At 66.7% G+C, this 225,968-nt stretch carries 212 protein-coding genes (2 of these 212 only partly in view); 121 read left to right on the top strand and 91 right to left on the bottom strand.

Annotation, left to right across the window (positions count from 1 at the left end; genetic code table 11):
* Window positions 1-1,622, bottom strand: the 5' portion of a protein-coding gene (locus ACZ50Q_RS17715) for a PAS domain-containing sensor histidine kinase (protein ID WP_076521375.1). It extends 133 nt beyond the left edge of the window; 1,622 of the gene's 1,755 nt are visible here — the first part of the coding sequence; its start codon is at window positions 1,620-1,622; the stop codon falls past the left edge of the window.
* A gap of 352 nt (window positions 1,623-1,974) precedes the next feature.
* Between ACZ50Q_RS17715 and aceE the strand changes: the two genes are divergently transcribed.
* From aceE to lpdA, 3 genes are read left to right on the top strand one after another with little or no spacing between them, the layout of a single operon-like run.
* Window positions 1,975-4,683: a pyruvate dehydrogenase (acetyl-transferring), homodimeric type gene (gene aceE / locus ACZ50Q_RS17710; RefSeq protein WP_464079124.1), complete on the top strand. Its 2,709-nt coding sequence runs from the start codon at window positions 1,975-1,977 to the stop codon at window positions 4,681-4,683.
* A gap of 12 nt (window positions 4,684-4,695) precedes the next feature.
* Entirely contained in the window at window positions 4,696-6,375 is a 1,680-nt protein-coding gene (gene aceF, locus ACZ50Q_RS17705; RefSeq protein WP_464079123.1) for a dihydrolipoyllysine-residue acetyltransferase, read from the top strand.
* Between the two features lie 12 nt (window positions 6,376-6,387).
* A complete protein-coding gene (gene lpdA, locus ACZ50Q_RS17700; protein WP_464079122.1) occupies window positions 6,388-8,175 on the top strand; it encodes a dihydrolipoyl dehydrogenase in 1,788 nt (595 codons plus the stop codon).
* A 93-nt stretch (window positions 8,176-8,268) separates the two neighbouring features.
* Here lpdA and ACZ50Q_RS17695 read toward each other — a convergent pair whose 3' ends face one another.
* The gene (locus ACZ50Q_RS17695; RefSeq protein ID WP_464079121.1) at window positions 8,269-9,459 is read right to left on the bottom strand and encodes an MFS transporter; all 1,191 of its coding nucleotides are present in this window, start codon (window positions 9,457-9,459) and stop codon (window positions 8,269-8,271) included.
* Between the two features lie 110 nt (window positions 9,460-9,569).
* On the opposite strand from ACZ50Q_RS17695, the gene ACZ50Q_RS17690 reads away from it, so the two are divergent.
* Complete coding sequence (locus tag ACZ50Q_RS17690) at window positions 9,570-10,073, top strand: MarR family winged helix-turn-helix transcriptional regulator (protein ID WP_464079120.1); 504 nt, start codon at window positions 9,570-9,572, stop codon at window positions 10,071-10,073.
* 156 nt (window positions 10,074-10,229) lie between these two features.
* Here ACZ50Q_RS17690 and ACZ50Q_RS17685 read toward each other — a convergent pair whose 3' ends face one another.
* From ACZ50Q_RS17685 to ACZ50Q_RS17665, 5 genes are all read right to left on the bottom strand, one after another.
* Window positions 10,230-10,424 carry a putative motility protein gene (locus ACZ50Q_RS17685; RefSeq protein ID WP_076521369.1) on the bottom strand — a complete coding sequence of 65 codons (195 nt, stop codon included), beginning with the start codon at window positions 10,422-10,424 and terminating at the stop codon, window positions 10,230-10,232.
* A gap of 162 nt (window positions 10,425-10,586) precedes the next feature.
* The gene (locus tag ACZ50Q_RS17680) at window positions 10,587-11,459 is read right to left on the bottom strand and encodes a hypothetical protein (RefSeq protein WP_464079119.1); all 873 of its coding nucleotides are present in this window, start codon (window positions 11,457-11,459) and stop codon (window positions 10,587-10,589) included.
* 388 nt (window positions 11,460-11,847) lie between these two features.
* Window positions 11,848-13,527 (bottom strand): flagellin N-terminal helical domain-containing protein, encoded by a 1,680-nt coding sequence (locus ACZ50Q_RS17675; RefSeq protein ID WP_464079118.1) that lies wholly within the window; start codon window positions 13,525-13,527, stop codon window positions 11,848-11,850.
* A 258-nt stretch (window positions 13,528-13,785) separates the two neighbouring features.
* Window positions 13,786-15,390, bottom strand: a complete 1,605-nt coding sequence (locus tag ACZ50Q_RS17670; RefSeq protein WP_464079117.1) for a methyltransferase regulatory domain-containing protein — start codon at window positions 15,388-15,390, stop codon at window positions 13,786-13,788.
* 177 nt (window positions 15,391-15,567) lie between these two features.
* Window positions 15,568-16,323 carry an RNA polymerase sigma factor FliA gene (locus tag ACZ50Q_RS17665; protein WP_076521365.1) on the bottom strand — a complete coding sequence of 252 codons (756 nt, stop codon included), beginning with the start codon at window positions 16,321-16,323 and terminating at the stop codon, window positions 15,568-15,570.
* 426 nt (window positions 16,324-16,749) lie between these two features.
* Here ACZ50Q_RS17665 and flhD point away from each other — a divergent pair, with 426 nt between their 5' ends.
* From flhD to flhF, 16 genes are all read left to right on the top strand, one after another.
* On the top strand, window positions 16,750-17,073 hold the full coding sequence (gene flhD / locus ACZ50Q_RS17660; protein ID WP_006219025.1) for a flagellar transcriptional regulator FlhD: 324 nt from the start codon (window positions 16,750-16,752) through the stop codon (window positions 17,071-17,073).
* 32 nt (window positions 17,074-17,105) lie between these two features.
* Window positions 17,106-17,687 carry a flagellar transcriptional regulator FlhC gene (flhC, locus tag ACZ50Q_RS17655; protein ID WP_076521364.1) on the top strand — a complete coding sequence of 194 codons (582 nt, stop codon included), beginning with the start codon at window positions 17,106-17,108 and terminating at the stop codon, window positions 17,685-17,687.
* Window positions 17,688-17,803: 116 nt separating this feature from the next.
* Complete coding sequence (motA, locus tag ACZ50Q_RS17650; protein WP_076521363.1) at window positions 17,804-18,673, top strand: flagellar motor stator protein MotA; 870 nt, start codon at window positions 17,804-17,806, stop codon at window positions 18,671-18,673.
* A gap of 11 nt (window positions 18,674-18,684) precedes the next feature.
* Window positions 18,685-19,674 carry a flagellar motor protein MotB gene (gene motB / locus ACZ50Q_RS17645; protein WP_076521362.1) on the top strand — a complete coding sequence of 330 codons (990 nt, stop codon included), beginning with the start codon at window positions 18,685-18,687 and terminating at the stop codon, window positions 19,672-19,674.
* Window positions 19,675-19,676: 2 nt separating this feature from the next.
* Window positions 19,677-20,057, top strand: a complete 381-nt coding sequence (locus ACZ50Q_RS17640; RefSeq protein ID WP_076521361.1) for a response regulator — start codon at window positions 19,677-19,679, stop codon at window positions 20,055-20,057.
* A gap of 29 nt (window positions 20,058-20,086) precedes the next feature.
* Entirely contained in the window at window positions 20,087-22,225 is a 2,139-nt protein-coding gene (gene cheA, locus ACZ50Q_RS17635) for a chemotaxis protein CheA (RefSeq protein WP_464079116.1), read from the top strand.
* 16 nt (window positions 22,226-22,241) lie between these two features.
* Window positions 22,242-22,742, top strand: coding sequence for a chemotaxis protein CheW (gene cheW / locus ACZ50Q_RS17630; RefSeq protein WP_076521359.1), 501 nt, complete (start codon window positions 22,242-22,244; stop codon window positions 22,740-22,742).
* 92 nt (window positions 22,743-22,834) lie between these two features.
* Window positions 22,835-24,538, top strand: a complete 1,704-nt coding sequence (locus ACZ50Q_RS17625) for a methyl-accepting chemotaxis protein (RefSeq protein WP_464079115.1) — start codon at window positions 22,835-22,837, stop codon at window positions 24,536-24,538.
* An 8-nt stretch (window positions 24,539-24,546) separates the two neighbouring features.
* A complete protein-coding gene (locus tag ACZ50Q_RS17620) occupies window positions 24,547-25,401 on the top strand; it encodes a CheR family methyltransferase (RefSeq protein WP_076521357.1) in 855 nt (284 codons plus the stop codon).
* A 22-nt stretch (window positions 25,402-25,423) separates the two neighbouring features.
* Window positions 25,424-26,482: a protein-glutamate methylesterase/protein-glutamine glutaminase gene (locus ACZ50Q_RS17615; protein WP_464079114.1), complete on the top strand. Its 1,059-nt coding sequence runs from the start codon at window positions 25,424-25,426 to the stop codon at window positions 26,480-26,482.
* A 51-nt stretch (window positions 26,483-26,533) separates the two neighbouring features.
* Entirely contained in the window at window positions 26,534-26,923 is a 390-nt protein-coding gene (cheY, locus tag ACZ50Q_RS17610) for a chemotaxis response regulator CheY (protein WP_056316584.1), read from the top strand.
* An 8-nt stretch (window positions 26,924-26,931) separates the two neighbouring features.
* Complete coding sequence (cheZ, locus tag ACZ50Q_RS17605; protein ID WP_076521355.1) at window positions 26,932-27,564, top strand: protein phosphatase CheZ; 633 nt, start codon at window positions 26,932-26,934, stop codon at window positions 27,562-27,564.
* A 233-nt stretch (window positions 27,565-27,797) separates the two neighbouring features.
* A complete protein-coding gene (locus tag ACZ50Q_RS17600; protein ID WP_464079113.1) occupies window positions 27,798-29,345 on the top strand; it encodes a methyl-accepting chemotaxis protein in 1,548 nt (515 codons plus the stop codon).
* 162 nt (window positions 29,346-29,507) lie between these two features.
* Window positions 29,508-30,662, top strand: coding sequence for a flagellar biosynthesis protein FlhB (gene flhB, locus ACZ50Q_RS17595; protein WP_076521354.1), 1,155 nt, complete (start codon window positions 29,508-29,510; stop codon window positions 30,660-30,662).
* Between the two features lie 3 nt (window positions 30,663-30,665).
* Window positions 30,666-32,786, top strand: a complete 2,121-nt coding sequence (flhA, locus tag ACZ50Q_RS17590) for a flagellar biosynthesis protein FlhA (RefSeq protein WP_076521353.1) — start codon at window positions 30,666-30,668, stop codon at window positions 32,784-32,786.
* Between the two features lie 671 nt (window positions 32,787-33,457).
* Window positions 33,458-35,926 carry a flagellar biosynthesis protein FlhF gene (gene flhF / locus ACZ50Q_RS17585; RefSeq protein WP_464082009.1) on the top strand — a complete coding sequence of 823 codons (2,469 nt, stop codon included), beginning with the start codon at window positions 33,458-33,460 and terminating at the stop codon, window positions 35,924-35,926.
* Window positions 35,927-36,007: 81 nt separating this feature from the next.
* Here the strand turns inward: flhF and ACZ50Q_RS17580 are convergent, their stop codons facing one another.
* From ACZ50Q_RS17580 to flgA, 3 genes are all read right to left on the bottom strand, one after another.
* The gene (locus tag ACZ50Q_RS17580) at window positions 36,008-36,481 is read right to left on the bottom strand and encodes a flagella synthesis protein FlgN (RefSeq protein ID WP_076521351.1); all 474 of its coding nucleotides are present in this window, start codon (window positions 36,479-36,481) and stop codon (window positions 36,008-36,010) included.
* Between the two features lie 31 nt (window positions 36,482-36,512).
* Window positions 36,513-36,806 (bottom strand): flagellar biosynthesis anti-sigma factor FlgM, encoded by a 294-nt coding sequence (flgM, locus tag ACZ50Q_RS17575; RefSeq protein ID WP_092582852.1) that lies wholly within the window; start codon window positions 36,804-36,806, stop codon window positions 36,513-36,515.
* Window positions 36,807-36,934: 128 nt separating this feature from the next.
* Entirely contained in the window at window positions 36,935-37,651 is a 717-nt protein-coding gene (flgA, locus tag ACZ50Q_RS17570) for a flagellar basal body P-ring formation chaperone FlgA (RefSeq protein WP_464079112.1), read from the bottom strand.
* A gap of 177 nt (window positions 37,652-37,828) precedes the next feature.
* Here flgA and flgB point away from each other — a divergent pair, with 177 nt between their 5' ends.
* From flgB to ACZ50Q_RS17480, 18 genes are all read left to right on the top strand, one after another.
* The gene (gene flgB, locus ACZ50Q_RS17565) at window positions 37,829-38,236 is read left to right on the top strand and encodes a flagellar basal body rod protein FlgB (protein ID WP_076521349.1); all 408 of its coding nucleotides are present in this window, start codon (window positions 37,829-37,831) and stop codon (window positions 38,234-38,236) included.
* A 22-nt stretch (window positions 38,237-38,258) separates the two neighbouring features.
* On the top strand, window positions 38,259-38,678 hold the full coding sequence (flgC, locus tag ACZ50Q_RS17560; RefSeq protein WP_092582853.1) for a flagellar basal body rod protein FlgC: 420 nt from the start codon (window positions 38,259-38,261) through the stop codon (window positions 38,676-38,678).
* A 20-nt stretch (window positions 38,679-38,698) separates the two neighbouring features.
* Window positions 38,699-39,397, top strand: a complete 699-nt coding sequence (locus ACZ50Q_RS17555; RefSeq protein WP_092582854.1) for a flagellar hook capping FlgD N-terminal domain-containing protein — start codon at window positions 38,699-38,701, stop codon at window positions 39,395-39,397.
* 78 nt (window positions 39,398-39,475) lie between these two features.
* Window positions 39,476-40,960, top strand: a complete 1,485-nt coding sequence (locus ACZ50Q_RS17550; RefSeq protein WP_464079111.1) for a flagellar hook-basal body complex protein — start codon at window positions 39,476-39,478, stop codon at window positions 40,958-40,960.
* 47 nt (window positions 40,961-41,007) lie between these two features.
* Window positions 41,008-41,772 carry a flagellar basal body rod protein FlgF gene (locus ACZ50Q_RS17545; protein ID WP_464079110.1) on the top strand — a complete coding sequence of 255 codons (765 nt, stop codon included), beginning with the start codon at window positions 41,008-41,010 and terminating at the stop codon, window positions 41,770-41,772.
* A gap of 51 nt (window positions 41,773-41,823) precedes the next feature.
* The gene (gene flgG, locus ACZ50Q_RS17540) at window positions 41,824-42,609 is read left to right on the top strand and encodes a flagellar basal-body rod protein FlgG (RefSeq protein WP_076521344.1); all 786 of its coding nucleotides are present in this window, start codon (window positions 41,824-41,826) and stop codon (window positions 42,607-42,609) included.
* Window positions 42,609-43,298, top strand: coding sequence for a flagellar basal body L-ring protein FlgH (locus ACZ50Q_RS17535; protein WP_092582857.1), 690 nt, complete (start codon window positions 42,609-42,611; stop codon window positions 43,296-43,298). The genes flgG and ACZ50Q_RS17535 overlap by 1 nt, the downstream gene beginning before the upstream one ends.
* 3 nt (window positions 43,299-43,301) lie before the next feature.
* Window positions 43,302-44,438: a flagellar basal body P-ring protein FlgI gene (locus ACZ50Q_RS17530; RefSeq protein WP_092582858.1), complete on the top strand. Its 1,137-nt coding sequence runs from the start codon at window positions 43,302-43,304 to the stop codon at window positions 44,436-44,438.
* A gap of 5 nt (window positions 44,439-44,443) precedes the next feature.
* On the top strand, window positions 44,444-45,421 hold the full coding sequence (flgJ, locus tag ACZ50Q_RS17525; RefSeq protein WP_092582859.1) for a flagellar assembly peptidoglycan hydrolase FlgJ: 978 nt from the start codon (window positions 44,444-44,446) through the stop codon (window positions 45,419-45,421).
* Between the two features lie 73 nt (window positions 45,422-45,494).
* The gene (flgK, locus tag ACZ50Q_RS17520) at window positions 45,495-47,168 is read left to right on the top strand and encodes a flagellar hook-associated protein FlgK (RefSeq protein ID WP_092582860.1); all 1,674 of its coding nucleotides are present in this window, start codon (window positions 45,495-45,497) and stop codon (window positions 47,166-47,168) included.
* 46 nt (window positions 47,169-47,214) lie between these two features.
* The gene (gene flgL, locus ACZ50Q_RS17515; protein WP_092582861.1) at window positions 47,215-48,474 is read left to right on the top strand and encodes a flagellar hook-associated protein FlgL; all 1,260 of its coding nucleotides are present in this window, start codon (window positions 47,215-47,217) and stop codon (window positions 48,472-48,474) included.
* Window positions 48,475-48,615: 141 nt separating this feature from the next.
* The gene (locus tag ACZ50Q_RS17510) at window positions 48,616-50,472 is read left to right on the top strand and encodes a methyl-accepting chemotaxis protein (RefSeq protein ID WP_464079109.1); all 1,857 of its coding nucleotides are present in this window, start codon (window positions 48,616-48,618) and stop codon (window positions 50,470-50,472) included.
* A 101-nt stretch (window positions 50,473-50,573) separates the two neighbouring features.
* Window positions 50,574-52,433, top strand: a complete 1,860-nt coding sequence (locus ACZ50Q_RS17505; RefSeq protein ID WP_464079108.1) for a methyl-accepting chemotaxis protein — start codon at window positions 50,574-50,576, stop codon at window positions 52,431-52,433.
* Between the two features lie 30 nt (window positions 52,434-52,463).
* Complete coding sequence (locus ACZ50Q_RS17500) at window positions 52,464-52,931, top strand: hypothetical protein (protein WP_464079107.1); 468 nt, start codon at window positions 52,464-52,466, stop codon at window positions 52,929-52,931.
* 135 nt (window positions 52,932-53,066) lie between these two features.
* The gene (locus ACZ50Q_RS17495; RefSeq protein WP_076521335.1) at window positions 53,067-54,791 is read left to right on the top strand and encodes a methyl-accepting chemotaxis protein; all 1,725 of its coding nucleotides are present in this window, start codon (window positions 53,067-53,069) and stop codon (window positions 54,789-54,791) included.
* Window positions 54,792-55,132: 341 nt separating this feature from the next.
* Complete coding sequence (locus ACZ50Q_RS17490) at window positions 55,133-56,728, top strand: methyl-accepting chemotaxis protein (protein ID WP_464079106.1); 1,596 nt, start codon at window positions 55,133-55,135, stop codon at window positions 56,726-56,728.
* 344 nt (window positions 56,729-57,072) lie between these two features.
* Complete coding sequence (locus tag ACZ50Q_RS17485) at window positions 57,073-58,140, top strand: PAAR domain-containing protein (protein WP_464079105.1); 1,068 nt, start codon at window positions 57,073-57,075, stop codon at window positions 58,138-58,140.
* Window positions 58,141-58,153: 13 nt separating this feature from the next.
* Window positions 58,154-58,564, top strand: coding sequence for a hypothetical protein (locus ACZ50Q_RS17480; RefSeq protein ID WP_139208596.1), 411 nt, complete (start codon window positions 58,154-58,156; stop codon window positions 58,562-58,564).
* A 106-nt stretch (window positions 58,565-58,670) separates the two neighbouring features.
* On the opposite strand, the gene fliR is transcribed toward ACZ50Q_RS17480, so the two are convergent.
* The 13 genes from fliR to fliF all read right to left on the bottom strand — a co-directional run bounded on the left by fliR (window position 58,671) and on the right by fliF (window position 70,062).
* Window positions 58,671-59,459 carry a flagellar biosynthetic protein FliR gene (gene fliR / locus ACZ50Q_RS17475; RefSeq protein WP_092582283.1) on the bottom strand — a complete coding sequence of 263 codons (789 nt, stop codon included), beginning with the start codon at window positions 59,457-59,459 and terminating at the stop codon, window positions 58,671-58,673.
* A 34-nt stretch (window positions 59,460-59,493) separates the two neighbouring features.
* Window positions 59,494-59,763 (bottom strand): flagellar biosynthesis protein FliQ, encoded by a 270-nt coding sequence (gene fliQ / locus ACZ50Q_RS17470; RefSeq protein WP_008163193.1) that lies wholly within the window; start codon window positions 59,761-59,763, stop codon window positions 59,494-59,496.
* An 18-nt stretch (window positions 59,764-59,781) separates the two neighbouring features.
* Window positions 59,782-60,573 (bottom strand): flagellar type III secretion system pore protein FliP, encoded by a 792-nt coding sequence (fliP, locus tag ACZ50Q_RS17465; protein WP_464079104.1) that lies wholly within the window; start codon window positions 60,571-60,573, stop codon window positions 59,782-59,784.
* Window positions 60,574-60,607: 34 nt separating this feature from the next.
* On the bottom strand, window positions 60,608-60,931 hold the full coding sequence (gene fliO / locus ACZ50Q_RS17460; protein WP_076522135.1) for a flagellar biosynthetic protein FliO: 324 nt from the start codon (window positions 60,929-60,931) through the stop codon (window positions 60,608-60,610).
* 11 nt (window positions 60,932-60,942) lie between these two features.
* Window positions 60,943-61,494 carry a flagellar motor switch protein FliN gene (fliN, locus tag ACZ50Q_RS17455; RefSeq protein ID WP_464079103.1) on the bottom strand — a complete coding sequence of 184 codons (552 nt, stop codon included), beginning with the start codon at window positions 61,492-61,494 and terminating at the stop codon, window positions 60,943-60,945.
* Window positions 61,487-62,494 (bottom strand): flagellar motor switch protein FliM, encoded by a 1,008-nt coding sequence (gene fliM / locus ACZ50Q_RS17450; protein ID WP_076521331.1) that lies wholly within the window; start codon window positions 62,492-62,494, stop codon window positions 61,487-61,489. The genes fliN and fliM overlap by 8 nt, the downstream gene beginning before the upstream one ends.
* Before the next feature lie 2 nt (window positions 62,495-62,496).
* On the bottom strand, window positions 62,497-63,120 hold the full coding sequence (gene fliL, locus ACZ50Q_RS17445) for a flagellar basal body-associated protein FliL (RefSeq protein WP_464079102.1): 624 nt from the start codon (window positions 63,118-63,120) through the stop codon (window positions 62,497-62,499).
* Window positions 63,121-63,289: 169 nt separating this feature from the next.
* Window positions 63,290-64,675, bottom strand: coding sequence for a flagellar hook-length control protein FliK (locus ACZ50Q_RS17440; RefSeq protein WP_464079101.1), 1,386 nt, complete (start codon window positions 64,673-64,675; stop codon window positions 63,290-63,292).
* Window positions 64,676-64,699: 24 nt separating this feature from the next.
* Window positions 64,700-65,152 (bottom strand): flagellar export protein FliJ, encoded by a 453-nt coding sequence (gene fliJ / locus ACZ50Q_RS17435; protein ID WP_464079100.1) that lies wholly within the window; start codon window positions 65,150-65,152, stop codon window positions 64,700-64,702.
* Entirely contained in the window at window positions 65,145-66,608 is a 1,464-nt protein-coding gene (fliI, locus tag ACZ50Q_RS17430) for a flagellar protein export ATPase FliI (protein WP_076522134.1), read from the bottom strand. The genes fliJ and fliI overlap by 8 nt, the downstream gene beginning before the upstream one ends.
* A 44-nt stretch (window positions 66,609-66,652) precedes the next feature.
* The gene (gene fliH, locus ACZ50Q_RS17425; RefSeq protein WP_076521327.1) at window positions 66,653-67,396 is read right to left on the bottom strand and encodes a flagellar assembly protein FliH; all 744 of its coding nucleotides are present in this window, start codon (window positions 67,394-67,396) and stop codon (window positions 66,653-66,655) included.
* The gene (gene fliG / locus ACZ50Q_RS17420; protein WP_056316680.1) at window positions 67,389-68,399 is read right to left on the bottom strand and encodes a flagellar motor switch protein FliG; all 1,011 of its coding nucleotides are present in this window, start codon (window positions 68,397-68,399) and stop codon (window positions 67,389-67,391) included. Before fliG ends, fliH begins: the two co-directional genes overlap by 8 nt.
* Window positions 68,389-70,062 (bottom strand): flagellar basal-body MS-ring/collar protein FliF, encoded by a 1,674-nt coding sequence (gene fliF / locus ACZ50Q_RS17415; RefSeq protein ID WP_092582289.1) that lies wholly within the window; start codon window positions 70,060-70,062, stop codon window positions 68,389-68,391. The genes fliG and fliF overlap by 11 nt, the downstream gene beginning before the upstream one ends.
* 331 nt (window positions 70,063-70,393) lie before the next feature.
* Here fliF and fliE point away from each other — a divergent pair, with 331 nt between their 5' ends.
* Window positions 70,394-70,726: a flagellar hook-basal body complex protein FliE gene (gene fliE / locus ACZ50Q_RS17410; protein WP_076521324.1), complete on the top strand. Its 333-nt coding sequence runs from the start codon at window positions 70,394-70,396 to the stop codon at window positions 70,724-70,726.
* A gap of 133 nt (window positions 70,727-70,859) precedes the next feature.
* Here the strand turns inward: fliE and ACZ50Q_RS17405 are convergent, their stop codons facing one another.
* From ACZ50Q_RS17405 to ACZ50Q_RS17375, 7 genes are all read right to left on the bottom strand, one after another.
* Window positions 70,860-71,663, bottom strand: a complete 804-nt coding sequence (locus ACZ50Q_RS17405; RefSeq protein WP_369825586.1) for a flagellar brake protein — start codon at window positions 71,661-71,663, stop codon at window positions 70,860-70,862.
* Between the two features lie 11 nt (window positions 71,664-71,674).
* Window positions 71,675-72,001 (bottom strand): EscU/YscU/HrcU family type III secretion system export apparatus switch protein, encoded by a 327-nt coding sequence (locus ACZ50Q_RS17400; RefSeq protein WP_464079099.1) that lies wholly within the window; start codon window positions 71,999-72,001, stop codon window positions 71,675-71,677.
* Window positions 72,001-73,389, bottom strand: coding sequence for a flagellar hook-length control protein FliK (gene fliK, locus ACZ50Q_RS17395; RefSeq protein WP_464079098.1), 1,389 nt, complete (start codon window positions 73,387-73,389; stop codon window positions 72,001-72,003). The genes ACZ50Q_RS17400 and fliK overlap by 1 nt, the downstream gene beginning before the upstream one ends.
* Window positions 73,386-73,736 carry a flagellar protein FliT gene (locus tag ACZ50Q_RS17390; protein WP_464079097.1) on the bottom strand — a complete coding sequence of 117 codons (351 nt, stop codon included), beginning with the start codon at window positions 73,734-73,736 and terminating at the stop codon, window positions 73,386-73,388. The genes fliK and ACZ50Q_RS17390 overlap by 4 nt, the downstream gene beginning before the upstream one ends.
* A gap of 47 nt (window positions 73,737-73,783) precedes the next feature.
* The gene (gene fliS, locus ACZ50Q_RS17385) at window positions 73,784-74,212 is read right to left on the bottom strand and encodes a flagellar export chaperone FliS (protein WP_076521319.1); all 429 of its coding nucleotides are present in this window, start codon (window positions 74,210-74,212) and stop codon (window positions 73,784-73,786) included.
* Window positions 74,213-74,232: 20 nt separating this feature from the next.
* Complete coding sequence (gene fliD / locus ACZ50Q_RS17380) at window positions 74,233-75,621, bottom strand: flagellar filament capping protein FliD (RefSeq protein ID WP_464079096.1); 1,389 nt, start codon at window positions 75,619-75,621, stop codon at window positions 74,233-74,235.
* Window positions 75,622-75,766: 145 nt separating this feature from the next.
* Complete coding sequence (locus ACZ50Q_RS17375; protein ID WP_076521317.1) at window positions 75,767-76,144, bottom strand: flagellar protein FlaG; 378 nt, start codon at window positions 76,142-76,144, stop codon at window positions 75,767-75,769.
* Window positions 76,145-76,281: 137 nt separating this feature from the next.
* Here ACZ50Q_RS17375 and ACZ50Q_RS17370 point away from each other — a divergent pair, with 137 nt between their 5' ends.
* Window positions 76,282-77,019 (top strand): IclR family transcriptional regulator, encoded by a 738-nt coding sequence (locus ACZ50Q_RS17370; RefSeq protein WP_076521316.1) that lies wholly within the window; start codon window positions 76,282-76,284, stop codon window positions 77,017-77,019.
* An 80-nt stretch (window positions 77,020-77,099) separates the two neighbouring features.
* On the opposite strand, the gene ACZ50Q_RS17365 is transcribed toward ACZ50Q_RS17370, so the two are convergent.
* The 4 genes from ACZ50Q_RS17365 to ACZ50Q_RS17350 all read right to left on the bottom strand — a co-directional run bounded on the left by ACZ50Q_RS17365 (window position 77,100) and on the right by ACZ50Q_RS17350 (window position 80,947).
* A complete protein-coding gene (locus tag ACZ50Q_RS17365) occupies window positions 77,100-78,266 on the bottom strand; it encodes an acyl-CoA dehydrogenase family protein (RefSeq protein ID WP_092582293.1) in 1,167 nt (388 codons plus the stop codon).
* Window positions 78,256-79,497, bottom strand: a complete 1,242-nt coding sequence (locus tag ACZ50Q_RS17360) for a CaiB/BaiF CoA transferase family protein (RefSeq protein WP_464079095.1) — start codon at window positions 79,495-79,497, stop codon at window positions 78,256-78,258. Before ACZ50Q_RS17360 ends, ACZ50Q_RS17365 begins: the two co-directional genes overlap by 11 nt.
* Window positions 79,494-80,465: a Bug family tripartite tricarboxylate transporter substrate binding protein gene (locus ACZ50Q_RS17355; RefSeq protein ID WP_175493262.1), complete on the bottom strand. Its 972-nt coding sequence runs from the start codon at window positions 80,463-80,465 to the stop codon at window positions 79,494-79,496. The genes ACZ50Q_RS17360 and ACZ50Q_RS17355 overlap by 4 nt, the downstream gene beginning before the upstream one ends.
* A gap of 65 nt (window positions 80,466-80,530) precedes the next feature.
* The gene (locus tag ACZ50Q_RS17350) at window positions 80,531-80,947 is read right to left on the bottom strand and encodes a cupin domain-containing protein (protein ID WP_092582295.1); all 417 of its coding nucleotides are present in this window, start codon (window positions 80,945-80,947) and stop codon (window positions 80,531-80,533) included.
* A 174-nt stretch (window positions 80,948-81,121) separates the two neighbouring features.
* Between ACZ50Q_RS17350 and folC the strand changes: the two genes are divergently transcribed.
* The 4 genes from folC to purF all read left to right on the top strand — a co-directional run bounded on the left by folC (window position 81,122) and on the right by purF (window position 85,349).
* Complete coding sequence (gene folC / locus ACZ50Q_RS17345) at window positions 81,122-82,432, top strand: bifunctional tetrahydrofolate synthase/dihydrofolate synthase (protein WP_464079094.1); 1,311 nt, start codon at window positions 81,122-81,124, stop codon at window positions 82,430-82,432.
* Window positions 82,433-82,503: 71 nt separating this feature from the next.
* The gene (locus tag ACZ50Q_RS17340; protein ID WP_092582297.1) at window positions 82,504-83,310 is read left to right on the top strand and encodes an SPOR domain-containing protein; all 807 of its coding nucleotides are present in this window, start codon (window positions 82,504-82,506) and stop codon (window positions 83,308-83,310) included.
* A complete protein-coding gene (locus tag ACZ50Q_RS17335; protein ID WP_076521310.1) occupies window positions 83,310-83,798 on the top strand; it encodes a CvpA family protein in 489 nt (162 codons plus the stop codon). Before ACZ50Q_RS17340 ends, ACZ50Q_RS17335 begins: the two co-directional genes overlap by 1 nt.
* A 30-nt stretch (window positions 83,799-83,828) precedes the next feature.
* Window positions 83,829-85,349: an amidophosphoribosyltransferase gene (gene purF, locus ACZ50Q_RS17330; protein ID WP_464079093.1), complete on the top strand. Its 1,521-nt coding sequence runs from the start codon at window positions 83,829-83,831 to the stop codon at window positions 85,347-85,349.
* A gap of 81 nt (window positions 85,350-85,430) precedes the next feature.
* Here purF and ACZ50Q_RS17325 read toward each other — a convergent pair whose 3' ends face one another.
* From ACZ50Q_RS17325 to map, 5 genes are all read right to left on the bottom strand, one after another.
* Entirely contained in the window at window positions 85,431-85,952 is a 522-nt protein-coding gene (locus ACZ50Q_RS17325) for a M48 metallopeptidase family protein (RefSeq protein WP_076521308.1), read from the bottom strand.
* A gap of 28 nt (window positions 85,953-85,980) precedes the next feature.
* Window positions 85,981-86,463, bottom strand: coding sequence for a disulfide bond formation protein B (locus ACZ50Q_RS17320; protein WP_076521307.1), 483 nt, complete (start codon window positions 86,461-86,463; stop codon window positions 85,981-85,983).
* 49 nt (window positions 86,464-86,512) lie between these two features.
* On the bottom strand, window positions 86,513-87,226 hold the full coding sequence (locus ACZ50Q_RS17315; RefSeq protein WP_076521306.1) for a MarC family protein: 714 nt from the start codon (window positions 87,224-87,226) through the stop codon (window positions 86,513-86,515).
* 68 nt (window positions 87,227-87,294) lie between these two features.
* A complete protein-coding gene (locus ACZ50Q_RS17310) occupies window positions 87,295-89,901 on the bottom strand; it encodes a [protein-PII] uridylyltransferase (RefSeq protein ID WP_464079092.1) in 2,607 nt (868 codons plus the stop codon).
* Window positions 89,902-89,917: 16 nt separating this feature from the next.
* Window positions 89,918-90,739, bottom strand: coding sequence for a type I methionyl aminopeptidase (map, locus tag ACZ50Q_RS17305; RefSeq protein WP_464079091.1), 822 nt, complete (start codon window positions 90,737-90,739; stop codon window positions 89,918-89,920).
* A gap of 875 nt (window positions 90,740-91,614) precedes the next feature.
* Between map and rpsB the strand changes: the two genes are divergently transcribed.
* The 19 genes from rpsB to ACZ50Q_RS17210 all read left to right on the top strand — a co-directional run bounded on the left by rpsB (window position 91,615) and on the right by ACZ50Q_RS17210 (window position 108,940).
* Window positions 91,615-92,364, top strand: coding sequence for a 30S ribosomal protein S2 (rpsB, locus tag ACZ50Q_RS17300; RefSeq protein WP_076521303.1), 750 nt, complete (start codon window positions 91,615-91,617; stop codon window positions 92,362-92,364).
* A gap of 180 nt (window positions 92,365-92,544) precedes the next feature.
* On the top strand, window positions 92,545-93,423 hold the full coding sequence (gene tsf, locus ACZ50Q_RS17295; RefSeq protein ID WP_076521302.1) for a translation elongation factor Ts: 879 nt from the start codon (window positions 92,545-92,547) through the stop codon (window positions 93,421-93,423).
* 178 nt (window positions 93,424-93,601) lie between these two features.
* Entirely contained in the window at window positions 93,602-94,318 is a 717-nt protein-coding gene (gene pyrH, locus ACZ50Q_RS17290) for a UMP kinase (RefSeq protein WP_076521301.1), read from the top strand.
* 15 nt (window positions 94,319-94,333) lie between these two features.
* Complete coding sequence (frr, locus tag ACZ50Q_RS17285) at window positions 94,334-94,894, top strand: ribosome recycling factor (protein WP_008167711.1); 561 nt, start codon at window positions 94,334-94,336, stop codon at window positions 94,892-94,894.
* A 178-nt stretch (window positions 94,895-95,072) separates the two neighbouring features.
* Entirely contained in the window at window positions 95,073-95,837 is a 765-nt protein-coding gene (gene uppS, locus ACZ50Q_RS17280; protein ID WP_092582301.1) for a polyprenyl diphosphate synthase, read from the top strand.
* A 49-nt stretch (window positions 95,838-95,886) separates the two neighbouring features.
* Window positions 95,887-96,744 (top strand): phosphatidate cytidylyltransferase, encoded by an 858-nt coding sequence (locus ACZ50Q_RS17275; RefSeq protein ID WP_464079090.1) that lies wholly within the window; start codon window positions 95,887-95,889, stop codon window positions 96,742-96,744.
* A complete protein-coding gene (locus tag ACZ50Q_RS17270) occupies window positions 96,741-97,940 on the top strand; it encodes a 1-deoxy-D-xylulose-5-phosphate reductoisomerase (RefSeq protein ID WP_464079089.1) in 1,200 nt (399 codons plus the stop codon). The genes ACZ50Q_RS17275 and ACZ50Q_RS17270 overlap by 4 nt, the downstream gene beginning before the upstream one ends.
* A gap of 42 nt (window positions 97,941-97,982) precedes the next feature.
* Complete coding sequence (gene rseP, locus ACZ50Q_RS17265) at window positions 97,983-99,314, top strand: RIP metalloprotease RseP (protein ID WP_464079088.1); 1,332 nt, start codon at window positions 97,983-97,985, stop codon at window positions 99,312-99,314.
* Window positions 99,315-99,367: 53 nt separating this feature from the next.
* Window positions 99,368-101,701 (top strand): outer membrane protein assembly factor BamA, encoded by a 2,334-nt coding sequence (bamA, locus tag ACZ50Q_RS17260; RefSeq protein WP_464079087.1) that lies wholly within the window; start codon window positions 99,368-99,370, stop codon window positions 101,699-101,701.
* A gap of 109 nt (window positions 101,702-101,810) precedes the next feature.
* Window positions 101,811-102,371: an OmpH/Skp family outer membrane protein gene (locus ACZ50Q_RS17255; RefSeq protein WP_092582304.1), complete on the top strand. Its 561-nt coding sequence runs from the start codon at window positions 101,811-101,813 to the stop codon at window positions 102,369-102,371.
* 17 nt (window positions 102,372-102,388) lie between these two features.
* A complete protein-coding gene (lpxD, locus tag ACZ50Q_RS17250; protein ID WP_464079086.1) occupies window positions 102,389-103,486 on the top strand; it encodes a UDP-3-O-(3-hydroxymyristoyl)glucosamine N-acyltransferase in 1,098 nt (365 codons plus the stop codon).
* 67 nt (window positions 103,487-103,553) lie between these two features.
* Complete coding sequence (gene fabZ, locus ACZ50Q_RS17245) at window positions 103,554-104,009, top strand: 3-hydroxyacyl-ACP dehydratase FabZ (RefSeq protein WP_464079085.1); 456 nt, start codon at window positions 103,554-103,556, stop codon at window positions 104,007-104,009.
* Window positions 104,010-104,804 (top strand): acyl-ACP--UDP-N-acetylglucosamine O-acyltransferase, encoded by a 795-nt coding sequence (lpxA, locus tag ACZ50Q_RS17240; protein WP_076521292.1) that lies wholly within the window; start codon window positions 104,010-104,012, stop codon window positions 104,802-104,804.
* On the top strand, window positions 104,801-105,997 hold the full coding sequence (gene lpxB, locus ACZ50Q_RS17235; RefSeq protein ID WP_092582306.1) for a lipid-A-disaccharide synthase: 1,197 nt from the start codon (window positions 104,801-104,803) through the stop codon (window positions 105,995-105,997). The genes lpxA and lpxB overlap by 4 nt, the downstream gene beginning before the upstream one ends.
* Complete coding sequence (gene rnhB, locus ACZ50Q_RS17230) at window positions 105,984-106,592, top strand: ribonuclease HII (protein ID WP_464079084.1); 609 nt, start codon at window positions 105,984-105,986, stop codon at window positions 106,590-106,592. The genes lpxB and rnhB overlap by 14 nt, the downstream gene beginning before the upstream one ends.
* Window positions 106,589-107,377, top strand: coding sequence for a TrmH family RNA methyltransferase (locus ACZ50Q_RS17225; protein ID WP_464079083.1), 789 nt, complete (start codon window positions 106,589-106,591; stop codon window positions 107,375-107,377). Before rnhB ends, ACZ50Q_RS17225 begins: the two co-directional genes overlap by 4 nt.
* Before the next feature lie 125 nt (window positions 107,378-107,502).
* Window positions 107,503-107,970: a DUF2846 domain-containing protein gene (locus ACZ50Q_RS17220; protein ID WP_092582309.1), complete on the top strand. Its 468-nt coding sequence runs from the start codon at window positions 107,503-107,505 to the stop codon at window positions 107,968-107,970.
* 71 nt (window positions 107,971-108,041) lie between these two features.
* Window positions 108,042-108,470 carry a hypothetical protein gene (locus tag ACZ50Q_RS17215; protein WP_464079082.1) on the top strand — a complete coding sequence of 143 codons (429 nt, stop codon included), beginning with the start codon at window positions 108,042-108,044 and terminating at the stop codon, window positions 108,468-108,470.
* Window positions 108,467-108,940: a DUF2846 domain-containing protein gene (locus ACZ50Q_RS17210; protein ID WP_464079081.1), complete on the top strand. Its 474-nt coding sequence runs from the start codon at window positions 108,467-108,469 to the stop codon at window positions 108,938-108,940. The genes ACZ50Q_RS17215 and ACZ50Q_RS17210 overlap by 4 nt, the downstream gene beginning before the upstream one ends.
* Before the next feature lie 102 nt (window positions 108,941-109,042).
* Here ACZ50Q_RS17210 and ppsR read toward each other — a convergent pair whose 3' ends face one another.
* Window positions 109,043-109,870 carry a posphoenolpyruvate synthetase regulatory kinase/phosphorylase PpsR gene (gene ppsR, locus ACZ50Q_RS17205; protein WP_076521285.1) on the bottom strand — a complete coding sequence of 276 codons (828 nt, stop codon included), beginning with the start codon at window positions 109,868-109,870 and terminating at the stop codon, window positions 109,043-109,045.
* A gap of 215 nt (window positions 109,871-110,085) precedes the next feature.
* Between ppsR and ppsA the strand changes: the two genes are divergently transcribed.
* Entirely contained in the window at window positions 110,086-112,452 is a 2,367-nt protein-coding gene (ppsA, locus tag ACZ50Q_RS17200; RefSeq protein WP_092582311.1) for a phosphoenolpyruvate synthase, read from the top strand.
* Window positions 112,453-112,560: 108 nt separating this feature from the next.
* Here the strand turns inward: ppsA and ACZ50Q_RS17195 are convergent, their stop codons facing one another.
* Together ACZ50Q_RS17195 and ACZ50Q_RS17190 are read right to left on the bottom strand one after the other, a co-directional pair.
* Window positions 112,561-113,406: a bifunctional transcriptional activator/DNA repair enzyme AdaA gene (locus ACZ50Q_RS17195; protein WP_076521283.1), complete on the bottom strand. Its 846-nt coding sequence runs from the start codon at window positions 113,404-113,406 to the stop codon at window positions 112,561-112,563.
* Between the two features lie 147 nt (window positions 113,407-113,553).
* Window positions 113,554-114,294: a glutamine amidotransferase gene (locus ACZ50Q_RS17190; RefSeq protein WP_092582313.1), complete on the bottom strand. Its 741-nt coding sequence runs from the start codon at window positions 114,292-114,294 to the stop codon at window positions 113,554-113,556.
* A gap of 170 nt (window positions 114,295-114,464) precedes the next feature.
* Between ACZ50Q_RS17190 and ACZ50Q_RS17185 the strand changes: the two genes are divergently transcribed.
* The 3 genes from ACZ50Q_RS17185 (at window position 114,465) to ACZ50Q_RS17175 (ending at window position 117,129) form a co-directional block, all read left to right on the top strand.
* On the top strand, window positions 114,465-114,896 hold the full coding sequence (locus ACZ50Q_RS17185; protein WP_076521281.1) for an NfeD family protein: 432 nt from the start codon (window positions 114,465-114,467) through the stop codon (window positions 114,894-114,896).
* Between the two features lie 93 nt (window positions 114,897-114,989).
* Complete coding sequence (locus ACZ50Q_RS17180; RefSeq protein WP_076521280.1) at window positions 114,990-115,916, top strand: SPFH domain-containing protein; 927 nt, start codon at window positions 114,990-114,992, stop codon at window positions 115,914-115,916.
* Between the two features lie 25 nt (window positions 115,917-115,941).
* Entirely contained in the window at window positions 115,942-117,129 is a 1,188-nt protein-coding gene (locus tag ACZ50Q_RS17175) for a GGDEF domain-containing protein (RefSeq protein WP_464079080.1), read from the top strand.
* Between the two features lies 1 nt (window position 117,130).
* Here ACZ50Q_RS17175 and smpB read toward each other — a convergent pair whose 3' ends face one another.
* On the bottom strand, window positions 117,131-117,604 hold the full coding sequence (smpB, locus tag ACZ50Q_RS17170) for an SsrA-binding protein SmpB (protein WP_008167747.1): 474 nt from the start codon (window positions 117,602-117,604) through the stop codon (window positions 117,131-117,133).
* 94 nt (window positions 117,605-117,698) lie between these two features.
* Here smpB and ACZ50Q_RS17165 point away from each other — a divergent pair, with 94 nt between their 5' ends.
* The 7 genes from ACZ50Q_RS17165 to ACZ50Q_RS17135 all read left to right on the top strand — a co-directional run bounded on the left by ACZ50Q_RS17165 (window position 117,699) and on the right by ACZ50Q_RS17135 (window position 123,206).
* Window positions 117,699-118,133, top strand: a complete 435-nt coding sequence (locus tag ACZ50Q_RS17165) for a type II toxin-antitoxin system RatA family toxin (protein WP_056316825.1) — start codon at window positions 117,699-117,701, stop codon at window positions 118,131-118,133.
* The gene (locus ACZ50Q_RS17160; protein WP_464079079.1) at window positions 118,123-118,470 is read left to right on the top strand and encodes an RnfH family protein; all 348 of its coding nucleotides are present in this window, start codon (window positions 118,123-118,125) and stop codon (window positions 118,468-118,470) included. Before ACZ50Q_RS17165 ends, ACZ50Q_RS17160 begins: the two co-directional genes overlap by 11 nt.
* A gap of 224 nt (window positions 118,471-118,694) precedes the next feature.
* Window positions 118,695-119,849: an acyl-CoA dehydrogenase family protein gene (locus ACZ50Q_RS17155; protein WP_464079078.1), complete on the top strand. Its 1,155-nt coding sequence runs from the start codon at window positions 118,695-118,697 to the stop codon at window positions 119,847-119,849.
* Window positions 119,846-121,021: an enoyl-CoA hydratase/isomerase family protein gene (locus tag ACZ50Q_RS17150; protein WP_464079077.1), complete on the top strand. Its 1,176-nt coding sequence runs from the start codon at window positions 119,846-119,848 to the stop codon at window positions 121,019-121,021. Before ACZ50Q_RS17155 ends, ACZ50Q_RS17150 begins: the two co-directional genes overlap by 4 nt.
* Before the next feature lie 89 nt (window positions 121,022-121,110).
* Window positions 121,111-122,001: a 3-hydroxyisobutyrate dehydrogenase gene (gene mmsB / locus ACZ50Q_RS17145; RefSeq protein ID WP_092582317.1), complete on the top strand. Its 891-nt coding sequence runs from the start codon at window positions 121,111-121,113 to the stop codon at window positions 121,999-122,001.
* A gap of 1 nt (window position 122,002) precedes the next feature.
* On the top strand, window positions 122,003-122,440 hold the full coding sequence (locus ACZ50Q_RS17140) for a PaaI family thioesterase (protein WP_464079076.1): 438 nt from the start codon (window positions 122,003-122,005) through the stop codon (window positions 122,438-122,440).
* Window positions 122,441-122,516: 76 nt separating this feature from the next.
* A complete protein-coding gene (locus ACZ50Q_RS17135; protein WP_464079075.1) occupies window positions 122,517-123,206 on the top strand; it encodes a VIT1/CCC1 transporter family protein in 690 nt (229 codons plus the stop codon).
* A 52-nt stretch (window positions 123,207-123,258) separates the two neighbouring features.
* Here the strand turns inward: ACZ50Q_RS17135 and ygfZ are convergent, their stop codons facing one another.
* On the bottom strand, window positions 123,259-124,257 hold the full coding sequence (gene ygfZ / locus ACZ50Q_RS17130) for a CAF17-like 4Fe-4S cluster assembly/insertion protein YgfZ (RefSeq protein ID WP_464079074.1): 999 nt from the start codon (window positions 124,255-124,257) through the stop codon (window positions 123,259-123,261).
* 160 nt (window positions 124,258-124,417) lie between these two features.
* Between ygfZ and mltG the strand changes: the two genes are divergently transcribed.
* From mltG to ACZ50Q_RS17055, 15 genes are all read left to right on the top strand, one after another.
* Window positions 124,418-125,527, top strand: coding sequence for an endolytic transglycosylase MltG (gene mltG / locus ACZ50Q_RS17125; RefSeq protein WP_464082008.1), 1,110 nt, complete (start codon window positions 124,418-124,420; stop codon window positions 125,525-125,527).
* Complete coding sequence (tmk, locus tag ACZ50Q_RS17120) at window positions 125,524-126,147, top strand: dTMP kinase (RefSeq protein ID WP_464079073.1); 624 nt, start codon at window positions 125,524-125,526, stop codon at window positions 126,145-126,147. The genes mltG and tmk overlap by 4 nt, the downstream gene beginning before the upstream one ends.
* A complete protein-coding gene (holB, locus tag ACZ50Q_RS17115; protein ID WP_464079072.1) occupies window positions 126,144-127,193 on the top strand; it encodes a DNA polymerase III subunit delta' in 1,050 nt (349 codons plus the stop codon). The genes tmk and holB overlap by 4 nt, the downstream gene beginning before the upstream one ends.
* A 69-nt stretch (window positions 127,194-127,262) precedes the next feature.
* Complete coding sequence (locus ACZ50Q_RS17110; protein WP_464079071.1) at window positions 127,263-128,033, top strand: TatD family hydrolase; 771 nt, start codon at window positions 127,263-127,265, stop codon at window positions 128,031-128,033.
* 39 nt (window positions 128,034-128,072) lie between these two features.
* The gene (locus ACZ50Q_RS17105) at window positions 128,073-128,951 is read left to right on the top strand and encodes an ankyrin repeat domain-containing protein (RefSeq protein ID WP_464079070.1); all 879 of its coding nucleotides are present in this window, start codon (window positions 128,073-128,075) and stop codon (window positions 128,949-128,951) included.
* Window positions 128,952-129,106: 155 nt separating this feature from the next.
* Complete coding sequence (locus ACZ50Q_RS17100) at window positions 129,107-129,847, top strand: IclR family transcriptional regulator (RefSeq protein ID WP_092582324.1); 741 nt, start codon at window positions 129,107-129,109, stop codon at window positions 129,845-129,847.
* A gap of 118 nt (window positions 129,848-129,965) precedes the next feature.
* Window positions 129,966-130,709 (top strand): glutamine ABC transporter substrate-binding protein, encoded by a 744-nt coding sequence (locus ACZ50Q_RS17095; RefSeq protein ID WP_092582325.1) that lies wholly within the window; start codon window positions 129,966-129,968, stop codon window positions 130,707-130,709.
* Window positions 130,706-131,374: an amino acid ABC transporter permease gene (locus tag ACZ50Q_RS17090; RefSeq protein ID WP_092582326.1), complete on the top strand. Its 669-nt coding sequence runs from the start codon at window positions 130,706-130,708 to the stop codon at window positions 131,372-131,374. Before ACZ50Q_RS17095 ends, ACZ50Q_RS17090 begins: the two co-directional genes overlap by 4 nt.
* Entirely contained in the window at window positions 131,371-132,159 is a 789-nt protein-coding gene (locus tag ACZ50Q_RS17085; RefSeq protein ID WP_305781745.1) for an amino acid ABC transporter ATP-binding protein, read from the top strand. Before ACZ50Q_RS17090 ends, ACZ50Q_RS17085 begins: the two co-directional genes overlap by 4 nt.
* The gene (hutG, locus tag ACZ50Q_RS17080; RefSeq protein WP_464079069.1) at window positions 132,156-133,103 is read left to right on the top strand and encodes a formimidoylglutamase; all 948 of its coding nucleotides are present in this window, start codon (window positions 132,156-132,158) and stop codon (window positions 133,101-133,103) included. The genes ACZ50Q_RS17085 and hutG overlap by 4 nt, the downstream gene beginning before the upstream one ends.
* Before the next feature lie 341 nt (window positions 133,104-133,444).
* On the top strand, window positions 133,445-134,734 hold the full coding sequence (locus ACZ50Q_RS17075; RefSeq protein WP_076522131.1) for a Glu/Leu/Phe/Val family dehydrogenase: 1,290 nt from the start codon (window positions 133,445-133,447) through the stop codon (window positions 134,732-134,734).
* A gap of 585 nt (window positions 134,735-135,319) precedes the next feature.
* The gene (locus ACZ50Q_RS17070; protein ID WP_076515977.1) at window positions 135,320-135,838 is read left to right on the top strand and encodes an Hcp family type VI secretion system effector; all 519 of its coding nucleotides are present in this window, start codon (window positions 135,320-135,322) and stop codon (window positions 135,836-135,838) included.
* 166 nt (window positions 135,839-136,004) lie between these two features.
* Window positions 136,005-138,821 (top strand): type VI secretion system Vgr family protein, encoded by a 2,817-nt coding sequence (locus tag ACZ50Q_RS17065; protein WP_464079068.1) that lies wholly within the window; start codon window positions 136,005-136,007, stop codon window positions 138,819-138,821.
* A gap of 87 nt (window positions 138,822-138,908) precedes the next feature.
* Window positions 138,909-143,900 carry an RHS repeat-associated core domain-containing protein gene (locus tag ACZ50Q_RS17060; protein WP_464079067.1) on the top strand — a complete coding sequence of 1,664 codons (4,992 nt, stop codon included), beginning with the start codon at window positions 138,909-138,911 and terminating at the stop codon, window positions 143,898-143,900.
* Window positions 143,897-144,202, top strand: a complete 306-nt coding sequence (locus ACZ50Q_RS17055) for a hypothetical protein (RefSeq protein ID WP_464079066.1) — start codon at window positions 143,897-143,899, stop codon at window positions 144,200-144,202. The genes ACZ50Q_RS17060 and ACZ50Q_RS17055 overlap by 4 nt, the downstream gene beginning before the upstream one ends.
* 206 nt (window positions 144,203-144,408) lie before the next feature.
* Here the strand turns inward: ACZ50Q_RS17055 and ACZ50Q_RS17050 are convergent, their stop codons facing one another.
* The 6 genes from ACZ50Q_RS17050 to ACZ50Q_RS17025 all read right to left on the bottom strand — a co-directional run bounded on the left by ACZ50Q_RS17050 (window position 144,409) and on the right by ACZ50Q_RS17025 (window position 148,583).
* Window positions 144,409-145,227 (bottom strand): RsiV family protein, encoded by an 819-nt coding sequence (locus ACZ50Q_RS17050; RefSeq protein WP_076521260.1) that lies wholly within the window; start codon window positions 145,225-145,227, stop codon window positions 144,409-144,411.
* A gap of 28 nt (window positions 145,228-145,255) precedes the next feature.
* Window positions 145,256-146,032: a lipoate--protein ligase family protein gene (locus ACZ50Q_RS17045; protein WP_076521259.1), complete on the bottom strand. Its 777-nt coding sequence runs from the start codon at window positions 146,030-146,032 to the stop codon at window positions 145,256-145,258.
* Window positions 146,029-146,304: a lipoate protein ligase C-terminal domain-containing protein gene (locus ACZ50Q_RS17040; RefSeq protein WP_076522130.1), complete on the bottom strand. Its 276-nt coding sequence runs from the start codon at window positions 146,302-146,304 to the stop codon at window positions 146,029-146,031. Before ACZ50Q_RS17040 ends, ACZ50Q_RS17045 begins: the two co-directional genes overlap by 4 nt.
* 36 nt (window positions 146,305-146,340) lie before the next feature.
* Complete coding sequence (locus ACZ50Q_RS17035) at window positions 146,341-146,805, bottom strand: GNAT family N-acetyltransferase (RefSeq protein ID WP_092582331.1); 465 nt, start codon at window positions 146,803-146,805, stop codon at window positions 146,341-146,343.
* 12 nt (window positions 146,806-146,817) lie between these two features.
* Window positions 146,818-147,519 (bottom strand): glutathione binding-like protein, encoded by a 702-nt coding sequence (locus ACZ50Q_RS17030; RefSeq protein WP_464079065.1) that lies wholly within the window; start codon window positions 147,517-147,519, stop codon window positions 146,818-146,820.
* A gap of 158 nt (window positions 147,520-147,677) precedes the next feature.
* Window positions 147,678-148,583, bottom strand: a complete 906-nt coding sequence (locus ACZ50Q_RS17025; protein ID WP_092582333.1) for a DMT family transporter — start codon at window positions 148,581-148,583, stop codon at window positions 147,678-147,680.
* Between the two features lie 122 nt (window positions 148,584-148,705).
* Between ACZ50Q_RS17025 and ACZ50Q_RS17020 the strand changes: the two genes are divergently transcribed.
* Window positions 148,706-149,173: an Lrp/AsnC family transcriptional regulator gene (locus tag ACZ50Q_RS17020; protein ID WP_076522129.1), complete on the top strand. Its 468-nt coding sequence runs from the start codon at window positions 148,706-148,708 to the stop codon at window positions 149,171-149,173.
* On the opposite strand, the gene ACZ50Q_RS17015 is transcribed toward ACZ50Q_RS17020, so the two are convergent.
* Entirely contained in the window at window positions 149,170-149,661 is a 492-nt protein-coding gene (locus tag ACZ50Q_RS17015) for a glutathione peroxidase (RefSeq protein WP_464079064.1), read from the bottom strand. The two genes, ACZ50Q_RS17020 and ACZ50Q_RS17015, sit on opposite strands and share 4 nt — an antisense overlap.
* A gap of 161 nt (window positions 149,662-149,822) precedes the next feature.
* On the opposite strand from ACZ50Q_RS17015, the gene ACZ50Q_RS17010 reads away from it, so the two are divergent.
* Window positions 149,823-150,155, top strand: a complete 333-nt coding sequence (locus ACZ50Q_RS17010; RefSeq protein ID WP_076521254.1) for a tetratricopeptide repeat protein — start codon at window positions 149,823-149,825, stop codon at window positions 150,153-150,155.
* Between the two features lie 48 nt (window positions 150,156-150,203).
* Here the strand turns inward: ACZ50Q_RS17010 and ACZ50Q_RS17005 are convergent, their stop codons facing one another.
* Entirely contained in the window at window positions 150,204-151,244 is a 1,041-nt protein-coding gene (locus ACZ50Q_RS17005) for a methyl-accepting chemotaxis protein (protein WP_464079063.1), read from the bottom strand.
* Window positions 151,245-151,336: 92 nt separating this feature from the next.
* Window positions 151,337-152,755, bottom strand: coding sequence for a deoxyribodipyrimidine photo-lyase (phrB, locus tag ACZ50Q_RS17000; RefSeq protein WP_464079062.1), 1,419 nt, complete (start codon window positions 152,753-152,755; stop codon window positions 151,337-151,339).
* A 305-nt stretch (window positions 152,756-153,060) separates the two neighbouring features.
* On the opposite strand from phrB, the gene ACZ50Q_RS16995 reads away from it, so the two are divergent.
* Complete coding sequence (locus ACZ50Q_RS16995) at window positions 153,061-154,509, top strand: CoA transferase (protein ID WP_464079061.1); 1,449 nt, start codon at window positions 153,061-153,063, stop codon at window positions 154,507-154,509.
* A 39-nt stretch (window positions 154,510-154,548) separates the two neighbouring features.
* On the opposite strand, the gene ACZ50Q_RS16990 is transcribed toward ACZ50Q_RS16995, so the two are convergent.
* From ACZ50Q_RS16990 to dbpA, 5 genes are all read right to left on the bottom strand, one after another.
* Window positions 154,549-155,085, bottom strand: coding sequence for a peroxiredoxin (locus tag ACZ50Q_RS16990; protein ID WP_092582339.1), 537 nt, complete (start codon window positions 155,083-155,085; stop codon window positions 154,549-154,551).
* 80 nt (window positions 155,086-155,165) lie between these two features.
* Window positions 155,166-156,668 carry an adenylate cyclase gene (locus ACZ50Q_RS16985; RefSeq protein WP_464079060.1) on the bottom strand — a complete coding sequence of 501 codons (1,503 nt, stop codon included), beginning with the start codon at window positions 156,666-156,668 and terminating at the stop codon, window positions 155,166-155,168.
* A gap of 31 nt (window positions 156,669-156,699) precedes the next feature.
* On the bottom strand, window positions 156,700-156,858 hold the full coding sequence (locus ACZ50Q_RS16980; RefSeq protein ID WP_175493263.1) for a hypothetical protein: 159 nt from the start codon (window positions 156,856-156,858) through the stop codon (window positions 156,700-156,702).
* Between the two features lie 255 nt (window positions 156,859-157,113).
* Window positions 157,114-157,521, bottom strand: coding sequence for a DoxX family protein (locus ACZ50Q_RS16975; RefSeq protein WP_076521249.1), 408 nt, complete (start codon window positions 157,519-157,521; stop codon window positions 157,114-157,116).
* A gap of 191 nt (window positions 157,522-157,712) precedes the next feature.
* Window positions 157,713-159,101 (bottom strand): ATP-dependent RNA helicase DbpA, encoded by a 1,389-nt coding sequence (dbpA, locus tag ACZ50Q_RS16970; RefSeq protein ID WP_076521248.1) that lies wholly within the window; start codon window positions 159,099-159,101, stop codon window positions 157,713-157,715.
* Between the two features lie 191 nt (window positions 159,102-159,292).
* Here dbpA and ACZ50Q_RS16965 point away from each other — a divergent pair, with 191 nt between their 5' ends.
* Window positions 159,293-159,742 carry a hypothetical protein gene (locus tag ACZ50Q_RS16965; protein WP_464079059.1) on the top strand — a complete coding sequence of 150 codons (450 nt, stop codon included), beginning with the start codon at window positions 159,293-159,295 and terminating at the stop codon, window positions 159,740-159,742.
* Between the two features lie 57 nt (window positions 159,743-159,799).
* Here the strand turns inward: ACZ50Q_RS16965 and ACZ50Q_RS16960 are convergent, their stop codons facing one another.
* Window positions 159,800-160,558, bottom strand: coding sequence for an IclR family transcriptional regulator (locus ACZ50Q_RS16960; protein WP_464079058.1), 759 nt, complete (start codon window positions 160,556-160,558; stop codon window positions 159,800-159,802).
* Between the two features lie 161 nt (window positions 160,559-160,719).
* Between ACZ50Q_RS16960 and xsc the strand changes: the two genes are divergently transcribed.
* The 11 genes from xsc (at window position 160,720) to ACZ50Q_RS16905 (ending at window position 173,827) form a co-directional block, all read left to right on the top strand.
* A complete protein-coding gene (gene xsc, locus ACZ50Q_RS16955; RefSeq protein WP_464079057.1) occupies window positions 160,720-162,531 on the top strand; it encodes a sulfoacetaldehyde acetyltransferase in 1,812 nt (603 codons plus the stop codon).
* Window positions 162,532-162,628: 97 nt separating this feature from the next.
* Window positions 162,629-163,549 carry a bifunctional enoyl-CoA hydratase/phosphate acetyltransferase gene (locus ACZ50Q_RS16950; protein WP_464079056.1) on the top strand — a complete coding sequence of 307 codons (921 nt, stop codon included), beginning with the start codon at window positions 162,629-162,631 and terminating at the stop codon, window positions 163,547-163,549.
* A gap of 124 nt (window positions 163,550-163,673) precedes the next feature.
* A complete protein-coding gene (locus tag ACZ50Q_RS16945; protein ID WP_092582345.1) occupies window positions 163,674-165,251 on the top strand; it encodes an ABC transporter substrate-binding protein in 1,578 nt (525 codons plus the stop codon).
* Window positions 165,252-165,262: 11 nt separating this feature from the next.
* Window positions 165,263-166,231, top strand: a complete 969-nt coding sequence (locus ACZ50Q_RS16940) for an ABC transporter permease (RefSeq protein WP_464079055.1) — start codon at window positions 165,263-165,265, stop codon at window positions 166,229-166,231.
* Window positions 166,228-167,130 (top strand): ABC transporter permease, encoded by a 903-nt coding sequence (locus ACZ50Q_RS16935; protein WP_371467615.1) that lies wholly within the window; start codon window positions 166,228-166,230, stop codon window positions 167,128-167,130. Before ACZ50Q_RS16940 ends, ACZ50Q_RS16935 begins: the two co-directional genes overlap by 4 nt.
* Entirely contained in the window at window positions 167,127-168,128 is a 1,002-nt protein-coding gene (locus ACZ50Q_RS16930; protein ID WP_464079054.1) for an ABC transporter ATP-binding protein, read from the top strand. The genes ACZ50Q_RS16935 and ACZ50Q_RS16930 overlap by 4 nt, the downstream gene beginning before the upstream one ends.
* Window positions 168,125-169,147, top strand: a complete 1,023-nt coding sequence (locus ACZ50Q_RS16925) for an ABC transporter ATP-binding protein (protein WP_464079053.1) — start codon at window positions 168,125-168,127, stop codon at window positions 169,145-169,147. Before ACZ50Q_RS16930 ends, ACZ50Q_RS16925 begins: the two co-directional genes overlap by 4 nt.
* A gap of 78 nt (window positions 169,148-169,225) precedes the next feature.
* Window positions 169,226-170,881: an amidohydrolase gene (locus tag ACZ50Q_RS16920; RefSeq protein ID WP_464079052.1), complete on the top strand. Its 1,656-nt coding sequence runs from the start codon at window positions 169,226-169,228 to the stop codon at window positions 170,879-170,881.
* Between the two features lies 1 nt (window position 170,882).
* Window positions 170,883-171,866, top strand: coding sequence for a CobW family GTP-binding protein (locus ACZ50Q_RS16915; protein WP_464079051.1), 984 nt, complete (start codon window positions 170,883-170,885; stop codon window positions 171,864-171,866).
* A gap of 120 nt (window positions 171,867-171,986) precedes the next feature.
* Window positions 171,987-172,379, top strand: coding sequence for a nuclear transport factor 2 family protein (locus ACZ50Q_RS16910; RefSeq protein ID WP_464079050.1), 393 nt, complete (start codon window positions 171,987-171,989; stop codon window positions 172,377-172,379).
* A gap of 8 nt (window positions 172,380-172,387) precedes the next feature.
* The gene (locus ACZ50Q_RS16905) at window positions 172,388-173,827 is read left to right on the top strand and encodes an NAD(P)/FAD-dependent oxidoreductase (protein WP_464079049.1); all 1,440 of its coding nucleotides are present in this window, start codon (window positions 172,388-172,390) and stop codon (window positions 173,825-173,827) included.
* A gap of 21 nt (window positions 173,828-173,848) precedes the next feature.
* On the opposite strand, the gene pdxR is transcribed toward ACZ50Q_RS16905, so the two are convergent.
* The 7 genes from pdxR to ACZ50Q_RS16870 form a co-directional block, all read right to left on the bottom strand.
* Window positions 173,849-175,396 (bottom strand): MocR-like pyridoxine biosynthesis transcription factor PdxR, encoded by a 1,548-nt coding sequence (gene pdxR, locus ACZ50Q_RS16900; protein WP_464079048.1) that lies wholly within the window; start codon window positions 175,394-175,396, stop codon window positions 173,849-173,851.
* 107 nt (window positions 175,397-175,503) lie between these two features.
* On the bottom strand, window positions 175,504-176,331 hold the full coding sequence (locus tag ACZ50Q_RS16895; protein WP_464079047.1) for an ABC transporter permease subunit: 828 nt from the start codon (window positions 176,329-176,331) through the stop codon (window positions 175,504-175,506).
* Window positions 176,324-177,157, bottom strand: coding sequence for a taurine ABC transporter ATP-binding protein (locus ACZ50Q_RS16890; RefSeq protein ID WP_092582355.1), 834 nt, complete (start codon window positions 177,155-177,157; stop codon window positions 176,324-176,326). The genes ACZ50Q_RS16895 and ACZ50Q_RS16890 overlap by 8 nt, the downstream gene beginning before the upstream one ends.
* Window positions 177,158-177,225: 68 nt before the next feature.
* The gene (gene tauA, locus ACZ50Q_RS16885) at window positions 177,226-178,257 is read right to left on the bottom strand and encodes a taurine ABC transporter substrate-binding protein (RefSeq protein WP_464079046.1); all 1,032 of its coding nucleotides are present in this window, start codon (window positions 178,255-178,257) and stop codon (window positions 177,226-177,228) included.
* 267 nt (window positions 178,258-178,524) lie between these two features.
* On the bottom strand, window positions 178,525-179,070 hold the full coding sequence (gene folE, locus ACZ50Q_RS16880) for a GTP cyclohydrolase I FolE (protein WP_076521233.1): 546 nt from the start codon (window positions 179,068-179,070) through the stop codon (window positions 178,525-178,527).
* A 142-nt stretch (window positions 179,071-179,212) separates the two neighbouring features.
* Window positions 179,213-179,869, bottom strand: a complete 657-nt coding sequence (locus tag ACZ50Q_RS16875) for a response regulator (protein WP_464079045.1) — start codon at window positions 179,867-179,869, stop codon at window positions 179,213-179,215.
* Window positions 179,866-181,287 (bottom strand): cache domain-containing protein, encoded by a 1,422-nt coding sequence (locus ACZ50Q_RS16870; protein ID WP_464079044.1) that lies wholly within the window; start codon window positions 181,285-181,287, stop codon window positions 179,866-179,868. Before ACZ50Q_RS16870 ends, ACZ50Q_RS16875 begins: the two co-directional genes overlap by 4 nt.
* Before the next feature lie 313 nt (window positions 181,288-181,600).
* Here ACZ50Q_RS16870 and ACZ50Q_RS16865 point away from each other — a divergent pair, with 313 nt between their 5' ends.
* Window positions 181,601-183,688: a carbon starvation CstA family protein gene (locus ACZ50Q_RS16865; protein ID WP_092582359.1), complete on the top strand. Its 2,088-nt coding sequence runs from the start codon at window positions 181,601-181,603 to the stop codon at window positions 183,686-183,688.
* Between the two features lie 21 nt (window positions 183,689-183,709).
* Window positions 183,710-183,922, top strand: a complete 213-nt coding sequence (locus ACZ50Q_RS16860) for a YbdD/YjiX family protein (protein WP_085945451.1) — start codon at window positions 183,710-183,712, stop codon at window positions 183,920-183,922.
* A 1,164-nt stretch (window positions 183,923-185,086) separates the two neighbouring features.
* Here ACZ50Q_RS16860 and ACZ50Q_RS16855 read toward each other — a convergent pair.
* Genes ACZ50Q_RS16855 through ACZ50Q_RS16840 form a run of 4 tightly spaced genes read right to left on the bottom strand, consistent with a single transcriptional unit; the run spans window position 185,087 to window position 188,696 of the window.
* The gene (locus tag ACZ50Q_RS16855; RefSeq protein WP_464079043.1) at window positions 185,087-186,295 is read right to left on the bottom strand and encodes an MFS transporter; all 1,209 of its coding nucleotides are present in this window, start codon (window positions 186,293-186,295) and stop codon (window positions 185,087-185,089) included.
* 40 nt (window positions 186,296-186,335) lie between these two features.
* A complete protein-coding gene (locus tag ACZ50Q_RS16850) occupies window positions 186,336-186,866 on the bottom strand; it encodes a RidA family protein (protein ID WP_464079042.1) in 531 nt (176 codons plus the stop codon).
* Window positions 186,854-187,735 carry a PhzF family phenazine biosynthesis protein gene (locus tag ACZ50Q_RS16845; protein ID WP_464079041.1) on the bottom strand — a complete coding sequence of 294 codons (882 nt, stop codon included), beginning with the start codon at window positions 187,733-187,735 and terminating at the stop codon, window positions 186,854-186,856. Before ACZ50Q_RS16845 ends, ACZ50Q_RS16850 begins: the two co-directional genes overlap by 13 nt.
* Entirely contained in the window at window positions 187,728-188,696 is a 969-nt protein-coding gene (locus tag ACZ50Q_RS16840) for a Bug family tripartite tricarboxylate transporter substrate binding protein (RefSeq protein ID WP_464079040.1), read from the bottom strand. The genes ACZ50Q_RS16845 and ACZ50Q_RS16840 overlap by 8 nt, the downstream gene beginning before the upstream one ends.
* A 218-nt stretch (window positions 188,697-188,914) precedes the next feature.
* On the opposite strand from ACZ50Q_RS16840, the gene ACZ50Q_RS16835 reads away from it, so the two are divergent.
* Window positions 188,915-189,712: an AraC family transcriptional regulator gene (locus ACZ50Q_RS16835; protein ID WP_464079039.1), complete on the top strand. Its 798-nt coding sequence runs from the start codon at window positions 188,915-188,917 to the stop codon at window positions 189,710-189,712.
* Here the strand turns inward: ACZ50Q_RS16835 and ACZ50Q_RS16830 are convergent.
* The 8 genes from ACZ50Q_RS16830 to gcvA all read right to left on the bottom strand — a co-directional run bounded on the left by ACZ50Q_RS16830 (window position 189,696) and on the right by gcvA (window position 199,026).
* On the bottom strand, window positions 189,696-191,423 hold the full coding sequence (locus ACZ50Q_RS16830; RefSeq protein WP_464079038.1) for an ABC transporter ATP-binding protein: 1,728 nt from the start codon (window positions 191,421-191,423) through the stop codon (window positions 189,696-189,698). The genes ACZ50Q_RS16835 and ACZ50Q_RS16830 overlap by 17 nt on opposite strands.
* 4 nt (window positions 191,424-191,427) lie before the next feature.
* The gene (locus ACZ50Q_RS16825; protein WP_464079037.1) at window positions 191,428-192,321 is read right to left on the bottom strand and encodes an ABC transporter permease; all 894 of its coding nucleotides are present in this window, start codon (window positions 192,319-192,321) and stop codon (window positions 191,428-191,430) included.
* Between the two features lie 25 nt (window positions 192,322-192,346).
* The gene (locus ACZ50Q_RS16820; protein WP_464079036.1) at window positions 192,347-193,288 is read right to left on the bottom strand and encodes an ABC transporter permease; all 942 of its coding nucleotides are present in this window, start codon (window positions 193,286-193,288) and stop codon (window positions 192,347-192,349) included.
* Between the two features lie 63 nt (window positions 193,289-193,351).
* Complete coding sequence (locus ACZ50Q_RS16815) at window positions 193,352-194,944, bottom strand: ABC transporter substrate-binding protein (protein WP_464079035.1); 1,593 nt, start codon at window positions 194,942-194,944, stop codon at window positions 193,352-193,354.
* 68 nt (window positions 194,945-195,012) lie between these two features.
* Complete coding sequence (locus ACZ50Q_RS16810; RefSeq protein WP_464079034.1) at window positions 195,013-196,458, bottom strand: amidase; 1,446 nt, start codon at window positions 196,456-196,458, stop codon at window positions 195,013-195,015.
* A gap of 256 nt (window positions 196,459-196,714) precedes the next feature.
* On the bottom strand, window positions 196,715-197,215 hold the full coding sequence (locus ACZ50Q_RS16805) for a hypothetical protein (protein WP_092575231.1): 501 nt from the start codon (window positions 197,213-197,215) through the stop codon (window positions 196,715-196,717).
* Between the two features lie 96 nt (window positions 197,216-197,311).
* Entirely contained in the window at window positions 197,312-198,055 is a 744-nt protein-coding gene (locus ACZ50Q_RS16800) for an oxygen-binding di-iron domain-containing protein (protein WP_092575233.1), read from the bottom strand.
* A gap of 89 nt (window positions 198,056-198,144) precedes the next feature.
* Entirely contained in the window at window positions 198,145-199,026 is an 882-nt protein-coding gene (gene gcvA / locus ACZ50Q_RS16795) for a transcriptional regulator GcvA (RefSeq protein ID WP_464079033.1), read from the bottom strand.
* 127 nt (window positions 199,027-199,153) lie between these two features.
* On the opposite strand from gcvA, the gene ACZ50Q_RS16790 reads away from it, so the two are divergent.
* Together ACZ50Q_RS16790 and ACZ50Q_RS16785 are read left to right on the top strand one after the other, a co-directional pair.
* Window positions 199,154-200,137 carry a tripartite tricarboxylate transporter substrate binding protein gene (locus tag ACZ50Q_RS16790; protein ID WP_464079032.1) on the top strand — a complete coding sequence of 328 codons (984 nt, stop codon included), beginning with the start codon at window positions 199,154-199,156 and terminating at the stop codon, window positions 200,135-200,137.
* 26 nt (window positions 200,138-200,163) lie between these two features.
* Window positions 200,164-201,537, top strand: a complete 1,374-nt coding sequence (locus ACZ50Q_RS16785) for an amidase (RefSeq protein WP_464079031.1) — start codon at window positions 200,164-200,166, stop codon at window positions 201,535-201,537.
* On the opposite strand, the gene ACZ50Q_RS16780 is transcribed toward ACZ50Q_RS16785, so the two are convergent.
* On the bottom strand, window positions 201,513-202,676 hold the full coding sequence (locus ACZ50Q_RS16780; RefSeq protein ID WP_464079030.1) for an NADH:flavin oxidoreductase: 1,164 nt from the start codon (window positions 202,674-202,676) through the stop codon (window positions 201,513-201,515). The two genes, ACZ50Q_RS16785 and ACZ50Q_RS16780, sit on opposite strands and share 25 nt — an antisense overlap.
* A gap of 1 nt (window position 202,677) precedes the next feature.
* On the bottom strand, window positions 202,678-203,070 hold the full coding sequence (locus ACZ50Q_RS16775) for a RidA family protein (RefSeq protein ID WP_464079029.1): 393 nt from the start codon (window positions 203,068-203,070) through the stop codon (window positions 202,678-202,680).
* A 160-nt stretch (window positions 203,071-203,230) separates the two neighbouring features.
* Between ACZ50Q_RS16775 and ACZ50Q_RS16770 the strand changes: the two genes are divergently transcribed.
* Window positions 203,231-204,148 (top strand): LysR substrate-binding domain-containing protein, encoded by a 918-nt coding sequence (locus ACZ50Q_RS16770; protein WP_464079028.1) that lies wholly within the window; start codon window positions 203,231-203,233, stop codon window positions 204,146-204,148.
* Between the two features lie 103 nt (window positions 204,149-204,251).
* Here the strand turns inward: ACZ50Q_RS16770 and ACZ50Q_RS16765 are convergent, their stop codons facing one another.
* Complete coding sequence (locus ACZ50Q_RS16765) at window positions 204,252-205,562, bottom strand: sigma-54-dependent transcriptional regulator (RefSeq protein WP_464079027.1); 1,311 nt, start codon at window positions 205,560-205,562, stop codon at window positions 204,252-204,254.
* Complete coding sequence (locus ACZ50Q_RS16760; protein ID WP_464079026.1) at window positions 205,559-206,944, bottom strand: ATP-binding protein; 1,386 nt, start codon at window positions 206,942-206,944, stop codon at window positions 205,559-205,561. The genes ACZ50Q_RS16765 and ACZ50Q_RS16760 overlap by 4 nt, the downstream gene beginning before the upstream one ends.
* Window positions 206,945-207,288: 344 nt before the next feature.
* Between ACZ50Q_RS16760 and ACZ50Q_RS16755 the strand changes: the two genes are divergently transcribed.
* The 4 genes from ACZ50Q_RS16755 (at window position 207,289) to ACZ50Q_RS16740 (ending at window position 211,181) form a co-directional block, all read left to right on the top strand.
* A complete protein-coding gene (locus ACZ50Q_RS16755) occupies window positions 207,289-207,774 on the top strand; it encodes a tripartite tricarboxylate transporter TctB family protein (protein WP_254791891.1) in 486 nt (161 codons plus the stop codon).
* Between the two features lie 3 nt (window positions 207,775-207,777).
* Window positions 207,778-209,304, top strand: a complete 1,527-nt coding sequence (locus ACZ50Q_RS16750) for a tripartite tricarboxylate transporter permease (protein ID WP_464079025.1) — start codon at window positions 207,778-207,780, stop codon at window positions 209,302-209,304.
* A gap of 73 nt (window positions 209,305-209,377) precedes the next feature.
* Window positions 209,378-209,872, top strand: coding sequence for a hypothetical protein (locus tag ACZ50Q_RS16745; RefSeq protein ID WP_092575254.1), 495 nt, complete (start codon window positions 209,378-209,380; stop codon window positions 209,870-209,872).
* Between the two features lie 49 nt (window positions 209,873-209,921).
* Window positions 209,922-211,181 carry a putative Na+/H+ antiporter gene (locus ACZ50Q_RS16740; RefSeq protein ID WP_464079024.1) on the top strand — a complete coding sequence of 420 codons (1,260 nt, stop codon included), beginning with the start codon at window positions 209,922-209,924 and terminating at the stop codon, window positions 211,179-211,181.
* Between the two features lie 37 nt (window positions 211,182-211,218).
* On the opposite strand, the gene ACZ50Q_RS16735 is transcribed toward ACZ50Q_RS16740, so the two are convergent.
* Genes ACZ50Q_RS16735 through ACZ50Q_RS16725 form a run of 3 tightly spaced genes read right to left on the bottom strand, consistent with a single transcriptional unit; the run spans window position 211,219 to window position 215,121 of the window.
* Complete coding sequence (locus tag ACZ50Q_RS16735; RefSeq protein WP_464079023.1) at window positions 211,219-212,721, bottom strand: fumarate hydratase; 1,503 nt, start codon at window positions 212,719-212,721, stop codon at window positions 211,219-211,221.
* Window positions 212,722-212,733: 12 nt separating this feature from the next.
* Window positions 212,734-213,714, bottom strand: coding sequence for a Bug family tripartite tricarboxylate transporter substrate binding protein (locus tag ACZ50Q_RS16730; RefSeq protein ID WP_464079022.1), 981 nt, complete (start codon window positions 213,712-213,714; stop codon window positions 212,734-212,736).
* 51 nt (window positions 213,715-213,765) lie between these two features.
* Window positions 213,766-215,121 carry a class-II fumarase/aspartase family protein gene (locus ACZ50Q_RS16725; RefSeq protein ID WP_464079021.1) on the bottom strand — a complete coding sequence of 452 codons (1,356 nt, stop codon included), beginning with the start codon at window positions 215,119-215,121 and terminating at the stop codon, window positions 213,766-213,768.
* A 136-nt stretch (window positions 215,122-215,257) separates the two neighbouring features.
* Between ACZ50Q_RS16725 and ACZ50Q_RS16720 the strand changes: the two genes are divergently transcribed.
* Window positions 215,258-215,980 carry a GntR family transcriptional regulator gene (locus tag ACZ50Q_RS16720; RefSeq protein ID WP_076521208.1) on the top strand — a complete coding sequence of 241 codons (723 nt, stop codon included), beginning with the start codon at window positions 215,258-215,260 and terminating at the stop codon, window positions 215,978-215,980.
* 206 nt (window positions 215,981-216,186) lie between these two features.
* On the top strand, window positions 216,187-217,185 hold the full coding sequence (locus ACZ50Q_RS16715) for a Bug family tripartite tricarboxylate transporter substrate binding protein (protein WP_175493055.1): 999 nt from the start codon (window positions 216,187-216,189) through the stop codon (window positions 217,183-217,185).
* 83 nt (window positions 217,186-217,268) lie between these two features.
* Here ACZ50Q_RS16715 and ACZ50Q_RS16710 read toward each other — a convergent pair whose 3' ends face one another.
* A complete protein-coding gene (locus ACZ50Q_RS16710; protein ID WP_076521206.1) occupies window positions 217,269-218,201 on the bottom strand; it encodes a LysR family transcriptional regulator in 933 nt (310 codons plus the stop codon).
* Between the two features lie 113 nt (window positions 218,202-218,314).
* Between ACZ50Q_RS16710 and ACZ50Q_RS16705 the strand changes: the two genes are divergently transcribed.
* The 5 genes from ACZ50Q_RS16705 to ACZ50Q_RS16685 all read left to right on the top strand — a co-directional run bounded on the left by ACZ50Q_RS16705 (window position 218,315) and on the right by ACZ50Q_RS16685 (window position 223,412).
* Window positions 218,315-218,992 (top strand): RraA family protein, encoded by a 678-nt coding sequence (locus ACZ50Q_RS16705; protein WP_092575262.1) that lies wholly within the window; start codon window positions 218,315-218,317, stop codon window positions 218,990-218,992.
* A gap of 2 nt (window positions 218,993-218,994) precedes the next feature.
* A complete protein-coding gene (locus tag ACZ50Q_RS16700) occupies window positions 218,995-220,377 on the top strand; it encodes an amidase (protein WP_464079020.1) in 1,383 nt (460 codons plus the stop codon).
* 232 nt (window positions 220,378-220,609) lie between these two features.
* Window positions 220,610-221,494 (top strand): TRAP transporter substrate-binding protein, encoded by an 885-nt coding sequence (locus ACZ50Q_RS16695; protein WP_464079019.1) that lies wholly within the window; start codon window positions 220,610-220,612, stop codon window positions 221,492-221,494.
* A 16-nt stretch (window positions 221,495-221,510) separates the two neighbouring features.
* Entirely contained in the window at window positions 221,511-222,119 is a 609-nt protein-coding gene (locus ACZ50Q_RS16690) for a TRAP transporter small permease subunit (protein WP_464079018.1), read from the top strand.
* A gap of 3 nt (window positions 222,120-222,122) precedes the next feature.
* The gene (locus tag ACZ50Q_RS16685) at window positions 222,123-223,412 is read left to right on the top strand and encodes a TRAP transporter large permease (RefSeq protein ID WP_464079017.1); all 1,290 of its coding nucleotides are present in this window, start codon (window positions 222,123-222,125) and stop codon (window positions 223,410-223,412) included.
* A 21-nt stretch (window positions 223,413-223,433) separates the two neighbouring features.
* On the opposite strand, the gene msrA is transcribed toward ACZ50Q_RS16685, so the two are convergent.
* The 5 genes in view from msrA to ACZ50Q_RS16660 are tightly spaced (at most 60 nt apart) and all read right to left on the bottom strand, a layout consistent with a single transcriptional unit that may run on beyond the window.
* Complete coding sequence (gene msrA / locus ACZ50Q_RS16680; protein ID WP_464079016.1) at window positions 223,434-224,153, bottom strand: peptide-methionine (S)-S-oxide reductase MsrA; 720 nt, start codon at window positions 224,151-224,153, stop codon at window positions 223,434-223,436.
* Between the two features lie 35 nt (window positions 224,154-224,188).
* Window positions 224,189-224,698 (bottom strand): peptide-methionine (R)-S-oxide reductase MsrB, encoded by a 510-nt coding sequence (gene msrB / locus ACZ50Q_RS16675; protein WP_464079015.1) that lies wholly within the window; start codon window positions 224,696-224,698, stop codon window positions 224,189-224,191.
* A gap of 60 nt (window positions 224,699-224,758) precedes the next feature.
* The gene (locus ACZ50Q_RS16670; protein WP_092575278.1) at window positions 224,759-225,085 is read right to left on the bottom strand and encodes a pentapeptide MXKDX repeat protein; all 327 of its coding nucleotides are present in this window, start codon (window positions 225,083-225,085) and stop codon (window positions 224,759-224,761) included.
* Window positions 225,086-225,125: 40 nt separating this feature from the next.
* A complete protein-coding gene (locus ACZ50Q_RS16665; RefSeq protein WP_464079014.1) occupies window positions 225,126-225,917 on the bottom strand; it encodes a molybdopterin-dependent oxidoreductase in 792 nt (263 codons plus the stop codon).
* A 10-nt stretch (window positions 225,918-225,927) separates the two neighbouring features.
* Window positions 225,928-225,968 carry the end of a cytochrome b/b6 domain-containing protein gene (locus tag ACZ50Q_RS16660; protein ID WP_464079013.1) on the bottom strand. 583 nt of this gene lie beyond the right edge of the window, so 41 of the gene's 624 nt are visible here — the last part of the coding sequence; the start codon falls outside the window, past its right edge — the gene reads right to left on this strand; the stop codon is at window positions 225,928-225,930.

Here is a 225,968-nt window from a genome sequence, read left to right as displayed (position 1 = left end):
ATGGTACGGCAGATGTTCAGCCCCATGCCCAGGCCTTGGGACTTGGTGCTGAAGAAGGGTTCGAACAGGCGCTCGGGCTCGGCCAGGCCATGGCCGCGGTCCACCACGGCCACCTCGATATGCTGCTCGTGCAGAATTACGGCAACCTTAAGCTCGTCGGACTCGCTCTTTTCCATGGCTTCCAGGCCATTCTTGAGCAGGTTCAGCAGGACTTGTTCAATCAGGATGGGGTCGGCCAGGACGTCCGGGGCGTTGGACGGCACGAAGCTGTCGATGCGGATGCGGCGCTTGCGGGCGTCGATTTCGGCAAAGCCGATGGCGTTGTCGACGATGCGGCCGATCGCCACGCGCTGGCGGCGCGGCTCGCTGCGCTTCACGAATTCGCGGATGCGGCTGATGATCTTGCCGGCGCGCTCGGCCTGCGAAGCGGCTTTTTCCAGCGCCGGCAGCAGCATGTTGGGGCTGGTGTGGCCGGCCTTGACCAGGGCCACAGCGCCCATGCTGTAGTTGGCGATGGCCGTCAGCGGCTGGTTCAGTTCGTGCGCCAGCGACGAGGCCATCTCGCCCATGGTGGTGAGGCGGCTGGTGAGCTGGATCTTTTCCTGTTGCACGCGCGACGCTTCCTCGTGGCCGCGGCGTTCGGTGATGTCGCGCGCCACCTGCATGCGCACGCGGCGCCCGTCCGTCCAGGCCAGCATGCGGTGGTGCACTTCAAACCAGCGCTGCACGGACGGCGCGAAGACTTCGACCGATTCGTCGGTGAAGCGGCCGCGGCGGCCGGCCAGGAGTTCATCGTGGCCGCCCGTCTGCGCGCCGAACACGCGACGGTACGTGCGGTTGGCGAACAGCAGCTCCAGCCCGTCGTGGGTGTCGGCGGTGACGGAAATGGCGTCGTCCAGGCCTTCCAGCACGGTCATGAAGCGTTCGTGCGCGGCGGTCAGGGCCTCGCGGATGCGCTTGGGCTCGGTGATGTCGGTCATGGACGTCATCCAGCCGATCTGGTTGCCGTTGGGGTCCAGCAGCGGCGACACATACATGCGCGCAGTGAAGCGCGAGCCGTCGCGGCGCTGCGCCTCGACCTCCAGGCCGCTGCTGGGCGTCTTGCCCGACATCAGCACGTCCAGCGTGTGCTGGTGCTGCTCGTGGCGGCCCGGCACCCAATAAGGGAAGGGCGGGCTGCGGCCGATCAGGTCGGCTTCGTTCCAGCCGATCATCCGGCAGAAGGCGGGGTTCACGTAGGCGATGCGGCCCTCCATGTCGAGCACGCGCATGCCCGTGGACATGGAGTTCTCCATGGCGCGCCGGAAACCGGTTTCGGCGATGAGCGCGGCCTCGGCGGTGGACCGGAAGCGGGTATAGCGCCAGAGCATCAGCAGGCTGATGACGATGACGCAGGACAGCGCCAGCACCACCCAGATCAGGCGTTGCTGGCGCAGTTCCTGGTCTATCGTGACAAACATGACGCTGTCGTCATGGATGCGCTGCAGCCAGAAGAAGACGCCCATCACACAGATATAGAGGATCAGCACCATTGCGGGCGTGACCCAGTACACCCCGCGCCGCCGGGTACGGGCGTGGTCGTGGAAAGGCGTAGGAATGTTGGACTTGGGCGCGCTGGACATGGAATTCGGGCCGGATAGACCGCGCATTTTAGTGCGTGTTGGAAGGGAATTGCCGGGAATCAAGCCCTGCGTTCGGGCTAGGCCATAAAAAGTATGGCGTTCCGGCATTCAGCTTCGGGTCAACTTTCCGTATTATGAAATGCCGTACCGCAACATGAAATTTTCCTTGCGACCGGTTAATCTTCTTTCTTAGAATGCCGCCTGATAGGGAAACCGGCCCTGGCAGGTCCTTAGAACACCCCGACCCCATGCATCACATGGTAGCCCGGATGATCCCGGCTACCATGCAATGTCCGCGAGTAGATAAATAAGCGGGTGTGTGGTCACGACGAACCCCAACAGGAGACACACGATGTCCTCTAACGCCCAGGCTGGCGCCGTGCAGGCCGCCAACGACGAAGACACCCTTGAAACCCAGGAGTGGCTCGAAGCCCTGGCGGCAGTCCTCGACCGCGAAGGACCGCAGCGCGCCCATTACCTGCTGGAACGCCTGATCGACGAAGCCCGTCGCTCCGGCGCCCACATCCCGTTCTCGCCCAACACCGCTTACGTCAACACGATTCCGCCCGGCCTGGAGCCGGCGCATCCCGGCAACCTGGAACTGGAATCGCGCATCCGCTCGTACGTGCGCTGGAACGCCATGGCCATGGTGGTCAAGGCCAACAAGCACAACCCGCCCGATGGCGGCGACCTGGGCGGCCACATCGCGTCGTTCGCCTCGCTGGCCACCATGATCGGCTGCGGCCAGAACCACTTCTGGCACGCTGAAGACGAAGGCCACGGCGGCGACCTGGTCTACTTCCAGGGCCACACCTCGCCCGGCATGTATGGCCGCGCCTACCTCGAAGGCCGCCTGACCGAAGAACAGCTGAACCACTTCCGCCAGGAAGTCGACGGCAAGGGCCTGTCCTCGTACCCGCATCCGAAGCTGATGCCGGACTTCTGGCAGTTCCCGACCGTGTCGATGGGCCTGGGCCCGCTGATGGCCATCTACCAGGCCCGCTTCCTGAAGTACCTGCACGCCCGCGGCATCGCCGACACCAGCAACCGCAAGGTCTGGGTGTTCTGCGGCGACGGCGAAATGGACGAACCCGAGTCCCTGGGCGCCATCGCCCTGGCGGCCCGCGAAAAGCTCGACAACCTGATCTTCGTCATCAACTGCAACCTGCAGCGCCTGGACGGCCCGGTGCGCGGCAACGGCAAGATCATCCAGGAACTGGAAGGCGACTTCCGCGGTTCGGGCTGGAACGTCATCAAGCTGATCTGGGGCGGCTACTGGGATCCGCTGCTGGCCCATGACAAGGAAGGCATCCTGCGCCAGATCATGGAAGAAACCGTCGACGGCGAGTACCAGGCGTACAAGGCCAACGACGGCAAGTTCGTCCGCGAACACTTCTTCGGCAAGCATCCGAAGCTCTTGGAAGCCGTGTCGCGCATGAGCGACGAGGACATCTGGCGCCTGAACCGCGGCGGCCATGATCCCCACAAGGTGTACGCCGCCTTCAAGTCGGCCAGCGACCACACCGGCCAGCCGACCGTCATCCTGGCCAAGACCATCAAGGGCTACGGCATGGGCCACGTGGGCCAGGCCAAGAACCCGACCCACCAGCAGAAGAAGCTGGAGCTGGACTCCATCCGCGAATTCCGCGACCGCTTCGGCATCCCCATCCCGGACGACAAGCTGGCCGACCTGCCGTACTTCAAGCCGGCCGAAGACTCGCCCGAAATGAAGTACCTGCACGAGCGCCGCGCCGCGCTGGGCGGCTACCTGCCGCGCCGCCGCGCCAAGGCCGACGAGCAACTGAAGGCCCCCGCGCTGGACGCCTTCAAGGCCGTGCTGGAACCCACCGCCGAAGGCCGTGAGATCTCCACCACCCAGGCTTTCGTGCGCATCCTGAACCAGGTGCTGCGCGACAAGGAACTGGGTCCGCGCGTCGTGCCGATCCTGGCCGACGAATCGCGCACCTTCGGCATGGAAGGCCTGTTCCGCCAGATCGGCATCTACGCGCCGGAAGGCCAGAAGTACGTCCCGGTCGACAAGGACCAGGTCATGTACTACAAGGAGTCGGCCGACGGCCAGCTCCTGCAGGAAGGCATCAACGAAGCGGGCGCGATGAGCTCGTGGATTGCGGCGGCCACGTCGTACTCCTCGAACAACCGCATCATGATCCCGTTCTTCATCTACTACTCGATGTTCGGGTTCCAGCGCATCGGCGACCTGGCCTGGGCCGCCGGCGACATGCAGGCGCGCGGCTTCCTCCTGGGCGGCACCGCCGGCCGCACGACGCTGAACGGCGAAGGCCTGCAGCACGAAGACGGCCACAGCCACATCCTGGCCTCGACCATCCCGAACTGCGTGTCCTACGACCCGACGTTCGGCCACGAGCTCGCCGTGATCATCCAGCATGGCCTCAAGCGCATGGTGGAAGACCAGGAAAACGTCTATTACTACCTGACGGTGATGAACGAAAACTACCCGCAGCCCGGTCTGACCAAGGGCGACGAGGAAGGCATCATCAAGGGCATGTACAAGCTCAAGTCGCACGGCAAGGGCAAGAACCGCGTGCAGCTCATGGGCTCGGGCACCATCCTGCGCGAAGTCATGGCCGCGCAGGAACTGCTGGCTTCCGATTGGGATGTTGCATCGGACCTCTGGAGCGTCACCAGCTTCACCGAGCTGCGCCGCAACGGCCTGGACGTCGAACGCCACAACATGCTGCACCCCGACGAGAAGAAGCCGCAGGTCGCTTACGTCACGGAACAGCTGGCCAAGACGGAAGGCCCGATCATCGCATCGACCGACTACATGAAGCTCTTTGCGGACCAGATCCGTCCGTTCGTGCCCAAGGGCCGCGAATACAAGGTGCTGGGCACCGATGGTTTCGGCCGCTCGGATTTCCGCGCCAAGCTGCGCGAGCACTTCGAGGTGGACCGCCACTTCGTCGTGGTCGCTGCCCTGCGCGCGCTGGCCGACGAAGGCAAGGTGCCGGTCGCCAAGGTGGCCGAAGCCATCAAGAAGTACGGCATCAATCCGAACAAAGCCAACCCGCAATACGCCTGAGGGTAAAGAGACATGAGCAACATCGTGCAAATCAAGGTTCCCGACATCGGCGACTTCAAGGAAGTGGAAGTCATTGAAGTGCTGGTTGCCGTGGGCGACACGATCAAGGCGGAACAGAGCCTGATCACGGTCGAATCCGACAAGGCCTCGATGGAAATCCCGGCGTCGCAGGGCGGCGTCGTGAAGTCCATCGCCGTGAAGGTCGGCGACAAGGTCGCCGAAGGCGCGGTCGTGCTGGAAGTGGAAGCCGCCGACGCCGGCGCCGCCAAGGAAGAGGCTCCCAAGGCCGAGTCCAAGCCGGCTGCCAAGGAAGAGCCCAAGCAGGCCGCCGCCGCCGCACCCAAGGCGGAAGCGTCGGCCCCGTCCCCGGCCGCCTCCACGGGCCCGGTCGAGATCGAAGTGCCGGACATTGGCGACTTCAAGGAAGTGGAAGTCATCGAAGTCATGGTCGCCGTCGGCGACACCATCAAGGCCGAGCAGAGCCTGATCACCGTCGAGTCCGACAAGGCCTCGATGGAGATCCCGGCCTCGCAGGGCGGTGTGGTCAAGGAAGTGAAGGTCAAGGTCGGCGACAAGGTCGCCAAGGGTTCGGTCGTGGTGGTGGTGGAAGGCGGCGCGCAGCAAGGCGCGGCGCCCGCAGCCAAGGCCGAAGCCGCGCCGGCTGCCAAGTCGGAAGCCAAGGCCGAAGCCAAAGCTGAAGCCGCGCCCGCCGCTGCGCCTGCCGCTCGCCCGGCCCCCGCCGCCGCGCTCGAAGACGCCAACCTCAAGCCCGGCCAGTTGCCCCACGCCTCGCCGTCCGTGCGCAAGTTCGCGCGCGAACTGGGCGTGAACCTTTCCAAGGTCAAGGGCACGGGTCCCAAGGAACGCATCACCGCCGACGACGTCCGCGGGTTCGTCAAGCAGGCCCTGTCCGCAGCCCCGGCGGCCGCCGCTGCCGGCGGCTCGGCCGATGGCGCCGCGCTGGGCCTCCTGCCGTGGCCGAAGGTCGACTTCACCAAGTTCGGCCCGATCGAAGCCAAGCCGCTGTCGCGCATCAAGAAGATCTCGGGCGCCAACCTGCACCGCAACTGGGTCATGATCCCGCACGTCACCAACAACGACGAAGCGGACATCACCGACCTGGAAGCGCTGCGCGTCACGCTGAACAAGGAAAACGAGAAGTCGGGCATCAAGGTCACGATGCTGGCCTTCCTGATCAAGGCCGTGGTCGCGGCCCTGAAGAAGTTCCCCGAGTTCAACGCGTCCCTGGACGGCGACAACCTGGTGCTCAAGCAGTACTACCACATCGGCTTTGCGGCCGACACGCCCAACGGGCTGGTGGTGCCGGTGATCCGCGATGCCGACAAGAAGGGCATCCTGCAGATCGCCCAGGAAATGACCGACCTGTCCAAGAAGGCCCGCGACGGCAAGATCTCGCCCGCCGAAATGCAGGGCGGCTGCTTCTCGATCTCGTCGCTCGGCGGCATTGGCGGCACCTCGTTCACGCCCATCATCAACGCGCCTGAAGTCGCCATCCTGGGCGTGTCGCGCTCCGCGCACAAGCCCGTGTGGGACGGCAAGCAGTTCGTGCCGCGCCTGATGGTGCCGCTGTCGCTGTCCTACGACCACCGCGTCATCGACGGCGCCTCGGCTGCCCGCTTCAACGCCTATCTGGGCGCCTTGCTGGCCGACTTCCGCCGCATCGCGCTGTAAACGGGGAGCCCTATGAGCAATACCGTTCAAATCAAAGTGCCGGACATCGGCGACTTCAAGGAAGTGGAAGTCATCGAGGTGCTGGTGGCCGTGGGCGACACGATCAAGGCCGAACAAAGCCTGATCACGGTCGAATCCGACAAGGCCTCGATGGAAATCCCCGCGTCGCAGGGCGGCGTGGTGAAGTCCATCGCCGTGAAGGTCGGCGACAAGGTTGCCGAAGGCGCCGTCGTGCTGGAAGTGGAAGCGGCCGGAGCTGCCAAGGAAGAAGCCCCCAAGGCGGATGCCAAGTCCGACGCCAAGGCGGCCGCGAAGGACGCTTCCAAGTCTGAAGCGCCCGCCGCCAAGGCTGCCGCGCCTGCCGCCGCCACCTACAGCGGCTCGGCCGACGCCGAATACGACATGCTGGTCCTGGGCGCGGGCCCCGGCGGCTACTCCGCCGCCTTCCGCGCCGCCGACCTGGGCCTGTCCGTGGTCCTGGTCGAACGCTACAGCACGCTGGGCGGCGTCTGCCTGAACGTGGGCTGCATCCCGTCCAAGGCGCTGCTGCACAACGCCGCTATCATCGACGAAGCCCGCGAACTGGCCGCCCACGGCATCAGCTTTGGCGAGCCCAAGATCGACCTGGACAAGCTGCGCGGCTACAAGGACAGCGTGGTCGCCAAGCTGACCGGCGGCCTCGCGGGCATGGCCAAGGCGCGCAAGGTCACCGTGGTCACCGGCGTGGGCGAATTCGCCGACGCCAATCACCTGACCGTCAAGTCCGCCGACGGCAAGACCCAGACCCTGCGCTTCAAGCAGGCCATCATCGCCGCCGGCAGCCAGTCGGTGAAGCTGCCGTTCCTGCCCGAAGACGACCGCATCGTCGACTCCACCGGCGCCTTGCTGCTGCGTGAAGTGCCCAAGAAGATGCTCATCATCGGCGGCGGCATCATCGGCCTGGAAATGGGCACGGTGTACTCCACGCTGGGCGCGCGCCTGGACGTGGTGGAAATGCTGGACGGCCTGATGCAGGGCGCCGACCGCGACCTGGTCAAGGTGTGGCAGAAGAAGAACGCCTACCGCTTCGACAACATCATGTTGAAGACCAAGACCGTGGGCGCTGAAGCCAAGAAGGACGGCATCTACGTCAGCTTTGAAGGCGAGGGCGCGCCCAAGGAACCGCAGCGCTACGACCTGGTCCTGCAGGCCGTGGGCCGCAGCCCCAACGGCAAGAAGATCGGCGCCGACAAGGCGGGCATCGCCGTCACCGACCGCGGTTTCATCGAAGTCGACCGCCAGATGCGCACCAACGTGCCGCACATCTACGCCATCGGCGACATCGTCGGCCAACCCATGCTGGCCCACAAGGCCGTGCATGAAGGCCACGTCGCCGCCGAAGCCGCCGCCGGCCAGAAGTCCTTCTTCGACGCGCGCGTCATTCCGTCGGTGGCCTACACCGATCCGGAAGTGGCGTGGGTCGGCCTGACCGAAGACGAAGCCAAGAAGCAGGGCATCAAGATCGAGAAGGGCGTCTTCCCGTGGGCCGCCTCCGGCCGCGCCATCGCCAACGGCCGCGACGAAGGCTTCACCAAGCTCATCTTCGACGCCGAAACGCATCGCATCCTGGGCGGCAGCATCGTGGGCACCCACGCGGGCGACCTGATCAGCGAGCTGGCCCTGGCCGTGGAAATGGGCGCCGACGTCGTCGACATCGCCAAGACCATCCACCCGCACCCGACCCTGGGCGAATCGGTGGGCATGGCCGCGGAAGTCGCCGAAGGCGTCTGCACGGATTTGCCGCCGATGAAAAAGAAGTAACGTGCAACGGTGACGCGCCGCGGCTTGCCGCGACCGCCACCCGAAAAGCGCCGGCCCTTGCGAGGGCGCGGCGCTTTTTTTATTGCGACGATTTCATGCGGCGATCCGACGGTACGAGGCGGGCGAAAACCGCAGGGCAAGCGCCAACAGGACAATGGCGCCGCCAAGCATCACGACCCAGGCCTGGCTCAGGCTGGAAAACCGGTCGCGCAGCACGCCCGCCAGCAGCGGCATGAAACTCGCGATCACATAGCCCCCGCCCTGCACAAACGCCGCCAGCATCCCGGCCTGGGCCGGATCGTCCACATGGTCCATCGCCACGATCAGCGACAGCGGAAAGAGCGCGCCGATGCCCACGCCCAATAGCAGGCAGGCAAGCAGCGCCAGTTTGAGCGGGGCAAGGATCAGGCACACCAGCCCGCAGATCAGGATGACGAGGACCGCCGCAAGCGGTGTGCGGCGATCGGGAAACCTGCCGATCCAGGCCGAGACGGCAAGGCCGGCCATGACTTCCGCCAACGTCAGGCCGCCCAGCAGAAAGCCTGCGGCGGAAGGCGCCCAACCCAGACTGGTGTAGAACGGCGGCAACCACGCCAGCACCAGCGTGTAGGCGCCGGTGCCGATGCCGAAAAACAGCATCAGCTCCCACGCCCGCAAGTTGCGCCAGAAACTGTGCGGCGCCGGGCGCGAAGCGGGCAGGCGTGGCGATGCGCGGCGGGCCGACTGGCCGCGCGCCGCGTTCAGCCACAGGGGCAGCGCCACCACCGCGGGCAGGCTCCAGAATGCCAACGCGGCTGGCCAGCCCATCTGGCCGGCCAGCCCCGCGGCGCCCGCCGCCGCGATGGCCGCGCCCGCCATGATGCCGGTGGTGTAAAGCCCGAAAACCCGTCCCACCTCATGCGCGAAATGGCGCTTGATGAATGCCGGAAGCAAGGTCTGCACCAACGCGATGCCCACGCCCGCCACCGCTGCCGTCAGCAACAGCCCATAGGTGTCCACCGCCACGTACCGGGCCAGGCAGGCGAGGGCCACCAGTGCAAGTCCCAGGCCGATTCCGCCGCGTTCGCTCAACCGGCCGGTGACGTGCCGCCCGGCCAGCGCGCAAAGGCCCATCACGAACACGGGCAAGGTGGTCAGCAGGCTGGCCTGCGTGTGGGTCGCGCCCGTGGCCGCCTGGATCATGTCCAGCAGCGGCCCGATCGCCGCCAAGGCGGGACGCAGATTCAGCGCCACCGCCACAATGGCGACGACGACCAGCAGGGGGCGAAACGGCAGGCTCCGCATAAACTATCTCGACATAAAGTTATTTGATATCGAAGTATATAGATGGGGTTGCACGTCCGGCAACGGGATATCATTGCTTCCATCCCAAATAGCTTCATATAAAGGCAACCATGAAAGACCGCGCAAGGCGTGCCCGGGAAGAATGGCAGCGCGAACGGCCAGACATCGACGCCAACGTGATGGCGTTGGTGGGACGGCTGCTGGAAGCCACGCACCTGCTGGAGCGCCACTGGTTCCTGCCGCTGGCCGCGCAGTTCGAGCTGCATCAAGGCGAGTTCGACGTCATCGCCACGCTGCGGCGCTCGGGCCACCCCTATGCCATGACGCCCACCGAGCTGCATGAAGGCTTGATGCTGTCGTCAGGCGCGATGACCAGCCGGCTCGACCGGCTCGAGCGCAAGGGGCTCATCGAACGCGTGCCTTCCCCCAACGACCGGCGCAGCACCCTGGTACGGCTGACGCCGGCCGGCCTGGCGCTCATCGACAAGGTGCTGCCGCTGCACGTCGCGAACGAGCAGCAGGCGCTGTCGTACTTGACGCAGAAGGAGCAGGGGCAACTGGATGCGCTGCTGGCCAAACTGATCGTGGGGTTGGCGGCAAAACCGGCGGATTGACGGGGGGCTGGGCGCGGAGGCGGGGGTGGGTGTGGGTGCGAGTCGAGGCATCGGCAGGACGTCCGGACACCGCCCGCCCGACACAAAAAAGCCGCCCCATGCGGGCGGCTGATCTTTCATTCGGGACCACGCGGCCTGTCGCCGCGCGATGCGGGTTCAGGCGTGCGTATTGATGCGCGAACCCAGCGTGCCGTCGATCGCCAGGACCGGCAGCGATTGCATCAAGGTCGCCACCGAATCGGCCTGCGCATTGATTGCCTTCTTCGTTACGCTGGCCTGAACCTCCATCATGAGGTTCGCGTCGCGCAGGGCCAAGGCGGAATTGACGGTGTTGTTGACGGAAGCATCCATGGTCTAGGTGTCCTGGTGATGTGAGGCCGATTCATTGGCCGAAGCAAGTGGCATTATGCGGCACGCCCTTGGAATGATGCAAAACATTTCGCAATGATTGCGGGCTGCGGTGCATTGTGGCGCGGGTTCGTGGCTGGCATGTGACACGGACGGCCCGATGCATCAAGGCTGCGCCGGGCATTCCTTCACGACGCCCCAGCCGTTGTTGGCCTCGCAATACTGCTTGCGCGCCGTCCATGCGCAGTCGGGACGCTCGAAAAATCCGAGTTCCGCGCAACGCGCCAACTCGCCGTCGAGCGCGGCAACCCAGGCCATCGGGTCGGGGGCGGGGATTTCGGTGATGCGCAGGGTGGGGTGCGGGGCCGAAGGAGCGTGCGGCGATTCGGCGGTGGCCTGCCGGTCCTGCGCGGCAGAAGCCGCAGGCGCTGGCGCGGCGGAAGCGCTGTCCGCGGTGTCCGGCATGGCAGGAGCAGGCTGCATTGCCGGGGCGGAGGGCGCAGTGTCGGCCGCCGGCGACGCGGATCGGGACGGCTCGTCCTGTGTCGCGCCATCAGGCGTCGCGTCCGCACCCTTGCTGCCCACATCGGGCTCCGGGGGCATGGGCAGCGGCGGCGACGGCGCCAGCGGCACGCGCACCGGGCTGGCGGCGGTCGCGCCCGAGTTCGGGGTGCTGGGCGAATTCCATGACACCACGAGCAGCACCAGGGCGGCATAGATGGCCAGCGTATAGAGCACGGTCAACGTCGCGCACCCCACACGGCGGCGCGTCATGGGTTCGGCCTCATCGCGTCCGAGCAGACTGCGCCACCCGACCAGCGCCGCGCCCGGTGCCGAAATCAGCCACCAGCACAGCCGCTTGAACCAGCCGGGCTCCTGCCGGGGCAGCGAGGCATGCACCTGGGCGGCCAGCAGCTCGCGCAAGGCGCGGTTTTCTTCGCGCAGACGCCGGGTCTGCGAGTCCACGGGCCCCTGGTCATCGTGATCCGGAGTGCCGTCGTGCTGCGTAGCGAGTGGATCGGGAGGCGTGGCGGTCATTGGGTGAAAAATACGGATACAAACGTGCGGAGGCAATTATGGGGCAAGCGACCAGGCAGCCAATGGGCGAATAGCGACGGAAAAGGGCGGCTTGGCGAGGAATCGAACCTACCGGGAAAAACCGGACAGGGGCTATCGTTCCTGAGCCGGGACGACGCGCATGCGCGCTCTCCGGCGGGGGCAATGCGCCGCGGTGCGGGAGGATGTCCCTGCGAGCCACAACAGAAATGCGCGCAAACGAAATGCGTGCAAGAGACACGGGCGCAAAAAGAAACAAGCCGGCGGCTGCCGGCTTGTTTGTTCGACCAGGTGCGAAGCACCCGGTGCGATGAGGAGGGCAGGAGCGTCTTGCGAGCTTCCCGCCCAACCGTCGGGCGTTGCGGCGTGATTAACGCAGCAGCGACAGAACGGTTTGCGGCACTTGGTTGGCCTGGGCCAGAACCGAGGTGCCAGCCTGTTGCAGGATCTGAGCCTTGGACATGTTCGACACTTCCGTGGCGTAGTCCGCGTCTTGAATACGCGAGCGGGCCGACGACAGGTTGTTCACGACGTTGTTCAGGTTGGCGATCGTCGATTCCAGACGGTTCTGCACGGCACCCAGTTCACCGGTCAGCTTGTCCAGCTTGGTGAAGGCAGCGTCCAGGGTCTTCAGCGGATCGGTGGTCTTGTCACCGGCGCTGGTGGTTTCGGTCGTCAGCTTGCCATCCGAACCGACCAGGACCTTGGCGCCATCAGCCGAAGCGTATTGGCCGGCGGTCGCGCTGTTGTCACCGACGACGGTGACTTCACCGGTGTCAGCGTTGATCTTGTACGACGTGTCGAACGTTTGGATGTCGGTCAGTTCGCCCTTGTTGTCGACCCAGGTGTTGTTCGAGTCGGTGGTGGCGGTGGCGAACGTCACGGCGGCGGACGTGATGCCCGAGCCGAGGGTCACGGTCGAAGCAGCGGTCGAGGAGCCCAGGGCGCTCAGGACGTCAGCGGTCGTGGCGACAGCGGTGTACGACAGTTCGTCGGCAGCGCTGTGGCTGTACTTGGTGCCGCCGATGGTGACCGAGCTGTTGGCTTCGGTACCGACCGAGGTCAGGACGTCGTCCAGCGTGGCTTGCGTGAGGGCGCCGCTGGCGTCGTTGGTGGTCAGTTCGCCCGCTGCGTTCAGGAATGCAGCGTTGCCGCCGATCGTGATCTTGCCGGCTGCGTCGACGTCGAACGAGGCGCTCTTGCCCGTCGAGATTTCGTAGGTGCCCGAAATCGTGCCGCTGCTGGGCTTGATCTTGTTGGCCAGAGCCGTCACGTCAGCGCCGACGGTCGTATCGACAGTCTTCGTGTACGTGAAGTTGCCCTTGGCGGCATCGTACGTGTAGGTGGCGCCGCCGCCGACAGCGACGGTGTTGCCGTCTTCCATCTTGCTCAGCACGGTTTCAGCGGAGGCAGCGTTGAACGTCGTGGTGGCCTTGTAGGTGCCGTCGCCTTGCAGGGCGCCGCCTTGAGCGATCACGTCGGTCACGGTGGCCGAGCGGTTTTGCGTCACGCCCTTGCCGTTCACGTTGAAGCCGTCCAGACCCAGCGTCTTGACGCTGATTTCCGACAGGTTCAGGGTGATGGTTTCGCCGTCATTGGCGCCGACTTGCAGCGTCAGGGGCTTGGCGGAGTCGGACAGGACCTTCACGCCGTTGAAGTCGGTTTGTTCCGAGATGCGGTCGATGTCGGCCAGGCGCTGGTTGATTTCGCCTTGGACCGAATCCAGCTGTTCTTGCGAGTAGCTGCCGTTCGAAGCCTGCACGGTCAGTTCGCGGATACGCTGCAGGTGGGTGTTGACTTCGGAGGCGGCGCCTTCCGTCGTCTGGGCCAGCGAGATACCGTCGTTGGCGTTACGAGCAGCTTGCGTCAGGCCGCGGACGTTGGCGGTGAAGCGGTTGGCAATGGCCATACCGGCGGCGTCGTCCTTGGCGCTGTTGATGCGCAGGCCCGACGACAGGCGCTCGATGGCGGTGCCCAGGGAAGATTGCGACTTGTTCAGGTTGTTCTGAGCAACGAGCGACAAGTAGTTGGTATTGATGACTGCAGCCATGTTTAGGCTCCCAAGAGAGAAAGGCTTCTTCAAACCGGGCAGCTAGGCCGCCCAAACTGTAACGGTGAGGTATCGACTTGCTTGCTGAATCTCTTCCGTTGCCAGGATAACGACAGGGCCAAATCAATCTTTAGGGCAAATTTTCGATATCGGCGAATATTTGCATTTCTCGGGAGGCGGGCCGCCAGGGAATCCCTTGATGACGTGCCCGCGCATAGCGGGGGGCGCAGGCACGTATTGCCTATCAACAACCGTGGGCTACAGCAGGACGCCTCGCGACCTCAGGACGCCGATCGCATCGGAAAGCAGCGTCTGTGCCGTGGAATCGAGATTGCGCACCCGCTTTAGCGACTTGCCCGACGGGTGGCTGACTTCGCCGCTCGCCAGCGCATCGCGCAGCAGGGTGCGCAGGTCCGTGATCGCGGTCTGGCCGTCGATGTGCCGGACGACGAACTTGCTGACCTCGTCGGCGGGCAACTGGACGTGGTGGTGCCACAAGTTGTAGATACCCACCGGCAGTGTGTCGCTGCTGGCCAGCCGCTGCAGGCACTCCAGGCCGGGAATCCACTGGGGTTTGGCCGCGGGGGGAAGATAGCCCGTCGATTCGATGCGGTACTCCAGCGCGCTGACGTTGAGGATCAGCACCAGGTGGGTCAGCACCAGTTCCGCCAATTCGTCTTGCGATATCCCCTTTTTGGCCTTGGAGCGGGCAGCGTCCATCAGCTCGGCAAAGGGCAGGGCGCGGGGCCAGGCGAGTCGCAGCGCTTCGGCGACGGCAACAAAGGTGGGCTCGATGCTGGCGATGCCTTTGCCGCGCGCGGTGCGGTAATGCCGTTCCTTGGACGGTGCGCCGGCGGGCGCCTTGGCTGCGGTCAGATTCGCGCCGAAGTGCATTTTCTCGAACACATTGACTTCAGGCGTTTCCAGAATCTCCGGTGCGCGTTCCTGGTGGACGAGCAAGCTCTTGCGGAATTGGCGTCCCACCGCGAAGTCCAGATATTGCTCGCGCATTTCCTTGGGGGCGTCGGCCGAAAGCGCGTTATGCAGTACGGCAACATTGTTTCCATAATTGCTGGCCATGCAGGATTGCGGTTCTGCGTCCGTCAGATAAGCCAGGCCCGCTTGCTGCGCCGCCGCCGCAAACTCCAGGAAATAGCAGGGCGAATTAACCGCTTCCAGATATTCGTGGACCAGGTAATAGTCGGAATGCCTGCGCAATTGGCGGGCCGCGTGTTGCAGCGCGGAGCGCAGCGGATTGCCCTCGGCAAGCCCATTTTCCAGCATGCTCAGCATGTCTTTCGCGCGCGACAGGCGTTCCTGCGCGGTTTGGGCGCCGTGGCTGTTCAGAATCATGGCATCGCGCACCACGTCCGACGCCTTCCAGCCTGGATAGGTGTTGTAGCTGATGTACGCGATGCCGTTGGGCGAAAGGTTTTCGCGGCACACGCGCAGGATGGCGTCCCGGACGACCGGCGGCACCCAGCTGAATACCCCGTGCACGATGATGTAATCGAACTGACCGAAATCCTTGCTGATGTCGGTGATGCTCATCGCGCGCAAGTCGATATTCTTCAGCCCCATGGCCTTGATGACGGCCTGCCCGGATTCGACCTGCTGCGCCGACAGGTCGACGCCCGTGGCGTGCGCGCCCGGATGGGCGGCTGCAAAGGGCAGCAGGTTGCCGCCGGCCGCGCAACCCAGTTCCAGGATGCGCGCCGTTTCGATGGCGGGCGCCTGCAATCCGTACAGCGAGGCGACGGCGCGCAAATGGCCAGGCGCGGTCAGCGGGAAGGCATAGGATTCGTATGGCGTTTCGTCGTAGGCGTCGGAAAGCGCCTGCACGATGTCGTCTGTTTGATTCATAACGGATTCCAGGGCGGAAGGAGGGCTGTACCGGCGACATTGCGGAAACCGTCGGTACCTAGATGAATGGTGGCGATAGCCTAGCAGCGGCGTCGGGCTGCAAATGCGGGGAATAGCGCCGGAATTGCAGGGGATTCCGGCATGCAGGCCGGCCGTCAGCGCGTGTGACGGCCGTCCTTAGATGATCTGCGCGATCTGCCCCTCAACCGGCAACTCCTGCCAAGCCTGATCCTTCAACCTCGCCCGGATCCGCGCCGTTGCCTGCGACCGCAGCTGACAAACCCGCGCCTCGGTCACATTCATGATCGCCCCGATTTCCTTCAGGTTCAGCCCCTGCTCGTAACACAGCGACAGCAGCAGCTTTTCGCGGTCGGGCAGGGCATCGATCGCGTGGACCAACGCCTGGCGGAAATCCCCGGCCAGCAGCGCGTCCAGCGGGTTGCCGCCTGCCGAGCCGTGATTCAGGGTGGCGGACCAGTCGGCCTGGCTGGAAGACGAGTCGGGTTCGGTCGTGAAATCTTCGTAATGGACGATCTGCACGCCTTGCGCGTCGTGCAGGAGCGTCTGGTAATCGCTCAGCGGGATATCGAGCTGGGCGGCGATCTCGGTCTCGGTGGGCGCTCGCATTAAACGCTGTTCAAGAAGCTGGATTGCCTGTTCAATCTTGCGTGCCTTGGTGCGCACGCTGCGGGGCAGCCAATCCTGGCCGCGCAATTCATCCAGCATCGCGCCACGAATGCGGGTCGTGGCGTAGGTCTCGAATTGGGCGTCCGCGGTTTCCTGGTAGCGGCGGACGGCGTCGAGCAGGCCGATCATGCCGGCTTGTATCAGGTCGTCGAGTTCAACGCTCGCGGGAAGCCGGGCAAGCAATTGCAGGGCCAGCTTCCGAACTAGTGGCGCATATTCGACCAGGCTGTCATCTGCGTGGGGCATTGCGGGAATTCTGGCGGAGTCCATCGTGAAGCGCGGTCGTTGTTGTCAATTTGCGACATTGTCGACAAGCGCGGCTACGGTAAAGCGGACGAATCTGAAGCGTCGGCAAGATGCCATTGTCGGCACTCGAGGGCCTTTCATTTCAGGAAGTACGCAACTTTTTGAATGCTTATTTGGCAAATTGACGAAAATTTGTCACGAACTTCTATGTCAAGGTGTATCTAGAAAGGCACGTTGCGCAACATCAACAAAGATTTGTCATATAAGTCATAGAAAATGACATGACCTGTGGTAAATTTTACTTAAATTGCGAACAAATGATACATTTCGCATTAAAACAGGATGCAGCGAGCGGACAGGTAACAGACGTTGCCTGCGCTATCGGTAATCAAGCCCCTCGGGTGGGATAGGGATAGGGAGTACGGCGTGCAACAAGTAGAAAATTCTTTGCTGGCAGATATTCGCGAAGTGAATCTGTCATATCTGTTACTGGCTCAGCGGATGTTGCGTGATGATTACGCGGCATCGATGTTCCGACTGGGTTTCAGCAACGAGGTCGCTGACATCCTCATGCGCCTCTCGCCTGCACAGCTCGTGAAGCTGGCCAGCTCCAGCTCGCTGTTGTGCCGTTTCCGTTTCGACGATTACAGCCTGCTGTCCGCGCTGACCCACGACGTGTTGGGTGGTGCGCTGCAGCAAGCGCATGCAACCATCCTGCTCGCCAAACAACCCGTCGAAGAACTGGCCTGACGGCCTGAGAATCCCACTCGGACACACCTGTCATGGCCTCCAAGAGCGTTTCCCAAGAAGCGGACGACATTCTGCTCGCCAGTTCCATGATCACCCTGGGCGCGCGCCTTCAGGTGCTGGAGGCTGAAACCAGCCTCAGCCACGATCGCCTCGCCCGCCTGTATCGCGAAATCCGCGGCTGCTCGCCACCCAAGGGCATGCTGCCTTTTTCGGTTGACTGGTTCATGACCTGGCTCCCGAACATCCACTCGTCGCTCTTCTACAACGTGTATTCGTTCCTGAATACGCGCACCACCAGCAAAGGCATACGCGCCACCATCGACGCCTATCGCCTGTATCTCGAAAACGCGGGGCAGGAAGCCACGGATTCCGGTGAGCCTGTCCTCAGCTTCACCCGGGCGTGGATGCTGGTGCGATTCTTCGACAGCGGCATGCTGCAGCTATCGGCGTGCCGTCAATGCGGCGGCCATTTCATCGCCCATGCCCATGATCCCCAGTCGGATTTTGTGTGCGCCATCTGCCGGCCGCCACCCCGTGCGGGCAAGACGCGCGCGGCGGCCAAGGCGCGGGCGGGCAGCCGTCCCGCACCCGCCGCGACCGTCGCGCCGGCCTGATCGGGCGTCCAAATACATCAAAAGCCCTGGAAAACACCCCCTAACCCGCCTTTTTGGGGCAGGGGGGACAGGGGATCATTGACGCAAGTTATAGACTTCGTTGGCAGGGGCCCGTTGTGTTGATTGTTATCGGTTTTCTCGTGGTGATCGTGTCGGTCGTCGGCAGCTTCATAGCGCTGGGCGGCCACTTGGGCGCGCTTTACCAGCCCTTCGAGCTGACGCTGATCTTTGGGGCGGCCTTTGGCGCGTTCCTGGCGGGCAACAGCAAGAAGTCGCTGGGGCTGGTCAAAAAGGCGCTTCCCGATGCCCTCAAGAGCTCGCGCTACAGCAAAGACGTGTACATGGAGCTGATGGCGCTCCTGTATGTGTTGCTGAACAAGGCGCGCCGCGAGGGCCTGATGGCCATCGAATCGCACATCGAGGATCCGGGCTCCAGCCCGATCTTCAGCGAATATCCCCGCATCGCCAAAGACGAGAAGCTCATGGAGTTCATCACGGACTACCTGCGCATCATGATCAGCGGCAACATGAGCTCGTTCGAGATCGAGACGCTCATGGACGAGGAAATCGAAACCTACCGCCACGAGCGCGAAGTCCCGGCCCATGCGCTGCAGCAGATGGCCGACGGCCTGCCCGCGTTCGGTATCGTCGCGGCGGTGCTGGGCGTGATCAAGGCGCTGGCCGCCGTGGACCAGCCGCCCGCCATCCTGGGCGACCTGATCTCCAAGGCCATGGTCGGCACGTTCCTGGGCATTCTGCTGGCGTACGGCTTTGTCGGTCCGCTGGCATCCCGCGTCGAGCGCCGCACGGACGAAGCCATGAAAGTGCTGGAATGCATCAAGACCACGCTGCTTGCCAGCATGAACGGGTATCCGCCCCAACTGGCGGTGGAATTCGGCCGCAAGGTGCTGTTCTCGTCGGTGCGTCCGACCTTCGGTGAGCTGGAAGAGCACGTCCGGCAGACCAAGTCGACCGGCAAGGCCTGACGGAGCGGGCCATGAGCACGGTAAACAATCACCGTGTGGTGATCCGCCGCAAGAAGGTCAAGGGCGGCGGTCATCACGGGGGAAGCTGGAAGATCGCGTACGCCGACTTCATCACGGCAATGATGGCGTTCTTTCTGGTGATGTGGCTGATCAGCATCGTGCCGCGCGAGGAACTGAAGGGCATCGCGGAATACTTCCGCATGCCGCTGCGCGTCGCCATCACCGGCGGGCCCAGCAGTTCGGCCGAGACCAGCGCCGTTCCCGGCGGCGGGCAGGACCCGCTGCGCAGCGAGGGCGACGTGCGCCGCGGCCAGGGCAACCGGGTCGAGTCCCAGCCCATGGGCGACGCCGAGCGCCGCGAGCAGCATCGCCTCGAAAACCTCAAGCGGCGCCTCGAAAACGTCATCGAGTCCAGCCCCGTCCTGAAGTCCTTCCGGCCGCAGCTCTTGATCGACCTGACGACCGAGGGCCTGCGCATCCAGATCATCGACAACCAGAACCGCCCGATGTTCGCGACCGGCCGCGCCGAAGTGCAGCCGTACATGCGAGACATCCTGCGCGAGCTGGGTCCGGTCCTGAACGAACTGCCCAACAAGGTCAGCATCTCGGGCCATACCGACGCGTCGCAGTATGCGCGCGGCGAGCGCGCCTACAGCAATTGGGAGCTCTCGGCCGACCGGGCGAACGCCTCGCGCCAGGAATTGGTGGCGGGCGGCATGAACGAAAGCAAGGTCATGCGCATCCAGGGTCTGTCTTCCAGCATGAGCCTGGTTAAAGATGATCCGTATGCAGCCGTTAATAGACGCATCAGCCTGGTGGTGCTCAACCAAAGCACCCAGAAGCGCATCGAAAGCGAGAACGCCGCAGCCGCGGACGTGAGCGCCAAGGATGCGCGCGAGGTGGGGACGGCCGTGCAGGCGGTGCAAGCCGCCGGCCAGGCCGCAACGGCAACCAAGCAGGGCGAGGCGGAGAACACCCCGCCCGCTGAAGGGGTTCGATAGCAATGGCGGCAACGATACTCGTGGCGGACGACTCTGCAACGATGCGGATGATCGTGCAGGCGACGCTGACCGGCGCGGGCTGGAAGGTGCTGACGGCCTGCAACGGCCAGGAAGCGCTGGAGGTGGCGATGGCCAACCCGGTGGACCTGGTCGTCAGCGACTGGAACATGCCCGTCAAGGGCGGGCTGGAGTTGATCCAGGGGCTGCGCGAAGCGGACCGGTACATGGATGTGCCGGTGCTGGTGCTGACCACCGAAGACGACGTGGACAGCAAGATGGCGGCCCGGGATCTGGGTGTATGCGGCTGGCTTTCCAAGCCGGTGGATCCCGATGTGCTGGTTGAATTGGCGACCGAACTGCTCGATGAGCAGGCCGGCGCGTAAGCAGGTTCATTTAGGAAGGCGTACGGGTCATGAGTTCTGGTTTGGACCTCAGTCAGTTTTACGAGACCTTTTTCGACGAGGCGGACGAGCTGCTCGCGCAAATGGAGCAGCTCCTGCTCGAGCTCGATGTGGGTGCGCCCGACATCGAGCAGCTCAACGCCATTTTCCGCGCGGCCCATTCGATCAAGGGGGGCGCGGCGACGTTCGGCTGTTTCACGCAGCTGGCGGGCACGACCCATCTGCTTGAAAACCTTCTGGACGCGATCCGTCGCGGCGAAATGGCGCTGCGCACGGACATGATTGATATTTTCTTGGAAACGAAAGACGTGCTCAAAAGCCAACTGGATGCCTATCGGGCCTCCGAAGAGCCCGATGATGCCGTGTTTGAGCGTATCTGCGCCGTGTTGAGGCAGCTTGCGCTGGAGCATAAGGATCCCGCGGCGGCCGCTGCCCCGGCGCCCGCCGCCCCGGCCCCGGCACCCGCCCCGGTGCAGCAGGCGCCCCAGCCCCAGCCCGAACCCGTGGCGCCTGCCGCGCCCGCCGCCGCGGCCGCGGAATCGGGCGCGCAGGCCGGCGGCCTGCCGCTGCGCGTGCGCATCACCAAGGTATCGGACAAGGACGCCGCGTCCCTGCTCGAAGAAATGGGCAATCTCGGCACCGTCAAGGCGAGCGACCGTAGCAACGGCGCGCTGACCGTGTGGGTCGAGAGCACCTGCACGCCCGACGACATCGAGGCCGTGTGCTGCTTCATCGTCGACGGCGACCAGCTCAGCATTACCCGTGAGGCGGCTCCCGCCAGCGGCGACGCCGCGCCTGCGGTAGCCGAAGCCGCGCCGGCCGCGCAGCCGGCCCCCGCGCCGGTTGCCGCGCCTGTGCCGGAAGCGCCCGTGGCCGAATCGGCTGCTGCCGCCGATGCCCCGGCTGCCCGCGCGGCCGCCCGGCCGGCCGCCGCCGCACCTGCCCACGCGGACAAGGAATCGACGTCGATCCGCGTCGGCGTGGAAAAAGTCGACCAGGTGATCAACCTGGTGGGCGAACTGGTCATCACGCAGGCCATGCTGGCCCAGACCGCCTCGACGCTGGATCCGGTGCTGCACGACCGCCTGCTCAATGGCATGGAACAGCTTGAGCGCAACGCCCGCGACCTGCAGGAAGCGGTCATGTCCATTCGCATGATGCCGATGGATTACGTGTTCAGCCGCTTCCCGCGCCTGGTGCGCGACATCGCCGGCAAGATGGGCAAGCAGATCGAACTGCAGACCTACGGCCGCGCGACTGAGCTGGACAAGAGCCTGATCGAGCGCATCATCGACCCGCTGACCCACCTGGTGCGCAACAGCCTGGACCACGGCATCGAAACGCCCGAAAAGCGTATCGCCGCGGGCAAGGATCCGGTCGGGCAGCTCGTCTTGTCCGCGCAGCACAACGGCGGCAACATCGTCATCGAAGTCAGCGACGACGGTGGCGGCCTGAACCGCGAAAAGATCCTGAAAAAGGCCATGGCGCAGGGCCTGGCCGTGAACGAGAATTCGCCTGACGACGAGATCTGGCAGCTCATTTTCGCGCCGGGCTTCTCGACCGCGGAAAAGGTCACGGACATTTCCGGCCGCGGCGTCGGCATGGACGTGGTGCGCCGGAACATCCAGGACATGGGCGGCCACGTGCAGCTGTCGTGCGAACCGGGCCACGGCACCACGACGCGCATCGTGCTGCCGCTGACGCTGGCGATCCTGGACGGGATGTCGGTGCGCGTGGGCGAGGAAACCTTCATCCTGCCGCTGAATCACGTCACCGAGTCGCTGCAGCCCACGAACGACCAGATCTATTCGGTGGCGGGCAACGAGCGCGTCATGCACGTGCGCGGCGAATACCTGCCGCTGGTGGAGATGCACCGCGTGTTCTCGGTGGGCGAGGCCCAGACCGATCCCACGCAGGCGATCGCCGTCATCATGCAGGCCGAAGACCGCCGCTTTGCGCTGCTGGTCGATCATCTGATCGGGCAGCACCAGGTGGTCGTGAAGAATCTGGAATCGAATTACCGCAAGGTCCCGGGCATTTCCGCCGCCACCATTCTTGGCGATGGCAGCGTGGCCCTGATTGTCGACGTATTTGCGCTCGCGCGCGCCAACCGGGAACGCTGGTCGCAGCCCGAAGCCGTTCTGAATTGATGGAGCACTAAAAATCATGGCAGCCAAACCGCATGCGCAAGCCGCGCGCAACGAAGATGTCGGCAGCGAGTTCCTGGTCTTCACGCTGGGCGACGAAGAATACGGCATCGACATCCTGAAGGTGCAGGAAATCCGCGGCTACGACGCCGACACGGTTACCCGCATCGCAAACGTTCCCCCGTTCATCAAGGGCGTGACGAACCTGCGCGGCATCATCGTGCCGATCGTGGACCTGCGCATCAAGTTCAACCTGGGCCGCGTCGAATACAACGAGCAGACCGTCGTCATCATCCTGAACCTGGACCGCCGCGTCGTCGGCATCGTGGTGGACGGTGTGTCCGACGTGCTGATGCTCAATTCGGGCCAGATCCGTCCGGCGCCCGAATTCGGCGCCACGCTGTCGACCGAATATCTCACCGGCCTGGGCACGGTGGATGAGCGGATGCTGATCCTGGTGGATATCGAAAAGCTGATGACCAGCGACGAAATGGCGTTGGTGGAGAAGGTCGCCTCCTGATCGGAGTCCGGCCGGAATGCGGGGTAGAGGCGCCATATTGATCGCGATGTGGCGCTTTCCTTTAACGATTGCAGTCTAGGGATGGTCTTGTGATGCGCAAGTTTTTCGCGAACATGACGATACGCAGCAGCCTGTTGTGGGTGCTGGCGTTTTTCTCATTCATGTTGGTGATCGGAGCCGCGCTGGGTGTGCTGTCGCTGCGCGTCAGCAACGGGACGCTGGCTGAAATCAAGCAATCGCAGGAACTGGATGACGCCGTCAGCCGCGTCGTGTCGAGCTACAAGGACACGTTGAACGGCCTGGGCCGCGCCGCGTCGGCGAACTACGCGGACATCGTGCGCAGCGTGGGCCAGCCGGCCCTGTTGACGCAAGGGCTGTCGAGCGAGGCGGCCGGCCTGCTGGAGCGCGCGAAGGCGTCGCTCAACAAGGGGCAGGCCGAGTTCGACTTCTTCAAGACGCTGCCCCGGCCCCCCGAAGCGGCCGAGGCGCTCAAGGAAATCGAGGACTCCTACGCGGTCCTCGTGCAGCAGGGCCTCACCCCGCTGGTCGGCGCGCTGGAGAAGGCGGACATGACGGCCTACCAGACGCAGGTCCAGAAGGTGCAGGACGCGCTGGAAGGCCGTTTCGCGCGCGCCGTCGAAGGCTTCGATTTCTGGCGCGCCAGCAAGATGATGGACGCGTTCGACGTGGCGCAGGTGCGCTACCAGTTCGTCTTGATGGCCGTCGGCGCCGGCGGCATCATCGCCGCGCTGCTGGTCTTTGCTACCTATGTTTTCCTGCGCCGCCGCGTGCTGCAGCCGTTGAAGGAAGCCGGCCACCACTTCGACCGCATTGCGGGCGGCGACCTGACGGCCCGCGTGGAGGTCAGCAACACCAACGAAATCGGCCAGCTCTTTGCGGCGCTCAAGCGCATGCAGGAAAGCCTGACGCGCACGGTTGCCTCGGTGCGCCGCGGCGTGGACGAAATCAACGTCGGGTCGCACGAGATCGCGGCCGGCAACACCGACCTGTCCAGCCGCACCGAGCAGCAGGCCGCCTCGCTGGAAGAGACCGCTGCCTCGATGGAAGAGCTGGCCTCGACCGTGAAGCAGAACGCCGACAACGCGCGCCAGGCCAATCAACTGGCCGCCAGCGCATCGGACGTGGCCGAGCGCGGCGGTTCGGCGGTGTCGGAAGTGGTGCACACCATGGAAGGCATTTCGGCCAGCTCGCGCAAGATCTCGGAAATCGTGTCGGTCATCGACGGCATCGCGTTCCAGACCAACATCCTGGCGCTGAACGCCGCGGTGGAAGCGGCGCGCGCGGGCGAGCAGGGCAAGGGTTTTGCGGTGGTGGCGGGCGAAGTGCGCTCGCTGGCGCAGCGCAGCGCGCAGGCCGCCAAAGAAATCAAGGGCCTGATCGAGGATTCGGTGTCCAAGGTGGGCGCGGGTTCGCAGCAGGTCGAACGCGCCGGCGCGACGATGCAGGAAATCGTGGCCTCGGTGAAGCGCGTGACGGACATCATGGGCGAGATCTCGGCGGCGTCCGAGGAGCAGTCCAGCGGCATCGACCAGGTGAACCGCGCGGTGTCGCAGATGGACGAAGTGACGCAGCAGAACGCGGCGCTGGTGGAAGAGGCCGCGGCCGCCGCCGGCTCGCTGCAGGAACAGGCGCAGCGCCTGGCCGAAGCGGTCGCGGTGTTCAAGATCAACACGGGCGAAGTCATCGAAGTGCCGGCGCATCGCCTGTCTTCGGTGCACGCCACTTATGACGATGCCCGCCTGCAAGCGCCCGATGCGCCTGCGCTGGGACGCTGAGGATACGCGTGGCAACTTCGGCGAATACGGCCCCGTCCATTCCGGTGGACCGCCAGTTTGACTTCCGGGACGCGGACTTTTCCCGCGTCCGCAAGATGATCCACGCGCGCGCCGGCATTTCGCTGGGCACGCACAAGCGCGAGATGGTCTACAGCCGTCTGGCGCGGCGGCTGCGCGCCCTGGGCGGGCAGGACTTCGCCAGCTATCTCGACAGCCTGGAAAACGAGCCGGACGCAGCGGAGTGGGAAGACTTCATCAATGCGCTCACGACGAACCTGACGGCGTTCTTCCGCGAGTCGCACCACTTCCCGATCCTGGCGGACTTTGCCAAGAAGCGCGGCGGACCGGTGTCGGTCTGGTGCTGTGCGGCGTCCACGGGCGAAGAGCCGTATTCCATCGCGATCACGCTGACCGAAGCCCTGGGCCCGCGCGCCGCGGGCTCGACCGTGCTGGCGACGGACATCGACACCAACGTGCTGAACAAGGCGCGTAGCGGCGTCTATCCGTACGAGCGCGTCGCGAAGATGGAAGCCGACCGCCTGCGCCGGTTCTTCCTGAAGGGGCGCGGCGCGAACGAAGGGCACGTGCGGGTGCGACCCGAGATCGCCGACATGGTGCGCTACGAGACGCTGAACCTGCTGTCGCCTTCGTGGGGGATCACGGAAAAATTCGACGTGATCTTCTGCCGCAACATCATGATCTATTTCGACAAGCCGACCCAGGCCAAGATCCTGGAGCGGTTCGTGCCGCTGATGAAGCCGGGCGGCCTGCTGTTCGCCGGCCACTCGGAGAACTTTACGTACATCAGCCGCGATTTCCGCCTGCGCGGGCAGACGGTCTACGAATGCGCAAATAAGGCCTGACCGGGCCAGGGCAGCAAAGAATATGAAGAAAATCAGTGTTTTGTGTGTGGACGACTCGGCGCTCGTGCGCGGCTTGATGACCGAAATCATCAATAGCCAGCCGGATATGGAAGTGGTCGCCACGGCCCCCGATCCGCTGGTCGCGCGTGAGCTGATCAAGCGGCACAACCCGGACGTGCTGACGCTGGACGTGGAAATGCCCCGCATGGACGGGCTGGATTTCCTGGAAAAGCTGATGCGCCTGCGCCCCATGCCGGTGGTGATGGTGTCGTCGCTGACCGAGCGCGGCGGGGAAATCACCCTGCGCGCGCTGGAACTGGGCGCCATCGATTTCGTCACCAAGCCCAAGCTGGGCATCCGCGACGGCCTGCTCGAATACACCGAACTCATCGCCGACAAGATCCGCGCCGCTTCGCGCGCCAAGCTGCGCGCGCCCACGCCCCATGCGGCGCCGGCCGCGCCCGCGGCCATGCTGCGGCGTCCGCTGTCCAGCTCGGAAAAGCTGGTCATCGTGGGCTCGTCGACGGGCGGCACCGAGGCCATCCGCGAAGTGCTGCAGCCGCTGCCGCCCGACAGCCCCGCCATCCTGATTACGCAGCACATGCCGGCCGGCTTCACGCGCTCGTTCGCGCAGCGCCTGGACGCCCTGTGCGCCGTGACCGTGCGCGAGGCCGTGCATGGCGAACGGGTACTGCCCGGGCACGTGTATCTGGCGCCGGGCGGCGAAACGCACATGCGGCTGGGCCGCAGCGGCGCCAACTACGTGATCGAGCTGGAAGCCAGCGAACCCGTCAACCGCCACCGCCCGTCGGTGGACGTGCTGTTCAACTCCGCAGCCGTCGCGGCCGGCAAGAACGCCATCGGCGTGATCCTGACGGGGATGGGCAAGGACGGCGCCGCCGGCATGCTGGCCATGCACCGGGCGGGCGCGCACACGATCGCGCAGGACGAAGCGAGCTGCGTGGTCTTCGGCATGCCCCGCGAGGCCATCGCCATCGGGGCTGCTTCTGAAGTGGTGCCGTTGTCGGCGATGAGCGAACGCATTCTGACTCGCCTGGGCGACCGTGGGCACCGCGTTTGACGCGGACTGACGCCACGATCGATCTCAAGCAAATTTTTTCTGGAGTGAAAGATGGTAGACAAGGGCCTGAAGATTCTGGTGGTGGATGACTTCCCCACTATGCGGCGGATCATCCGCAACCTGCTCAAAGAGCTGGGTTTCGAAAACGTGGATGAGGCCGAGGACGGCGCCATTGGCCTGGAGAAGCTGCGCAACGGCGGCTTCCAGTTCGTGGTGTCCGACTGGAACATGCCCAACCTGGACGGGCTGGAGATGCTCAAGCAGATCCGCGCCGATGCGTCGCTGGCCTCGTTGCCGGTGCTGATGGTGACGGCGGAAGCCAAAAAGGAAAACATCGTTGCGGCGGCCCAGGCCGGCGCCAACGGTTACGTGGTCAAGCCTTTCACCGCGGCGACGCTGGAAGAAAAGCTGAACAAGATCTTCGAAAAAATTGGCGGCTGAGGTGTGTGATGAGCTCAACGGAAACAGTTGACCCGACAGAGTCGCCCGACCTGATCCATCGCATCGCCTCGCTCACCCGCATGCTGCGCGACAGCATGCGCGAGCTTGGCCTGGATCAGGCGATCAAGGACGCGGCCAATGCCATTCCCGACGCGCGTGACCGTCTGCGTTATGTGGCGCAGATGACCGAGCAGGCGGCCAACCGGGTGCTCAATGCCACCGAACAGGCCGGTCCGATCCAGGACAACATGGCGCGTTCGGCGCAGGCGCTGGATAGCCGCTGGCAGCAGTGGTACGACCAGCCGCTGGAAATGCCCGAGGCGCGCGAACTGGTGAAGGACACGCGGGCCTTCCTGGCCGACGTCCCGAATCAGACGCAGCAGACCCAGTCCAAGCTCATGGAAATCATCATGGCGCAGGACTTCCAGGACCTGACGGGCCAGGTCATCATGCGCATGATGGACGTGGTGGGTGCGATCGAGCGCGAGCTGCTGCAGGTGCTGCTGGACAACGTGCCGCAAGAGCGCCGCGACGAAGCCAACAGCCTGCTCAACGGCCCGCAGATCAACCCGCAGGGCAAGACCGACGTGGTCACCAGCCAGGACCAGGTCGACGACCTGCTGGCCAGCCTGGGCTTCTGAGCCCGGCCGCGATGTCCGGCATGGGCGCAAGACGCAGGTCTTGCCGCCCGCACGCTCCAGAGGTGCCGGACATCCGCCTCCTGACGTATTCCCTAAGGGCGCAAACGCCGCCCGGCCGATAGACTCCTGCCAACAATAATCGGGGCCTTGCAGCGCGAGACAAGGCGCGCCCACGCGCGCCAGGCCATGGATGCCCGCAGAAGGCGGTCCGGGCCAGGGAAAGGAGGTTCATTGTGGCCAGATCCGTATTCCGCCTGGGCGGCATGTGGGGCTTGTTGCGACGGCTCAACCGCGGCGACGCGATGCTGTCCGAGCGCGCCCTGTCCATCAGTCCGGCCGCATGGCCGCTGTACCGTTTCCTGGCGCAGATCCGCGTGCGGGTCATGACGGTGCGCCAATCCAGTATCGAGATCGCGCTCAATGCGGCGCGCACGCAGTTCCAGGCGGGCCGCTGTTCGCTGCTGGCGCGCGAGCAGGCGCGGGCGGCCGAGGCGCTGGCGGCCAGCGGCGCCCAGATCGCCGACCTGTCCGCCTCGACTTCCACGCACGCCCGCGAGATCGCGGCGGTCTCCGGCCAGAACCTGCATGCCGCGCAGCAGGCGCTGGCCGATCTGACCGACGTCAAGGAGCGGGTCGACCGCATGACGCGGGAGATGGCGGCCTTCACCGAGGTGGTGGGGCAGTTGGCGGCGCGCGCGCAGTCGGTCGGCGACATCAGCAAGGTGATCAAGGACATTGCGCTGCAGACCCAGTTGCTGGCCTTGAACGCGGGCGTGGAGGCGGCCAGGGCAGGGGACGCGGGGCGGGGCTTTGCCGTGGTGGCCAGCGAGGTCGGCCGGCTGGCCGAGCGCGTCAACACCGCCACCAGCGACATCGGCCGCCACACGACGCAGATGCTGGATCTGGTGTCGTCCACGCAGCGCCAGACCGGCACGCTGCGCGATGACGTGGACGCTTCAGGCGCGGTGCTGGACCGCACCTGCGGCGGCTTTGAACGCTTCGTGCGGGATTTCGACAGCATGAACCGGCAGGTCGGCGACGTGGTCCAGGCGATCGGCGAGGTCGACGCCACCAATCACGGCATGAGCCAGGAAGTGGGGCGCATCGCGGCCCTGAGCGCGGACGTGCTGGAGCGGGTGGGCAGCATGTCCGGCGAGATCGACCGCATCCGCCGGCAGACCGAAAGCGTGCAAGAGGTGCTGGCCGACATGCGCACGGGCGACACGGCGTTCGACAGCCTGTCCGATTCGCTGGAGGCCTTTGCCGACGCGGCGGGCAGCCTGTTGCAGGAAGCCCGGCGGCGCGGGCTCGACGTGTTCGACCGCCACTACCAGCGCATTCCCGGCAGCGAGCCGCCGCGCTACCACACCGCCTATGACCGGACCATCGAGGAGCCCCTCACGCGCCTGCTAGACAGCGTGCTGGAGGCCGTGCCCGGCGCCATCTACACCATCCTGGTGGACAACCGGGGCTACGCGCCCGCCCACAACAGCCGCTTCTCGCACGCGCCGACCGGCGACCCCAAGGTCGACATCGCCCGGGTCCGGAACAAGCGGATCTTCGACGACCCCGTCGGCGCGCGGCTGGCCGCCAATACCGGCGCGCAATTGTTCCAGACGTATTCGCGCGACACGGGCGAGATCGTCAACGACATCTCCCTGCCCATTTATCTGGGGCCGGAACACTGGGGCGCGGTGCGCATCGGGTTGGACTATGCCCGCTTCCAGGCCGTCCTGGACGGGCAGGGCGCCGGCGACCCGGTGGCGCAGGCGGCAGGCTGAACCGCCCCGCCCGGGAGGGGCGGCGCGGCCGGCGGCGGCGCATTGGGGAATAGCGCCGCTTTCTTCCCGCTTCTTGGCATATCGCTCAGGCCCGCCGCCTCCTAGAATCTCGGCGGGCGGCTTGCATTTCCACGTCAGCGAGCCGCAACGATCCCGTAGAGCATGTCCGAAGAAAGCGACCTCGAGAAAACCGAAGCCGCCTCTCCCAGGCGCCTGGAAAAGGCGCGCGAGGAGGGGCAGATTGCGCGTTCCCGGGAATTGGGGACGTTCATGATGCTGGCGGTCGGGGTCGGCGCCATCTGGGCGAGCGGCGGATCGCTGTACGAGGGCCTGAGCGGCGTGCTGCGCAGCGGGCTGGCGTTCGACCAGCGCGTGGCGCTGGACCCGGGCGTGATGGTCGAGCAGGCGGTCAGCGGCTTTGGCCATGCCCTGCTGACGCTGCTGCCGATCTTCGGCCTGCTCGCGGTGATCGCCGTGCTGTCCAGCGTCGTGCTGGGCGGGATCATCATTTCGACCAAGCCCCTGCAGCCCAACTTTTCCAAGCTCAGCCCGCTGGCCGGCCTGAAACGCATGTTTTCGGCGCAGACCGTCGTGGAACTGGTCAAGGCGCTGGCCAAGGCATTGCTGGTGGGCGGCGTGGCGGTCTGGGTAATCTGGCGCTATCACGACGACATGCTGGGCCTGATGCACGTGGCGCCGTCGGCCGCGCTGACCAAGGCGCTGAGCCTGGTGGCGATGTGCTGCGCCTTCATCGTCGCGTCCCTGCTGATCATCGTGATGCTGGACGTGCCCTGGCAGATTTTCAGCCACCTGAAGAAGCTGCGGATGTCCAAGGAAGACGTGCGCCAGGAGCACAAGGAAAGCGAAGGCGATCCGCACGTCAAGGCCCGCATCCGCCAGCAGCAGCGCCAGGCGGCGCGCCGGCGCATGATGTCCGAGGTGCCCAAGGCCGACGTGGTGGTGACCAACCCCACGCATTACGCGGTGGCGCTGAAGTACGACGAATCGAAGGGCGGCGCGCCGGTCGTGCTGGCCAAGGGAACGGGCATCATCGCCGCCAAGATCCGCGAGCTGGCCGCCGAGAACCGGATTCCCACATTGGAGGCGCCGCCGCTGGCGCGCGCATTGCATCAACACGTCGAGCTGGGGCAGGAAATCCCGGCCGAGCTGTATACCGCGGTGGCGGAAGTGCTGGCATGGGTTTTCCAGCTACGATCCTGGCGCTCGGGCTGGGGGCATGAACCGACAGCCCCCACCAGACTGAACGTGCCAGCCGAACTGGACCCGCAGGCAAAAACCGCAGCACAAGGAGTTTAAGGAATGAGCGCACTGCTCACCATGTTCAAGAGTAACGGCGCCGCGCATGCGCGGCTGCTGGCGGGTCCCATCCTGATCGTGATGGTGCTGGGCATGATGGTGCTGCCCCTGCCCACGTTCCTGCTGGACCTGCTGTTCACCTTCAACATTGCGTTGTCCGTGATGATCCTGCTGGTGGCCATGTTCACGCGCAAGCCGCTGGATTTTGCCGCGTTCCCGGCCGTGCTGCTGTTTGCCACCTTGCTGCGCCTGTCGCTGAACGTGGCGTCCACGCGCGTCGTGCTGCTGAACGGGCATACGGGTCCGGACGCCGCGGGCAAGGTGATCGAGGCTTTCGGGCACTTCCTGGTGGGGGGCAACTTCACCGTCGGGATCATCGTCTTCATCATCCTGACCATCATCAACTTCATCGTCATCACCAAGGGTGCGGGCCGTATCGCGGAAGTCGGCGCGCGCTTCACCCTGGACGCCATGCCCGGCAAGCAGATGGCCATCGACGCCGACCTGAACGCCGGCCTGATCGGCGAGGACGAGGCGCGCAAGCGCCGCTCGGAGGTCTCGCAGGAATCGGACTTCTTCGGCTCGATGGATGGCGCCAGCAAGTTCGTGCGCGGCGACGCCATCGCCGGCCTGCTCATCATGGCGATCAACATCATCGGCGGCCTGATCGTGGGCGTGGCCCAACATGACATGTCGATGGGCGACTCGGCGCGCGTCTACACGCTGTTGACCATCGGCGACGGCCTGGTCGCGCAGATCCCGGCGCTGGTGATCTCCACCGCCGCCGGCGTGGTCGTGTCGCGCGTGTCCACGGACCAGGACATCGGCCAGCAGATCATCAGCCAGCTTTTCTCCAACCCCAGCGTCCTGTTCCTGACCGCCGGCATCATCGGCATCATGGGCCTGATCCCCAACATGCCGCACGTCGCGTTCCTGACGCTGGCCGGCGCGCTGGGCTGGGGCGGCTGGATGCTGCGCAAGCGCGCGCTGGCCGCGGCCGTGGCGGCCGAGGAGGTGCCGCCGCAGGCGATCACCCAGGCGCAAGCCGCCGCCGCCGAGGCCAGTTGGGAAGACGTATCCATGGTGGACCAGTTGGGGCTGGAGGTCGGCTACCGCCTGATTCCCCTGGTCGACCACGCCCAGAACGGCGAATTGCTGCACCGGATCCGCAGCCTGCGCAAGAAGTTCGCGCAGGACGTGGGCTTCCTGCCGCCTGTGGTGCACATCCGCGACAACCTGGAGCTCAAGCCGAACGATTACCGCATCCTGCTGTCCGGCGTCGAGGTCGGCAACGGCGTCGCCATGCCGGGCCAGTGGCTGGCCATCGATCCGGGCGGCGTGACGATGCAGATCAAGGGTACGCCCACCACCGATCCGGCCTTCGGCCTGCCCGCGCTGTGGATCGACGGCTCGCTGCGGGATCAGGCCCAGGTGGCGGGTTACACCGTGGTGGACGCCGGCACGGTCGTGGCCACGCACTTGAACCACTTGATGCACCGCCACGGCTCGAACCTGCTGGGCCGCCAGGAAGTGCAGCAGCTGCTGGACCGCATCGGCCGCGATGCGCCCAAGCTGGTGGAGGACCTGGTGCCCAAGACGCTGTCGCTCACCGCGCTGCAGAAGGTGCTGCAGGGCCTGTTGTCGGAAGAGGTGCCCATCCGCGACATGCGCACCATCATCGACACGCTTTCCGAGCATGGTCCGCGCCTGGCGGCGCTGGCGGCCGGCTCGGGCGGCCAGCCCGACATCAACGAGCTGATCGCGCTGACCCGCCGCGCGCTGGGCCGGGCCATCACGCAGCAGTGGTTCCCCGGCGAAGGGGAACTGCGGGTCATCGGCCTGGATGTGAAGCTCGAACGCGTGCTGTCGCAGGCCATGACGACCAGCGGGGGCCTGGAGCCCGGCCTGGCCGACACGCTGCTGCGCGAGGCGCAACTGGCGGTCGAAAAGCAGGAATCGCAAGGCAATGCGCCGGTGCTGCTGGTGTCGCCGGTCTTGCGCGCGCCGCTGTCGCGCTTCCTGCGGCATCACCTGCCGCAGCTTGGCGTCTTGTCGAACACGGAAATTCCCGATGAGCGCATCGTCCGCGTGACGGCGCTGATCGGCGGGAGCAACGGGCAATGAAGATCAGCCGTTTTTACGGGGCAAACACCCGTGACGTGATGCGCCAGGTGCGCGAGGCCCTGGGACCGGACGCGTTGATCGTGTCGAACCGCAGCGTCGAGGGCGGCATCGAGGTGCTGGCCACCGTCGATGGCGCGTTCGACGAGGCGCCCGCGCAGACGCCGCCGCAGGAGTCGCCGGGTCAGGCGCGGCCGGGCCTGGCGCAGCCGGCTCACACCCAGCAGCCGCACACCCCGCAGCCGCACACCCCGCAGCCGCACACCCCGCAGCCCCAGCCGCAGCCGGGTTACGCGCAGCCGTCTTACCCCCAGCCGCCCCAGGAGCGCCAGCCCGCGAGTTCGCCGTTTGCCGCGCCGGCCGGGGCCGAGCGCCCGCCCGCCGCGCCTGCGGCAATGCCGTCCTTCCAGCCGCCCGCCGCGATGCCGGCGCCGGCATACGTGGCGCCCGCGCGGTCTATCGCCGCTTATCAATCCGCGTACGCCGCGTCAGCCCTGCCGGCGGACGAACCGTCGACGGCGCCGGCGTCGTTCGCGCCGCCCGCATCGCAGCCTGTCCCGCCCGTGTCGCAGCCGGCCCCGTCCGTGACGAACCCAGGCGCCCTGGCGGCGAATCGCGCCCCGGCCGCGCCGGCGGTCCCGGCAACGCCGATGCCGGCCGCCCCGGCAACGCCGATGCCGGGCGCCGCGGTGCGGGTCGAACTTCCCGCGCTTGCGCCCGCGTCGGCGCCTGTCGCCCGCATGGCCGCGGCCGCCGCGCCGTCCGTGCACATGGCCTCATCGGCCGCGCCGGCGGCCCCCATGACCGCTGCGCCCTCGGCCCACATGGCCACCGCGCCCGCCACCGCCTACCAGGAATCCCGCCACTACGCCGCGCCGCCCGCGCCGCCCGCGCCCGCGACGCGCGCGGCCGACGTGCCGCCCGCGCCATCACAACCGCCCGCGCCGCCCGCCATGGCGCGCACGCCGGACGCGCCGGTGCGCCCGCCGCACGGCACCCCGCCCGCCAGCCTGCCCGGCGATACGGCCGCCGGCCTGCAGGACGCGATCAGCGCCTTGCGCGGCGCGCTCGAAAGCCGCATGGATGGCCTGCTGTGGGGCGGCCGCCAGGGGCCGGGCCGCGAACCGGCCGGCGCCGCGCTGTTCCGCAGCCTGCTGGACGCGGGCTTTAGCACGAAGCTGGTCCGCACGCTGGTCGAACGCCTGCCGCAAGGCCTGGGCGCCGAGGCCGCGCTGAGCTGGGCGCGCAACGAGCTGGTGACGCACCTGCCTGTGCTGCGGTCCGAAGACGAATTCCTGGCCGGCGGCGTGTATGCGCTGGTCGGCCCGACCGGGGTGGGCAAGACCACCACGCTGGCCAAGCTGGCGGCCCGCTGCGTCGCCCGCGAAGGGCGCGAACAGGTCGCGATGCTGACGACCGACCTGTTCCGGATCGGCGCGCTGGAACAATTGCAGATCTATGGCCGCCTGATGGGCGTGCCCGCGCATTCGGTGCGTGACGCGGGCGAGCTGCGCCGCATCCTGGCCGAGCTGGGCAACCGCAAGATCGTGCTGATCGATACCACCGGCATCAGCCAGCGCGATCGCCTGGTGGCCGAGCAGGCCTCCATGCTGTGCAACGCAGGCAAGCCCGTGCGCCGCCTGCTGGTGCTGAACGCCGCCAGCCAGGGCGATACCCTGGACGAGGTGGCGCACGCCTACCGCAACGGCGTGGGCGAGGACGTGGCCGGCTGCATCATCACCAAGCTGGACGAGGCCACCCGCCTGGGCGCGGCCCTGGACACCGCGATTCGCCACCGCCTGCCCATCCATTACATGTCGGTCGGGCAGAAGGTGCCCGAGCACATGGAGCTGGCCCGCCCGGACGTGCTGATCGACCGCGCGTTCTCTATGGTGGAACGCGCCCGCGCGCTGTACACCCCCAGCGAAGCCGACCTGGCATCACTGGTGTCCTCGTCGCGCGAGCCCGACGCCGTGGATCCCGTGCGCCGCCGGCAGTTGCTGGCCTCGGCCATCCTGCCGCAGCAGGGCGGGGCGGCGTCGATCGCCGCCGCGCAGCGCCTGGACGACACCATTGCCTGGCTGGACAACGATGCGGCCTGCCTGCAGGCGCGCACCGCCTGGCGCGAGTATGTCGGCGACGGCGCGGGCGCGAGCCTGGCCGCGCTGGGCGACGAGCCGCTGGCGATGGCGCGCCGCGAGTTCTCCGCGGCCTGCAGCCGCAATCTGCTTGTGATGCACGGCAAGACGGCCATGAAGGGCGAGGCCTTGCCTGGCGGCACGCTGCTGGGCGCGGTCCTGATGAGCGACCGCGGCGCGGCGCTGGCCGCGCCGGCGCAGCAGCTCGTGCTGCCGCACGGGATGCTGACTTCCTTCGCGCCCGCGGCCCCGGCGCAGCCGGACCCGGCCGCGGCGCTGGCGGCGCGCGTGCGCTGGCTGGGCGAACGCCTGCCGTCGCTGCCGCTCGTCCATATGCTCGAGGCGGGCACGGCCGCGCTGTGGCAGTCGTTCAGCGACCAGGGCGTGTCGTGGGTGGCGCGCTGCCCGGGCGGCCTGCGCGTGTCCCAGGATGAATGCCCCACCAACCTGAACGCCGTCGGCAAGAGCGTGGGTTACCTGCCGGTGGGCCAGCCGGGCGACATGCCGGGCCTGCGCCTGGTGCGCGACGGCAAGACCGTGCCGTTGGCGCTGTGGGCGTCCGGCACCGAAGTCGTGCTGCCGGCCAAGGGGCAGGGCGCCAGCGTGCGCCTGGTCTGCGCGCGGCTGATCGACACGGTCAGCGGCGAGGTGGCGGGCCAGTTGTTCGGCGCCACGAATCTACCCGCGTCACAGGCCGACGCCGCGACGATTGCACGCTGGCTGGTCCTACAGGACGAGGCCAAGGCGGCCTTCCGCTACATGGCCAACGCCTGGCAGGCGTTGCCGGCGGTCGATGGCGCCCATACGCTGGCGCGCCAGTCGCTGATGGCGGGGCAGCTCGGCGCGGCGTGCTGGCAGCTCGCCCATTCCCCCGCCGCGGAGGTCGTGCGCGGCCCGTTGTCGGGCATCGTCGGCGTCGGATCCGAGCGCAAGCTGTCGGGCAAGATGCTGCCGGTGGCGCTGCTCAAGATGTTCGCGCTGCTGGAGATGACGGGCGGGGCGTGACCGACCCGGCGCCCGCGCGCCATCGAGCAAAAAAAAGCGGCGTGCCATGCACGCCGCTTTTTTTATCAGGACAGGAAGGCGTCAGCCCGCCACGATGGGCTTGCGCCCCGGCGCGCTGCGGGCGCCGCGGCCCTGGGCGTCATAGGTCGATGCGCTGCCGACGCCGACGTTGCGCAGGGCGTCCAGCGACTGCTGGGTATAGCGCAGGTGCACGTCGATGAGCGCGCCATTGCGCAGGTTGATTTCGCTGGCCGAGGCCGATTTGGTCAACAGGGCCTGCCACACGCCGGAAAGCTGCGGATACTGCACCGCCGCCTGTTCGGTGCCGGCATGGCCGGCGGGCAGGCCGATCTCGCTGAGCAGGTTGTCGCGCGTCTGGCTCAGGTCGACCAGTTGCTGGGCGACGCCGCGCTTGCGCTCGGTGATGAGGTTCAGCGCCTCGACGCTGCCCTGTCCGACCAGGACCTCGGTTTCTTCCTCGAGGATCGAGGAAAATTCGGTGATCAGGGCGTCTTCCTGCTTCATGCAGGATTGCAGGGCATCGACAAGGCTCATGACGGGCTGCTCAATACAGAAGGTGAAAGAATTACTTCAGCAGGTCGCGGGCGCTGGCGATCAGGCTGTCGGCGATGCGGCCGGTGTCGATCTTGAGCTGCCCGGACGCGATGGCGGCACGGATGGCCGCGACGCGCTCGACGTTGATGTCGTTCGAGCCGTCTTGCAGGGCCAGCATCTTGCGCGATGCCGAACTCAGCGCCACTTGCGAGCTGCTCGAGCCCGTGGCGCTGCCGGCGCCATAGGCCTGGCTAACCGCGGTCTCGGCGCGGGCACCGACGGCGTCGGCCGACAGGGGCCGGTTAGTGGTCGAATTGATTTTCAAGGTTTTCTCCGCAGGGCGTCCTGGGTCGGTTTGCGACGGATCCGCCTACTTATGTCTCTGTAACGACAAGGGCCGAAGGAACTTTAGGGTATACGCACACCCGTCGCAAACGCGATTTGTAACATTATCTATAGCTGTACTTCGACCAGGGTGGCGTTGCGGACGATGCCGCTGACCACTTGACCGCCTGCGGTGCGCACCTGGACGACGGCGCCGGGCGCCGCATTGTCCAGGGCCTCGCCTTCGCTGCTGACCATGAAACCGTTGCCTCGCGCGTTGATGCGCACGTTGGTGCCGCGCATTACCGACTGGGCGTTGCGCAACGATGAACTGCGGATGGGCTGGCCGGCGTTGATCCGGAACGCGGCCGTCATCCCGGCGACCGCCTGCGGGTCGGTGATGGCGCCGGGGGGCAGGGTGATCAGGTCGCCTTCGCGCGCGTCCAGGTCCGCGGGCGTCAGGGCCTGGCCCTTGGCGATCAGCCGCGAGGCCACGTAGTAGTGGCCGGACACGCTGACCGTCGCCTGCACATAGGCGGTCCAGGGCTTGGGCGCGTTGCAGCGCACGCCCACGGTCATCCGGGAGCGCAGCCGCATGCCCGACGGAAGAAATGGGGACAAAGTCTCGCAGGGCGTCAGGCGGTCGGTGCGCGGCGGGTCGATGGCAATGGCCGCTTCGCCGGGCAGGGAGGCCAGCCGTTCCTGCAGATAGGTCTGCGCCGCAATGACGACTGCTTCGGGCGCCTGGGCGGCCGACGCGTCCTGCGCCTGGGCGGCGGCGGCCGTGGCCAGCAGCAGGGCGGCAAGGCAGGCGCGCGCGTGTAGGAGTCTTGCGGAGATTTTCATGATGGATGAATTGTAGAAGTGGGCGGCGTTCGGCAATACGTGAATTGGATGAGAAATGACGGGTTATTTGGCTGATTGTGTTCAGGGTCCGGCCCCTATCATGCCGTCATCCAATGGGATAACGGTGTGCTGGACAGGCCCCGTGCGGACCCAAAGCAACGTATTGAAGGCGTCACGATGCTCGACAGGCTCAACGAAGATTTCCGGTTCTACCAGACTGCACTGGGACTGCGCGCCCAGCGCCAGGAGGTGCTGTCCTCAAACATCGCCAACGCCGATACGCCGCATTACAAGGCGCGCGACATCGACTTCAAGGCGGCGATGCAGAACGCCCTTGAAGGGTCCAAGCGCCTGCCCGATACGTCGCTCACGCTGACGTCCGCCCGCCACATTCCGGCCAAGGCCGTGTCGCAGGGTCCGACGGACCTGCTGTACCGCCTGCCGTACCAGCCCAGCATGGATGGCAACACGGTGGACATGGACATCGAGCGCGTGCAGTTCGCCGACAACACCCTGCATTACCAGAGCACGATGCAACTGATCTCCAGCCGCATCCGGGGCCTGCAGACCGCCATCCAGGATTGATCTTTAACAGGAGCGACAGGCAATGTCCTTGTTGAGCATTTTCGATATCGCCGGTTCGGCGCTGAGCGCGCAGTCGCAGCGCATGAACGTGGCGGCCAGCAACATGGCCAACGCCGACAGCGTGGTGGGGCCGGACGGCCAGCCTTATCGCGCCCGTCAGGTCGTGTTCCAGGTCAACCCCGCCGCGGGCCAGGCGCTCGGGCAGGAAATCGGCGGCGTGCGCGTGGCCGGCGTGGTCCAGGACCAGTCGCCGCTCAAGCAGGTCTACGACCCCAAGCATCCCATGGCCGACGCCCAGGGCTACGTCAGCATGCCCAACGTCGACCCCGTGGCCGAAACGGTCAACATGATTGCGGCATCGCGGTCCTACCAGGCCAACGTCGAGGTGTTGAACACCGCCAAGGCGTTGATGCAGAAAACCCTGACCATCGGTCAATCCTAATTTCCAGCCAGAGCGTATCCATGACCACCGTCGATCAATCCACGAGCACCACGGCCATGGGCCTGGCGCAAACCGGCGCCGCCAGCACCAGCACCGCGCAGGGCCTGCAGGACCAGTTCCTGAAGCTGCTGGTCACGCAGCTCCAGAACCAGGATCCGTTGAACCCGATGCAGAACGCGGAACTGACGTCGCAGCTGGCGCAGATCTCCACGGTGGAAGGCATCACCAATCTCAAGAACACCATGCTGGCCATCAGCGGGCAGATCGACGTATCCCAGTCGATGAATGCCGTGTCGATGATCGGCAAGGGCGTCCTGATCCCGGGCACCAAGGTCAAGGTCGGCGTCGATAGCGTCAATCCGGCGGACCGCGTGGTCACGCCGTACGGTCTGGACCTGCAGGGCGATGCCACCAAGGTGCAGGTTCGCATCTCGGATTCGAATGGCGCCGTCGTGCGCACCATCGAGCTGGGCGAGCAGAAGACCGGCGTGTACACGCTGGAATGGGACGGCAAGAACGACGCCGGCGTGGCGCTGGAGGCGGGCGCGTACAACGTGTCCGTGCTGGCGACCGACGCCGAGGGCACGAAGGTCAATTCGGAAGTGTTGAGCTACGGCATGGTCAAGAGCGTGGCGTACTCCACCAACGGCCTGCGTCTGGACCTGGGCCTGGACGGCCAGACCAGCATGCTGGACGTGCGCAAGGTGGTCGGCGCCTGAATCAGGCGGATATGAATCGGTGCCGGCGCACGGGCGGCGGCTTTTCCACTAAAGAATTAGCGATTAGCGAGAGTAAACATGGGCTTCGGACAAGGATTGAGCGGCTTGAACGCCGCTGCGCAGAACCTGGACGTCATCGGCAACAACATTGCCAACTCCGGCACCGTCGGCTTCAAGTCGGCGACCGCTTCGTTCGCTGACGTCTACGCCAGCTCGCGCGTGGGCCTGGGCGTCAAGGTCTCGGCGATCAACCAGCGCTTCACGGTCGGCTCCGTGACGGGCGGCGGCGGCGAATACGACATCGCCATCGACGGCGCCAAGGGCATGTTCCGCGTGACGGACCAGGCCGGCGCGGTCATGTATACGCGCAACGGCGAGTTCCTCGTCGACAAGAACAACTTCATCGTCAACGCCCAGGGCTACCGCCTGACCGGCTACCCGCCCGGCGCCGTCGGCGCGAACCCGGTGGAACTTCAACTGCCCACGGCCAACGTGGCGCCCCTGGCCACCACCAGCGCCACGACCGTGGCCAACCTGGATGCGAATGCCAAGGTCATCTACCTGACCGACACGGTGACCTCGCCTGCCGTCAACGGTTCCGTGACGATGACCGGCACGACGCCGCCGCTGCCCGCCGATACCTATGAGTTCACGCGCGACGCCGTGGGCAATATCGTGTGGGTCAACGCGCCGCCCGCCGGCGATTACGGCACGGCGCCCAATGTCATCACGGTTGACGGAACTGGCGCGGTGACGGCGGGCGACCTTACCCAGGTTGCCGGCTACGTCGACTACACCGCCGCCGTCACCGAACTCGGCCGGCCCTTCGACCCCAAGCTCTCCGACACCTACACGAACGCCTCGCCCATGACGGTGTTCGATTCGCTGGGCAATTCGCACCAGGTCATGCAGTACTTCGTCAAGCGTCCGGCCGTCGGCGGCACCAGCGTGTACGACGTGTACTACACGATGGACGGCCAGGCCATGGCGCCCACGACCGAGGCGGGCGGCGTCTGGGGCAACCCCCAGCAGTTCACGTTCAACAACGCCGGCACGCTGACCAGCGCACCGGTGGTCAACCTGACCTTCGCCCAGCCCGGCGGCACCGCCACCCCGGCCGATCCGCTGAACGTCGCGATCAACTACACCGGCACGACCCAGTACGGCAGCAACTACAAGCTGGTTGCCAAGCCCGACGGCTACACCTCCGGCGAATTCAGCGGCATCAACATCAGCACCGACGGCAGCCTGGTCGCCAGCTACACCAACGGCGAAACCCAGGTCGTCGGCACCCTCGTGCTGGCCGACTTCTCCAACCTGCAGGGCCTGCAGCCCGTGGGCAACAACGCCTGGAAGGAAACGGCGGCTTCCGGCCAGCCGATCCTGGGCCAGCCCGGCACCAACAGCATGTCGACGGTGGTCGGTCAGGCGACCGAAGCGTCCAACGTGGACATGAGCAAGGAGCTGGTCAACATGATCATCGCCCAGCGCACCTACCAGGCCAACTCGCAGACCATCAAGACCCAGGACGAAATCATGCAAGTCCTGATGAACCTGAAGTAAAGCCCGCAGGGCAAGTGACGACACCGACGACACCGACGGAATAGGCAATGGATCGAATCATCTACACCGCCATGAATGGCGCAGCGCGGATCACGGAGCACCAGGCCGCGCTCTCCAACAATATGGCCAACGTGAACACGGCGGGCTTTCGCGAGCAGATCGCGCTGTACCGCTCGGTTCCGGTGACGGACGGGGTGAGCCTGCCTACGCGTGTGTCGACGGTGGCGTCCACGCCCGGCAACAGCTTCCAGATGGGCACCATGCAGACCACGGGCCGCGACCTGGACGTGGCGCTGTCCAGCGAAAATGGCTGGATCGCCGTGCAGACGCCGCAGGGCGAGGCCTACACGCGCGCCGGCAGCCTGCAGGTCGGCATCAACGGCCTCCTGCAGACTTCGCTGGGCCAGCCCGTCATGTCGGACCAGGGCGGCCCCATCGACGTGCCCGACCAGGCTTCGCTGACGATCACGTCGGACGGCACCATCACGGCCATCGGCGCGGGCGACCCGCCGAACAACATCCTGAACCTGGGCCGGCTCAAGCTCGTCAACCCCGACAACGCCCAGCTCGTGCACGGCGATGACGGCGTCTTCCGCATGGCGCCGGTCAACGGCCAGCCCGCGCCGCCGCTGCCGGCCGACCCCGGCCTGCGCCTGCTGTCGGGCGTGCTGGAAGGCAGCAACACCAATCCCATGGCGTCGATGGTGGGCATGATCGAAAACGCCCGCCGCTTCGAGCAACAGATGCAGGTGATCCAGCAGTCGGACCGCAACGCGGAACGCGCCAACGGCATTCTGTCGGTAAGCGCCTGATTTAAATAACATTTCGCTCGCGGCCGAGCCGCGGCACCGGAGTACTTCATCATGATGCGTTCGCTGTGGATCGCCAAGACGGGCCTGGAAGGTCAGCAGACCTCCATGGACGTGATTTCCAATAACCTGGCCAACGTCTCCACCAACGGCTTCAAGCGCGGCCGCGCGGTGTTCCAGGACCTGATGTACCAGACCCTGCGCCAGCCGGGCGCCCAGGTGGGCGACGCCACCCAGCTTCCGTCGGGTCTGCAGCTGGGCACCGGCGCGCGCGTGGCCGCCACCGAGCGCATCCACACCACCGGCAACCTGAACAACACCGGCAGCGAAATGGACGTCGCCATCAACGGCCGCGGCTTCCTGCAGGTCGAACTGCCCGACGGCACGCAGGCCTACACGCGCGACGGCGCGCTGCAGCGCGACCAGAACGGCCAGCTCGTCACGGTCAGCGGCTACGTCATCCAGCCGCCGATCAACGTGCCGGACAACGCCCTGTCCATCACCATCGGCAGCGACGGCATGGTGTCCGTGACCCAGCCGGGCGCCGCCGGCGTGAACGTGCAGATCGGCCAGTTGCAGATCGCCACGTTCATCAACCCGACCGGCCTGCAGAGCGTCGGCGAAAACCTGTACCTGGAAACCGACTCGTCGGGTCCGGCCAACCTGCTGCAGCCGGGCGTGGACGGCGCGGGCTCGATCATGCAGAACTACGTCGAGACGTCCAACGTCAACGTGGCCGAAGAACTGGTCAACATGATCACCACGCAGCGCGCCTACGAAATGAACAGCAAGGCCGTCAAGACGTCGGATGAAATGCTGGCCCGCCTGACCCAACTGTGATGCTCATGTCTGTCCTGCGCCTGGTATTTGCGTCCGCGCTGGCCCTGCTGGCGGCTGGCTGCGCCATGATTCCGCCCGAGCCCATCGTGACCGGGCCGACGACGGCGGCGCCGCCGCCGCCGCCTATGCCGCTGGCGCAGCCCACGGGCTCCATCTACCAGCCCACGACTTACGGCAATTACCCCCTGTTCGAAGACCGCCGGCCGCGCAACGTCGGCGACATCGTCACCATCGTCCTGAACGAGCGCACCAATGCGTCCAAGAACGTGGCGACGAACACCAACCGCAGCGGCTCGGCCAGCCTGGGCATTGCCGCGGCGCCTTCGTTCATGGACAGCTGGGCCAACGCCAACCTGAACACCGAAGCCGAGGGCGCCAACGTGTTGCAGGGCAGGGGCGACAGCACGGCCAACAACGCCTTCACCGGCACCATCACCACCACGGTGGTCGGCGTGATGTCCAACGGCAACCTGCAGATCGCCGGCGAAAAGCAGATCGCCATCAACCGCGGCAGCGAATACGTGCGCTTTGCCGGGGTGGTGGATCCGCGCTCCATCACGGGCACGAATACTGTCTCGTCCACCCAGGTGGCCGACGCCCGCATCGAGTACCGCAGCAAGGGCGTCATGGACGAAGTCCAGACCATGGGCTGGCTGCAACGCTTCTTCCTGATCGCTTCGCCGTTCTAAATCATGAAACAACCGACTCCGATATCCGCATTGCTGTCCCTGTTGGCACGGGTGTGCGTCGCCGTCGGGCTGGCCGCGGGCGCCGGCGCGGCGCACGCCGATCGGCTCAAGGATCTGGCAAGCATCCAGGGCGTCCGGGGCAACCAGCTCATCGGCTACGGTCTGGTCGTGGGCCTGGACGGCAGCGGCGACCAGGTGCGCCAGACGCCCTTCACGCAGCAGAGCCTGACCAACATGCTGTCGCAGCTGGGCATCACCGTGCCCGCCGGCAGCAACATGCAGTTGAAGAACGTGGCGGCCGTCATGGTCACGACGACCCTGCCGGCGTTCGCGCGGCCGGGCCAGACGCTGGACGTGGTGGTGTCCTCCATGGGCAACGCCAAGAGCCTGCGCGGCGGCACGCTGCTGATGACGCCGCTCAAGGGTGCGGACAGCCAGGTCTACGCCATCGCGCAGGGCAATATCCTGGTCGGCGGCGCGGGCGCGTCGTCCGGCGGCTCCAGCGTGCAGATCAACCAGTTGAACGGCGGCCGCATCAGCGCGGGCGCCATCGTCGAACGCGGCGTGCCCACCACGTTCTCGCGCGACGGCTACATTCACGTCGAGCTGAACAGCACCGATTTTGGCACGGCGCAGAACGTGGCCACGGCCTTGAATCGCCGCTTCGGGCAGGGCACGGCCACGGCGCTGGATGGCCGGGTCATCCAGGTCCGCACGCCCATGGAGCAGGCTTCGCAGGCCCGCTTCCTGTCGCAGGTCGAGGACCTGCAGGTCACCCGCGCGCCCACCGTCGCCAAGGTCATCATCAATGCGCGCACCGGCTCGGTCGTCATGAACCGCACGGTCATGATCGAAGAGGCCGCGGTGGCGCACGGCAACCTGTCCGTCATCATCAACCGCCAGAACGAGGTCGTCCAACCGGACACGCCGTTCACGCAAGGACAGACGGTGGTGGTGCCCAACACCCAGATCGAGGTGCGCCAGGACAATGGCTCGCTGCAGCGCGTCAGCACCAGCGCCAACCTGGCTGACGTGGTCAAGGGTCTGAACGCCCTGGGCGCCACGCCGCAGGACCTGCTGGCCATCCTGCAGGCGATGAAGAGCGCGGGCGCCTTGCGCGCCGAACTGGAAATCATCTGACGGCCATGGCATACACCCACGATGCGGCCAGCGGCAGCGCCAGGCAGGATTCGGTCTTCGACATGGGCCGCCTGTCGGACCTGAAGCGGGACGTCAAGCAGGACCCCGCCGGGACCGAGCAGCAGAAGCAGGTGGCCAAGCAGTTCGAGGCCCTGTTCCTGCAGATGATGCTCAAGCGCATGCGCGAGGCCACGCCCAAGGAAGGCCTGTTCGATTCCCAGCAGACCCAGATGCTGCAGTCCATGGCGGACGAGCAGCTTGCGCTGCACCTGGCCTCGCCGGGGATCGGGCTGTCGCAGGCGATCCTGGCGCAGATGCAGCAGGGCAAGCCCGGCGAGATGTCGGACGAGGCCATCAAGAGCATCGGCCAGGGCGGCGACCTGGATTTCGGCACGGGCGGTTCGCGCGAGGTGTCGGCGCTGCTGAACGTGATGCGCAACAACCGTCCCGCCGACCGTGCGTTGGCCGCGGCGGAAGGGGCGCCCGATCATGTGGTGGACTTTGTGTCCCGGATGTCGCGCGCGGCCAATCTGGCGTCGCAGCAAAGCGGCGTGCCGGCCCGTCTCATCATGGGCCAGGCGGCGCTGGAATCCGGTTGGGGCAAGCGCGAAATCAAGCACGAGGACGGCAGCACCAGCTTCAACCTCTTCGGGATCAAGGCCGGCGCAAGCTGGAAGGGCAAGGTCGTCAACGTGCTGACCACGGAATACGAGGATGGCGTCGCCAAGAAGGTGACCCAGCCGTTCCGTGCGTACTCCTCCTACGAGGAATCGTTCGCCGATTACGCCCGCCTGATCGGCAACAGTCCGCGCTACGAGAGCGTGACGACGGCCCGCAACGAGATCGAGGCGGCCCGGCGGATCCAGGATGCCGGCTACGCGACGGACCCGCGCTACGCCCAGAAGCTGATCGGCATCATGGGGCAGCTCCGGGGCGCCGCATCCAGCGTGGAAAATTCACGGCGGATGCTGGAAGGACTCTAAATTTGGCTGAGCTCCTGCCGTAAATGGAGTATCCAGAGATAACAGCTGCGGTTACATACGGGGCATTGTCAGCATGAATTTGTACAAAACGGCATTGGGCGGGTTGAACGTGGCGCAGGCTGGCCTGGCCACGACCGGTCATAACATCAACAATGCCACCACGGTCGGCTACAACCGCCAGCGCGTGATGACCTCCACCGCGGGTGCCCAGGCGACGACCAATGGATACATCGGCCGCGGCGTCCAGGTTGATACCGTCGAACGCAGCTACGACAGCTTCCTGTACAAGCAGCTCGTCGGCGCGCAGGGCAGCGGCGCCCAGCTCCAGGCGCAGCTCGACCAGGTCTCGCAGATCAACAACCTGTTCTCGGACCGCACCGTGGGCATCGCCCCGGGCCTGACCAATTTCTTCACCAGCATGAACACGGTGGCCAGCAAGCCCGCGGATCCCGCGGCGCGCGCCGACCTGATCGGCCAGGCCAACAGCCTGACGACCCAGATCCGCTCGGCCTACCAGGAGATGCAGAACCAGCGCGAAGGCCTGAATTCCCAGATCTCCACGACGGTGGACCAGGTCAACAGCTACCTGACCCGCATCGACGACCTGAACCAGCAGATTTCGCTGGCGTCCGGCAAGGCCGGCGGCAGCCCCCCGAACGACCTGCTCGACCAGCGCGACCAGGCCGTCATGGAACTGAACCAGCTCATCGGCATCACGACCTACGAGCAGGGCGACAAGATCAGCATTTCGCTCACCAAGGGCGGCCAGTCGCTGCTCTCGGGCAACTCCATCTATCCGCTGCAGGCCGTGCCGTCGTCGTCCGACGCGGGCCGCACCGTCCTGGCTTACACGCTGCCGGCGGGCACGGGCAAGACCGTCGCGGTCGAGATGAAGGATGCCGACGTTACCGGCGGCAAGCTGGGCGGCCTGCTGCAGTTCCGCGCGTCGTCCCTGGACGTCATGCAGAACCAGCTCGGCCAGATGGCCGTCGGCCTGGCGCTGTCGTTCAACGAACAGCACAACCAGGGCCTGGACCAGAGCGGCAATCCGGGCACGGATTTCTTCAGCATCGGCTCGCCCCAGGGCGTGCCGAACACGCAGAACAAGAGCAACGCACAGATCTCCGGTGAATTCACCAACCTGGCGAACATCAACGCCAAGGACTACGAGATCTCGTTCGACGGCGCCAATTACCAGGTCGTGCGCTTGCCGGAAGGCGCGCAGGTCTACAACGGCCCGGCCACGGGCACGCCGCCCACCGCCACGCTGAACCTCGAAAACGAGATGGGCGTGACGCTGACGATCAACGCGCCGCCCCAGGCCGGCGACAAGTGGTCGCTGTCGCCCACGCGCGACGCCGCCCGCGACATCGAAGTCGTGATCACGGATCCGGACAAGGTCGCCGCGGCCGACGCGGAGGGTGGCGACGCCAACGGCAAGAACGCGCTGAAGCTGGCCCAACTGCAGAACACCAAGCTGCTGGGACACGGCACCATGAGCATCAACGACATGTTCGCGCAGGTCGTGAACACGGTCGGCGTGCAGACGCAGCAGATCAAGACCGCCGCCACCGCGCAGGTCAACCTGATCAAGCAGACCACGGCGGCGCAGCAGGCGGTGTCGGGCGTCAACCTGAACGAAGAGTACGTGAGCCTGTCGCTCTACCAGGAGCAATACCAGGCCAGCGCCCGCATCATCGATGTGGCGAGCACCATTTTTGACACGCTGTTGGGCCTGCGCGGCTGATCAGAACGTTGATTGTGAATACTAGAAAGCATTTCGGAGCTGCACCATGCGTCTGAGCACCACGATGATGTACACGAACGGCCTGAGCGGCGTGCTCGCCCAGGAATCCGACATGAATCGCCTGGTTGAGCAGGTCGGCAGCGGCCGCAAGTTCCTGAGCCCGGCGGACGATCCGCTGGCGGCGTCGCTGTCGATCGGCGTCGCGCAGACGCAGAGCATGAACTCGACGTATGGACTGAACCGCAACACGGCCAAGACCAACCTCGGGCAGGAAGCCAACGTCCTGGACTCGATCACGACCGCATTGCAGGATGTGCGCACGCGCGTCGTGCAGGCCGGCAACGGCACCTTCGCCGACAGCGACCGCCAGGCGTTGTCGACGGCGCTCAAGAGCGCCCGCGACGCGCTGCTGGGCCTGGCCAACAGCACGGACGGCAACGGCCAGTACCTGTTCTCGGGTTACGAGGGCAGCGTCGTGCCGTACGCCCAGGATGCCACCGGCAAGATCGTCTACAGCGGCGCCACCGGCGAACGCACGGTGCAGGTCGACCAGTCGCGCCAGCTTTCCACCAGCGACCTGGGCAGCGACATCTTCAATCGCGCCAACCCGGGTTCGCAGGCGTATGTCGCCACCGCATCGCCGGCCAACGCCGGCACCGCCGAGTTCGGCACCGTGTCGGTCACCCCGAACAGCGCCAACATCGGCAAGAATTTCAGCCTGCAGTTCGAATCCGATCCCGCGACGGGCAACATGGGTTACCGCGTCATCACGACGGAACCGAATGCGACCCCGCCCGTCCCGCCGGTGATCAGCCCCGCGCCGCCGGCCGGTCCGACGGCGTACACGCCGGGCACCAGCATCGACTTCGGCGGCGTCGCCGTGGTGGTCAAGGGCACGCCGCAGAATGGCGACGTGATCGACGTCGAAAACATCCAGTCGGCCGACCTGGACATGTTCGCCACGCTGGACAGCCTGATCAAGGTGCTCGACTCGCCCATCGCGGGCGACGAGAAGGCGCTGGCTCGCCTGAACAATGAACTGGCCACGGCCAACAAGAAGCTGGCCTCGAACTACGACAACGTCCTGACGGTCGGCGCCTCGGTGGGCGCGCGCCTGAACGAGCTGGAGGCGCTGGACGCCACCGGCACGCAAAAGGGCCTGTCGTACTCGAAGTCGCTGTCGGACCTGGAAGACCTGGACTACTACGCCGGCGCCAGCCAGCTCGCGCTGCGGCAGGTGGCCTTGCAGGCGGCCTCGGCCGCGTTCATGACGATCCAGGGGTCCAGCCTGTTCAGCCGCAAGTGATGCGATAAGTTTCGGCGCCGCGCCGGTTCATGGCGCTGCGCGTGGCGCACCTTTCGGACGCTGCCGGCCAGGGGCCGGGGCGTCCGTGGTGCGTGTAGGGTAGGTAGTGTCGTTTTTCGTTGCTCAACGCTCGGATATTTCATGCTTGGTAATTTGAAAGTTCGCACCTGTATCATCCTGGTGCTGTTGCTCTTCTCGGGCGCCATGTTCATCTCGAACGGCGTGGCGTGGATGGGATTGAATTCCAGCAATGACAAGCTGGGACAGATCAACGCCGCCTATTCCGACCAGGCGACGCAGCTCCAGCGCGCCTACAGCATCTTCCTGCGCGGCCGTCTGCTGCTTGCAACGTCGTTGATGGACATGCAGCAGGGCAAGACCGAGCAGTCCACCTCGCAGGCCCAGCGCGCCGATGCGCTGATGGCCGAAGGCGTGAAGACGCTGAATGAATTCCGCAAGGCCCCGCGCATGGCCGGCTCGGAAGACCTGGTGCAGAAGCTCGAGGCGGCCTACAAGCAGTTCGACGACGTCTACCAGCGCCAGTCCTCCGCCCTGAAGAATCTTGCCATCCAGCAATACCTGGACCTGAACGACGCAGGCAGCGCCGCGAACACCGCGTTCCGCGAAGCCGTCAACAACGTGCTGCAGTTCGTCGACACGCGCACCAACGAATTGGCCGCGCAGGCGCAGGACGATCACGACATCTCGCGCATCGTCACCATCGTGATGCTGGCCATCGCGCTGGTGCTGGCCGTCGGCTGCTGGATCTTCATCAACCGCACCGTGCTGCGTCCGCTGCACGAAGCTGGCGACCATTTCGAGAAGATCTCGGCGGGCGATTTCACCGGCCGCATCGAAGTGCGCAGCACCAACGAAATCGGCCACCTGTTCGGCGCCATCAAGCGCATGCAGGAAAGCCTGACCCGCACCGTGTCGACGGTGCGCCGCGGCGTGGACGAGATCAACCTGGGCGCGCGTGAAATCTCGGCCGGCAACACGGACCTGTCCAGCCGCACCGAGCAGCAGGCCGCCTCGCTGGAAGAGACCGCTGCCTCGATGGAAGAGCTGGCCTCGACCGTGAAGCAGAACGCGGACAACGCGCGCCAGGCCAATCAACTGGCCGCCAGCGCGTCGGACGTGGCCGAGCGCGGCGGTTCGGCGGTATCGGAAGTGGTCAGCACCATGCAGGCCATCTCGGCCAGCTCGCGCAAGATCTCGGAAATCGTGTCGGTGATCGACGGCATCGCGTTCCAGACCAACATCCTGGCGCTGAACGCCGCGGTGGAAGCGGCGCGTGCGGGCGAGCAGGGCAAGGGTTTCGCGGTGGTGGCGGGCGAAGTGCGATCGCTGGCGCAGCGCAGCGCGCAAGCGGCCAAGGAAATCAAGGGCCTGATCGAGGATTCCGTGTCCAAGGTGGGCGCGGGTTCGCAGCAGGTCGAACGCGCGGGCTCCACCATGCAGGAAATCGTGGCGTCGGTGAAGCGCGTGACGGACATCATGGGCGAGATCTCGGCGGCGTCCGAGGAACAGTCCAGCGGCATCGACCAGGTGAACCGCGCGGTATCGCAGATGGACGAAGTGACGCAGCAGAACGCGGCGCTGGTGGAAGAGGCCGCGGCCGCCGCCGGTTCGCTGCAGGAACAGGCGCAGCGCCTGGCCGAAGCCGTGTCGGTGTTCAAGATCAACGCAGGCGAAGTGATCGACGTGCCGGCGCGCCAGTTGGCGCAGCAGCACCGTCCGGCCGCCCGCGTGGCGGCACCGCAGGCGGCGCCGGAGCATGCGCCCGCCCAGCCGGCGGAGCAGCCCGAACCGGCGCCCAAGGCCGCGCCCCGTCTGACGCAGGTTGCCCGGCCCAAGCCGGCGGGCGCGACCGCCGCGCGCCCCGTGCGCCGGCCGGCCCCGCGCGCCACCGATGCGGCGGACGTTGCCGCGGCGGCCCCCAAGGCTCCCGCCGCGCGCCGTGCGCCGCCCTCGGATGACGATTGGGAGTCTTTCTGACGGATCGTTCCGCCAGTGCAGTGAACAGGAAGTAGAGAACATCCCCTTTACGGCCCGGCGGCGCGGGGAGCGCCGCCAGGACGACTACCGGAACTACGGAAATGTTTAGCAATCTGAAGGTGCGCACAGGCTTGATGCTTGCCCAATTGGCAGTTGCTCTGGCCGCGCTCGTTGCCATCGTCCTCGGTTGGAACAGCATGCAGTCCAACACCCGGGCGATCAACGCTTTGGATTCTCTGAGCGTCCAGCAGAGCAATCTGATCAAGGATTCCTATACGCAGATGCTGCGCGCGACCATTCGTGCCGACATCGCCGCCGCGCAGCGCGCCGCGGGCGACGCGAACGGCGCCGCCGAGAACTCGCGCATCGTCCAGCAGCTCATCGCCGACGCCAAGACGAAGATGGAGGCGTTCAAGGCCACGCCGAAGCAGAGCGACCTGGGCAAGCGTTCGGAAGGCGAACTGCTGGCTGCGTTCAATGGCTTCGCCGATTCCCTGCAAAGCATGATGGCCGCGCTCGACAAGGGCGACTCGGCGACCTACCTGACGTTGAAGAACACCAAGACGGGCGCCGCGAGCGGGCTCTTTTCCAAGCAGCTTGGCGAGTTCGCGGACAACATCAACAAGTACAGCCAGGAATTGGTGGCCTCGGCGCGCACCCAGGCCTCGGTGATGGCCTATGTCTATATCGCACTGGCTGTGCTGATCCTGGCGGTCTCGCTGGGCGCGTTCCTCTTCATGAACCGCGTCGTGCTGCGTCCGCTGCGCGCCGTGGGCGAGAGCTTCGACAAGATCGCCGCCGGCGACCTGACCGTGCGTGTGGACGTCAATTCCACCAACGAAATCGGCGCGCTGATGGCCGCCGTCAAGCGCATGCAGGAAAGCCTGGCGCGCACCGTGAGCGCGGTGCGCCGGGGCGTGGACGAGATCAACGTCGGTTCGCGCGAAATCTCGGCCGGCAACACCGACCTGTCCAGCCGCACCGAAGAGCAGGCCGCTTCGCTGGAAGAAACGGCCGCCTCGATGGAGCAACTGGCCTCGACCGTGAAGCAGAACGCGGACAACGCGCGCCAGGCCAATCAACTGGCCGCCAGCGCGTCGGACGTGGCCGAGCGCGGCGGTTCGGCGGTGTCGGAAGTGGTCACCACCATGGAAGGCATTTCGGCCAGCTCGCGCAAGATCTCGGAAATCGTGTCGGTCATTGACGGCATCGCGTTCCAGACCAACATCTTGGCGCTGAACGCCGCGGTGGAAGCGGCGCGCGCGGGCGAGCAGGGCAAGGGCTTTGCGGTGGTGGCGGGCGAAGTGCGCTCGCTGGCGCAGCGCAGCGCGCAAGCGGCCAAGGAAATCAAGGGCCTGATCGAGGATTCGGTGTCCAAGGTGGGCGCGGGTTCGCAGCAGGTCGAACGCGCGGGCTCCACCATGCAGGAAATCGTGGCGTCGGTGAAGCGCGTGACGGACATCATGGGCGAGATCTCGGCGGCGTCCGAGGAGCAGTCCAGCGGCATCGACCAGGTGAACCGCGCGGTGTCGCAGATGGACGAAGTGACGCAGCAGAACGCGGCGCTGGTGGAAGAGGCCGCGGCCGCCGCCGGCTCGCTGCAGGAACAGGCGCAGCGCCTGGCCGAAGCGGTGGCGGTGTTCAAGATCAATGCGGGCGAAGTGATCGAAGTGCCGGCGCGCCAGTTGGCGCAACAGCACCGTCCCGCCGCCCGCGTGGCCGCGCCGGCGCCCGAGGCCGAGCCGCAGCCCGCTGCGCCCGCCGCGAAGCCGGCCGCCGTGCGCCTGACGCACTCGGCCCGCGCCAAGCCGGAACCCGCCGCAGGCGCCACGGCTGCGCGTCCGCCGCGCCGGCCCGCGACGCGTCCGGGGCCCGCGGCCAAGCCCGATCCGAAGCCTGCTTCCGCACCGGCCTCCAGCCGACGCCAGGCGCCTTCGGACGATGATTGGGAATCTTTCTGACGCCGGCATCGCCGGCATATAGGCAGGGGTATGCGAGGTTATCTACATCTTCTGGCGGCGGCCGCGTTTGCGGCCTTTCTCGCTGGCTGCGCGGCGACGGGTCACAACTTCGATCCGAGCAAGCTGTCGACCCTGACGCCGGGGCAGACGACGCTGGAAGACGCGGCGCGCGCGCTGACCGCGCCGCCTGCCCAACAATTCAAACAGAGCGACGGCACCTTGCTGGCGCTCTGGTCCTTCAAGATAAGTTTTGTCAACGATGGCCTCTACAGCCGCAAGGATGCGCTGCTGCAGTTCGGCCCTGATGGCCGCCTGATGCGGCTCGTCGACAGCACCAATATTCTGCTGGAACCTTGGGAACGCCAGAAATTGCTGGGACCGGCCCCCGCGCCTGAGACGACTCAGGACTGGGCTCGGCCGGCGACAGAGCCCGAGGTGCAAACGATCTACATTCCGGGTCCGGGCGAACCGGCCGGTCTGGCGCCTCAGGGCAAATAGCCCTGCAGTTCGGCAGAAGACATCGGGCCTCAGGCCCGATGGTCGTCGCCCTGAGTGCATACCCTGTGTAACAGGGCATGTCCACAGGGTGGTTTTTCATTTGGTCAGAGCAGTTCCTGAGGGATGGGGAAATAAATGGAAGCGAGTCTCGAATCCGGTGCAAAGCCCGGCAAGGCCGGCAAGAAAAAAGCCGCGCGCGCACCCAAGGTCAAGCGCAAACTGAGGCTGCGCGACGCCCGCGTCGGCACGATGCTGCTGTGGGTGATGGCGTTCTTCGCACTGCTGATCGCGGCGGTGGGCGGCCTGGCGGCCTACTTCCTGCAAAGCAACTATCAATCGATCCGCGAGGTCAATTCGCTGACCGAGCGCGCCAAGCAGGTCGAGATCATCAACAGCGACATGCTGCGCGCCCGCGTGAGCCTGATGGTGGCGGCGCGCCACCTGCAGGAGTCCGGCTGGGGCAGCGGCGAGAATTCGGCGCGCGACGCGGCCGCGGCGCTCAAGGGCGCGACGGATCTGCTGACCGGCGTGCGCAGCCGCTTCTCCGATTTCCAGAAGAACATGCTCGAGGACGACACTGGCCGCCAGTTGTCGATGAACCTCGTGCGCCGCTACCGCTCGTACATCGATGACGGGGTGGACACGATGGTGGAAGCCCTGCGCAGCGAAGACTATTCGACGTTCTACATGGTGAACAACGAATACGGCACGCCGCGCAGCGCCGCCTTCATCGAGGCGATCGCCCAGTTCGACAAGTACATCAACGACCAGCAGCGCGCCACGATCGACCAGGCCGAAGCGAACTTCAACCTGGCCATGGTGGCGGTCGGCATTGCCGTCGGGCTGGCGCTGCTGCTGATGATTCTTGCCCGCATCCTGTTTGGCCGCCTGGTGGTGCGCCCCTTGGTCGAAGCCGGCCAGCATTTCGACAAGATCGCCGCGGGCGACCTGACCGGCCGCGTGGAAGTGCGGTCGCATAACGAAATCGGCCAGCTTTTCGCGGCGCTCAAGCGCATGCAGGAAAGCCTGACCCGCACCGTGTCGACGGTGCGCCGCGGCGTGGACGAAATCACGGTGGGCTCGCGCGAAATTTCGGCCGGCAACACCGACCTGTCCAGCCGCACCGAAGAGCAGGCCGCTTCGCTGGAAGAGACCGCTGCCTCCATGGAGGAGCTGGCCTCGACCGTGAAGCAGAACGCGGACAACGCGCGCCAGGCCAATCAACTGGCCGCCAGCGCGTCGGACGTGGCCGAGCGCGGCGGTTCGGCGGTGTCGGAAGTGGTGCACACCATGGAAGGCATTTCGGCCAGCTCGCGCAAGATCTCGGAAATCGTGTCGGTCATCGACGGCATCGCGTTCCAGACCAACATCCTGGCGCTGAACGCGGCGGTGGAAGCGGCCCGTGCGGGCGAGCAGGGCAAGGGCTTTGCGGTGGTGGCGGGCGAAGTGCGCTCGCTGGCGCAGCGCAGCGCGCAAGCGGCCAAGGAAATCAAGGGCCTGATCGAGGATTCGGTGTCCAAGGTGGGCGCGGGTTCGCAGCAGGTGGAACGCGCCGGCGCGACGATGCAGGAAATCGTGGCCTCGGTGAAGCGCGTGACGGACATCATGGGCGAGATCTCGGCGGCGTCCGAGGAACAGTCCAGCGGCATCGACCAGGTGAACCGCGCGGTGTCGCAGATGGACGAGGTGACGCAGCAGAACGCGGCGCTGGTGGAAGAGGCCGCGGCCGCCGCCGGCTCGCTGCAGGAACAGGCGCAGCGCCTGGCCGAAGCGGTGGCGGTGTTCAAGATCAATGCGGGCGAAGTGATCGAAGTGCCGGCGCATCAGCTTGGCGGGTACTCCGCGCCGTCGCTGAACTGATCTCCGCGTCATCCCGGGCCGCGCCCGATCCCGCGTTTGCGGGGTCGGCGCGGCTTTTTTCGTCTGGCGCCCGGGTCCGGGGTGTTTTATATGCCCATAAGTTATAAAAACTACGGCTTAAAAAAGTTAAAAAGTAATAAGCACGTTAAGTTTTCATTCAGATGACCGTAAACGTATGAGTGCCTGACCGTTCAGGCCAAGAACACAGTGTTCGATGGCAGCCCGGAATTCGGGAGCCAGACGAAGCGTGCAGCAGCGGATCGATGCGGGGCGTCGTGTCCGGACCCGGTTGAACGCCGTCAGAAGCTACTGTCGTATATGTTGTAACCGGAGACAAAGTCGTGCGCGTCAACTTACCCGTCACCAATGCAGAAACCAAGCTGCGCGAGGATCAGTACCTGATCTCGCGCACGGACACCAAGGGACGCATCGTCTACGCCAACCCCGCGTTCGTCGAAGTCAGCGGCTTCACGCGGGAGGAACTCATCGGCAAGCCCCACAACGTCGTGCGCCATCCCGACATGCCGCCGGAAGCCTACGCGGACCTGTGGGAGACGCTCGAGGCCGGCGAGTCCTGGCTGGGCGTGGTCAAGAATCGCCGCAAGGACGGGGGCTACTACTGGGTGCTGGCCAACGCCACGCCCATCGTCGAGAACGGCGAGGTGGTGGCCTATTCCTCGGTCCGGGTGCGCCCTTCCGACGAACAGATCGAAATGGCCGAGGCGCTCTATGCCCGCATGCGCGAGGGCACGGCCACGGGCGTGCGCATCCTGCGCGGCCGGCCGGTGCGCGCCGGTTGGCGCCGCGGCCTGGATGTGCTGGCCTTTCCGTTCCGCAACAGCGTGCGCAGCCGGATGCTGCGCCATGCCACGCTGTCGTCCGCCATCGTGGCGGCCGCTGGCGGGTATGGAATGCACGCCAACTGGGCCAGCCTGAGCCCGTGGGGCGCGGCGCTGGGTTGCGGCGCCATCGGGCTGGGCATCGTGGCCATCTTCGCGATGGGCTGGAGCCTGTCGCGTTCGCTATTGGAGCCGATGCTCGATGCCGCCAACATGGCGCGCCAGGTGGCCGCCGGCAACCTCACGACGCAGATCGTGCCGGAGTCGGACGATGAAGTGGGCAGCCTGAAGTTCTCGCTGGAAGTCATGCGCAAGAGCCTGATCGGCATTGCGCAGGACGTCTATCGCGGCATCGAGGGCACGACGCATGCCGCCGTGCACATCGCGCGCGGCAACCAGGAACTGGCCGGACGCACGGAAGGGCAGGCCGCCTCGCTGCAGCAGACCGCCGCCAGCATGCAGCAGCTGACGTCCACGGTGCGCCAGAACGCCGACAACGCGCGGCAGGCCAACGAGCTGGCGGCCAGCAGCATGGACGTGGCGCGGCGCGGCGGCGTGGCCGTCGGGCAGGTGGTGAACACCATGCATGGCATTTCGGACAGCTCGCGCAAGATCGCCGACATCGTCACCATCATCGAAGGCATTGCCTTCCAGACCAACATCCTGGCGCTCAATGCCGCGGTCGAGGCCGCGCGCGCGGGCGAGTCCGGCAAGGGCTTCGCGGTGGTCGCCGGCGAAGTCCGCAGCCTGGCGCAAAAGAGCGCCCAGGCCGCCAAGGAGGTCAAGGCGCTGATCGAGGATTCGGTCGACCGGGTCACGGAAGGCTCCGCGCAGGCCGAGCAGGCCGGCGCCACGATGCAGGAGATCGTGGCGGCGGTGCACCGCGTCACCGACATCATCGGCGAGATCTCGCGCGCCTCGCAGGAGCAGTCCACCGGTATCGAGCAGGTGGACACCGCCGTCTCGCAGATGGATGTGATGACCGTGCAGAACACGGCGCTGGTGCAGGAATTGGGCGGCGCGGTGACGCAACTGGGCAACCAGTCGGGTGCGCTGCGCGAGACCATCCGGGTGTTCCGGGTGGTCGGCCAGCACTAGCCGACTGTCCCATGGATAGGCCGGCATGGCGAAACGTGCCGGTTGGGTTCAGGGGCCGGCAAGCTAGCCAGGCGCAAACGATGACGGCCGCGAAAAGCGGCCGTTGTTTCGTGTGCGCCCAGCGTGCGCGTATGCCTTCCCGCAAGTTGGCGGACGGGGACGGCTTTTATGTGCCAGTGACCTGTGGGGGACATGCTGGCGCAGGGTCTACCTGCGCGGCGCTGGCGCCTCGGAACGACAGCCTGGTAATACCAATCGTACTTTTATGATTCTTGCGGCGACCGATACAAAACGCCAGTCCCCAAAATTAAACTCGGCGATTACATCAATCTTTGGAAAGGCATATGACGGCCAGATCCATCATTCGAATCGGCGACACGACTTCTCACGGAGGGACGGTCGTGCAGGGGTTTCCTAGCTACATCGTCTTCGGGCGACCTGCCGCCGGGATGGGGCACATGGTGAGCTGTCCGCGATGTAAGGGCGCCTTTCCCATTGTTGAGGGCGTCTTAGCCCTCGGCATCGATAACAGCTACGTCGCCATCGAGGGGATGAAGACATCTTGTGGCGCAACGCTGATCGCTAGTCAACAATTCGCCAAAGTTGAGTACGGTACCGGGGGCAATATTCAGGCATCAGATGATGCCACGACATTGGCTAATGGCTTGACAGGAGGTGCAGCCAAGCAGAAAGCGCCGCTTTACGAGAGCCTTCGCCAGGCCGATTGCGATCACACCAACACGGCCATCCCGCTGGCTGATTTTATCGTTCGAGAAATGAAGACCAACCCATTCTCGATCGTGGGCCGGCAAATCCATGACGCAAACAGCTATGACCTCAAGGCATACAGCGATGCGTGGGAGCTCGCACCGTGGTATAGCAAGCTCTCAGGCAGGAAAACCTATTTGCAGGCGCTTGCCGAGCAAAAGCTTTGGGCGTATACACTTTTCGCCGATATCATCGGGCCGGGCCGCCCCTGGGATCACAAACCCGTTTTGAAGAAGATGTTGGGAAAAGACTTCAATAATGGATGGCAAAAGCTTGGCGATTTCGACTATTACTATGACATCTGGTCCAACATCCACTATGGATATGTTGGCGTTGCCCTCGGTTTTACTGCTGCCGAGCTCGTCAACTCCGCGGGCCTGGCGCAGGCGCTACTCGATTCATACCAAGCCGCAATGGATAAGCGATGGCCGACGATGCAGCACCATCCTGAAAATGGACCTTGGCCCGCGAGCGCCGATGATGTCCCGGACCACATTTCCATCAAGCTCGGTTGCGACCTCTACGCCGATGCCAAACCTCACGAGTTGACGACAGCGACACTGCTTCAATGGGTCGACGGGGTGCCAATACCTTGGGGGACTGGCCGAAATTCGGCGAAAGAGCCGCATACCTGCAACCGCTGAATGAAAAGACCCAATGCCTCGTTTACTTAAGTTATTAGGCTGTATTGTTGGCTTCTTGGTCCTGCTTTGGACCTCCGTGGCGCTTTGGGGAACCTTCTCACCGATGGTGTTGCTTCACTACTCCAAGACGGCGACGGAGCAAATTGGCGTGTTTTTCAATGACAACCATGACACATCGAAATTCGAGATGCGCCCTGGGCAGACCGTGGCCCGCTACACCGCAATGTTCCCTAAACCTGATATGTGGCTGCTACTCACGTTCCCCGGTCAAAGTTCTGATTCGCTCGAAATCACCAAACCATTTAGGCGGATAGACGTCTGTATCGGGCCCGATGCGAAGATTGCAAGGGTAGAAATACGTCATGGGTTTTTTGACCGTTTCAGGGGCCCGAACCCGCCGTGTGAAACGCTGCCTACGCACTGAGTTGTGTACGATGCACTCAGAGCGCGAATCAGACCAAAAATCGGCCGCAACATGCGGCCGTTGTTTCGTCAGCCGGAAGTCGTGCCCCGTTCGGGGCTGGCGCGGGCTACCTTCCCGCCAGCGCGTCCACGACGCGGCTCATCGCCGTCAGCCCCGATTCGAACAGCGATTCCAGGAACGGGCCGGCATGCGGCAGCACGATGGTCAGCACGGTCACGCCAATGATGAGGGTGACGGGAAAGCCCACCGAAAACACGGAAAGCTGCTGGGCGGCGCGGTTCAGGATGCCCATCGCCAGGTTGATGGTCAACAGGGCGCAAATCAGCGGCAGCGCCAGCAGCAGGCCGGAGACGAACACGGTCTTGCCCCATTCCACCACCGTGCCCCAGCCATTCTGGTGCAGCTGGATCATCGCGATGGGCAGCGTGTCAAAGGACCGCACCAGCGCCGCCAGCACCAGCAGGTGCCCGTCCAGCGCCAGAAAGGTCAGCATCGCGACGATGTTGAACAGGCGCGACAGCACGGCGGTGTTCGCGCCCGAGCTGGGATCGAAGAAGGACGCGAACGACAGGCCCATCTGCAGGCCGACGAATTCCCCCGCCGTCTGCACGGCGGCGAACACCAGCCGCATGGTAAAGCCCATGGCGATGCCGATCAGCACCTGCTGCATCACCATCCAGAGGCCGGCATAGGAGCCGGGCGCCACGGGCGGCATGGGGTCCAGTGCGGGGCTGATCGCCACGGCCAGGACGAAGGACAGTCCCACCTTCACCTTGATGGGAATCAGCGACTCGGAAAACAGCGGTGCGGTGCCCACGAGCGCCAGGATACGCACGAACGGCCAGAGGAACTGGCCGATCCAGCCGTTGAGCTGCTCAAGCGTGAAGGCGATCATGGCGGAACGGCCAGGGTCCGGCGGCGGGCGCCGCTCAGGACACCAGCATGGGGATCTGGCCGATGAGCTGCCGGATGTAGTCGACCATCACGCCGATCAGCCAGGGGCCAAGCAGCACCAGCACGCCGCACATGGCCAGCAGCTTCGGAATGAACGACAGCGTCATTTCATTGATCTGCGTGGCGGCCTGGAAAATGCTGATGACCAGGCCCACCACCAGCGTGACGAGCAGGAGGGGACCGGCCATCGCCAGGACGATCTTCATCGCCTGGTAGGTCATGGTCATGACGGTTTCGGCGGTCATGGCGATCTCCTTGCGGCGTTACTGGTAGAAGCTCTGGGCCAGCGAGCCCATGAGCAGGTTCCAGCCGTCGGCCAGCACGAACAGCATCAGCTTGAAGGGCAGCGCCACGGTGACGGGCGGCACCATCATCATGCCCAGCGCCATCAGCACGCTGGCGACCACCAGGTCGATGATGAGGAACGGAATGAAGATGGTGAAGCCGATCTGGAACGCGGTCTTCAGTTCGCTGGTGATGAAGGCGGGCACCAGGATGCGCATGGGCACCTGTGAGGGGTCTTCCAGCGCGGGCTGTTTGGCCAGATTGGCAAAAAGCGACAGGTCGTTCTCGCGCGTCTGGTGCAGCATGAAGGTGCGCAGCGGGGCCGCGGCGCGTTCGACCGCGGCTTCGAACTGGATCGACCCTTCCGACAGCGGCTTGTAGGCGTCGGTGTAGATCTTGTCGAACACCGGGGACATCGTATAGAAGGTCAGGAACAGCGACAGGCCGATCAGGACGTGGTTGGGCGGCGACATGGCCGTGCCCATGGCGCTGCGCAAGAGGCCCAGCACGATGATGATGCGCGTGAAGCCCGTCATCATCAGCAGCGCCGCCGGCAGGAACGACAGCGACGTCATCAGCAGCATGGTCTGCATGCTGAGCGAATACGTCTGCGAACCGTCCGCGCCCGGCGTGGCCGTCAGCGCGGGCAGGGTGGCTTGCGCCACCACCCCGGTCGGGAAGAAGGCCAGCCCCAGGACCGCGGCGGCGGCCAGCATGGGCAGCGCGCGATGGCCGGCGCGGGAGCAAGTCGTGCGGGTGGGCAAACTCATGGGTATCGCTTGAATCGCGCCGGGGCGTGTGGCCCTAGCGGCGCTTGAGGGCCTGGCCCAGCTTGGCCGCAAAGGCGGCCGCGGGCAGAGGCGAACCCTCCGGCAACTGGCCGGCGGGCAGGGTATGCAGGGTGGTGAGCTGGTTCGGGCCGACGCCCACCACCAGCCAGGTGTCTTCGATCTCGACGACGACGACGCTTTGGCGCGGACCGACCGGCAGGCTGGCGACGTGCCGCAGCAGGTTGCCCCCGCCGCGCTGCACCAGTCCGGCGCGTTTCGCCAGCCACGCCGCCACCAGGATGGCGGCCACCACCAGCACGAGGCCGATGATGACGCGCAGCAGGGCAGATTCGGTCATGGCGCCGGACGTCAACGACGGTTGTTCAAGCGGTTGATCCGCTCGGACGGGGTAATGATGTCGGTCAGGCGGATGCCGTACTTTTCTTCGACGACCACGACTTCTCCCTGGGCGATCAGGTAGCCGTTGACGAAGATGTCCATCGGCTCGCCGGCCAGGCCGTCGAGTTCGACCACGGAGCCCTGGCCCAGTTGGAGCAGGTTCTTGATGGTCAGGCGGGTGCGGCCCAGTTCGACCGTCAACTGGACGGGCACGTCCATGATCAGGTCGATATCGGTGCCCTGGCCGGGCGCGGTGCCGGCCAGCGGCTTGAACACGGATTGCGACGCCGATTGCGCGGCGGCCGGTGCCGCGGCGGCCGGGGCCGGGGCAGCGGGCGCAGCGGGTGCTGCGGCGGCCGGCGCGGGTGTGGCAGCCTGTTCGGCCATGGCGGCCGCCCAGTCATCCTGCGGCTTCAGACCGTCGGCTTGCGTGGGCGGGTTGGCGCGGGATTGTTCGGCGAGCGCGTCGGCCCAGTCGTCGGCCGGGGACGAGCCAGTGCCGGGCTCGTTCTTGTCAGTCATGGTCAGAGGCCTCGTTGGGTTCTGTATCGTGGGTAAACAGGTTCTGTACGCGCAGGGCGTATTGGCCGTTGAAAACGCCGTAGCCGCATTCCATCAGCGGCACGCCGTCGACGTGGGCGATGACGGTTTCGGGCACGTCGACCGGAAGGACGTCGCCGACCTTCAGGCTCATCAGTTCGCGGATCGACGAGGGGATGCGGGCGAATTCCGCGACCACGTCGATGTCGGCGCTGCGCACCTGGCGCGAAAGCTGTTGCGACCAGCGCTGATCGACCTCTTCGAGCGTGGTCTCCTGCAGCGGGCGCGTCAGCAGGTCGCGCACCGGCTCGATCATGGAGTAGGGCAGGCAGATGTTCAGGTCGCCGCCGGTCGCGCCGAATTCGATATGGAACGAGGAGACGACCACCACTTCGTTGTTGCCGGTGATGCTGGCGAACTTGGTGTGCATCTCCGAGCGGACGTATTCGAACTCGATCGGATAGACGGGGTCCCAGGACTTGCCGTAGCTTTCCAGGGTCAGGTTGAGCAGGCGCCGGATGATGCGCTGTTCGGTGGTGGTGAAGTCGCGGCCCTCGACGCGCGTGTGGTAGCGGCCATCGCCGCCGAACAGGCTGTCGATGACCAGGAACACCAGGTTCGGGTCATACGTGAAGAGCGCCGTGCCGCGCAGCGGCTTCATCTGAATCATGTTCAGATTGCTGGGAACCGGCAGGTTGCGCTCGAAGTCCGCGTACTTCTGGATCTTGATCGAGCCGACGGTGATGTCGGCGCTGCGGCGCATGAAGTTCAGCAACACGTTGCGCATGTTGCGCGCAAACCGTTCGTTGATGAGCTCCAGCGTCTGCATGCGGCGCCGGACGACGCGCTCGGGCGAGCTCAGGTCGTAGGCGCGCGCGCCGGCGTTCTGGCCCTCGGATTCCTTCTTGCTATCGCTCTCGCCGGTGACGCCGGCCAGCAGCGCATCGACTTCGTCCTGCGAAAGAAACGCCTCGTAGGCCATGCTTATTGCACCACGAACGCCGTGAACAGCACGTCGGTGACGTACTGGCCGTCAGGCAGGGGCGAGAAGGGGCGGTTCACGGCCTGCTTGATGGCCGCGACCATGTCGTTCTTGCCCTGTTGCGTCTGCACGGCGGTGGGCGACTGCGACGACAGCACCATCAGGATGCGGCTGCGCACTTCGGGCATGTACTTTTCCAGGCGCGTGCGGGTCTGTTCGTCGCTCACGCGCAGGGTCAGGCCGACGTGCATGATGCGCTCGGTCTCCGCGTTCTGCAGCGTGACCGTGAAGGCTTCGATCGGCACGAAGATCGGGGCGGGCACGGCGATGGGAGTGGCGGACGGCGCGACGAAGGTCGTCGGCGTGGCCTGGGGGCCTTGTCCGGCTTGGCCGGCCTGGCCCGGCTGCACGGGTTGGCCGGCGGGCGCCTGGCCCACGCCGAGCTGCACCGGCGCGCCGCCTTGCGGCTGCTGCATGCGCTGGGTGATGAACCAGGTCGCGCCCGCGCTGGCAGCCGCAACGATCAGCAGCACCAGGATCGCCAGCAGCGGGCGAAGGATGCGGCCGATGCCGCCGGAAGTCGACGCGCCGCGCGCCGGTGCGGGAATGGGTTTGATTGTCGCCATCTGGATTTCGATGCGTGTTTGCCGCTGGTGAAAACGGATTCTTAGTGGATGAAAGCATTCTGCCCGAAATCCCGCCTCGGCTTGGAGGCGAAAAACAGGGCGAAAGCCGCGTATCTCAAGCTATTGCTGCACTGCCCGCAGCCGTTGCTGGCGGCGGGCAGCTGAATCACTACGCGAACGTGTCGACCAGCGCGTTGGCGTTGCGCGCCACCGTCACCGCGGGCTGCGCGGCATCGGCCGCGCCGTCCGCCACGGCGGCACCGCCGCCTTGCTGACGCTGCGATCCGTTGCCGTTCTGCTGCGCGAATTCCTGCTGCGCGGCCTGTTCGCCGACGCTCGTCTGGCCCAAGGAGATGCCGGCCTGCGCAAGCGCCTGCTGCAACTGCGGAAGCGCGACTTCGATCGCCTGGCGCACCGAGGCATGCGCGGACACGAACGAGGCGCTGGCCACGCCATCGGCCAGGTTCAGGCTGACGCGCAGCGGGCCGAGGTCGGGCGGATCCAGCCGCAATTCGGCGGTCTGCATGCCTTGGCGCGCGTTGGTGCTCATCATGACCATCTGTTGGCCCAGCTCGGTGCCCCAGTGGGTGGCGCCGACCGGGGTGGCCACCTGCAGCACGACCGGCACGACAGGCTGCGAGACCGCGGCCTGGTTGACGATGGGCGCGGCCTGGCGCTGCGTGGCGGCGGCCAGGGCGTGGGCAAGCGCATCCTGCGGGCTGGCGCCATGCTGGGGCGCCTGGAACTGCGGCGTGGAGGCGGCCAGCAGCGCCGGCTGATCTTCGTCGGCCACGTGGGCGGGCAAGGCGGTTGCCGTTTCGGCCGTTTCGGGACGCGCCTCGCGCGCCACGCGCGGCAGCGGCAGGTCCGGCGTGGCGGGCTTCGCGTCGAGCTTGGCCGTGGCCTTGGGGTCGACGGGCGCCTGCGCGACCGGGGCGGAACCCGGCTTGACGGCGGCGGTGACGACCGGCAGCGCGGCTTCGGCATCGCGGGCGAGCTGCGCGGCGGCGGCCTGCGCCTGGCCGGCCGTCGCGACGACGGGCGCCTGGGAGGCTTGGGCGGTCTGCGGCGCCAGGGTGTCGGCGGCGTTGAGCGCGGCCTTCAGCACGGCGGCGCCCTGGCTCATGGCGGTGGCCGCGGCGGCGGCGTTGCCGCGGGCGAGCTGCACCTGCTCGGCGGCCTGCGTGGCGATTTCCAATGCCTGTTGCGGCAGGTCGGCCGGCGCGATGGGTTGCTGCGCGGCGACGGCGAGGGCGCCGGCTTCAGCCTGCGCGGCCGTCTGCACCGCGGCGTCGATGGCGCCCGCCGCGGCGCTTTCCGCCGTGCTGGCCGGGTCGCCGGCGTTCGGATCCTTGGATGGCGTCTTGCCGTCAGTCTTGGCGGGACGGGCGTCGGCGGCCTGGTTCGGCCGCTGCTGCGCGGGACGTTGCTGGGCCAGCACGTCCGAGAAGGAAGGGCCTTTCTTTTCCGGCGGCGCGGATTTGGCGCCAAGCGCATCGGCGACCGACGACGGCGCGGCCGGCGTGATCGAAGGCAAGGGCAGGGGAGCGGTCATCTTGGGCTTCCTGTGAGGTATTGCTTAATGCATGCCGCCGGCCTGGCGCTGGACCAGGCGGGCGGAGTATTCGTCGCTGGCGCGCTGTTCGCGGCGCGATTCCAAGACGGCCTGGGCGCGCTGTTCGCGCTGCGCCAGGGCGTCATAGGAGTTGAGCTTGCGCTTTTCCTGCTGCCAGTAGAGCCGTCCCTTGGACAGGTTCTCGTCCGCCTGGCGCAGCACGCCTTGCTGCTGGCCGATCGCGTCGTCCAGGGTGCCGATGAAGCGCTGGTAGTTGTGGCAATCGCTCGCCGCCATGCCGCTGGTCATTGCCTGCTGCAGGCGCTCCAGATAGTCCTGGCGGTAGTCGTGCAGCATGACCAGCTGGCGTTCCGCATTGCTGCGTTCGGCGGTCAACCGGCCCAGCAGGCGCGCGGCTTCATCCGTGCTCTCCTTGGCCAGGTTGATCAGCATGTCCAGGGGCAATTGGCTAGGCATAGGTGTCCCGTATTTCGAAACTGGCTCGCAACTGGTTGACGGCGTCTTCATAGCCGACGTTCTCGCCGATATCCTGCTGCAGGAAGGCTTCCAGACGGGGATAGCGCGCGATGGCGTCATCCAGTTGCGGGTCGTTGCCGGCGGCGTACGCGCCCACGGCGATGAGGTCCCGGTTGCGCTGGTAGCGCGACAGGGTCTGCTTGAAGCGGCGCACGATCGAAAACTGTTGCGGCGTGATGAGCGAGGTCATCGCCCGCGAGATCGAGGCTTCGATGTCGATGGCGGGGTAATGACCGGATTCGGCCAGGTGGCGCGACAACACCACGTGTCCGTCAAGGATCGCGCGCGCCGAATCGGCGATGGGGTCCTGCTGGTCGTCGCCTTCAGCCAGCACGGTGTAGAACGCCGTGATGGAGCCGGCCTTGCCGGACGGGCCGGGCGCGCCCATGCCCGCGCGTTCCACCAGGGTGGGCAGCTTGGCGAAGACAGACGGCGGATAGCCCTTGGTCGCGGGCGGTTCGCCGATGGCCAGCGCGATCTCCCGTTGCGCCATGGCGTAGCGGGTCAGCGAATCCATGATGAGCAGCACGTCCAGGCCCTGGTCGCGGAAGTGCTCCGCGAGGCGCGTGGCGTAGGCGGCGCCCTGCAGGCGCAGCAGCGCCGAGACGTCGGCGGGTGCGGCTACGACCACGGAGCGCGCAAGGCCCTCGGGGCCCAGGTTGTGCTCGATAAATTCCTTGACTTCGCGGCCCCGCTCGCCGATCAGGCCCACGACGATCACGTCGGCCTTGGTGTAGCGGGCCATCATCCCCAGCAGCACGGACTTGCCGACGCCGGAACCTGCGAACAGGCCCATGCGCTGGCCGCGCCCGACCGTCAAGAGGCCGTTGATGGCGCGCACGCCGGTGTCCAGCACCGTGTCGATGGGCGCGCGAGACAGCGGGTTGATGGGTTGGGCCGACAGGGGCGCGAGTTCGGCGCCCGTCAGCGGGCCCAGTCCGTCCAGCGGGCGGCCGGCGCCGTCGAGCACGCGGCCCAGCAGCGCGTTGCCGACCGGCAGGTGGCGGCCCAGCTGGGGCTTGGCATTGCCGTTGAGTTCGGCCTTGCGCGGCAGCGGAATCTGGCGCTGCACGGGCGGTTCGCCCGGCACTACGCGCGCGCCCGGCGGCAGGCCGGAAATGTCGGCCTGCGGCATCAGGTACAGGGTGTGGCCGTCAAAGCCCACGACTTCGGCGTCGGCCCAGTGGTCATGGCCGCGCGCGATTTCGATGCGGGCGGCGGCGCCCACGGGCAGGCGCAGTCCGGTCGCGTGCAGCACCAGGCCGGTGGCCCGCGTGATCTTGCCGCTGACCAGCCAGGGATCGGTGGAGGCGGCGCGGATCGAGCCGATCTGGAGCTGTGTCTGCCAGCGGTCCAGGACCGGCGCGGCAGCAACTGGGGCCGGGGCGCCCGCCAGGGGCGCGCCGGCCTGGCCAGGCTGCGCGGAGACCGGATTGGCGCTCACACCGGTTCCTCCCAGGATGCGTTGCGGCCCAGCGACGCGGCCACGCGGCGCCAGCGGGTCTGCAGGGTGGCGTCGATGTCGCCGAAGGGCGTCTCGGCGCGGCAGCCGCCGCGCGAGATGGATTCATCGGCCAGCACGCGCCAATGGCCTTCCTTGAGCTCGTCGGCCAGGTGCAGGCGGATCAGTTCGATGTCGTCGGGATTGGCCCACAGCCGCATCTGGCCGCCGGCGGTGGGATTGATGTGCAGCACGTCGCGCACGGCGCTCACGACCGTTTCGGGCTGTTCGGCCAGGGTGGTGCGCACCACCTGCTGCGCGATATCCAGCGCCAGCGTCAGCAGGCTCTGGCCCATCTTTTCTTCCAGCGCGCCGATCGACTCGGCGCAGGCCTGCACCAAGGCGTGCAGGCGCTGCGCTTCGGCGGCGGCCTGCTCGCGGCCCTGGGCCAGGCCTTCCGCATAGCCGGCCTCGCGGCCGGCGGCCAGGCCCGCCTCGTAGCCGGCCTGCTGGCCCGCTTCGTGGCCCGCGGCATGGCCGCGCGCCAAGCCTTCTTCGTGTCCTTCCGCGATGGCCTGGGCGCGAAGCTGCGCCATCACCACGGCGGGATCGGGCCCCGGATCGGGTTCCGGTTCGGGCTCGACTTCGACGGGCGCCGGCTCGTCGAACGACAGCATCTGCCAGCGCCGCCAGGCGGCGCTGCGCGAGATGAGCGTCGTCGCGCCGTTGTCCGCTTCAGACATACGCGTCGTCTCCGGAATTGCCCAGCACGATCTGGCCGCTTTCGGCCAGGCGGCGGGCGATCTGGAGGATCTTCTTCTGTTCCGTCTCGACCTTCGACATGCGGATCGGCCCCTGGGCTTCCAGGTCCTCGCGCAGCATTTCGGCAGCGCGGCTGGACATGTTGCGCAGGAACTTGGCGCGCAGCTCTTCCTGGGCGCCCTTGAGCGCGACCATGAGCGTGTCGTTGTCGATTTCCTTGAGGATGAGCTGGATGGCGCGGTCCTCGACGTCGAGCAGGTTGTCGAAGACGAACATCTCGTCGATGATCTTCTGCGCCAGGTCGTTGTCGCGTTCGCGCAGGCTGGCGACCACGGTCTCTTCCTGCGTCGAATTCATCATGTTCAGGATCTCGGCCGCGGTGCGCACGCCGCCCATCTTGCTGCGCTTGGCGCCCTGGCCGGCCAGCACGGAATTGAGCACTTCGGTCAGTTCCGACAGCGCCGCGGGCTGCACGCCGCCAAAGGTGGCGATGCGCAGCATCACGTCGTTGCGCAGGCGGTCCGTCAGCAGGGCCAGCACGCCAGCCGCGCGGTCGCGCTCCAGGTGGACCAGGATGGTTGCGATGATCTGCGGGTGTTCGTCGCCGATCAGCTCGGCCACGGTGTTCGGGTCCAGCCAGTTCAGCGCGTCGATGCCGCTGCCGCCGTCGCCGGCTTCCAGGATGTCCTCGATCAGGCCGGCGGCGCGGTCGCTGCCCAGGGCCTTGGTCAGCACGCTGCGGATGTAGTCGTCCGAGCCCAGCGTCACGGCCATGAACTGGTCGGCTTCCTGGCGGAACTCTTCCAGCACGACGGCGACGTCGTTGCGCGTGACCTGCTTCAGGCTCGCCATCGCGGCGCCGACCTGCTGGACCTCACGGGCGCTGAGGTACTTGAAGACCTCGGCCGCGGCGTCTTCGCCCAGCGACATCATCAGGACGGCGCTGCGCGTCATGCCGTCCATGGGGAGGGAATCATTTTTCATCTTTGCTCATCCAGGTGCGCAGGACCATCGCGACGGCGCGCGGATCCTTGTTGGCCATGGTGCGGGCGCGCTCCAGGTTGTCCTGGTAGCGGTCCGTTTCCTTGGCGCGGGCCAGGTCCTGGGCCTCGCGGGCGGCTTCGGCGCGCTCGGCTTCGGCCTGTTCAGGATCCACCGGCGGGTACAGGTATTCGGTCACCGTGCGGCGCAGCTTGCGATACAGCCACAGCGCCAGGACACCGCCGACCAGCCACGCCAGGATCGTCTTGAACAGCGAGATCATTTCCGGATCGCGCCACATCGGCAGCGGCGGAGGACCGTCGTTGAACTGGCTGTTGACCAGGTTGAGCGAGTCGCCGCGGGTCTCGGAATAGCCCATGGCTTCGCGCACCAGGTTGGTGAGCTTGCTCAGTTCTTCGGGCGGCAGGGCCTGCGGCTCGCCGTCCTTGTCGCGCACGTAATTCACCACGACGGCGACCGACATGCGCTTGAGGTTGCCCACCGGCTGCTTGATGTGGCTGATGGTGCGGTCGACTTCGTAGTTGGTGGTGGCGTCGCGGCGTTCGTTCAGGTTGCCCGTGGCGGCCTGGGTGCCGGTCTGCTGCTGTTGTTGCTGTTGCGCGTTGGCCGGCTGCTGCGGCTGGCCGGGGCGGGGCGGCTGTTGCTGCGGCGGATTGGCGATGGGCGCCTGCGCTTCGGCGGGCGCCTGGTTCGACAGCGCGCCGGGCACGCCCTGGGCGGGACCGACGCCGCGCTGTGTCGAATCGCTGGTCTGCTGGCTGCGCACGGCGGCCTGGCCGGGTTCCTGGTTGGGACGGTAGACCTCGGACGTCTCTTCGCGGCGGGCGAAGTCGACGTCGGCGGTGGCCTGGGCGTGGACGTTGCCGGGGCCGACCAGGGGATTGAGGATGGTGAGGATGCGTTCGACGGTGCGCTGTTCGATTTCGCGCACGAAGCGGAGCTGGTCGGCGTCCATGCCGCGGCCTTCGCCCAGCGGGGCGGACAGCAGGCGGCCGTTCTGGTCGACGATGGACACGCTTTCGGCGGTCAGTTCGGGCACGCTGGAGGCGACCAGCCAGGAAATCGCGGAAACCTGCGCGTCGCTCAGGCTGCGGCCGGGATACAGGTTCAGCAGCACCGAGGCGGTGGGCGCCTGGCGTTCGCGCACGAACAGCGACTGGCGCGGCATGGCCAGATGGACGCGCGCATGCTGCACCGTGTTCATCGCTTCGATCGACCGAGCCAGCTCACCCTCCAGACCGCGCTGGTAGTTGATCTGTTCGGCGAACTGGCTGGCGCCGAAGCGGGCGTTGTCCATCAGCTCGAAGCCGACGGAGCCGCCGCGCGGCAGGCCTTGCGAGGCGAGCTGCAACCGGGCGTCGTAGACGCGGTCGGCGGGCACGAGCAGCGCGGTGCCGGTTTCGTTGTAGCGGTAGGGCACGTTCATCGTGCCCAGAGCCGTCACGATGGCGCCGCCATCGCGGTCGTCCAGGTTGGAGAACAGGACCTTGTACTGGGGTTCGCTGCTCCACATGGCCACGGCGACGATCACAGCGACCAGGGCGGCGGCGGCGCCGATCAGGATGGGCTTGGGAAGCGCGCGGACCCGTTCCAGCACGGGGAACTTGGCCAGAAGCGACGAGCTCAGGGTAGCCTGCTGATTCATTGACGGCTCCCGCTGGCTTCGCGGAGCAAGGAAAATGACTTCATGTCTGGGTAGGGCCGATTACACATGCAACGTGCTTCTGGTCTGGGGAGAGCGTGGATTATTGCCCCTGAGACAGCAATCCCAATCGATGAAAACAGCCGTTTTTTGGCGTTACTTAAGCCCTATGTCGATGACGGGACGCAAAGCGGGGCCACATCCGCGGGAAGGGATGCGGCCATTCATCGAAATGTCGGGTTTTTTGGCGGTTCTTGTCCGCTATGGACTGGCGCGGCAGGGGTTACGCTGCGAAGGCAATTTGGCGTAATCCCTCACCAGCAAGGAAAAGGTAATGGCTGTATCAGGCTTGTCCGGCATCGAAGGCATGCTCCAGCAGATGCGCTCGGTCGTGAGCAAGGCGGAAACCGGCAATCTGGCCGCGGGCGAAGCCGTGGCCCAGCCCGATGGGTTCGCCGCGGAACTGCAGCGCTCCATCCGCCGCGTGACGGCCGCGCAGAACGCCGCCAGCAATCAGGCCAAGGCCTTCGAGCTGGGCGCTCCCGATATTTCGTTGAATGACGTCATGATCGACATGCAGAAGGCCAGCATCGGCTTCCAGACCGCGGTCCAGGTGCGCAACAAGCTGGTTGCGGCCTACAAGGAAGTGTCCTCGATGGCCGTCTGAGGCCGCGAAGCGGTTCCTGGGACGTCCCGCGGGCAGGCGCAGCGCCTGCCCGGCAGTTCAATAGCGCCTCTTCGCAGGCGCTGTTTTCACTGGTGCCGCTGGTGGGTCTTGCTGGTTCGTCACGCTGGTCGGATCAGTTGCGCTGCGCGCTTTTTTCCAGGCGCCACACGACCTGCTGCAGCCAGTTTTCCTGGCGTGCATTCAGATTCATGAACAAGGCGCCCACATGGCTGACCGGCGGCTCGCCGGTGAGCGACACGTGCTTGGGCGCTTCGCCATCGACGCTTTCGGACGCGGCCATGGGCTGGCCGGACACCGGATAGACGTTGCGCACTTCCAGGTCGGCGCTGAGCTTGCCCAATTCGCCGAAGTCCAGTTCCACGTCTTCCATGATCGCGCCGCGCGCGGGCAGCTCGCCCACCGCCAGGCCCACGCGCAGCCCCACGCCATCCACGGAGATGTCGCGCACGGTGAATCCGACCGGCTTGTCCGCCGGCGCCGGCTGCCAGGTGGCCAGGCAGCGGTTGGCGCTTGAGATCATCGAGGCGCGGAACATCTTGCGCCGCTGGATGCGGGCAAGATGGTCGGGAAAGGGAGACATCAGGGCCGCGCTGCCGTCATCGAAGTGGATGATCTCGGGGCGCTGCACGCGAAAGCGGATCTGCACGCCGCCGTAGGCGGTGGCATTGAAATGGAAGGTCGTGCCGCTGAGCAGTCCCATGCTGTCGGACTGTTCGAAGTCGGCGCCATCGTAGTCGCGCGGCCGCCAGAAGAACTGGCGCGTCTGCTTGTCGGCGCCCAGGATCAGCACGGCGATCTCGCGGTCGGCGGCGTCGCGCACCAGGATGTGGCTGTCGGGGTGCGTCAGCTCAAAGAGGGCTGAGCGCATGTCTTCCGGCCGGGTCAGCAGGAATTCCGGGTCGGCGGCATCCAACACGTTGTTAGTCCTTAGGGTGAGATTTCGGGCCGCGCGGCGTCGGGGATTTCGCGCGATTCCAGACGGTACAGCCACGCGAGCAATTCTGCCACCGCGACGTAGAGTTGGGGAGGAATATGCGCGTCCAGGTCCACCTGCATGAGCAAGCCCACCAGTTCGCGCGATTCGTGCACGTACAACCCGTTTTCCTCGGCCGCGCGCACGATCGTGTCCGCAAGCTGGCCGTAGCCCTTGGCGACGACGCGCGGCGCGCCGTCGCTTTCGTCATAGGAGATGGCGACCGCCGCGTTGCGGTTGGCGTTGGGGCCGGCGTCCGCGGGGAGGGTGGGAGTGCTCATCAGAAATCGGTCGGAATGACGGGACGCGGTTCCACCACGCTCACGGTCAGATTGCTCAGGGTCAGGCCGGCGGCCAGGAGGCGCGAGCGTAGCATGTCCGAGGCGTCATTGATCTCGCCCGCGCTGTGCGGGGCGATCAGCTGCAGCACGATCTGGTCGCCCGCCAGGTTCAGCCGGGCGTCCACCAGCCCCAGGCGCGGCAGGTCCAGCTTCACGCGGGTCGCCCAGGTGGGGACGGCCGATTCGCGGTCGGCGCCGTAGGGATCGCGTTCCACTTCCCATTCCATCGGCGTGCCGGGCCAGGCTTCGCCCTGCCAGGCGAGGGTCTGGTTGGCCAGGACATCGAGCTGCTGACGGACCAGCACGGTGAGGTCCTGGTGGATGCCGCTCACGGGCGCGCCGGGCGTGGACGATGTCGAGGTGCCTACCGGCGCGGGCGCGTCGGCGCCCGCGCCGGACCGGCCGGCGCTCGCGGTGTCGCCGCGGCCGCGCGGCTGAGAACTGGCGTGCGCGGCGGATTCGCGCGTCAGCCGGGCCTGCGGCTCGTTCTGCAGCGAGGCGGGATTCTTGCGGCCAAAGACCATGTCGGTCAGGTGCGATTCGTAGAACAGGCCGCTGGTTTGGAGGGCGGTGCGCAAGGCCTGTCCCAGCGCACGCGCGGACGGGCCGCCTGTGGCGAGCGAGGCGTGGGACGCGCCTTCGGGGCCTTTCGCGCCGCCCGCCTGCCCACCGGGGTGCGTGGCCGGCCGGGCCGTCGCGGCATCGGCGGCCGCGCCGGCGGCAGGCGTCGCCGCAGGCAGGGGCGCGGAAGCAGAAGGCGGAGCCGCCGGGGCCGCCGGGGCAGGCGCGGGCTGGCCGGGTTGTAGTCCGGCTTGTAGTCCGGCTTGTCCCGCCTGCGCGGGCTGGCCGGGCTGGGCAGGGGCCGGCTGGCCGTTACCGGCGCCGCCCGCCTGGCCGGGCTGCGTCCCGCCCTGCGCGTCGGCGCTCCAGAGCGGCGCGCGCCCTTGCACGGGCGGCGCGGCTTCGGGGAACTGGGCGAGCAGGGCCAGGATGGTGCGGGCGGTCGTGCCCAGCGTGGTCGGCGCCGAGGCGGTGGTGTCGCTGCTGGTGACCAGGCCGCGCGCGGCCAGCGCCAGCGCGGCGGCGGTTTTGGGGTCGACAACAGTATTCTGGCGGTCGCCTCGGGCGCCGCCAGTCTGTATGCCTTGCCGGGGGTCGCGGGCCGAGCCGTCCGAGGGCCCGGCTTTCTCCGGGCTGCCGGGCTGGCTGACCGCGTCGGGCCGCGCGCCCGATACCTGGTTGGCGCTCGCGGCGGACATCGTCGTGCCAAGCACGGCGTCCAGCCGCTGCACCAGGACGTTGCCAAGCGCGGCGGGGCCGATGCTCATTCTTCAGGAGCCTGGTTGCCGTAGGTGGACAGCAGCGTCTGCTGGCGCTTCATGCGTCCCAGCAGTTCGCCCAGCCGGGCCAGTTGCGGCAGCGCCAGGTCGCGCGTCATCGCGTCGTTTTCCAGGATGCGCACGAGCAGGTCGTACTTCATGCTGCGGCCGGCTTCGTCCAGCGGACTGGTCGACTCGGCATGGCGCAGGCGCTCGACCTGTTCGCAATACTGCTGACCGTGCACGAGCGCGGTGTCCCAGTCGCCGGCCTGGGCGGCGGTCAACATCTCGCCCGTGGAAATGGCGATGTCCTGATAGTGTTCCAGGATGGCGGAGTACTGGGTGAGGGACGTCATAGAAATCTCGGGCGTTCGATGGCTGTCTGAATTCGTTGTGGGGGCCATCAAAGCTGTGCGCCCGGGGCAGGCCGATCGATGGATGTCTGCCAGGCTTCGGCCAGGTCCGCCAGCAGGCGGTCGGCGATGTCGAGCTGCTCGACGTCCGCTTTCAGGTTAGCCATGAGCAGGGTGCGGACGATGTAATCGTAGAGCCGGCTCAGGTTGGCGGCGATGTCGCCGCCTGCTTCCATGTTCAGGCCCATCTTCAGGCCTTCGTCGACGATCTTGATCGCCTTGGTGATGGCCGTGCCGCGTTCGGCCACACGGCCTTCCTGCAGATGCAGCCGCGCCTGGCCGATTGCCGCGCGCGCACCCTGGTAGAGCAGGGTGATCAGCCTTTCCGGCGTGGCGCTCATCACTTGCGTTTCCAGGCCGATATCGGCGTAGGAGCGGACGGAGTATGAGCCTGTGGGGCGGCGCGCGGCGTACGTCATTTAATGCATCTTCTCGGTTATCAACTCGTCGACTTGTTCATCGCGGCGAACTGCTGGGTCAGGTAGCTTGCCGTGACCGACTGCTGCGAAACGAACTTGTCCAACTGGACGAACTGGGCGCGCATGAGCTCGAGCGAGGCTTCGCCGGCGGCCTTGGCGCGGGTGTACTGGGCCTTCACGTTCTCGATCGACTTGGCAAGGCCGTCGGTCTTGGTCTTGATCGAGCCGGTGTCGCTGAGGATGTCTTTGGTGGCCTTTTCGAAGTTGGCGGCCAGTCCGTTCTCGCCGGTCAGCAGGCGCGAGACGTCCGCGCCGTTGGAGGCCAGCGCCTTGTCCAGCTTGGACTGGTCCAGCGTCAACTGGCGCGTCTGCGGGTTGGTCGTGATGCCCAGGTCGGCCAGCGACCGCAGCGAGCCTTCACCCGACAGGACTTGCAGCGCGCTGGCCATCGAGGACTGGATGGCGCGCGTCGTGCCGTCGCCGGTCAGCGGCTGGTTGGTGGCGGCCGTGGCGTCGAAGGCGGTCAGGTTCTTGATCGTCGTCTGCAGCGTGTTGTAGGCGGTCACGAAGCTCTGGATGGCCTTGCTGGCCACCGAGGGATCGCTTTCCAGCTTCAGCGTGATCGGCTTGCCGGCTTCCGTCGTGGTCGACAGGTTCAGCGTGACGCCGTCGATGGCGGTCGAAATATTGTTGGAGCCGCTCTTGACCGTGATGCCGTTGATGTCGATCTCGGCGTCGACGGCGGCGGTGGCCGTCATCTTGGTGCTGGTGTCGCCCGCATCCGTGTTGTAGTTCAGGACGTCCTTGAGGGACTGGTCGCCCGTCACGGTGATGGACTTCACCGAGGCCTGCACGCCGGTGTCCTTGGCGCTCAGCATCAGGTAGCTCTTGCCGTCGCCGTCGGTGATGACGGTGGCGCGCACGCCCAGCGTGTCGTCGGCGTTGACCGCCTTGACGATGCCGTTCAGCGAGGTGTCGTCCTTCAGGTCGACGGTCTTCTTGGTGCCATCGGCCAGTTCGATTTCAAACGAGCCGGTGGTGCCATTGGAGGCCTTGCGATCCGCCACGGCTCCCGATTGCAGGGTCTGGGAAGTGGCGACCGTCGTCACATTGATCGTGTACTGGCCGGCCACGGCGCCTTCGGCGGCCACGGTCGCGGTCAGGGCTTCACCGCCGGTCACGCTGCCTTTCACGGCGCCCAGCGTCTCGGCCTTGCCCAGCACGGCGGCGGCCTTCTGCACGGCTTCCACGGCGCTCTTCAGTTGGCCGTATGCCGTAACACGGGTTTCGTAGCTGGTCTGCCGTACGGTGTACAGCTCCAGCTTCTTTTCCTCGGCAGCTTCCAGCTTCGTGAGGATGTCCTCCAGGGGCAAGCCTGAAGTCGAACCGAGGTTAGTGATGGTGGCCATGTGAAATTCCTTCCTAGCGATGCAATTCTGACAAAAATGGGGTTCCGGCTATCGGCCGGGCAAAGGCATAAGGCGGGCCTAATTCGAGGCTTCTTTCAACGCCGGCCCGCCAGACATGGGGGCGAACCGTGTTTCAGGTGCCGGATCATGCAGAGGTCTTAATGCCATTTCCCTGCATGTTCACGATCATTTTGGCGATTTTGAGCACCGCTTCGCTGGGGATGGTGCGAATGACGTCCCCGGACTCCGCGTCGATCACCGACACGACCACCTGATGCACATTGGGGTCGATTTCGAACTGAAGCTGCGTCGACCAGGCCTTCATCTGTTCGTTGATCTCGTCCAGCGCCTTGTCGAGCGGCAGCTTCTGCGCTTTCGACTGGTCCGACGTCGCGCTGTCGGAAGCGCCGCTATTGGTGCTGGCGGGGGCGGGGGTGGCGGTTGCTGCGGGGTCCGGCGTGGCGATCGCGGTCGAAACCGGTAACGACGCGAAGGCTGCGGGGGCTAACGGGGTTACGGCCATGATCACTCCAACGGCGGGGGCGTCTGGGAGGAACGCGCTGATTTCAGGAAATTCTCAGTTACCATAACGACACCCTCGCAGGGAACTTTAGCCCCGCGCAAACAGGTGGTTCACGTGCTAATGGTCTGGATCGGGCAATGAGTGTCAAGACGGCGTTGCGAGTTATCGAAATCATCGAAACCTACGCCCGCGAGAAACGCGCGCTGCCCCTGTCGGAACTGGCCCGCCTGCTGGACGTGCCCGTCTCCAGTTGCCTGGCGCTCATCCGCACGCTGACCGGCCTGGGCTATCTCTATGAGACGGGGCGGCGCCAGGGCTATTACCCGACCGGCCGCCTGCTCGCCATGGCCCAGCGCATCGCGCGGGCCGACCCGGTCCTGGACCGGGTCTATCCCAGCCTCACCGAATTAAGGGAAGCCACGCGCGAAACCATCGTGTTCGCCAAGCTGTCGCCGGACGGCCGCGTCGTGTACCTGGATGTGCTGGATTCGCCACATACGATCCGTTATGCCCCCGTTGCCGGCGAGTTCAAGGACGTACACGCCAATTCGCTGGGAAAGGCGCTGCTTTCGCTGCTGGACCCGTCCGCGCGGGACGCCATGCTCGCGGCCTTGCCCATGACGCGCTACAACGAGCGCACGCTCGTCACGCGCGACGCGTTGCTGGCCGATATCGAGGCGTCGCGGCAGCGGGGCTGGTTCATGAACAGCGGCGAGTCGATCGCGGACGTGGGCGCGATCGCCTGGCCGGTCACGCTGTCGGGCGAGCACTACGCCATTTCGGTGGGCGGCCCCATCTACCGCATCGAGCCGGAGCAGGAGACCTATGCCCGCATTCTGCGGGCGGCCTGCACGGGGCTGGAACAGCAGGCCTGATCCGTCCCTGGCGCGTCGGGCCGCAGCCCGCCGCCCGGTTACGGTTTCTCAGGCAGTGCCTATTTATGTAGTGTGTAGTGTCAGTAAGACTTGGGCAGGCCCAGCACCTTTTCCGCGATGAAGCACATGATGAGCTGCGGGCTCACCGGCGCGATGCGCGGGATGAAGCTCTCGCGCAGCAGCCGCTCCACGTGGTACTCCTTGGCGTACCCCATGCCGCCCAGCGTCATCACCGCCGTCTGGCAGGCGTTGTAGCCGGCCTCGGCCGCCAGGTACTTCGCGGCGTTCGCGGCAGGGCCGCAGGGTTTGCCGGCGTCATACAGGCTGGCCGCCTTGAACACCATCAGGTCCGCGGCCTCCAGTTGCATCCAGGCCTGGGCCAGGGGATGCTGGATGCCCTGGTTCTGGCCGATGGGGCGCCCGAAGACCGTCCGCTCGCCGGCGTACTTGACGGCCCGGTCCAGCGCCGCGCGGCCGATGCCCACCGCCTCGGCCGCGATCAGGATGCGCTCGGGATTCAGGCCGTGCAGGATGTATTCGAAACCGCGGCCTTCCTCGCCGATGCGGTCGGCCACCGGAATCCGCAGGCCGTCGATGAACAGCATGTTCGAGTCCACGGCCTTGCGGCCCATTTTCTCGATCTCGCGGACTTCGATCTTGTCGCGGTCCAGATCGGTATAGAAAAGCGACAGGCCCTGCGTGGGCTTTTCCACGTCGGACAGCGGCGTGGTGCGAGCCAGCAGCAGCATCTTGCTGGCCACCTGCGCCGTGGAGATCCAGATCTTGCGGCCATGCACGATGTATTCGTCGCCCTGGCGCACGGCCCGGGTGCTCAGCTTGGTCGTGTCCAGCCCCGCGTCGGGCTCGGTGACCGCGAAGCAGGCCTTTTCGCGGCCGGCGATCAGCGGTTCCAGCCAGCGTCCGCGCTGTTCGTCGGTGCCGAACACCACCACCGGATTGAGCCCGAAGATGTTCATGTGGACGGCCGAGGCGCCGGCAAAGCCGGCTCCCGAGGCGGAGATGGTCTGCATCATCAGCGCGGCCTCGGTCATGCCCAGGCCGGCGCCGCCGTATTCCTGCGGCATCGCGATTCCCAGCCATCCGTCGCGCGCCAGGTCGGCGTGCAGGGCGTGCGGAAAGCCGCCGTCGCGATCGCGTTCCAGCCAATATTCGTCGGGATAGCGCTCGCAGATGCGGGAGACGGCGTCGCGCAGCGCCAGTTGCTCGGAGGTGAACTCAAAATCCATCGTTGTTTCCGTCCTGGGTAATGCCACGCGCGAGCATGGCGTCGATCTGTTCCGGCCCAAAGCCCGCCTCGGCCAGCACCTCGCGGCTGTGCTGACCCAGCCGCGGGGCGGGGCGGCGTATGGAGGTCGGTGTGCCCGCGTAGCGCCCGAGCGGGGCGGTGGTGCGGATGCGGCCCTCCGAGGGGTGGTCCATTTCGTGGATGAAGCCCGTGGCGGCCAGATGTTCGTCCTGCAGCAGGCCGTCGATGGTGTAGAGCTGCGAGGCGGGAATGTCCGCCCGCGCCAGGGCGTCCAGCCAGTCCTGGCTGGGCCGCGTGGCGATCACTTCGGCCACGAAGGCGTAGACCTCGCTGATGTGCGCGGCGCGCGCGCCATGGGTGCAGAAGCGCGGGTCCCGCGACAGTTCGGGCCGGCCGATCAGGTCGAAGAAATTGCGCCAGTGCTTGTCGTTGTAGATCAGCAGGCAGATGTAGCCGTCGGCGGTGGCGTACGGCCGGCGGTGCGGCGCCAGCAGGCGCGCGTAGCCGGTGGGCCCCATCGGCGGCTCGAAGGTCGCGCCGCCCAGGTGATCGCCCAGGACCAGGTGCGCCATGCCCTCGAACATGGGAATCTCCACCTGCTGTCCTCGTCCCAGCGTCCGCGCGCTCAGCACGGCGGACACCAGCGCGATGCCCACGTGCAGCCCGACGGCCCGGTCGGCCAGGGTCAGGGGGGCATAGCGCGGCACGTCGCCGCTCTGCTGCGCCGACAGGGCGGCGATGCCGGTCTGGCCCTGGATCAGGTCGTCGTAGGCGGGGCGGCCGGCGTAGGGGCCGGCTTCGCCAAAGCCGTAGGCGCCCACGTAGACAATGCGCGGATTGCGCGCCGCCACCGCCTCGTACGACAGCCCCAGCCGCGCCATGGCCTGGGGACGGATGTTGTAGAGCACGGCGTCGCAGCGTTCGGCCAGTTTCAGGCAGGCCTCCAGCCCCTCGGGCGTCTTCAGGTCCAGGACGATAGAGCGCTTGTTGCGGTTCAGGTGCAGGTAGAGGTGCCCCATGCCGGGGTTGCGCATGGGGCCGACGGCCCGCATGTTGTCCCCGGCCGGCGACTCCACCTTGATCACGTCCGCGCCCAGGTCCGCCAGGACCTGGGTGGCGTACGGCCCCATCACCACCGAACTCAGGTCCAGGATGCGCACGCCGGCAAGCGGCCCGGCGATGGGCGTGTCGGGCAGGGGCTGGTCGATCATTGCTGCTCGATCCCCGCGTCGCGAATCAGCTTGCCCCAGAGGTCGCGCTGTTCACCCACGAACTGCCCAAAGGCCTCGGGCGTGCTGGAAAAGGCGTCGAAACCCAGCCCGGCCAGGCGCTTTTTCACGTCGGGATTGGCGACGATCTGGTTGATGGCCGCGTTCAGCTTGGCGACGATCTCCGGCGGCATGCCGGCTGGACCGAAGTAGCCGTTCCAGGAGTTCAGGTCGAAATCCGGCACGCCCGCTTCGGCCATCGACGGCAGGTCGGGAACGATGGTGCTGCGTTCGGCGGTGGACACGGCCAGCGCGCGTAACTGGCCCGATTGCACGAAGGGCAGGCCCGAGGCCAGGTCGGTGAACATGAAGTCCACCTGGCCGCCCACGACGTCCGTCAGGCTCTGCGGCGTGCCTTTGTACGGCACGTGCAGGATGTCGATCTTGGCGCGGTTGGCCAGCGTGGCGCCGGCGACGATGCCGGTGCTGTTGCCGCTGGCGTAGGTGATGCGGCCCGGATTCTTCTTGGCGTCGGCCACCAGGTCAGCCACGGTTTTCCAGGGACGCTTCGGGTTCACCACCAGGATGAAGGGCAGGTTGCCGCCGCGCGCGATCGGGGTGAAATCCTTGACCGGGTCGTAAGGCACGTTCTTCATCAGCCACGGGGCGGCCGAATGCGAGGTGTTCGTCGTGACGAACAGCGTGTAGCCGTCCGGCTTGGCCCGCGCCACGTAGTTGGCCGCGATGGTCGCGTTGGCGCCCGGCTTGTTCTCCACCACCACCTGCTGGCCCAGGATGGTCGAGAGCTCGGAGCCGAAGATCCGCCCCACGGCGTCCGTTCCCGATCCGGCGGGGAAGGGCACGACCAGCGTGATGGGCTTGGTGGGGTAATCGGCGGCGTGGGCGGGGCCAGCGGCCATCAAGGCCGCGCCCGTGACGAGCGCGGCGCCTAGCAGGCGTAGGGATTGCATGGGTGTGTCTCCTGGTTCTATGGAATGCGGCGCGGCTCTGCGGCCGCTGCCGGTAAAGCGCCGCGTCAGGCGGCGGAGGGGGGCGCCGGAAAGTCCCGGATCACGCGATCGGGGGATTCTTCGTACGGCGGCGTGTAGATCACCAGCAGCCGGGCCGGTTCATCGCTCGTCACCGTGAAAACATGGGGAATGTCGGGAGGGAAATAGCAGCAGTCGCCGGGGCCCATGTCGGCCCATTCGTCCTGCACCTGCGCGCGGGCGGTGCCCGAGATCAGGTAGCAGACCTGTTCGATGCCCGGGTGCGCGTGCGGTAGCGCGCCCTTGCCCTTGTCGATTACGCCCAGCAGCACCTCCACGCCGCGCGCGCCGACGGTGTCCGGCCCGATCAGCCGGCGGTTCAGGGTGCCGGTATGGTTGGCCGGGTGGTAGCCGGGCACGTCGGCTTCACGCACTAGCCAGCGGGGGGTATGTTGCTGCGTCATGTCTCTTCCTATTGTTTTTCATACATGAATTTATTTTCACGTATGAAAAAAACATGGGCAAGCCTTTTTTGGTCTGCGATAACGTGGCGCGCCCTAGGGGATTAGGGAAAACACCGGGCGCGGACTGCTAAAATCGCCGGCTGATTGTCTATCTGTCTATCGCGAATCCGCCCCATGTCTTCTGTCCGTACGCCTGACGCCGCCGCCACCTTGTCCGACTGGCTGCAGTACCTGGAGTCCATCCACGCCACCGCGATCGACATGGGCCTGGACCGGGTGCGCGCGGTGGCGCAGCGCATGGAGCTGGCGCTGCCGGGCGTGAAATTCGTGGTTGGCGGCACCAACGGCAAGGGTTCCACCTGTGCCATGCTGGAAGCCATCCTCCTGGCCGCCGGCTACAAGGTCGGGCTGTACACCTCGCCCCATCTCATCGACTTCAACGAGCGCGCCCGCGTCAATGGCCAGATCGCCTCGGACGCAGACCTGATCGCCCAGTTCCAGGTGGTCGAGGCGGCGCGCGGCGACGTGTCGCTGACCTACTTTGAATTCACCACCCTGGCCATTCTGCGCCTCTTCTCGCAGTCCCGGCTCGATGCCGTGGTTCTGGAAGTCGGGCTGGGCGGCCGCCTGGACGCGGTCAACATCGTGGACGCGGACTGCGCCATCGTCACCAGCGTCGACCTCGATCACACCGACTGGCTGGGCGACACGCGCGAAAAGATCGGCTTCGAAAAAGCCCACATCTACCGCAGCGGCCGTCCCGCCATCTGCAGCGACCCCGTGCCCCCGCAATCGCTGCTGGACCACGTCGAGGCCATCGGCGCGGACCTGTGGCTCTTCGGCCGCGACTACAACTATTCGGGCGACCGCCAGCAGTGGGCGTACGGCGGGCGCGAGCAGCGCCGCAGCGCGATGGCCTATCCGGCCCTGCGCGGGGCCAACCAGCTCCTGAACGCCTCGGCCGCGCTGGCCGCGCTGGAATCCGTGCGCGACCGCCTCCCCGTGCAGCAACAGGCCGTGCGCCTGGGGCTGCTGCAGGCCTCGCTGCCTGGCCGCTTCCAGATCCTGCCGGGTCAGCCCACCGTGATTCTGGACGTGGCGCACAACCCGCACGCCGCGGCGGTGCTGGCCCAGAACCTGGACAACATGGGTTTTCATCCGTACACGCATGCGGTGTTCGGCATGCTGAACGACAAGGACCTCGCCGGCGTGGTCGCCAAGCTGGGTTCCCGCGTCGACTATTGGTATTGCGCGGGCCTGCCCGGACCGCGCGGCACCTCCGGCCAGGCGCTCGCGGACCAGGTGGCCGCGGCGCTTCCCGCGCTTCCCGCCGGCAGCGAAAGTCCTGGCATCCAGGCCTACGCCGATCCCGCCCAGGCCTTTGCCGCGGCGCGCGAACGGGCAGGGGAGAATGATAGAATCGCGGTGTTCGGATCGTTTCTCACCGTAGCCTCCGTTTTGCAGGCTCTGGGTCGCAAGGCATAGGCAAATCGGGCCATAGGCATCAGGGCGGCCCGCCGCCGCAATGCCGCAAGGCGCCGCAAGGATTCTCTTCCATGGGCTTTTTCAAACGCAAAGATCCTGCCGACCAGGCGCAGGCCTCCAAACGGGCCGCCGTGCCCAGTGAGGTCCAGGCCGCCGAGTTGCGCGGTCGTGCGCGGCGCAGGCTTGCGGGCGCCGTGGCGCTGGTGCTGGCCGCGGTCATCATCCTGCCCATGGTGCTGGATTCGCAGCCCGCGCCGGTGGATGACAACATTCCCATCAAGGTGCCGGATCGCAACACGCCTTTCCAGCCTCAGGTTTCCGAACCGCAGGCGGCAGCGCCCGCGGAGTCGCCCGCCGCTGCGCCCACCGAACCCGCAGCCGTTCCCACGCCGCCTCCCGTGACATCCGTGCCCCCAGCCGTGGCCGCCGCGCCCGCCGCGCCGCAGGCCAGCCCGCCCGCGACGCCGCCGGCCACGCCAGCCAAACCCGACGCCAAACCCAAGCCCGAACAGCCCAAACCGGCCACGCCGGCCAAGCCCGAAGTCCGTTCGGACGATGGCGCCCGCGCGCTGGCGCTGCTCGAAGGCCGCAACGCGCCGGCCTCCGCGCCCAAGCCGGCCGCGCCCAAGCCGGCTGCCGCCAAAGGCAATTTCGTGCTGCAGATCGCCGCCTACACCACGTCCGAAGACGCCCAGTCGCGCCGGGGCAAGCTGCACCAGGCCGGCGTCACGAACGCATTCGTCGAGCAGGCCACGATCAACGGCAAGCAGCAGTTCCGTCTGCGGGTGGGGCCATTCCCCTCGCGTGAGGCGGCCCAGGCGGCCCAGGCGCGGTTGCGCACGCTGGGCTATGACAATGGTTTCATCGCCGCCCAATAGTGACCGGCTTCGACTTCGTCGTGCTGGCCATCCTGGCGGTTTCGGGTGTGCTGGGCCTGGTGCGCGGCCTGCTCAAAGAGGTGCTGTCGCTGGTCGCCTATCTGCTGGCCTTCGTGGCCGCGATCTGGTGGGGCCCCACGGTCTATACCTGGCTGGAGCCCTATATCGAAACGACGGTGCTGCGCATGGGAGTCTCGTACGCAGCAGTGTTCATCATCGTGTTGCTCGGCGTGGGGTTGGTCAATATGACGCTTGCCGCCCTGATCCGCAGCACCGGACTGAGCCCGGCCGACCACGGCCTCGGGGGAATGTTCGGGCTGGCCCGTGGTCTGTTGATCGTGCTGGCGCTGGTCGCCGCCGCAGGCTATACGCCGCTGCCCCAAGAACCGTGGTGGCAGGACGCCATGTTTTCGCATTCGGCCATCGAGGCCATCAAACATATCAAGACGTGGCTGCCGCCATCCCTGGCGACGTGGCTGCCGTATTGATTAGCTTCAAATCAACCAGGAAATCTCACCATGTGTGGAATCGTAGGGGTCATCGGGCGCGGGCCGGTCAACCAGCTGCTCTATGACAGCTTGCTGCTGTTGCAGCATCGCGGGCAGGACGCCGCGGGCATTGCGACGTCGCAAGGCAACCAGTTCAATATGTACAAGGCCCACGGCCTGGTGCGCGACGTCTTCCGCACGCGCAACATGCGGGCGCTGCCCGGCACGTCGGGCGTCGGCCAGGTCCGCTATCCGACCGCCGGCTCCAGCGCCAGCGAAGAAGAAGCCCAGCCCTTCTACGTCAACGCCCCGTTCGGCATCATGTTGTCCCACAACGGCAACCTGACCAACTGGCGTGAACTGCGCGAATCGCTCTATCGCGTCGACCGCCGCCACATCAACACGAACTCCGATTCCGAAGTCCTGCTCAATGTGCTGGCGCACGAGCTGCAATCGGCCGCCAACGGCGTGTCGCTCGACGAAGAATCCATGTTCCGCGCGGTCTCCGCCCTGCACAAGCGCGTGCGCGGCGCCTATGCCGTCGTGGCCCAGATTTCCGGCTACGGCCTGCTCGCCTTCCGCGATCCCAACGGCATCCGTCCGCTGTGCATCGGCCGCCAGGAAACCGAAGAGGGCGTGGAGTGGATGGTTGCCTCGGAATCCGTGGCGCTGGAAGGCAGCGGCTTCACCTTCGTGCGCGACGTCGATCCGGGCGAAGCGGTGTTCATCGACCTGGACGGCCGCCTGGTCGCCCGCCAGTGCGCCGACAACCCGCAGCTCGTGCCGTGCATCTTCGAATACGTCTACTTCGCCCGTCCCGATTCCATGATCGACGGCGTGTCGGTGTACGACGCCCGCCTGCGCATGGGTGAATACCTGGCGGACAAGGTCGCGCGCAACATGCGGCTGGGCGACATTGACGTCGTCATGCCGATTCCCGATTCCTCGCGTCCCGCCGCGATGCAGCTTGCCGCGCGCCTGAACCTGGATTATCGCGAAGGACTCATCAAGAACCGCTACGTGGGCCGCACGTTCATCATGCCGGGCCAGGCCGTGCGCCGCAAATCTGTGCGCCAGAAGCTCAATGCCATCGGCATGGAGTTCAAGGGCAAGAATGTGCTGCTGGTCGATGACTCCATCGTGCGCGGCACGACCAGCCGCGAGATCGTCGACATGGCGCGCGCCGCCGGCGCCAACAAGGTGTACTTTGCCTCGGCCGCGCCTCCGGTGCGCTTCCCCAACGTGTACGGCATCGACATGCCCACGCAGAGCGAACTGATCGCCACCGGCCGCACGGACGAGGAAATCGCCCGCGCCATCGGCGCCGACAGCCTGGTCTACCAGGACCTGCACGACATGCAGCAGGCGGTCCGCGACATCAACCCCAAGCTGACGCGCTTCGAGGCTTCCTGCTTCGACGGCCAGTACATCACGGGCGACATCACGCCCGATTACCTGGCCCGCCTGGGCCAGTCGCGCTCCGAGCCCGGCAAGGACGAAGACGCGGGCGGTCTGCGCTTCAACATGGGCTACACCTCCGACGACGCCTGATCCCCGTCGGCGTCCCGCCCAGACAAGAATGCCGTCCCTCGTGGACGGCATTCTTTTTGCAACCGGGGGGGGCGCAAGCGCCTAGCCCGGCGCTTCCCACAGCGGCGTGCGCGTGGCCTCCAGGTGCGTCAGATACAGGCGCAGGTCGAACTCGTACTGGTGGTAGTGCGGCTCCATGCGCAGGCACATGTTGTAGAAGGCCTTGTTGTGGTCTTTTTCCTTCAGGTGCGCCAGCTCATGCACCGTGATCATCTTCAGGAATTCCGCGGGCACGTGCTTGAACAGCGTCGCCACCCGGATCTCATGCTTGGCCTTCAGCTTGCCGCCCTGCACGCGCGAAATATAGGTGTGCTGGCCCAGCGCGTGCTGGATCACATGGATCTTGCTGTCGAAGGCCACCTTGTTGATCTGGTCGCCATTGCGCATGTGCGCGTTCTTCAGTTCCGTCACATACTGGTAGAGCGCCTTGTCGGTGCGCACGCCGTGCGCGCCGCCCGGGTACCGGGCCAGCAGGGCGGCGCCCAGCTTGTCCTGGTCGAGCAGCTTGCGCGCCTGCGCCAGCAGGGCTTCGGGATAGCCGGACAGGAATTTCAGGGTTTGCACGATATGGGCCGGGCGGGCGAAACCGCGCTCAGGCGCGGCCGCGCCGGAACACGACGGGCAAGGCCATGAAGAACAGGATCACGAAGAGCGCCAGGCTCCACAAGGCATATTCGATGCCCAGCACCGGCACCTTGGCGTCCATGCAGGTGGCGTAGATGCCGAAGAGCGGCGGGATGGCGCTTTCCAGGCCGATGCCGGTCATGAAGCGGTCGGCAAAGGTCTGGTCGCAGGACAGCATGTTCGCGGCGACGCTGTACTGGTACCAGGCGGCCACGATGCCGGACAGCGACAGCGCCGCGGTCAGGACGCCGCAGACACGCGTCAGCGCGCGCCCGCCGCCAAAGCCGCCGACCAGGGCGATGACGCCGATCACCAGGTAGATCAGGCGCTGCATCACGCACCAGGCGCAGGGCGGCATGTCGAAGACGTGCTGGGAGACGAGGGCGATGCCGACGGCGCCGAAGCAGAAGAGGGCGACGAGGCGAAGCAGGCGTTCGGAACGAGAGGTCATTGTTGCGTTGGTAAGGGTTGGACGGGGCCGGCGCGGCGGCCAGCCATGCTTAGGCCTTCGGGACCGGAATAGGTTGCATCACCTGGGTCAGGACGCCCAGCAGGAGGTCGCGCGCGCCTTCCCAGAAAATCTGCACCCCCAGGCACAGCATGATGAAGGCCGACAGCCGCATGAAGACCGCCGTGCCATTGTCGCCCAGGCGATGCAGCATCTGGGCCGCAAAGCGCAGGCAGATGTAGAGCGTCAGCGAGACGACGACGATGCCCGGAATGGAGCCTCCCAGCCGTACCAGGCTCAGCGCGTGGTTCTGGTCGCGCAGCGAGACGCCCACCGTGATGGCCGCCGCGATGGAGCCCGGGCCGCAGCTGATCGGAAAGGTCAGCGGATAGAAGGCGCGGGCCTTGGCCATCTCGGGGGTGAACGACTCGGCCATGCGGGCCACGCGTTCCGTGTCGGCGTCCGGCGAATTCACCAGGCGCCACGCGCTGGCAATCACCAGCATGCCGCCGCCCACCCGCACGATCGACAGCGAGATGCCGAAGAAGCTCAGCAGCACGTTGCCGGCCACCATGGCCACGATCAGCATCAGGCACACATTGATGGCGACCCGCTTGGCCAGCACGACGCGCGTGGCGGACGAGGCGCCTTCGGTGAGCGACAGGAAGATGGGGGCGATCGCCGGCGGATTCAGGAACGGCAGCAGCGTGGCCAACGCGAAGAAAAAGCTGCCACCGAAAACGCGCAGATAGTCATTGAGCTGCATGGGAGCAAGCATCGCCTGGCCGAAAACCCGGATTGTATGCGTTCCGGGCCGGGTCTGGCGATGCCGGCTCAGGCGGCGCGCTGCTGGGCGTCGTCGCCCGACAGCGCGTCCAGGATGTCGCGTTCGAACTGCATCTGGCTGCGGGGGCGCGCCAGCGCCGAGCCGTCCACGATGAACACGTCCTCCACCCGGTCGCCCAGCGTCATGATCTTGGCCATGAGCAGGTTGACCGCGTGGCGGGCGAAGACGCGCGCCAGGGCGTGCAGCAGTCCCGGCCGGTCGGTCGCCGTGACGGACAGGCGCCACGAGGTGCTGCGTTCGTCGGGCTGCAGCTCGGCCTGCGGCATGACCGGAAACACGCGCGAGACACGCGACTGGCGGCCGCGCCCATACCAGCCGCCGCGGGCCGGCTGCGCCTGGGCGGCGGCCTGCGGGTCCTTCAGGCGTTCGGCCAGCTCGTGTTCGACCAGCGTGGCCTGCGCCCGCAGGTCGCTCGCCCCTTCCGGCAGCAGGACGATGAAGCTGTCCAGCGCCCAGCCATGGCGGGTCGTGTGGATGCGCGCGTCCTGGATGGACAGCGACTTGGCGTCGAAATAGCCGCAGATCGCGACGAAGAGATCGGGCGCGTCGCGGGTGTAGACCATAATCTGCAGCCCTTCGCCCTGTTCGGTGGGCCGGGCCTTGACGACAGCCCGCGTGGGCGCGACCTGGTGGTACAGGTGGCGCGTGTGCCAGGCGATGTCGGAGGCGTCGTGGCGCAGGAAATACGCCACGTCGAGCTGGTTCCAGAAGGCTTCGCGCGCGTCGTCGCGCAGGCCCGCCAGCCGCGTCAGCCGCGCCGCTTCTTCCTTGCGTTCGGCCAGGACCGTGTGGGCGTCGGCGTGGGCGCCGCCCAGCGCCGCCAGCGTCAGTTTGTACAGGTCTTCCAGCAGCTTGCCCTTCCAGGCGTTCCAGACCTTGGGGCTGGTGCCCCGGATATCGGCGACCGTCAGCAGATACAGGGCAGTGAGATGGCGCTCGTCCTTGACGGTGGCGGCAAACTCCTTGATCACCTCGGGATCGGACAGGTCGCGCTTCTGCGCCACCGCCGACATCAACAGGTGCTGGCGCACCAGGAATTCCACCAACTTGGCGTCTTCCGGGTCCATGCCGTGGTCCTGCGCGAACTTGCGCACGTCGCGAGCGCCCAGTTCGGAATGGTCGCCGCCGCGGCCCTTGGCGATGTCGTGGAACAGCGCCGCCACGTACAGCAGCCAGTGCCGGTCCAGGCCCGCGATGAGCTGGCTGGCGAGCGGATACTCCTGCGCGTGCTCGGGCATGGTGAAGCGCCGCAGGTTGCGCACGACCGCCAGCGTGTGCTGGTCCACCGTGTAGGCGTGGAAGAGGTCGTGCTGCATCTGGCCCACGATGCGGCGGAACACCGGCAGGTAGCGCGGCAGGATGTTCAGCATGGTCATGCGCCGCAGTTCGTGCACGATGCCGCGCGGCTGCTGCAGGATCTGCAGGAACAGCTTGCGGTTTACCGGATTGCGGCGAAACTGCGCGTCGATGCGGTGGCGCGAATGCCAGATGGCGCGCAGCGTGCGGGCCGACATGCCGGTCAGTTCGGGGTGTTGCTGCATCACCAGGAAGGCGCGCAGCAGCAGCGTGGGATTGCGTTCGAAGCCGTCGTCGCGAATGATGTCCAGGCGGTCCCGCAGGTTGCGGAAATCGTCGTCGATGTCGCGCGCGTCGCTGTCGGGGCGCGGAAACAGCCGCTCCTCGATGTTCTGCACCAGGATGCCGTTCAGCTGGGTCACGAGCCGCGCCGCCCAGTAGTAGCGCTGCATCAGCAATTCGCTGCCGCGCCGCGTGGCGGTCGCATGGATGCCATAGACTTCGGCCAGCGCGGGCTGCAGGTCGAACAGCACGCGGTCCTCGCGCCGGTTCGACAGCAGGTGCAGCTCGATGCGCAGGCGCTTGAAGGCCTGCTCGGCCTTGCGAAGGTCGCGCGCCTCGGACGAGGTCAACAGGCCCGCCTGCGCCACCGACCGCCAGTTGTTCCCGAAACCCGCCGCCCGCGCCATCCACAGGATGACCTGCAGGTCGCGCAGCCCGCCCGGCGATTCCTTGCAATTGGGCTCCAGCGCGTAGGGCGTGTCGTGATAGCGCCCGTGGCGTTGCTGCATTTCGACGCGCTTGGCCAGAAAGAAGGCCTGGGGGTCCAGCCGCGACTTGGTCGCGGCATCGAATTTGCGCATCAGCACCCGGCTGCCGGCCAGCCAGCGCGATTCCAGCAGCGCGGTTTCCACCGTGATGTCGGCGTCGGCCTCGCGCTCGCAGTCCTCGATGGTGCGCACGCTGTGGCCGGGTTCCAGCCCCAGGTCCCACAGCGAAGCCACCAGCTGCTCGATCGCGGTTTCGTCCTCGGCCGTGGGCGCGTGGGGCAGCAGGATGAGCAGATCGACGTCGGAATGGGGGTATAGCTCGCCGCGGCCGTAGCCGCCGACGGCCGCCAGCGTGGCGCCAACCGGCAGCGGATAGTGCTTGACCAGGTCGCGCAGGGCGGCGTCGACGATCCGCCGCAGCTCGGTCAGCAGGATGTCCGGTCGTTCATGGTCCCGGAATTGCGCAACCGCGGCCCGCCGGGATTCCTGGATGCGTTCGCGCAGCTTGGTGAGGATTTCGGCGGTCATGGCTGGCAGCGGCGCTTCAGACGGCGGGAATGACGATGGGTTCGGTAATGAATGCCGGCGGTTGCGGCATGCCGGGCGACAGGGTCAGGACTTCGTAACCGGTTTCGGTCACGCAGACGGCGTGCTCCCACTGGGCGGACAGGCTGTGGTCGCGGGTGACGACGGTCCAGCCGTCGGCAAGCTGGCGGATCTCGCGGCGGCCGGCGTTGATCATCGGTTCGATGGTGAACAGCATGCCGGTCGTCAGCGTCACGCCCGTGCCGGGCTTGCCGTAGTGCAGGACCTGCGGGTCTTCGTGGAACTGCTGGCCGATGCCGTGGCCACAGAATTCGCGCACCACCGAAAAGCCGTTAGCCTCGGCGTGCTTCTGGATGGCATTGCCGATGTCGCCCAGGGTGGCGCCGTTTTTGACCTGCTGAATGCCTTTCCACATGCACTCGAACGTGATGTCGGAGAGGCGCCGGGACAGGATGGATTGTTCGCCCACCGCGTACATCCGGCTGGTGTCGCCAAACCAGCCATCCTTGATGATGGTGACGTCGATGTTCAATGAGTCCCCGTTTTTCAGCAACTTGTCGCCCGGGATGCCGTGGCAGACCTGATGGTTCACCGAGGTGCAGATGGCGCCGGGAAAGGGCGGATAGCCGGGCGGCGCGTAGCCGACCGTGGCGGACTTCACCTTCAGCTCGTCGGTCAGGTACTCGAGGCAGAGTCGGTCCAGTTCTCCGGTGGTGACGCCCGGCTTGACGTGCGGGGTGATGAAATCGAGAACTTTGGCGGCGTCCTGGCAGGCGGCGCGCATTTTGGCCAGGTCGGCCGGATTGGTGATTGTGCCCATGGAAAGCTTGCGATCTGTCGCTTGAATGTCAGCTTGAAAGAATAGTAGAATTATAGGCTTCCCTAAAAATTTGGGGAGCAATCGGGTTACCGGCAAGAGCAACAGAGCGGAATTTGGCGCTACGCCTCACGGCAAAGCGGCCAAACGATGCGCTGGTGTAAAGCCAAACCCGGCGGGTGCAGGCCTTTGGGTCCAAAGCCACCCGGCAGGAGTCCTGGTTTTGCGCGGTTCTTACTTGAGATCGGCGGCAAGCCCTGAAGTTTCACCGCAAGCGAAGGTTGTGGAGCGAGTTCGGGCAGGTCGTGGGGTCCAGGGCAGGGCGCGCATCATGCGGAATCCGGCTGGATGCGCTGGGGACGCGGATGTCGATGCCGGCTGGGCACGGCGTTCTTGCAAGCCCGGAAGTGTTTTCGAGCGGCGATGCAGGTTCGGTATGGGCGCTGGATTAAGTTCTTGGAATCCATCCTGAAAGGGAAATTCCTGAAGAACTGCCACAGCGGCCTGATGCGCGGGCAGGCCTAGCGGCCATGCAAGCGAAGAGCTGGATTTCGCCGCCAACAAAACAATTCCGGGTGCGCCTCGAAGAAACTTCCAGGAAATTCCTGGAGTGTCGGGCAGGCGCGATGCAAGTGTCTTGTGGGTGGCGGCCGTCTGGGTTTATCGCGGCAGCGTAGTAGTTAGCAGGCGCAGCAGGTCCAAGGCGAGCCGTTCCAGGCAGTACGCCTGGAGCGTCGTAGTTATTGCGGCAGTGATCGGCCGGCCCGGTTAAAATCTTTTCATCCCGCATTGGCGGGAAATCGCGCGCAACACCACCCAGGGTGTCAGCAAGATGCTGATGCAGGTGCGGCGCAAGAAACCAACCCTTGGAGAATTACATGTCTTTGATGCGCGAAATGCTGGAAGCGGGTGTCCACTTTGGTCACCAGACCCGTTACTGGAACCCCAAGATGGCTCAGTACATCTTCGGTCACCGCAACAAGATTCACATCATCAACCTGGAAAAGACGGTTGATAAGTACCAGGAAGCCACCAAGTTCGTGAAGCAGCTGGCTGCTCGCGGTGGCAACATCCTGTTCGTTGGCACCAAGCGCGCCGCTCGCGAGCTGGTCGCTTCCGAAGCCGCCCGTTGCGGCATGCCCTACGTCGACGCCCGCTGGCTCGGCGGCATGCTGACCAACTTCAAGACGGTCAAGACCTCGGTCAAGCGCCTGAAGGACATGGAAGCCGTTGTCGCCGAAGGCGGCGCCGAGCGCATGATCAAGAAGGAAGGCCTGCTGTTCCAACGCGAACTGGACAAGCTGAACAAGTCGATCGGCGGCATCAAGGACATGAACGGCCTGCCCGATGCCATGTTCGTGATCGACGTCGGCTACCACAAGATCGCCATCGCCGAAGCCAAGACCCTGGGCATCCCCGTGGTCGCCGTGGTTGACACCAACCACTCGCCCGAAGGCATCGACTACGTCATCCCCGGCAACGACGACTCGGCCAAGGCCATCGCGCTGTACGCCAAGGGCATCGCCGACGCCGTCCTGGAAGGTCGCGAGCAAAACCTGAACGGTCTGGTCGAAGAACTGGGCGAAGGTCAGGAAGAGTTCGTCGAAGTGCAAGACAACCAGGCCTAAGCCTGTTGTCATGTCCGGCGGGTAAGGTCTGGAAGCGGCGCCGAAACGGACCGCTTCCGCCCTCGCCGGCGCTGCGAAGCTGGGCTCCCATCTTCCAGGCCCGCCTAGCGCGGGCGTCCCATCGAATCAAATCACAGCCCCGGCCCGCCGGGGCGTGTCTTAGCAAAATTTGGAGCAAACATGGCTGAAATTACCGCTGCCCTGGTCAAGGAACTGCGCGAAAAGACTGACGCGCCCATGATGGAATGCAAGAAGGCCCTGACGGAAGCCGAAGGCGACCTGGCCCGCGCTGAAGAAATCCTGCGCGTCAAGCTGGGCAACAAGGCCAGCAAGGCCGCCGCCCGCGTCACCGCCGAAGGCCTGATCGGTCTGTTCATCTCCGCCGACGCCAAGAAGGGCGCCGTCATCGAAATCAACTGCGAAACCGACTTCGTCGCCAAGAACGACGACTTCGTCGGCTTCGTGAACAAGCTGGCCGAACTGGTCGCCACGCAGAATCCGGCCGACGTGGCCGCGCTGTCCGCGCTGCCGTACGGTGAAGGCACCGTCGAAACGACCCGCACCGCCCTGATCGGCAAGATCGGCGAAAACATCTCGATCCGCCGCTTCGAGCGCATCGAGACCGCCAACTCGCTGGCCAGCTACGTGCACGGCGGCAAGATCGGCGTGCTGGTTGAATACACCGGTTCGGACGACGTGGGCAAGGACCTGGCGATGCACATCGCCGCCACCAAGCCCAAGGCCCTGAACGCCGACGGCGTGGATGCCGCCGATATCGCCACGGAGCGTTCGGTCGCCGAGCAGAAGGCCGCCGAATCCGGCAAGCCCGCCGACATCGTCGCCAAGATGGTGGAAGGCTCGGTTGCCAAGTACCTGAAGGAAGTGACCCTGCTGTCGCAGCCGTTCGTCAAGAGCGACAAGCACACGGTCGAGCAGTACCTGAAGGAAAAGGGCGCCTCGATCAGCAAGTTCGTGCTGTTCGTCGTCGGCGAAGGTATCGAGAAGAAGACCAGCGACTTTGCCGCTGAGGTTGCCGCTGCCGCCGCCGGCGCCGCCTGACCTCTAGGTAGTGCTTAAAGGCCGGCGCTAGATTAAATTCTAGTCCGGCCTTTTCGCCGCATGGACCCCCCGAGGGCGTTTGCCTGGGGGGCAGCCGGCCCGCCTGGCGGGTGCGGCGCTGGGGGCAACCCCATTCTTGACTTACACTTTCGTCGGATTGTTCTTCGGGATATCACCTATGAGCAGCAGGGCATACAAACGGGTTCTTCTCAAACTTTCCGGCGAGGCGCTGATGGGCGAAGATGCATTCGGCATCAATCGCTCCACCATCGTCCGTATGACCGATGAGATCGCCGAGGTCGCCGCCGCGGGCGTCGAACTGGCCATCGTCATCGGCGGAGGCAACATCTTCCGTGGCGTCGCCCCGGGTGCGCAGGGCATGGACCGCGCGACCGCCGACTACATGGGCATGATGGCCACCATCATGAACGCGCTTGCGCTGCAGGACGCGCTCAAGCACAAGGGTATCGACACCCGGGTACAATCCGCGCTGAACATCGATCAGGTCGTCGAGCCCTACATCCGGCCGAAGGCGCTGCGTTACCTCGAAGAAGGCAAGGTCGTCATCTTCGCCGCGGGCACCGGCAACCCTTTCTTCACCACCGATACCGCCGCCGCGTTGCGCGGCGCCGAAATCGGCGCCGAGATCGTGCTGAAGGCCACCAAGGTGGATGGCATCTACAGCGCGGATCCCAACAAGGATCCCACTGCCACGCGCTATGCGCGCATCAGCTTCGACGAAGCGATCGTCCGCCGTCTGGAAGTCATGGACGCCACCGCCTTCGCGCTGTGCCGCGACCAGAAACTGCCGATCAAGGTGTTTTCGATCAACAAGTCCGGCGCGCTCAAGCGAGTCGTGAGCGGCGAGGACGAAGGCACGTTGGTACACGTTTAAAGAAAAGGAAATTCCATGAGCGCAGCAGAAATCCGCAAATCCGCCGAGGCCAGAATGGCCAAGTCGCTTGATACGCTCAAGACCAACCTGGCCAAGATCCGCACGGGCCGCGCCCATACCGGCATCCTGGACCACGTGCAGGTCGAATACTACGGCTCGCCCGTGCCGGTCGGCCAGGTCGCCAACGTGAACCTGGTCGATGCTCGCACCATCAGCCTGCAGCCGTACGAAAAGCACATGGCGGGCCCGATCGAAAAGGCGATCCGTGAATCGGACCTGGGGCTGAACCCCATCTCCATGGGCGACACGATCCGCGTTCCGATGCCGGCGCTGACCGAAGAACGCCGCCGCGACCTGACCAAGGTCGTGCGCAGCGAGGGCGAAGACGCCAAGATCGCGGTGCGCAACCTGCGCCGCGAGGCCAACGAATCGCTCAAGAAGCTCGTCAAGGACAAGGAAATCTCCGAGGACGACGAGCGCCGCGCCCAGGACGACGTCCAGAAGCTGACGGACCGTGCCGTCGCGGATATCGACAAGATGGTCGTCCAGAAAGAAGCGGAAATCATGACCGTATAATCCTGGCACGCTTCAGGGCTTCCGGCTATGCCGGCGGTCCTGGCGCCAGGAGTTCCCTGCCTATGCGCCGTCCTGTCCATTGCCTCGCGGTACATCCACGTAGCGATGGAAACGACGGCGCAGGTTTTTTCCCGTATTCGTGTCTATCACCGGCCCACCGCGCACAGTCCCCACACTAATGGCAACCAGTTCGACTCAGGCGGTCCCCGATACTCGCGACATCCCCGAGCACGTCGCCATCATCATGGATGGCAACGGCCGCTGGGCGACAAGGCGGCTGCTGCCTCGTACCGCCGGGCATGCCAAGGGCGTTCAGGCGGTCCGGCGCGTGGTCGAGGCCTGCGGACGCGCCGGCGTGCGTTACCTGACGCTGTTCGCGTTCAGTTCCGAGAACTGGCGCCGTCCGGCCGAAGAGGTCTCCCTGCTGATGCGCCTGTTCGTGCAGGCCCTGGAGCGCGAGGTCGGCAAGCTGGAAGAGCAGGGCGTGCGCCTGCACGTCATCGGCGACCTGAGCGCCTTCGAGCCGCGCCTGCGCGAACTCATCGACGCCGCCCAGGAACGCACCGCGCACAACGATCGCCTCCACCTGACGGTGGCTGCCAACTACGGCGGCCGCTGGGACATCCTGCAGGCCACGCGCGCGATGCTGGCGGCCGAGCCCGAGCTGGCGGCGCATCCCGAACGGGTGGACGAAGAGCGCCTTTCCAGGCATCTTTCCATGGCATGGGCTCCCGAGCCCGATCTGTTCATCCGCACAGGCGGCGAACAGCGCATTTCCAATTTCCTGATCTGGCAGATGGCCTACGCGGAGTTCTACTTCACGGACCGCTTCTGGCCGGACTTTGGCGCCAACGAACTCATGGCCGCCTTCGATTGGTACCGCACGCGCGAGCGCCGCTTTGGCCGCACCAGCGCTCAAGTCAGCGAAAGCGCCGCGAAGTAGGCTGAGCGCGACGCGCGTCTTTCCAGGCTGCACAAGAGGAGACCGTCATATGTTGGGCCAGCGTATCGTTACCGCCGTCGTGTTGTTGGCCATTCTGGCCGCCGCCATGGCGAGCGCCAATCCCTGGTGGTTCGTCGCCCTGCTGGCCCTGGCGGCCGCCTGCGCCAACTGGGAGTGGCTGCGCCTGACGCTGCCGCAACCGCCATCCCCCCTGATTTCCATCGGCGTCGCCGTGCTGCTCCTGGCGGGCATGCTGGTGCTGACGTCCGCGTGGCTGGCGGGCGATCGCGCGGGCGCCGGCGATCCCGGCTGGATACTGCGCTACCTCGTGCCGGCCGTGTCGGCCGTCTGGCTGTTTGCGGGCGTCGCCGCCGTGGTGCGCGGCCGTTCCGATGCGCCGCCCGCGAGTCTGGCCTGGTCGGTATTTTCGGTCCCCGCGGCCCTGGCGGCCTGGGCCGTGCTGGCGCAGATGTACATCGCGCGCGGCGCGGTGTTCGTCGTGTCCTTGCTGGCCCTCGTCTGGGTGGCCGATATCGCCGCGTATTTTGCCGGCCGGGCCTTCGGCAAGCGTAAACTTGCTCCGCGGGTCAGCCCGGGCAAGACGGTTGAAGGCGCCATCGCCGGCGTTCTGGGCGCGGTGGTGTGGATCGGCTTGTCCAGTCTCTGGGACGGCACGTTCGGCCACGCGCTGGTGCAACGCTGGTCCTTCTGGCTGACGTTGCCGATCGCCGCGGCGCTCGGCATGCTGTCCATCGTCGGAGACCTGTTCGAATCGCTGCTCAAGCGCCGCGCGGGCCGCAAGGATTCCAGCACGCTCCTGCCGGGCCATGGCGGCGTCTATGACCGCATCGACGCGATTCTTCCCGTCGCGCCGTTCGCGCTACTTTTGTCTGGAGTTTTGTTTTGACGGCTTTTCAACGTGTCGTCGTACTGGGATCGACCGGTTCGATTGGTGAAAGCACGCTGGACGTGATCGCCCGCCATCCTGAACGACTGGCGGTTTATGCGCTGTCCGCGCACAGCAGGATGCAGCGCCTGGCCGAACAGGCGCTGGCCAGCCGGGCCGCGGTCGTGGTGGTGCCGGACGCCGCCGCCCGGCAGAAATTCATCGAGGCCTGGCCGGGCACGCAGGCCATGCCCGAGATCCGCGTGGGCGCGCAGGCGCTTGCGGACACCGCCGCCGACGCGCAGTGCGATGCCGTCATGGCCGCCATCGTCGGCGCCGCCGGACTCCCTGCCGCGCTGGCCGCCGCGCGCGCCGGCAAGCGCGTGCTCCTCGCCAACAAGGAAGCGCTGGTCGCGGCCGGCTCCCTGTTCATGCAGGCGATTCGCGACAACGGGGCCGAACTGCTGCCCATCGACAGCGAACACAATGCCATCTTCCAGTGCCTGCCGCATCAGGGGCGGGCCGCCGCGCCGCAGCATCCCGCCCGGGGCGTGCGCCGGCTGCTGCTGACGGCGTCGGGTGGTCCGTTCCGCGGCCGCGATCTCGAAGACCTGCACGACATCACCCCCGCACAGGCCTGCGCCCACCCCAACTGGAGCATGGGCCGCAAGATTTCCGTCGATTCGGCCACCATGCTGAACAAGGGCCTGGAAGTCATCGAGGCGCACTGGCTCTTCGCCATGCCTGCCGATCGCATCGAGGTGGTGGTGCATCCGCAAAGCGTCGTGCACTCCATGGTCGAATACGACGATGGCTCGGTGCTCGCGCAACTGGGCCAGCCCGACATGCGCACGCCCATTGCCTACGGCCTGGGATTTCCCGATCGCATTGAAAGCGGCGTGGGGCCGCTTGACCTGACCCGGCATGGCCGCCTGGATTTCGAAAAACCCGATCTGTCCCGGTTTCCGTGCCTGGCGCATTCGTTCGCCGCGCTGCGCGCGGGCCAGGCCGCGTGCGTGGCGCTCAATGCCGCCAACGAGGTCGCCGTCGACGCATTCCTGGACGGCCGGCTGGCGTATACCTGGATTCCGCGGGTGATCGAGGCCGCCCTCGAGTGGCAAGCGCGTCAGGCATCTGTTACGCTCAGCAGTCTTGAAGACGTACTTGCTCTTGACGCCGAGGCGCGCGCCTTTGCGGGCAACCTCGGACTGGCCTGATCGCGGGCCGCGCCTGCCTCTGATTTCCTAGATTCCGACCCCATGCTTTTCACCCTGCTGGCCTTTGCCGTAGCGCTTGGCTCACTGATCATTTTCCATGAGCTGGGGCACTATTGGGTTGCCCGCCTGTGCGGCGTGAAGGTGCTGCGGTTTTCGGTGGGGTTTGGCAAGGTCATCCTGCGCCGCACCGACCGCCACGGCACCGAGTGGGCGGTCTCCGCCTTGCCGCTGGGCGGCTACGTCAAGATGCTGGACGACGCGCCGCCGGGGGCCAGCCCGGCGCTGGCGGCTGGCGCCTTCAACACCAAGCCTGTGGGCCAGCGCATCGCCATCGTGGCTGCCGGCCCCATTTTCAACCTGATTCTTGCGGTCTTCCTGTACGCGGGCCTGAACATGGCCGGTACCGAAGAGCCGGTGGCCGTCATTGCGCCGCCGACCGCCGATACGCCCGCCGCGCGCGCCGGCCTGCTGGCCGGCGACCGTATCCTCGCCATCGACGGTGAGGAAGTCGCCTCGTGGTCCGACGCGCGCTGGCGCCTGATGGACGTCATGTCCACGGGCGGCACCGCCCGCATCGAGGTCAGTACGCCCACCGGAGCGGTCCAGCAGCGCGAACTCCAGCTTCCTCCCAATACGATGGATCCGGACGCCGGCGATCCGCTCGCCGCCGCCGGCATCCGGTTGGCCCAGCCCAAGCCGGCGGTGCGTGCCGTGATCGACGGCGGGGAAGGGCAGGCCGCGGGCCTGCGCGCCGGCGACCAGGTCGTGGCCGTGAACGGCCAGCCGGCCCCCGATACCGGCGCGCTGGTCAGGCAGATCCAGGAAAACGCCGGCAAGACGCTGGCGCTGACGGTCGCGCGTGATGGCGCCAATGTCACCCTGAACGTCACGCCCCGCCCGGAAGTCGTCAACGGCCAGGAAATCGGCCGACTGGGCGTGCAGCTTGGCGGCAATGTGCCGATGGTGACGGTGCGCTATGGCGTGTTCGACAGCCTGTGGCGCGGCGCGGTGCGCACGTGGGACACCGCCTGGTTCTCGCTGCGCATGATGGGACGCATGGTCACGGGCGACGTCTCGTGGCGCAATGTCAGCGGTCCGGTCACCATTGCCGACTATGCCGGCCAGACCGCGCGGATCGGTATTGTTGCGTATATCGCCTATATCGCATTGATCAGCATCAGCCTTGGCGTTTTAAATTTGCTTCCCATTCCTATGCTGGATGGTGGCCATCTGCTGTACTATCTCGTCGAAATCGTGCGGGGTAGCCCGCCGCCAGCGAAGTGGATCGACATCGGACAACGCGCCGGCATAGGTATATTGGCAAGCCTCATGGGGCTTGCGCTGTTCAACGATTTCACGCGTTTGTTCACTTGAACGCGATTTAGCATAAAATCCCCCGCCATTTGCACGACCGAGGATACTCAAGGATGTCTTTTCGCCGGATGTTTCATCACAAAAAGGGTGTACTGCCGGGTCTCGTAGCCGCATTGCTGTTGCCGGCCCTGGCCCATGCCTTCGAACCCTTTGTCGTGCGGGATATCCGCGTAGAGGGTATCCAACGAACCGACGCCGGCACCGTCTTTGGTTATCTCCCCGTCAAGGTCGGTGAAAAATTCACCGAAGAAGAAGCCACCGAAGCCATTCGCCGTTTGTATGGCACGGGGTTTTTCACCGACGTTCAGATCCAGACCGACGATAATGTCGTCGTCGTGGTCGTGCAGGAACGTCCCACCATCGCATCCGTCAATTTCAACGGCATGCGCGAATTCGATTCCAAGGCCATTACCACCTCGCTCGCGCAGGTGGGTTTTGCCGAGGGCCGCATTTTCGACCGCTCCATGCTCGAGCGCGCCGAATACGAACTCAAGCAGCAGTATCTGTCCAAGGGCAAATACGGCGTCGAAGTGACCTCCACCGTGACGCCGCTGCCGCGCAATCGCGTCGGCGTGAGTTTCGACGTGTTCGAGGGCTCGGTCGCCCGCATCCAGGAAATCCGTTTCGTCGGCAACAAGGCGTTTTCCGAAAGCGACCTGCTCGACGAATTCAAGCTCACGACCCCGGGCTGGCTTACCTGGTATACCGATACCGACAAATATTCGCGCGAAAAGCTCGAAGGCGACCTGGAGCGCCTGCGCTCGTTCTATCTGGACCAGGGTTACCTGGAATTTTCCGTGGAGCCGCCGCAGGTCACGATCTCCCCGGACCGCCAGGACATCCGCATCACGATCACCATCCACGAAGGCGAACCCTACAAGGTGCGCAGCGTGAAGCTGGCCGGCAACCTGCTGGGCCTGGACAAGGAAATCAACGATCTGGTGCAGATCAAGGCGGGCGAGACCTTCTCGGCCGCCAAGACCAACGATTCGGCCAAGGCGATCACCGACTATCTGGGTGAACTGGGCTACGCGTTCGCCAACGTCAACCCGAACCCGCAGCTCGACCGTGCCAAGCATGAAGCCGACCTGACCTTCTACGTCGATCCCAGCCGCCGCGTCTACGTGCGCCGCATCCAGATCGGCGGCAACACCCGCACCCGCGACGAAGTCGTGCGCCGCGAAATGCGCCAGCAGGAAGCTGCCTGGTACGACGCCGGTGACATCAAGACCTCACGCGACCGCGTCGACCGCCTGGGTTACTTCAGCGACGTCAACGTCAAGACCGACCCGGTCCCGGGCTCGCCCGACCAGGTCGACGTCAACGTCGACGTGAAGGAAAAGCCCACCGGCATGATCAACCTGGGCGTGGGCTACGGCTCGTCCGAAAAGGCCATTCTGTCGGCCGGCATCAGCGAAGACAACGTCTTCGGCAGCGGCACGAACCTGACGCTCCAACTGAATACCAGCAAGACGAACCGCGCCGTGGTGCTGTCGCACACCGATCCGTACTGGACCAAGGATGGCATCAGCCGCACGACGTCCGCGTACTACCGCGTGACCGAGCCCTGGAACAACAACGACGGCGACTACCGCGTCAAGGCCATGGGCCTGGGTATGAACTTCGGTATCCCGATCTCGGAGTACGACCGCATCTTCCTGGGCGGCAACTTCGAACGCAACCAGATCGACCTGTACGACAACTCGCCGGCGGCCTACGAGGACTTCGTCGACCAGTACGGCGATTCGACGAACGCGGTGATCTTCAGCGCCGGCTGGTCCAAGGACACGCGCGACAGCGCCCTGGCGCCGACCAAGGGTTCGTACACCCGCCTGAAGGCCGACCTGTCGACCATTGATCTGCAATACACCATGCTGACGGCGCAGCAGCAGTACTACGTGCCGCTGGGCGGCTCGTACACGCTGGCGCTGAACGGCATGGTGGACTGGGGCCAGAGCTACGGCAGCAAGGATTACCCGGTCATCAAGAACGTGTACGCCGGCGGTATCGGCACCGTCCGCGGCTACGAAGGCTCGTCGCTGGGTCCGCGCGACGTCAAGACGGGCGATTACCTGGGCGGCACGCGCCGCATCGTGGCCAACGCCCAGCTTTACCTGCCGTTCCCGGGCGCGTCCAAGGACCGCACGCTGCGCTGGTTCGTTTTCAGCGATGCCGGTCAGGTGTCGGCGGGCAGCGGCCTGAGCTGCACCCGCGGGCGCGACAACACCGAGGTCGAGGATCCGTGCGGCTGGCGTTTCTCGGCGGGTATCGGCCTGTCGTGGCAGTCGCCGATGGGTCCGCTGCAACTGTCGTATGCGCGGCCGCTCAACGCCAAGCAGGGCGACGACAAGCAAAGCTTCCAGTTCCAGATCGGAACCGGATTCTGAGCGAGGCGTTACTCTTGAAAACAAGGGCGCGGCCTCCTGGCCCGGCGTCCTTGCTGTTTAGTGGCACAATACACACTTTGGCTTTGCCTTACTGGAAGGTGAGATTTTCATGATGTCTGATTTCGCACTTAAATCATCGAAGACGCTGGGCGCCAAGCGCCGTGGCAAGCTGGGCGGCTCCATTGCCCTGGTGGGTGCGCTCATTCTCGGTTCGGCTGCCGCGATCCCCGCGCAAGCGCAAGGCACCAAGATCGGTTTCGTCAATACCGAACGCATCCTGCGCGAATCGGGTCCGGCCAAGACTGCGCAAAGCAAGATCGAAGCCGAATTCAAGAAGCGCGACGACGAACTCCAACGCCTGAACAACAGCCTGCGCTCGCAAGCCGAGAAATTCGACAAGGACGCACCCGTCCTGTCGGAATCCGACCGCGTCAAGCGCCAGCGCGAACTGGCCAACCTGGATACCGACCTGCAGCGCAAGCGCCGCGAGTTCCAGGAGGACTTCAACCGCCGCCGCAACGAAGAATTCTCCACGATCGTGTCCAAGGCCAATGACGCCATCAAGCGCATCGCCGAGCAAGAAAGCTACGACCTGATCATCCAGGACGCGGTGACGGTCAACCCGCGCATCGACATCACCGACAAGGTGATCCAGAGCCTGGGCAAGTAAGCGATACCCGTCTAGCCATGCCGGTTTTACTGGATCTTGCCCGCGCGCCAACGCTTGAAGCCCTGTTGAGCGCCGCCAATACCCAGGGTATGGACTGGCGCATCAGTGAGGTGTCCGGCGCAGACCCCATGCGGGTCTGCGGCATCGGAACCCTGGCTTCGGCCGGCCGCCAGGAACTCTCGTTCCTGTCCAATCCCCGCTATCAAAGCCAGCTTGGCGCAACCGGAGCCGGGGCGGTCATCGTCTCGCCCGAGGTCGCCGAGGCCCTCGAAGCCCAGGGCAGTGACCGGCCGCCTTTCGCGCTGGTCGTCTGCAAACATCCCTATCTGCTCTACGCGCGCATTGCGCAGTGGTTCGACACTGCCCGCAGGCCCGCGCTGCCCGCTGAAACCCATCCCTCCGCCGTGGTCGCGCCCGACGCGATCATCGAAGAGGGCGTGCGCATTGGCCCCAATTGCGTCGTCGAGTCCGGTGCACGCATCGGCCGCGGCACGGTGCTGGGTCCCGGTTGCGTCATCGGCGCAGGGTCGTCCATCGGGTCTGACGGGCGCCTGCATGCCAATGTCACGCTCTATGAAGGCGTGAAGATCGGCGCGCGGGTCATTCTGCACAGCGGTGCGGTGCTGGGCGCCGACGGCTTCGGGTTCGCGCCCGATCCCTCGCTGGGCAAGGGCGCCTGGGGCAAGATCCCGCAGTTCGGCGGCGTGTCGCTGGGCGATGACGTCGAGATCGGCGCCAACACCACCGTCGACCGCGGCGCGCTCGAAGACACCGTGCTGGCGGACGGCGTCAAGCTGGACAACCAGATCATGGTCGGCCACAACTGTCGCATCGGCGCGCATACCGCAATGGCGGCGTGCGTGGGCGTGGCGGGTTCGACCACCATCGGCGAACGCTGCACCATCGGCGGCGCCGCGATGCTCTCGGGCCACCTGGTCCTGGGCGATGACGTACACATTTCGGGCGGCACGGCAGTGACGTCCAATATTTCCAAGCCGGGCCGCTATACCGGGGTCTTCCCGTATGCGGAGCATGGCGACTGGCAGCGCAATGCCGCCGTGATACAACAGTTGGCGCAATTGCGCCGCCGCGTGCGCACGCTGGAAAAGGACTAGGGCGCTGTCGCCGCCCTGGCGCGCGCGCGCCGCCACATTATTTAATTTCGCAGGAACGCATAGAAAAATGGAACTCGACATCAAGGGGATCATGGAGAGGCTGCCGCATCGCTACCCGATGCTGCTGATTGACCGTGTTGTTGAAATGGTGCCTGGCAAGTCCATCGTCGGCATCAAGAACGTCTCGATCAACGAGCCGTTCTTCACCGGTCACTTTCCTCACCATCCGGTGATGCCGGGCGTGCTCATCGTTGAAGCCATGGCGCAGGCTTCGGCGCTGTTTTCCTTCACGGATGAAAACGGCGGGCTCAAGTGCGAAGGTTCCAAGACGGCCTATTATCTGGTCGGCATTGACGGCGCGCGCTTCCGCCGCCCCGTCGTCCCGGGCGATCAACTGCGCATCGAGGTCGAAGCCGAGCGCCTGAGCCGCAGCATCTGTAAGTATCAAGCACGTGCGACGGTCGACGGCCAGGAAGTGGCGTCGGCCAAGCTGATGTGCGCGATTCGCAGCCTGGAAGAGTAAATGGCAGGAAACATCCATCCCACCGCTGTCGTCGATCCGGCGGCAAAAATCGACCCGACCGCGGTCATCGGCCCGTTCGCAGTGGTGGGGCCCGATGTGACCATCGGTGCGGGTACCGAGATCGGTCCTTACTGCATGGTCGACGGCGTGACCACGATCGGTCGCGACAACCGCTTCTACCGGTATTGCTCCATCGGGGGCATGCCGCAGGACAAGAAGTACGCGGGCGAGGCCACCCGCCTGACGATCGGCGATCGCAACACGGTTCGCGAATTCGTCACGCTGAATACCGGCACGACGCAAGATGGCGGCGAGACCACGCTGGGCGACGACAACTGGATCATGGCCTATGTCCACGTCGCACACGATTGCCACATCGGCAGCCATACGATCCTGGCGAACTCGGTCCAACTGGGCGGCCACGTCCATGTGGGCGACTGGGCCATCATCGGCGGCCTGACCGGCGTGCATCAATTTTCTCGGGTCGGCGCGCACACCATGACGGGCGGCAACAGTTCGCTCATGCAGGACACGCCGCCGTTCGTGCTGGCCGCGGGCAACCCCTGCCGTCCGGTGGGGATCAACGTCGAAGGCCTGAAGCGCCGCGGCTTTACGCCGGCCGCCATCTCGGCCCTGCGCGAAGCCTACAAGATCATCTACCGCCGGGGCCTGCCCCTGGACGAGGCGCGCGCCGAATTGCGCGAACGCCAGCAGGCCGTCCCCGAAGCCGCCGAGCATCTGCAGACATTGCTGGATTTCCTGGACGTCGCGTCCCGCGGCATCATCCGCCCATGAGCTCGCGGATCGGCATGGTGGCCGGCGAGCCTTCGGGCGACCTGCTGGCCGGGCGCATCATTGCCGGTCTGCAAGCGCGCGACGGCAGCGTCCATTGCGAGGGCATCGGCGGCCCCCAGATGCAGGCCCACGACTTCGAAGCCTGGCATCCGATGCATGCGCTGACGGTGTTCGGGTACGTGGACGCGCTCAAGCGCCTGCCCAGCCTGTTGGCCACGTATCGCGACGTCAAGCGTCGCTGGCTCGCCCAGCCGCCCTCGGTGTTCGTCGGCATCGACGCGCCCGACTTCAACCTGCGGCTGGAACACCAACTGCGGCAGGCCGGCACGCCGACGGTGCATTTCGTCGGCCCCTCGATCTGGGCCTGGCGCTACGAGCGCATCCACAAGATCCGCGAATCGGTTTCGCACATGCTGGTGCTGTTTCCGTTCGAGGAAGAGATTTACCGCAAGGAAGGCATTCCCGTCACCTATGTGGGCCATCCGCTGGCCGGCGCGGTGCCGATGCAGCCCGACCGCGCCGCGGCCCGGGAACGCCTGGGCATCGACCAGGGCGCGCGCGTGCTGGCGATCCTGCCCGGCAGCCGCTCGTCGGAGATCCGCCTCCTGGCGCCGCGTTTCCTGCAGGCCGCGCAGCAATTGCTGAAGAAAGATCCCGCGCTGCAATGCATCGTCCCCATGGTCAACGACCAGCGGCGGGCGGAATTCCTGGAGATCCTGGCTCAGTACCCGGTGCCCGGGCTGCGCTGCGTCACTGCCCACGATCTGCACGGCGAAGGCGGTGACCGCAAGGCGCCGGTGGCCTGGTCCGTGATGGAGGCCGCCACGGCGGTGCTCGTGGCCAGCGGCACCGCCACGCTGGAGACGGCGCTGTTCAAGCGTCCCATGGTGATTTCGTACGTGCTGTCGCCCTGGATGCGGCGCATCATGTCCTGGAAATCGGGTCAGCAGCGCCCCTATCTGCCGTGGGTGGGGCTGCCCAATGTGCTGCTGCGCGACTTCGTCGTGCCGGAGCTTTTGCAGGACGATGCCACGCCCGATAAACTGGCCGAAGCGACCTGGCAGGCATTGACCGACGACGCGCTGATCGCGCGCGTGGAGTCCCGGTTCACCGCCATGCATCAGGACCTGTTGCGAGACACGCCGGCGTTGGCCGCGCAGGCGATCCTGGAGGTGGCCGATGGAGCAGCCTGATCTGTTCGTGGCGCCCGAGCAGCCCGCCTTGCTGACGGCGGGCGTGGACGAGGCGGGCCGCGGTCCGCTCGCCGGCCAGGTTTACGCGGCGGCCGTCATTCTGGACCCGTCGCGGCACATCGATGGGCTCGCGGACTCCAAGGCCCTGACCGCGCTGCGGCGCGAGGCGCTCGCCGAGCAGATCAGGGAGCGGGCGCTGGCCTGGTGCATCGCCAGCGCCACCGTCGCCGAGATCGACAGCCTGAACATCCTGCGCGCCACGCTGCTGGCGATGCAGCGCGCCGTGCAGGGCCTGGCCACCGCGCCGCAATTGGCCCTGGTGGACGGCAACCAGGCGCCCAAGCTGCGCTGCACCGTGCAGACGGTCATCAAGGGCGATGCGCTCGTGCCGGCGATCTCGGCCGCGTCCATTCTCGCCAAGACGGCGCGCGACGCGGACCTGCTGCGGCTGCATGCGCTGTATCCCCAGTATGCGTTCGATCAGCACAAGGGCTACGGCACGCCGCTGCACCTGCAACGGCTGCGCGAACACGGCCCTTGCGCCGAACACCGGCGCAGCTTTGCGCCCATCAAGGCATTCGGCCTGGCCTCATGAAGCACATCAGTTCCCGCGACAACCCCGCGGTCAAGGCGCTGGCCAAGCTGGCCGGCACGGCGGGCAAGCGCGGCGCCCCGGTGCTGCTGGACGGCGTGCACCTGTGCCAGGCATGGCTGCAGCATCATGGCGCGCCCGATCAGGCGATCTTCGATGTCGAGCGCCTGTCCCATCCCGACATCGCGGCCCTCGCCGCGGGCGTTTCCGACCGCATCAGCCTGGCGCTGGATGCCCGGCTGATGCACACGCTTGCCGCGGTGGAAAGCGGGCAGGGCGTCGCCTTCGTGGTGACGCCGCCTGTGCCGGCGCCGCCGGAGCAGGTCGACGAAACCTGCGTGCTTTTTGACCGCATCCAGGACCCCGGCAATGTGGGCACGCTCTTGCGCACGTGCGCCGCGGCGGGGGTGAAACGGGTGTTCCTGGCGACCGGCACCGCCGCCGCGTGGTCCCCGAAGGTGCTGCGCAGCGGCCAGGGCGCCCATTTCGCCCTAGCCATCCACGAGCATGTGGACCTGGAGGCCTTGCTGCCCCGATTGCGCGTTCCCCTGGTTGCCACCGCCCTGGACGGGGCGCGTGACCTCTACGCGGGCAGGCTTCCCGAGCGGTGCGCATGGGTGTTCGGCCACGAAGGCCAGGGGGTGGCCCCGGCGCTGCTCGCGGCCGCGACCCTGAAGGTCCGCATCCCGCATGACGCCGGCGCGGTGGAGTCGCTGAACGTCGGCGCGGCGGCGGCGATCTGCCTGTTCGAACAGCGCAGGCAGGCCAGCGCCCCGCGCGCCGGTTGATCTGCTTCAGGATTCCCCGCTTTTCCGCCTATTGAGGGCCGCAGACCCGCCTTATACTGCCGCGTCCGCGCAGGACGCCGCCGTGGAGGCGGGCGTCACGCGCATTTCGACCTGGGAGGCGACGCGTGAAGAATTGGATCAAACTGAGTATTGCCGCGCTGGGCGCCGCGACGCTGCTGGCAGGCTGCGCGGGCCCGCGTTATGCCGATGTGTCGGCGCGGATTTCCGCGCTGCAGCCGGGCGAAGGGCGCATCTACTTCTACCAGCCCAAGACCGCCAACGGCGGCAAGACCCAGCACCCCGCGATCCTGGTGGACGGCACGCGGGTCGGCAAATCCAAGATGGGCCACTTCTTCTTCGTGGACCGGTCGGCCGGCACCCTTGAGGTCACAACCGCGACGGACCGCAAGGAGCAAAAGGCGCCGATCACCGTTCCGCTCGCGCCGGGCCAGACGCAGTACGTCAGGGTGGACATCGAGGGCGGCAAACAGGTCCTGCAGCTGGAAGGGTCGGCCGAGGCGGCCCAGCAGGCCCTGGCGGAACTGCGGTACTGGGGCGCCGGCCGGCGGGAGCGCGAGCCGCTGCGCTATTGATGCGGCGTCACGTTTTGTAGATTTCTGACGCACCCATATACTTACGCACTTTATTCCTAGCCGAGGTATCCATGGCGTCGTCGGTGGTGCAGAAAATGGCGGGTGCGGTCCGCGTGGGAAAACTCGCAGCCATGGCCGGTGCGGGCGCGCTGCTCTTGGGAGCGTGCATGTCCGTGCCGACGCAACGCGTCGCGTTGGTCCCCGTTGCGGCGGCAGACCCGGTAAGCGTGATCCAGTTGTCGCGCATGGTCAGCGCCCAATTGTCCAATGACAGCCTTGTCACCCTGTCCGCGGGGTCGCAATGGCAACGGGTTGGCGCCTTGCCCCAGGGCGACGCCTACCGGTCGCTCAGCGGGCTGTTCACCATCCAGACGCGGCGCCAGGCCGAAGCCTATGTCGTGGCGTCGTCCGGAAAGCTCGTCGGCTTTTACTTGCCGGGCGAATCGGCTTACTTGTCCTTGAATCGCCCCGTCACGCTGCCGGTGGAGATGCGTCAATGAAGGTTTGGCTGATGAAACTGGCGGCGGTTGCCGCGACCGCCGTGGCGCTGGCAGGCTGCGCCGGCCCGCAGTATCAATCGCTGCAGGGCCGCATTCCGCCGATTGCGCAAGGCAACGGACGCATTTACTTCTACCAGCCGCAAACCACGCCCGTGGCGGCCGCCCAGCAGAAACTGCGCGTCAACCAGGATGTGGTGGGCCGCAACAAGCCGGGCAGCTTCTTCTTCGTGGATCGGCCGGCCGGCAGCTATGTCGTGACCAACCTGTACTGGACGGGCGAGGGCGTGAGCTTCATGCTCGACGCGGGCCAGACGCGCTATGTGCGTGTCACCGCCGAGTCGCTGGGCAGCACGGGCGCGGTCGGCAACCTGTCGATGGAACTGGTCGATCCGCCGGAGCGCGCCGAAGCCGAGATGCTGCGCTTGCGCTATTGGGGCGCAGCGACGCCCGAGCGGGTTCCCGGCCTGTAACGGGTTCCGCCCGGGGCGCGGATTTGCGCAAACGCGCGGATGCTGTGCCCCTGATTTCCTGCTTGCCAGACCAGGGCGCGCCGCGGCGCGCCCTGGTCGTTTTCAGCCCCGATCCAGCCCGACTTCCTGCAGCACCGTGGTCGCGATCTCCTCGATCGACTTGGTGGTGCTGGACAGCCAGGAAATGCCTTCCCGGCGCATCATGCGCTCGGCTTCGGCCACTTCGTAGCGGCATTGCTCCAGTTGCGCGTAGCGGCTGTTCGGACGGCGCTCGTTGCGCACTTCGGCCAGGCGTTCGGGCTGGATGGACAGGCCGAACAGCTTGCCGCGGTGCGGCGCGATGGTGGAGGGCAGGGTGCCGCGCTCGAAATCGTCGGGCGTCAGCGGGAAGTTGGCCGCCTTGATGGCGTATTGCATGGCCAGGTACAGGCTGGTGGGCGTCTTGCCGCAACGGGAGACGCCAACGAGGATCACGTCGGCTTGGTCGAGCTGGTTCACGAACTGTCCGTCGTCGTGCGCCAGGCTGAAGTTGATGGCGTCGATCCGGTTCCGGTATTTTTCGGAGTTGGCCTGCATGTGCGAGCGGCCGATGGAATGGCTTGATTTCAAGCCCAGCGCCTGCTCGATGTGGCTGACGAAGGTGCCGAACAGATCCAGGAACACGCCGTTCGCCTGGCGAACGCGGGCCAGGATTTCAGGATTGACCAGGGTGCTGAAGACAATGGGAGGAACCCCCGCGTCCAGGGCGCTGCGGTCGATCCGCATGGCGACTTCCGCGGCCTTTTCGAGGGTGTCCACGAAAGGCAGGCGGATAGGCTTGAAATTGACCTCCTCGAACTGCGAAAGTACTGACTGGCTGAACGTTTCCGCGGTGATGCCGGTACTGTCGGAAACGATGTATACCGTGCGTACGATAGGGGTAGATGTCATGTGTAAAAAATTCCAACCAGGCGGATGGCCGGACGTACTCCACCGAGTACAATCAGGCCCCTATAAGTCACCCCAAGGGCGGTCCAAGGCCAGTTTGGTCAGCGTCTGAAAGCGTGCCTGCGCAGGCCCGGAAACAGTCTTCCTGCGGCAGCCAAGACAGCGCTTTTCATGCATTGACCAAACTCGCTTTCATTCCATTGTAAAAGGTGACTTCAATGTCGTATGTTGTTTTGTTCGAGCAGCTCCGCATGACGGACGTGGACTCGGTAGGAGGCAAGAACGCATCACTTGGCGAAATGATCAGCCAGCTGTCTGGCGCGGGAGTCCGCGTGCCGGGCGGCTTCGCCACGACCGCGGATGCCTTCCGCGATTTCCTGAAGGCCTCGGGCCTGGACAAGCGGATCGCTGAACGCCTTACCACGCTGAACCCCGAAGACGTGCGCGAACTGGCTGCCGCGGGCTCGCAGATCCGCCAATGGATCGTCGAAGCGCCGTTCTCGCCGGAATTCGAAAAGCAGATCCGCGACGCCTTCGCCAAGCTCGATGCCGACGGCAAGGGCTCGTTTGCCGTGCGCTCGTCCGCCACCGCCGAAGACCTGCCCGACGCCTCGTTCGCCGGCCAGCAGGAAACCTTCCTGAACGTCGTGGGCATCGACGACGTGCTGGATAAGATCCGCCACGTGTTCGCGTCGCTGTACAACGACCGCGCCATTTCCTATCGCGTGCACAAGGGCTACGCCCACGCCGACGTCGCCTTGTCGGCCGGCATCCAGCGCATGGTGCGTTCCGACAAGGGCAGCGCCGGCGTCATGTTCACCATCGACACCGAATCGGGCTTCCAGGACGTGGTCTTCATCACGTCGTCGTACGGCCTGGGCGAAACCGTCGTGCAGGGCGCCGTCAACCCCGACGAGTTCTACGTCTTCAAGCCCACGCTGGCCCAGGGCCACTATCCCATCGTCGGCCGCCGCATCGGCTCCAAGCTGATCAAGATGGAATTCGATCCCGAGCGTCCCGAAGGCCGTGCCGTGCGCACGGTGGACGTGCCGGTGTCCGAGCGCAACCGCTACTCGCTGACCGACGACGAAGTCAACGAACTGGCCCGCTACGCCGTCATCATCGAAAAGCACTACGGCCGCCCGATGGACATCGAGTGGGGCCGCGACGGCGTCGACGGCAAGATCTACATCCTGCAGGCGCGTCCCGAGACGGTGAAGTCGCAGCAGGGCGCCAACGACGTGCAGCAGCGCTATCGCCTGAAGGCCACCGGCCAGGTCCTGATCACCGGCCGCGCGATCGGCCAGAAGATCGGTTCGGGCCCCGTGCGCGTGGTGGGCGACATCTCCGACATGGACAAGGTCCAGCCGGGCGACGTGCTGGTCACCGACATGACGGACCCCAACTGGGAGCCCGTGATGAAGCGCGCGTCGGCCATCGTGACGAACCGCGGCGGCCGCACCTGCCACGCCGCGATCATCGCGCGCGAACTGGGCATTCCGGCTGTCGTGGGTTGCGGCAACGCGACCGACCTGCTGAAGGAAGGCCAGGCTGTCACCGTGTCGTGCGCCGAGGGCGACGAAGGCCGCATTTATGACGGCCTGATCGAAACCGAAGTCGAGGAAGTGCGCCGCGGCGAAATGCCCGCCATCGATCTGAAGATCATGATGAACGTGGGCAACCCGCAACTGGCGTTCGACTTTGCCCAGATCCCCAACGGCGGCGTCGGCCTGGCGCGCCTGGAATTCATCATCAACAACAACATCGGCATCCACCCGAAGGCAGTCCTGGACTACCCGAACGTGGACGGCGAGCTGAAGAAGGCCGTGGAATCGGCCGCCCGCGGCCACGCCAGCCCGCGCGCCTTCTTCGTCGAGAAGATGGCCGAAGGCGTCGCCACCATCGCGGCCGCTTTCTACCCGAAGCCCGTCATCGTGCGCATGTCGGACTTCAAGTCCAACGAATACCGCAAGCTGGTCGGCGGTTCGCGCTACGAGCCCGAGGAAGAGAACCCCATGCTGGGCTTCCGCGGCGCGTCGCGCTACATCGCCGAGGACTTCGCCGAGTGCTTCCGCATGGAATGCGAAGCCCTCAAGAAGGTGCGCGATGAAATGGGCCTGACCAACGTCGAGATCATGGTGCCGTTCGTCCGCACCCTGGGCCAGGCCGAAAAGGTCGTGAACCTGCTCGCCAAGCACGGCCTGGCGCGCGGCGAAAACGGCCTGAAGCTGATCATGATGTGCGAAGTCCCGTCCAACGCCATCCTGGCCGACGAGTTCCTGCAGTACTTCGACGGCTTCTCGATCGGTTCCAACGACATGACCCAGCTCACCCTGGGCCTGGACCGCGATTCGGGCATGGAGCTGCTGGCCGCCGACTTCGACGAGCGCGACGAGGCCGTCAAGTTCATGCTGCGCCGTGCGATCAAGGCCTGCCTGGCCGCCAAGAAGTACGTGGGGATCTGCGGCCAGGGCCCCAGCGACCACCCGGACTTCGCGCAGTGGCTGAAGGATGAAGGCATCCTGTCGATGTCGCTGAATCCGGATACCGTTGTCGACACCTGGCAGCGCCTGGCCAAGAACTGATTGGCCGCCTGAAATAGAAAGCCCCGCATCCTACTGGGATGCGGGGCTTTTTTTCGGCTGTGCGGGGCGGTGGGATGCCGCGGCGGCCCGGCCTGGTCCGCACGCGTGTCAGGCGGCGAGCGCCTCGCGGGCGATGAGTTCGCGCTTGCGGTCGATGCCCCATCGATACCCGGCCAGTCCGCCGTCGGTGCGGACCACCCGGTGGCAGGGGATCGCCAGGGCGATGTGGTTGGTCGCGCAGGCGCGGGCCACGGCGCGCACGGCGCCGGGCGCGCCGATCCGTTCGGCCACCTGCGCGTAGGTCGCGGTGGCGCCCAGCGGGATCTCGCGCAGCGCCTCCCAGACCTTGCGTTGGAAGGCCGTGCCGCGCACGTCCAGCGGCAGGTCCAGCCCGCGCGAGGGGTCTTCGACGAAACCCACCACGTCGGCGACCCAGCGTTCGAAGCGGGGATCGGCGCCGATGAGGCGGGCGGCCTTGAAGCGGTCCTGCAGGTTTCTCACCAGCCGGTCCGGGTCCTCGTCCAGCGCGATCTCGCAGATGCCGGTGGTGCTGGCCGCGACCAACAGGGCGCCGAGCGAACACTGTGCAACCGCGAACCGGATGTCCACGCCTTCGCCATTTTTGCGAAAGGCGGTGGGCGTCATGCCCAGGATGGCGGGGGCGGCCTCATAGAAGCGCCCGCTGGAATTGAAGCCGGCGTCATACATGGCGTCGGTGACGCTGGCGCTGTCTTCCAGGCGCTGGCGCGCGCGGCTGGCGCGCAGGGCGTTCGCGTAGGCCTTGGGGGTGATGCCGGTGGCGGCCTTGAAGACACGGTGGAAATGAAAGCGGCTCATGCCGGCCTGTTCGGCCAGCGTCGACAGATCGGGCGGCTGCTCGGCTTCCAGGGCGCGGCAGGCGCGTTCCACGGCGGCAGCGTGCTGTTTGTTCAAGGGGGCGGCGGCGGGGCTCATCGGGGACTCCTGGCATTGCGCGTGATTGGGTACGCTTGGCGCTATGGTCTCAAGGGTGGCCGGCCGCTGCACTCCGCTTGTTGCGACCGTCCCGGCGGCGCTGCCCGCGATGTTCCCCGGGGGCGTCCTGTGCGGGAGGTCGGGGCGTCAGGCGCCGGGCGCGTAGGTCTCCAGGAAGCGGCGCAGCAGGTCGCCGGCCACGGGCGTGGCGCGCACGTTGGCGGTCAGCCCGGGCACGTCGAGGTTCTCGGCGGCGTAGCGGCGGCCATAGCGTTCGAGGTGCGCCCGAATGAAATCCGGTCCGAACTCGGGATGGAACTGGGTCGAGAAGACGTTGCGGCCGATGCGGATCATCTGGTGCTCGTCCAGGTCGGACCGCGCCAGCACGGCGGCGCCCTGCGGCGGCTGCAGCACGGTCTGGGCATGCAGCATCTGGGCGGGGAAGGTGGAAGGGACGCCGGCCATGAGCGGATCGCCCGCCGCGGTGGGCATCAGTTCGACCGTCTGGGTGCCGACTTCGCGCCCGGCCGGGTTGTAGCCGACCTTGCCGCCCAGCGCGTGCGCCAGCAACTGGTGGCCGTAGCAGACCCCGAACATGGGCAGGTCCGCGGCCACCGCCTCACGCAGCCAGGCGGCCGTGTCTTCGCTCCAGGGCTCCTTGTCGGAAACCATGGCCGGCGATCCGGTGATCAGTGCGGCGCGGTAGCAGGCGGGCGCCTGCGGGCGCTGGCCCGCGTAGACGGCGACGATGTCGACGGCGCTGGCCTCCAGGCCGGCGGCCCGCATGATTTGTTCGGCATAGCCGCCGAACTGGCTTTTGAGCGTGTCGTCCGGATCGCCGGTGTGCAGGATCAGGACGGGAAGAGCAGAAGGCGTTGCGGCGGTCATAAAAGCTTGTTCGTGGATGAGGGCGGCGCGCCGGGTCCGGGGACCGGGCGCGCCAGCGCACATCATAATCCAGCGCCATTGTTTCCGAGGGAGCGCGGCGTCCTCCCGCTCCGTCCCGGAAATACGTACAATCCGCTCAGATAATCATCCTTACAGGCGATCTTGAGACTATGTGGATCTGGCTGGGATTGGCCGCGCTCGCCCTCATCGGGGAACTGGCGACGGGAACCTTCTACTTGCTGCTGGTCGCGCTGGGGTTGGCGGCCGGCGGTATTGCCGCCTGGCTGAACGCGGGCCTGCAATGGGAGCTGGTGGCCTGCGGCGTGGTGCTGCTGCTGGGGCTGCTGGTGTTGCGCAAGACCCGCGTGCTGAAAAAGCGCGAAGTCGATTCCGCCCGCAATGCCGACGTCAACCTGGATATCGGCCAGACCGTCATGGTCGAGGCCTGGTCCGACAACCGCACCACGCGCATCTGGTACCGGGGCGCGCACTGGCAGGCCGAGCTGGCCGAGGGGCACGCGCCCCAGGGCGGCGAACACATCATCACAGAATTGCGCGGTTCGACCCTGGTGCTCACCCCCAAGAGCGCCGGGTCGGCATAGCAGACCGGCCCGCGCGCGCCGCGGGCCACCGCTGAACCCTGGCCCGCGCGGCAGGACAGGCCAGCGCATTTACCCGAAAAGAGGCTTTCCATCATGATCGATACTTCCACTATCGTGCTGCTCGTCATCGTCGCGCTGGCGATCCTGATCGTCATCAAGGCCATTGCCATCGTGCCGCAGCAGCATGCCTGGGTGGTCGAGCGCCTGGGCAAGTTCGACCGTGTCCTGTCGCCGGGCGCCGGCTTCGTGATTCCGTTCATCGAGCGCGTGGCCTACAAGCATTCGCTCAAGGAAATCCCGCTGGACGTGCCAAGCCAGGTCTGCATCACGCGCGACAACACGCAGCTCCAGGTCGACGGCGTGCTGTACTTCCAGGTCACCGATCCGATGCGCGCGTCGTACGGGTCGTCCAACTACATCTCGGCCATCACCCAGCTTGCCCAGACCACCCTGCGCTCGGTCATCGGCAAGATGGAACTGGACCGCACGTTCGAAGAGCGCGATTCCATCAACAGCAACATCGTTTCGTCGCTGGACGAGGCGGCGCTGAACTGGGGCGTGAAGGTGCTGCGCTATGAAATCAAGGACCTGACGCCGCCCAACGAGATCCTGCGGTCGATGCAGGCGCAGATCACCGCCGAACGCGAGAAGCGCGCGCTGATCGCCGCGTCCGAAGGGCGCCGCCAGGAACAGATCAATATCGCCACCGGCGAGCGCGAGGCCGCCATCGCGCGTTCCGAGGGCGAGAAGCAGGCGCAGATCAACCAGGCGCAGGGCGAGGCCGCGGCGGTGCTGGCGATTGCCGAAGCCACCGCCAAGGCCATCACGCAGGTGGCCGACGCGGTCCGCCAGCCGGGCGGCATGGAGGCCGTCAACCTGAAGGTCGCCGAGCGTTACGTCGAGGCCTTCGGCAACGTGGCCAAGGAAGGCAATACGCTGATCCTGCCCGCCAATCTGTCCGACGTGGGCGGCATGATCGCCTCCGCCATGACCATCGTGAAGTCCACGCGCAACAGCTGATACTGCGCCCCGCGGCGCCCGCCCCATGATCGCTCCCGTTAATTTGCTTCTGATAGCAGCGCTGGCGGGGGTACTTTCCCTTTGCGTCCTGGGGTCCCTGGCGCGCAGCGGCATGGCGGGCATCCGCGAGACCATACGCGCCAACCTGCTGACGCTGGTGGCGTTTTCCGGCTTTGCGCTGCAGAACACCCAGGCCCCGCTGTGGGCGTCGATCCTGGTGCCCAACGCGGCCATCGCGCTGGCGCTGTGCGCGTACTACGCGGGCGTGCGCCGGCTGCTGGGGCTGGCCGTGCCGCGGCACCTCATGACGTTGGGCTGCCTTGCGGCGCTGTCGGTGGTGGCGGTCTACACCTATGTGGATTGGCAGGTCGGTCCGCGCATCGTGGCAATGTCGCTGCTGCAGATGGGGTTCATGCTGGCCGTCGCCGTCGTCATCCAGCGCAACATGCCCACGCACCGGTCGCGCTACAGCTACCGGTTCGTGTGGGTGGTGACGCTGATCTCCGCCGTGGTCTGCGCGTTGCGCGCGCTGGTGTACCTGAGCGGGTTCGACTCGGTTTCAGCCTTCCTGGAGCCCACCGTGTGGGGCGTGGCCTTCCTGACGCTGGGTGTGCTCATCATGCCTTGCCTGACGCTGGGCACCATCATGATCATCCATGACCGCATGCTGGCGGACCGGGAACAGGAGGCCAACACCGATTTCCTGACCGGCCTGATGTCGCGCAAGGCATGGTGGCTGCAGGCCGAGCGCTACTGCGCGCAGGCGCTGCGCATGCGCCGTCCGCTGACCCTGCTGCTGCTGGACATCGACCATTTCAAACGCATCAACGATACGCATGGCCATGCGGCTGGCGACGCGGTGCTGCGCCATTTCGGGCTGCTGGCGACCGCCACGCTGCGCACTGGCGATCATGTGGGCAGGGTGGGCGGCGAGGAGTTCGCCGTGCTGTTTGCCGACATGCGCAGCGATGCGGTGCTGGAAGTGGCGGAGCGCCTGCTGGATTCGGTGCGGCGCACACCCTGCGCCCATGGTGGCAGCACGATTTCGTACACCTTCAGCGCCGGGGTCGAGGACTGGATACCCGGCGAGAATCTGCAGGTGCTTTTCGAGCGCGCCGACCGCAAGCTCTACGCCGCCAAGTCGGCGGGGCGCAACCGCGTCGTTGGGGCCGGGCAGGAGGCCGAGCGGCCGCTGCTGCCGGCGGCGGCCTGAATCAGTCGTCCTTGCTCCGGCGCGGCGCGCGGGTGTCGTGCTTCATGATGCGTTCCTTTTCGCGCGCCCAGTCCTTCTCGCGCGCCGTGTCGCGCTTGTCGAACAGCTTCTTGCCGCGGCCCAGTGCGAAGTCGAGCTTGATGCGCCCGTTCTTGTAATGCAGGTTCAGCGGCACGAGCGTGTAGCCGCGCTGCTCGACCTTGCCGATGAGCTTGCTGATTTCCTCGGCCTTGAGCAGCAGCTTGCGGGTGCGCATGGCATCGGGATGGATGTGCGTGGACGCCGTGGGAAGCGGGCTGACGTGCATGCCAAGCAGGTACAGCTCGCCATCGCGCACGATGACGTAGCTTTCCTTGAGCTGCACGCGGCCGTCGCGGATCGCCTTCACTTCCCAGCCTTGCAGGACGAGGCCGGCCTCGTAGCGGTCTTCGATGAAATAGTCGTGCGTGGCCTTGCGATTGTCGATAATGCTCATAAAGCCTTCTTGCAGGGGTCGTTCTGGGGCGGCGTTAGGCCCACAACGCACTGTGCCGGTAAAATCTTGCCATTCTAGCCATTTGCGATAGTCGATGCACAAAGTACAACGATCCGTCCTGGTGCCTTACAGCGCCGCCCAGATGTTCGACCTGGTTGCCGACGTGGAGAAGTACCCCGAGTTCATGCCGTGGTGTGGCGGCGCCGAGGTGCAGACCCGCGACGAACACGGCATGCAGGCCTCCATCCTGATTTCCTTCGCAGGGATGAAGCAGCGCTTCACCACCCGCAATACCCACGTCTATCCCGAGCGGATCGACCTGGAACTGGTGGATGGTCCTTTCTCCAGCCTGGTCGGGCATTGGGTGTTCCAGCCGCTGGCCGAAGACGCCTGCAAGGTCCTCTTCACCATGGAGTACGCGTTCTCGAACCGTCCGCTCGAGATGGTGGTGGGCCCGGTCTTTAACCGCATCGCCACCAGCTTCATCGATTCGTTCACCAAGCGCGCGCAGGCCAAGTATGGCGAATGAGCCGTCCGCGGCGGGGCAGATCGGCGTCATCGTCTGCTACGCCTTGCCCGGCCACGCGTGGCAGCGCGACGTGCGCCTGCCCGAGGGCGCGACCGTCGAGGACGCGCTGGCGGCCAGCGGGTTTGCGCAGGCGTTTCCGGTCGTCAAGCCGTGGGAACGGGGCGTGGGCATCTTCGGCCGCGCCACCGAACCGGCGGCGCGTCTGGCCGATGGCGATCGCGTGGAAATCTACCGCGGGCTGACCTTCGACCCCAAGGAGTCCCGCCGCCGCCGCGCCGAGCACCGCCGGGCCAAGACGGCCAAGAACGGGCGGGTCCGGCCGGCCGGGCTGTTGTAGGCGTGGCATCCTGAGCGCCCATCCTGAGCGCCCATCGCCCCGGCCTCTCAGATAGCCCCTTCACATTGTCATAAATACGACAAAGCGCCCAAGCGCTTCGGGCGTAACATAAAGCCAGTTTCCCGCTTACGTTTACGTCAACGTCATGTCAAAATCGACCGGCTGGCGTTCACGAGACGGCAGCAACGCCACCCGACAATACTGACTACAACAGGAGACAGGCCGTGGACTTGGAACTGACCGACGAGCAGCGCGCGTTCGCGCAGGCCGCGCGTGATTACGCCGAGGGCGAACTGGCCCCCCACGCCGCGCGCTGGGACGCCGAGGGCATTTTTCCGCGCGAGGCGTTCGCCCGCGCGGGCGAGATGGGCTTTTGCGCCATCTACGCCAGCGAGGACATCGGCGGCCTGGGCCTGCCGCGCCTGGACGCCACGCTGGTGTTCGAGGAAATGGCAGCGGTGGATCCGTCCACCACGGCGTTCCTGACCATCCACAACATGGCGACGTGGATGGTCGGCAAGTGGGGCCAGCCGGCGTTGCGCGAAGCCTGGGGACCCTTGCTGGCCAGCGGCGAAAAGCTGGCTTCCTACTGCCTGACCGAACCCGGCGCGGGCTCCGACGCGGCATCGTTGTCCACGCGCGCGCAACGCGTCGGCGACGATTACGTCATCAATGGCGCGAAGGCCTTCATTTCCGGCGGCGGCGACACCGACCTGCTGGTCGTGATGGCGCGCACCGGGGGCGAAGGCGCCGGCGGCATCAGCGCGTTCGCCATTCCGGCGGACAGCGAGGGCATCGGCTACGGCCGCAAGGAAGAGAAGATGGGCTGGAACAGCCAGTCCACTCGTCCCATCACCTTCGAGAACGTGCGCGTGCCGGCCGGCAACATGCTGGGGCAGGAGGGCGAGGGCTTTAAGATCGCCATGAAGGGCCTGGACGGCGGCCGCATCAACATCGGCACCTGCTCGGTCGGCGCCGCGCAAGGCGCGCTGGACGCCGCCCGCCGCTACATGGACGAACGTCGGCAGTTCAATCGCCGGTTGGCGGAGTTCCAGGCCCTGCAATTCAAGTTGGCGGACATGGCCACGCATCTCGTGGCCTCGCGCCAGATGGTGCGGCTGGCCGCCTGCAAGCTGGACGCCGGCGCGCCCGACGCGTCCACGTATTGCGCGATGGCCAAGCGGTTCGCCACCGACATGGGCTTTCAGATCTGCCTGGACGCGCAACAGATCCATGGCGGCTATGGTTACCTTAAAGACTATCCCTTGGAGCGTCTGGTGCGCGATACTCGCGTTCATCAGATTCTGGAGGGCACCAACGAGATCATGCGCGTGATCATTGCCCGCCAATTGTTGGAAAAAGGAGCCGACATAAGATGAATGCACCGGTGTTGTTCGAAGAAAGATCCGCCGCCAATGGAATGCGTTTCGGCATTGCGACGCTGAACGCGCCGCAGACGCTCAACGGCCTGTCGCTGGAGATGGTCGATCTCCTGGCGGACCGTCTGGACGCATGGGCTCGCGATCCCGGTGTTGCGCTCGTCGTGCTGCAAGGGGCGGGCGACAAGGCGTTCTGCGCGGGCGGCGATCTGCATGGCCTGTACCGCAGCATGACCGAGAACGCGGGCAAGCCGAGCTGGAGCAACACCTACGCGCGCCGCTTCTTCGAGCACGAATACCGGCTGGATTACCGCATCCATACCTATCCCAAGCCCGTGCTGTGCTGGGGCCACGGCATCGTCATGGGCGGCGGCATCGGGCTGATGATGGGCGCCAGCCATCGCGTCGTCAGCGAGACCTCGCGCCTGGCCATGCCCGAGGTGTCGATCGGGCTCTTCCCGGACGTGGGCGGAAGCTGGCTGCTCAATCGCATGCCGGGCCGCAGCGGCGTGTTCCTGGCGCTCACGGGCGCGCAATTGAACACGTCCGATGCGTTCTTCGCCGGCCTTGCCGATTTCCGCCTGAACAGCGCGGACTGGCCGGCTTTGCTGTCCTCGCTGCAAGAGCAGCCGTGGGCCGGACAGGCCAGCGGCGCGGCCGAAGACGCCATCCCGCCGCGGTCCATCAACGACGGGTTGCTGCGCCGCGCGCTGGCCGCGCTGGAGCCGCCCACGCCGCTCGAAGCCGGGCCGCTGCGCCAGCACTCGTTCGTGATCAACAATCTGTGCAACGGCAACCGCCTGGACGACATCTACGAGGAGCTGTCGTACCTGAAAGACCACGAAGACCCGTGGCTGTCGCGCGCGGCCAAGACCATGCTCGCGGGCTCGCCGGGATCGGTGCGGCTGGCCTTCGCGTTGCAGCAGCGCACGCGGCTGCGGTCGCTGGACGATGTGTTCCGCGTCGAGTACATCGCCGCGCTGGCCTGCACCGCGCATGGCGATTTTGCCGAGGGCATCCGCGCGCTGCTGGTCGACAAGGACAAGAACCCGCGTTGGAATCCGGCCGTGATCGACATGGCTACCGACGCCTGGGTGCAGAAATTCTTTGAGGAACCCTGGCCCGAGGGCGAGCCGCATCCGCTTGCCGACCTGGGACAGGAAGGGCGCTGATCCCTCGGCCGGTCCCTCGGCCGGCCCCGGCGCCACGCAGATCACGATGAATCCATACCTACAGCAATAGCAACAGGAGACAAGACATCATGAGCAGCATCGCGTTTATCGGTTTGGGCAACATGGGTGCGCCCATGGCATTGAATCTGGTCAAGGCCGGCCACAGCCTGAAGGTCTTCGACCTGATGCCGGCGGCCATCAAGCTGCTGACCGACGCCGGCGCCACCGCGGCGGCATCCGCATCCGAGGCGGTCGAGGGGGCCGAGGTCGTGATCTCGATGCTGCCGGCCAGCAAGCACGTCGAGGGCCTGTACCTGGACCAGGATCTGCTGGGCAAGATCGCGTCCAGCGCGCTGGTGATCGAATGCAGCACCATCGCGCCGGATTCGGCGCGCAAGGTGGCCCAGGCCGCGGAGGTGCGCGGCATCGCCATGATCGACGCCCCGGTCTCGGGCGGCACGGGCGGCGCGGCCGCGGGCACGCTGACCTTCATCGTGGGGGGCGCCGCAGCGTCGTTGGAGCGCGCCCGTCCCGTGCTGGAGAAGATGGGCAAGAACATTTTCCATGCAGGTCCTGCGGGCGCCGGCCAAGTGGCCAAGATCTGCAACAACATGCTGCTCGGCATCCTGATGGCCGGCACGTCCGAGGCGCTGGCGCTGGGCGTGGCCAACGGACTGGATCCCAAGGTGCTGTCGGACATCATCGCCAAGAGCTCCGGCCGCAACTGGGCGACCGAGCTCTACAACCCCTGGCCGGGTGTCATGGAACACGCGCCGGCCTCCAAGGGCTACGCGGGCGGTTTCGGCGTGGACCTGATGCTCAAGGACCTGGGCCTGGCCGCCGAGGCCGCGCTGTCGGCGCGCGCATCGATCCCGCTGGGCGAACTGGCGCGCAACCTGTATTCGCTGCACAGCGCGGGCGGCTCGGGCAAGCTGGATTTCTCCAGCATCGTCAACCTGGTCAAGCGTGAGCAGGACTGACATGGCCGACCTGCAGACATCCGTGGACCCGGCCGCGCGGGTCCAGGCCAGTTTCGGCCAGCAAAGCATCATGGCGCTGCTGGGCGCCCGGCTGGGCGCGGTGGAGCCGGGCAGGGTGGACATCGTCCTGCCTTACCGGGCCGACCTCTGCCAGCAGAACGGCTTTTTGCACGCGGGCATTTCCACCACCATTGCCGACAGCGCCGGCGGCTATGCCGCGTTCACGCTGTTCGGGCCGGGCGAGGACGTGCTGACCTCGGAGTTCAAGATGAACTTCCTGGCCCCCGCCAAGGGCGACCGGTTCCTTGCCACGGGGCGCGTGGTCAAGCCCGGCAAGCGTCTTTCGGTCTGCCAGGTGGAGATGCATGCCTACGACGGTGAACAAGCCACGCTGTGCGTGATAGGCTTGCTCACCGCGGTGCGCGTGACGCCGCGATGAACTTCGCGCGCGGCGCGTCCGGGTCCTGTGCCCGGCGCGCCGTGCGCCTGTCGCGCGTCGCATGGGTTTTCCGGCAATGCCAGCAAAAGAACATCATCGGATTTTTCGCAGCAACTGGCTGCGCGCCGCGGTCCTGGGCGCGAACGACGGCATCGTCTCGACGGCCAGCCTCATCACCGGCGTCGCGGCGGCCCAGGCTACGCACGGGGCGATTCTCACCTCGGGACTGGCCGGCCTGGTGGCCGGCGCGCTGTCGATGGCGGCAGGCGAATATGTCTCGGTGCGCAGCCAGGCCGATACAGAAGCCGCCGACCTGCGGCTGGAGCAGCGCTCGCTGCGCCGCAATTCCGGCGAAGAACTGGCCGAACTGGTCGATATCTATGTGGCGCGGGGACTGACGCGCGAACTGGCCGAGCAGGTGGCGCGCCAGCTCACCAGCCATGACGCGCTGGACGCGCACGCCCGGGACGAGCTGGGCATTTCCCTGCACAACCGCGCGCAGCCGGTTCAGGCGGCACTGGCCTCCGCGGCGTCGTTCGCGGCGGGCGCCGCCGTGCCGCTGGCCGTGGCGGTTGTCTCGCCTGGACCGCATCTCATCGGCTGGGTCATCGGCGCGTCCGTCTGTTGTCTGGCATCGCTGGGCGCGATGGCCGCGAAGGCCGGGGGCGCGCCCATCGCGCCGGCCGCGCTGCGCGTCACCGTGCTGGGCGCCGCGGCGATGGCCGTGACGGCGGGCGTGGGGGCGCTGTTCGGGGTGGCGGTCTGAAACATCACGGCCTGCGCGCGCGGGGATTTTCCGGCGTGCAGGCCTGACCGGCTCACGGGTTGATCGAGTACGGCAGCGGCGCCGTGGCGATGCGCGGGCCGTCCACGCTGGCCAGGCGCAGGTCGCCGTCGGGCAGCGCGGCCAGGGTGGTTTCAAACAGCACCGACACCACGCCCTGGTCGCTCGCGGCCTGGACGACGCGGCCGATGGCCTCGCCGGGCTGCGCCGCGTCGAACACATCCACGCCCGTCAGCGCCGGTCCCTGCAGGGTGGCGTCGGCGACGGTGCCGAAGGCCATGCGCCGCTTGACCGTGCCGCGGTAGTGGCTGCGCGCGACGACTTCCTGCCCCGGATAACAGCCCTTGGTGAAGCTGACGCCCTGGATCAGGTCCAGGTTGACCGTTTGCGGGATGAAGACATCCTGCGTCGCGGCCGCGATCCAGGGTATGCCGGCCGCCAGTTCGGCCGCTTGCCAGGACGCGGCCGGCGCCAGCCCCAGCGCCGGGACCAGCGCGGCGGACTGTTCCAGTTGCGCGTCGGAGGCGATCCACCACCAGCGCAGGCGGTCGTCGGCCGACGGCGCGACGATCCAGGTGCCGGACGGCAGATCCGCGCGCTGCCAGGTGGCGCGGGGCAGGGCGCCCGCGACGGCTTCCAGCGCGGCAGCCTGTTCCGGCGTGGCCTGCACGCCAGCCACCTGCAGCGGCGCGGGCGCCAGCTTGACCTTGGCGCGCAGCACGAACATGGACAGGCGCTTGAGCAGGGCCTGGGACAGGTCCTGGCGGACCATGCCGTAGAGCTGCGGGGCGTCGTCCGCGGCGTCCGTGCCGCGCCACATCACCATCGTGGCAAGCAGGCGGCCCTTGGCGGTGCAGTAGCCGGCCAGGCGGGCGGCGTCGGAAGGCAGTCCCGTGACGTCCTGCGTGAATTGGCCATGCAGGAAGGAGAGGGCATCGGCGCCCGCGGCGCTGAAGACCGTCAGGTCCGGCAGCGGCGCGCATTGCGCGCAACCTTCGGCGCGGACAGGAATCGAAGAATAAAAGGCGTGCATGTCGGCGGGGGTTATCGCGTCATCAAAGTGCTGATGATAGCCGCGTTCTCCGGCTGACCCGGCCATGCCCCCGACGCGTAAAGGGGCGGGTCGCGCGATCCGGCCCCCGTTGTGGCCCGGCTTGGCCCCGCGATCCATTAAACTTCCGACACTTATGAAGATGCGACTCCGAAATTTCGTCCTGTGGTTCCTGCTTCTCGTCGTCCTGGCCGTGGGCGGCGCGGTGGGTGCCGCCTATACCTGGATGCACCGCCCGCTTACGCTGGCGTCCGACAAGATCGACTTTGTGGTGGATCCGGGCAGCAGTCCGCGCACCGTCGCGCGCGCGCTCAATGCGGCCGGCGTGCCGGTGTGGGAGCCCGGCTTCGTGTGGATGGCCCGGCTGTCCGAACGCGACAAGCTGATCAAGGCGGGCGGCTACCAGGCCATCAATGGCGACACGCCCTGGCTGCTGCTCGAGCGCCTGGCGCGCGGCGACATGACCCAGCGGCAGATCACGTTCCTGGAAGGCTGGACCTACCGCCAGATCCGCCAGGCGCTGCGCGAGAATCCCGACGTCAAGCAGACGCTGGACGGGGTCAGCGATGAAGAACTGCTGGCGCGCCTGGGATCGGACATCAAGCATCCGGAAGGCCTGTTCTTCCCGGATACCTACGTGTTCACGCCCGGCAGCACCGATTTCGACCTGCTGCGCCGCGCCTATCAGGAAGGCCAGCGCATCCTGAACGACACCTGGGACAAGCGTCAGGACGGCGTGGCCGTGTCCACGCCCTACGAGGCGCTGGTGCTGGCGTCCATCATCGAAAAGGAAACCGGCCACGGTCCGGAGCGCCGCCGCGTGTCGGGCGTGTTCACCAACCGGCTCAAGATCGGCATGCTGCTGCAAACCGATCCCACCGTGATCTACGGCATGGGCGAGGCCTACCAGGGCCGCATCCGCAAGCGCGACCTGCAGACCGACACGCCCTGGAATACGTACACGCGTCCCGGTCTGCCGCCCACGCCCATCGCGGCGCCGGGCCGGGCGGCCTTGCTGGCGGCCGTGCAGCCCGAACAGCACAAATTCCTGTATTTCGTCTCCCGGGGCAACGGCACCAGCGAATTCTCGGCCAACCTGTCCGAGCACAACCGCAACGTCGCCCGCTACATCCTCGGCCAGCGCTCGACGCCCACGCCGGCGTCGACCCCCGCTCCGGCCCCCGCGCCCGCCGACGCACCCGCCGAGGCGGCAGATCCCGCCCCCGAATCAGCACAAGGACAAGATCAATGACCTCACGCGGACGCTTCATCACGCTGGAGGGCGTGGACGGCGCGGGCAAGAGCACGCACACGGCCTGGATCGCCGATTTCCTGCGCGGACAGGGACTGGAGGTGGTGTCCACCCGCGAGCCCGGCGGCACGCCGCTGGGCGAAAAGCTGCGCACGCTGGTCCTGAATGATCCGATGGGGCTGGACACCGAGACCTTGCTGATGTTTGCCGCCCGCTGCGAGCACGTCCGCCAAGTGATCGAGCCGGCGCTGGCGCGTGGCGCCTGGGTCGTCTGCGACCGCTACACCGATGCGAGCTACGCCTACCAGGGCGGCGGCCGCGGCCTCGGGGCGGAGCGCGTGGCGATCCTGGAAAACTGGATGCAGGCGGGCCGCCCGGACCGCACCTGGCTTTTTGACGTGCCCCTGGAAGTCGCCCGGGCGCGGCTGGCCGATGCCCGCGAGCCCGACCGCTTCGAGCGCGAGGGCGCGGCGTTCTTCGAGCGCACCCGCGAGGCCTATCATGCCCGCGCAAAGGCCGACCCCGACCGCATCCGCGTGGTGGACTCCACCCGCTCCATCGCCCAGATCCGCACCGACCTCGAAGCCGGCCTGCGCGAGCTGCTGGCCGTCGCGGCATGAGCGCGCCCCAGTTCCTGCCCTGGCAACTGGACACGGCACGCGCGTGGCTGGGCAATCGCGACCGCTTCGCCCATGCCTGGCTGGTGCATGGGCTGGCCGGCATCGGCAAGCTGGATTTCGCCGTCGCCGCGGCGGCGAGCCTGCTGTGCGAGGCGCCTGAAAACGGGCTCGCCTGCGGCCACTGCGCGGCGTGCGCCTGGTTCGCCAGCGGCAACCATCCCGATCTGCGGCGCATCCGCCCCGAGGCGGTGGCCGTGGAAGAGGGCGCGGACGCGGCTGAACAGCAGGAAGACGCCGAGCCGGCGACGGGCGCCGCCAAGCGCGCGCCCTCCAAGGAAATCCGCATCGACCAGATCCGCTCGCTGGAGTCCTGGTTCAATACCGCGACGCACCGGGGCGGCTGGCGCGTGGCGCTGCTTTATCCGGCCCATGCCTTGAACGTCGTGTCGTCCAACGCCTTGCTCAAGGTGCTGGAGGAGCCGCCGCCCCATACCGTGTTCCTGCTGGTGGCCGATGCGCCGGACCGGCTGCTGCCCACGCTGGTGTCGCGGTGCCGCCGCCTGCCGCTGCCCGCCCCGGACGCCGACACGGCGCTGCAGTGGCTGCGGGACCAGAACGTGGAGCCGGCGCGCGAATGGCTGGCAGCCGCGGGCGGCGCGCCGCTGGCGGCGCTGCGCCTGGCGCAGTCCGGGGAGTCCCCCTGTCCGGCCTGGCTGGTCCAACTGGTCAACCCGCTGGCCAAGGGGCAGGCCCCCGATGTGGGCACGCTGGCCGAAGCCCTGGAAAAAGTGGCCGCGCCCGAATGGATCGATGCCCTGCAACGGCTGTACACCGACCTGATGCTGGCCAGCGCCGGCGCCCCGGTGCGCTACTTTCCGTCGCTGGCGGCGGGCGTGGCGCAGGTGGCGTTCCGCATGCATCCCGCGCGCGTGGCGGAGGCGGCGCGCTGGCTGACCCGCCAGCGCGCGCTGGCCACCCACCCCTTGAACGCCAAGCTCTTCGCCCACGCCACCCTGCAGCGCGTGGTGCTATCCTGCCAGGCGTAAGCCCTTGATCCGGCGGCGCTTTGCCCGGCATCGGGGCGGAGCGCCACGGCTCCCCACACCAGACTCACCATGTACGTCGATTCACACTGTCACCTGAACTTTCCCGAGCTGGCGAACGATCTGCCGGCCATTCTCGACCGCATGACCGCCAACCAGGTCACCCACGCGCTGGTCGTCAGCGTCAACATGCCGGAATGGCCCGGCCTGATGGCGCTGGTGGAACCGCAACCGCGGCTCTGGGCCTCGGTGGGCGTGCACCCTGACTACGAAGACACGCCGGACCCGACGCCCGAAGAACTGGTGCGCCTGGCCGAACACCCCAAGGTCGTGGCCATCGGCGAGACGGGGCTCGACTACTACCGGCTGTCCGAGCCGCTGGACTGGCAGCGCGAGCGTTTCCGCCGCCACATCCGCGCCGCGCGCGACGCCGGCCTGCCGCTCATCGTGCACACGCGGTCGTCCGCCGAGGACACCGTGCGCATGTTGCGCGAAGAGAAAGCGGCCGAGGTGGGCGGCGTGATGCACTGTTTCACCGAAACCTGGGAAATCGCCCAGGCCGCGCTGGAGCAGAACTTCTACATCTCGCTGTCCGGCATCGTGACCTTCAAGAACGCGCAGATCGTGCACGAAGTGGCGGCCAAGGTGCCGCTGGACCGGCTGCTGATCGAAACCGATTCGCCATACCTTGCGCCCGTGCCGTACCGGGGCAAGCTGAACGATCCGTCCAAGGTGATCCACGTGGCCGAGAAGATCGCGGACCTGCGCGGCATCACTGCGGCCGAGGTGGCGCAGGCGTCCACCGACAATTTCTTCCGGCTGTTCAGCAAGATCAAGAAATAGCCCGATCCGATTCATTGAACCTGCATCCCTAGGACTGCCATGGCCATCCGCTTCGCCTCCGCCCAGAAAGCCCTTTTGTCATGCGGCCGCGCCGGCCTGCTTGCCCTGGCCTTGGGCCTGGCCGCGCCGGCCGCCCAGGCCGCCAATGCCGGCGACTGGTGGGTCTACGTCGCCAACGATTACCCCGACGACATCCGGGCGCTGCTTGCGCAGGGCTCGGACCCCAACGTGCGCTACAAGAACGGCCAACCAGCCATCATGCGGGCCGTCGTGGACAACGCCTGGAAAGTCTTCGACGTGCTCGCCGCCGACAAGCGCACGGACGTCAACGCCGAAAACCCGGCGGGCGAGACGCCGCTGATGTACCTGGCCATCGCTGGTCAGACCGAACGCGCCAAAAAGCTGATCGCGCGCGGCGCCCAGGTCAACCGGCTGGGGTGGACCCCGCTGCATTACGCCGCGTCCAAGGGGCAGATGGAGATGGCCCGCTTGCTGCTGGCGAACAAGGCCATGGTCAACGCGCCCGCGCCCAACGGCGAGACGCCCCTGATGATGGCGGCGCTGTCCGGCCGCAAGCCCATGGTGGAATTGCTGATCCGGGCCGGGGCCGACGTCACCACGCAGGACACCAAAGGCCAGGACGCCGCCGCATGGGCGGCGACGGGCAAGTCGGAGGCGCTTGCGGCCGAGCTGACGGCCATGATCCAGCAGCAGGAAGACGCCAAGCGCAAGCGCCGCGCCGCGGCGCAGGGCGCTCCGCAGGAGGCGGACGCCACGCAATCGGCCGGTGTGCCGGCCCCGGACCAGGCGCCGCCGCCCGCATCCGCAACGGCGGCCGAGACGGCGCCGGGCAAGGACGGCGTGAAGGGCGTTTCCGGGGTGGGGCTGTCGGACTACGACAAGCCGGCCGCGCCCTGAACCCCGCCCGCCGCCGCGAAAGCCCGCCTCGGCGGGCTTTTTTGCGTCCGGATTTCGGGGTTTTCCCTTGCGATTCTCAGCGGGTGGGAAAAAATCAAAGCTCGTCAACCACAAATTGATAATCTCGCCGCCATATTGCTGGGAGTCGAGTTGTCATGTCGGAAACGTCCGTAGGGGCGGGCGCGGATCGCGTCCTGTATGTGCTGGCCACGTTGGCGCGTCACGACGGCCCGCTCAGCATTGCCGCGCTGGCCGAAAAGACCGGCCTTGCCCAAAGCACGCTGTACCGGCAGATCGCGCTGCTCAAGCGCTGGGGATTCGTCGCCGAACACGAGGGCGAGTACGGCCCCGGCCCGCTCTGTGTGCAGTTGGCCTGGGGCTTTGACCAATCGTCGTACCTGATCCACGAAGCGCAGCCCGACATGGCGGCGCTGGCCGCGTCGTCCGGCGAAACCATCGGCCTGCTGGTCGCGGTCAAGGATCAGGCGGTCTGCCTGGACATGGTGGAAAGCCAGCATCCGCTGCGCTGCTCGTTCACCAAAGGCCGCGGGCTGCCGCTGGCGCGCGGCGCCTCGGCCAAGTCGCTGCTGGCGTTCATGCCCCAAGCCCGGCTGCAGGGGGCGCTGGCCTACCTGGCCAACGAGGCCGGCGTGGATGTCGCGCGCCTGGCAAGCGAACTGGAGGCCATCCGCGACCAGGGCTATGCCGTGACCGACAGCGAGGTCGACGCCGGCGTCTGGGGCGTGAGCGTGCCGATCTTCCAGCGGGCCAACCAGGCCGTGGCGTCGATCACGCTCATGGCGCCATCCACCCGCGCCGCGCAACGCCCGAACGCCCTGATCGACATGACCGTCGCGGCCGCCCGCCGCATTTCGGCCCGATTGAAGGCGACCTGATGAAGGCCCGCATGGCCGCAAGCTTTGCCTAACCGAATTACATGCTGCACCCCTTAGTCCGTTCCTGGTTTCAACGATCGCCGTACCCACCGCCGTATCCACACGCATAGGACCCACCATGACCACTCGCCGCACCCTGCTTTCCGCCGCCCTGACCCTGAGCCTCGCCTGGGCCGCTGGTTCCGCGCACGCCCAGGAAACGATCCGCGCCGTCACCGACGCCACCTTCCCCCCGATGGAGTTCGTCAAGGACGGCAAGCGCACCGGTTTTGACATCGAGCTGGTCGAAGCGCTGGCCGGCGCGATGGGCAAGAAGATCGAATGGATCGACATCGACTTCAAGGGCCTGATTCCGGCCCTGCAGGCCGGCCGCGCCGATATCGCCGTGTCCGCCATCTACATCACGCCCGAGCGCAGCAAGGTCGTCGACTTCACCGACCCGTACTACGCGGGCGGCCTGGTGGTGCTGACCAAGGCCGACGGCCCCATCAAGAGCATCAAGGACCTGGACGGCCGCAAGGTGTCGGTGCAGGTCGGCACGAAGTCCGTCAACTACCTGAAGGAACACTTCCCCAAGGTGCAGCGCGTGGAAGTCGAAAAGAACCAGGAAATGTTCAACCTGGTGCAGATCGGCCGCGCCGACGCCGCGGTGACGGGCAAGCCCGCCGCCAAGCTGTTCGCGCAGAGCACCAACGGCCTGACCGTGCTGGGCGAGCAGGTGACCACCGAGGACTACGGCATCGCCGTGCCCAAGAACAAGCCTGAACTCACGCGCGAGCTGAACGCCGCGCTGCAGAAGCTGAAGGCCGATGGCACCTATCAAACCATCGTGAACAAGTGGTTCGAGGCGCCCGCGAAATGAACCTGGATTTTTCTCCCGTCTTCGCCGACTTCGACGCGCTGCTGCGGGGCGCGGCGGTCACCATCGAGGTGACTGCCGGCGCCTTGCTGCTGGGCTGCGTGATGGGGCTGCTGGTGGGCGTGGGGCGGCTCAACCCGCAACGCCGCGTCATCTATCACCTGTGCAGCACCTACCTGCTGTTCTTCCGTGGCACGCCGCTGCTGGTGCAGCTTTTCATCTGGTTCTTCGGGCTGCCCCAGTTCGGGGTGACGCTGCCGGCCTTCGCCTGCGGCGTGCTGGGCCTGGGCATGTATTCCGGCGCCTACGTGTCGGAAATCGTGCGGGGCGCGATCCAGTCGGTGGACCGCGGCCAGACGGAAGCGGCGCGCTCGCTCGGCATGTCGTCGGGCCAGGCCATGCGCATCATCATCCTGCCGCAGGCCGTGGTGCGCATGATCCCGCCGCTGGGCAACGAGTTCATCGCGCTGATCAAGAATTCCGCGCTGGTGTCGCTGTTGACCATTCACGATCTGATGCACGAAGGGCAGAAGATCATCAGCGTGTCATATCGCTCGCTGGAAACCTACCTGGTGGTGGCTTTGATCTATCTGGTTCTGACCACGGTGGCCATGGTGATTTTGCGCAAGGTCGAGCATCGCCTGCGCGCCGGAGGGATGGTGCAATGAGCCTCGTCATCGAAGGGCAGGAAATGATCCGCATCCGCGGCCTGCACAAGTCCTACGGCGACCACGCCGTCCTGCGCGGCATCGACTTCGATGTGCTGCAGTCGCAGGTGGTGGTGGTGATCGGCCCCAGCGGTTCGGGCAAGAGCACCTTGCTGCGCTGCTGCAACGGCCTGGAAGTGGCGCAGCGCGGCACCGTGGAAATCTGCGGGCAGACGCTGCAGGACAACGGCGCGATGCTGCCGGAGGCCGAGCTGAACCAGTTGCGCACGCAGGTGGGCATGGTGTTCCAGGGCTTTAACCTGTTCCCGCACCTGTCGGTGCTGGACAACGTGACCGTCGGGCCGCGCAAGCTGCTCGGCCTGGGACGCGAGCAAGCCAACGCCCTGGCGGCCGACCTGCTGAACAAGGTTGGCCTGTCGCAGAAGGTCTCGGCCATGCCGGCCAGCTTGTCGGGCGGGCAGAAGCAGCGCGTGGCCATCGCGCGCGCGCTGGCCATGCAGCCGCAGGTCATGCTGTTTGACGAGCCGACCTCGGCGCTGGACCCGGAGCTGGTGGGCGAAGTGCTGCAGGTCATGAAGCTGCTCGCCCGCGAAGGCATGACCATGATGGTCGTCACCCACGAAATGGGCTTTGCCCGCGACGTGGCCGACGTCGTGGCCGTGATGGACGGCGGCGTCATCCTGGAATCCGGTTCGCCGGACGTGATCTTCAGCGCGCCGCGCGAAGCGCGCACCCGCGAGTTCCTGCAGGCGGTCCTGAGCGCGGGTCCGGGGGCGGCGGCATGAGCGCGTCGACACTCGATATGAGCCTGTGGAAGGCGCGCGACGACAGCGCCGAGCAGGGCGACACCCGCCGGCTGGCGCACATCGTCGAAGCCGAAGCAGGGCAGGCCGACATGGGCGAGGCCGTGCTGCTGGGCTTTGCGTGCGACGCCGGCGTGGCCCGCAACCAGGGCCGGGTCGGCGCGGCCTCAGGTCCGGCGGGCATCCGCAAGTACCTGGCGGGCCTGCCCGCGCACGGCCTGACGCGCCTGCTGGATGCGGGCGACATCGACTGCCACGGCGACAAGCTGGAAGCGGCCCAGGAGCGCCTGGGCCTGCGAATTGCCGAACTGATGGGGCAAGGGGCGCGACCGGTCGTGCTGGGCGGCGGCCATGAGATCGCGTGGGGCAGTTTCCAGGGCCTGGCCCGTTGGCTGGATGCGCGCGGCGATGCCGGCGCCGTGCTGGTCCTGAACCTGGACGCGCACTTCGATCTGCGTACGGGACGTCCGGGCAGCTCCGGCACGCCGTTCGACCAGATCGCGCGGGACAGCCAGGCGCGCGGGCGCGACGTGCGGTACGCCTGCCTGGGCGTTTCGCGGCTGGCCAATACGCCGGCGCTTTACGCCCGCGCGGCCGAGATCGGGGCCGTATGGATCGAAGACCGGGAGATGCAGGAGCGTCACCTGGCGTTGCGGCTCGCCGATGTGGACGCGCTGCTGGCCAAGGCGCAACACGTGTACCTGACGATCGACCTGGACGTGCTGCCCGCCGGCGTGATGCCGGGCGTTTCCGCGCCCGCGCCGTATGGCGTGCCGATGTCCGTGATCGAGGAGATCGTCCTGCGGGTCAAGGCCAGCGGCAAGCTCCGCCTGGCCGACATGGCGGAGTTCAATCCCAAGTTCGACATCGACGGCCACGGCGCGCGCGCGGCTGCGCGTCTGGCGTGGCAGTTGATGGCGGCGTGATTCCATTCGGTGTCTGACACCCTGGCTGCAGTGGGGCAGGGGGTGTCAGATACCGGTGCGCCGCTTGGGCTCGGGGCCTGATGTTGCGCGCACCCGCGCGGGCAGGAGATTCTGGGGTGGTTCTCTTCACGGGGCCGCCCCTTTTGCCGTCTGGCGCCGGCGCGCGCAGGCTGGACGGGGGCGCCATCGCGGCTTAGGATAGGTGCAGCTTCCGGGCCCGCCTGCGACCCGTTCGGTATCCGCAACGGCTATGCGTCCCTATTAAAAATATTTAAACTTTAAATGGGGACGCTATAAGTTTCGTGGATAAAATGGCGCAACTTTGTCAGGAGAGCATGCTCATGTCTCACACTCCCACCCATGCCTTGCCGTCTTATCTGAATGCCGATGACCTCGGCCCCTGGGGTAATTACCTGCAACAAGTCGACCGGGTCACGCCGTACCTCGGTTCCCTGAGCCGGTGGGTCGAGACGCTGAAGCGTCCGAAGCGCTCGCTGATCGTCGACGTGCCGATCGAACTGGACAACGGCACCATCGCCCACTTCGAGGGCTATCGCGTGCAGCACAACGTGTCGCGCGGCCCGGGCAAGGGCGGCGTGCGCTTCCACCAGGACGTCACGCTCTCCGAAGTGATGGCGCTGGCTGCCTGGATGTCGGTCAAGAACGCCGCGGTCAACCTGCCGTACGGCGGCGCCAAGGGCGGCATCCGCGTCGATCCGCGCAAGCTCTCCCAGTCGGAACTCGAACGCATGACGCGCCGCTACACCAGCGAGATCGGCGTCATCATCGGACCCTCCAAGGACATCCCCGCGCCTGACGTGAACACCAACGCCCAGACCATGGCCTGGATGATGGACACGTACTCCATGAACGAAGGCGCCACCGCCACCGGCGTGGTCACCGGCAAGCCGATCGCGCTGGGCGGCAGCCTGGGCCGCGTCGAAGCCACCGGCCGCGGCGTGTTCGTCGTGGCGTGCGAAGCCGCCCGCGACCAGAACATCGACGTCGCCGGCGCGCGCGTCGTCGTGCAGGGCTTCGGCAACGTGGGCGGCACCGCCGCCCGCCTGTTCCATGAAGCCGGCGCCAAGGTCATCGCCGCGCAGGATCACACCGGCACCGTGCACAATCCGGCCGGCCTGGACGTGCACAAGCTGCTGTCGCACGTGTCGCAGACCGGCGGCGTGGGCGGCTTCTCGGGCGGCCAGGCGCTGGACAAGAACGAGTTCTGGACGCTGGAAACCGAATTCCTGATCCCGGCGGCCCTGGAAAGCCAGATCACGGTCGACAACGCTGCCAAGGTCCGCGCCAAGATCGTGGTCGAAGGCGCCAACGGCCCGACTACCCCCGAAGCGGACGACATCCTGGCCGAGAACGGCGTCTATGTCGTGCCGGACGTGCTGGCCAACGCCGGCGGCGTGACGGTCAGCTACTTCGAATGGGTGCAGGACTTCTCCAGCTTCTTCTGGAGCGAAGAGGAAATCAACCAACGCCTCGAACGCCTCATGCGCGAAGCCTACGCGTCGGTGGCGCAGGTGTCGCGCGAGCACAAGGTGACGCTGCGTACTGCCGCGTTCATCGTGGCTTGCACGCGCATCCTGCAAGCGCGCCAGGTGCGCGGCCTGTATCCGTAAAGACTGAATCGGCATTGCGCCCACGGGGTGCAATGCCGAGGAGGCGGAGAGAGACAAATCGCGGGAAACTGCCTGGCGTCGAACGGCATCCCTTGCGGGATGGGTTTCGATCCTCAGGCATCAATTACCAAGCTCGACCGATCCCTACCAGGCGCATTGCGCTTCGTAGGGATTTTTTCTGGCAAGACGATACGTTGCCGACCGGGCTGGCGTGAAGGGCTGTCAGGTGAGGCAGTGTGTTGCGCTGCGCCCCGGATGCCGCATCGCTGGCTCGTCATGAAAAAATGCGCCGGGCCAGATTTGACCCGCCCGGGCCAAAAATGGCCCACTCAGAGTGCTTAGTTATCAAGGGCTTATGACGCAGCGAGTCAAATTTGGCCCGATTTCTCGGTCAAAACCCGGTCTTGCGCGGCGCCGCGCCTGCGGCATTCCTTATGGCATCCCGCCAAATTGCTCGTAGCCCATTGATTCTTCACATGTTTCTCCCGCGCTAACCCACCTGGCACGGATTTCGCATATGTCGCCGCATCCCACCTTCGGGATGCTTCGGCCCCACCGGGCCTCACGACGACAAGGAATCCGTCAATGCCTACTCCCGCCTATATCAGCATCACCGGCAAGACCCAGGGCAACATCACCCAGGGCGCCTTCACCGCCGACTCGGTCGGCAACGTCTACGTGGAAGGCCACGAAGACCAGATCCTGGTCCAAGAGATCGAGCACCGCGTCAACACCCCGACCGATCCGCAAAGCGGCCAGCCTTCGGGCCAGCGCGTGCACAAGCCGTTCATCTTCACCAGCGCGCTGAACAAGGCCACGCCGCTCATGTACCAGGCCCTGGCCGCCGGCGAAATGCTGCCCAAGGTCGAAGTGAAGTGGTACCGCACGTCCATCGATGGCAAGCAGGAACACTTCTTCACCACCGAACTGGAAGACGCCACGATCGTGGACATCACCAGCGTCCTGCCGCACGCGCAGGACCCGGGCAACGCCGATTACACGCAGTTGATCAAGGTGGCCATGGCGTATCGCAAGATCACCTGGACCCACGCGATCGCGGGCACGGAAGCCTCGGACGACTGGCGCAAGCCGCTGGAGAGCTGAGCGGGATGAGCCAGATGAGCCGGCCCGATTCGTCGCGCGCCGGCTCCTCTTGCCTCATTGCTCAATCCAGCCCTCGGAGTCGCCGCCAGCGGTGATTCCGTCTTCTTCTTGACCATCGGCAGCCGCAACGATTGCTCGCAACGTTGCGGCTGCGCAGGATACCGAGATGACCCGTTTATCCGATCTGCGATTCACGTTCTCGCCGGCGGCCGCCGGTGTGGACTTCGACGTCATCGAGTTCACGCTGGACGAAGCCCTCTCCGAGACCTTTGTGCTGCGCGTGGCGTTGTCCAGCTTCGATGCGGCCGTGGACTTCGGCGCGCTGCTGGACCAGCCCGCGCTCTTCACGATCTGGCGCGGGGATGCGCCGGTGCGCCACGTGCACGGCATCGCCACGGGGTTTGAACAGGGCGACACGGGCTTTCGCCGCACCCGCTACCGGGCCGTCGTCGAACCTGCGCTGGCGCGCGCGTCGCTGTGCTCCGACTGGCGCATCTTCCAGCAGCAATCGGTGCCGGAGATCCTGGATCAGGTCATCAAGTCCCACGGCATCACGGACTATGAACAGGTCACGACCCACGAACACCTGCCGCGCGAGTATTGCGTGCAGGCGGGCGACACGGACCTGCAGTTCCTCGACCGGCTCGCGGCCGAGGAAGGATTCTTCTACCGCTTCGAACACACCGACAAGGGCCACCGCCTGATCCACGGTGATCGCATCTACGTCCATGGCGCGATCGATGGCGGCCCGGTCATCTACAACCCCACACCCGGCGGCGATCAACCCGAACCGGCCCTGCGCCGATTCACGTACGCCGAACACGTGCGCACCGCACGCCAGACGCAACGCGACTACACCTACACTCACCCGCAATACGACCAAGAGCATTCAGCGTTGGCGCGCGAGCTGGACCACCAGGACGCCCGCTACGAACGCTACGACTACCCCGGCCGCTACAAACGCGACGAAGCCGGCAAACCCTTCACCCACAGCCGCCTCCTCGGCCTGCGGCGCGACGCCCGCATGGCCCGCGTCGAAGGCGACGACCCGCGCCTCATTCCCGGCGTGGCCTTCGACCTGACCGGCCACCCGCGCGAAGACTGGAACCACGGCTGGCGCCCGGTGCGCATGCAGCACCACGGCATCCAGCACACCAGCCAGCAGGAAGAAGGCGCCGACGCCGCGCAAGGCACGCAATACCGCTACACCGCCGACATCGTGCCGGACAAGGTGGACTGGAAGCCTGAGCCTGCCCCCAAGCCCCGCATTGACGGCCCGCAGATCGCCTCGGTCGTGGGCCCGGCCAATGAAGAGATCTATTGCGATGAATTTGGTCGCGTGAAGGTCCAGTTCCCCTGGGACCGATTGGGCCGCAATGACGAGCACAGCTCCTGCTGGATCCGCGTCTCGCAGAACTGGGCGGGCGCGGCCTGGGGCCACATGGCCATCCCGCGCATCGGCCAGGAAGTGATCGTCGACTTCCTGGATGGCGACTGCGACCAGCCCATCATCACGGGCAGGACGTATCGGGCGACCAACCTGCCGCCCTACGCGCTGCCCCGCCACAACATCCTGAACACCGTCAAGACCAAGGAGCACAAGGGCAGCCGGGCCAACGAACTGCGCCTGGACGACACCTCGGGCCAGATCAGCGCCACGCTGATGAGCGACCACGCGGCCACGGCGCTCAACCTTGGCTATCTCACCCACCCCAGGCCGTCGGGCGGCGTGCCGCGCGGCCAAGGCTTCGAGTTGCGTACGGATGCGCACGGCGTGTTGCGCGCGGGCGGCGGCATGCTGCTCACCACCGAGATGCGCGCCAACGCCGGCGAACATCACAAGGACCTGCCCGAGACCGCCGAGCGGCTGTCCGTCGCGCGCGAGCAGCAGGACACCTTCGCCACGCTGGCGCGCGACGTGATGGCGCAGGAGCCCGGCGACCAGGATGGCGTGGCCAGCGCCTTACTGGCGCAGCACGCGCAGATACAGGGGCAAGGCCCCGCCAATCCGCAGGCCAACCACTACCCCGAACTCAGCGCGCCGCACCTGGTGCTCGCCAGTCCGGCCGGCATCGCCACCAGCACGCCGGGCTGCACGCACATCGCCAGCGGCGAACACATCGCGCTCTCCAGCACCGGCCACACCAGCGTCTCGGCGGGCAAGCGGCTGCTGGCCAGCGCCAGCCGCGGCATGCGCTTCTTCGTGCAGAGCCTGGGATACCGCCTGATCGCCGCGGCCGGCGACATCGACATCAAGGCGCTCAAGGACAGCATCAACGTGCTGGCCAAGCTGAACGTCACCGTCAGCGCCACCCGCATCACGATCAGCGCCAAGGAAGAAATCGTGATCAATGCCGGCGGCAGCGGCACGACCTACAACGCGGGCGGCATCACGCATGCGACCGGTGGCGCGTACAAGGTGCATTCGGCGGGAGCACGGTTCACCGGGCCCAAGAGCCAGGCCGGGACGTTTCCGGATGAGCCCAAGCCATCCAAGGGGAACCTGGAATTGTTCAACAGGTATCTCAATGGCACAGGGATTCCGAACGCTGCGTTCGAAGTCGAGGATGCATTGGGGCGTGTTTTCAAGGGCACGCTCGATGCCCAAGGGTTTGCGGCCGTGCCAGGCGCGGCCCCAGGTCCGGCAAGCGTCAGCTTTGGCAAGGATCCGAACAACCCTTGGGAGCAAAGCAGCTTTATGGGTTCGAAGCCCTGGCCCGCCCAGATGGCGACGGCCGTTCCAGCGCAGGTTCGAGCATTGGCCGATGAACTGCAAGCCAAAGCCGCAGGGATTCAGGACGCCCTGCGGGCGGCACAGGTTGCCGGCCAATCGGGGCAGGAGGTGGCAGCGGCGGTCCAGGCCAGCCCCGCCGGCCTGCTGCGCACGGCAGGTGTCGGTCAGGCGCACAGGGGGCTGCTTGGCGCGAACGCCATGCCCCGAGATCAGGCTACTCCGGCCCTCGCCAAGTCGCTGACGGGATAGCGGAACGCGCCTCTTGCCCAGTTCTGTCATCGGTCATTGACCGCGCCGCTGCGTCCCCCGCTTACCTGCACAAGTGAAACATCAGTCATGTCTCAGCCGTCCCGCACGCCAGCCACGTTGAATTACCCGACGCGCTACACCGATAAAGAATGGGAAGCCGTTGTTGCGACTTCTTGGAAGACCATTTCGGACGGGTGGGACCGTATTCCCGCCGAATGGCAGAGATTCAGGAGTTCCGAGGTTGGCAGGACCAGTATTCAGGTAGCCCGATACGCGCTGATCGGCGGAATTGTCGCGCGCGCAGTCGTCGCTCCTCGCAACACGATTGTGCGAGAAGACGTTCGAGAAGGCGCCGCCGCATTCGATAGATGGCTGCGCAGCATCAGCAACGATCTCATCACGCTTGAACGGCTCAAGAGCTTCGCCTCTGCGATTCCCATCGTCACCAACGTCATCGCTTTGGTGGACGTGATCAATGACATCACCGAGATGATGTCCAAGAAAGAGGTGATGGCCCTGGATTGGGTCGGGCTGGGGGTCGATCTGATCGGTGTGGTGCCCGCAGCCGTGGGCTACGGTGCGATACGGGGCAATTTGCGCGTTGCCTTGCACGCTGCCCGCGCCGAATTCATGTCACGCGGCCTGGCGGGCGTGAGCGAGGTGCTGATCAGCACGCTCGCCAACAACCTGAGCGCCAGCTTCAAGGGCGATCTGGAGACTTTCCTCAAGGATGCCATTGCAAAGCTTGAAGAAATCCTGATCGTGGCCGCGGACATGGGGGAACGAGTTGTCAATAGCCTGGCCAATGGCCTGATCAGCTTGGCCAATGCGGACCTGGGATCGACGGAAAACTACCAGGCTGCCGACCAGAAGCTGCAGGCGGTGCTACAAGAAAACAACGGGTCGGTCAGCACGCTGGAATTGGTCACGCATCCGAATTTTTGGAGCGCATTGGGCAGCATCATGGTTGGGCAGGCCAAGGACGCGGCCAGTTGGGGCGCACGACAGGTCTTGCCCGAGCCCATCAAGAAGCATGTCCTTGACGTCGCGGCGCAGTTAAAGATGCTTGCCCCGCAAGTCAAGGCGCAAATCCTTACGCTGAAGGACCCGAAGGTCCAGCAAAGCATAGGCTGGATGCTGGAGCAACTGATGCTGGCGGTCGTCGCAAAGCGCAAGCTTGCGCATTCCCAGCCCAGCAACGTTCATCCGTCGCAGACCAGTCAGGCCAAGCATCAGGCGTCCGGGGCGGAAAGCGACGCCATCAAAAGACAGCACCCGGCCAAAGCGGATCCGAAGCCCGGCAGCGGTTGCAGCTCATGCAACAGCATCACGTTCGCGCGCGGCGCAGAAACCCTGACTCATACGGACGCGGTGTTGCCCGGCCCGTTTCCGCTGCGTTGGGTACGCACATATCGTTCGGATCTGGACGCCTATGATGCAGGGCCGGGCGGGGCGCGCTGGATCAATGAATTCACCACCCGCCTGGATGTGCTGTTCGAACCGCCCGAAGGCGGGCAACTGCGCTATCACGCTGCTGATGGCCGCAGTCACGACTATCCGCTGCCGACGCCCGGAAAGTTCCACTACGATCCGATCGAAAACCTCACGCTGGTGCGCATCTCGCGTGACGAACTGACGCTGGCCCAAGGCCACCGCCGCCAGGAGACATATCGGCGCGATGGCGCGATATTCCGGCTCAGGGAGATCGCGCTGCAGGGCGGCGCTCGCGTCGTATTGCACTACGAACACCGAGTGGGTGGTCGCCAGGTCCTGTCGGACCTGCTGACCTACCAGGATGATGACTTCCACTCCCACCTGGGCACCCAGCTGGATGAAGCCGGCCGCATCATGGCCCTCTGGCAGATTGCCGACGGAAAGCCGGGGCGCCAACTGGCGGTCTATCAGTACGATGGGGCAGGCGACTTGGTGCGCGCCCAGGACGAACACGGCGGGCAGTGGGTCTACCAATACCAGCATCACCTGCTGACGCGCTATACGGACCGCACCGATCGCGGCATGAACCTGGAGTGGGATGGCAATACCCCCACCGCGCGTGCAATACGCGAATGGGCGGATGACGGGACCTATGAACTGAACCTGGAGTGGTCGGAGAACATCCGCCTGACCACGGTGACCGACGCCCATGGCCACCGGTCCGCGTACTACTACGACATCCTGGGTTATCCCTACCGTATCGTGCATCCCGACGGCCTGTCCGAATGGCTCTATCGGGACGAGACCAAGAACGTCATCCAGCATGTGCACACCGATGCCAGCATCGATCGCTATGCCTACGATGATCGTGGCAACTTGTTGGAACACACTCGTCCGGATGGCAGCGTTGAACATTATGCCTACGACGACCGGGACCAGCTTTTCAAGATCCGTGACGCCGAAGGCGGCTTGTGGCAGCGCGACTACAGCCCACGGGGTTACCTGATCGAGAGCATCGATCCGCTCGGCAACAAGACCGAGTATGCCTATGACACCGCGGGCAATCCGGTCGCGATCCAGGATGCCCGGGGCGGTCAGAAGCGACTGGCCTACAACGCGGCGGGCCAGATTACGCAGTACACGGATTGTTCGGGCAAGACGAGCGTCTGGCGGTATGACGATCAGGGCCAATTAGGCGAGTTCACCGACGCGGCTGGCAACACCACGCGTTACGCCTACGCAGCAGGGCAACTGATCCGCATCACGCGCCCCGATCAGACGGAGGAACATTTCGAGCGCGACGCCGAAGGCCGGCTGCTTGCGCACACCGATGCGCTGGGGCGCCGCACGCAGTGGACCTATACCGCAGCGGGGCTGATCGCGCAACGCAGGGATGCCGCCGGCCGCACGTTGCACTATCAATGGGACAAGCTGGGTCAACTGACGGCGCTGGCCAACGAGAACGACCGGCAGGCCCGCTTTGTATACGACCCGGTCGGGCGGTTGCTGGAGCAGCGAGGCTTTGACGGTCAGGCCACGCACTACCGCTATGACCAGGCCAGCGGCACGCTGCTGTCCACGCAAGACGGTGATCGCGTCATCGAGCTCAAGTTTGATGCGATGGGTCGCGTGGCGCAGCGTCATGCGCGCCTCCATGCCGCCAACGCGGGTGCGCCGACGCAAGCGGGTTCGCAAACCAGCGCGGCTGGATCGCAGACTGAACGCTACGCCTATGACGGTAACGGCCGCCTGATCCTGGCGGAAAACCCCGCCAGCCGTCTGCAATGGTTCTACGATGCGGCCGGCAACCTGACGCGTGAACATCAGCACTACCAAAGCCTGTCGACACCGGTCACGGCGGTATGGAAGCACGACTACGACGAACTGAACCAGCGTATCGCCACGCTGCGCCCGGACGGCCATCGCGTCAGTTGGTTGACGTATGGCTCGGGCCATGTGCACGGCATGATGTTCGACGAGCACGAACTCGCGAACTTCGAGCGCGATGACCTGCACCGGGAAGTGGAGCGCCATCAGGGTAACCGCCTGGTCCAGACCCAATCGTGGGACGCGATGGGGCGGTTGAGTCAACAGAGCGTGGCGCGAATGCCTGGAATGCCAGGAGCCTCAGGCACGATCGCGGGTGTTGGCGTAGGCGCCGACCTGGGTGGACGTCCTCAACGCCTGCTGCAACGGAGCTATCGTTACGACGCGGCGGGTCAATTGGAGGCGATTCAGGACAGCCGGCGCGGCCCCCTGGCCTATCGCTATGACCCGGTAGGACGGTTGCTTGAAGCGACCAGCAGCTTGGGCAAGGAGACGTTTGCCTTTGATCCGGCCAGCAACCTGCTGGATCCAACGAGCGCCGAGGGGAACGAGAGCACGTTGGGCATGGGAGGCCCGGTCTATACCTATCGTCACCGCTCGGCGCGACTGGACAATCTGTTGCGCGAGTACGCGGGCACGCATTACCACTATGACGCTCGCGGCAACCTGATCGAGAAACTGCACAACGGCAAGCGTTCGCACTTCGAGTGGGACCTGTTCAATCGCCTGACGGGCTATCGCAACGACGCGCTGCGTGTGGATTATCAATACGACGCGTTGGGGCGTCGCCTGATCAAGCAGTCCGAAGCCCAATGGCGCGAACGCCCAGGCATGACACCTGTGCAGATCCGGGAAGAGAAAACGCGCTTGAACCGCGCGCTAGGGTGTGGCGCGACGCTGTACGGCTGGGACGGCGACAACCTGGCCTGGGAGGGCCGAGACGATCAAACCACCCATTACCTGTATGAACCGGGGAGCTTTGTGCCACTGGCCCAGGCGGTCAGCAGGAAGCCCGTGCTGCTGCACCAGCAGCCCGTCTACGTGGGCGGATATGACATTGACCAGGACCCGCTGTGGACGACCTCGCCCGAGCCGGACGCCGTGGATGCGCTGGCGTGGTACCAGTGCGATCACCTGGGCACGCCGCAGGAACTGACGGATACGCAAGGCGAGATCGTCTGGAGCGCGCAGTACAAGGCCTGGGGCGTGGCCAAGGAGGTGATCTCAACCGCGGCGCAGGCGGCGGGAATACGTAATCCGATCCGATTTCAGGGGCAGTATTGGGATCGTGAGACGGGGCTGCATTACAACCGGCACCGGTACTATGATCCGGAGATCGGACGATTTATTGCGAAGGATCCGATTGGGTTTGCGGGTGGGTTGAATGTATTTCAATACGCAGATAATCCGGTTAGCTGGATTGATCCGCTGGGGCTGTCAGGCAGCCGGCTGCCCGGGCCAACGAGGGTCAATCGGATCGGTGGTAGTGCAATCGATAACCTTCGTTTGAAAGAACCAGAAAAGAAGCTTGATCCTCCGGGGATCTCCGTCTTGCATAGCTGTTGTCCGTGCGACGCAGCCCAACAGATGAGAAGCGCCTTTCCGAAGGCAACAGGATTGCTGAAGGCAACCGAAATCGTGGGATCGGGCACGGCAGATTCTGTCCGGAGTGCTGGCTTTGATGTAATTGCAGATCCGACGAACAAATTTCCAAATCACGCTCGAATCACTCACCCTGATGGTGCAGATGGATTCAATGATGAAAACCTTAAGGGGCTTTCCGAAGCACTCGGGACAGCCAAACGGTGCCCACGATGATGAAGTTCTCTCTGATGGATTGCGATGGAAATTTAGTGGGAGAGGTCACGGCGAGCCTCTCTGACGAGGCACGCATGCTAGGAGGTTTTACGCCCGCACCGCACTTCCGCTTGTATGAACAACTATTCCAAGAGTTCGAGCAAGCAGCAAACGATCAGCTTTTTCTAGAAATAGATCGGTTGGAACGCGAGATCGCAGCCCTGGGCTTCAATCTTGTTGGTCCGTTTCCTCGCGAGGATCGAGTTGAAATCGAAGATTTGCAGATCATGGGAAGTGGCGTGAGTTTTCGACTGAGGGAATGAATAACTGTGCCGCATTAGCAGCCCTCGTGTATCTTGGGCGATGAAGAATTCCGCACGTTCAGGTTGGTCCTGCTGCTTTCAATCCAGGAAAGGTCACCCTGCAGTTGATGCAGATTCTGATCTCACAATCGCTACTCTGGGTGGGATCACCGGGTGACTTGGCGCGACTCGGGTCCCTTGCGTTTCACCACGAAAAACTCTCCCGCCTACGAAGCCGGCACCAGCTCCGGCTTCAAAATCCCCCGCAGGTCCTGATACGAAATCGCCAGTTCAGGCTCGCCGTGCGAATACGGCGCAATGGAATACGCGTCGTACTTGACCACGATGCCGTCGCGCGTGAGCGCGAAGTTGTCGCTTTCCTGGAAGGGCCACATCTTGTTGTAGGCCGCCGGGTCGCGCTTGGCGTCGGGGTTCGCCGCCAGCCATTTCGCGTGGGCGCGCTGCAGGGCGGCTACATATTCGGCGCGGCGGCCCGGGATCAGGGCTTCGTCCAGGCTCATCACGCGGCCGCGGCTGCGTTCCCAGTTCAGGTACTGCGTGGCCGGGATGCCATGGGCGGCGCCGGTCAGGAACTGTTCGGTGTGCAGTTCGATGGAGACGATGTCGCCTACCGTGTCCTTCACGCTGGCCTTGAAGTAGGTCGCATCGCGGGGGCGCGCGGTGGACCAGAAGTACTGCGTGTATTCCGACAACGTGTCGTAGGGGCCGCGGCGGTTCGCGTCGGTGCCGGTCATGTAGGCCAGCACGTGGTCCACCAGGGCGGTCAGCTTTGGGATGCCGGGAAACGCCACGCTGTCGATCTCGATGCGCGGGCAGTCGCCTTCGCAGCCGGGCTTGCTGGCGGCCCACTTGATGCGCTCGATGGACAGGTCGCCCAGTTTTTCCTGGGTGGCCTGGGAATGGGCGCCGGGCGACGCCAGGGTGATGTCCGCGGGCGGCGTGGTGCCGCAGCCGGCCAGGGCCAGCAGGGCCGCGCCCAATATCAGACCGCTTATCGCGCCTTGCGGCGTGAATGTGCGACGCATTCGAATACCTCCGTAAACCGGGGCGCCGTCAGGGCACCACACCCGTCCAATCCGCGGTGGAGAACTTTTCGTCCGCCTGCGCCTGCGCGCGCGCCAGCGTGTCGCTGCCCACCTGTCCCGGAGTCAGACGATGCAGGCCCGCGAAAGTTTCCACCATGCGGTCGATGATGACCTCGCGCGCCAGTCCGGTCTGGGTGCGCAGGGGATCGACGCGCTTTTTGGCGCTGGTCGTGCCCTTGTCGGACAGCTTTTCGCGTCCGATGCGCAGGACCTCGACCATCTTGTCGGCGTCGATGTCGTAGGACATGGTGACATGGTGGAGCACGGCGCCCGCGCGGCGGGCCTGGGCGGCGCCGCCGATCTTGCCGATGTCCGAGGCGATGTCGTTGAGCGGCTGGTACCAGGCCTTGATGCCCAGCCCCTGCAATGCGGTCAGCACCCACGCGTCCAGGAAGGCATAGGACTCCTGGAAGCTCATGCCGTGGACCAGCGCCTGGGGCGCGCTGAGCGAATAGGTGATGGAATTGCCGGGCTCGATGAACATTGCGCCGCCGCCGCTCACGCGGCGCACGACCTCGATGCCGTGGCGCGCCGCGCCATCGGGATCGACTTCGTTTTTCAGGGATTGGAACCGGCCGATGACGACGGCAGGCGCGGACCACTCCCAGATGCGCAGCGTGGGCGGCCGCTGGCCGGCGCCGACTTCGTCGGTGATGACCGCGTCCAGCGCCATGTGCAGCGCGGGCGGCTGCGGGCCTTCATGGATCAGTTGCCAGTCGTAGTCGTTCCAGTCGGTGCGGCTCATGCAAGCGCCCTCCGCAGCACCACGGCGATGGCCTCGGCCGAGAAGCCGAACATTTCTGCGTTGGAGGGCAGGGCCGATTGCACGGCCACCGCCAGTTCCAGTTCGCCGGCGTCGGCGGGCATGCCGTTCAGGCCGCGGTTGATCGCTTCCAGGGCTTCGGGCGGTTCAAGGAAAAAGTCGCCGCTGATACGCACGTCGGCCAGACGGCCGTCGCGCACTTCCAGGTCGGCGACGACCAGTTTGCCGCCGGGGACTTTGTATTCGCCATGCAAAGGCATAGGGCGCTCCATTCAAATCAGAATCAGACGTTACAGGCTGAGCTTCATGCCGTCGTGGCTGGCGGTGAAGCCCAGGCTTTCATAGAACCGGCGCGCATCGGGACGCGCGCGGTCGGTGGTGAGCTGGACCAGGCCGCAGCCCTGGCGGCGGCATTGGTCGATGGCCCACTCGAACATGGCGCGGCCCAGGCCCGCGCCGCGGTATGACGACGCGATGCGCACGCTTTCGATCTGGCCGCGCCACAGGCCCAGCCGCGACAGGCCGGGTATGAACGATAACTGCAAACAGCCCACCAGTTCAGCATCCTGCTCCACGACCGCCAGGAACTGGTTGGGATCCTGCTGGATCGCCTCGAATGCGGCACTGTAGCGCGGGTTCAGCGGGACGGACGTGTCCTCGCGGGCGGCGCCCAGCGCGTCGTCGGCCAGCATCGCCACGATGGCCGGGAGATCCGCCGCGCGCGCGCGGCGAAAGGTCCGGTGCGGTTCGGTCATGGCGGCTTCCTTTCAGCGGGCCACTTGCTGGGCGGTCTGGCCGAACAGGATGCGGCGCGATTCCTCGTCGCTGACGGACGGGGTGGTGTTGATCGTCTCGGCCAGCGCGTAGGCGCGCTGCGTGGCCGGACGCGCGCGGATGGCGTCGAACCAGCGTTTCAGGTGCGGAAAGTCGTTCAGGTCCTGGCCCTGCCTGGCGTGCGGCACGATCCACGGATAGGCCGCCATGTCCGCGATGGAATAGTCGCCCGCGACGAATTCACGGTCGGCCAGACGCTTGTTCAGCACGCCGTAGAGCCGGTTGGTTTCCTTGACGTAGCGGTCGATGGCGTAGGGGATGCGCTCTTGCGCGTAGGCCGAAAAGTGATGGTTCTGGCCGGCCATGGGGCCCAAACCGCCCATCTGCCAGAACAGCCATTGCGAGACGTCGGCGCGGCCGCGCACGTCGGCGGGCAGGAACTTGCCGGTCTTCTCGGCCAGATACAGCAGGATCGCGCCCGATTCGAACAGCGAAATCGGCTCGCCGCCGTCGGCGGGGGCCTGGTCCACGATGGCGGGAATGCGGTTGTTGGGGGCGATGGCCAGGAACTCGGGCTTGAACTGCTCGCCCCGGCCGATGTTCACCGGGTGGATCTGGTAAGGCAGGCCGGCTTCTTCGAGGAACAGCGTGATCTTGTGTCCGTTGGGGGTCGTCCAGTAGTAGAGATCGATCATGAGGGGTCCTGTTCGTCATGGCGCCACGGACCGGAGCCCGTGGACGGAAGGGCCATGATAGCGGCGCGGACCGGACGCGCGCCTGAATAACCGGAAATCGGGTGCGGGTTTGCCCGCGGGCGCCAGCGCCGCTGCGCCCATCGCGCCCGTCCGGGTCCTTACACCGCGCCAGGCCGCGGGCTGCGCGGCAGGCGCCAGTTCCAGTTCAGGCTGACGGCCGCGGCGGCCAGGAAGATCAGCGCCACGCCCGCCACCTGCAACGCGTCCATCCGGTGGCCGTAGACCACGAAGTCCAGCAGGATGGCGACCGCGGGATAGATGAAGCTGAGCGCGGCGGTGGACGTGGTGGGCAGCTTCTGGATGGCCGAGTACATCAGGATGTACATGAGGCAGGTGTGGATGAGCCCCAGCGCCACCAGGCAGCCCCATTGCGCGGGCTGGGCAGGCAGGGCGTTGAAGTCGGCCATGGGCAGCAGCATCACGGCGCCCAGCGTGACCTGCACCAGCGCCAGCACCTGGGGCGCAATGCCCTTCAGGCGCTTTACGATGATGGCGGTCACGGCGTAGAGCGCGGCCGCGCCCAGGCCCAGCATCAGCCCGGACAGATAGGCGCCGCCGCCCGCCGCGCCGGGACTGCCCAGGCGCAGCACCAGCAGCAATCCGGCGAACGCGACGAGGGACCACGCGACCTTCCCGCGCGAGGGACGTTCGCCCAGGAACAGCACGCCCAAGCCGATCAGGAAGAACGGCTGCACGTTGTAGACCGCGGTGGCCAGCGAGATGGAGGCCAGGCGATAGGCCGAAAACAGCAGCACCCAGTTCAGGACCAGGGCCGCGCCCGCGACCAGCGCCAGGGCCAGGGTTTTCGGGGTGAACAGGCCGGGCTTGAGCAGGCCGCGCGCCCAGCAGTACAGCAGCAGCGACAGCGCGCCGAACACACAGCGGAAGAAGACGACGTTCCAGGCGCTTTGCCCGGACTCCAGGACGAAAACGCCCAGGGTGCCCGACAGGGTCATGGCTGCCGCCATCTGCGCCAGGCCGGCGCGTTCGGTCGAGGGGATCATGATGGTTCTCCGAAGGCCGTGAGGCCGTCAATGCGATGGAGAAATTATCCCAGGCGGTTCTTTCTGCTTATATGATGTTGTCGTGGCACTTTCGTTATTCAGCCTTCTTTTGGGTGGAATTTATGAACAACGACCTAAAGAATGAAAGTCCGGTATTGGACGGCATCGACCGCCGCCTGGTGGAGATGCTGTCGGCCAACGCCCGCACCACCACGGCCGACCTGGCGCGGCAGGTCGGCATGTCCGCGCCGAGCGTCTCGGATCGCATGCGGCGGCTGGAAGAGTCGGGGGTGATCCGCGCCTACACGCTGGACGTGGATCCGGTCGCGCTGGGGTATGCGCTGGAGGCCATCGTGCGCATCCGGCCCTTGCCCGGGCAGTTGCGCCACGTGGAGGGCCTGATCCAGGAGATCCCGGAATTCGTGGAATGCGACAAGGTGACGGGCGACGATTGCTTCATCGCCCGCATGGTGCTCAGGTCGATTTCGCATCTGGACGGCATTCTGGAACGCGTCACCGAATACGCCGAGACCAATACCGCCATCGTCAAGGCGCACACCGTGCGCCGGCGCCTGCCGCCGCTGCGTTAGACAGGCGCGGACAGGGCCTTGGCAATGTCGTCGCGCAGGCTGGCGGGCGTATCGGTGGGCGCGTAGCGCTTGATGACGCGCCCGTCGCGGCCCACCAGGAACTTGGTGAAGTTCCATTTGATGCCTTCGGTGCCGAAGACGCCGGGCTTTTCGCCCTTGAGCCATTGGTAGAGCGGGTGGGCATCGGGGCCGTTGACGTTGATCTTGGCGAACATCGGGAACGTGACGTCGTACTGGGTGCTGCAGAAGTTGCGGATCTCGGCCTCGTCGCCGGGTTCCTGGTGGCCGAACTGGTCGCACGGAAAGCCCAGCACGGTCAGCCCGTCGTCGTGGAAGGACCGGTACAGCTCCTCCAGGCCCGCGTATTGCGGCGTGAACCCGCACTTGGAGGCGACGTTCACCACCAGCAGCACGCGGCCGCGGTAAGTGCCGAGGGACTGTTCCGTGCCGTCGATGGCGCGGGGCGAGAAATCATGGATCGTGCTCATGCGGGCTCCTGGAGTCGGGCGCGCGGGCGCGGGGCGCGCCGGCGTGGGGCAGACTTGCGAGTGTAGCGCCGGGGGAGGACGTGGGGGCTTTCGCGCGGATCCGCCACGCCGGTCCTATGATGCGTTATCGCCGATCCCGCCCGAATTGAAAGGAGCCAACGATGGAAGGAATGACCGAGCGCCTGGAAGCGATGCTGGGCAAGGGCACGGACAACATGCTATTGCGCTTTTCGCTGGGCAAGGCCTACGCGGAGCAGGGCGCGTTTGGAAAGGCCGAGGTCCATCTGCGCGCGGCGCTGGCGTTCGACCCCACGTACTCCGTGGCCTGGAAGTGGCTGGGCAAGGCGTGTTTGGGGCTGGGCGACAAGTCCGGCGCGCGCGCCGCCTGGGAATCGGGGCTGCAGGCGGCCCAGGCCCGGGGCGACCAGCAGGTGGTCAAGGAGTTGCAGGTGTTCATCAAGCGCCTGGACAAAGAGGCGGCCGCCGGCGCGTGACCGGCCGCGCGCCGGGCGCGTCGCGCGGTGTCGCGGGGGCGCGGCATGCTAGGGCTTTTCAGGGCCGCGGCGCGGTGGGGCCGGCAGGTCGCGCGGCGGCCGGGCCGCGATGCGGAACACGTCGATGGCTTGCCTCAAGTGCGCGCCTTGCGCGCGCTGGGCTTGCCTGGCCGGGCCGGCGCTGCGGCCCGATGGGCTGGCATCGCCGTCCGCGGCGTCGCGGGCGCCGTTAAAGGTGTGGTCGATGCCGGCATGCACGTCCAGGGCCATGCTGACGAGGCTTTTGCGCATGATTTCCAGCGAGAACGCCAATTCGCCGATGTCATCCTGGGCCGCGCCGCCCGGCAATGCCGTGCTGAGATTGCCAGCCGCAATCTGGCGCGTGAAGTCGGCGGCGTGGGCCAGCTGATGGGTGATGGATCGCGCCAGATGCCAGCCCGATGCAAGGATCACGGCGACGCCCGCCGCGATCAGCGCCGTGGCGATGGCCAGCGATTGCGCGGTCAGGGTGTCGCGCATGCCGTACACCGCCGCGCCGGCGGTGCCAAGGAACAGCGACGCGGCCAACGCCGCCCAGGCCAGCAGGCGGGCCCGCACGCCCTCCGGCCGCCAGCGAGCCAGCGCGGCGCGCACGCCCGTGGGCTGGACCTGTCCGCCTCGCAGCCGGACGCTGCGGGTCGCGCCCTGGCGCAACCGCGCATAGGCCTGTTCGGCGGCCTGCACCTGCGCCCGCGACGGCTTGACGCGCACCGACGCATAGCAGACCGTCACGCCCCGTTCCGTGATGGGCGTGACGTTGGCCAGCACCCAATAGAATCCCCCGTCCTTGCGCCGATTCTTGACCATGCCCGTCCACGGCTCGCCGCGCCCGAGCGTGCGCCACAGGTCCTCGAAGGCCGCCTGCGGCATGTCGGGATGGCGCACGATGTTGTGCGCCGCGCCGACCAGCTCCTCGCGCGAGAACCCGCTGACCTCGATGAACGCCGGGTTTGCGTAGATGATCCGGCCTTGGGAATCGGTGCGGGAGATCAGGAAGTGATCGTCGCGCAGGAGATATTCCGTGTCGTGTACCGGCTGGTTGTTGCGCATGCGTCGTTCGTCCTGTGATGGCCGTGGGCATCATCAGGGACCGGCGCGGGGGCGGCGTTGACGTAGGTCAAGCCGCCCGGACGTTGCGCGCCTTACGCGGCAGGCAGGTTGCCGAAGGCTTCCAGCGCGCGCAGGCGGCTCTGCGCCAGGTCGACGATCGGTTCCGGATAGCCGGCGGCCGCGCGTTCCATCGGATTGGGATCGTGGATCGACTTGTCGTCCAGGTGGGCCAGCTCCGGCAGCCACTCGCGCAGGAAGACGCCGCGCGGATCGAACCTGCGCGACTGCGTCAGGGGATTGAAGACGCGGAAGTAGGGCACGGCGTCGGCGCCCGTGGAGGCGCTCCATTGCCAGCCACCATTGTTGGCCGCCAGGTCGCCGTCCACCAGATGCGCCATGAACCAGGCCTCGCCGAGGCGCCAGTCGATGAGCAGGTTCTTGGACAGGAACATGGCCGTCACCATGCGCAGCCGGTTGTGCATCCAGCCCAGCGCCAGCATCTGGCGCATGGCCGCGTCCACGATCGGGATGCCGGTCTTGCCCTGCTGCCAGGCGGCCAGGTCATCGGGCGCGTCGCGCCAGGGCACGGCGACCGTTTCCGGCTTCATGGGCTGGTGCATGGACAAGGACGGATAGGCGGCCAGCAGGTGCTGGTAGAACTCGCGCCACAGCAGCTCGTTGATCCAGGTGGCGGCGCCCGCCTTGCCGCTGTCGATTTCGCCGTGGTTGGCGGCCAGCGCGGCGCGCAGCGCCTGGCCGGGCGACAGCACGCCGGCGGCCAGGTAGGGCGACAGGCAGCTCGTCGCGGGCAGCGACGGAAAATCCCGTTCGTCCTTGTAGGCGTAGATTGCGTCGTCGGTGAACGCGGCAAGCCGGTCGCCGGCGGCGGATTCGCCGGCGGGCCAGAGCGCGCGCACGGCATCGCCGGGGGGCTCGAAACCGTCAAACGCGTCCGGCAGCGGATCGGCCTTCCAGCGGGGCGGCGTCTGGGCGCGCGGGGCCGGAATGGGGCGTATCGGCGCGCTGCGCAGGCGTTCGCGGCAGGCGCGCGCATACGGCGTGTAGACCCGATAGCAGTCGCCCTTGCCGGTCAGGATGGTGCCGGGGCGCAGCAGCGTTGCGCCGTGGTGCAAGGTCCATTCGACGCCGATCTCTTCCAGCGCGGCGCCGACCGCCTCGTCGCGGCGGCGTTCGTTGATCGCCCATTCGGCGTTGGCGTGGACCTGCTCGATGGCGTGTTCCTGGCAGAACCGGGCAATGGCCCGCGGCGCGGCGCGCCAATCGTCCACGGTCAGCAGTCGCAGGGGGATGCCGGCCTGCGCCAGATCCTTGGAGAGCTCGCGCAGGTTGCGCAGCCAGAAGTCCACCTTCGCCGGCGCGTCGCCATGCTGGCGCCATTGGCCCGGCGCGGCCAGGAAAAGCGCGGTGACCGTGCCGGCCTCGGCGGCCGCGGCCAGCGCGGCGTTGTCGTGCATGCGCAGGTCGGTGCGCAGCCATAGCAGCGTATTCATGGGGTTTCCAGGGGCAGGGGGCTCGCCAGGCGGGCCGCAGAGGCTGCGATTCTATCCGAGCCGCGGGGCGGGCCGGCTGGCCGGCGTCTGGAAGACGATGTAAAAACTACGAGGAGATGTGACGGGTGCTGCAGTGCACCGCGCGGGGCCGCGTCATGGACGGGGGGAGAGGCGAGCGGGCGCTCGGGCGCCGGCAGGCCGGGACGCTGCCGTCAAACCATGAAACACGCTGGCGCGCGGCGCGTATTGACGCGGGGGGGACCCCGCCATGTAATGGCAGAAAACGACTAAAGCAGACAAACGCTATGGGAAATCTGATGGACCTCCGCCCGTCCTTTCTGAAGGGACGCCCCCCCGCCGGCACGACGTCCCGGGATGTCTTGCAGAAACTCTGGCGTTCGGTCGACTTGCCGGACGAATCGCTGGAGCACGTGGTTCTGACGGGCGCCGACCCCGTCCTTCCTTCATCTTTTGCCGTGGGCACGGCGGCGCAGGCCAGCATGGCGGCCGCCGCGCTGGCCGCCGCAGAGGTCCGCCACCTGCGTGGCGGGGCCCGGCAGCAGGTCAGCGTGGACATGCTGCACGCCGCGCAGGAATGCCGCAGCCACTTCACGATCAACGGCGTCACCCCCGATATCTGGGATCCCATCACCGGCGTCTATCGCTGCGGCGATGGGGGCTGGGTGCGGATCCATGCCAATTTCGCGCATCACCGCGACGGGGCGCTGGCGCTGCTGGGCTGCCCGACCGGCGACGGGGCCACGCGCGAGGCCGTGGAGCGCGCGCTGAGCCGCTGGAAGGCGCTGGACTTCGAACAGGTGGCCGCTGATGCCGGCATGGTGGTGTCGGCGATGCGCTCTTTCGAGGAATGGGACCGCCATCCCCAAGGCCAGGCCGTGGCCGCGCAGCCGCTGCTGACCATCGAACGCATCGGCGAGGCTGATCCTCGCCCTTTGCCCAAATATGCGCACGACGCCCGTCCGCTCACGGACATCCGCGTGCTGGACCTGACGCGCATCATCGCCGGCCCGGTCTGCGGCCGCGCGCTGGCGGCCTACGGCGCCGACGTCATGCTGGTCAACAGCCCGCAGCTTCCCAATATCGACAACATCATCGACACCAGCCGCGGCAAATTGTCGGTGCTGGCCGACCTGGACACGGCCGACGGCCGCATCGCGCTTGGCAACCTGCTGCGCAGCGCGCACGTTTTCGTGCAAGGCTACCGCCCCGGCGGCATGTCCGCGCTGGGCTTCGGACCGCAGGATGCGGCGCGCATCCGCCCCGGCATCGTGTATGTGTCGCTGACCGCCTACGGCACGACCGGACCCTGGGCCAACCGCCGGGGCTTCGACTCGCTGGTGCAGACGGCCACGGGGTTTAACCACGCGGAAGCGCAGGCGGCGGGCCAGGAAGCCCCCAAGCCAATGCCGATGCAGATCCTGGACCACGCCTCGGGCTATCTCATGGCGTTCGGTGCGCAGGTGGCGCTGGCGCGGCAGGCGACCGAGGGCGGGAGCTGGCATGTGCGTGTGTCGCTCGCCCAGACGGCGCACTGGCTGCGGGGTATGGGGCGCGTGGAGGGCGGGCTGGGCTGTGCGATGCCTGGCTTTGACGGCCTGATGGAAACCGTGCCGTCGGGATTTGGCGAACTGGTCGCCATGCGGCACGCCGCGCGCTTTTCGGAAACGCCGGCGCAATGGACGCGCCCGTCCAGTCCTCCGGGCACGCATCCGACGGTCTGGCCGTTCAATTGACGGCCGGGCGGGGCGGCCCGCGATGGGCCGCCTGGTGCTTCACTTTCCAGCCTTCCAGTCGCGCAATGCCCGCATGGTGTTGGCGACGTGCTGCTCGGGGCTCATGTCCGTGTATTCATACAGGATCTTGCCCTCGGGCGAGATCACATAAGACACGCGCTGCGCATATTCCGGACGCCTGTCGTGCACGGCGTCGTACGCTTTCATGATCTTGCCGTCGCTGTCCGCGGCGACGGCAAATTTGTTGCGGCACTCGCTGACGGAAAACTTCTTGAGCGTGGCGATATCGTCGGTCGAGACGCCGAGGACGGTGGCGCCCAGCGTCTTGTATTCGTCCGTGGCCTCGGCGAAGTTGTGCGCTTCGATGGTGCAGCCTTGCGTGAAGGCCGCCGGAAAGAAATACAGCACCACCGGCCCCTGCTTGAGCGCCTCTTTCAGCTTGAACGTGAATTCGTTGCCGCCCAGCGAGGCGGGCGCGCTGAAGTCCGGCGCGGGGGCGCCCACGGTCAGCGCGGCTTGCGCCGACGTGCCGGCCAACAGGCCGCATACCAGGAACCAGGGGGCAAGGCGCTTCATCGGAGTCTCCTAAATTCGGGCGCTGCGCACGGGGCGCGGCAAGTTGCCTACTGTAGCGGCGGGGCGGTCGATGGTCCAGTTCAGTCGCGGTCGGGCCCGCCGCGGCCGTTGCCCTTGGGTTGGTCGCGCTGTTGCTGTTGTTGCTGGCGGGCCTGCTGCGCCTGTTGGTCGCGTTGCTGCTGTTGTTGCTGACGGGCCTGCTGCGCCTGCCGGTCGCGCTGCTGCTGCTGCTGCTGCTGCTGCTGCTGCTGCTGCTGCTGCTGCCGCTGCTGCCGCTGGCGGGCCTGCTGCTCATGCGCCTGGCGATCGCGGTCCATCTGTTGCCGCCGCTCGTCACGGTCCCGCTGCTGGCGCGCCTGTTGTTCCTGCTGGCGCCGGTCGCGCAGTTCTTGCTGGGTCTGCTGGTCGCGTTGCAGTTGCTGCCGCGCCTGCTGGTCGCGCACCTGTTGCTGGCGCATCTGCTGCTGGGCCTGGGCGTCGTTCTGCTGGCGCTCTCGCGCCTGCTGGCCGCGCGCCTGTTGCTCCCGGGCCTGCTGCTGGCGCTGCTGGTCGGCTTTCAGCTGGTCGCGCGCTTGCTGGTCGCGCACTTGCTGCTGGCGGTCGTGCTGCTGGCGGTCCTGCTGCGGCCGGTCCTGGCGCGCCGAGGGATCGCGGGGGCGCGGGTCTGGCTGCGAGCCGGGGCCCGCCTGCGCGGACATGTTGCCGCCCGGCCGGTTGTCCCGTCCGTTGCCGGGCCCGTTATCCCGTCCGTTTTCCCGCCCGTTATCCCGCCCATCGCGGCCGCCGTCCGGCCGGCCTCGCTTGCCGTCGTCGGCATGATCCAGATACGCCTGTGGCGGGCGGCCCTTGTTGTGCTCGTAGAACTGTCCGCGGTCGCGCCCCGCGTCGCGCACATACCGGCGCTGCACGTCGGTCGGCGGGGAATGGCGGTCGTGGCGCGCGGCCAGCTCGCGCGGGTCGGCCTGGCGGCGGATGCCGTGAGGCCCGCCGTGATAGCTGACGCGCCGGTTGTCCACGTCGTTGATGACGATGTTCCGGTTGTAGACGTTGGTTACGCGGGTGACGTTCACATTGGTGATGGAGCGGTTGTAGTAGAAGCGGTCGCGCTTCCAGTAGCCACCCACATAACCCAGTCCCGTGTAGCCGAAGCCGTAGTTGATGCCGCCGTAGAAGCCGACGTGCGGGCCCCAGTAGCCCGGGTTCCAGAGATAGAGGCCATTGGAAAATGCCCAGTATCCGGGCGTCCAGAGCGCGCCGGGATACGGCGCCGGGACCCAGGCGCCGGGCACCCAGAAATAGCCGACGCGGTTGCGGCTCCAGTAGCCCGGCACCCACAGGTAGCCATTGGCCGGGGCCGGCGGCTGCACGTAGACCGGCAGGGGCGGCGGCGGTTCCGGACTGCGGTCGACCAGCGCCAGATTCGCATTGGCCGGGTCGGCGTCGTCGTAGACAGGCTCATAGGCGGAAGGGGCCGCCACCTGCTGCGTGGAGTAGACGGTTTGCGCACTAGCCGCCGCGCTGGCCGCCAGGAGGGCTGCGGTGGCCAGCGGCCGCCATCGGGCAATCTGGAGGGAAGGGCTCATGGGGATGTCCTTGACGCAGCAGGTCCGCGGATCAATAGCCGCGGTAGTAATAGTGGGGGGCCGGATAGTAGTAATAGTGCGGCGTGTAATAGACCGGGGCTGGCCGGTAGTAGGCGGGCCGCGCCGGCACGACCACGCAACCGCTCAGGGCACTTGCCATCGCCATCAACAACAACACAGTCTTCTTCATTTCGCGGCTCCCGCCAGGCGCCAGGCGCGAGGCACGCCTACATTGCGCTCATGGGGATTAGGCCACAGCCGCGACCGCGAGTTCGGGACTGTAATCGTTCCGAAACAGCTTTCGCGTGACCGATGTTTGCGTCGGCGTGACGGTCGATGTCGTTCGTATCAATGCTGTAAAAAAAAGGGACCGCTGTATGCGGTCCCTGCGTGGAGGCGACTTTGCGCCCGCGGCGTTGCGCCGCAGGCGGGACGGGGCCAGGCCTCAGTTCCAGCGGCCGCCGTTGCCGGCCAGGCTGAAGCGGCCGGCGCCCATGAAGGCGATCGCCAGGCCGGTGAAGAGAAACATGCCTTGCAGTTCCAGGGCCCAGCCGCCGTTGTTGGTCATGCTGCCGATCTGGCCGCTGTGGGCGAGCAGGATCGCGACGAGCATGTTGATGGCGATGATCAGGCCGCCCAGGCGGGTGTAGACGCCGATGATCAGCAGGACGGGAGCGATGATCTCGCCCACGTAGACGCCGTAGGCCAGGAACCCCGGCACGCCGTGGGAGGACAGCATGCCGCTGATGCCGCCGACGCCGCCGCCGGTCAGTTTGGCCAGTCCGTGGAGCAGAATCAGGATACCGAGGGTCAGGCGCAGGATCAGCTTGCCGGTGTCGTCGGACTTGATCATGGTGAGTTTCTCTTGTGATGGTTAAGGGGGACAGCGCGCTGCTTGGAGCGCGCCGCTTGCCTTTGGTTCCGCGCCCGCCGGCAAGCTGAATGGCAGCTTACCGGCGTGCAGGCGCGCCATTATGGCAAAGCCCGAGTGAAACCATCAAGCGTTGCGCGCGGGCGCGGCCATGGCGGGCCGCACCCACGGCATCAGAATTCTTCCAGGAACCGCATGCGGAACCGGCGGCCCTTGATGTTGCTGTTCGAGACCCGCGCAAACGCCTGCTTGGCGATCTGGCGGTCCAGCGCCACGTAGGACGTGAATTCGGTGATGTTGATTTTCCCGACCTGTTCAAAGGTCAGGCCGCCGTCGCCGGTCAGCGCGCCCAGCAGGTCGCCCGGACGCAGCTTGTCCTTCTTGCCGCCCTGGATGCTCAGCGTGATCATGGGCGCGCGCAGGGGCCGGTCGGCCTTGGGACGCAGCGATTTGAGGTCGCCCCACACCAGCGGGGACCCCTGGTATTGCTCGATCAGGTTGGCCCAGCGCATTTCTTCGGGCGAGCACAGGCTGAGCGCCAGGCCCTTCTGGTCGCCACGGCCGCTGCGGCCGATGCGGTGGACGTGGACTTCGGTGTCCTTGGTCACGTCCACATTGATGACGGCGCCCAGGTTCTGGATGTCCAGGCCGCGGGCGGCCACGTCGGTGGCGACCAGCACGGCGCAGCTCTGGTTGGCGAACTGGATCAGGATCTCGTCGCGCTCGCGCTGTTCCAGATCGCCATTGAGCGCCTGCGCGCTGATGCCTTCGGCCTGCAGGCGTTCGACCAGGTCATGGCTGCGGATCTTGGTGTTGCAGAAGGCCAGCGTGGACGCCGGCCGGAAATGCGCCAGCAGCCGCACCACGGCGTCCAGCCGCTCGTCTTCGCGGATCTCGTAGAAGATCTGCTCGATGCGGCTGGCGTCGTGCTGCGCCTCTACCTTGACCTCGGCCGGGTTGCGCAGAAAGCGCGCGCTGAGCTTGCGGATGTTGTCGGGGTAGGTGGCCGAAAACAGCAGCGTCTGGCGCTTGGTGGGGCAGTGCGAGGCGATGGCGACGATGTCGTCGTAAAAGCCCATGTCCACCATGCGGTCGGCTTCGTCCAGCACCAGCGTGTTCAGGCCCGCCAGATCCAGGCTGCCGCGTGCCAGGTGGTCCTGGATGCGGCCGGGCGTGCCCACCACCAGGTGCGCGCCGCGCGCCAGCGATTCGGCCTGCGGCCGCGCCGCGGCGCCGCCGCACAGCGTCAGGATCTTCACGTTGGGAATCAGGCGCGCCAGCCGACGCAGCTCCTGCGCCACCTGGTCGGCCAGTTCGCGCGTGGGGCAGACGACCAACCCTTGCGGCGCCAGGCGGTTCACGTCCAGGTTCTGGAGCACGCCCAGCCCGAACGCCGCGGTCTTGCCGCTGCCGGTCTTGGCCTGGGCGATCAGGTCGCGGCGCTCCAGGATCAGGGGCAGGGCTTGCGCCTGGATGGGCGTCATCTGCTCGAAACCCAGGCTCTGCAGATTGTCGAGCAGGGCGGGCAGGAGGGGGAGGGTGGAGAAGGCGGTGTCGGTCACGGGGGGGCGGATCCCGGGGGGATCGGGGGAAGGCTGAATAGGGAGATAGTTTAAGCCCTGCGGGGTGCCAGGACCTGATTCGGCGGCGAGGGGGGCTTAAACCGGCTGATTAAGGGCGGCTGATTAAAGTTCTGCTCCCGCCAGTCGTTAATGCCGATGCAGCTTTCATAAGCCACCCAATAGGCATCGCTATGTTCAATGTCATCTCCATCATCCTGACGATCGTCGCCTTGATCGCCTGGGCCATTCACCGGCAGCAAAAGCGGCACAAAGCCCTGCTTGCGAAGTTCCGCGAACACAACCAACGGCTGGGCACCTCTTTTCCCGAAACCAGCGTCGATAGCGAACTGATCCTGAGCGACAAGAACAAGAAGTTTGTCATCGCGTTCGATCCGCAAACTCAGAAGATCTGCATGGTTTCGGGGGCGAAAGATCCAGGCGAAGTGTTCGAGTTTTCGTATATCCGGCGTTGGCAACTGAAGTGGACGGAGAAGTCCGGCAACAACTCGCTGTCGTTCGAGAATGTCCACTTCGATTTTTCCACCAACGATCTCAAGAGACCCCTGATCCGTATTCCCGTGGTGGGCAAGGGTTATGGCGATACGTGGAACAGCCGGCTTGGAATTTTGCTCGGCGCGTGAATCCCGGCCGTTGACCGCTGCCTCCTGGCCAACGGGCGGCGTATCGGGGACGGCCGCCTAGTCCTTGGCCTGATACGTCCCCGCCAAGGCCCGCGCCGCCTCCTGCATCCGCGGCAGCCATGCCCGCGCGCCGTCGATGGTCAGCCTGGCGACCGGCGCATGCAGCGCCACCGCCGCGATGGCCCGCGTCCCGTGCAGGATGGGCACCGCCATGCAGACGATCCCCAATAAAAATTCTTCCCGGTCGAAGCTGGCGCCTTCTTTCCTGATGACGCGCAGTTCCTCTTCCAGCGCCGCCACATCGCACAGGGTATTGGGCGTGTAGCGCGGCAGCGCGGCCGCCGCGAGCAGCCGCTGGCGCGTTTCGCGGCGCATGTAGGCCAGGAACAGCTTGCCGCTGGCCGAACAGTGCAGGGGCACGCGCGAACCCGATTGCAGGTTGACGCGCAGGGGCCAGGCGGTTTCCACGCGGTCCAGGTAGATGACCTCGTCGCCGTCGAGCATGGTGCAGTTGCAGGTTTCGCCGATTTCGTCGACCAGGCTGTCCAGGATGCGGTGGCGCTCGCCCCGCAGCGGCGAGTTCAGCAGCGTGTCGCGGGCCAGGGCGCCCAGGCGCGGGCCGCTGACATAGCTTTTGCCCACGGGTTCGCGCAGCAGCATGCCGGCGTCGACCAGGCGCGACAGGATGCGCAGCACCGAGGGTTTGGGCAGGCCGGTGGCGTCGGTCAGCTCGGCCAGCGAGACGGGCTGGGCGGAGCGGGCCACCTGTTCCAGCAGGGTCAGCGCGCGCAGCGCGGCGGAGGACTCGTCTTTCATCTTTCAATATTTGAAGATTCGGCGAATGGCTGCCCATCCTCGCACAGAAAATGCAGAAAATGAAACGGCGAGGGGTGGGAACCCGCGGATTTCTGGCGCAGTATCGGATCACACCGGCCAATGAGCAATCGGACGAGCGCCGGCCCGCCAGGAGAGAGACCATGAGCAGCAAGCAACACATGACCCCCAGCGAAGCGTTTGTCGAGACGCTGGTCGCGCAGGGCGTCAAGGATGTTTTCGGCATCGTCGGTTCGGCCTTCATGGACGCGCTGGACCTGTTTCCCGCGGCCGGCATCCGCTTCGTGCCGACGGTGCACGAGCAGGGCGCGGCGCACATGGCCGACGGCTATTCGCGCGTGACCGGCAGGCACGGCGTGTGCATCGCGCAAAACGGCCCCGGCATCACCAATTTTGTGACCGGCGTGGCCGCCGCGTACTGGGCGCACAGCCCGGTGGTGGCGATCACGCCCGAGACGGGCACTTCGGGCATGGGCCTGGGCGGCTTCCAGGAGACCGAGCAACTGCCCATCTTTTCGCGCATCACCAAGTATCAGGCGCACGTGAACCGTCCGGACCGCATCGCGGAATTCACGGCCAAGGCGTTCGACAACGCGATGGCCGAACGCGGTCCCGCGCAGCTCAATATCCCGCGCGATTATTTCTACGGCGAGATCGACGTGGCCATCCCCGAACCGCGCCGCGTGCGCCGCGGCCCAGGGTCGGAAGAGGACCTGGAAGCGGCGGCGCGCATGCTGGCCGAGGCGAAATTCCCGGTCATCGTGGCGGGCGGCGGCGTGCTGTTTTCTGACGGGCAGGCCGAATGCGTGGCGCTGGCCGAATTGCTGGGCGCGCCTGTAGTGACCAGCTACCTGCACAACGACGCGTTCCCGGCCAGCCATCCGCTGTGGTGCGGCCCGTTGGGATACCAGGGCGCCAAAGCCGGCATGAAGCTGCTGTCGCAGGCGGACGTGGTGCTGGCGCTGGGCACGCGGCTGGGGCCTTTTGGCACCTTGCCGCAGCATGGCCTGGAATATTGGCCGCAGAACGCCCGCATCATCCAGGTCGACGCGGACCACCGGATGCTGGGCCTGGTGCGCCCGGTGTCGGTGGGCATCTGCGGCGACGCCAAACCCGCCGCCGCCGCCCTGACGGCCAGGCTGCAGGCGCGGGACGTGGCCTGCGTCCGCACCAAGGACCAGCGCGCCCGCGAAATCGCCGCGCAGAAGTCCGAGTGGGAACAGGAGCTGGACGGCTGGTCGCACGAGCGCGACGACTGGAGCCTGGACATCATCGAGCAGGGCGGCGGCCGCATGCATCCGCGCCGCATGCTGCGCGAGCTGGAACGCGCGATGCCCAAGCACGTGATGGTGTCCACCGACATCGGCAACATCTGCTCGGTGTCCAATAGCTATCTGCGCTTTGACGAGCCGAATTCCATGCTGGCCGCCATGAGCTTCGGCAATTGCGGCTATGCGCTGCCCGCGCTGATCGGCGCCAAGCTGGGCAGGCCCGACCGGCCGGCGGTGGCCTATGTGGGCGATGGCGCATGGTGCATGAGCTTTCAGGAGCTGCTGACCTGCGTGCGCGAACAGATTCCGGTGACCGCGGTGGTGTTCCACAACGGCCAATGGGGCGCCGAGAAAAAGAACCAGGTCGACTTCTACGGCCGGCGTTTCGTGGGCAGCAATCTGCGCAATCCGAACTTCTCGGAGCTGGCGCGCGCCATGGGCGCCGAGGGCATCCGCGTGGAACACGCCGATCAGGTCGGCGCCGCGCTGCAGGCCGCCTGCCAGGCGCAGCTGGAAGGCAAGACCACCGTGCTGGAAATGATGGTCAGCCAGGAGCTGGGCGACCCGTTCCGCCGCGACGCCCTGAAGCAGCCGGTGCGGTTCCTGGACAAGTACCGCAAGTACGTGAACCAGCCGTTCCAGGCCGGCGAGGTGCCGCTCTCGATCGAGCCGGCCGGACGCTGACCGGCGCGCGGCGCGGCCCGGGGCGTAGCATCGGGCGCCCGGCCGCGCCGGTCATCCACCGGGCCGCCACGTGCGCGCCCGCGGCAGGAGCCAAGACATGGCATTCGACCGTTTGTTCGAGCCGCTGCGCGTCGCCGCGCTGGCGGCGGGGCGCTTGCGCACCGCGGTGGCGTACCCGCTGTGCCCCGTGAGCCTGCGCGCCGCCGCGCAGGCCGGCGAGGCAGGCTATATCGAGCCCGTGCTGGTTGGGCCGGCGGACCGCGTGGCGGCGTTGATGGCGCAGGAAGGCATGCGCCCCGGATCGATGGAGATCGTCGACGCCCCGGACGATGAGCTACAGACCGCCCGCGCCGCCGCCGCGCTGGCGCGCGACGGCGCCGTCAGCATGCTGATGAAGGGCAGCCTGCACACCGACCATTTCATGGCGGCGGTCGTGACGCGCGAATCGGGCCTGCGCACGGGCCGGCGCATCAGCCATGCCTTCGTGATGGCCGTGGCCGCCTATCCCAAGCTGCTGATCCTGACAGACGCCGCCGTCAACATCGCGCCCTCGCTGCAGGAAAAGGCGGACATCGCGCAGAACGCCATCGACCTGGCCCGCGCGCTGGGCGTGGAGCGGCCCAAGGTGGCCGTGCTGTGCGCCACCGAATCCGTGAACCCCGCCATGCCGGCCACGCTGGACGCGGCGGCCTTGTCCAAGATGGCGGACCGGTTGCAGATCCGCGGCGGCGACATCGACGGGCCGCTGGCCTTCGACAACGCCATCTCGCGCGAGGCGGCGGCCCAGAAGGGCATCGTGTCGCGCGTGGCGGGCGACGCCGACATCCTGCTGGCGCCCGACATCGAGGCCGGCAACATGCTCTACAAGGAGCTCACGTGGCTGGCGGGCGCGGGCGCGGCGGGCCTGGTGCTGGGCACGCGCGTGCCGGTGCTGCTGACCAGCCGCTCCGATTCCATGGAGGCGCGCGTCAACAGCTGCGCCGTTGCCGCGCTGTACGCCCGCGCGCTTGCCGGTTGACCGCGAACGGTCCTGGCACCACCAAGTCCGGCGGTTTGGTACTAAGCGCGCATCCAGGGGATGACTACGCTAGTCCGCAAGCCATCCATGAATGGTCCACGCCTATACATCAAAGGGGTAGCACATGCGCAGCGCAAGACTCGGCCTGGCCACGATTCTGTCGGTGTTCGCGATGGCGGGAGGCGCCGCCGCGGCGGACGCGCCCAAGCCGGGCGGCACGCTGGTCATCGGTTCCACCCAGGTGCCGCGGCACCTGAACGGCGCGGTGCAGTCGGGCACCGCCACGGCGCTGCCCAGTTCGCAGCTCTTTGCCAGCCCGCTGCGCTACGACGCGGACTGGAAGCCGCAGCCCTATCTGGCCGAGTCCTGGGAGCTGGCGCCGGACGGCAAGTCGCTGACCCTGCACCTGCGCGGCGACGCGGTGTTCCACGACGGCAAGCCCGTAACGTCCGAGGACGTCGCGTTCTCCATCATGGCGGTCAAGCAGAACCATCCCTTCCAGACGATGTTCGCGCCCGTCGAGCGCGTGGACACGCCGGACGCGCGCACCGCCGTGCTGCGCATGAGCAAGCCCCATCCGGCGATCCTGCTGGCGCTGTCGCCCGCGCTGATGCCGGTGCTGCCCAAGCACATCTACGGCGACGGCCAGGACCTGAAGACGCACCCGAGGAACTCCGCGGACGTGGTGGGCTCGGGGCCGTTCATCTTCAAGGAATTCAAGCCGGGCCAGGAGATCGTGCTGGAACGCTTCGACAAGTTCTTCCTGAAGGGCAAGCCGCTGCTGGACCGCGTGGTGGTCAAGATCAATCCCGATGCGACCAATCTGCTGATCGGCCTGGAGCGGGGCGACATCGGCGCGCTGCCCTTCATGACCGAGCCAACCATCCTGCGGCGCGCCAAGGACAACCCGTCCATCGTCATGACCAGCAAAGGCTATGAGGGCATCGGCGCGCTGAGCTGGCTGGCATTCAACACGGCGCGCAAGCCGCTGGACGACGTGCGGGTTCGGCAGGCCATTGCCTATGCCACGGACAAGGGCTTCATCACCAAGGCGTTGAACGCGGGGTTTGCCGCGCCGGCCCATGGCCCCATCGTGGGCACCAGCCCGTTTGCCAGCGACGACGTCAAGAAGTATCCGCTGGACCTGAAACGCGCCGGCCAATTGCTGGACGAGGCCGGCTTCAAGAAGGACGACAAGGGCGAGCGCATGACGCTGACGGTGGACTACATGCCGGGCAGCGACGTGCAGGGCAAGAACGTCGCGGAGTACCTGCGCAGCCAGTTGAAGAAGGTGGGCATCAACGTGCAGGTGCGCGCGTCGCCGGACTTCCCGACCTGGGCCAAGCGCATCGCCGGCAAGGATTTCGACATGACCACCGACATCGTCTTCAACTGGGGCGATCCGGTCATCGGCGTGCACCGCACCTACATGTCGTCCAACATCCGCGACATCATCTGGACCAACACGCAGTCGTACAAGAACCCGAAGGTCGACGCCCTGCTGGAACAGGCGGGCACCGAGACCGACCTGGAAAAGCGCCGCGCGCTGTATGCCGAGTTCCAGCGCCTGGTCACCGAGGATGTGCCCATCGACTTCCTGACCGTCATTCCGTACCACACGCTGTCGTCCAAGAAGGTGCACGGCCTGCCCACCGGCATATGGGGCATGCTGTCGCCGCTGGATGAGACCACCGTGCAGTAGCGGGAGCCGTCATGCTGCGATATCTCGCGCGCCGCCTGGCCTACGCCGCGATCCTGCTGCTGGCCGTGGTGACGCTGAATTTCCTGCTCATCCACATTTCGCCGGGCGACCCCGTGGAGACCATCGCGGGGTCCATGGGCGGCATCAGCGAAGACCTGCGCGCCCAGTTGCGCGTGCAGTACGGGTTGGACAAGCCTTTCCTCACGCAGCTCGGCATCTACCTGTCGCAGGTGCTGCGGGGCGACCTGGGCTATTCCTACTTCTTCAATGTGTCCGTCGCCCAGCTGATCTGGGACCGCGTGCCCGCCACGCTGCTGCTGGTGGTGACGTCGGTGACCGCCGCCTTCCTGGTCGGCACGCTGCTGGGCACGCTGGCCGCCCGCAAGCCCAACGGCGTGCTGTCGCAGGGCATCACGCTGCTGTCGGTGGTGGGCTATTCCGCGCCGGTGTTCTGGACGGGCATCATCCTCATCATCCTGTTCGCCTCGATGCTGCCGATCTTTCCGGTGTCCGACATGCGATCGGCGGGCGGTCCGCAGGACGGGTGGGCGGGCGTCCTGGACGTGCTGCACCACCTGGTGCTGCCGGCCTTCACCCTGGCCTTCGTCTACCTGGCGCAGTACAGCCGGCTGGCGCGCGCCAGCGTCATGGAGGCGCTGTCGGCCGACTACATCCGCACCGCGCACGCCAAGGGCCTGCCCGAAAGCACCGTCCTCTACAAGCACGCGCTGCGCAACGGCGTGCTGCCGGTGGTGACCATGCTGGGCCTGCAGTTCGGCAACGTGCTGGCCGGAGCGATCCTGGTGGAGACGGTCTTCAACTGGCCGGGGCTGGGACGCCTGGCGTTCGACTCGGTGCTGCGCCGCGACTATCCGACCCTGCTCGGCATCCTGCTCTTTGCCTCGTTGCTGGTCGTGGTGATGAACCAGCTCACCGATCTGGCCTACCGCCTGATCGATCCCCGGATCAAGACATCATGAGACCCGCACCCATTGCCATGCCCGCCGCTGCCCGCAACGACGCCCGGCCCAAGCCGCCGCCCCGGCCGTCCTACGAGGCGCTGCGCGTCTTTGCGCGCAACCCCAGCGCGCTGGCCGGGGTGCTTCTCCTGGCGGCGATCCTGGCGCTGACGATCTTCGGCCCGATGGCGATGCAGGCCGATCCGTTCGAGATTGCCGCCGCGCCCATGGAGCCGCCCGGCGGCGAGATGCTGTTGGGGTCGGACTACCTGGGGCGCGACGTGCTGACCGGCATGATCTACGGCGGGCGCGCGACGCTGCTGGTGGGCGTGGTGGCCGCGGTGCTGTCCATGGCCATCGGCATTACCATCGGCGCGCTGGCGGGCTACTACGGCGGCTGGATCGACGAAACGCTGATGCGCATCACGGAATTCTTCCAGGTGCTGCCCACTTTGCTCTTTGCCATGGTGCTGGTGACGCTGTTCACACCGTCGCTGGCTACCATCGCGGTCGCCATCGGCGTGGTCAGCTGGACGGGCACCGCGCGCCTTGCCCGCGGCGAGTTCCTGCGGCTCAAGCGGCGCGAGTACGTTCTGGCGGAGAGGGTGATCGGCGCCGGGGACGCGCGCATCATCTGGCGCGTGATCCTGCCCAACGCGCTGGCGCCGCTGATCGTGTCGGCCACGCTGGCCATCGGCACCGCGATCCTGTTCGAGGCGGGCCTGTCGTTCCTGGGGCTGGGCGATCCCAACGTGATGAGCTGGGGGCTGATGATCGGCAGCAACCGCCCCTACATCCTGACCGCATGGTGGGCGGTGACCTTGCCCGGCGCGGCCATTTTCCTGACCGTGCTGGCCGTCAGCCTGATCGGCGACGGGCTGAACGACGCCCTCAATCCGAACTCCCGGGGGCGGGCATGAACGCCGCCGACATGGCCCCCGTACTGGAAGTGGACGGCCTCAGCCTGGCGTTTCACACGCGCGGCCGCGCGGCCGAGGTGCTGAGCGACGTGAGCTTTGCGCTGCGGCCGGGCGAAACGCTGTGCCTGGTCGGCGAGTCCGGTTGCGGCAAGAGCATGACGGCGCTGGCCATCATGCGGCTGATTCCGCCGCTGGCGCGGATCGGCGCGGGCCGGGTGCGGCTGCGCGGCGCGGATCTGGCCATGCACGATGACGAGGCGATGCGCCGGGTTCGCGGCAACAACATCTCCATGATCTTCCAGGAGCCCATGACCGCGCTCAATCCGGTGTACACGGTGGGCGACCAGATCGCGGAACCGCTGCGCCTGCACCAGGGGCTGACCCGGCCGCAGGCGCGCGCACGCGCCATCGACATGCTCAAGTCGGTCGGCATTCCGCTGCCGGAGCGGCGCGTGGACGATTACCCGCACCAGCTGTCGGGCGGCATGCGGCAACGGGTGATGATCGCGATTGCGCTGGCCTGCGACCCGGACGTGCTCATCGCCGACGAGCCGACGACGGCGCTGGACGTGACGGTGCAGGCGCAGATCTTCGACCTGCTGCGTGAACAGCAGGCGCGGCGCGGCACGGCCGTGCTGCTGATCACGCACGACATGGGCGCCGTGTCCGAGATGGCGGATCGCGTGGTGGTCATGTACGGCGGGCGCGTGGTGGAGCAGGGCAGCGTCGGCCAGATCCTGGCGCATCCGCGCCATCCGTACACGCAGGGCCTGATCGCCTGCCTGCCGGAACTGGACCGCGAGCCCGGCGACGAGCGGCCCGACCTGCCCGAGATTCCCGGCGTCGTGCCGTCGGTCTGGGAGCGCGGCCTGGGCTGTCCCTTCGTCGACCGGTGCAACCACGCCATGGCGCGCTGCAGCCGCGAGTTTCCGCCCATGACCGTGCTGGACGGCGGCCAGGGCGTGTCCTGCTGGCTTTACCCGGAGGCATCGCAATGAGCCAGGCGCAATCATCATCCCTGTTGTCGGTGCGCGACCTGTCGGTGCATTTCCCGGTGGGCGGCCGCGGGCGCGACGGCAAGCCGGTGGTCGTGCGGGCCGTGGACGGCGTGTCGTTCGAGCTTGAACGCGGCCGCACGCTGGCCATCGTGGGGGAGTCCGGTTCGGGCAAGACCACCACGGCGCTGTCGGTGCTGCGGCTGGCGGACCCCACGGGCGGCAGCATCCATTTCGACGGGAGCGACCTGACCGCGATGCGCGGGTCGGCGCTGCGCCGGATGCGGCGGCGCCTGCAGCTTGTCTTCCAGGACCCGTACTCGTCGCTCAACCCGCGCCAGCGCGCGGAGGAGATCGTGCGCACGCCGCTGGACCTGATGGGCATCGATCCGCCCGGCGGGCGCGAGGCGCGCGTGGCGCTGATGTTCGAGCTGGTGGGGCTGCGGCCCGAGCAGCGCCAGTTGTTTCCGCACCAGTTCTCCGGCGGCCAGCGCCAGCGCTTGAACATTGCCCGGGCGCTGGCCAGCGCGCCGGACCTGATCGTCTGCGATGAACCCGTGTCCGCGCTGGATATCGCCATCCGCGCGCAGATCCTGAACCTGTTGCGCCGGATCCAGCGCGAGCAGGGCCAGTCGTTTCTCTTCATCTCGCACGACATGGCGGTGGTGGAGCATGTGTGCGACGACATCGCGGTCATGTACCTGGGCAAGATCATCGAACGGGCCTCGCGCCGCGCGTTTTTCTCGCGGCCGCTGCATCCGTACAGCGTGGCGCTGATGTCCGCCGTGCCCACCGTCAAGGGCGGCCGCGAAACGGCCGCGCGCCGGGTCAGGCTGTCGGGCGATCCGCCCAGCCCGGTCAACCCGCCGCCGGGCTGCCGCTTCGCCGGCCGCTGCCCGGCCGCGCAGCCGCTGTGCGCCACGCGCGAACCCGAGTTGCGGGAAGTCGCGCCGGCGCATCACGTGGCCTGCCATTTCGTCGAGACGCGGGACGGCGTGACGGTATCGCCGCTGCAGGGCTGAACCGGCCATGCGAACCGTCTGGCCCGCAGATCGCCCCGCCTCCCGACCCCCAGGTCCCCATACCGCCAAGGAAACCCGATGAATCCGCCCTCCGGCCAGACCACCCTCTACGTCGCACGATCCATCCTCACCATGAACCCCGCGCAGCCGCGCGCGACCCACGTCGCCGTGCGGGACGGGCGCATCCTGGGCTTGGGCAGCCGCGAGGACCTGGCCGGCTGGGGGCCGGCGCGGATCGACGACCAGTTTGCGGACAGCGTGCTGATGCCGGGACTGGTGGAGGGGCACTGCCACCTGCCCGAAGGCGGCATGTGGAAGTTCGTCTACGTCGGCTATTACGACCGGCGCGGGCCGGACGGCACGCTGTGGCCGGGCCTGAAAAGCTTCACGGAGGTGGCGGGCCGCCTGCGCGAGGCCGAGCGGTCGCTGGCGCCGGGCGAGACGCTGATTGGCTGGGGCTTCGATCCCATCTTCTTCGGCGGCGACCGCATGAGCATCCGCCACCTGGATGCCGTTTCGGCCGAACGGCCCGTGGTGGTGATGCACGCCAGCATGCACCTGATGAACGTCAACACGCCCATGCTGGCGCGCGCGGGCATCGACCGCGACACCGACATCGAAGGCGTGGCGCGGCTGTCGGACGGGCGCCCCAGCGGCGAGCTTTGCGAGTTCGCGGCCATGTTCCCGGTCATGCGGCTGATCGGCAGCCCGTTTCGCACGGTGGGCCTGACCGAAGAGGGCCTGCGGATGTTCGGCAAGGTGGCGCAGTGGGCGGGCGTGACCACCGCCACCGACCTGGTGAATGAACTGAACGACGACGGGCTGGCGACGCTGGCGCGAGTCACGGCCGAGCCGGACTATCCGGTGCGCATCGTGCCCGCGGCGTCCGCGCTGACCTATGCGGGCGACCCCGCGCGCTGCCTGGAGAAGCTGGCGGCGGCGCGGCGCCTGAACCACGGCAAGCTGCGCCTGGGCATGGTCAAGCTGGTGGTCGACGGATCGATCCAGGGGTTCACGGCCCGGGTGCGCTGGCCCGGTTACTACAACGGCGCGCCCAACGGCATCTGGGTCATCGCGCCCTCGGAGCTGGATGCGATGGTGCAGGCCTATCACGACGCGGGCGCGCAGCTCCACATCCACACCAATGGCGACGAGGCCACGCAGCTTGCCATCGAGGCCGTGGACCGCGCGCTGCAACGCACCCCGCGCCGCGACCACCGCCACACGCTGCAGCACTGCCAGATGGCCGACGCCGCCCAGTTCCGCCGCATGGCCAGCCTGGGCATGTGCGTCAACCTCTTTGCCAACCACATCTATTACTGGGGCGACGCGCACTATGCGCTGACCATGGGGCCGGACCGCGCCAACCGCATGGACGCCTGCGCATCGGCCGCGCGCGCCGGCGTCCCGTACGCCATCCATTCGGACGCGCCCATCACGCCGCTGGGACCGCTCTTCACCGCCTGGTGCGCCGTAAACCGGCAGACGGCCTCGGGCCGCGTGCTGGGCGAATCCGAGCGCATTGGCGTCGACGCGGCGCTGCACGCCATCACGCTGGGCGCCGCCTATACGCTGCACATGGACCATCTGGTCGGATCCATCGAAGTCGGCAAGCATGCGGACTTCTGCGTGCTGCGGGACGATCCCACGGCCGTGGCGCCCAGGGACCTGAAGGACCTGGAGGTGCTGGGCACGGTCATCGGCGGGCATCCGCTGCCACTGCGGGAAGCGTGAGATGGCGCGCATTCCGCTGACCGTGGTGGGCGGCTTCCTGGGCGCGGGCAAGACCACCTTGCTGAACCATGTGCTGGCGGCCAGTGCGCGGCGCGCGGCGGTGCTGGTCAACGATTTCGGGCCGGTGGACATCGACGCGGGTCTCATCGCAGATCGCGCCGACGACGTGATCCGGCTGGCCAACGGCTGCGTGTGCTGCTCGATGGCGGGCGGGCTGGACGATGCGCTGGCGCGCGTGCTGGCGCTGGACCCCTTGCCGGAGTGGATCGTCATCGAGGCGAGCGGCGTGTCCGACCCGGGGCGCATCGCGCAGGTCGGCATGGCCGACCCGATGCTGCAACTGGAAGGCGTGGTGGTGCTGGCGGACGCCGGCGGCATCCGCGACGCGGCGGACGATCCCCTGCTGGCCGATACCGTGCAGCGGCAACTGCGGGCAGCGGACCTGCTGGTGCTGAACAAGACCGACCTGGCCTCGCCCGCCGACCTGGCGGCGTTGCGCGCCTGGCTGCGCGAGGCGAGCGGTGGCGCGCCCGTCGTCGAGACCCGCGAGGGGCGGATTGACCTGCGGTATCTGAGCGGCGAGGCCGAGGCTCCGGATGCGGGACACGGCGGCGCGGACCACGTCTGCGATGGGCGGTGCGCGCATGCGGCGCCGCGGCTCGATCCGACCGCGCCGGCGCATCCGTTCCAGGGCTGGTTATGGCGCGCGCCCGCGCTGCTGGATGCCGACGCGCTGGCCGCGCGCCTGCGGCGACTGCCGCGCGACGTGCTGCGCGCCAAGGGTTGGGTCCGCACCGACCGCCACGGCTGGGTGCTGGTGCAACTGGCCGGACGGCGCGTGCGCTTTGACACGCAGGCGCGCAGGCCGGCTGGCGTGCAGGCACCGTCGCTGGTGCTGATCGGCATGCGCGGGGGAATCGATCTGGATTGCATCGCCGCGTCGCTCGCTCCGGCTGCGATGCCGGAGGCCGCGCACGCGCGCTAGCGCCGGTTTCTGGTGCAAGCGATTCCCCGCGTCTGGTCCTAGTCCCCGGCATGCCCCGCACGTACCTTGAGGGTTCAGCGTGGACGCATCTCGCGCCGCGCCAGAGAAGGAGGGTAGGCAATGCAAAAGACCGTCACCGTGGACATGCTGGCCGAGTTTGCGGCCGCCTGGAACCGGCACGACATCGACGCCCTGATGTCGTTCATGAGCGACGACTGCGTGTTCGAGACCGTGGGCGGACCCGAACAGTACGGCAGCCGCTATTCGGGACCGGAAGCGGTGCGCGCGGCGTTTGCCGCGGCCTGGAAGAATTTCCCGGATGCGCAATGGGAGAACGGCCGGCACTGGGTGGCCGGCGACCGCGGCGTGTCCGAATCCACGTTCCGCGGCACGGCGGCGGACGGATCGCGGATCGAGGCTGACATGGTCGATGTCTTCACCTTCAAGGACGGCAGGATCCGCGTGAAGAACGCCTTCCGCAAGCAGCGTCCGGCCTTGCCTGCCCGGACCTAGACGACGCCATGGATACGCAAATGTCGGCCGGCATTCCCCGCCCGGCGCCCGCGCCCGGCGCCGCCCACAACGCATGCAACCCGGCCTACGCGCCGGCCTATGACCCGGCCTACGACCCGCTGGTGTCGCCGCCCGGCCAGGGCCAGGACTACGCGCCCACCTATTGGGTGGCGACGGCCGGCGCGCCGCCCGAGGACGACGGGCCCATCAACGGAGACATCGACGCCGACGTGGTGATCGTCGGCTCGGGCTTTACGGGCCTGTCGGCGGCGCTGACGCTGGCGCGCGACTTCGGCGTGAAGGCCGTGGTGCTGGAGGCGAACCGCGCCGTGTGGGGCTGCACCAGCCGCAACGGCGGCCAGGGTCAGAATGCGTCCGGGCGGCTGTACCGCTCGCAGTGGATCGCGCGCTGGGGCCTGGACACCGCCAAGCGGCTGGATGCGGAGATCCGCGAGGGCTTCGAATACTGGAAGAGCCTGGTGGCGCAGGTGGACTGCGATGCGCAGCCCGGCGGCCATCTGTACACGGCGCATCGCCAGAAGAAAATGGCCTTCCTGGAAAACGAAGCCCGCGTGATGCGCGAGACCTTCGGCTACGACGTGAAGATGCTGACCCGCGCCGAACTGCGCGAACGCTATGTGGACGATCGCGAGGCGGTGGGCGCGATGCACGAGCCGGACGGCGTGGGCGTGCATCCGCTCAAGCTCGCCTACGGTTATCTGCGCCAGGCGCGGGCGCTGGGCGTGCGCATCCATCCGTCCAGCCCGGTGCTGGGCTGGCGCATGGAAAACGGCATGGTGCGGCTGCAGACCCCCGCCGGCACGGTGCGCGCGCGGCGCGTGGCGTTCGCCACCGGCGGCTACACCGCGCAGGGAGTGAACCCGCTGCTGGACAACCGGATCATGCCGGTCCTGTCCAATTCCATGGTGACGCGGGTGCTGTCGCCCGCCGAGCGCGAGGCGGCGGGGTTAAAGAGCACGGTGTTCATCACCGACACCCGGACCTTGCGCTTCTATTACCGACTGCTGCCCGACGGCCGCATGCAGATCGGCAGCCGCAGCGCGCTGCGCGGGGCGGATGCCGAGAACCCCCGTCACCTTGCGCTGCTGCGCGAGGGGCTGGCGCGCAAGTTCCCGGCGCTGCGCGGCGTGGACGTGGCCTATTCGTGGTGGGGCTGGGTGGACGTCAGCCACGACATGATGCCGCGCGTGACGCAGCCCGATCCGGCGCAGCAGGTGTATTACGCCTTTGGCTATGGCGGCAATGGGGTGGCGTTCTCGGCCCACGCGGGCCGGCGGCTGGCGCAGCGGATGATGGGCCAGGACGGCATTTCATGGAACCTGCCGATCTACGACACGCCGCTGCCAGGGCACCTGTTTGCGCCGTTCCGCCGGATAGGCCAGGGGCTGCTGTATCGGTGGTACTACTTGCGGGACGAGTTGCTGTAGCGGGGCCGGTGTCAGAGGGTTTCAGCCGGTCGGACAGGCGGCCAGGTCTTGCGCGGCGCGGCGCTGGCCGTCCACCACCCTGGCCAGCCGGGCAATGCCGGGCTCGATGTGTTCCGGACGGATGGACGTGAAGCCCACGCGCAGGAAATTGCGGGGCGCATTCGCGCCGTCCATGAAAAACACGTCGCCCGGCTCGACGACGACGCCTTCGGCCAGCGCCGCCTCGGACAAGGCGACGGCATCGAGCCATGGCGGGCCCTGCAGCCAGCACGAGGAGGACCCGGTGATGGGGATGGCCTTGAAATCCGGCAGGTGCCGGGCCAGGGCCTGGGCCAGCACGGTGCCGCGCTTCTGGTAGGCCTGCGACTGGCGGCGCAGCAGCGAATGGTGGTGTCCCAGCGAGATAAAGAGCGAGAACGCGCGCTGGATGTAGGCCGAGGGATGGCGCAGCATCAGGCGGCGCAGCGCGCGCAGTTCGGCGGTCAGCTCGCGCGGCGCGACGATGTAGCCGATGCGCAGCCCGGGCGCGAAGGATTTGGCCAGGCTGCCCACGTAGATGACGCGGCCGTCGCGGTCCAGGCTTTTCAGCGCGGGAATCGCGCCTTCGCCCCAGCGGCTTTCGCTTTCGAAATCATCCTCGATGACCAGGCTGTCGGCCTGCCGCGCCAGCGCCAGCAGGGCGGCGCGGCGTTCCATGGACAGCGTGACGGTGGTGGGGCACTGGTGCCCCGGCGTCACGAAGAGGTAGTCGCAGCCCAGCAGGTGCGTACCGGTGCGCAGGCCCTGTTCGTCCACGGGCAGGGGCAGCAGGTGGCGCGTGTGGCTGGCAAAGATGTTGCGCGCGTCCGGGTAGCCCGGATCTTCCATGCCGACCACCGTGTCCTCGTTCACCAGCAGGTCGGCCAGCAGATAGAGCGCATGCTGCGCGCCCACGGTGATGACGATTTCTTCGGCATCGGCCCAGACGCCGCGGCGCGGCAGCACCTGCGTGCGGATCTGTTCGATCAGCGCGGGGTCGTCATGCGTGATGAGGTCGGGCGCCCAGCTCCGGATGTCCAGCACCGACAGGGCCTTGATGCAGCATTCGCGCCATTCGGCGGTGGGAAAGAGGTCCTGGTCGAACTGGCCGTAGACGAAGGGGTAGGGCTGCTTCTGCCAGTCGCGCGGCTTGGTGATGTTGCGCTGGCGCGAGGGCCGGAAACGCAGGCGCTCGTTCCAGCGCACGCCGCCGGCCTCGCTGGCGTGCGCGGGCGCGGCTTCGGCGGCCGGGCCGGAGTGGCCCTGCATGACGCTGTCGCTGACGAAGTGGCCGCTGCGCTCGCGCGACACCAGATAGCCTTCGCACACGAGCTGCTGGTAGGCGAACACGACGGTGTTGCGCGCGATGCGAAGCTGGTCGGCCAGATAGCGGCTGGAAGGCACCGGCATGCCGGGCGGCAGGTGGCCGCTGAGGATGGCCGACACCAGCATCTGGCGCACGCGCCCCTGCAGGCTGAGGTTGGGCGCGCTGGCTTTTTCGAACAGGCGTTCCCACAACACAGGCTTGAGCATCGAGGCCTGGCTGGACATGGATGGCTCCTTGTGACTGCGGCACGAATGGACGCGCGCTGCCGCGCCCGGTGTTCCTGCCTCAGGATAAAGGAGCCGGATGGGGGAAGGAATGCGGGATTGCCCGGTCAGACGCGCCCCTTCCAGGGGATGGCGAAGCGTTCCAGGTAGCGCACCAGCAGATCGAAGGCGAACGCGAAGAGCCCGATCACGATGATGCCCATGATGACGGTGTCGCTGGCCAGGAACTGGGCGGCGTTCAGCACCATGAAGCCCAGGCCCCGGTCCGCCGCGACCATCTCGGCGGCGACCAGCGTGGTCCAGCCCACCCCGATGCCGATGCGCATGCCCGTGAAGATCTCCGGCATGGCCGCCTTCAGGATCACGTGCCAGACGATCTGGCGGCTGGTGCCGCCCATGGCGTAGGCGGCGTGGATCTGTTCGATGGACACCGAGCGCACGCCCGCGCGCGCGGCGATCGCCATGGGCGCGAAGATCGCCAGGTAGATCAGCAGGATCTTCGGGAACTCGCCGATGCCGAACCAGATGATGATGAGCGGCAGATAGGCCAGCGGCGGCAGCGGGCGGTAGAACTCGATCGGCGGGTCGAAGACGCCGCGTGCGTACCGGTTCACGCCCATCAGGATGCCGACGGGGATGGCGGTGGCGCAGGCCAGGAAGAACGCGCCGAACACGCGGCCCAGGCTGGCGAGCGCGTGCTCGGTCAGCGTGGAGTTGGCCACGCCCTCGGTCATGGCGAAGACGAACTTGTCGTACACGGCGATGGGCGAGGGTAGGAACAGCGGCCGCACCCAGCCGGCGCTGGTGACCAGGAACCAGATCGCGATCAGCGCCAGGCTGGTGAGCAGGCTGATGTGGCCGCTATAGCCCGCGCCCGGCGCCCCGTAGACCTTGCCGGGCGCCGCGGGCGTGTGGCCGGGGCGGCGCTCAGGCATGGAGGGCGTGCGGGGCGGCGGCGCGCTCGTCCCCGTAGATGATGCCGAGGACTTGTTCGCGCATGGCGATGAAGTCGGGACTGGATTTGATGCCACGGCCATCGCGGGTCTCCAGGTAGCGCCGGTTGAAGGCCGGCTCGAACGTGTGCGTGATCCGGCCCGGGCGCGGCGACATGACGATCAGCCGGGAACCCAGGAAGAGGGCTTCTTCCACGCTGTGGGTGATGAAGAAAAACATCTTGTCGGTCTGCCGCCAGATGTCCAGCAGCAGTTCCTGGATGGTCTCCCGGGTCAGCGCGTCCAGCGCGGCCATGGGCTCGTCCATCAGCAGCATGGCCGGGTCGCAGGTCAGCGCGCGCGCGATCCCCACGCGCTGCTGCATGCCGCCCGACAACTGGTAGATCATGTGGCGGTGGAAGTCCTGCAGGCCCACCAGCTCCAGGTTGCGGCGGGCGCGGGCGCGGCGCGTCGCCTTGTCCACGCCTTGCAGCTTGAGCCCGAATTCCGTGTTCTCCAGCACGTTCAGCCAGGGCAGCAGCGCATGCTTCTGGAACACGACGCCCCGGTCCGCGCCCGGACCGACGATGGGCTTGCCGCCCAGCGTGATCTCGCCTTCGGTGGGGGACAGAAAGCCGGCCAGCAGGCTGAGCAGGGTGGTCTTGCCGCAGCCCGACGCGCCCAGCGCGACGACGAACTCGCCCGGCTGGATGGTCAGGTTGACGCCTTGCAGCGCGATGACCGGGCCGCTGTCGTGCAGGCCGGGATAGGTGACACCGACGCCTTGCGCGCACAGGCGCTGCGCGGCGGTTGTGGACTGCATGGTCATGCCGTTCCCCCTGTTCTGTGGGACGCCGTCCGCGGCGGGACAGGCGGCGCCGCCGCAAGCGCGTGGCCCTACTTGCCGGCGGCCGCTTTTGCGTACTGGTCGGTGACGAAGGGGCTGTAGTCGTCCAGCGCCTTGTCGATCTGCTTCTGGTCCTTCAGGAATTTGGCGCTGGCCGCGAAGGCGCGCGCGGCGCCCGATTCCTTGCCGCCGCCCAGCCAGGTCGTGGAGGCCTGTTCCTCGACGGTCGGGAAGACCAGCAGGCCCAGCGCCTCGACGATGTCTTCCGGCTTGCCGCCGATCAGCTTCACGATGCCCTTGACCTGCGGGGAATCCGCCGTCCACTTGGCGCCATTGGCGCGATAGTCGGCATAGGACTTGGCCAGCACGCCGGTAAAGGCGGCCATGAACTTCGGGTGTTTCTGCGCCCAGGCTTTGTCGACCACGATGCCGTCGAACGTGGGCACGCTGGCGGCGCCGATCTGCTCGGAGTCGGCGATGATCTTGCCGGTCTTGGCGATCTCGGTCAGGGCGGGCGGCCAGACGTAGGCGGCGTCGATGTCGCCGCGCGTCCAGGCGGCCACGATCTGCGGCGGCTGCATGTTCAGGATGCGCACGTCGCGGGGCGGCACCTTCCAGACCTGCTCCAGCCCGACCAGCAGGTGAAAGTGCGAGGTGGACACGAAGGGCGTGGCGACACGCTTGCCCTTCAGGTCGGCGGTGCTGTTGATGCCGGACCCGTTGCGCGCCACCAGCGCCTCGGATTTGCCGATGTTGTCCAGGATCCAGAAAAGCTGCATGTCCACGCCGCGCGTCACGCCGGACGTGATGCCGGTCGAGCCCAGCACGCCGACCGGCACGTTGCCGGAGGCGAGGGCGGTTGAGATGTCGCCGCCGGACGTGAACTGGCGCCAGTCCACCTGGTAGCCGGCCTCTTTGACCGCCTTGTCGAAACTGCCATCCGCGATCGCGGACAGGAAAGGCCCTACGATGAGCTGGTAGCCGACCACGAGCTTGGTCTGCGCATAAGCTGGCGCGGCGGTCAGCGCGGCGGCCAGGCCGGCCAGGGTGCAGCGGCGTATCAGGCGGTATATCGCGTTCATGGAGATCTCCGGGAGAGAACGGCCGCGCCCCGGCGCGACCGGCTTGCTGGTTCCAGTGTGCCCGGATGGGACCAGAACGCTAGGGCCAGATGTCCGGATCAGTAGGAGCCAAACGCGCAGGCCTTAATCAAGCCCAAAACGCAGGAGCCCAAAACGGCCGGGCCCGCCTGCCGCGCCGGCGGCGCCGGAAACGGCATCGTCGTCGCAGCGGGCGGGCCCGCGATATGCGCCAAAAGGATGAGGGACGGTGTCAGACACCGTTACCCATCAGCGGATCAGGCTGAGGAATTCGGCGCGGGTGGAGGGGTTGTCGTGGAATTCGCCCAGCATCACCGAGGTGACCATGGAGGAATTCTGCTTTTCGACGCCGCGCATCATCATGCACATGTGCTGCGCTTCGATGACCACCGCCACGCCGGCCGCGCCGGTGACGCTTTGGATCGCCTCGGCGACCTGGCGGCTGAGGTTCTCCTGGATCTGCAGGCGGCGGGCGTACATCTCGACGATGCGGGCCACCTTGGACAGGCCCAGCACCTTGCCGGCCGGCAGATAGGCGACGTGCGCCTTGCCGATGAAGGGCAGCATGTGGTGCTCGCACAGCGAGTACAGCTCGATGTTCTTGACCAGCACGATCTCGCGCGTGTCGGACGTGAACAGGGCGCCGTTGACGATTTCGTCCAGGTCCTGGCCGTAGCCGCGGCACAGGTGGCGCATGGCCTTGGCGGCGCGCGCGGGCGTATCGGCCAGCCCTTCGCGGGACGGATCTTCCCCTAGTGCTTCAAGAATGGCGGTGTAATGCTTTTCCAATGACATGGGGGACTCCTGGCTGCGCGCGCCCTTTGGCGCGGGTGATGCGTATTGTGGCGAGTGGTGATGCGTCGGTGAACGCAAGTCTACCTCAGCGGGGCAGGCAGTCTGCGGGCGGTCCGGCGGCATGTGGGGGTATTGCCGGCATTCAGACCCCTCGGTTTTCGACTGCATACTTGATGAGCTCGGCCTGGCCGTCGATGCCCAGCTTGCGCTTGATGTTCAGGCGGTGCGTTTCGACCGTGCGCACCGACAATCCCAGCAGATGGGCGATCTGCTTGTTGGCGTAGCCGTCGGCAATGTGGCGCAGCACGTCGCGTTCGCGGTGGGTCAGCAGGGTCGCCAGGGCGCTGGCCTGCGACAGCCGGACCGCCGCCGCCGCGCTGAAGTAGCTGCGGCCGGCCATGACCGCCTCGATGGCGGTGATGATTTCCTGCGCCGGTTCATCCTTGAGCAGGTAGCCGCGCGCGCCGGCCTTCACGGCCTGCACCATGTATTCCGGATTGTCGTGCATGGACAGCACCAGGACCGCGATCTGGGGATAGCGCTCATGCAGCAGCTCGGTCAGCTCAAGCCCGCCCACCCCCGGCATGTTCAGGTCCATGAGCGCCAGGTGCGGCAGCGTGCCGCCCATAGGATCCTCGGCCAGGCAGGCAGCCAGGAAGGCCTGGGCCGCGGCGGCGTTGCCCGCTTCGCCCACGACCCGCAACTGCGGCACCGTTTCCAGGCGCAGGCGCAGGCCGTCGCGCACCAGGGGGTGATCGTCGATCAGCAGGAGGCGGACGGTGTCGGGCAGGTCGGTCATGCTTGGGGATTCGCAAGAGGGGCGCCGGCGGGCGGCAGCGGTAGCCACGCCTGCAAGGTCGTGCCTTGGGCGGTGGAATGGAAGGTCAGGGTGCCGGCCAGCGCGTTCATGCGTTCGCGCATATTGCGCAGGCCGATGCCGCGGTGGGGGTCCTGCTGCACCTCGGCGTCGTCGAAGCCGCGGCCGTCGTCGCTGATGGTCAGGCGCAGATCGCGCGCGGAATAGGCCAGCGTCAGGTCGGCGCGGGTCGCGCCGGCGTGGCGCAGGACGTTGGTCAGCGCCTCCTGGGTCACGCGGAACAGCGCGGTGGCGTAGGCGTCGGGCAGCTTGACGGGCTGCCCGGTGGTGCGCAGCGCCACCGCCAGCGGCGGCGCGCCGTCCTCGGCGCGGATGGCGAATTCCCGGCCCAGGTGTTCCAGCGCGGCGGGCAGGCCCAGGTCGTCAAGCAGGGTGGGGCGCAGGTTGTGCGAAATGCGCCGGACCTCGCCCACCGCCGTGTTCAGGCGGTCCAGGGCGCCGCCCAGCGGCGTGTCGATGTGCGCGAGCGCGCGCGGATTGTCCGAATGCGCCTGGCGCAACCGTTCGCGCGCGGCCTCGAGCGACAGCTTGACGGACACCAGCACCTGGCTGATCCCGTCATGCAACTCGCGCGACAGGCGGGCGCGCTCGTCTTCCTGCGAACGCACGACCTGCCGGGCCATCAGGCGCAGCTTGGCGTCGGACTGGCGGTGGTCGCTGATATTGAGGGCCAGGCCGCAGGCCGCCACGCCCAGGATGGACACGGCCGCGATGCCCGCCACCCAGGCGAACATGTCGCGGATGTTGGCCTGCGCGGCGGCGTCGATGCGCACCAGGGCCTGCTCCACGTCGTCCAGGTAAATGCCGGTGCCCAGCATCCAGCCCCAGCGCTCCAGCACCACCACGTAGCCCAGCTTCTCGACGGTGCGGTGGGTGGAGGGCTTTTCCCACAGGTAATGCACCACTTCGCCCTGCTGGCCGCCGCGCCGCGCGGCCGTCAGCAGATTCTGGATGACCGCCTGGCCCTTCGTGTCACGCAGATTCCAGAGGTCCTGGCCGACCAGTTCGGGCTGGCGCGGATGCATCAGGTTGCGGCCGTGCAGGTCGTAGACGAAGAAATAGCCGTCGTGGCCGAACTCCATCTGCGCCAGCAGGTCCAGCGCCCGCTGGCGGGTGGCCTCGTCGTCGCCCGACGCCTGCAGGGGCGCGATGGCGCTGTAGGCCAGGTTCACGTAGTGGCGCAGCTCGCCTTCCTTGCTGGCCAGCCAGGCGGTTTCCACCACCTGTTTTTCGCGCTGCGCAAGCTGCAGTCCCTGCACGTACACAGCGACCGTGATGGCGGCGACGGCCGCCAGCAGGGGGACCGCCGCGAGCAGCAGGATTTTGAGGCGCAGCTTCATAAGGATTTGTATCAGCGCGGGCTGGGATTGCTGCGGCGCGTCAGGGACGGAGCGCCGGTAGGAAACGCGGAAATTCCCGTGGGATTTTACGTTTTTCAGGAAATTTTGCTGCGCCGCACGGCGTAGTAACACGTAGCCGGCTTGCGTAGTTCCGCGCTTGTTGGGGTGGCGCCGCGGCGGAATACTGGCGCCCGCGTCGACGGGACGCAGTGCGGACGTGCGCGTCCGCCACCCCACAACAATGAGTCTGCCTTCCGCGGGACGAAAAAAGCGTTTCACGCCAAGAGCATGGCGGGAGGCAAGAGGAGCACTTATGCATACCAGCAGTAAGGGACTGGGTCAGCACCTGGTCTGGCTGGCGGTTGCGGTACTGGGCGCGTTCGCGCTGGGCACCGTGGCGCTGGCCAGAGGGGAGACCATCAATGCGCTATGGGTGGTGATCGCCGCCGTCTGCGTCTATCTCATCGCCTACCGCTACTACAGCCGGTTCATCGCGCGCAAGGTCTTCCAGCTTGACCCCACGCGGATGACGCCGGCCTGGAAGTACAACGACGGCCTGGACTACGTGCCCACCAACAAGCACGTGCTGTTCGGCCACCATTTCGCCGCCATCGCCGGCGCCGGTCCCCTGGTCGGCCCGGTGCTGGCCGCGCAGATGGGCTATCTGCCGGGCATGCTGTGGATCCTGGCCGGCGTGGTGTTCGCCGGCGCCGTGCAGGACTTCACCATCCTCTTCATCTCCACCCGCCGCGACGGCCGCTCGCTGGGCGACCTGGTCAAGTCGGAACTGGGCAAGATCCCGGGCGTGATCGCGCTGTTCGGCGCGTTCATGATCATGGTCATCATCCTGGCCGTGCTGGCGCTGATCGTCGTGAAGGCGCTGACGCATTCGCCGTGGGGCACGTTCACGGTGGCCGCCACCATTCCCATCGCGCTCTTCATGGGCGTGTACCTGCGCTACATCCGTCCGGGCAAGATCGGCGAAGTGTCCGTCATCGGCTTCCTGGGCCTGATGGCGGCCATCACCTTCGGCCAGGACGTGGCCGCGCACCCGGTCATCGGCCCGATGTTCGACTTCGACGGCAAGGGCCTGACCTGGATCCTGATCGTCTACGGCTTCATCGCCTCCGTGCTGCCCGTGTGGCTGCTGCTGGCCCCGCGCGACTACCTGTCGACCTTCCTGAAGATCGGCACCATCGTGGGTCTGGCGATCGGCATCGTGGTCGTGGCGCCCGAGCTGAAGATGCCCGCGCTGACGCAATTCGTCGACGGCTCCGGGCCGGTGTGGTCGGGCAACCTGTTCCCGTTCCTCTTCATCACCATCGCCTGCGGCGCGGTGTCGGGCTTTCACGCGCTGATCTCCTCGGGCACCACGCCCAAGCTGATCGAAAACGAAACCCAGGCCCGCTACATCGGTTACGGCGGCATGCTGATGGAATCGTTCGTCGCCATCATGGCGCTGGTGGCCGCCTGCGTCATCGAGCCAGGCATCTACTACGCCATGAACAGCCCGGCCGCCGTGATCGGCACGACGCCGGACCAGGTGGCCCAGGTAGTGTCGAGCTGGGGCTTTGTCATCACCCCGGCGGAACTGGTCCAGACCGCCAAGGACGTGGGCGAAAGCACCATCATCTCGCGCGCCGGCGGCGCGCCGACGCTGGCCGTGGGCATGGCCCACATCCTGCACCAGGCGATGGGCGGCCCGGGCATGATGGCGTTCTGGTACCACTTCGCCATCCTGTTCGAGGCACTCTTCATCCTGACCGCCGTCGACGCCGGCACCCGCGCGGGCCGCTTCATGCTGCAGGACCTGCTGGGCACCTTCGCTCCGTCGCTCAAGCGCACGGACTCGCTGCCCGCCAACCTGATCGCCACCGGCCTGTGCGTGGCGGCGTGGGGCTACTTTCTGTATCAGGGCGTGGTCGATCCGCTGGGCGGCATCAACACGCTGTGGCCGCTCTTTGGCATCGCCAACCAGATGCTGGCCGCGATTGCGCTGACGCTGGGCACGGTGGTCCTGTTCAAGATGAAGCGCGACCGCTACGCCTGGGTGACGGTGCTGCCGACCCTGTGGCTGCTGGCGTGCACGCTGACCGCCGGCCTGCAGAAGCTGTTCCATTCGGACCCGCGCGTGAGCTTCCTGGCCCACGCGGACAAGTACAACGCGGCGATCGCCGAAGGCAAGGTGCTGGCGCCCGCCAAATCGCTGGGCGAGATGTCGCGTGTCGTGATGAACGACTACATCAACGCCGGCCTGTGCGCGATCTTCATCTTTGTGGTCGTCAGCATTGTGGTGTTCGGCCTGAAGTCCGTGCAACGCGCCCGCGACGAAAACAAGCCGACGTCCCGCGAGACGCCCTACGAGTCCCTGCCCGCAGCCGCCGCTGCCGGCGCCGACTGATCGTCCACCAGGAGAGGCCGCATGCTGTTCAGCAACATGACTTCGGCAGCCGGCGCCGCCGGCCGGTACCTGGGGCAGACGCTCCGGTTGATGGTCGGCGTGCCGGATTACGAGACGTATGTGGAACACATGCGGCGCACGCATCCTGACCAGGAGCCGATGAGCTACGAGGATTTCTTCCGGGAGCGCCAAGAGGCGCGGTACGGGGGGAAGAAACGGATCGGGTGCTGCTGATTGAAGTTGAAGGCCTTGCTGGTGCGAGGCCTTTTTTTTGGGTTGTTGGAGTTTTGGTTGCGTGTCTGTTTTGGATTTTCGTAGGTCTGCTTGTTCGGGGCCGTTGCATCAGATCTTCGTAGGTCGCCCGACGCCGCGGTCGCCGGGGCCGCGAGCGCCCACGATTGCGGTCCGGAGCCTTCGCTCCGGACTGCCCCTTCGTCATCTTCGTCCAGGCCTTCGGCCTTCCCTTCAGATTCCCTCGGGCGCATCGACGGCGCTCGCGTCCCCGGCGACCGCGACGCCGTGCTGCGAGCGTCTGGGTATGGGGCGCTACAAGACCTGTGGTCAGGGAAGGGGATTTGCGGGGTCGCCGACGAGCTGCCGCGCGGGCGGCGGCTCGCCGGCATTTGGACGTCTGGACGTCGAGGCCGTGTGCGCTTGCGCGCTGGCGCAGACGGTCTTGCTGATGGCGCCCGTCGGGTGGGGGGAGGTGGTGATGGGCGGCGCGGCGACGTGCGTCTTCAGCTTGTCGACCTGTACGCGCCGCCCATCGGGCACTGGATTTGAAATGACGAATGGTGGCGACTGCGCGCTTCTGGTCGCTTCCGGTGTCTGACACCGAGCGTAAGATCGGCTACATACCAAGTGCGCTTCTGGCGGGTGTCAGACACCGGAAGCGACCGGAAGATGCGACACCCGAAGATGCGTGCCCATACGGACGCAAGCATCGCCAAGCACCCAGACACAGCGCACCCACACGCGAAGCGTCATAGCAACGACGCAAGACACCGCGTAAGCCCCCAAAGGCCGCCCGCGCGGCCGGCCGGGGGCGGGCCCCGCAAGACGCTCCAACACCCAACCAACGCAGGCAAGAACCTAAAGAACCCCACCCGTCCCAGCGCCGGCAAAGCTGAAACCACCCGAGCCCGGTGTGGCGTGGGCCTGGGGTGGGCGGGGCGTTTAGGTGCGCCCGGCGGAATCCGAAGGCAGCCGCCGGAGGCGGCAACGAGGATGAGCACGGGGCAGTCCGGAGCGAAGGCTCCGGACCGCAACCGGAGCCCCGCCCGCCCCAGGCCCACGCCGCGCCGGGCGTCAAAAGAACTCAAAAGCCCGCAAGCCCTTAGCCATACCCGCAACAAAATCACAGTAGTAGCAAAAAAAATCACGATAGAGATAATCCCATCACCCCCCCAACCCCCGCCGCAACCGATCCGAATACACCACCAACGGCACCGCCCCCACCGCACACACCGCCATGACAAGAAACCCTCCCGGCGCATAGCTGCGATACACCGCCCCGCCCAGCTGGATACTGGCGAACATGAACACGCCGCCAGAAAGCAGGGCGTACAGGGCGATGGCAGAGGTCTTGCACGCGGCCGGGACGTGGCGCGTGATGTACCACATGATCGCGGCGTTGTTGCCGGCCAGCGTGAAGCACTGCAGCAACTGCAGTCCGCCGATGACGGCAGGGTCCGTCGACGCGGACAGCCCGGCCCAGCGGAGGGCGGTCATGATGGCCGACGTCAGGATCAGCCATTGGGCTCCCGTGCGCGCCAGGATGCGCGGCGCCAGGAAAAAGAACACCACCTCGCTCGTCACCCCCACCACCCACAACAGGGAAATCTGCGCCGTGGACAGCCCGCTCGCCGTCCAATGAAGCGTCGAATAGGAATACAGAAACCCATTGCTCGCCTGCACCAGCGACGCCGCCGCGATGCACATCAGAAGGGGGCGATCGCGCAGCACCTCCCGCATCGGAAACCGGACTGGATCGGGCGCCGGCGCGTCAACCCGGGACGCGTCAACCCGAAGCTCCGCACCCGCCGGTCGCGCCGCGTGCGGCAAGAAGCGCACGCAGGCCAGGCAAGCCACGATCAACAGGATCGACAGCCACATCACCCAATCCGCATCGAACGTCTTGATCAGATACCCGCCCGCCACCGTCACCGTCGCAAACCCCAGCGACCCGCACGCGCGCATCACCGTATAGGAATTGCCCTGTCCGCGCCCGCTGGCGATCGCCATGCGGTCCATCAGCGGCAGCACGGCCGGGAACACGGCGTTCAAGAGCAGCGTCACCGCCAGCAGCCAGGCCGGCGTCTGGCTGAACGGATAGCAGATGAAGAGAATCAGCGATGCCGCCAGCGCCGACGCAATCAGCCCATGCGCGCGGCCGGTCTGGTCCGCCACGTGGGCCACCACCGGCGTCGACAGAATCTTGGGCAGGAACGACGTGGCGACGATCAGCCCGATCAGCGCCGGGTCCAGGCCTCGGCTGGCGAACCACAAAGGCAGGAACGGGATGCTCACGCCCTGCAGGCCGTAGTACAGAAAGTAAAACCCGTGCAAAGCGATGGCGCCTTGCCTGGCGTCGGGATTGCCGCGCATGGTGCAAGAGGGATCAGAGGGGGATGCGAAGCGGCGTAGCTTACTCCTTGGCGGCGCCCGCTTCCCTTGGCAACGCGCAATCCTCCAGCAGCGCGCTGATTTCGATTTCGGCCCAGCAACGGCCCGGCAGGCTCGTCACGCCGATCGCGCTGCGGGCCGGACGCGGCATGTGCGGAAACGCGGCTTCCAGCACTTGCGACGCGCCGTCCAGCACCGCGCTGTGTTCTTCGAAATCCGCCTCGCTGCGCAGATAGCCGCGCAATTGCAGGATGGCGCGGATCCGGCCTAAATCGCCCGCGCACGCCAGGCGCAGCGCGCTCAATGCGCTCAGCGCCGCTTGCGCGCAAGCCGTGCGCGCCATGGCCAGATCGGCGCCTGGCCGACAGACCCCGACGATGGGCATGCCATCCCGGCGGCTGGCCTGGCCGCTCACGCAGACCAGCGTGGCGCCGTGCAACGACGCCAGATGATAAGGAGCATAGGCGCCGCGCGGAACCGGCGGCGCGGGCAAACGCCAGCCGGCCGCGGCCAGCCGCGACGCTGCCGCGTCGGGGCCGTTCAAGTCATCCATTGCGTTTCGCCGCTCAGCCAGCATCCGGGCGCGTCGCCGCGCCGGCGCAGCTGGATCGCCGACGGCGAGCCCATGGCCACGCCCTGACGAACCGTATACACCTGGTCGGGCGACACGCTGCCGGTTTCGTTCAAGTAGCCCCACAAGGCCGCTGCCGCAATGCCGGTGGCGGCGTCCTCGGGGTAGCCGGACGCCTTGGGAAACTGCCGCGCGCTGGCGCCGTCTCCGGTCAGCGCATAAGGGTACAGGCCGGTCGAGCCGATGGCCTCGCACACGTCGCGCACGGCGTCGAAGTCGGGCGCCAAGGCGTTCAGGGCCGCCACGGTCGGAAGCCTGACCAAGGTTTTCACGCGGCTCGTGCTGGCGTTGATCATATGCAGTCCCGGCAGCGCCGGATCAATGCGCAGCACGGCGGCGACCGCGCGGCATTGGGCGGGCGTCATGGCCGACGTGGCGACGGCGGGTTGCGACACCCAGGCGCGGTTTCCGGCCTCGTCCCACGCGATGTCCACGCTGCCGCTCAAGGTCTGAACGCGCGCATGCGGCGTCGTCCACCGCCCCCACTGGCGCAGGGCCCAGAGCGTCCCGACGGTCGCGTGGCCGCACATTTCCATTTCGTGGCCGGGGACGAAGAAGCGAAGCCGGCACAGGTGGTCATCCAAACCGGCCGGCACGACAAAGGAAGACTCGTGGCCGTAATGCGCGGCCAGGGCCTGCATGTCGCTTGCCTGCATGCCACGCGCGTCAAGCACCAGCGGCACGGGGTTTCCGCCTTGCAGGGGCTGCGTGGAATCGACAAAGACACGCAGCAGCGCCGCTTGGCCGGCAGCGGGCTCGGCGGGGAGGCCGATGGGGTGTAGGTCAGTCAAACTGGACTCCAGTCGTGGTGATGAGATCGCTCCAGAAAGCGAGGTCTTGGGAGACGGTGCGGGTCATGGCCTCGGGCGTGTCGGGACGGACATCGACCCCCTTGGCGGCCAGGTCCGCCGCAATGGCCGGATCCCGCAGCGCCGCGTTCAGCGCAAGATTCATCTTCTGCACGATGGCTGGCGGCGTGCCCTTGGGAAAGGCCAGTCCATACCAGAGGGATTGCGTGTAGGCCGGCATGCCCTGTGCCGCGAACGTGGGGACGCCCGGCAGAATGGGGGTCGCCCGGGTGGTGGCCACGGCGATCAGCTTGCCGCTTTGCACGAAGGGAGCCAGGCCGACGGGGTTGTCGAACATGATGTCGACCTGGCCGCCGATCAGGTCCGTGTAGGCGGGCGCCGCCCCGCGGTAGGGCACATGCGTCAGGTCCAGCTGCTTGTCCTTCTTGAACATTTCACCCAGCAGATGCGACACCGTGCCGGCGCCCACCGAGGCATACGTGCCGACGCGGCGCGCCTTCAGCGCGTCGACCACTTCGGGGACCGTGGTTGCCTTCAGCGCGGGCTGCACCGCGAGGACATAGGGCGAGGTGCCGATGAAGCCCACGTATTCGAAATCCTTTTCCGGGTTGTACGGCAGGTTCTTGTAGAGCTTGGCGGCCAGCGCGGTGGTGCTGGTCGTCACGGCGAGCGCGGTATGGCCGTCGGGCTTGGCGCGGGCCGCCTGGCCCGACCCCACCGTTCCGCCGGCGCCGCCGGCATTCTGGATGATCACGGTCTGCTGCAATTGGCGCGACAGGGCCGGTTGCAGCGTGCGCACCACCAGGTCCGTGCCGCCTCCGGCCGGGAAGGGCACGATCAGGGTGATCGGCTTGTCTGGCCAGGCGGCCTCGGCCAGGGCGCTGCCCGGCGGCAAGGCCAGGATGGCCGCGGATAGCAAAGCGGTCGGCAATGCGCGAATCATGGTGTTCCCCTTGTGTGTTGGTTGAATGCCCAAATCGTAGAGAGCGGCCGGGGTGGCGGCGAACCACGGCGCGACAGTATCTGATCCCAGGCGCGACAGCGGAAGCGCCGACGGAGCACCGGGCTTGCACGAAAGCCGCAGCGCGCCGATACTGGCCCCACGCCCATTCCTGCCGCCGCCGGGCACGCCCCGGCGCAGAACATGCCTCGCACCTCCTTATGTCGCGTTCCGTCCCGCTTTCCTCCAAACAGGACCTGATCGCCCAGACAGGTTTTGCCCTTGCCGCCAGCCGGCAGCCGCGCTATGCGTTTCATTGGCATGAGCATGACTGCGCCATGCTGCTTTGGCCGCGGGCGGGCGCCCTCGACAGCGCCTGGCGGGATGAGGCTGGGGCGCGCCGCCGCTGCCGGCTCATCCGCGGGCAGGCGCTATTGCTGCCGTCGCATGTCGAGCACAGCACGCGCGCCGAGAGCGTTTCGCAGCAGCATGGCGAACTGTATCTGTCCCCCGAACTGTTGCGGGCTTGCCGGGCGGGGGGCGTGTTGCAACTGGATGGCGCGGCGCAGGCCATGCTGGACGCACTCTGGAAACCCGCGCTGTCGGCCGCTGCGCTGCCGATGCTGGTGGCGGCGCTGATCACCCAGCTTGATGTCAGTCACCGGGCCCAGGCGCGGGCCAACGCGCTGCAGGCGCCATTGCCCCTGGCGCGCCAATGGATGGCGCTGCTGCGGGAACGACTGGAAGAAGGGCAACCGCTGCCGGCAATCGCCGAGTCGGCCAGCGTGCTGGGCGCCACCACCCGCACGTTGCAGCGCGCCTGCATGGAGGCGTATGGCCAGTCTCCCATCGCATTGCGCCGCATGGTCCTGGCGCAGGCCGCGCGCCAGCGGCTTGCGATGGGGGAGTCCGCAGCCAGGGTCAGCTCGGAATTGGGATTCTCCAGCAGCGGACACCTGGGCCGGCTGCTGCGCGCGGTGGATCCCGCGTCGATTCCCGGCGTCAACGCGCCGGCCTGACCTGCCCGGCATCGCCGGCGGCGCCACTGCCGGACTGGAAAAACGCCTTCTTTGCGCCGTCCCTGGCCGGCGCATGGCCTGGAATGGAAGCAATTAACTCGCGCGTGTAGTCGCTGGACGGCTGAAGGAAGACGTCCCGCGCCGTGCCGATCTCCACCACCTTGCCGCGCTGCATGACCGCGATGCGATGGCACAGCCGCGCCGCGACCCGCAGGTCGTGCGTAATGAACAGGATGCTGACGCCCAGCCGGTCGCGGACCGATTCCAGCAGATCCAGGATCTGCGCCTGCACCGAGACGTCCAGCGCCGACACCGCCTCGTCGGCAATCAGGATTTCCGGCTCCATCATGAGCGCGCGGGCGATCGACAGCCGCTGCCGTTGTCCGCCCGAGAATTCGTGCGGATAACGTTCCAGCGCGCTCCGGTCCATGCTGACCAGCTCCAGCATCTCGGCCATGCGGGCGTGCACCTGCCGGGCGTCCGCGCCGAAGTTCATCGGGCCTTCCGCCAGGGTGCGGCCGATCTTGCGGCGCGGGTTGAAGGAGCGAAAGGGGTCCTGGAACACCATCTGCACTCGTTTGCGATAGGCGCGCGCCTCCTGTCCGGACAGCCTGCCGACCGGTTGGCCGTCGATCAGCATCTCGCCCGCGGTCGGCACGGCGAAGCGGGCCAGGCAGCGGCCCAGCGTGGTCTTTCCCGAGCCCGACTCGCCGACGATGCCCAGCGTCTCGCCGCGCGCCAGTTGCAGCGACACCCCGCCGAGCGCATCGACGCTGCGCCGCCTGGATCTGAATAGCGACCGGGTTTCAAAGCGCAGGGCGAGGTCGCGCACTTCCAGGGCCGGCGCGCCCGCGGGATCCAGCGCCTTGGCGCGGAAATCGCCGCGGGGACGGGCGGCCAGCAGGCGCTGCGTATAGGGGTGGCGGGGATTTTCCAGCACGTCGGCGGCCTGACCCTGTTCGACGATACGGCCCGCCTGCATCACCACGACGCGATCGGCAATCTCCGCGACCACGTCGAAGTCGTGCGTGATGAACAGGACGCCATTGTCGTGGCGGCCCCGCAGCTCGTTGAGCAGGCGCAGGACCTGTGCCTGCGACGTCACGTCCAGGGCCGTGGTCGGCTCGTCCGCGATGATCAGGCCCGGCTCCATCGCCAACGCCATGGCGATCATCACGCGCTGGCGCTGGCCGCCCGACAACTGGTGCGGGTAGGCGTGCCGGAGCTTCTCCGGATGGGGCAGGCGCACGTCGGACAACAAGGCGAGCACACGGCTGGCCACCTCCTCCCGGCCAAGGTCTTTGGCATGGAACTCGAACACCTCCGCGATCTGGTCGCCCACGCGCATGAGCGGATTGAGCGCCGTCATCGGCTCCTGGAAGATCATGGCCATGCGGTTGCCGCGCAGCTTCTGCAACGCGTCCCGACCGGCATGCGTGATGTCGCGGCCGGCCAGCAGGATCTGGCCGCTTTCCAGGGTGAGCGTCCCCTTGGGCAGCAGGCCCATGACGGCGCTGGATGTCACGGACTTGCCCGACCCGGATTCGCCCACGATGCAGACGATTTCGCGGGCATGGACGGTGAACGACACGTCGTCCACGGCGTAACGGCGGTCGCCGCCGCCGGGCAGGCGCACCTTGAGATTGCGGATATCCAGGATGGGAGGGGCGCAGGAGGCCGGCGCGGCCTGTGGCCGGAAAGCGGGGTTCATGGCGTCAGCCCTTGGTTTTGCGGGAAAGTCGGGGGTCCAGGCGGTCGCGCAAGGCGTCGCCGAACATGTTCACGGCCAGGATGAGGAGCGCGAGAAACACGCCCGGGTACAGCACGATCCAGGGCGCTCTCTGAAAGAACGGGCGGCCCTCGGCGATGATGCTTCCCAGGCTGGGGATCTCGGGCGGGAAACCCAGTCCCAGGAAACCCAGCACGGCTTCGGTGAGAATGGCGGCCGCGCAGACGAAGGTCGCTTGCACCACCAGCGGATTGATCGTGCTGGGCAGGATGTGCCGCCACAGTACCTTCAGGGCTGGCGTGCCGGAGCCGACAGAGGCTTCGACATAGGGTTCCTCGCGCACCGACAGCACGACGCTGCGCGCCAGCCGCGCCACGCGGGGTATCTCGGGAATCGAAATGGCAATGACCATGGTCGCGATGTTGGCGCCGCCCAGCGCGACCATCGCCACGGCCAGGAGCAGGCCGGGGATCGCCATGATGCCGTCCATCAGGCGCATTATGGGCGCGTCCAGCCGGCGCACATAGCCGGCGGCCAGGCCAATGCAGAGCCCCGCCACGATGGCGATGGCGCTCACCAGCGCCGCGAGGGTGATGGACAGGCGGCCGCCGTAGAGCACGCGCGACAGCAGGTCTCGCCCCAGGGAGTCGGTGCCCAGCCAATACGTGTCGGAAGAGGGCTGCAGCCGCGCGCGCGGCGCCAGCGCGGCCGGATCGTGGGCGGTGAGCCAGGGCGCGCCGGCAGTGAGCGCGACCAGCAGCACGAGCAGCAGCAGCGATCCCAGCATCACCGGATCGTGGATCACGGCGGCAATGGCCTGGCGCAGCCGCGAGGGCGGCCGTGCCGCGGGCAGGAGGGTGGCGGGAGAGGAGGGGGGCATCAGGCAGCTCCGGGGCGTCGGCGGTTCAATAGCGGATCCGGGGATCGAGGACCACGTAGGCCATGTCGATCAGCAGATTGACGAAGACGTAGATGAACGAGAAGAACAGGATGGTTCCCTGCACCACGGGGTAGTCCCGGGCAAGCACCGAATCGACGATCAGGCGGCCGACGCCGGCGATGTTGAAGATGGTCTCAGTGACCACGACGCCGCTGATCAGCGTGGTCAGCGCCACCCCGACGATGGTGACGATGGGAATCGCCGCATTGCGCAGCGCATGGCGAAACAGCACGAAGCGCTCGGTGACGCCTTTGGCCCTGGCGGTGCGCACGAAGTCTTCGCCAAGCACGTCCAGCAGGCTGGCCCGCGTAATGCGCGTGATCAGCGCCACAAACACCATGGCCAGCGTCACGGTCGGCAGCGCCAGGTGCCGGGCATACGGTCCCACGCCGTCTTCCAGCGGCGAATAGCCCTGCACCGGCAGCCAGTTCAGGTGGACGGAAAACGCCAGGATCAACAGATACGCGACGACGAACACGGGCATGGAAAATGCCAGCACGGCGCCGGCCATGATGCCGCGGTCCGCCAGGCCCCGGTGCCGCCAGGCGGCCAGCACCCCAAGCGGAATCGCGGTCGCGATGGTCAGCAGGATGGCCCAGGCCGCCAGTGAAAACGTCGGGCCCAGCCGCGCCTTGATGAGGGCGGTCACGGGCTGCCGGGATTGGATCGAATGACCCAGGTCGCCTTGCACCAGCGCGCCCATCCAGCGCAGGTATTGCGTGCCCAGGGATTGGTCCAGGCCCATTTCCGTGCGGATCTGGGCGATGGATTCCTCGCTCGCCATGTCGCCCGCGATGACGCGGGCGGGATCGCCCGGCGCCATCCTGAGCAGTAGGAACACCACCGTGGCGACGATGAGCATCACGGGAATCGCCGCCAGCAGGCGCTTGATGATGAGTTCAATCATGAATATGCCTATCCGTTGCGCGGCCGGACCATGCGGCGGCCGGCCGGGCTGAGACTTCCTGGGCTACCAGAAGAGGGGAATCTGCGCGTCCGTCATGCGGCCCAGCTTGGCGGGGTTGTATCCCTTCACCTTGGAATAGGTGCCCAACGGAATGAAGAACACCTGCTCGTAGTTGAGTTTCTGGATGGCCAGGGCGATTTCCTTTCTCCGGGCCGGGTCGGCGGTCTCGGCGAACTCGTCGCGCAGGCGCTCCATGTCGTCGCTCTTGGACCAGCCGATGTAGCCCGCCTCGCCGCGCCCATCCAGATTGGGGTTGGTAAGCGGGTTCATCAGGTCCAGGCTGGTGAAACCCGTCTGGAAAATGCTCCAGCCGCCTTGGGCCACGGGGTCTTTCTTCGAATAGCGCGACAGCAGCGTGGCCCAGTCCATGGACTGGATCTCGACATTCATGCCGATCGTCTTGAGCGCCTGCGCGGTCACGGACGCCAGGCTGGAGAGCACGGGCAGGTCGGTCGGATGCAGGATGACGACCTTGCTGCCGTCATAGCCGCTTTCCTTCAGCAGCGCCTTGGCGTGCGCCAGGTCGGGCTGCTGCGTCTGCGTGGCGCCGGCTTCGGAGGCATACGGCGAATTGCAGCTCAGGACGGCGCCGCACAGGCGGTACATTTTTTCGTCGCCGATCTGCGCGGCGAGGTAGTCGCCCTGGTAGACGGCGGCGAGCACGGCGCGGCGCACCTTGGGATTGTCGAACGGCGGCTGCAGCCAGTTCATGCGCATCGTGAAGATGTTCGTGCTGTCGCCATAGGACTTGAGCGCAACGTTCTTGACGTCCTTGAGTTGCGGCATCAGATCCGGCGGCACGTCCTCCACGAAGTCGACCTCGCCGAGGCGCAAGGCGTTGACGGCGGTCTGCGCGTCCGAGATGCTGACCAGCTCGATCCGGTCGGCGACCGCCACCTTGGCGCCGGCAAAGCCGCTGGCCGGCTCCTTGCGCGGCACATAATCGGTGAACTTCACATACGTCGCCTTCACGCCGGGCTGGAAGTCGGCCGCCACGAACCGGTAGGGGCCCGAGCCGACCACCTCCTTGATCGGCTGCGACACCGGCACGGCGGCGATGCGCTGGGGCATGATGAAAGGCACCGGTGAGGCGGGCTTGGCCAGCGCCTCGATCAGCATGCCGAACGGCTGCTTAAGCTGGAACACGACCGTCTGGGCGTCGGGGCTTTCCAGGCTGCGGGTCGCGGCCATCAGGCGCAGGCCCAGGACGTCGCGTTGGGCCCAGCGCTTGAGCGATGCGACGACGTCTTCGCCCGTGACCGGCGCGCCATCATGGAACTTCAACCCCTTGCGCAGCGTCAGGGTGACGGTGAGCCGGTCCGCGCTTTCCTGCCAGCTTTCCACCATTTCCGGCTGCGGCTTTCCGGCCGCATCCAGTGCGAATAGCGTGTCGAACACCATGTAGCCGTGGTTGCGCGTGATGTAGGCGTTGGTCAGGATGGGGTCGACCACGCGCAGCGGCGCCTGCATGACGATCCTGGCGGTGGTTTCGGCGAGCAGCGGGCTGGCAGGCGCCAGTCCGATGGCGCAGAAGAGGGCGGGAGCGAGAACGGCGGGCGCGCAGAGGCGTCCCAGTCCGGGAAACGTGGTTTTCATACCGGTACCTTCAGAGTGAGGGTGAAACAGGCGAAAAGGAGGGCAAGGCTCGGCCGCGAGCCTGCCGGTCAGCCAAGCAGCGGTCGGCGCGCGGCCCACGGGGCCAGTCGTTCAAGCTGCGCCGAGAGTTCGAGCAGAATGTCCTCGCGCCCGAAGTGGCCGATCAGTTGGGTGGCCACGGGCAGGCCCGCGTCCGTCCACGACAGAGGCAGGCTTGCCGCGGGCAGGCCGGCGCCATTGACGACCGGAAGAAAGGTGGAATAGGTGGAGGCGCGCGCGCGGTACTCGCGGAAACCCAGGCCGTCGGAGGTGTTCAGCGCCAGGTAGTCGAGCTTGCACGGAAGCTGCGCCAGCGTTGGGGTGAGCAGGACGTCCAGGTCCCGCATGGCGGCCGCAAAGGCGCGGCCCACGGCGTGCAGCCGCGCCACCGCGTCGATGTACGACGCCGCGTCCAGCCCTTTGCCGACGAGATAGCCATCGTGGATGACCGGTTCCAGGTCGCCCGCTTGCAGGTCGCGGCCCAGGGTCCGGAGCCGGCCCTCCACCGCCACGACGATATTGCTGGCCAGGATGCTGCCGTGGGCGTGCACGAACCCGTCATAGTCGATGGCCGGCAGCGCGGCCTCGAACACGTCATGGCCCAGGGATTCAAGCAGCGATGCCGTGTGCGAGACCGCGGCATCGCACTCGGGTGCGATGGTGATGCCGTTCCAGCCCGTGCGCAGCAGGCCCACGCGCAATGGCCGCGGTGCGGATTCGCGCACGGCATCGAGGAATGCGCGCGGCTTGGGCGGCGCGGCATAGGGGGCGCCGGCTTCGTCGCCGCAGATCATGTCCAGGGCCGCCGCCGTATCGCGCACGGACATGCTCAATACGCCGTCGGTCGCCATGCCGCCCCATCCTTCGCCGCGCGCCGGTCCCATCGGGACGCGGCCGCGCGAGGGCTTCAGTCCGAACACGCCGCAGCAGGCCGCCGGAATCCGGATGGATCCGCCGCCATCGCTGCCGTGGGCCACGGGCACGATGCGTGCCGCGACGGCGGCGGCCGCGCCGCCGCTGGAGCCGCCCGCGGAGCGCGTCCGGTCCCATGGATTGGGCGTGGCGCCGCCGTTGCGGACAGCTTCGGTCGTGCCGGCCATGCACAATTCGGGCACCGTGGTGCGCGCGAAGGGGATGAAGCCGGCCGACTCGAACCGGTCGGCGACCGTTGCGCAGTAAGCGTAGGTCGAATCGTTGAACAGCGCTGACCCGATGCTCGACGGAAAGCGCGTATGCGCGAACCCCGAGTCCTTCAGCAGGAATGGAATGCCGCGGAATGGTCCGCGCGGCGTCCATCCGGCGGCGATGCCGCGCGATTCCTCGTAGCGGGGATAGGTGATGGCGTTCAGGACGGGATTGCGCTGCTCGGCCAATTCGATGGCGCAATCCATGAGCTCGGCGCAGGTGACTTCGCCGCGCTCAAGCAATTCGGCCAGGGCAAGGCCGTCCAGGCCCTCGTACTCGGTGGTTTGCATGTTTCCCCTTCTTTGCAATCTGAGCGATACACGGCTTTCTTGGTGAAGCCGGGACCGTAGATCCGGGGTGAACGTGCGGGGCGTGATGTTCCGGGAACGCGCGCCGTGGCGGTGCGGTCGGAAGCGATGGCAGCGGAAAGCAGGTTCGCCGGATCAAACGGCAAACCCAAGTCTAGGGACCGCGGTTGCGTGGGCCAAACCAGGATGCGACAGCGCGGGCATCCCAAATGCGACAAGGGGGGCGGCAGGGCCCGCGTCAGCCTTGCTTGCCGAACCCGCCCGCGGCCCACGCCGACGCGCGATCCACGTTCAGCTTATAGGTCGGCGGCACGCGGATTTCGGCCAGCGATTCCCCGAATTCGTCATAGGCGCTCAGCACGGCATAGGGCTCGTCCTCATCGGGGACGATGTCCAGCTTGACGGTCAGGCGGCCGTCGTCGGTATCGATCTTCACGCTCTTGTGCAGCGTGGCATGCAATTGCTGTTCATGGCGGCGCAGGACTTCATTGGCCGTCTTGACCAGCGTGATGAAGGCCGGTGAATCGAGCGGCTTGGGGTTCTTCTTGTCGCGGCCCATGGTCCAGGGACCCACAAGGGCGGGCTCGGCCTGGCCGTCCTTGGTCATCTCGACCGCCCAGCCGTCGTCGTCTTCGTTCTTGATGATGCGTGCCGTCCAGCCGTCGTCGCGCCAGAGCGTGGCGTGCTGTTCCTTGGGCGCTTCGGAAATGCCGCTATCCGGCATGAGGGTGTCGTTCACTGCGTACTGCTCCTGAAGAATGGGCGGCGCGGACTTGCCGGGCCACCCGCACTGTAGCCTACGGCGCGCCTGGCCGTCCCGGACGTCCGGGCGCCGTCAGGGCCGGTCCTCGTCTTGCTCGACGCTGTCGGCCAGCGCGCGCAACAGGGCCCCGCCATCGCCGCGCCACGCGCTGCCGTGCATGCAGGCCAGCGTGGCCGGCTGCAAGGCCGCCAGGCGTTCCAGCATGGCGCGGGCATGCTTGGTGTGGGAGAAATAGTCCATCTGGCGGCGGAACGCCTCGCTCGGCGCGAGGATGTCGCTTTCGGTCAGCGCGGGGGTGTGCGCGCCGCCCTGGGTGAACAAGTCGCCGCAGAGCAGCGTGGCGGTCGCGGTCTCCATCAGAAACCCGCATTCCCACGCATGGGGCAGATGCGGCGTATCCAGCCAGCGCACGCAATGCTGACCGAGCGAGAGCGTCTCGTCGTCTTTCAGCGCGCGCGGCGGTCTGTCGGCGAAGTCTCCCACGGAGACCATTGCCGCCACCTGGCCGCACAGCGGTTCCGCGCGCGGCGCGACGGCAAGAAACGCATTGAGCGCGCCGCACTCGTCGGCCTCGAAATGCGAAAAGCCGATGTAGCGCAACTGATCGATGGGCAAGATCCGCGCGACCGCGGCGCTGACGACGGGGAACAGCTTGCGCAGGCCGGTATGGAACAGCAGCGGCGCATCGTCGTCGATGAGGTATTGGTTGAAGGAAAAGCCGCCGGCGCCGGGAATCTCGACCGGGGTGGATATGCGGTAGATGCGGGGGGCAATCTCGTCGATCGCCGTGTCGCTGGAATGCGCTTGGGTCGCCATCGCGGGCTCCTTGGTTGAGCAACGGGCGTGGGTACGAGATTAAAGGCCCTGCGCCCGGCGCGCCAGCGCCTGGCGCAAGACGCGCGGCGCTACACCGCGCAGGACGCCGCCCAGGCGCGAAACTGCGTCAGCTCGGGCGAGGGCCGCCGGTAGTCCTCCGGCGGCAGTACAAAGTAATAGCTCTGGGCGCCCAGGTCCACCGTCAGATCGAACGGCGCGACCAGGCGGCCTTCATCCAGTTCCTTCTGCACCAGGGGCTTTTGCGCGATGGCCACGCCATAGCCTTCGAGCGCGGCCTCGTAGGCCAGAGCCGACGACTCGTAGCGCAAACCGCGCGAGACGTCGATCTGCGTCAGGCCGGCCGCCCGCAGCCAGATTTCCCAGTAGTCGGGCCGCGCCAGCGTATGCAGCAGGATCTCGCCCTTCAGGTCGGCGGGCGTGCGCAGCCGCGCGCATTTGTCGGGGACGCAGACCGGCAGCAGTTCGTTGACCATCAGCTTGTGGCTGATCAACCCGCGCCAGTGCCCATTGCCCATGCAGATGCCGGCATCGACTTCCTCGCGCTCGAAATCGGGCGGATCCACGGCGGTATGGAGCTTGACGTCGATGTCGGGGTACTGGCGGTGAAACCCGGACAGGCGCGGCAGCAGCCAGCGCATGGCGACGCTGTGGGGCGCCTTGATGACGAACTGCCGGCGGCGCGAACGCTCGCCCAGTTCCGACGTCGCGCGCTGCAGCCCGCCGAACCAGCGCGCGATATCGGCGTGATACCCCGCGCCCATGGCGGTGAGCACGATGCGGCGGTGCTGGCGCAGGAACAACTTCAGCCCCAGGTGTTCTTCAAGCAGGCGGACCTGGCGGCTGACGGCGGCGGGCGTGACGCTGAGTTCCTCGGCCGCGCCGGTGATGCTGCCCAAGCGGCCCACGACCTCGAAACAGCGCAGCGCATTGAGCGGGGGCAGGGCGGTCATGTCGGTGGTTCGGTTAACAAAAAGTTAAGTGTGCCATAGATAAAGTCGTTTGAACCCGGCCGCGCAAGCGCCCAAGATGGCACGGCCGCTCGACTTCGCGGCCAAGAACAGCCATAAGGGGAAATCCATGTTCAGAACGTTGGCTCGACGGATTGGAATTGCCGCCTTCTGCGGCGCCGCGGCGCTGGCCGGACCCGCTTTTGCGGCCGACTATCCGCAGCGCCCCGTCAGCATCGTGGTGCCGACCACGCCCGGCGGAACCGCCGACATCCTTGCCCGCCTGATCGGGCCCCGGCTCGCGGAGCGCTGGGGGCAGGCCGTCGTGGTGGAAAACAAGCCGGGTGCGGGCACGCTCATCGGTTCCGACTACGTGGCCCGGGCCAAGCCCGACGGCTACACCTTGATGTTGACCTTCAATGAGCTGGCCACGCTGCCCGCCCTGAATCCCAATGTCAGGCTGGATGTCGAAAATGGCCTGGCGCGTGTCGGCAAGATCGGCAGCCTGCCCGTCCTGGTGCTGACACGACCGGGCATCGACGATCCCGGCCTGCCCGCGCTGATCGCGCGTTTTCGCGCCAATCCCGGCCAATACACCTACGCCTCGAATGGCTCGGGGTCATCGCTGCAGCTGTTCACCGAGATTTTCAAGCGCGAGGCCGGCGTGGATGTGATGCACGTGCCTTACCGGGGCGCGCTGGAGGCCTCGATGGCGGCCATCGGCGGCGAGGTCGACCTGCTGGTGCAGTTCGCCTCGGGCAATGTCATCAACCATGTGAAGGGCGGCAAGCTCAAGGCCTACGCCGTGGCTTCGCCGCAGCGCCTGGAAGCCTTGCCCGCCGTGCCCGCCGCCGCCGAGGCGGGCCTGCCTGAACTGCGGCTGGAGGCCTGGTATGGGCTCTTCGCGCCGGCCGGACTGCCCGACGATCTTGCGCAGAAAATCAACCGTGACCTGAACGACGTCCTGGCCGAGCCGGCGATCCGCGAACGCTTGAAGGGGATCAATCTGCAGGTGCAGACCGGCTCGCCCTCGGACTTCGACACGTTCTTCCGCGCCGAATATGCCCGATGGAGCGGCTTGATTCGGACCCTCGGCATCAAAAGCAATGAATGACTGAACAAGCCCACCGGAGCCACGCCTTGACCTACGACCCACGCACCCACGCCGCCCTGACTTTCCATGACACGCGCGCCCGCTTTGCCGAACGCCGCGACACGCCGCGGGACTACCTGGAACGCTGCCTGGACGTGATCGGCAGGCGGGAGGGCGAGCTCAAGGGCTGGGTCGTCCTGAATGAAGCCGGCGCGCGCGCCGCCGCCGACGCCAGCGCCCAGCGCTATCGCGACGGGCGCCCGCTGTCGGCCATCGACGGCATGCCGGTCGGCATCAAGGACCTGATCGAAACGCGCGACATGCCCACGCAGATGGGCTGCGCCGCCTTCGACGGCAACTTCCCCAAGAACGACAGCGCCGTGGTGCGCGCCCTGCGCGACGCCGGCGCGATCGTCCTGGGCAAGACCGTCACCACGGCGCTGGGGTTTCTGGATCCCGGTCCGACGACCAATGCGTTCGATCCCCTGCGCACGCCGGGCGGCTCGTCCAGCGGCTCGGCCGCCGTCGTGGGCGCCAACATGGTGCCCATGGCCATCGGCTCGCAACTCGTGGGCTCCGTCCTGCGACCGGCCAGCTTCAACGCCAATTGGGCCTTGAAGCCGACGTTCGGCGCCCTCAACCGCGGCGAGCGGCTGGGACTGAGCCAGGCCCATATCGGCATCCATGCCAATAGCGTCGAGGACATGTGGACGGCGGCCGCGGAAATCGCCCTGCGCGCCGGGGGCGATCCTGGCCATCCGGGGCTGTATGGACCGCTGCATCCGCCCGCCGCCCGCAAGCCCGCCCGCCTGGTCGCGCTGGAAACCGAGGGCTGGGAACGCGCCGAGCCGAACGCCCGCCAAGCGTTCGAGGCCTGCCTCGACGACCTGTCCCGCCAGGGCGTGTCGATCATCCGGCGCGCCGACTCCCCGCTGGTCGAGGCGCTGGAACGCGCCATCGCGCAGGCCGCGCCCCTGTCACTCAGGCTCATCTCCTGGGAGCAACGCTGGTCGCTGGCCAACCTTGTCGACAACCATCCCGACACGCTCGGGCCCAGCCTGGTGCGGCAGCTTGAGAGCGGTCGCGGCATGACCCTGGCGGATTACCGCGAATGCCTGTTGCTGCGCGAACACGCCCGCCAGCGCCTGGCGGCCCTGGCCACACAATGCGACGCGCTGGTGAGCCTGAACGCGTGCGGCGCGGCGCCGGTGGCGGCGGATATCCGCGACAGCAAATACCCCACCGGCGACGTCTCCTTCGCCTGCGCGTCGTCGCTTCTGGGAGCGCCCGCGATCAACGTCCCCTTGATGGCCGTCGACGGCTTGCCGCTGGGACTGCAAGTGATGGGCATGCCGCACGGCGATGCCGCGATCACCGCCATCGGGGCGTGGCTGCTTCAGGCCTCGCGGCAAGCCGCCTGATGCGCCGCCCGCCGGCGGGCGGCATTGGCCAGGTCGGCGATCGGCGCAAGCAGCCCGCGGTCGAAAGCCTCATGCCGCGCGCCGGCGCGCAGCCTGTCCGGCCAGTCCGCATGCGTGAGCGCGCCGCGGCCCAGCGATACGAAGTCCGCCTCCTGCCTGGCCAGCATGCCCGCGGCCTGCGCCGGATCATGCAGCGAACCGTTGGCCAACACCGGCACCGCGACGTGCCCGCGCGCCAGCGCCGCGAGACTGGGACCGTCGTCACCGAAGGCGGGTCGCCAGGCCTCGAATTCCGTCGTATGCAGGTAATCGATCGGCTGACGGCCGAGCGTGCCGAAGATTCGTGCGGCCTCGTTCGCGCCGCCTTGCCACTTGTGCGTGAAGTCGTTGACCTTGCCTTGCGAGACGCGCACGCCGACGGCGAAGCGGCCGGTGGTCGATTGGCGGACCGCCTGGATCACCTCCACGGTCAGGCGCAGCCGGTTGTCGAGGCTGCCTCCATAGTCGTCATCGCGCAGATTGGTGTGCGCGGTGAGGAACTGGTCCAGCAGATACCCGTTGGCGCCGTGGATCTCGACGCCGTCGAATCCGGCCGCCTGCGCCCGGCGCGCAGCTTGCGCGAATCCTTCGACCGCCTGGGCGATGTCGTCGCGGGTCATCGGCTCGGGCATCGGATAGGGGCCCGCGCCTCGGTAGAACGTCATCTGCTGTCCGGCCGGCATCACGGCCGACGGGGCCTTGTTGGTGCTGCGGTAGGGATTGCCCTGCGACAACGCGCCCGCATGCATGAGCTGCGCGACGATGCGCCCGCCTTGCGCCTGCACGCGCTCGACCACGGGCCGCCATGCCTCGCGCTGGGCGTCGTCGGCCAGGCCGGGCTGGTAAAGGTAGCCCTGCGCATGGGCCTGGTCCGTGTAGATGCCTTCGGTGATCACCAGGCCGAATCCGCCCGCGGCGAAGGCCGCATAGTAGTCGGCCATCTGCGCGGTGGCGTGGCCGTGCGCGGTGGCGCTGACCCGCGTCATGGGCGCGACGGCAAGGCGGTTGGGCAGGCGCAGTCCGCCCACCTGCAGCGGCGCGAACAGGCCGGCGTGCGGCCCGGGCGCGGCGCTTTCCGGACGATTGGCGGGCGTGCCCATGTCAGCGGCCCTCCTGCGGGATGGCGGCAATCGCTTCGATCTCGATCATCGCGGCGGGATCGTACAGCGCCTTGATTTCCGCGATGGTGTCGGCCGGGTAGGGCGCCGCAAAGAAGCGCCGCCGCAGCGCGACCACGTCGTCGAAATGCCCCATGTCGGTCACGAAGATGGTGACCTTGATGACGTCCTTCAGGCTGGAGCCGCCCGCTTGCAGGGCGCGCTGCAGGTTCAGGAAGGCCTGCTCGCCCTGGGCCGCAAAGCCGCCGTCGACGATCTTGCCGTCGTCGCCGGCGCCTGCCTGGCCGGAGATGAAAAGCAGGTTGCCGAACTGGATGCCCTGCGACAGCAGAAAGGGGGCGTAGTGGTCGGGCTGGGTGATGATCTGTTTGAGCATGGTGCGAATTCCTTCATCTATGTCCGGCCGGGGGTGGGGTGGGGGGTGTGTGGGTAGAACGTCGGCCGATGTCGCCAATGTATGAGGGCCAGGGACGCGTGACAAAGGTTCGTTTGTCAGCTATAAGGCGAGAAAAACTCATCTATAAGAGCCGCCCGCCATGCAACGACGATCCCTCCCGCTTTCCGCGCTGCGCGCGTTCGAGGCGGCTGCCCGCCTGGGCAGCTTCAAGGCCGCGGCCGAGGAGCTGGCCGTCACGCCCACCGCGGTCAGCCACCAGATCCGCGCCCTGGAGGCCGGCACGGGCCTGGTCCTGTTCGATCGCCAGGTACGCAAGGTGACGCTCACCGAGGCAGGGGCGCAGCTGTACCCGGTGCTGCGCGACGGCTTCGATACCTTCGAGGCCACGTTGGCGCGGCTGACGCAGCGGCGCACGCGCGCGCAGGTCAGCATTTCCGCGACCAATGCGTTCACCGTGAAGTGGCTGGTGCCGCGCATGGCGGACTTCCGGCGGCGGCATCCTGACATCGACTTGCAGCTGCAGGCCAGCGACGACCTCGCCGATCTGCGTTCGGCCTCGGTCGATATCGCCATCCGCTACGGGCGGGGGCCGTATCCCGGACTGGTGACCCGGACGCTGTTCACCGACCGCTTTGCGCCCGTGGCCAATCCGCGCCTGGGGGTGGCCTCGCCCGATGATCTGGGCCGCGTGCCGTTGATACGCTTCGACTGGAAGCGGGCTCAGCCGGAGAATCCCACCTGGGAGCGTTGGTTCGCCGTCGCCGGACGGCAACCGCCGCCGCTGGGCGGCCAGCTACGCTTTTCCGACGAAGGGCATGCGATCCAGGCGGCCGTGGCGGGGCACGGGATTGCGTTGGTCAGTCTGGCGCTGGTCGATGAGGAACTGAAAGCGGGCCACCTGGTGCGGCCGTTCGGGCCCGAGATCGACGGGCACACGTATCGTCTGGCCATGTCCGGGGAGCGGACGCCCTCCGGGCCTGTCACGGCGGTCGCGGATTGGCTGTGCGCCCAGGCGGAAAGCGCGGGGAGGGCGGCGGCGGAATCGGCGGCGGAATAGGTAGCGCAGTTGGCAGCGGCGTCGGCGGTGCGGCGCCCGGCGGCGTCGCCTGGCGCGATTCCACGGCGGCGGCCGGCAGCAGGCCCGAAGAGCCTGCGGCCGGTCAATCCGCGCCGGACTCGTTGCGCCCTGTTTTCAGCTTCTTCCACAACGTTGTGCGCGAAATGCCAAGCAGCCGGGCCGCCTGGCCCATATGGCCGCCGGATTCGGAAATGGCTTGCTGGATGGCGCGCTGTTCGGCGTCAAGCCGGGTGGCCGCCAAGTCTGGTTTGTCGACGAGCTTCTGCTCGGGGAAGAGGTCGCTGCTTTGCAGCAGGGCGCCATCCGCCATGACGACGGCGCGCGCAATACGATTCTTCAACTCCCGCACGTTGCCGGGCCAGGCGTACTTCTGCAGGGCCTGGAGGGCGTCGGACGACAGCGACGCCTGCGTGGCGGATTGCTCGGCCAGGATGGCCCGCGCCAGGACGGGCAATGCGCCGGGGCGATGCCGCAGCGGCGGCGTCGCGAGTCTGGCCACGGCCAGCCGATAGAACAGATCCGCCCGAAAACTGCCTTGCGCCATCGCGGCCTGCAAATCCGTGCACGTGCTGGCCAATACCCGGCAATGCGTCTGGCGCGCGGTGCTGTCGCCCAGCGGGCGGTACTGGCCGTTTTCCAGCACGCCCAATAGCGCGGCCTGCGCCCGGGGCGTCAGTTCCGCCACTTCGTCCAGATACAGCGTGCCGCCGGCCGCCTGCGAAAACAGGCCCTCGCGCGCCGCGCTGGCGCCGCTGAATGCCCCTTTCAGATGGCCGAACAGCAGGCTCTCCACAAGGTCCGTCGCCAGCGTCGCGCAATTGACCGCGACGAACGGGCCGTCACGGTAGGGCGAGCGCGCGTGCAGATAGCGGGCGGCGCGGTCTTTTCCCGAGCCGGTCTCGCCTTCGAGCAGCACCGGCAAGGTGCTGGCGGCAAGCCGTTCAAGCTCCTGCGCCAGCGCATGGGTCTCGTCGTTGAGCGCGTAGGGGTTTTCAAGCACCGCGTCGTGCTGCGCGGCGGGCTGCGCGGCGATGACGGACCGGATGCGCGCCACCAGCGCGTCGGTGTCGTAAGGCTTGGTCAAGTAGTCGTTCGCGCCCGCCGAGACCAGGCGGACGGCCTGGGCGATGTCGCCGTAGGCCGTCGCGAACACCACGGTCGTGCTGGCCAGGTGCGGGATCAGGCGTCGATACAGATCTTCGCCCGAGCCATCCGGAAGCCGGATATCGGCCAGCAGGAATGCCGGCCGCAGGCGCGTCCGGCGAAACAGTTCGACGGCCTGCCCGCAGCTTTGCACCCACTGCGTGGAAATGCCTTCAAGCCGCAAGCGCTGCAGCAACGCGCCGCCCAGCAGTTCGTCGTCTTCGATCAGCAATACCTGGTTGTCGTTCAACGCGCTTCTTCCTGTACACCGAAGGGCAGGCGCACGGTAATGCACGTGCCGATTGCCATGCGCGTGACGCGCAGGCGTCCCTGCGTGGCTTTGATCAGATCCGCCACGATACCCAATCCCATCCCGTCGCCATCGGTCTGCCCGCCGGTCAATGCCCGTTCCGCGGCCGCCGGCAAGCCGCTGCCCGCATCGGCCACATGCAGTATCAACGCATCGGCGCGCGCACGCGCAACGACCCGCACCAGCGCGCCCGGCGGCGAGGCCTGGATCGCGTTGAGCACCAGATTGAGCAGCATCTGCCGGACGGCGCCGGCCGGAAGCGCCAGGTGCCGGTCGCCCAGGCCTTCGCAATGCAGTTCGACGCGCACGCCGCCGCGATCGGCCTGGGCTCCCGCCATCAGGCGGATATCCGCGATATCTGCTTCGCGCAACAAGGCGGCGCCCGGGCGAAAGGTGCGCAGGCTGGCGTCCACCACGGTCTGCAAGGCTTCAACGCCGCGTTCGATGAAGTCCAGCGATTCGGCGCGCACGTCGCCGCGCTCGCCGAACTGCCTCAGCGTCTGCACGGCGGTTCGCAGGCCGCCCAGCGGATTGCGGACTTCGTGGGCAAGCGCCGCCGACATCCGCCCCAACAGGGCCTCGCGCTCGATGCGCGCATTGCGTTCGGTGAGCGCCTCGCGCTGCAGCACGCTTTCAGCCATCCCGTTGTAGGCCGACAGCAATTCCGCGATTTCCGGGTCTGACGTTGTCAGCCGCATCGGGCGCATGCGATCGTCCGGTCCTGCGCGCAGCGCGTCGGTCAGCGAAATGATCGGGCGCTGAAGGCGCCGCGCCATGCCAAAACACAGTCCGGCCCCGATCAGGCTGATCGCCAATCCCACCAGGCCCAGCTCCCAGGCCAGCGCCTCGCGCTGCCGCAGAAAGTCGCTGACATCGAGATTGGCCACCAGCATGCCCAGCGCGGGCCGTTCGTCATCCAGCGGGCGCCAGGTCCACACGCCCGCGGATTGCAGGCTGACGAGCGTGCCGGAGGGAGCCGTCAACAAGGCCAGCGGAATCGGTTCCACCTCGGGATAGCGTGCCACGTGCGCGACCATGCGGTGGTCCGGGGTGACGACGGCAAGCGTGCGGTCGATCACGCCCAGATGCGTGTCCAGCGCCCGGTTGAGCACGTCGATCATCTGCGCCTCGTCCCGGGCGCGCACCGATGGCAGGATCGCGGCCGACAATCCATCCAGGTACACCTGTCCCAGATCGCGGACCTGCCTGTCGAACTGCCGGGACACGCCATGCAGCGCCAAGGAAATGAGCGCGGCGGAAATCACCAGGAACAGCAGCGACACCGCAAGGGGAATACGCACGGTGAGGGGCAGACGTAGCATGGCGGCGCGTTCAAAACCACAAAGACGCGATTATGCCTTGGCCCGCCGGGCGCGGGATTTGCAAGAAATGGAAAGCGCCACGCGCGCGGGAAATAACCGTGCCAACTGCCTTTTCAGGGGGAAATCGCGCCCGTGTTGTTCACAAAAGTGAACATCGGGTGTTAAGCGTTGCGCGGGCCTGTTCAGCCGTGTGAACAGCCCTTCGCCGGGCTGCTGGTTTTCCCGAAGGACGCGCCGTGGGCTGTGAAAGCAGATTGCAAGGCGTCATCCTTAAAGTGCCCCTCCTTCGGCTCGCGGCATCGAGCGCGGCCGGAGCATGTCGATAACGAACAGGGGGGCAGGCCGTGGGCAGCACCATATTTTCCAGGAAGCGTGATCTGTGGGGCGGTGCATTCGTCGCCCTATGCGGCGCGCTCACCATTCTTCAAGCAACGTCGTACAACATCGGAGAGCTCGCCCGGATGGGCCCGGGCTACTTTCCGCTGATGGTCGGCTGCTTTCTCGTCGCGCTGGGCATCCTGATTCCGCTCAGCCCGGATCCGGATGAAGTGCAGGAAGAACTGATCGAAGAGCACATGCCTCAGCCCACGCGCCACGAGCGCGTGCGCGGCATGGCCTGCATCGCGGCCGGCATCGCGCTCTTCATCGTCCTGGGAAGCTATCTGGGATTTCTGCCCGCCACGTTCGCGCTGGTGTTTGTTTCGGCGCTGGGCGACACGTCCAACTCCGTCAAGTCCGCCGCCATCCTCGCGCTTGCGATGACCGTGTTCGGCGCGGTGGTGTTTTCCTGGGCGCTGCAATTGCAGTTTCCGATGCTGCGCTGGGGGTAGAAAATGGATTTGTTCGACAACGTACTGCACGGCTTTTCCGTGGCGTTGCAGTGGGAAAACCTGCTGTGGTCGCTGTTCGGCGTCTTCATGGGCAACATGATCGGCGTGCTGCCGGGCATGGGGGTGCTGGCGGCCATTTCGATCCTGCTGCCGCTGACCTACGCGATGACGCCGGTGGCCGCACTGATGATGCTGGCCGGCATTTACTACGGCGCGCAATACGGCGGCGGCATCACCTGCATCCTGCTCAACCTGCCCGGCACGCCGTCGCACGCGGTGACGTGCCTGGACGGCAATCCGCTGGCCCGGCAAGGCAAGTCCGGATCGGCGCTGTTCATGCTGGTCATGGCCTCGTTCGTCGGCGCCAGCGTGGGCATCGTCATCATGATCCTGTTTTCGCCCTTGCTGGTTGAAGTGGCGTTTCAGTTCGGGCCGGCCGAGTATTTCTCGATGATGATGCTGGGCCTGTTCGCCGGCGCCACGCTTGCCAAGGGCTCCGCCATCAAGGGCATCGCCATGGTCTTTCTTGGCCTGCTGCTGGGCGTGGTGGGCACGGATGTCAACACGGGCACCATCCGCTACGGCTTCGGCATCATCGAACTGAGCGATGGCATACCGCTGGTGGCGCTGGCCATGGGCCTGTTCGGCCTGGCGGACTTCTTTGCCAACGTCAATCGCATCGGCAAGGCCACGACCGTGGGCGCCGGTCCCAAGATGTCGGTGCGGCCGGAACCGGGCGACATCAGGAAGTCGGCCATGCCGGTCGCGCGGGGCAGCGCCATCGGCGCGGTCCTGGGCATCCTGCCCGGAACGGGCGCGACCATTGCGTCGTTCATGTCCTACGCGGTCGAAAAGCGCGTCTCGAAAACGCCCAAGCGCTTTGGCAACGGCGCCATCGAAGGCGTGGCGGGTCCCGAAGCGGCCAACAACTCGGCGGCGCAGACCAGCTTCATCCCCACGATGAGTCTGGGCATTCCCGGCGACTCGGTGATGGCCCTGATGCTGGGCGCGCTGATCATCCACGGCATTCAGCCGGGTCCGCAGATGGTGACCGAACACGCGGATCTGTTCTGGGGGCTGATCGCCAGCTTCTGGATCGGCAACGTCATGCTGGTCGTCATGAACCTGCCGCTGATCGGGATGTGGGCAAGATTGCTGAAGGTGCCCTACAAGTATCTGTTCCCGTCCGCGCTGTTCTTCGTGTGCGTGGGCGTCTACAGCACGAACAACAACCTGTTCGACGTGGGCATGGTGCTGGTGCTGGGCCTGGTGGGGTATCTGTTCCTGAAGCTGCGGTTTTCGCCGGCGCCCCTGCTGCTGGGTTTCGTCCTGGGACCGATGGTCGAAGAGAACTTCCGCCGGGCGCTCCTGCTGTCGCGCGGCAGCATGAGCGTGTTCATCGATCGTCCGATCAGCGCCGGATTCGTCTACGCCATCCTCGCGCTTGCCGTCTGGCTGGTGTTCTCGACCGTGTGCAACCGCAAAAAGGTTCGCGAACTTGAGCGGACCCAGGCGCAGGCCGGGGCCTGATCGCGCTCGGGTCCGGTATTGAACGGGGGGACCGCAGTCTGGTTCCCCCTTTTCTCATTGACGGGAGGGCCTCATGGAATCATTGACGCCGCATCGAGAAGGCGATGGGCCGTACGGCGCGCAGACCGTCGTTCGCGCGCTGCCTTTTGTGGAATTCATCGAGCTGCTTGAATTCAGCCACCTGCGTTTCGACCTGCCCGAGCACGGCTCGACGACGACGCTGGTCGGTTCTCAGGAATGGCTGCGTGACATCCGGGAGGAATCGGCGCAACCCGGGTCCGTCTATGTCTGCACCACGCTCGATGCCCTGCATCAGGCCGTATTGGCCCCCGACAACGCCGAACTCAGCATCGACATGCCGTCTGAAAGCCGGGTGCGTCTGCGCGCGCTATCGCGGCAACGCGGGCGCGCGGCGCCGGAACCTTGCGTGCGGGTAGACTTGCAGACACTCATTCGGCGCGTTCTGGTGCCCGCCAGCGCTCCCGCGCATCTCTTCGACCTGGTCCGGCGGGTCGTCATGACACGCCTGTGGGTCGACGTCGCGCGGGTATCTTCCTCTCGGATCTGACTTGCGCGGATCCTTCCCTCTCATCAGAAACTGAAGCAGGAATAGACACGTGACAGAGTCCGGGCTTGAAATCATCGCCGCCATTGTTTTTGCCATTGCCTTGCTGCACACCTTTTCGGCGCCGGTGTTTCTGCGCCTGGCGCACCGTAGCAAGCGCCATGGCGGACTGCTGCATCTGTTGGGCGAAGTCGAAGTCGTGTTCGGATTCTGGGCGGCAATACTGCTGATCCTGATGGCGTTGGCGGCATCCGGCGAGACGGCCATGGCCTACGCCGAGTCGCGCAATTACACCGAACCCGCCTTCGTGTTCGTGGTGATGGTCATCGCGGCGTCGCTGCCCGTGCTGACGGTCGTGATGCGCCTGGTCGAGCGCCTGGCGCGCCTGCTTCCGGTACGCGACCAGACGGCCAAGGCCTGGCTGTGCCTGGCCCTGGTGCCCCTGGCCGGATCGCTGGTCACCGAGCCGGCCGCGATGACGATTGCCGCGATGATGCTGGCCCCGCAGGTGTTTCACCGCGAGATGCCGGAACGGCTGAAGTACCTGGCGCTGGGTGTCCTGTTCGTCAATATCTCGGTCGGCGGAACGCTGACGTCGTACGCGGCCCCGCCCGTCTTGATGGTGGCCTCGACCTGGGGATGGGACAGCGCCTTCATGTTCAGCCATTTTGGCTGGAAGGCGGCGCTCGCCGTCCTGATCAATGCCACGCTCGTGACCCTGGTGTTGCGCCCCTACCTGCGTTCGGGCGATGTGCTCTCGCTGAAGGCATCCGCCCCGCCCATGTCGCCGGTCGTTATCGCCGTGCACCTGTTTTTCCTGGCCGCCGTCGTACTCAGCGCGCATCATCCGATCATCTTCCTGGGCCTTTTCCTGTTTTTCATCGGCTATACCCAGGCCTATAAAGCGCACCAGAGCCCGCTCATCATCAAAGAAGCGTTGCTGGTGGGCTTTTTCCTGGCCGGCCTGGTGGTGCTGGGCGGCATGCAGCAGTGGTGGCTGCAACCCATCGTCAGCGGCCTCGAGCCCGACGTGCTGTTCATCGGCGCCCTGGCGCTGACGGCGATCACCGACAACGCCGCGCTGACCTACCTGGGCTCGCTCATCGACGGAATCTCCAGCCAGGCGCAGTACATGCTGGTGGCCGGCGCGGTCGCCGGCGGGGGGCTGACCGTCATCGCCAATGCGCCCAACCCCGCGGGCGTGGCGCTGCTTCGAGGAGGGTTCGCCAATGGCGCGGTGAGTATGCTGGGGTTGCTGATGGCTGCGTTGGGGCCCACGGCCATTGCGGCGGCGATGCTTTTCTTTCTTTGAGGCTGTGGGTGCCAGCTCGGCAGGCTGAACCCGTCGACTACGCCGCCTTGATCCTGAAAAACGCGTGGGTCGTCCGGCCCGCCGCATCCACCGCTACCGTGACCGGCATGTCGCGCACCTCGAATTCGTAGATGGCTTCCATGCCCAGGTCGGCAAATGCCACGACGCGCGACGATTGGATCGTGCGCGACACCAGATAGGCGGCGCCGCCCACGGCGGTCAAGTAGGCCGCGCCGTGCCGTTTGATGGCCTCCATGGCGAGCTTGCCGCGTTCGGCCTTGCCGATGGTGACGAGCAGGCCGGTCTGCGCCAGCAATTGCGGCAGGAATTTGTCCATGCGGGTCGCGGTGGTGGGGCCGGCCGGACCGACGGCCTCGCCCGCCACGGGATCGACGGGTCCCACGTAGTACAGCGTCCGGCCGCGTAGCGGCACCGGCAGGGGCTGGCCGCTATCCAGCAGGTCCGCCATGCGTTTGTGCGCCGCATCGCGGCCGGTCAGGAGCTTGCCCGAGAGCAGCAAGGTGTCGCCGGCCGTCCAGGTGGCGACTTCCGCGGACGTCAGCGTATCCAGGTCGACGGGCCGGCCGGCTTGCGCGGGCAGGGTGTCGGGAATGCCGTCCCAGAGGCCGGGATCGGCAGGCGGAAAATGCGCAGGGCCGTCCGCCGGCATGCTGAAAGAGACGAACCGCGTGGCGGCGCAGTTGGGCACGAGCGCCACCGGCAGAAGCGCCGCGTGCGAGGGCGCCGTGGCCACCTTCACGTCCAGCACGGTCGTATCGCCGCCCAGTCCTTGCGCGCCGATGCCTAGCGCATTGACGCGCTGGTAGACGTCGGCGCGCAAGCGTTCCTCGGGCGTATCCGCGCCGCGCTGGAGCAGGGCAGGCATGTCGATGGGGGTGAACAGGGCGCGCTTGGCCAGGGCCATGGCCTGTTCGGGCGTGCCACCCACGCCCAGTCCCAGCACGCCCGGGGGGCACCAGCCCGCGCCCATGCCGGGCAACTGCGACACGACCCAGTCGGCGACGGAGTCGCTGGGGTTCAACATCGCGTAGCGCGCTTTTACGTCGCCGCCGCCGCCCTTGGCGACGACGGTCAGGTCCAGGCCGTCGCCCTCCACCAGCTCCACCTGCACGATGGCAGGCGTGTTGTCGCGCGTATTGCGGCGGGAACCCAGGGGGTCCAGCACCATCGAGGCGCGCAACGGATTGGACGGGAATCCGTAGGCGCGCGCGACTGCGCGGTTCGCCAGGGTTTGCAGGCTGGGCGTGGGCCCGGCGCCGTCGCGCCGGATGCGCACGTCCATGCCCATGCGCACATACACGTGCACGACGCCCGTATCCTGGCAGACGGGCCGCCTTGCCTGCGCGCTGAGCTTGCTGTTGATCAGCAGTTGCAGCAGGGCCTGCCGGGCGGGCGCATGCGTTTCGGCCTCGTGGGCCGCTTTCAGCGCTTGCACGAAATCAGCGGGATGCGTGTGGCTGATGGCCTGCAGCGCATCCGCGATGCTGGTTTCGAGGTGGCCGGCGGAGACGTCGCGCATGGTGGACGGTTCCTATTGCAGGGTGATGCCGGCTTGCTTGATGACCTTTGCCCAGCGCTGGCCTTCGTCCGCGGTGAACTGCTGGAAAGCGGCCGGGGCGTACTGGTCAGGCGGCAGAAGCTGGATGCCTTGTTCGACCATCTTGCCGGTGAAGGCGTCGTCCGCCAGCGCCTTCTGCCAGGCCTGGTAGAGCGTTTGCACCACGTTGTCCGGCGTGCCCTTGGGGGCGTAGAGGCCATACCAGGTGGACACCTGGAAGTTCGGGATCGCCTTTTCCGCCATCGTCGGCACGTCGGGAAATTGCGCCATGCGCTCGGAGGAGGTCAGCCCCAGCGCGCGGACCTTGCCGCCCTTGGTCTGCGGCAGCGCTGTGTTGGTCTGGTCGAACATGGCGTCCACCTGATTGCCCATCAGGTCGTTCAGGGCCGGCCCGGCGCCCTTGTAGGCGACGGGCGTGATGTCGATGCCAGCCTGGTTGGCGAACATGGCAGCGACCAGATGTGACGTGGACCCGACGCCGGCGTTGCTGAAGTTCAGCTTGCCCGGGTGCTGCTTGCCGTAAGCGATGAGATCGGGGACCGTCTTGTAGGGCGACGATTCTCCCACCAGTAGCACCAGCGGCGTGTCGGGAAAGCGGAACACGGCCTGGAAGTCCCGGGTCGGGTCATAGGGCAGGCGGGCATAGAGGGACGGCGCCGCCGCCATGTACCCGATGTGGCCCACCAGGAACGTGTATCCGTCGGGCGCGGACTTGGCGGCCTTGGCCGTGCCGATGGTGCCGCCGGCGCCTCCCACGTTCTCGATCAGGATCGTCTGCTTCAGTTCCTGCGAGACACGGTTCGCGACGTTGCGCGCCATGGCGTCGGTCGGGCCGCCGGCCGCGAACGGGACGATCCAGGTGATCGCCCGCGCAGGGTAGTTGTCTTGTGCTTGCGCGCCCATCGGCAGGGCGAACGCGCCCGCGACGGTCAGTGCCGCCATCCAGTTCTTCATGAATTGTCTCCGTCCTGTTGTGGTGTTTTCTGGTAAGGGATGGGCCGCCGGTCAGGCCTGCCCGGGATAGGGGTGGGCCCGCACGCGGTCCACCATGGCGGGGGCAGCCCCCAGGTAATTGGCGGGATCGCACAGGCGCTCGATGGCGGCGCCGTCCAGGCGCTGCGTCACCCGTCCATCCTCTTGCAGCACCTCGGCCAGGCGGCGACGCGACGTGGCCGCGTTGCGGCACGCGTCGTACACGACGTCGTGCGCGGTCTGGCGGCCGATGTGCGGCGCCAGCCCCATCATCACGGCTTCGGCCACGATCAGTCCGCCCGACAGGTCCAGGTTGCGCGCCATGCGCGCCGTGTCCACTTCCAGCCCGCCCAACATGAACCGGGCCTGGTGCAGCGCGCCCGCAGTCAGGACGAAGGCTTCCGGCACGGCCGACCATTCGATGTGCCAGGGTCCCGTGGCGCGCTCGAAGTCCTGCAGCATGGCGTCCAGCGCGAGCCCCGCGTGTTGGCGGACGGTCTTGGACGCGCTCCACATCAACTCGCAGGAAATCGGATTGCGCTTCTGCGGCATGGTGCTGGAGGCGCCGCGGCCCTTCACGAAGGGTTCGAAGGCTTCGCCCAGTTCATTCGTCATCATCAACATGATGTCCACGGCGATCTTGCCCAGCGATCCGGCCACCAGCGCCAGGAACTGCACGGTCTCGGCCAGTCCGTCGCGGGCGACGTGCCAGGTGATGGGGGTGGCGCCCAGATCCAGCTCCTGCATCAGCGCGGCATGCACGGCCAGCCCCTCGTCTCCCAGGGACGCCAGGGTGCCGGCGGCCCCGCCGAACTGCCCGATCAGCACGCGCGGGCGCAATTGGGCCAGCCGTTCGCGATGGCGGCGCACCATCAGCAGCCAAACGGCGGCCTTGTAGCCGAAGGTGATCGGCAGCGCATGCTGCAAATGGGTGCGCCCGGCCATGGGCGCATCGCGATAGCGCAGGGCCAGGGCGTCCAGGATGCCATCCAGTGCGGCGAGGTCGTCGTCGATGATCGCCAGCGCATCGCGCACCTGCAGCACCGTGGCGGTGTCCATGATGTCCTGCGTGGTGGCGCCCCAGTGCAGGTATTCCCCTTCGGGACCGCACATCCTGGACAACTGGTGCACGAGCGGCAGGATGGGGTAGCCGACGATCTCGGTCTCGACCCGCAGTTCGTCCATGTCGATGGCGGCGGCATCGGCACGGGCCTCGATGGCGCGGGCGGCTTCGGGCGGAATGATGCCCAACCGGCCCTGCACGCGGGCGAGCGCCACTTCGGTGTCGACATAGCGCCGCACGGTGGCGGCGTCGTCGAAGACGGCGCGCATCGCGGCGGTGCCGAACATGTCTTTGAACAGGGCGGATTCGAGGACGGAGACTGGCATAAATGTACGCTCTTAAAAAGTTGTACGTACATTTAAGCAGGCGCAAACCGGGACGTCAACGCCGGGGATTACCCGTAGGCGCTGCGCGGCGGGCGCCAGCAGATAGAATGCGGGAGTCGCCAATCCGCACCCTGCCATGTCCATCACGCTGTATACCCGCATCTCGGAAGAACTGGCGCGCCGCATCGCCGCCGAGGTGTATCCCGTGGGCGCCGCGCTGCCTGCCGAAAACGCCCTGGCCGAGGAGTTCGACGCCAGCCGTCACACCGTGCGCGCCGCCTTGCGTCAGTTGCAGGACTTGGGCCTGATCGCGCGTCGCCGGGGCAGCGGCACGGTCGTCATGGCCACGCGCCCCAAGGCAGGGTTCAGCCAGTCGCTGCGGTCCCTGGAAGACCTGGTGCAGCTTGCCGCCCGCACGCCGCGCAGCATCCGGCAGGTGCAGGAAGTGGTGGTGGATGTGGATCTGGCCGCGCGCCTGGGCGTGGGTCCCGGGACGCGCTGGTTGAAGTTTTCGTCCACGCGCGGCGCGGAAGGACAGCCGTCCGTGGTCTGGACCGAGCTGTATGTCGATGCCCACTACAAGGGCGTGCGCAAACTGGCGCGTGAGCATCCCGACCGCCTGGTGTCGGATTTGATCGAAGAACATTACGGCCGGCGTATCGCGTCGGTCGAGCAGACGATTTCCGCCTGCGCCTTGCCGCCGGCGGTCGCCCGGGAACTGGAAGCGCCGCCGGAATCCCCGGGCCTGTTCATCCTGCGGCATTACAAGGACCACGCCGGGAGCATCGTCGAAGTGTCGTGCTCCTACCATCCGGCGGGCCGCTACGAGTTTTCGACGACGCTGATCCGAGAGCGTTAGGCGCCGCGTTGCGCGGCATCCGGCCTTCCACCCCTCGACGCCGGGATTACCCGTAATAAGAAAAATCTCTCAATTCAGCGGGCATTTGTGATTACTGGCGGCCCGAACCCGCATGCTAATTTTTCCCTGCAGTTCGAAGATCGCTTCATCACACACAGGGGAATCACACCATGCACGCCGTGGGTAAAGCATGCCGCAAGGCAGGGATGGCATCGTCCGTTCGCAGCACGTTTCTGAAGTTGATGGCGCCGGCGCTGATCGCTGGCATGGTCCTCGGCGCGGCCGCCGCGCCGGCGCGGGCCGCGGATTTTCCGGGCGACAAGCCGATCAGCCTGGTCGTGCCGTTCCCCGCCGGCGGCGGTACCGACTTCATCGGCCGCCTGTTGGCGTCGGAGCTGGGCAAGGCGCTCAAGACCACGATCGTGGTCGAGAACAAGGGCGGCGCCAACAGCAATATCGGCACAGCCTACGTGACCCAGGCCCGGCCCGACGGCCACACGTTGCTGGTGTCGGGCGTGGGGATCGCCACCAATCAGGGCCTCTACAGCAAGCTGCCCTACAAGCTTGACCAGCTAGACCAGATCGCCATCCTCGCCTTCGGCGCGGATGTGCTCGTGACCGCGCCCGATTTCCCGGCGCAGACGCTGGCCCAGTTCGTCGACCTGGTGCGCAAGCAGCCCGGGAAGTACTCCTATGCCTCATCGGGCAACGGCACCACCGGCCACCTGGGCATGGAAATGCTCAAGCAGCGCGCCAAGCTCGATATCATGCATGTGCCCTATAACGGCGGTTCGGCCGCGATCAATGATGTGCTGGCGGGCCGCGTCGACGTGCTGTTCGTGAACCAGGACACGGCGTTGCCGCATGTCCGCGCTGGCAAGCTGCGCGCGTTAGCCATTGGCAGCGCCCAGCGCAATCCCACCTATCCTGATACGCCCACCGTGGCCGAGAGCGGCTATCCGGGCTTCTCGTCGGAGTACTGGTTCGGCCTGAGCGCGCCGGCTGGCTTGCCGGCACCGGTGTTCCAGCAATTGTTCCAGGCTACCCGCACCGCGATGCAGTCGCCCGCCATTCAGGAAAAGCTCGGCGCGGTGGGCCTGGTGATTCCGCCGCTCACCGATGGCAAGCAGTTCGTGACGCTGGTGGACGCCGAAGTGCGGAAATGGGGCGAGGTCGTGCGGGTGTCGGGCGCGCGTATCGATTGAGCCGGCCGCCCCGCGGTTCGGGTCAGCCGTGCCGGGCGCGATGACAGGAAGCAAGATCGGGGGACGCTCACGCGGCCCCTTTTTCATGCCTTGTCGGCGTGCGCGGGCGTGGCTTCGATAGGCGCCAGGAAGTTCAGGCGCGTGAGCGTGTCGCGCGTGATGTCCACGATCGAGTCGATGTGGGCGCCATGCGAAGCCGTGAGGTACGAGATATAGAAGCGCGCTGGGGGGATCGGAGGATCGGCGGGCAGGGCGCGCAGCACCCCCATGTTCAGCATGTCCTGCAGCAGCGGTACAGGCAGGATGCCGATGGCGTGGCCGGCTGCGATCAGGCGCGAGATGAGCGCAAGCGAATTGGTGGTGCTGGGGCCCGACATGTCGACGCCGCCCGAGGCCAGCCAGTTTTCGACCACGGTATAGAGGGTGGACGGCGGCGAGTGCGTGGCGATGTGATGGCCGCGCGCATGCTCAGCGCGGAATGGATCGGCCGTGATGTGCAAAGTGGGCGAGGCTACCCAATGAAACGTCATCCAGCCGATGAATACGTCGGTGACGGTGTCGCCCGTGGCCGGGTTGGTGAGCAGCGCCATGTCGAGCTCGCCCGCATTGAGCTTGCTGTTGAGCACCGAGCCCACGTCCACCGTCATCTCCAATGCCAGCGAGGGGTAGTGCTCCTTGAGTTGCGCGATCACCGCGGTCAGCCCGACGTTGGCCGAACACTCATCCGCGCCCAGCCGCAGCTTTCCGCCCAGGCTGCGATCCTTGCCGAAATGTTCGAGCTGGCGTGTGCTGTGCAGCGCGCTTTCGGCGTGGCGCAACGCCGACTGTCCCACGTCGGTGAGGCTCACGCGCTGGCGCGAGCGGTCGAAGAGCTGCACGTCCAGCGCGCCCTCGAGCTCGCGGATGCGTGCCGATACGGCGGGCTGCGTCACGTGCAAATGGCGCGCGGCCGCGTGGATGCTGCCCAGCTTCGCAGTCCAGTAGAAGGCCTCGAGCTGGCTTAGGGTTATCCGCATGATAAGGAGTCTTTTTCAAACAGCGCCGAAACTTTGATTATTGGGCAGGAAAGTCTGCGTGATACCTTTTTTCCAACGGGTTTCGGCCCATCTCATTGTAGTGAAGACACACGATGTATCTGATTCATTCCTTGCCCGATGCGCTGCCAAGCGACGATCTGGCGCTGCTGCAGAAGGCTGAGCCGGCCACCATCGGCCATTTCCAGACCACGGGTTTCATGCGCAACGATATTCGCGCGCACCAGCGTGACGTGCGCATCGCAGGGACCGCGGTGACGGTTCGCATGCCGGGCAGCGATGGCGGCATTCTGCACCATGCCATGGCATGCGTGCGGCCGGGGGACGTGTTGGTGATCGACCGCTGCGGTGAGACTGTTACTGCCGCTTTCGGCGGCGCCATGGCGTACGCCGCCAGACAGGCGGGCGTGGCCGGCATCATCGTGGATGGGGTGGTCACCGACCTGGGCGAGCTGCGCCAGCATGGCATGCCGGTTTGGTCCAGGGGACCGTCGGTGATCACCACCAGGTTGCTCGGCCATGAAGGCGAGTTCTGCGGGACGATCCATTGCGGCGGCGTCACGGTGTGTGCTGGGGCCGCCGTGCTGGCTGACGAAAACGGCGTGCTGGTGCTTGAGCGCGGCGCCGTGCGCGCCGCAGCCCAGCGCGCGATCGACTTCCAGGCTCAGGAGCAGACCACGCTGGCGCGCTTGCGCGCCGGTGAGAAATTTCCCGATATCGTGGGCTCGCGCGCGCTGATCGAACGCGCCATCGCGGCTGTCCAAGGAGTGTGAAAATGAGCATCGACCTCGACATCACCGAACTCGCCCAGCGGCTGCACCGCCGCGAACTGCGCGCCGAAGCGCTGGTGGGCGACTATCTGGCTCGCATCCGCGCGCTCGACCCCTGGCTGCACGCCTACGTGGCGGTCTATCCGGACGAGGCGCTGGACGCGGCGCGCGCCGCCGATCTCCAGATGGATCGGGGCATCTGGCTCGGCCCGCTGCACGGCGTGCCGATCGCACTGAAAGACCTGATCGACATCGCAGGCCGGCCAACCACCATCGGCTCGCCGATCCATGCCGAGACCATCGCCACGCGCACCGCGACGCTGGTCAGGCAACTGCAGCAGGCCGGCGCCATCATTTTGGGCAAAACGCACATGGTGCAATTCGCCATGGGCGCATGGGGCCCCAATCAGCATATGGGCACGCCGCGCAATCCCTGGGACGATGATGTGCACCGCATCCCGGGTGGATCGAGCAGCGGCTCGGCGGTGGCGGTGGCTGGCCGCCTGGCGCCGGCCGCGATCGGCACCGACACCGGTGGCTCGGTGCGTGTGCCGGCCAGTTACTGCGGCATCACGGGCCTCAAGCCGACCGTGGGCCGCATATCGACGCAGGGTGTCGTTACGCTGAGCCAGACCCTCGACAGCGTTGGCATTTTCGCCCACAGTGCCGCGGACGCGCGCCTGGTGTTCGACGCGCTAGTGCCGGCCGCACCCGGCGAATGGCGCGAGCCGCTCGACGCTTCGCGCTTTGGCATCGCTGGCGCTACGCTCGGCCGGCTGCCGGAGGCGTTCCTCGCCGACGTTACGACGGCCGTGCGACGCGCCTATGAGGAATCGATCGCGCTTTATCAAAGCCTGGGCGCGCAGATCGTGGAGATCACGCCCCCCGCGACGTTGGCTGAGTTCAAGGCCGTGACCGGGGACATCATGATGACCGAGGGCGTGGCCTCGTTCGAGCGCGAGATGACTGATTTCTCGTTGCCGGTGGATGAGTCGGTGCGCCCGCGCCTGCTGGTAGGGCTGGACGTGCCGGCGGTGCGGTATCTGGCTGCGCTGCGCGAGCGCGACCGGCTGCAGGCGGAGATGCATGGGCGCCTGCGGGGCGTGGCCGGTTTGCTCACGCCCACCACGCTCACCACCGCGCTGCCGCTTACCGAGGTCGATCATGGCAATGCGCCGGTGCATTACACCCGCATCGGCAACCTGCTGCAGATGTGCGGGATATCGGTACCCAACGGCCGCGACGACGCCGGCCTGCCCACCGGCCTGCAGATTCTTTGCCCCGGCGGCGAAGACCGGCTTGCGCTGTACCTTGCCGAGGTGTTCCAGCGTCATTCGGATTGGCATCGCGAGCGCGCCGAGGCGCGGGCGCCGGCGAACGCGGACTGACACGCCGCCGCACTCGGGCACGCGCTGCGCGCGGCCCTTCTCGAAAACAGGGGGAATTATGAAATGCAGCACTTTGGCGGCGCTGCTGGCGGCCGTCGCGACCTCATTTGCCGCGGCCGGATCAGCCAGCGCCCAGTCGGGCGCCTTGCCCGCGACCCACTTCGCGGTGGTCGGTGGCGGTAGCCACAACTACACCTTCACAGCCGTCGAAAGGCCGTTTTGGGAGAAGACTGTGCCCCAAGCGTCAGGCGGCAAGGTCACGGCCGAGCTGATCGGCCTGTCGGAGAGCGGTCTAAAGGGCCCGGAGATCGTGCGGCTGTTGCGCGCCGGCGCGCTCGACGTGGGAATGGGCGTGTTTGCCTTCGTGAGCGGCGACGACCCGACTTTCGAAGGGGTGGACCTGCCGGGCATGGCGACCGATTTCGCCACCGCGCGCAAGATGGTCGCCGCCTACCGGCCCGTGCTGGAGCAGCGCATGCTCAAGCGCCACGGCGTGCGGCTCCTGGCCACCGTGCCCTATACGGCCCAGGTGTTCTTCTGCCGCGCGCCGGTGAATAGCCTGGCGGACCTGAAGGGGCGCAAGGTGCGCACGCGCGGCAGCAACATGGCCGAATACGTGCGCACGCTGGGCGCCGCGCCGGTGACAATTCCGTTCGCCGAGGTCATACCCGCCTTGCAGACGGGCGTGGTCGATTGCGCCGTCACCGGCATTGGCTCGGGCAACGCCGCGAAATGGTATGACGTGGCCAAGAACCTGTATCTGTTGCCGATCGACTGGTCCATCGGCTTCTACGCCATTGCCGAACGCCGCTGGCAGAAGCTCGATCCCGCGGTGCAGCAGTTCATGCTCGAGGAGGCGAAGGTGCTGGAGCAGCGCCTGTGGGACGAGACCGGCCGCGAGGGCGACTATGCGCTGGCTTGCAACACCGGGCAGGGCGAATGCCGCATCCACACCCAGGCTGACATGCAGGCCACGGCGCCCACCGAAGCCGAGCGCGCCACGCTGCGCGAGGTTGCGACGGACATGGCCAGCCGCTGGGCGCGGCGCTGCGGCGAGGAATGCGCCGCCAACTGGAGCGCGTCCGTGGGCAAAGCCCTGGGCGTGACGCTACGCTGATCTTCAAGGACATCTCATGACGACAGAAACGCATGGTTCGCTTCGCATTCTCGAACGGGTGGCCCGCATCGGCGCCTGGATAGGCGGTCTCGGGCTGCTGCTCGTGTCTTGGCTCATCGTGATCGACTTGATCGCGCGCAAAGTCGCGGGCTTCTCGCTCGGTGGGGCGGACGAACTGGCTGGCTACACGCTGGCGGTGGCGAGTGCCTGGGCTTTTCCCATCACCTTGCTGCGCCGCTCGCACATTCGGGTCGACGTGGTCTACACCCATCTGCCCGCCAAGGCGCGCGTCGTGCTCGATCTGTTTGCGCTGGCGTGCCTGGGCGTGTTCGTGGGCACGCTGACCTGGCACGCATGGTTCGTGCTGGCCGATTCCATCGCCTTCCAGTCGGTGTCCAACACGCCGCTGCAGGTGCCGCAGTGGATTCCGCAGTCGCTCTGGTTCGCCGGCTACGCGTTCTTCCTGCTCACCATCGTGGTCCTTGGCGCCAGCGCGCTGGGCCGCGTGATGCGCGGCCGCTGGCAGGCGGTCAATGCGCTGATCGGCATCCATTCGGTGCAAGAGGGTATTGAAGAAGAAACCGCCGACGCACTCGTGCCGGCGCGCACACAACCCCAGGACTGATCCATGTTGATAATGACGATTTCCATGCTGCTCGGCCTGCTGGCGCTGAGCGTGACGGCGGCGGCCACTGTGGGCCTGCTGGGTATGAGCCTGGCCGGCGCGTATTCGCCCCTGAAACTGAGCAACGCCATCGGGGAACTGGCCTGGGGCACCAGCGCCGAATTCCTGCTGGTGGCGATTCCGCTCTATGTGCTGATGGGCGAGCTGCTGGTGCATTCCGGCGTGGCAGGCCGCATGTATGGCGCCGTGTCCAAGTGGGTGTCGTGGCTGCCGGGCGGGCTGATGAACGCCAACATCGGCGCCTCGGCCCTGTTCTCGGCCACCAGCGGATCGAGCGTCGCCACCTCCGCCACGATCTCCACGCTGGCGCTGCCGGAGCAGCGCAAGGCGGGCTACAACGCGCCGCTTTTCCTGGGTTCGATCGCGGCAGGCGGTACGCTGGGCATCCTGATCCCGCCGTCGATCAACATGATCGTGTATGCGCTGATCGCAAACGTGTCGGTGCCCAAGCTCTATCTGGCCGCCACGCTGCCGGGCGTGCTGCTCACCCTGCTGTTCGTCGGGCTGATCGTGGGCCTGTGCGTGTGGCGGCCGGGCCTGGCCGGCAAGCGCCCAACGGTGAGTTGGAATGAGCGCATCGCCGCGTTGCCGCACCTGCTGCCACCGCTCGCGATCTTCGCGCTCGTGATCGGCGTGATCTACGGCGGCATCGCCACAGCCAGCGAGTCGGCCGCGCTCGGGGTGGTGGCCGCCACCGTGCTGTGCGCCTGCAAACGGGTGCTAAGTTGGGCGATGTTGGGCCGCGCCTTCGAAGCCACGCTGCGCACTACCGGCATGATCATCTTGATCACGCTGGCGGCGTTCTTCCTGAACTTCGTGCTGTCCTCGATCGGCCTCACCACCTTGCTGGTGAATGCCATGACCAGCCTGGACCTGCCGCCGCTGGGCATGATGCTGGCCATCATCCTCTTCCACATCCTGCTCGGCTGCTTCATGGACACGCTCGCCATGCTGGTCACCACCGCGCCGCTCACGGTGCCCATCGTGGTGGCGCTGGGTTACGACCCGGTTTGGTTTGGCGTGATGCTGATCGTGTTGTGCGAAATGGGCCAGCTTACGCCACCCTTCGGCATGAATCTGTTCGTGGTGCACAGTGTGCGCGGCCAGGGCAGGTTCATGGACGTCGTGGTGGGCGTGCTGCCATTCCTCGCCATGCTGTTGCTGATGATCGTGTTGCTGCTGGCCGTCCCACAACTGGCGCTCTGGCTGCCGAGCCAGACGTCGACCCTCTGAGCAACTCACGGCGAAGCCTGGTTATCGATTGTGCTCAGCCACCAGCACCGGCTTCTCCCGATACCGCTCCGGAAACGTCTTGGCCAGATTCTCCACCTTCGGAATGTCATTGATCACGATGTACAGGCTGTTCGGGTTGCGCACCAGATAATCCTGGTGGTAGTCCTCGGCAGGGTAGAACGCCTGCAGCGGTTCCAGCGTGGTCGCCAGCGCCTTGGGGTAGACCCCCGACTTATTGAGCTGGGCGATGTAGGCTTCGGCCACCTTGCGCTGGCTGTCGTTGGCGGGGAATACCGCGGAACGGTATTGGGGGCCGTAGTCCGGGCCCTGGCGATTGAGCTGGGTCGGGTCGTGGGCGACCGAGAAATAGATCTGCAGCAGCTGGCCATAGCTGATCTGGCGCGGGTCGTAGGTGATCTCGACGGCTTCGGCGTGGCCGCTGCGTCCGCCGCTGACGGCGTTGTAGTTGGCCGTGGCGGCCTGGCCGCCGGCGTAGCCGGAGACGGCGTTGCTGACGCCTTTGACGTGCTGGAAGACGGCCTGCACGCCCCAAAAGCAGCCGCCGGCGAGGATGGCCTTTTCTTGCGTGGCGGCCTGGCCCGCGGGAGCCGCGGTCAGGTCCGCGGCGGGCGGGGGAATGATGAAGGCGCGTTCCGCGGCGGGCGCGGGGGCCGAGGCCAGCAGGCCGGCGGTGGCGGCCAGCGCCGCGCAGAGGCGGCGGATCGTGGGATGCTTGGACATGGTGCGGGGATCCTGTGTAGGTTGCGGGCCGCGGGTCAGGCCTGCGGGGCGAAGGTCATGGCCACGCCGTTCATGCAATAGCGCAGGCCGGTCGGGCGTGGGCCGTCATCGAATACGTGGCCCAGATGGCCGCCGCAGTTGGCGCAATGCACGGCGGTGCGGACCATGCCGAAGCTGCGGTCGCGCGTCTCGCCGACCGCGCCGGGCAGGGGTTGCCAGAAGCTGGGCCAGCCGGTGCCGCTGTCGAACTTGGTGGACGAGGAGAACAAGGGGTGCGCGCAGCCCGCGCAGGCGAAGGTGCCTGGGCGGTGCTCGTCATTGAGCGGGCTGGAGTAGGGGCGTTCCGTGCCGTCGCGGCGCAGCACCTGGTACTGCGCCTGCGTCAGCCGTTCGCGCCATTGCGCGTCGGTGAGCGTGTAGGGAAAGGTCGCGGCCGGGGCAGCCGCTTGCGCCAGACCGCTGCGCGCGGCCAGCAGCGGAGCCAGGCCGGCGGCGGCAGCGGCCGCGCCGCCCAGACCCAGGAAATGTCTGCGGTTCAAGTTCATGGCGATTTCCGTGCGGGTTGCGTTCAGGCGGGGGCCTGCAAGGGCGGCCCCCGCCCTGGATCACTTCTGCATGCCATCCTTGGACATGCCGTCCTTGCCCATCGTGCCTTTCGACATGGAATCCTTGGACATGGAATCCTTGGACATCGACCCCTTGGACATCGAATCCTTGGACATCGAATCCTTCGACATCGAATCCTTCGACATCGACCCCTTAGACATCCCGTCGCGCGACATCGAGTCCTTCTTCATGCCGTCCTGCGCGGGCGCTTCTTTCGACATGCCGTTCTTGGTCATGCCGTCCTTGCTCATGGTGTCGGCGGCGTGGGCGGCCGCGGCGCCGAAGGCCAGGCACAGGGACAGAGCGGCGGTGGTCAGTTTCTTCATGATGCTTTCCTTTTGACAGTGGGAAAAAGACAGAATTCACCTAGCTTCCGCCGAACCAGTTGTAGCCCTGGTCCTCCCAGTAACCGCCCGGGTAGGTGTTGGTGACGAAAATCGCCTGGATGTGCTTGGGGTTTTTGTAGCCAAGCTTGGTGGGCATGCGCAGCTTCATGGGGAAGCCGTATTCAGGGGGCAAGGTCCGGCCGTCGTAGATGAGGGCCAGGATGGTCTGCGGGTGCAGCGCGGTGGGCATGTCGATGCTGGTGTAGTAGTCGTCGGCGCACTTGAAGCCGACGTACCTGGCGGACAGGTCCGCGCCCACGCGCTTGAGGAAGTCCGAAAACGGCACACCGCCCCATTTGCCGATGGCGCTCCAGCCTTCGACGCAGATGTGCCGCGTGACCTGGTCCACCTGCGCCATGGCGCGCAGTTCGTCCAGGCGCCAGCGGCGCTTGTCGGCGACCAGGCCGGTGACTTCCAGGCGGAACGAGTCCTCGTCCACCTGCGGCACGTCGTCGATGCCGTAGAAGGCATTGAAGGGAAAGGGCCGCGTGATCATGGATTCCGGGTAGGTCGGCGCGAGCTTGTTCGGATCGAAGATCCAGCCTTGCACGCGGTCGTTGAAGCGGGACACGGCCGAGAGCGCCTGCTCGACGTGTTCGTCGTCGGACAGCGAGCATCCGGACAGCATGGCCAGGCCGCCCAGCGTCAGCCCGCGCCGCAGGAAGGCGCGTCGCGCGGGCTGCTCCACGCGTTTGTCCAACAGTTTTCCGGCTTCGCGCAGGATGGCGGGGCCGTCCAGGCCCGGCAGCGGGGGGCGTCGCTTTTCGCTCATGAATGGCTCCTTATTTGCCGCGGATCATGGCGAGCAGGCTGCGGGGCACCA

It is taken from the genome of Achromobacter sp. T5-5 (assembly GCF_055397965.1).
The sequence above is the reverse complement of the archived record's forward strand: the minus strand, read 5'-3'. Positions and strand labels throughout refer to the sequence as shown.

Coding starts and splice junctions, on each gene's coding strand:
- ACZ50Q_RS16990 (WP_092582339.1), bottom strand. CDS start 155,085: ATGAAGCGCCTTGCCCCCTGGTTCCTGGTATGCGGCCTGTTGGCCGGC.
- ppsA (WP_092582311.1), top strand. CDS start 110,086: ATGTCGTATGTTGTTTTGTTCGAGCAGCTCCGCATGACGGACGTGGAC.
- ACZ50Q_RS16860 (WP_085945451.1), top strand. CDS start 183,710: ATGCTGTTCAGCAACATGACTTCGGCAGCCGGCGCCGCCGGCCGGTAC.
- ACZ50Q_RS16830 (WP_464079038.1), bottom strand. CDS start 191,423: ATGAACCCCGCTTTCCGGCCACAGGCCGCGCCGGCCTCCTGCGCCCCT.
- ACZ50Q_RS17075 (WP_076522131.1), top strand. CDS start 133,445: ATGTCTCACACTCCCACCCATGCCTTGCCGTCTTATCTGAATGCCGAT.
- ACZ50Q_RS16770 (WP_464079028.1), top strand. CDS start 203,231: ATGCAACGACGATCCCTCCCGCTTTCCGCGCTGCGCGCGTTCGAGGCG.
- ACZ50Q_RS17025 (WP_092582333.1), bottom strand. CDS start 148,583: ATGATCCCCTCGACCGAACGCGCCGGCCTGGCGCAGATGGCGGCAGCC.
- ACZ50Q_RS16945 (WP_092582345.1), top strand. CDS start 163,674: ATGCGCAGCGCAAGACTCGGCCTGGCCACGATTCTGTCGGTGTTCGCG.
- rpsB (WP_076521303.1), top strand. CDS start 91,615: ATGTCTTTGATGCGCGAAATGCTGGAAGCGGGTGTCCACTTTGGTCAC.
- msrB (WP_464079015.1), bottom strand. CDS start 224,698: ATGAACTTGAACCGCAGACATTTCCTGGGTCTGGGCGGCGCGGCCGCT.
- lpxD (WP_464079086.1), top strand. CDS start 102,389: ATGCCGGTTTTACTGGATCTTGCCCGCGCGCCAACGCTTGAAGCCCTG.
- ACZ50Q_RS17060 (WP_464079067.1), top strand. CDS start 138,909: ATGTCTCAGCCGTCCCGCACGCCAGCCACGTTGAATTACCCGACGCGC.
- ACZ50Q_RS17340 (WP_092582297.1), top strand. CDS start 82,504: ATGGGCTTTTTCAAACGCAAAGATCCTGCCGACCAGGCGCAGGCCTCC.
- ACZ50Q_RS16705 (WP_092575262.1), top strand. CDS start 218,315: ATGTATCTGATTCATTCCTTGCCCGATGCGCTGCCAAGCGACGATCTG.
- ACZ50Q_RS16815 (WP_464079035.1), bottom strand. CDS start 194,944: ATGAAAACCACGTTTCCCGGACTGGGACGCCTCTGCGCGCCCGCCGTT.
- mmsB (WP_092582317.1), top strand. CDS start 121,111: ATGAGCAGCATCGCGTTTATCGGTTTGGGCAACATGGGTGCGCCCATG.
- bamA (WP_464079087.1), top strand. CDS start 99,368: ATGTCTTTTCGCCGGATGTTTCATCACAAAAAGGGTGTACTGCCGGGT.
- rnhB (WP_464079084.1), top strand. CDS start 105,984: ATGGAGCAGCCTGATCTGTTCGTGGCGCCCGAGCAGCCCGCCTTGCTG.
- ACZ50Q_RS16920 (WP_464079052.1), top strand. CDS start 169,226: ATGAATCCGCCCTCCGGCCAGACCACCCTCTACGTCGCACGATCCATC.
- mltG (WP_464082008.1), top strand. CDS start 124,418: ATGCGACTCCGAAATTTCGTCCTGTGGTTCCTGCTTCTCGTCGTCCTG.
- ACZ50Q_RS16935 (WP_371467615.1), top strand. CDS start 166,228: ATGAGACCCGCACCCATTGCCATGCCCGCCGCTGCCCGCAACGACGCC.
- ACZ50Q_RS17020 (WP_076522129.1), top strand. CDS start 148,706: ATGAACAACGACCTAAAGAATGAAAGTCCGGTATTGGACGGCATCGAC.
- smpB (WP_008167747.1), bottom strand. CDS start 117,604: ATGAGCATTATCGACAATCGCAAGGCCACGCACGACTATTTCATCGAA.
- ACZ50Q_RS17045 (WP_076521259.1), bottom strand. CDS start 146,032: ATGAGCCGCACCGACTGGAACGACTACGACTGGCAACTGATCCATGAA.
- ACZ50Q_RS16910 (WP_464079050.1), top strand. CDS start 171,987: ATGCAAAAGACCGTCACCGTGGACATGCTGGCCGAGTTTGCGGCCGCC.
- ACZ50Q_RS17360 (WP_464079095.1), bottom strand. CDS start 79,497: ATGATCGACCAGCCCCTGCCCGACACGCCCATCGCCGGGCCGCTTGCC.
- ACZ50Q_RS16985 (WP_464079060.1), bottom strand. CDS start 156,668: ATGAGCCCTTCCCTCCAGATTGCCCGATGGCGGCCGCTGGCCACCGCA.
- ACZ50Q_RS16715 (WP_175493055.1), top strand. CDS start 216,187: ATGGCATCGTCCGTTCGCAGCACGTTTCTGAAGTTGATGGCGCCGGCG.
- ACZ50Q_RS16685 (WP_464079017.1), top strand. CDS start 222,123: ATGTTGATAATGACGATTTCCATGCTGCTCGGCCTGCTGGCGCTGAGC.
- flgJ (WP_092582859.1), top strand. CDS start 44,444: ATGGCATACACCCACGATGCGGCCAGCGGCAGCGCCAGGCAGGATTCG.
- purF (WP_464079093.1), top strand. CDS start 83,829: ATGTGTGGAATCGTAGGGGTCATCGGGCGCGGGCCGGTCAACCAGCTG.
- ACZ50Q_RS16760 (WP_464079026.1), bottom strand. CDS start 206,944: ATGCTACGTCTGCCCCTCACCGTGCGTATTCCCCTTGCGGTGTCGCTG.
- holB (WP_464079072.1), top strand. CDS start 126,144: ATGAGCGCGCCCCAGTTCCTGCCCTGGCAACTGGACACGGCACGCGCG.
- ACZ50Q_RS17390 (WP_464079097.1), bottom strand. CDS start 73,736: ATGACGTCCCTCACCCAGTACTCCGCCATCCTGGAACACTATCAGGAC.
- msrA (WP_464079016.1), bottom strand. CDS start 224,153: ATGTCCAAGCATCCCACGATCCGCCGCCTCTGCGCGGCGCTGGCCGCC.
- ACZ50Q_RS16670 (WP_092575278.1), bottom strand. CDS start 225,085: ATGAAGAAACTGACCACCGCCGCTCTGTCCCTGTGCCTGGCCTTCGGC.
- gcvA (WP_464079033.1), bottom strand. CDS start 199,026: ATGACCGCCCTGCCCCCGCTCAATGCGCTGCGCTGTTTCGAGGTCGTG.
- ACZ50Q_RS16790 (WP_464079032.1), top strand. CDS start 199,154: ATGTTCAGAACGTTGGCTCGACGGATTGGAATTGCCGCCTTCTGCGGC.
- ACZ50Q_RS16895 (WP_464079047.1), bottom strand. CDS start 176,331: ATGCCTGAGCGCCGCCCCGGCCACACGCCCGCGGCGCCCGGCAAGGTC.
- fliJ (WP_464079100.1), bottom strand. CDS start 65,152: ATGCCTAGCCAATTGCCCCTGGACATGCTGATCAACCTGGCCAAGGAG.
- ACZ50Q_RS17055 (WP_464079066.1), top strand. CDS start 143,897: ATGATGAAGTTCTCTCTGATGGATTGCGATGGAAATTTAGTGGGAGAG.
- ACZ50Q_RS16825 (WP_464079037.1), bottom strand. CDS start 192,321: ATGCCCCCCTCCTCTCCCGCCACCCTCCTGCCCGCGGCACGGCCGCCC.
- ACZ50Q_RS16725 (WP_464079021.1), bottom strand. CDS start 215,121: ATGCCAGTCTCCGTCCTCGAATCCGCCCTGTTCAAAGACATGTTCGGC.
- fliK (WP_464079098.1), bottom strand. CDS start 73,389: ATGAGCATCGGCCCCGCCGCGCTTGGCAACGTCCTGGTGCAGCGGCTG.
- flgA (WP_464079112.1), bottom strand. CDS start 37,651: ATGAAAATCTCCGCAAGACTCCTACACGCGCGCGCCTGCCTTGCCGCC.
- ACZ50Q_RS17505 (WP_464079108.1), top strand. CDS start 50,574: ATGTTTAGCAATCTGAAGGTGCGCACAGGCTTGATGCTTGCCCAATTG.
- ACZ50Q_RS17070 (WP_076515977.1), top strand. CDS start 135,320: ATGCCTACTCCCGCCTATATCAGCATCACCGGCAAGACCCAGGGCAAC.
- fliD (WP_464079096.1), bottom strand. CDS start 75,621: ATGGCCACCATCACTAACCTCGGTTCGACTTCAGGCTTGCCCCTGGAG.
- ACZ50Q_RS16975 (WP_076521249.1), bottom strand. CDS start 157,521: ATGATCAAGTCCGACGACACCGGCAAGCTGATCCTGCGCCTGACCCTC.
- ACZ50Q_RS17350 (WP_092582295.1), bottom strand. CDS start 80,947: ATGACGCAGCAACATACCCCCCGCTGGCTAGTGCGTGAAGCCGACGTG.
- ACZ50Q_RS16710 (WP_076521206.1), bottom strand. CDS start 218,201: ATGCGGATAACCCTAAGCCAGCTCGAGGCCTTCTACTGGACTGCGAAG.
- fliL (WP_464079102.1), bottom strand. CDS start 63,120: ATGGCGACAATCAAACCCATTCCCGCACCGGCGCGCGGCGCGTCGACT.
- pyrH (WP_076521301.1), top strand. CDS start 93,602: ATGAGCAGCAGGGCATACAAACGGGTTCTTCTCAAACTTTCCGGCGAG.
- ppsR (WP_076521285.1), bottom strand. CDS start 109,870: ATGACATCTACCCCTATCGTACGCACGGTATACATCGTTTCCGACAGT.
- cheA (WP_464079116.1), top strand. CDS start 20,087: ATGAGTTCTGGTTTGGACCTCAGTCAGTTTTACGAGACCTTTTTCGAC.
- flhF (WP_464082009.1), top strand. CDS start 33,458: ATGCCGGGCGCCGCGGTGCGGGTCGAACTTCCCGCGCTTGCGCCCGCG.
- ACZ50Q_RS16720 (WP_076521208.1), top strand. CDS start 215,258: ATGTCCATCACGCTGTATACCCGCATCTCGGAAGAACTGGCGCGCCGC.
- flhB (WP_076521354.1), top strand. CDS start 29,508: ATGTCCGAAGAAAGCGACCTCGAGAAAACCGAAGCCGCCTCTCCCAGG.
- ACZ50Q_RS16965 (WP_464079059.1), top strand. CDS start 159,293: ATGTTCAATGTCATCTCCATCATCCTGACGATCGTCGCCTTGATCGCC.
- flhA (WP_076521353.1), top strand. CDS start 30,666: ATGAGCGCACTGCTCACCATGTTCAAGAGTAACGGCGCCGCGCATGCG.
- ACZ50Q_RS17185 (WP_076521281.1), top strand. CDS start 114,465: ATGTGGATCTGGCTGGGATTGGCCGCGCTCGCCCTCATCGGGGAACTG.
- ACZ50Q_RS17165 (WP_056316825.1), top strand. CDS start 117,699: ATGCACAAAGTACAACGATCCGTCCTGGTGCCTTACAGCGCCGCCCAG.
- ACZ50Q_RS16835 (WP_464079039.1), top strand. CDS start 188,915: ATGTCGCGTTCCGTCCCGCTTTCCTCCAAACAGGACCTGATCGCCCAG.
- fliE (WP_076521324.1), top strand. CDS start 70,394: ATGGCTGTATCAGGCTTGTCCGGCATCGAAGGCATGCTCCAGCAGATG.
- ACZ50Q_RS17665 (WP_076521365.1), bottom strand. CDS start 16,323: ATGCCCCACGCAGATGACAGCCTGGTCGAATATGCGCCACTAGTTCGG.
- ACZ50Q_RS16995 (WP_464079061.1), top strand. CDS start 153,061: ATGGGAAATCTGATGGACCTCCGCCCGTCCTTTCTGAAGGGACGCCCC.
- ACZ50Q_RS16810 (WP_464079034.1), bottom strand. CDS start 196,458: ATGCAAACCACCGAGTACGAGGGCCTGGACGGCCTTGCCCTGGCCGAA.
- ACZ50Q_RS17400 (WP_464079099.1), bottom strand. CDS start 72,001: ATGAGCACTCCCACCCTCCCCGCGGACGCCGGCCCCAACGCCAACCGC.
- fabZ (WP_464079085.1), top strand. CDS start 103,554: ATGGAACTCGACATCAAGGGGATCATGGAGAGGCTGCCGCATCGCTAC.
- ACZ50Q_RS16735 (WP_464079023.1), bottom strand. CDS start 212,721: ATGCGCGACGTCTCCGCCGGCCACCTCGAAACCAGCATCGCGGATGCG.
- ACZ50Q_RS17255 (WP_092582304.1), top strand. CDS start 101,811: ATGATGTCTGATTTCGCACTTAAATCATCGAAGACGCTGGGCGCCAAG.
- ACZ50Q_RS16915 (WP_464079051.1), top strand. CDS start 170,883: ATGGCGCGCATTCCGCTGACCGTGGTGGGCGGCTTCCTGGGCGCGGGC.
- ACZ50Q_RS17440 (WP_464079101.1), bottom strand. CDS start 64,675: ATGACCGCTCCCCTGCCCTTGCCTTCGATCACGCCGGCCGCGCCGTCG.
- flgK (WP_092582860.1), top strand. CDS start 45,495: ATGAATTTGTACAAAACGGCATTGGGCGGGTTGAACGTGGCGCAGGCT.
- aceE (WP_464079124.1), top strand. CDS start 1,975: ATGTCCTCTAACGCCCAGGCTGGCGCCGTGCAGGCCGCCAACGACGAA.
- ACZ50Q_RS16950 (WP_464079056.1), top strand. CDS start 162,629: ATGGCATTCGACCGTTTGTTCGAGCCGCTGCGCGTCGCCGCGCTGGCG.
- flgC (WP_092582853.1), top strand. CDS start 38,259: ATGTCCTTGTTGAGCATTTTCGATATCGCCGGTTCGGCGCTGAGCGCG.
- ACZ50Q_RS16840 (WP_464079040.1), bottom strand. CDS start 188,696: ATGATTCGCGCATTGCCGACCGCTTTGCTATCCGCGGCCATCCTGGCC.
- tauA (WP_464079046.1), bottom strand. CDS start 178,257: ATGAACGCGATATACCGCCTGATACGCCGCTGCACCCTGGCCGGCCTG.
- ACZ50Q_RS17215 (WP_464079082.1), top strand. CDS start 108,042: ATGGCGTCGTCGGTGGTGCAGAAAATGGCGGGTGCGGTCCGCGTGGGA.
- ACZ50Q_RS17035 (WP_092582331.1), bottom strand. CDS start 146,805: ATGACCGAACCGCACCGGACCTTTCGCCGCGCGCGCGCGGCGGATCTC.
- ACZ50Q_RS17095 (WP_092582325.1), top strand. CDS start 129,966: ATGACCACTCGCCGCACCCTGCTTTCCGCCGCCCTGACCCTGAGCCTC.
- ACZ50Q_RS17670 (WP_464079117.1), bottom strand. CDS start 15,390: ATGAATCAAACAGACGACATCGTGCAGGCGCTTTCCGACGCCTACGAC.
- cheY (WP_056316584.1), top strand. CDS start 26,534: ATGGTAGACAAGGGCCTGAAGATTCTGGTGGTGGATGACTTCCCCACT.
- aceF (WP_464079123.1), top strand. CDS start 4,696: ATGAGCAACATCGTGCAAATCAAGGTTCCCGACATCGGCGACTTCAAG.
- ACZ50Q_RS17090 (WP_092582326.1), top strand. CDS start 130,706: ATGAACCTGGATTTTTCTCCCGTCTTCGCCGACTTCGACGCGCTGCTG.
- ACZ50Q_RS17150 (WP_464079077.1), top strand. CDS start 119,846: ATGAATGCACCGGTGTTGTTCGAAGAAAGATCCGCCGCCAATGGAATG.
- map (WP_464079091.1), bottom strand. CDS start 90,739: ATGGGCACAATCACCAATCCGGCCGACCTGGCCAAAATGCGCGCCGCC.
- ACZ50Q_RS17555 (WP_092582854.1), top strand. CDS start 38,699: ATGACCACCGTCGATCAATCCACGAGCACCACGGCCATGGGCCTGGCG.
- ACZ50Q_RS16960 (WP_464079058.1), bottom strand. CDS start 160,558: ATGAAAGACGAGTCCTCCGCCGCGCTGCGCGCGCTGACCCTGCTGGAA.
- ACZ50Q_RS17100 (WP_092582324.1), top strand. CDS start 129,107: ATGTCGGAAACGTCCGTAGGGGCGGGCGCGGATCGCGTCCTGTATGTG.
- ACZ50Q_RS16700 (WP_464079020.1), top strand. CDS start 218,995: ATGAGCATCGACCTCGACATCACCGAACTCGCCCAGCGGCTGCACCGC.
- ACZ50Q_RS17310 (WP_464079092.1), bottom strand. CDS start 89,901: ATGACCGCCGAAATCCTCACCAAGCTGCGCGAACGCATCCAGGAATCC.
- fliM (WP_076521331.1), bottom strand. CDS start 62,494: ATGGCCTACGAGGCGTTTCTTTCGCAGGACGAAGTCGATGCGCTGCTG.
- ACZ50Q_RS17545 (WP_464079110.1), top strand. CDS start 41,008: ATGGATCGAATCATCTACACCGCCATGAATGGCGCAGCGCGGATCACG.
- fliN (WP_464079103.1), bottom strand. CDS start 61,494: ATGACTGACAAGAACGAGCCCGGCACTGGCTCGTCCCCGGCCGACGAC.
- cheW (WP_076521359.1), top strand. CDS start 22,242: ATGGCAGCCAAACCGCATGCGCAAGCCGCGCGCAACGAAGATGTCGGC.
- fliH (WP_076521327.1), bottom strand. CDS start 67,396: ATGTCTGAAGCGGACAACGGCGCGACGACGCTCATCTCGCGCAGCGCC.
- ACZ50Q_RS17365 (WP_092582293.1), bottom strand. CDS start 78,266: ATGGATTTTGAGTTCACCTCCGAGCAACTGGCGCTGCGCGACGCCGTC.
- ACZ50Q_RS17615 (WP_464079114.1), top strand. CDS start 25,424: ATGAAGAAAATCAGTGTTTTGTGTGTGGACGACTCGGCGCTCGTGCGC.
- tsf (WP_076521302.1), top strand. CDS start 92,545: ATGGCTGAAATTACCGCTGCCCTGGTCAAGGAACTGCGCGAAAAGACT.
- ACZ50Q_RS17050 (WP_076521260.1), bottom strand. CDS start 145,227: ATGCGTCGCACATTCACGCCGCAAGGCGCGATAAGCGGTCTGATATTG.
- fliP (WP_464079104.1), bottom strand. CDS start 60,573: ATGAGTTTGCCCACCCGCACGACTTGCTCCCGCGCCGGCCATCGCGCG.
- ACZ50Q_RS17135 (WP_464079075.1), top strand. CDS start 122,517: ATGCCAGCAAAAGAACATCATCGGATTTTTCGCAGCAACTGGCTGCGC.
- ACZ50Q_RS17195 (WP_076521283.1), bottom strand. CDS start 113,406: ATGAGCCCCGCCGCCGCCCCCTTGAACAAACAGCACGCTGCCGCCGTG.
- ACZ50Q_RS17275 (WP_464079090.1), top strand. CDS start 95,887: ATGTTGGGCCAGCGTATCGTTACCGCCGTCGTGTTGTTGGCCATTCTG.
- ACZ50Q_RS17675 (WP_464079118.1), bottom strand. CDS start 13,527: ATGGCTGCAGTCATCAATACCAACTACTTGTCGCTCGTTGCTCAGAAC.
- ACZ50Q_RS17320 (WP_076521307.1), bottom strand. CDS start 86,463: ATGACCTCTCGTTCCGAACGCCTGCTTCGCCTCGTCGCCCTCTTCTGC.
- lpxA (WP_076521292.1), top strand. CDS start 104,010: ATGGCAGGAAACATCCATCCCACCGCTGTCGTCGATCCGGCGGCAAAA.
- hutG (WP_464079069.1), top strand. CDS start 132,156: ATGAGCGCGTCGACACTCGATATGAGCCTGTGGAAGGCGCGCGACGAC.
- ACZ50Q_RS16820 (WP_464079036.1), bottom strand. CDS start 193,288: ATGATTGAACTCATCATCAAGCGCCTGCTGGCGGCGATTCCCGTGATG.
- frr (WP_008167711.1), top strand. CDS start 94,334: ATGAGCGCAGCAGAAATCCGCAAATCCGCCGAGGCCAGAATGGCCAAG.
- ACZ50Q_RS17640 (WP_076521361.1), top strand. CDS start 19,677: ATGGCGGCAACGATACTCGTGGCGGACGACTCTGCAACGATGCGGATG.
- ACZ50Q_RS17370 (WP_076521316.1), top strand. CDS start 76,282: ATGAGTGTCAAGACGGCGTTGCGAGTTATCGAAATCATCGAAACCTAC.
- ACZ50Q_RS16890 (WP_092582355.1), bottom strand. CDS start 177,157: ATGACCATGCAGTCCACAACCGCCGCGCAGCGCCTGTGCGCGCAAGGC.
- ACZ50Q_RS17065 (WP_464079068.1), top strand. CDS start 136,005: ATGACCCGTTTATCCGATCTGCGATTCACGTTCTCGCCGGCGGCCGCC.
- rseP (WP_464079088.1), top strand. CDS start 97,983: ATGCTTTTCACCCTGCTGGCCTTTGCCGTAGCGCTTGGCTCACTGATC.
- ACZ50Q_RS16730 (WP_464079022.1), bottom strand. CDS start 213,714: ATGAAGAACTGGATGGCGGCACTGACCGTCGCGGGCGCGTTCGCCCTG.
- ACZ50Q_RS17225 (WP_464079083.1), top strand. CDS start 106,589: ATGAAGCACATCAGTTCCCGCGACAACCCCGCGGTCAAGGCGCTGGCC.
- fliO (WP_076522135.1), bottom strand. CDS start 60,931: ATGACCGAATCTGCCCTGCTGCGCGTCATCATCGGCCTCGTGCTGGTG.
- ACZ50Q_RS17315 (WP_076521306.1), bottom strand. CDS start 87,226: ATGCAGCTCAATGACTATCTGCGCGTTTTCGGTGGCAGCTTTTTCTTC.
- ACZ50Q_RS17480 (WP_139208596.1), top strand. CDS start 58,154: ATGCCTCGTTTACTTAAGTTATTAGGCTGTATTGTTGGCTTCTTGGTC.
- ACZ50Q_RS17485 (WP_464079105.1), top strand. CDS start 57,073: ATGACGGCCAGATCCATCATTCGAATCGGCGACACGACTTCTCACGGA.
- fliF (WP_092582289.1), bottom strand. CDS start 70,062: ATGAATCAGCAGGCTACCCTGAGCTCGTCGCTTCTGGCCAAGTTCCCC.
- ACZ50Q_RS17030 (WP_464079065.1), bottom strand. CDS start 147,519: ATGATCGATCTCTACTACTGGACGACCCCCAACGGACACAAGATCACG.
- ACZ50Q_RS17355 (WP_175493262.1), bottom strand. CDS start 80,465: ATGCAATCCCTACGCCTGCTAGGCGCCGCGCTCGTCACGGGCGCGGCC.
- ACZ50Q_RS16780 (WP_464079030.1), bottom strand. CDS start 202,676: ATGGGCACGCCCGCCAATCGTCCGGAAAGCGCCGCGCCCGGGCCGCAC.
- ACZ50Q_RS17530 (WP_092582858.1), top strand. CDS start 43,302: ATGAAACAACCGACTCCGATATCCGCATTGCTGTCCCTGTTGGCACGG.
- ACZ50Q_RS17140 (WP_464079076.1), top strand. CDS start 122,003: ATGGCCGACCTGCAGACATCCGTGGACCCGGCCGCGCGGGTCCAGGCC.
- ACZ50Q_RS17550 (WP_464079111.1), top strand. CDS start 39,476: ATGGGCTTCGGACAAGGATTGAGCGGCTTGAACGCCGCTGCGCAGAAC.
- ACZ50Q_RS17535 (WP_092582857.1), top strand. CDS start 42,609: ATGCTCATGTCTGTCCTGCGCCTGGTATTTGCGTCCGCGCTGGCCCTG.
- ACZ50Q_RS16875 (WP_464079045.1), bottom strand. CDS start 179,869: ATGACCGACCTGCCCGACACCGTCCGCCTCCTGCTGATCGACGATCAC.
- tmk (WP_464079073.1), top strand. CDS start 125,524: ATGACCTCACGCGGACGCTTCATCACGCTGGAGGGCGTGGACGGCGCG.
- flgB (WP_076521349.1), top strand. CDS start 37,829: ATGCTCGACAGGCTCAACGAAGATTTCCGGTTCTACCAGACTGCACTG.
- ACZ50Q_RS17685 (WP_076521369.1), bottom strand. CDS start 10,424: ATGGATGCTTCCGTCAACAACACCGTCAATTCCGCCTTGGCCCTGCGC.
- ACZ50Q_RS17625 (WP_464079115.1), top strand. CDS start 22,835: ATGCGCAAGTTTTTCGCGAACATGACGATACGCAGCAGCCTGTTGTGG.
- fliR (WP_092582283.1), bottom strand. CDS start 59,459: ATGATCGCCTTCACGCTTGAGCAGCTCAACGGCTGGATCGGCCAGTTC.
- flhC (WP_076521364.1), top strand. CDS start 17,106: ATGGCCTCCAAGAGCGTTTCCCAAGAAGCGGACGACATTCTGCTCGCC.
- ACZ50Q_RS17495 (WP_076521335.1), top strand. CDS start 53,067: ATGGAAGCGAGTCTCGAATCCGGTGCAAAGCCCGGCAAGGCCGGCAAG.
- ACZ50Q_RS17110 (WP_464079071.1), top strand. CDS start 127,263: ATGTACGTCGATTCACACTGTCACCTGAACTTTCCCGAGCTGGCGAAC.
- ACZ50Q_RS16745 (WP_092575254.1), top strand. CDS start 209,378: ATGGAATCATTGACGCCGCATCGAGAAGGCGATGGGCCGTACGGCGCG.
- flgG (WP_076521344.1), top strand. CDS start 41,824: ATGATGCGTTCGCTGTGGATCGCCAAGACGGGCCTGGAAGGTCAGCAG.
- ACZ50Q_RS17180 (WP_076521280.1), top strand. CDS start 114,990: ATGATCGATACTTCCACTATCGTGCTGCTCGTCATCGTCGCGCTGGCG.
- uppS (WP_092582301.1), top strand. CDS start 95,073: ATGGCAACCAGTTCGACTCAGGCGGTCCCCGATACTCGCGACATCCCC.
- flgL (WP_092582861.1), top strand. CDS start 47,215: ATGCGTCTGAGCACCACGATGATGTACACGAACGGCCTGAGCGGCGTG.
- ACZ50Q_RS16905 (WP_464079049.1), top strand. CDS start 172,388: ATGGATACGCAAATGTCGGCCGGCATTCCCCGCCCGGCGCCCGCGCCC.
- fliQ (WP_008163193.1), bottom strand. CDS start 59,763: ATGACCGCCGAAACCGTCATGACCATGACCTACCAGGCGATGAAGATC.
- pdxR (WP_464079048.1), bottom strand. CDS start 175,396: ATGTCCAGCCAGGCCTCGATGCTCAAGCCTGTGTTGTGGGAACGCCTG.
- ACZ50Q_RS16850 (WP_464079042.1), bottom strand. CDS start 186,866: ATGGATGACTTGAACGGCCCCGACGCGGCAGCGTCGCGGCTGGCCGCG.
- ACZ50Q_RS16665 (WP_464079014.1), bottom strand. CDS start 225,917: ATGAGCGAAAAGCGACGCCCCCCGCTGCCGGGCCTGGACGGCCCCGCC.
- ACZ50Q_RS16690 (WP_464079018.1), top strand. CDS start 221,511: ATGACGACAGAAACGCATGGTTCGCTTCGCATTCTCGAACGGGTGGCC.
- ACZ50Q_RS17695 (WP_464079121.1), bottom strand. CDS start 9,459: ATGCGGAGCCTGCCGTTTCGCCCCCTGCTGGTCGTCGTCGCCATTGTG.
- lpxB (WP_092582306.1), top strand. CDS start 104,801: ATGAGCTCGCGGATCGGCATGGTGGCCGGCGAGCCTTCGGGCGACCTG.
- lpdA (WP_464079122.1), top strand. CDS start 6,388: ATGAGCAATACCGTTCAAATCAAAGTGCCGGACATCGGCGACTTCAAG.
- folC (WP_464079094.1), top strand. CDS start 81,122: ATGTCTTCTGTCCGTACGCCTGACGCCGCCGCCACCTTGTCCGACTGG.
- ACZ50Q_RS17010 (WP_076521254.1), top strand. CDS start 149,823: ATGGAAGGAATGACCGAGCGCCTGGAAGCGATGCTGGGCAAGGGCACG.
- ACZ50Q_RS16855 (WP_464079043.1), bottom strand. CDS start 186,295: ATGCGCGGCAATCCCGACGCCAGGCAAGGCGCCATCGCTTTGCACGGG.
- ACZ50Q_RS17160 (WP_464079079.1), top strand. CDS start 118,123: ATGGCGAATGAGCCGTCCGCGGCGGGGCAGATCGGCGTCATCGTCTGC.
- ACZ50Q_RS16800 (WP_092575233.1), bottom strand. CDS start 198,055: ATGGCGACCCAAGCGCATTCCAGCGACACGGCGATCGACGAGATTGCC.
- ACZ50Q_RS17175 (WP_464079080.1), top strand. CDS start 115,942: ATGATCGCTCCCGTTAATTTGCTTCTGATAGCAGCGCTGGCGGGGGTA.
- ACZ50Q_RS17190 (WP_092582313.1), bottom strand. CDS start 114,294: ATGACCGCCGCAACGCCTTCTGCTCTTCCCGTCCTGATCCTGCACACC.
- ACZ50Q_RS17680 (WP_464079119.1), bottom strand. CDS start 11,459: ATGACCGCCACGCCTCCCGATCCACTCGCTACGCAGCACGACGGCACT.
- ACZ50Q_RS16750 (WP_464079025.1), top strand. CDS start 207,778: ATGGATTTGTTCGACAACGTACTGCACGGCTTTTCCGTGGCGTTGCAG.
- fliG (WP_056316680.1), bottom strand. CDS start 68,399: ATGAAAAATGATTCCCTCCCCATGGACGGCATGACGCGCAGCGCCGTC.
- cheZ (WP_076521355.1), top strand. CDS start 26,932: ATGAGCTCAACGGAAACAGTTGACCCGACAGAGTCGCCCGACCTGATC.
- phrB (WP_464079062.1), bottom strand. CDS start 152,755: ATGAATACGCTGCTATGGCTGCGCACCGACCTGCGCATGCACGACAAC.
- motB (WP_076521362.1), top strand. CDS start 18,685: ATGAGCACGGTAAACAATCACCGTGTGGTGATCCGCCGCAAGAAGGTC.
- ACZ50Q_RS17375 (WP_076521317.1), bottom strand. CDS start 76,144: ATGGCCGTAACCCCGTTAGCCCCCGCAGCCTTCGCGTCGTTACCGGTT.
- ACZ50Q_RS16930 (WP_464079054.1), top strand. CDS start 167,127: ATGAACGCCGCCGACATGGCCCCCGTACTGGAAGTGGACGGCCTCAGC.
- xsc (WP_464079057.1), top strand. CDS start 160,720: ATGAGCAGCAAGCAACACATGACCCCCAGCGAAGCGTTTGTCGAGACG.
- ygfZ (WP_464079074.1), bottom strand. CDS start 124,257: ATGCACGCCTTTTATTCTTCGATTCCTGTCCGCGCCGAAGGTTGCGCG.
- ACZ50Q_RS16980 (WP_175493263.1), bottom strand. CDS start 156,858: ATGAAGAAGACTGTGTTGTTGTTGATGGCGATGGCAAGTGCCCTGAGC.
- ACZ50Q_RS16870 (WP_464079044.1), bottom strand. CDS start 181,287: ATGAAGCTGCGCCTCAAAATCCTGCTGCTCGCGGCGGTCCCCCTGCTG.
- ACZ50Q_RS17690 (WP_464079120.1), top strand. CDS start 9,570: ATGAAAGACCGCGCAAGGCGTGCCCGGGAAGAATGGCAGCGCGAACGG.
- ACZ50Q_RS16775 (WP_464079029.1), bottom strand. CDS start 203,070: ATGCTCAAACAGATCATCACCCAGCCCGACCACTACGCCCCCTTTCTG.
- fliS (WP_076521319.1), bottom strand. CDS start 74,212: ATGACGTACGCCGCGCGCCGCCCCACAGGCTCATACTCCGTCCGCTCC.
- ACZ50Q_RS17105 (WP_464079070.1), top strand. CDS start 128,073: ATGGCCATCCGCTTCGCCTCCGCCCAGAAAGCCCTTTTGTCATGCGGC.
- ACZ50Q_RS17500 (WP_464079107.1), top strand. CDS start 52,464: ATGCGAGGTTATCTACATCTTCTGGCGGCGGCCGCGTTTGCGGCCTTT.
- ACZ50Q_RS17510 (WP_464079109.1), top strand. CDS start 48,616: ATGCTTGGTAATTTGAAAGTTCGCACCTGTATCATCCTGGTGCTGTTG.
- ACZ50Q_RS17085 (WP_305781745.1), top strand. CDS start 131,371: ATGAGCCTCGTCATCGAAGGGCAGGAAATGATCCGCATCCGCGGCCTG.
- ACZ50Q_RS17210 (WP_464079081.1), top strand. CDS start 108,467: ATGAAGGTTTGGCTGATGAAACTGGCGGCGGTTGCCGCGACCGCCGTG.
- ACZ50Q_RS17580 (WP_076521351.1), bottom strand. CDS start 36,481: ATGAGCCTTGTCGATGCCCTGCAATCCTGCATGAAGCAGGAAGACGCC.
- ACZ50Q_RS16925 (WP_464079053.1), top strand. CDS start 168,125: ATGAGCCAGGCGCAATCATCATCCCTGTTGTCGGTGCGCGACCTGTCG.
- ACZ50Q_RS17005 (WP_464079063.1), bottom strand. CDS start 151,244: ATGCGCAACAACCAGCCGGTACACGACACGGAATATCTCCTGCGCGAC.
- ACZ50Q_RS16940 (WP_464079055.1), top strand. CDS start 165,263: ATGCTGCGATATCTCGCGCGCCGCCTGGCCTACGCCGCGATCCTGCTG.
- folE (WP_076521233.1), bottom strand. CDS start 179,070: ATGTCATTGGAAAAGCATTACACCGCCATTCTTGAAGCACTAGGGGAA.
- ACZ50Q_RS16865 (WP_092582359.1), top strand. CDS start 181,601: ATGCATACCAGCAGTAAGGGACTGGGTCAGCACCTGGTCTGGCTGGCG.
- ACZ50Q_RS17015 (WP_464079064.1), bottom strand. CDS start 149,661: ATGAGCACGATCCATGATTTCTCGCCCCGCGCCATCGACGGCACGGAA.